This is a genomic window from Lactobacillus sp. M0393 (genome assembly GCF_016102025.1).
Classification (GTDB): Bacteria; Bacillota; Bacilli; order Lactobacillales; family Lactobacillaceae; genus Lactobacillus; species Lactobacillus melliventris.
The window spans coordinates 1-230686 of sequence record NZ_JACFPK010000003.1 but is presented as its reverse complement, the minus strand read 5'-3'; the positions used below and the strand labels follow the sequence as shown (position 1 = coordinate 230686).

Annotated in this window: 193 protein-coding genes, 2 tRNA genes, 4 pseudogenes and 1 riboswitch (1 of these 200 cut by a window edge); of the genes and pseudogenes, 146 read left to right on the top strand and 53 right to left on the bottom strand. The window is 36.8% G+C overall.

What is annotated here, in order from left to right; all coding sequences use genetic code 11:
- On the bottom strand, window positions 1–510 hold the beginning of the coding sequence (locus tag H3R29_RS03650) for an SLAP domain-containing protein (RefSeq protein ID WP_198202647.1). The gene continues 948 nt to the left of window position 1, outside the view; 510 of the gene's 1458 nt are visible here — the first part of the coding sequence; its start codon is at window positions 508–510; its stop codon lies off the left edge, out of view.
- A gap of 968 nt (window positions 511–1478) precedes the next feature.
- A complete protein-coding gene (locus H3R29_RS03645; RefSeq protein ID WP_198202646.1) occupies window positions 1479–2831 on the bottom strand; it encodes an FAD-dependent oxidoreductase in 1353 nt (450 codons plus the stop codon).
- Window positions 2832–3881: 1050 nt separating this feature from the next.
- On the opposite strand from H3R29_RS03645, the gene H3R29_RS03640 reads away from it, so the two are divergent.
- From H3R29_RS03640 to H3R29_RS03620, 4 genes are all read left to right on the top strand, one after another.
- Window positions 3882–4586, top strand: a complete 705-nt coding sequence (locus H3R29_RS03640; RefSeq protein ID WP_198202645.1) for a lantibiotic protection ABC transporter ATP-binding subunit — start codon at window positions 3882–3884, stop codon at window positions 4584–4586.
- Window positions 4579–5307, top strand: coding sequence for a hypothetical protein (locus tag H3R29_RS03635; protein WP_198202644.1), 729 nt, complete (start codon window positions 4579–4581; stop codon window positions 5305–5307). The genes H3R29_RS03640 and H3R29_RS03635 overlap by 8 nt, the downstream gene beginning before the upstream one ends.
- Window positions 5300–6031 carry a lantibiotic ABC transporter permease gene (locus H3R29_RS03630; protein WP_198202643.1) on the top strand — a complete coding sequence of 244 codons (732 nt, stop codon included), beginning with the start codon at window positions 5300–5302 and terminating at the stop codon, window positions 6029–6031. The genes H3R29_RS03635 and H3R29_RS03630 overlap by 8 nt, the downstream gene beginning before the upstream one ends.
- A 549-nt stretch (window positions 6032–6580) precedes the next feature.
- On the top strand, window positions 6581–8533 hold the full coding sequence (locus H3R29_RS03620; RefSeq protein WP_198202642.1) for a BspA family leucine-rich repeat surface protein: 1953 nt from the start codon (window positions 6581–6583) through the stop codon (window positions 8531–8533).
- Between the two features lie 210 nt (window positions 8534–8743).
- Here the strand turns inward: H3R29_RS03620 and H3R29_RS03615 are convergent, their stop codons facing one another.
- Window positions 8744–9124 carry a type II toxin-antitoxin system HicB family antitoxin gene (locus tag H3R29_RS03615; protein ID WP_198202641.1) on the bottom strand — a complete coding sequence of 127 codons (381 nt, stop codon included), beginning with the start codon at window positions 9122–9124 and terminating at the stop codon, window positions 8744–8746.
- Window positions 9125–9162: 38 nt separating this feature from the next.
- Window positions 9163–9327: a type II toxin-antitoxin system HicA family toxin gene (locus tag H3R29_RS03610; protein WP_370567384.1), complete on the bottom strand. Its 165-nt coding sequence runs from the start codon at window positions 9325–9327 to the stop codon at window positions 9163–9165.
- Between the two features lie 294 nt (window positions 9328–9621).
- Here H3R29_RS03610 and H3R29_RS03605 point away from each other — a divergent pair, with 294 nt between their 5' ends.
- Both H3R29_RS03605 and H3R29_RS03600 read left to right on the top strand, forming a co-directional pair.
- The gene (locus H3R29_RS03605) at window positions 9622–10731 is read left to right on the top strand and encodes an SLAP domain-containing protein (protein WP_198202640.1); all 1110 of its coding nucleotides are present in this window, start codon (window positions 9622–9624) and stop codon (window positions 10729–10731) included.
- Between the two features lie 223 nt (window positions 10732–10954).
- Complete coding sequence (locus tag H3R29_RS03600; protein ID WP_198202639.1) at window positions 10955–12064, top strand: SLAP domain-containing protein; 1110 nt, start codon at window positions 10955–10957, stop codon at window positions 12062–12064.
- A gap of 164 nt (window positions 12065–12228) precedes the next feature.
- On the opposite strand, the gene H3R29_RS03595 is transcribed toward H3R29_RS03600, so the two are convergent.
- Together H3R29_RS03595 and H3R29_RS03590 are read right to left on the bottom strand one after the other, a co-directional pair.
- Window positions 12229–12573, bottom strand: coding sequence for a hypothetical protein (locus H3R29_RS03595; RefSeq protein WP_198202638.1), 345 nt, complete (start codon window positions 12571–12573; stop codon window positions 12229–12231).
- 98 nt (window positions 12574–12671) lie between these two features.
- The gene (locus H3R29_RS03590) at window positions 12672–12971 is read right to left on the bottom strand and encodes a MazG nucleotide pyrophosphohydrolase domain-containing protein (RefSeq protein WP_198202637.1); all 300 of its coding nucleotides are present in this window, start codon (window positions 12969–12971) and stop codon (window positions 12672–12674) included.
- 195 nt (window positions 12972–13166) lie between these two features.
- Here H3R29_RS03590 and H3R29_RS03585 point away from each other — a divergent pair, with 195 nt between their 5' ends.
- From H3R29_RS03585 to H3R29_RS09140, 4 genes and pseudogenes are all read left to right on the top strand, one after another.
- Complete coding sequence (locus H3R29_RS03585; RefSeq protein ID WP_198202636.1) at window positions 13167–13421, top strand: hypothetical protein; 255 nt, start codon at window positions 13167–13169, stop codon at window positions 13419–13421.
- A 223-nt stretch (window positions 13422–13644) separates the two neighbouring features.
- A complete protein-coding gene (locus H3R29_RS03580) occupies window positions 13645–14085 on the top strand; it encodes a hypothetical protein (RefSeq protein ID WP_198202635.1) in 441 nt (146 codons plus the stop codon).
- Window positions 14013–14258, top strand: a pseudogene (locus H3R29_RS09230) (HNH endonuclease); the annotation flags it as partial. The gene H3R29_RS03580 and the pseudogene H3R29_RS09230, both read left to right, overlap by 73 nt.
- Window positions 14259–14426: 168 nt before the next feature.
- Complete coding sequence (locus H3R29_RS09140; RefSeq protein WP_232352211.1) at window positions 14427–14633, top strand: hypothetical protein; 207 nt, start codon at window positions 14427–14429, stop codon at window positions 14631–14633.
- Between the two features lie 592 nt (window positions 14634–15225).
- Here H3R29_RS09140 and H3R29_RS03570 read toward each other — a convergent pair.
- On the bottom strand, window positions 15226–15504 hold the full coding sequence (locus tag H3R29_RS03570) for a hypothetical protein (protein ID WP_046325577.1): 279 nt from the start codon (window positions 15502–15504) through the stop codon (window positions 15226–15228).
- Between the two features lie 215 nt (window positions 15505–15719).
- On the opposite strand from H3R29_RS03570, the gene H3R29_RS03565 reads away from it, so the two are divergent.
- On the top strand, window positions 15720–17114 hold the full coding sequence (locus H3R29_RS03565; protein ID WP_232352210.1) for a DHA2 family efflux MFS transporter permease subunit: 1395 nt from the start codon (window positions 15720–15722) through the stop codon (window positions 17112–17114).
- 106 nt (window positions 17115–17220) lie between these two features.
- Here the strand turns inward: H3R29_RS03565 and H3R29_RS03560 are convergent, their stop codons facing one another.
- Together H3R29_RS03560 and H3R29_RS03555 are read right to left on the bottom strand one after the other, a co-directional pair.
- Window positions 17221–17559 (bottom strand): hypothetical protein, encoded by a 339-nt coding sequence (locus H3R29_RS03560; protein WP_198202634.1) that lies wholly within the window; start codon window positions 17557–17559, stop codon window positions 17221–17223.
- Between the two features lie 116 nt (window positions 17560–17675).
- Complete coding sequence (locus H3R29_RS03555; RefSeq protein WP_198202633.1) at window positions 17676–19286, bottom strand: ABC transporter ATP-binding protein; 1611 nt, start codon at window positions 19284–19286, stop codon at window positions 17676–17678.
- 145 nt (window positions 19287–19431) lie between these two features.
- Here H3R29_RS03555 and H3R29_RS03550 point away from each other — a divergent pair, with 145 nt between their 5' ends.
- Complete coding sequence (locus H3R29_RS03550) at window positions 19432–20097, top strand: type 1 glutamine amidotransferase (RefSeq protein WP_198202632.1); 666 nt, start codon at window positions 19432–19434, stop codon at window positions 20095–20097.
- A gap of 438 nt (window positions 20098–20535) precedes the next feature.
- Window positions 20536–20628, top strand: coding sequence for a putative holin-like toxin (locus H3R29_RS03545; protein WP_081945322.1), 93 nt, complete (start codon window positions 20536–20538; stop codon window positions 20626–20628).
- A gap of 740 nt (window positions 20629–21368) precedes the next feature.
- Here H3R29_RS03545 and H3R29_RS03540 read toward each other — a convergent pair.
- On the bottom strand, window positions 21369–21845 hold the full coding sequence (locus H3R29_RS03540; RefSeq protein WP_046325572.1) for a nucleoside 2-deoxyribosyltransferase: 477 nt from the start codon (window positions 21843–21845) through the stop codon (window positions 21369–21371).
- Between the two features lie 24 nt (window positions 21846–21869).
- The gene (locus H3R29_RS03535; protein WP_198202631.1) at window positions 21870–22670 is read right to left on the bottom strand and encodes a tyrosine-protein phosphatase; all 801 of its coding nucleotides are present in this window, start codon (window positions 22668–22670) and stop codon (window positions 21870–21872) included.
- Between the two features lie 143 nt (window positions 22671–22813).
- Between H3R29_RS03535 and H3R29_RS03530 the strand changes: the two genes are divergently transcribed.
- From H3R29_RS03530 to phnE (H3R29_RS03505), 6 genes are all read left to right on the top strand, one after another.
- Entirely contained in the window at window positions 22814–23305 is a 492-nt protein-coding gene (locus H3R29_RS03530) for a universal stress protein (protein ID WP_046325570.1), read from the top strand.
- A 512-nt stretch (window positions 23306–23817) separates the two neighbouring features.
- Window positions 23818–24750 (top strand): phosphate/phosphite/phosphonate ABC transporter substrate-binding protein, encoded by a 933-nt coding sequence (locus H3R29_RS03525; protein WP_198202630.1) that lies wholly within the window; start codon window positions 23818–23820, stop codon window positions 24748–24750.
- A gap of 325 nt (window positions 24751–25075) precedes the next feature.
- Window positions 25076–26002, top strand: a complete 927-nt coding sequence (locus H3R29_RS03520; protein WP_198202629.1) for a phosphate/phosphite/phosphonate ABC transporter substrate-binding protein — start codon at window positions 25076–25078, stop codon at window positions 26000–26002.
- A 21-nt stretch (window positions 26003–26023) separates the two neighbouring features.
- Entirely contained in the window at window positions 26024–26797 is a 774-nt protein-coding gene (gene phnC / locus H3R29_RS03515; protein ID WP_122026543.1) for a phosphonate ABC transporter ATP-binding protein, read from the top strand.
- The gene (phnE, locus tag H3R29_RS03510; protein ID WP_122026542.1) at window positions 26790–27593 is read left to right on the top strand and encodes a phosphonate ABC transporter, permease protein PhnE; all 804 of its coding nucleotides are present in this window, start codon (window positions 26790–26792) and stop codon (window positions 27591–27593) included. The genes phnC and phnE (H3R29_RS03510) overlap by 8 nt, the downstream gene beginning before the upstream one ends.
- The gene (phnE, locus tag H3R29_RS03505) at window positions 27593–28405 is read left to right on the top strand and encodes a phosphonate ABC transporter, permease protein PhnE (RefSeq protein ID WP_110446630.1); all 813 of its coding nucleotides are present in this window, start codon (window positions 27593–27595) and stop codon (window positions 28403–28405) included. The genes phnE (H3R29_RS03510) and phnE (H3R29_RS03505) overlap by 1 nt, the downstream gene beginning before the upstream one ends.
- Window positions 28406–28462: 57 nt before the next feature.
- On the opposite strand, the gene H3R29_RS03500 is transcribed toward phnE (H3R29_RS03505), so the two are convergent.
- The gene (locus tag H3R29_RS03500; RefSeq protein WP_198202628.1) at window positions 28463–29029 is read right to left on the bottom strand and encodes a DNA-3-methyladenine glycosylase I; all 567 of its coding nucleotides are present in this window, start codon (window positions 29027–29029) and stop codon (window positions 28463–28465) included.
- A gap of 188 nt (window positions 29030–29217) precedes the next feature.
- Between H3R29_RS03500 and H3R29_RS03495 the strand changes: the two genes are divergently transcribed.
- The 7 genes from H3R29_RS03495 (at window position 29218) to H3R29_RS03465 (ending at window position 39318) form a co-directional block, all read left to right on the top strand.
- Window positions 29218–29703, top strand: coding sequence for a hypothetical protein (locus H3R29_RS03495; RefSeq protein ID WP_046325563.1), 486 nt, complete (start codon window positions 29218–29220; stop codon window positions 29701–29703).
- Between the two features lie 55 nt (window positions 29704–29758).
- Window positions 29759–31156, top strand: a complete 1398-nt coding sequence (locus H3R29_RS03490; RefSeq protein ID WP_046325562.1) for a metallophosphoesterase — start codon at window positions 29759–29761, stop codon at window positions 31154–31156.
- 109 nt (window positions 31157–31265) lie between these two features.
- On the top strand, window positions 31266–33215 hold the full coding sequence (gene asnB, locus H3R29_RS03485) for an asparagine synthase (glutamine-hydrolyzing) (protein ID WP_198202627.1): 1950 nt from the start codon (window positions 31266–31268) through the stop codon (window positions 33213–33215).
- Between the two features lie 19 nt (window positions 33216–33234).
- Window positions 33235–34491, top strand: coding sequence for a carboxylate--amine ligase (locus tag H3R29_RS03480; protein ID WP_198202626.1), 1257 nt, complete (start codon window positions 33235–33237; stop codon window positions 34489–34491).
- Between the two features lie 169 nt (window positions 34492–34660).
- Window positions 34661–35881, top strand: coding sequence for an MFS transporter (locus tag H3R29_RS03475; RefSeq protein WP_187157305.1), 1221 nt, complete (start codon window positions 34661–34663; stop codon window positions 35879–35881).
- A 95-nt stretch (window positions 35882–35976) separates the two neighbouring features.
- On the top strand, window positions 35977–37926 hold the full coding sequence (locus tag H3R29_RS03470) for a M13 family metallopeptidase (RefSeq protein WP_198202625.1): 1950 nt from the start codon (window positions 35977–35979) through the stop codon (window positions 37924–37926).
- Between the two features lie 144 nt (window positions 37927–38070).
- Window positions 38071–39318, top strand: coding sequence for a CPBP family intramembrane glutamic endopeptidase (locus tag H3R29_RS03465; RefSeq protein WP_198202624.1), 1248 nt, complete (start codon window positions 38071–38073; stop codon window positions 39316–39318).
- Window positions 39319–39592: 274 nt separating this feature from the next.
- On the opposite strand, the gene H3R29_RS03460 is transcribed toward H3R29_RS03465, so the two are convergent.
- The 4 genes from H3R29_RS03460 to H3R29_RS03445 all read right to left on the bottom strand — a co-directional run bounded on the left by H3R29_RS03460 (window position 39593) and on the right by H3R29_RS03445 (window position 43682).
- Window positions 39593–39793: a hypothetical protein gene (locus tag H3R29_RS03460; protein ID WP_110446623.1), complete on the bottom strand. Its 201-nt coding sequence runs from the start codon at window positions 39791–39793 to the stop codon at window positions 39593–39595.
- A gap of 156 nt (window positions 39794–39949) precedes the next feature.
- Entirely contained in the window at window positions 39950–41980 is a 2031-nt protein-coding gene (locus H3R29_RS03455) for a KUP/HAK/KT family potassium transporter (RefSeq protein ID WP_198202623.1), read from the bottom strand.
- 121 nt (window positions 41981–42101) lie between these two features.
- Entirely contained in the window at window positions 42102–42560 is a 459-nt protein-coding gene (locus H3R29_RS03450; RefSeq protein ID WP_198202622.1) for a hypothetical protein, read from the bottom strand.
- A 258-nt stretch (window positions 42561–42818) separates the two neighbouring features.
- Complete coding sequence (locus tag H3R29_RS03445; RefSeq protein ID WP_198202621.1) at window positions 42819–43682, bottom strand: hypothetical protein; 864 nt, start codon at window positions 43680–43682, stop codon at window positions 42819–42821.
- Between the two features lie 215 nt (window positions 43683–43897).
- Here H3R29_RS03445 and H3R29_RS03440 point away from each other — a divergent pair, with 215 nt between their 5' ends.
- From H3R29_RS03440 to H3R29_RS09225, 10 genes and pseudogenes are all read left to right on the top strand, one after another.
- Window positions 43898–44116 (top strand): hypothetical protein, encoded by a 219-nt coding sequence (locus H3R29_RS03440; RefSeq protein WP_046325553.1) that lies wholly within the window; start codon window positions 43898–43900, stop codon window positions 44114–44116.
- Between the two features lie 41 nt (window positions 44117–44157).
- A complete protein-coding gene (locus tag H3R29_RS03435; RefSeq protein WP_198202620.1) occupies window positions 44158–44406 on the top strand; it encodes a DUF2922 domain-containing protein in 249 nt (82 codons plus the stop codon).
- Window positions 44407–44938: 532 nt separating this feature from the next.
- Window positions 44939–46798 carry an SLAP domain-containing protein gene (locus H3R29_RS03430; protein ID WP_198202619.1) on the top strand — a complete coding sequence of 620 codons (1860 nt, stop codon included), beginning with the start codon at window positions 44939–44941 and terminating at the stop codon, window positions 46796–46798.
- Between the two features lie 205 nt (window positions 46799–47003).
- The gene (locus tag H3R29_RS03425) at window positions 47004–47774 is read left to right on the top strand and encodes a hypothetical protein (protein ID WP_198202618.1); all 771 of its coding nucleotides are present in this window, start codon (window positions 47004–47006) and stop codon (window positions 47772–47774) included.
- 235 nt (window positions 47775–48009) lie between these two features.
- A complete protein-coding gene (locus H3R29_RS03420) occupies window positions 48010–48501 on the top strand; it encodes a sigma-70 family RNA polymerase sigma factor (RefSeq protein WP_198202617.1) in 492 nt (163 codons plus the stop codon).
- A 121-nt stretch (window positions 48502–48622) separates the two neighbouring features.
- A complete protein-coding gene (locus tag H3R29_RS03415; protein WP_198202616.1) occupies window positions 48623–49840 on the top strand; it encodes a glucosaminidase domain-containing protein in 1218 nt (405 codons plus the stop codon).
- 46 nt (window positions 49841–49886) lie between these two features.
- Window positions 49887–51041, top strand: coding sequence for an SLAP domain-containing protein (locus H3R29_RS03410; RefSeq protein WP_198202615.1), 1155 nt, complete (start codon window positions 49887–49889; stop codon window positions 51039–51041).
- A gap of 129 nt (window positions 51042–51170) precedes the next feature.
- The gene (locus tag H3R29_RS03405; protein ID WP_198202614.1) at window positions 51171–53000 is read left to right on the top strand and encodes a cation:proton antiporter family protein; all 1830 of its coding nucleotides are present in this window, start codon (window positions 51171–51173) and stop codon (window positions 52998–53000) included.
- A 186-nt stretch (window positions 53001–53186) separates the two neighbouring features.
- Window positions 53187–54668: an SLAP domain-containing protein gene (locus H3R29_RS03400; RefSeq protein WP_198202613.1), complete on the top strand. Its 1482-nt coding sequence runs from the start codon at window positions 53187–53189 to the stop codon at window positions 54666–54668.
- Window positions 54669–54867: 199 nt separating this feature from the next.
- Window positions 54868–55371: pseudogene (locus H3R29_RS09225) on the top strand (SLAP domain-containing protein); the annotation flags it as partial.
- Here H3R29_RS09225 and H3R29_RS09220 read toward each other — a convergent pair.
- From H3R29_RS09220 to H3R29_RS03375, 5 genes are all read right to left on the bottom strand, one after another.
- The gene (locus H3R29_RS09220) at window positions 55350–55607 is read right to left on the bottom strand and encodes a DUF4573 domain-containing protein (protein WP_370567383.1); all 258 of its coding nucleotides are present in this window, start codon (window positions 55605–55607) and stop codon (window positions 55350–55352) included. The pseudogene H3R29_RS09225 and the gene H3R29_RS09220 overlap by 22 nt on opposite strands.
- Before the next feature lie 232 nt (window positions 55608–55839).
- The gene (locus H3R29_RS03390) at window positions 55840–56805 is read right to left on the bottom strand and encodes a Gfo/Idh/MocA family protein (RefSeq protein WP_198202611.1); all 966 of its coding nucleotides are present in this window, start codon (window positions 56803–56805) and stop codon (window positions 55840–55842) included.
- A gap of 98 nt (window positions 56806–56903) precedes the next feature.
- On the bottom strand, window positions 56904–57677 hold the full coding sequence (locus tag H3R29_RS03385) for a hypothetical protein (RefSeq protein ID WP_198202610.1): 774 nt from the start codon (window positions 57675–57677) through the stop codon (window positions 56904–56906).
- Between the two features lie 36 nt (window positions 57678–57713).
- Window positions 57714–58478, bottom strand: a complete 765-nt coding sequence (locus H3R29_RS03380; protein ID WP_198202609.1) for a hypothetical protein — start codon at window positions 58476–58478, stop codon at window positions 57714–57716.
- 339 nt (window positions 58479–58817) lie between these two features.
- Window positions 58818–59615, bottom strand: a complete 798-nt coding sequence (locus H3R29_RS03375) for a DUF6612 family protein (RefSeq protein WP_198202608.1) — start codon at window positions 59613–59615, stop codon at window positions 58818–58820.
- A gap of 158 nt (window positions 59616–59773) precedes the next feature.
- Between H3R29_RS03375 and H3R29_RS03370 the strand changes: the two genes are divergently transcribed.
- Window positions 59774–60466 (top strand): 2,3-diphosphoglycerate-dependent phosphoglycerate mutase, encoded by a 693-nt coding sequence (locus tag H3R29_RS03370; protein ID WP_110446606.1) that lies wholly within the window; start codon window positions 59774–59776, stop codon window positions 60464–60466.
- 631 nt (window positions 60467–61097) lie between these two features.
- On the opposite strand, the pseudogene H3R29_RS03365 reads toward H3R29_RS03370, so the two are convergent.
- The 3 genes and pseudogenes from H3R29_RS03365 to H3R29_RS03355 all read right to left on the bottom strand — a co-directional run.
- Window positions 61098–61439: pseudogene (locus H3R29_RS03365) on the bottom strand (hypothetical protein); the annotation flags it as partial.
- Window positions 61429–61710, bottom strand: a complete 282-nt coding sequence (locus tag H3R29_RS03360) for a type II toxin-antitoxin system RelB/DinJ family antitoxin (RefSeq protein WP_198202607.1) — start codon at window positions 61708–61710, stop codon at window positions 61429–61431. The pseudogene H3R29_RS03365 and the gene H3R29_RS03360, both read right to left, overlap by 11 nt.
- 1053 nt (window positions 61711–62763) lie before the next feature.
- Window positions 62764–63780: an AraC family transcriptional regulator gene (locus H3R29_RS03355; RefSeq protein WP_198202606.1), complete on the bottom strand. Its 1017-nt coding sequence runs from the start codon at window positions 63778–63780 to the stop codon at window positions 62764–62766.
- 109 nt (window positions 63781–63889) lie between these two features.
- On the opposite strand from H3R29_RS03355, the gene H3R29_RS03350 reads away from it, so the two are divergent.
- Entirely contained in the window at window positions 63890–65761 is a 1872-nt protein-coding gene (locus H3R29_RS03350; RefSeq protein ID WP_198202605.1) for a beta-glucoside-specific PTS transporter subunit IIABC, read from the top strand.
- 10 nt (window positions 65762–65771) lie between these two features.
- Window positions 65772–68318 carry a hypothetical protein gene (locus H3R29_RS03345; protein ID WP_198202604.1) on the top strand — a complete coding sequence of 849 codons (2547 nt, stop codon included), beginning with the start codon at window positions 65772–65774 and terminating at the stop codon, window positions 68316–68318.
- A gap of 69 nt (window positions 68319–68387) precedes the next feature.
- Here the strand turns inward: H3R29_RS03345 and lepA are convergent, their stop codons facing one another.
- The 5 genes from lepA to H3R29_RS03320 all read right to left on the bottom strand — a co-directional run bounded on the left by lepA (window position 68388) and on the right by H3R29_RS03320 (window position 72874).
- Window positions 68388–70202 carry a translation elongation factor 4 gene (lepA, locus tag H3R29_RS03340; protein WP_198202603.1) on the bottom strand — a complete coding sequence of 605 codons (1815 nt, stop codon included), beginning with the start codon at window positions 70200–70202 and terminating at the stop codon, window positions 68388–68390.
- Window position 70203: 1 nt separating this feature from the next.
- Window positions 70204–70890, bottom strand: a complete 687-nt coding sequence (locus H3R29_RS03335) for a TetR/AcrR family transcriptional regulator (RefSeq protein WP_232352209.1) — start codon at window positions 70888–70890, stop codon at window positions 70204–70206.
- 90 nt (window positions 70891–70980) lie between these two features.
- Window positions 70981–71949, bottom strand: a complete 969-nt coding sequence (locus tag H3R29_RS03330; RefSeq protein WP_198202602.1) for an asparaginase — start codon at window positions 71947–71949, stop codon at window positions 70981–70983.
- A gap of 191 nt (window positions 71950–72140) precedes the next feature.
- Window positions 72141–72458 carry a carboxymuconolactone decarboxylase family protein gene (locus H3R29_RS03325; protein WP_198202601.1) on the bottom strand — a complete coding sequence of 106 codons (318 nt, stop codon included), beginning with the start codon at window positions 72456–72458 and terminating at the stop codon, window positions 72141–72143.
- 2 nt (window positions 72459–72460) lie between these two features.
- Window positions 72461–72874: a cupin domain-containing protein gene (locus H3R29_RS03320; protein WP_174795184.1), complete on the bottom strand. Its 414-nt coding sequence runs from the start codon at window positions 72872–72874 to the stop codon at window positions 72461–72463.
- Between the two features lie 198 nt (window positions 72875–73072).
- Between H3R29_RS03320 and H3R29_RS03315 the strand changes: the two genes are divergently transcribed.
- The 6 genes from H3R29_RS03315 to H3R29_RS03290 all read left to right on the top strand — a co-directional run bounded on the left by H3R29_RS03315 (window position 73073) and on the right by H3R29_RS03290 (window position 82283).
- Complete coding sequence (locus H3R29_RS03315; protein WP_198202600.1) at window positions 73073–74875, top strand: FAD-binding protein; 1803 nt, start codon at window positions 73073–73075, stop codon at window positions 74873–74875.
- 147 nt (window positions 74876–75022) lie between these two features.
- Window positions 75023–75934, top strand: coding sequence for a LysR family transcriptional regulator (locus H3R29_RS03310; RefSeq protein WP_198202599.1), 912 nt, complete (start codon window positions 75023–75025; stop codon window positions 75932–75934).
- Between the two features lie 203 nt (window positions 75935–76137).
- Window positions 76138–77622 (top strand): FAD-dependent oxidoreductase, encoded by a 1485-nt coding sequence (locus H3R29_RS03305; RefSeq protein ID WP_198202598.1) that lies wholly within the window; start codon window positions 76138–76140, stop codon window positions 77620–77622.
- A gap of 30 nt (window positions 77623–77652) precedes the next feature.
- Complete coding sequence (locus H3R29_RS03300) at window positions 77653–78879, top strand: nitrate/nitrite transporter (RefSeq protein ID WP_046325531.1); 1227 nt, start codon at window positions 77653–77655, stop codon at window positions 78877–78879.
- A 28-nt stretch (window positions 78880–78907) separates the two neighbouring features.
- Complete coding sequence (locus tag H3R29_RS03295) at window positions 78908–80770, top strand: FAD-dependent oxidoreductase (protein ID WP_198202597.1); 1863 nt, start codon at window positions 78908–78910, stop codon at window positions 80768–80770.
- A 67-nt stretch (window positions 80771–80837) separates the two neighbouring features.
- The gene (locus tag H3R29_RS03290; protein ID WP_198202596.1) at window positions 80838–82283 is read left to right on the top strand and encodes an FAD-dependent oxidoreductase; all 1446 of its coding nucleotides are present in this window, start codon (window positions 80838–80840) and stop codon (window positions 82281–82283) included.
- Between the two features lie 106 nt (window positions 82284–82389).
- Here H3R29_RS03290 and H3R29_RS03285 read toward each other — a convergent pair whose 3' ends face one another.
- Window positions 82390–83226, bottom strand: a complete 837-nt coding sequence (locus H3R29_RS03285; protein ID WP_198202595.1) for a helix-turn-helix transcriptional regulator — start codon at window positions 83224–83226, stop codon at window positions 82390–82392.
- 136 nt (window positions 83227–83362) lie between these two features.
- Between H3R29_RS03285 and H3R29_RS03280 the strand changes: the two genes are divergently transcribed.
- From H3R29_RS03280 to H3R29_RS03270, 3 genes are read left to right on the top strand one after another with little or no spacing between them, the layout of a single operon-like run.
- Window positions 83363–84619: a PTS sugar transporter subunit IIC gene (locus tag H3R29_RS03280; RefSeq protein WP_198202594.1), complete on the top strand. Its 1257-nt coding sequence runs from the start codon at window positions 83363–83365 to the stop codon at window positions 84617–84619.
- A gap of 54 nt (window positions 84620–84673) precedes the next feature.
- Complete coding sequence (bglX, locus tag H3R29_RS03275) at window positions 84674–86893, top strand: beta-glucosidase BglX (protein ID WP_198202593.1); 2220 nt, start codon at window positions 84674–84676, stop codon at window positions 86891–86893.
- A 27-nt stretch (window positions 86894–86920) separates the two neighbouring features.
- On the top strand, window positions 86921–88396 hold the full coding sequence (locus H3R29_RS03270) for a glycoside hydrolase family 43 protein (RefSeq protein ID WP_198202592.1): 1476 nt from the start codon (window positions 86921–86923) through the stop codon (window positions 88394–88396).
- 57 nt (window positions 88397–88453) lie between these two features.
- On the opposite strand, the gene add is transcribed toward H3R29_RS03270, so the two are convergent.
- Both add and H3R29_RS03260 read right to left on the bottom strand, forming a co-directional pair.
- On the bottom strand, window positions 88454–89473 hold the full coding sequence (add, locus tag H3R29_RS03265; RefSeq protein WP_198202591.1) for an adenosine deaminase: 1020 nt from the start codon (window positions 89471–89473) through the stop codon (window positions 88454–88456).
- A gap of 179 nt (window positions 89474–89652) precedes the next feature.
- Entirely contained in the window at window positions 89653–91008 is a 1356-nt protein-coding gene (locus H3R29_RS03260; protein ID WP_198202590.1) for a threonine/serine exporter ThrE family protein, read from the bottom strand.
- A 168-nt stretch (window positions 91009–91176) separates the two neighbouring features.
- On the opposite strand from H3R29_RS03260, the gene H3R29_RS03255 reads away from it, so the two are divergent.
- The 13 genes from H3R29_RS03255 (at window position 91177) to H3R29_RS03195 (ending at window position 105870) form a co-directional block, all read left to right on the top strand.
- Window positions 91177–91626, top strand: a complete 450-nt coding sequence (locus tag H3R29_RS03255) for a MarR family winged helix-turn-helix transcriptional regulator (RefSeq protein ID WP_174795196.1) — start codon at window positions 91177–91179, stop codon at window positions 91624–91626.
- Between the two features lie 47 nt (window positions 91627–91673).
- Window positions 91674–93050 (top strand): MDR family MFS transporter, encoded by a 1377-nt coding sequence (locus H3R29_RS03250; protein ID WP_198202589.1) that lies wholly within the window; start codon window positions 91674–91676, stop codon window positions 93048–93050.
- Between the two features lie 257 nt (window positions 93051–93307).
- A complete protein-coding gene (gene eis / locus H3R29_RS03245) occupies window positions 93308–94471 on the top strand; it encodes an enhanced intracellular survival protein Eis (protein WP_198202588.1) in 1164 nt (387 codons plus the stop codon).
- Window positions 94472–94632: 161 nt separating this feature from the next.
- On the top strand, window positions 94633–95388 hold the full coding sequence (locus H3R29_RS03240) for a DeoR/GlpR family DNA-binding transcription regulator (protein ID WP_198202587.1): 756 nt from the start codon (window positions 94633–94635) through the stop codon (window positions 95386–95388).
- Window positions 95388–96302 carry a 1-phosphofructokinase gene (pfkB, locus tag H3R29_RS03235; RefSeq protein WP_198202586.1) on the top strand — a complete coding sequence of 305 codons (915 nt, stop codon included), beginning with the start codon at window positions 95388–95390 and terminating at the stop codon, window positions 96300–96302. The genes H3R29_RS03240 and pfkB overlap by 1 nt, the downstream gene beginning before the upstream one ends.
- A 16-nt stretch (window positions 96303–96318) precedes the next feature.
- Window positions 96319–98289, top strand: a complete 1971-nt coding sequence (locus H3R29_RS03230) for a fructose-specific PTS transporter subunit EIIC (protein ID WP_198202585.1) — start codon at window positions 96319–96321, stop codon at window positions 98287–98289.
- A gap of 302 nt (window positions 98290–98591) precedes the next feature.
- Complete coding sequence (locus tag H3R29_RS03225; RefSeq protein WP_198202584.1) at window positions 98592–99491, top strand: metal ABC transporter solute-binding protein, Zn/Mn family; 900 nt, start codon at window positions 98592–98594, stop codon at window positions 99489–99491.
- Window positions 99492–99504: 13 nt separating this feature from the next.
- Window positions 99505–100656: an SLAP domain-containing protein gene (locus H3R29_RS03220; protein ID WP_198202583.1), complete on the top strand. Its 1152-nt coding sequence runs from the start codon at window positions 99505–99507 to the stop codon at window positions 100654–100656.
- Between the two features lie 54 nt (window positions 100657–100710).
- Entirely contained in the window at window positions 100711–101331 is a 621-nt protein-coding gene (locus H3R29_RS03215; RefSeq protein ID WP_198202657.1) for a metal ABC transporter ATP-binding protein, read from the top strand.
- Window positions 101331–102128: a metal ABC transporter permease gene (locus H3R29_RS03210; RefSeq protein ID WP_122026496.1), complete on the top strand. Its 798-nt coding sequence runs from the start codon at window positions 101331–101333 to the stop codon at window positions 102126–102128. Before H3R29_RS03215 ends, H3R29_RS03210 begins: the two co-directional genes overlap by 1 nt.
- 106 nt (window positions 102129–102234) lie before the next feature.
- A complete protein-coding gene (locus H3R29_RS03205) occupies window positions 102235–103464 on the top strand; it encodes a lactate oxidase (protein ID WP_187157262.1) in 1230 nt (409 codons plus the stop codon).
- Between the two features lie 167 nt (window positions 103465–103631).
- Complete coding sequence (locus H3R29_RS03200) at window positions 103632–105128, top strand: ABC transporter substrate-binding protein/permease (protein WP_187157261.1); 1497 nt, start codon at window positions 103632–103634, stop codon at window positions 105126–105128.
- On the top strand, window positions 105121–105870 hold the full coding sequence (locus H3R29_RS03195; protein WP_046325512.1) for an amino acid ABC transporter ATP-binding protein: 750 nt from the start codon (window positions 105121–105123) through the stop codon (window positions 105868–105870). Before H3R29_RS03200 ends, H3R29_RS03195 begins: the two co-directional genes overlap by 8 nt.
- Window positions 105871–106047: 177 nt before the next feature.
- On the opposite strand, the gene pepF is transcribed toward H3R29_RS03195, so the two are convergent.
- The gene (gene pepF / locus H3R29_RS03190; protein ID WP_187157260.1) at window positions 106048–107853 is read right to left on the bottom strand and encodes an oligoendopeptidase F; all 1806 of its coding nucleotides are present in this window, start codon (window positions 107851–107853) and stop codon (window positions 106048–106050) included.
- Between the two features lie 149 nt (window positions 107854–108002).
- On the opposite strand from pepF, the gene H3R29_RS03185 reads away from it, so the two are divergent.
- From H3R29_RS03185 to H3R29_RS03165, 5 genes are all read left to right on the top strand, one after another.
- On the top strand, window positions 108003–109184 hold the full coding sequence (locus tag H3R29_RS03185) for an LCP family protein (RefSeq protein WP_122038000.1): 1182 nt from the start codon (window positions 108003–108005) through the stop codon (window positions 109182–109184).
- 26 nt (window positions 109185–109210) lie between these two features.
- Window positions 109211–109570 (top strand): hypothetical protein, encoded by a 360-nt coding sequence (locus tag H3R29_RS03180; protein WP_046325509.1) that lies wholly within the window; start codon window positions 109211–109213, stop codon window positions 109568–109570.
- Window positions 109571–109685: 115 nt separating this feature from the next.
- On the top strand, window positions 109686–111233 hold the full coding sequence (locus H3R29_RS03175) for an ABC-F family ATP-binding cassette domain-containing protein (protein ID WP_198202582.1): 1548 nt from the start codon (window positions 109686–109688) through the stop codon (window positions 111231–111233).
- Between the two features lie 8 nt (window positions 111234–111241).
- Entirely contained in the window at window positions 111242–112018 is a 777-nt protein-coding gene (locus H3R29_RS03170) for a threonine/serine exporter family protein (RefSeq protein WP_122026491.1), read from the top strand.
- A gap of 3 nt (window positions 112019–112021) precedes the next feature.
- On the top strand, window positions 112022–112498 hold the full coding sequence (locus H3R29_RS03165; protein ID WP_198202581.1) for a threonine/serine exporter family protein: 477 nt from the start codon (window positions 112022–112024) through the stop codon (window positions 112496–112498).
- Window positions 112499–112672: 174 nt separating this feature from the next.
- Here the strand turns inward: H3R29_RS03165 and H3R29_RS03160 are convergent, their stop codons facing one another.
- Together H3R29_RS03160 and H3R29_RS03155 are read right to left on the bottom strand one after the other, a co-directional pair.
- A complete protein-coding gene (locus H3R29_RS03160; RefSeq protein ID WP_198202580.1) occupies window positions 112673–113383 on the bottom strand; it encodes a C39 family peptidase in 711 nt (236 codons plus the stop codon).
- Window positions 113384–113482: 99 nt separating this feature from the next.
- On the bottom strand, window positions 113483–115060 hold the full coding sequence (locus H3R29_RS03155) for a multicopper oxidase family protein (RefSeq protein WP_198202579.1): 1578 nt from the start codon (window positions 115058–115060) through the stop codon (window positions 113483–113485).
- A gap of 357 nt (window positions 115061–115417) precedes the next feature.
- On the opposite strand from H3R29_RS03155, the gene H3R29_RS03150 reads away from it, so the two are divergent.
- The 6 genes from H3R29_RS03150 (at window position 115418) to lacG (ending at window position 121286) form a co-directional block, all read left to right on the top strand.
- Window positions 115418–115963, top strand: a complete 546-nt coding sequence (locus tag H3R29_RS03150; protein ID WP_198202578.1) for a hypothetical protein — start codon at window positions 115418–115420, stop codon at window positions 115961–115963.
- A gap of 101 nt (window positions 115964–116064) precedes the next feature.
- Window positions 116065–116691, top strand: coding sequence for an LVIS_2131 family protein (locus tag H3R29_RS03145; protein ID WP_198202577.1), 627 nt, complete (start codon window positions 116065–116067; stop codon window positions 116689–116691).
- Window positions 116692–116863: 172 nt separating this feature from the next.
- Window positions 116864–117727 carry a PRD domain-containing protein gene (locus tag H3R29_RS03140; protein WP_158596018.1) on the top strand — a complete coding sequence of 288 codons (864 nt, stop codon included), beginning with the start codon at window positions 116864–116866 and terminating at the stop codon, window positions 117725–117727.
- A gap of 4 nt (window positions 117728–117731) precedes the next feature.
- A complete protein-coding gene (locus H3R29_RS03135; protein ID WP_198202576.1) occupies window positions 117732–118085 on the top strand; it encodes a PTS lactose/cellobiose transporter subunit IIA in 354 nt (117 codons plus the stop codon).
- A 19-nt stretch (window positions 118086–118104) separates the two neighbouring features.
- On the top strand, window positions 118105–119850 hold the full coding sequence (locus tag H3R29_RS03130; RefSeq protein WP_198202575.1) for a PTS lactose transporter subunit IIBC: 1746 nt from the start codon (window positions 118105–118107) through the stop codon (window positions 119848–119850).
- An 11-nt stretch (window positions 119851–119861) separates the two neighbouring features.
- A complete protein-coding gene (gene lacG / locus H3R29_RS03125) occupies window positions 119862–121286 on the top strand; it encodes a 6-phospho-beta-galactosidase (RefSeq protein WP_198202574.1) in 1425 nt (474 codons plus the stop codon).
- 155 nt (window positions 121287–121441) lie between these two features.
- On the opposite strand, the gene H3R29_RS03120 is transcribed toward lacG, so the two are convergent.
- Both H3R29_RS03120 and H3R29_RS03115 read right to left on the bottom strand, forming a co-directional pair.
- Window positions 121442–122965 (bottom strand): O-antigen ligase family protein, encoded by a 1524-nt coding sequence (locus tag H3R29_RS03120; RefSeq protein ID WP_198202573.1) that lies wholly within the window; start codon window positions 122963–122965, stop codon window positions 121442–121444.
- 108 nt (window positions 122966–123073) lie between these two features.
- On the bottom strand, window positions 123074–123388 hold the full coding sequence (locus tag H3R29_RS03115; RefSeq protein ID WP_110446559.1) for a DUF2187 domain-containing protein: 315 nt from the start codon (window positions 123386–123388) through the stop codon (window positions 123074–123076).
- 94 nt (window positions 123389–123482) lie between these two features.
- On the opposite strand from H3R29_RS03115, the gene H3R29_RS03110 reads away from it, so the two are divergent.
- The 4 genes from H3R29_RS03110 (at window position 123483) to H3R29_RS03095 (ending at window position 126707) form a co-directional block, all read left to right on the top strand.
- On the top strand, window positions 123483–124028 hold the full coding sequence (locus H3R29_RS03110; RefSeq protein WP_198202572.1) for a guanylate kinase: 546 nt from the start codon (window positions 123483–123485) through the stop codon (window positions 124026–124028).
- Window positions 124029–124208: 180 nt separating this feature from the next.
- Window positions 124209–124700, top strand: coding sequence for a C40 family peptidase (locus H3R29_RS03105; RefSeq protein WP_198202571.1), 492 nt, complete (start codon window positions 124209–124211; stop codon window positions 124698–124700).
- A gap of 210 nt (window positions 124701–124910) precedes the next feature.
- Window positions 124911–125630 (top strand): C40 family peptidase, encoded by a 720-nt coding sequence (locus H3R29_RS03100; RefSeq protein WP_198202570.1) that lies wholly within the window; start codon window positions 124911–124913, stop codon window positions 125628–125630.
- A 153-nt stretch (window positions 125631–125783) separates the two neighbouring features.
- On the top strand, window positions 125784–126707 hold the full coding sequence (locus H3R29_RS03095; protein ID WP_198202569.1) for a C40 family peptidase: 924 nt from the start codon (window positions 125784–125786) through the stop codon (window positions 126705–126707).
- 81 nt (window positions 126708–126788) lie between these two features.
- On the opposite strand, the gene hflX is transcribed toward H3R29_RS03095, so the two are convergent.
- Window positions 126789–128069 carry a GTPase HflX gene (hflX, locus tag H3R29_RS03090; protein ID WP_198202568.1) on the bottom strand — a complete coding sequence of 427 codons (1281 nt, stop codon included), beginning with the start codon at window positions 128067–128069 and terminating at the stop codon, window positions 126789–126791.
- Between the two features lie 345 nt (window positions 128070–128414).
- Here hflX and H3R29_RS03085 point away from each other — a divergent pair, with 345 nt between their 5' ends.
- The 11 genes from H3R29_RS03085 (at window position 128415) to H3R29_RS03035 (ending at window position 139216) form a co-directional block, all read left to right on the top strand.
- On the top strand, window positions 128415–129842 hold the full coding sequence (locus tag H3R29_RS03085; RefSeq protein ID WP_198202567.1) for an MFS transporter: 1428 nt from the start codon (window positions 128415–128417) through the stop codon (window positions 129840–129842).
- Between the two features lie 146 nt (window positions 129843–129988).
- A complete protein-coding gene (locus tag H3R29_RS03080) occupies window positions 129989–130276 on the top strand; it encodes a type II toxin-antitoxin system HicB family antitoxin (protein WP_198202566.1) in 288 nt (95 codons plus the stop codon).
- A gap of 259 nt (window positions 130277–130535) precedes the next feature.
- Complete coding sequence (locus H3R29_RS03075; protein ID WP_198202565.1) at window positions 130536–131102, top strand: aldose epimerase; 567 nt, start codon at window positions 130536–130538, stop codon at window positions 131100–131102.
- A gap of 103 nt (window positions 131103–131205) precedes the next feature.
- Window positions 131206–132330, top strand: a complete 1125-nt coding sequence (locus H3R29_RS03070; protein ID WP_198202564.1) for an LCP family protein — start codon at window positions 131206–131208, stop codon at window positions 132328–132330.
- Window positions 132330–132962, top strand: a complete 633-nt coding sequence (locus H3R29_RS03065; protein ID WP_198202563.1) for a glycerol-3-phosphate acyltransferase — start codon at window positions 132330–132332, stop codon at window positions 132960–132962. Before H3R29_RS03070 ends, H3R29_RS03065 begins: the two co-directional genes overlap by 1 nt.
- A 21-nt stretch (window positions 132963–132983) precedes the next feature.
- The gene (locus H3R29_RS03060) at window positions 132984–135956 is read left to right on the top strand and encodes an alkaline phosphatase family protein (RefSeq protein ID WP_198202562.1); all 2973 of its coding nucleotides are present in this window, start codon (window positions 132984–132986) and stop codon (window positions 135954–135956) included.
- Window positions 135957–136226: 270 nt separating this feature from the next.
- On the top strand, window positions 136227–137492 hold the full coding sequence (gene tyrS / locus H3R29_RS03055) for a tyrosine--tRNA ligase (RefSeq protein ID WP_198202561.1): 1266 nt from the start codon (window positions 136227–136229) through the stop codon (window positions 137490–137492).
- Between the two features lie 100 nt (window positions 137493–137592).
- A complete protein-coding gene (locus H3R29_RS03050; protein WP_198202560.1) occupies window positions 137593–137988 on the top strand; it encodes an NUDIX domain-containing protein in 396 nt (131 codons plus the stop codon).
- A gap of 75 nt (window positions 137989–138063) precedes the next feature.
- Entirely contained in the window at window positions 138064–138402 is a 339-nt protein-coding gene (locus tag H3R29_RS03045) for a heavy metal-binding domain-containing protein (RefSeq protein ID WP_110446546.1), read from the top strand.
- A 63-nt stretch (window positions 138403–138465) separates the two neighbouring features.
- A tRNA-Thr gene (locus H3R29_RS03040) sits at window positions 138466–138538 on the top strand.
- 15 nt (window positions 138539–138553) lie between these two features.
- The gene (locus tag H3R29_RS03035) at window positions 138554–139216 is read left to right on the top strand and encodes an HD domain-containing protein (protein ID WP_370567381.1); all 663 of its coding nucleotides are present in this window, start codon (window positions 138554–138556) and stop codon (window positions 139214–139216) included.
- Between the two features lie 53 nt (window positions 139217–139269).
- Here H3R29_RS03035 and H3R29_RS03030 read toward each other — a convergent pair whose 3' ends face one another.
- Window positions 139270–139803, bottom strand: a complete 534-nt coding sequence (locus tag H3R29_RS03030) for a methylated-DNA--[protein]-cysteine S-methyltransferase (RefSeq protein WP_198202559.1) — start codon at window positions 139801–139803, stop codon at window positions 139270–139272.
- A gap of 281 nt (window positions 139804–140084) precedes the next feature.
- On the opposite strand from H3R29_RS03030, the gene H3R29_RS03025 reads away from it, so the two are divergent.
- The 13 genes from H3R29_RS03025 (at window position 140085) to H3R29_RS02965 (ending at window position 153840) form a co-directional block, all read left to right on the top strand.
- Entirely contained in the window at window positions 140085–141176 is a 1092-nt protein-coding gene (locus tag H3R29_RS03025; RefSeq protein WP_110446542.1) for a BMP family protein, read from the top strand.
- A 118-nt stretch (window positions 141177–141294) separates the two neighbouring features.
- The gene (locus H3R29_RS03020) at window positions 141295–142365 is read left to right on the top strand and encodes a BMP family protein (RefSeq protein WP_187156753.1); all 1071 of its coding nucleotides are present in this window, start codon (window positions 141295–141297) and stop codon (window positions 142363–142365) included.
- Between the two features lie 74 nt (window positions 142366–142439).
- Window positions 142440–143975, top strand: a complete 1536-nt coding sequence (locus H3R29_RS03015; protein WP_305067108.1) for an ABC transporter ATP-binding protein — start codon at window positions 142440–142442, stop codon at window positions 143973–143975.
- Window positions 143968–145113: an ABC transporter permease gene (locus H3R29_RS03010; RefSeq protein ID WP_046325477.1), complete on the top strand. Its 1146-nt coding sequence runs from the start codon at window positions 143968–143970 to the stop codon at window positions 145111–145113. The genes H3R29_RS03015 and H3R29_RS03010 overlap by 8 nt, the downstream gene beginning before the upstream one ends.
- Window positions 145113–146069 carry an ABC transporter permease gene (locus H3R29_RS03005; RefSeq protein ID WP_046325476.1) on the top strand — a complete coding sequence of 319 codons (957 nt, stop codon included), beginning with the start codon at window positions 145113–145115 and terminating at the stop codon, window positions 146067–146069. Before H3R29_RS03010 ends, H3R29_RS03005 begins: the two co-directional genes overlap by 1 nt.
- Window positions 146070–146078: 9 nt before the next feature.
- A complete protein-coding gene (locus tag H3R29_RS03000; protein ID WP_187156752.1) occupies window positions 146079–147014 on the top strand; it encodes a nucleoside hydrolase in 936 nt (311 codons plus the stop codon).
- A 71-nt stretch (window positions 147015–147085) separates the two neighbouring features.
- Window positions 147086–148789 (top strand): glucose PTS transporter subunit IIA, encoded by a 1704-nt coding sequence (locus H3R29_RS02995; RefSeq protein ID WP_198202655.1) that lies wholly within the window; start codon window positions 147086–147088, stop codon window positions 148787–148789.
- Window positions 148776–149771, top strand: a complete 996-nt coding sequence (locus H3R29_RS02990) for an ADP-ribosylglycohydrolase family protein (protein ID WP_198202558.1) — start codon at window positions 148776–148778, stop codon at window positions 149769–149771. Before H3R29_RS02995 ends, H3R29_RS02990 begins: the two co-directional genes overlap by 14 nt.
- Window positions 149772–149930: 159 nt before the next feature.
- Window positions 149931–150542 carry a hypothetical protein gene (locus H3R29_RS02985; RefSeq protein ID WP_046325472.1) on the top strand — a complete coding sequence of 204 codons (612 nt, stop codon included), beginning with the start codon at window positions 149931–149933 and terminating at the stop codon, window positions 150540–150542.
- Complete coding sequence (locus tag H3R29_RS02980) at window positions 150535–151278, top strand: energy-coupling factor transporter transmembrane component T (RefSeq protein ID WP_198202557.1); 744 nt, start codon at window positions 150535–150537, stop codon at window positions 151276–151278. The genes H3R29_RS02985 and H3R29_RS02980 overlap by 8 nt, the downstream gene beginning before the upstream one ends.
- Complete coding sequence (locus H3R29_RS02975) at window positions 151275–152111, top strand: energy-coupling factor ABC transporter ATP-binding protein (RefSeq protein ID WP_198202556.1); 837 nt, start codon at window positions 151275–151277, stop codon at window positions 152109–152111. Before H3R29_RS02980 ends, H3R29_RS02975 begins: the two co-directional genes overlap by 4 nt.
- A complete protein-coding gene (locus H3R29_RS02970) occupies window positions 152108–152902 on the top strand; it encodes an energy-coupling factor ABC transporter ATP-binding protein (protein ID WP_198202555.1) in 795 nt (264 codons plus the stop codon). The genes H3R29_RS02975 and H3R29_RS02970 overlap by 4 nt, the downstream gene beginning before the upstream one ends.
- Window positions 152902–153840: a nucleoside hydrolase gene (locus H3R29_RS02965; protein WP_198202554.1), complete on the top strand. Its 939-nt coding sequence runs from the start codon at window positions 152902–152904 to the stop codon at window positions 153838–153840. The genes H3R29_RS02970 and H3R29_RS02965 overlap by 1 nt, the downstream gene beginning before the upstream one ends.
- Window positions 153841–153937: 97 nt before the next feature.
- Here the strand turns inward: H3R29_RS02965 and H3R29_RS02960 are convergent, their stop codons facing one another.
- Window positions 153938–155254, bottom strand: a complete 1317-nt coding sequence (locus H3R29_RS02960; protein ID WP_198202553.1) for a C1 family peptidase — start codon at window positions 155252–155254, stop codon at window positions 153938–153940.
- Between the two features lie 137 nt (window positions 155255–155391).
- A complete protein-coding gene (locus tag H3R29_RS02955; protein WP_046325466.1) occupies window positions 155392–155814 on the bottom strand; it encodes an Hsp20/alpha crystallin family protein in 423 nt (140 codons plus the stop codon).
- A 209-nt stretch (window positions 155815–156023) separates the two neighbouring features.
- On the opposite strand from H3R29_RS02955, the gene greA reads away from it, so the two are divergent.
- The 4 genes from greA (at window position 156024) to H3R29_RS02935 (ending at window position 158977) form a co-directional block, all read left to right on the top strand.
- A complete protein-coding gene (gene greA / locus H3R29_RS02950) occupies window positions 156024–156485 on the top strand; it encodes a transcription elongation factor GreA (protein ID WP_198202552.1) in 462 nt (153 codons plus the stop codon).
- A gap of 78 nt (window positions 156486–156563) precedes the next feature.
- Window positions 156564–157877, top strand: a complete 1314-nt coding sequence (locus H3R29_RS02945; protein WP_198202551.1) for a Y-family DNA polymerase — start codon at window positions 156564–156566, stop codon at window positions 157875–157877.
- The gene (locus tag H3R29_RS02940) at window positions 157870–158226 is read left to right on the top strand and encodes a hypothetical protein (protein WP_198202550.1); all 357 of its coding nucleotides are present in this window, start codon (window positions 157870–157872) and stop codon (window positions 158224–158226) included. Before H3R29_RS02945 ends, H3R29_RS02940 begins: the two co-directional genes overlap by 8 nt.
- Before the next feature lie 88 nt (window positions 158227–158314).
- Window positions 158315–158977 carry a type II CAAX endopeptidase family protein gene (locus H3R29_RS02935; RefSeq protein ID WP_198202549.1) on the top strand — a complete coding sequence of 221 codons (663 nt, stop codon included), beginning with the start codon at window positions 158315–158317 and terminating at the stop codon, window positions 158975–158977.
- A 61-nt stretch (window positions 158978–159038) separates the two neighbouring features.
- Here the strand turns inward: H3R29_RS02935 and H3R29_RS02930 are convergent, their stop codons facing one another.
- The 3 genes from H3R29_RS02930 to H3R29_RS02920 form a co-directional block, all read right to left on the bottom strand.
- A complete protein-coding gene (locus H3R29_RS02930) occupies window positions 159039–160901 on the bottom strand; it encodes a MucBP domain-containing protein (RefSeq protein WP_198202548.1) in 1863 nt (620 codons plus the stop codon).
- 191 nt (window positions 160902–161092) lie between these two features.
- Window positions 161093–161163, bottom strand: a tRNA-Gly gene (locus H3R29_RS02925).
- A 160-nt stretch (window positions 161164–161323) separates the two neighbouring features.
- Window positions 161324–161929: an SOS response-associated peptidase family protein gene (locus H3R29_RS02920; protein ID WP_198202547.1), complete on the bottom strand. Its 606-nt coding sequence runs from the start codon at window positions 161927–161929 to the stop codon at window positions 161324–161326.
- A 96-nt stretch (window positions 161930–162025) separates the two neighbouring features.
- Between H3R29_RS02920 and trpS the strand changes: the two genes are divergently transcribed.
- The 11 genes from trpS (at window position 162026) to glmU (ending at window position 174147) form a co-directional block, all read left to right on the top strand.
- On the top strand, window positions 162026–163045 hold the full coding sequence (trpS, locus tag H3R29_RS02915) for a tryptophan--tRNA ligase (RefSeq protein WP_198202654.1): 1020 nt from the start codon (window positions 162026–162028) through the stop codon (window positions 163043–163045).
- 4 nt (window positions 163046–163049) lie between these two features.
- A complete protein-coding gene (locus tag H3R29_RS02910) occupies window positions 163050–163529 on the top strand; it encodes a deaminase (protein ID WP_045928576.1) in 480 nt (159 codons plus the stop codon).
- Window positions 163516–164115, top strand: a complete 600-nt coding sequence (locus tag H3R29_RS02905; protein WP_198202653.1) for a TPM domain-containing protein — start codon at window positions 163516–163518, stop codon at window positions 164113–164115. The genes H3R29_RS02910 and H3R29_RS02905 overlap by 14 nt, the downstream gene beginning before the upstream one ends.
- 57 nt (window positions 164116–164172) lie before the next feature.
- Window positions 164173–164339: riboswitch (M-box (ykoK) riboswitch) on the top strand.
- Window positions 164340–164428: 89 nt separating this feature from the next.
- A complete protein-coding gene (mgtA, locus tag H3R29_RS02900; protein WP_198202546.1) occupies window positions 164429–167119 on the top strand; it encodes a magnesium-translocating P-type ATPase in 2691 nt (896 codons plus the stop codon).
- 116 nt (window positions 167120–167235) lie between these two features.
- A complete protein-coding gene (gene metG / locus H3R29_RS02895; protein ID WP_198202545.1) occupies window positions 167236–169212 on the top strand; it encodes a methionine--tRNA ligase in 1977 nt (658 codons plus the stop codon).
- Window positions 169212–169979 (top strand): TatD family hydrolase, encoded by a 768-nt coding sequence (locus H3R29_RS02890; RefSeq protein ID WP_198202544.1) that lies wholly within the window; start codon window positions 169212–169214, stop codon window positions 169977–169979. Before metG ends, H3R29_RS02890 begins: the two co-directional genes overlap by 1 nt.
- A complete protein-coding gene (gene rnmV / locus H3R29_RS02885; RefSeq protein ID WP_198202543.1) occupies window positions 169966–170532 on the top strand; it encodes a ribonuclease M5 in 567 nt (188 codons plus the stop codon). The genes H3R29_RS02890 and rnmV overlap by 14 nt, the downstream gene beginning before the upstream one ends.
- Window positions 170522–171415, top strand: coding sequence for a 16S rRNA (adenine(1518)-N(6)/adenine(1519)-N(6))-dimethyltransferase RsmA (gene rsmA / locus H3R29_RS02880; protein ID WP_198202542.1), 894 nt, complete (start codon window positions 170522–170524; stop codon window positions 171413–171415). The genes rnmV and rsmA overlap by 11 nt, the downstream gene beginning before the upstream one ends.
- A gap of 84 nt (window positions 171416–171499) precedes the next feature.
- Window positions 171500–171745: a Veg family protein gene (locus H3R29_RS02875; protein ID WP_034978009.1), complete on the top strand. Its 246-nt coding sequence runs from the start codon at window positions 171500–171502 to the stop codon at window positions 171743–171745.
- 122 nt (window positions 171746–171867) lie between these two features.
- Window positions 171868–172698: a pur operon repressor gene (purR, locus tag H3R29_RS02870; RefSeq protein ID WP_122026440.1), complete on the top strand. Its 831-nt coding sequence runs from the start codon at window positions 171868–171870 to the stop codon at window positions 172696–172698.
- 63 nt (window positions 172699–172761) lie between these two features.
- Window positions 172762–174147 (top strand): bifunctional UDP-N-acetylglucosamine diphosphorylase/glucosamine-1-phosphate N-acetyltransferase GlmU, encoded by a 1386-nt coding sequence (gene glmU / locus H3R29_RS02865; RefSeq protein ID WP_198202541.1) that lies wholly within the window; start codon window positions 172762–172764, stop codon window positions 174145–174147.
- Window positions 174148–174258: 111 nt separating this feature from the next.
- Here the strand turns inward: glmU and H3R29_RS02860 are convergent, their stop codons facing one another.
- Window positions 174259–185181, bottom strand: a complete 10923-nt coding sequence (locus tag H3R29_RS02860) for an SLAP domain-containing protein (RefSeq protein ID WP_198202540.1) — start codon at window positions 185179–185181, stop codon at window positions 174259–174261.
- A gap of 410 nt (window positions 185182–185591) precedes the next feature.
- On the opposite strand from H3R29_RS02860, the gene H3R29_RS02855 reads away from it, so the two are divergent.
- Entirely contained in the window at window positions 185592–186944 is a 1353-nt protein-coding gene (locus H3R29_RS02855) for an MFS transporter (RefSeq protein WP_198202652.1), read from the top strand.
- A 143-nt stretch (window positions 186945–187087) separates the two neighbouring features.
- The gene (locus H3R29_RS02850; protein WP_198202539.1) at window positions 187088–188644 is read left to right on the top strand and encodes an SLAP domain-containing protein; all 1557 of its coding nucleotides are present in this window, start codon (window positions 187088–187090) and stop codon (window positions 188642–188644) included.
- Window positions 188645–188837: 193 nt separating this feature from the next.
- Here H3R29_RS02850 and H3R29_RS02845 read toward each other — a convergent pair whose 3' ends face one another.
- Genes H3R29_RS02845 through H3R29_RS02830 form a run of 4 tightly spaced genes read right to left on the bottom strand, consistent with a single transcriptional unit; the run spans window position 188838 to window position 193259 of the window.
- A complete protein-coding gene (locus H3R29_RS02845) occupies window positions 188838–189809 on the bottom strand; it encodes an aldo/keto reductase (RefSeq protein WP_046325449.1) in 972 nt (323 codons plus the stop codon).
- Entirely contained in the window at window positions 189793–190767 is a 975-nt protein-coding gene (locus H3R29_RS02840) for a carbohydrate kinase family protein (RefSeq protein ID WP_198202538.1), read from the bottom strand. Before H3R29_RS02840 ends, H3R29_RS02845 begins: the two co-directional genes overlap by 17 nt.
- A gap of 10 nt (window positions 190768–190777) precedes the next feature.
- On the bottom strand, window positions 190778–191830 hold the full coding sequence (locus H3R29_RS02835; RefSeq protein WP_198202537.1) for an NAD(P)-dependent alcohol dehydrogenase: 1053 nt from the start codon (window positions 191828–191830) through the stop codon (window positions 190778–190780).
- Window positions 191823–193259: an MFS transporter gene (locus H3R29_RS02830; RefSeq protein ID WP_232352208.1), complete on the bottom strand. Its 1437-nt coding sequence runs from the start codon at window positions 193257–193259 to the stop codon at window positions 191823–191825. The genes H3R29_RS02835 and H3R29_RS02830 overlap by 8 nt, the downstream gene beginning before the upstream one ends.
- A gap of 239 nt (window positions 193260–193498) precedes the next feature.
- Here H3R29_RS02830 and H3R29_RS02825 point away from each other — a divergent pair, with 239 nt between their 5' ends.
- From H3R29_RS02825 to H3R29_RS02720, 22 genes are all read left to right on the top strand, one after another.
- A complete protein-coding gene (locus tag H3R29_RS02825; protein WP_198202535.1) occupies window positions 193499–194875 on the top strand; it encodes an MFS transporter in 1377 nt (458 codons plus the stop codon).
- A 15-nt stretch (window positions 194876–194890) separates the two neighbouring features.
- The gene (locus tag H3R29_RS02820) at window positions 194891–195967 is read left to right on the top strand and encodes a zinc-binding dehydrogenase (RefSeq protein ID WP_198202534.1); all 1077 of its coding nucleotides are present in this window, start codon (window positions 194891–194893) and stop codon (window positions 195965–195967) included.
- Between the two features lie 18 nt (window positions 195968–195985).
- Window positions 195986–196840: a class II fructose-bisphosphate aldolase gene (locus H3R29_RS02815; protein ID WP_046325444.1), complete on the top strand. Its 855-nt coding sequence runs from the start codon at window positions 195986–195988 to the stop codon at window positions 196838–196840.
- Window positions 196841–197003: 163 nt separating this feature from the next.
- Entirely contained in the window at window positions 197004–197756 is a 753-nt protein-coding gene (locus H3R29_RS02810; protein WP_046325443.1) for a DeoR/GlpR family DNA-binding transcription regulator, read from the top strand.
- A gap of 129 nt (window positions 197757–197885) precedes the next feature.
- Window positions 197886–198284 (top strand): nuclear transport factor 2 family protein, encoded by a 399-nt coding sequence (locus H3R29_RS02805; protein ID WP_232352207.1) that lies wholly within the window; start codon window positions 197886–197888, stop codon window positions 198282–198284.
- Between the two features lie 289 nt (window positions 198285–198573).
- Complete coding sequence (locus H3R29_RS02800; protein WP_198202533.1) at window positions 198574–199938, top strand: PTS sugar transporter subunit IIC; 1365 nt, start codon at window positions 198574–198576, stop codon at window positions 199936–199938.
- A 14-nt stretch (window positions 199939–199952) separates the two neighbouring features.
- Window positions 199953–201053, top strand: a complete 1101-nt coding sequence (locus tag H3R29_RS02795) for a DUF871 domain-containing protein (RefSeq protein ID WP_187156729.1) — start codon at window positions 199953–199955, stop codon at window positions 201051–201053.
- A 124-nt stretch (window positions 201054–201177) separates the two neighbouring features.
- Window positions 201178–202233, top strand: a complete 1056-nt coding sequence (locus tag H3R29_RS02790) for a DUF871 domain-containing protein (protein WP_198202532.1) — start codon at window positions 201178–201180, stop codon at window positions 202231–202233.
- A gap of 269 nt (window positions 202234–202502) precedes the next feature.
- Entirely contained in the window at window positions 202503–203396 is an 894-nt protein-coding gene (locus H3R29_RS02785; RefSeq protein WP_198202531.1) for an esterase family protein, read from the top strand.
- Between the two features lie 13 nt (window positions 203397–203409).
- Window positions 203410–204846 (top strand): PTS transporter subunit EIIC, encoded by a 1437-nt coding sequence (locus H3R29_RS02780; protein ID WP_198202530.1) that lies wholly within the window; start codon window positions 203410–203412, stop codon window positions 204844–204846.
- 39 nt (window positions 204847–204885) lie between these two features.
- Window positions 204886–205782 carry an N-acetylmuramic acid 6-phosphate etherase gene (murQ, locus tag H3R29_RS02775; protein ID WP_198202529.1) on the top strand — a complete coding sequence of 299 codons (897 nt, stop codon included), beginning with the start codon at window positions 204886–204888 and terminating at the stop codon, window positions 205780–205782.
- A gap of 236 nt (window positions 205783–206018) precedes the next feature.
- Window positions 206019–206990: a ribose-phosphate diphosphokinase gene (locus H3R29_RS02770; protein WP_046325435.1), complete on the top strand. Its 972-nt coding sequence runs from the start codon at window positions 206019–206021 to the stop codon at window positions 206988–206990.
- A 164-nt stretch (window positions 206991–207154) separates the two neighbouring features.
- Window positions 207155–208756 (top strand): ABC transporter ATP-binding protein, encoded by a 1602-nt coding sequence (locus H3R29_RS02765; RefSeq protein ID WP_198202528.1) that lies wholly within the window; start codon window positions 207155–207157, stop codon window positions 208754–208756.
- Window positions 208746–210335, top strand: a complete 1590-nt coding sequence (locus tag H3R29_RS02760) for an ABC transporter ATP-binding protein (protein WP_198202527.1) — start codon at window positions 208746–208748, stop codon at window positions 210333–210335. The genes H3R29_RS02765 and H3R29_RS02760 overlap by 11 nt, the downstream gene beginning before the upstream one ends.
- Window positions 210336–210425: 90 nt before the next feature.
- Entirely contained in the window at window positions 210426–212030 is a 1605-nt protein-coding gene (locus H3R29_RS02755; RefSeq protein ID WP_198202526.1) for an ABC transporter ATP-binding protein, read from the top strand.
- A 189-nt stretch (window positions 212031–212219) separates the two neighbouring features.
- Entirely contained in the window at window positions 212220–213248 is a 1029-nt protein-coding gene (locus tag H3R29_RS02750; RefSeq protein WP_198202525.1) for an SIS domain-containing protein, read from the top strand.
- A gap of 66 nt (window positions 213249–213314) precedes the next feature.
- Entirely contained in the window at window positions 213315–214385 is a 1071-nt protein-coding gene (locus H3R29_RS02745) for an SIS domain-containing protein (RefSeq protein WP_198202524.1), read from the top strand.
- Between the two features lie 2 nt (window positions 214386–214387).
- Window positions 214388–214807: a PTS sugar transporter subunit IIA gene (locus H3R29_RS02740; RefSeq protein ID WP_046325429.1), complete on the top strand. Its 420-nt coding sequence runs from the start codon at window positions 214388–214390 to the stop codon at window positions 214805–214807.
- 13 nt (window positions 214808–214820) lie between these two features.
- Entirely contained in the window at window positions 214821–215288 is a 468-nt protein-coding gene (locus tag H3R29_RS02735; protein WP_110446492.1) for a PTS sugar transporter subunit IIB, read from the top strand.
- Between the two features lie 22 nt (window positions 215289–215310).
- On the top strand, window positions 215311–216123 hold the full coding sequence (locus H3R29_RS02730; RefSeq protein WP_198202523.1) for a PTS sugar transporter subunit IIC: 813 nt from the start codon (window positions 215311–215313) through the stop codon (window positions 216121–216123).
- A complete protein-coding gene (locus tag H3R29_RS02725) occupies window positions 216113–216946 on the top strand; it encodes a PTS system mannose/fructose/sorbose family transporter subunit IID (protein WP_198202522.1) in 834 nt (277 codons plus the stop codon). Before H3R29_RS02730 ends, H3R29_RS02725 begins: the two co-directional genes overlap by 11 nt.
- A gap of 99 nt (window positions 216947–217045) precedes the next feature.
- Window positions 217046–218230: an MFS transporter gene (locus H3R29_RS02720; protein ID WP_198202521.1), complete on the top strand. Its 1185-nt coding sequence runs from the start codon at window positions 217046–217048 to the stop codon at window positions 218228–218230.
- On the opposite strand, the gene H3R29_RS02715 is transcribed toward H3R29_RS02720, so the two are convergent.
- The 4 genes and pseudogenes from H3R29_RS02715 to H3R29_RS02700 form a co-directional block, all read right to left on the bottom strand.
- On the bottom strand, window positions 218220–218957 hold the full coding sequence (locus H3R29_RS02715) for a GntR family transcriptional regulator (RefSeq protein WP_198202520.1): 738 nt from the start codon (window positions 218955–218957) through the stop codon (window positions 218220–218222). The genes H3R29_RS02720 and H3R29_RS02715 overlap by 11 nt on opposite strands.
- Window positions 218950–219687 (bottom strand): GntR family transcriptional regulator, encoded by a 738-nt coding sequence (locus tag H3R29_RS02710; RefSeq protein ID WP_198202519.1) that lies wholly within the window; start codon window positions 219685–219687, stop codon window positions 218950–218952. Before H3R29_RS02710 ends, H3R29_RS02715 begins: the two co-directional genes overlap by 8 nt.
- A 249-nt stretch (window positions 219688–219936) precedes the next feature.
- Window positions 219937–220275, bottom strand: a pseudogene (locus H3R29_RS09215) (UTRA domain-containing protein); the annotation flags it as partial.
- Window positions 220276–220335: 60 nt separating this feature from the next.
- Window positions 220336–221694, bottom strand: a complete 1359-nt coding sequence (locus tag H3R29_RS02700) for an HD domain-containing protein (protein ID WP_198202518.1) — start codon at window positions 221692–221694, stop codon at window positions 220336–220338.
- A gap of 197 nt (window positions 221695–221891) precedes the next feature.
- On the opposite strand from H3R29_RS02700, the gene H3R29_RS02695 reads away from it, so the two are divergent.
- The 7 genes from H3R29_RS02695 (at window position 221892) to H3R29_RS02665 (ending at window position 230519) form a co-directional block, all read left to right on the top strand.
- A complete protein-coding gene (locus H3R29_RS02695; protein ID WP_198202517.1) occupies window positions 221892–222737 on the top strand; it encodes a helix-turn-helix domain-containing protein in 846 nt (281 codons plus the stop codon).
- A 498-nt stretch (window positions 222738–223235) separates the two neighbouring features.
- A complete protein-coding gene (locus tag H3R29_RS02690; protein ID WP_198202516.1) occupies window positions 223236–224840 on the top strand; it encodes an ABC transporter ATP-binding protein in 1605 nt (534 codons plus the stop codon).
- Between the two features lie 219 nt (window positions 224841–225059).
- The gene (locus tag H3R29_RS02685) at window positions 225060–226250 is read left to right on the top strand and encodes an MFS transporter (RefSeq protein WP_198202515.1); all 1191 of its coding nucleotides are present in this window, start codon (window positions 225060–225062) and stop codon (window positions 226248–226250) included.
- A 112-nt stretch (window positions 226251–226362) separates the two neighbouring features.
- Entirely contained in the window at window positions 226363–226767 is a 405-nt protein-coding gene (locus H3R29_RS02680) for a DUF1934 domain-containing protein (protein ID WP_122026406.1), read from the top strand.
- Window positions 226768–226814: 47 nt separating this feature from the next.
- Complete coding sequence (gene rpoE, locus H3R29_RS02675; protein ID WP_046325417.1) at window positions 226815–227369, top strand: DNA-directed RNA polymerase subunit delta; 555 nt, start codon at window positions 226815–226817, stop codon at window positions 227367–227369.
- Window positions 227370–227495: 126 nt separating this feature from the next.
- A complete protein-coding gene (locus tag H3R29_RS02670; protein ID WP_046325416.1) occupies window positions 227496–229115 on the top strand; it encodes a CTP synthase in 1620 nt (539 codons plus the stop codon).
- Window positions 229116–229244: 129 nt separating this feature from the next.
- Window positions 229245–230519, top strand: a complete 1275-nt coding sequence (locus H3R29_RS02665; RefSeq protein ID WP_198202514.1) for a UDP-N-acetylglucosamine 1-carboxyvinyltransferase — start codon at window positions 229245–229247, stop codon at window positions 230517–230519.
- Window positions 230520–230686: the final 167 nt, after the last annotated feature.

Sequence of the window (230686 nt, the reverse complement as noted above, 5' to 3'; positions counted from 1 at the left end):
CTGATTATAGTTGTCATCATTGACTAAGAAATATTGTTTGCTATTCCGGTCAATTTTTTCAACAGAGCCAGAGTATTTCAAGGGGGTGCCTTTGCGCAAATGCGTATTCTTTTTACTGCCATGGAATTTCCCCAAACGCTTGCCATTCTTATCGTAAACATAAGAATTGTAATTGAGTTTCAAGTTACCACTTTGTACCTGCTTGTTAACAACACCAACATTAGCCGCCTTAACGTAGGCACCACTGGTTAAAGGATAGTAGCTTTTACCATTAATTGAAGTTGTTTTGTTACTACCGTTTACGGTGGTGCCCATACGCAATGTTCTTTTACCGTTATAATAGGTGCGCTTGCCCTGAGCCGTATAAACATAAGAATTATGATTCAACGTGAGAGTATCAGTCTTAGCAGCTAATGCTTCTGTATTGCTTGGCATTACTGCGGGTAGCATAGGACTAATAGCAAGAATGCTTGCTATAGAAGCATAAACAAACTTTTTATTTAATTTCATGTAATCACCTCAAAAACTGATTAAATATCTACTAATCATTATAGAGCAGTATAGCTGTCTTCGGTTAGGCTTTCAAAGAGATTAATACTAATTAATGAATTGAAAATAAGCTAAAGCTATTTAAATTGGAAAGCAGATAAAAAATTAACTTTCCAAGAATAGTGAAGTTAATCAAGATAAGCGTTTTATTTAGTTATAGTGTTTTTTGACCCCCTAGATAATTTTGTCATAAAATTAGTCCCAAAAGTTATCCAACTTTTGGGGCTTAGTACAACGTCATGCTATTGTATGAATTCTAATTAATACACTGTTTTATTTTTTAAACCTTTTCCTTATTTTTGGATTTCACTTCAAAAAAATACATAACAAACGTCCAAATAATTGAACTAATTACACACCCAGCAATATTTCTCATTGTAAAAGTATTTTTGGGATCCATTAACCACCCTATAAAGATTATTAATATCAGAAAAGAAAAGAATTCCCAAATAAGTTTATAAATGCTTTTTTTCATTTTTATCATCTCTTAATAATTGTATCATATATATATCATTTTAGTATATATCTGGTCATAAATTTTATATGACTGGTAATGTTAATCAGATAAACGTAGTTGATGGCTATGTCAAGACAAAAGATGTCAAGTCTATTTATTGCATCAAATTGAAGCAAGGCAACATAAAAGTAAAGGCATATATAAATTAAGTGAAAATTTATCAAATGATGAAATCATATTTAGGGTTTTTTAGTCATTTTCAAGCAGTAGTAACTCTAAGAATAAAAAAGACTGTCCCAATCATACTTTAGCAGGTTAGAGACAGTCTTCTATTTCTTAATCAACTTCCGCTTATCAAGCCGCTAATTTTTTTAAAAGAGCTACAAAACTTCTTTTTCTTTATTAAATTTGCTAAACATACTAGGACACTATAATGGGGTATTTCACAAGGTTAAGCACCTATCAAAATTAATTAAAACTTGTGTAAACCTAGCGCATGTTGTGCAGCCAAATTCAAGATATTCCATTGCCGATCAAAACTTGGTGAGAAGAAAAAGTCTTGCTCAGCTAAATCTTCTAACGTTAATTTATGACCAACTGCTAAACTTAAAACATTTCCTTGAGCAGTGATGTCATATTTAGACATAACTGCACCCCCCAGAATTTGATGAGTATCCTTGTTATAAGTTAAGGAAATATATCCTAACGGATTATCATCTACAGGAATAAAGTCTGGACGCAAATGATCGATGTAGATGCTAGTTGCAGCATTAATGCCGGCAAATTCAGCAGATTTTTGTGGGAGGCCGCTAACTACCGCATGTACATCACCAAATTCTAGTAATTGTCCGCCCACTAAACCTGGGAATGGCCGGCTTGGTTTTTCTTCAAACAAATGTTGTACTAAGTAATTTGCTTCATGGCGAGCAGCGACTGCCGATGGAATCGGCATTCTTTTATTAGCCGGGATTGATAGTGGCCAAATAGCATCACCCAAAGCATAAACGTCTTTTTGATTAGTCCTCAAATATTCGTCTGTTTCAATATAACCACGTTGGTTTAAATTAATAGTATCTTTAAGCCAGTCAGTATTAGCAACAATGCCTGCAGCGACGATAACTAAATCAGCTTTAATATCACCATGATCAGTTTGGACTAGGTGATCATTGGTAAAGCCAGTAACTTTTGTATTAAGCTTTAAATCGACTCCCTTGTCTCGCATTTCTTGTTCAAAAACAGCGGTAAAGTCTTTTGAAAAATAATTAGCCAAAATATGGTTGCTGGCATCAACCAAGGTCATGTTTTTACCAGCTAAAACACCAGCTTCAACGGCAGCAATTCCGTTACCAGCACCCACAACAACGATGTTTTTAATTTCATCATTATGAAGAGCTTCATTGATCTTTTTAGCCCAACTGTAGCCTCGCATTAAATAAACATAGTCTAAATCTGCCCCTGGAACAGGTAATTGGAGTGGATCAACTCCTGGAGACAAGATTAATTTGTCATAATTAACTTCTTCAGTCTGTCCAGTTTGGGTATTTTTAATTGTAACTTGCTTATTCGCCGGATTTAAGGCAACTGCTTGCGAATTATTGACAATTTTACCACCTAATTTTTCTAAATCAGCAGGTGAAAAATTACGTACATTGTCTTGACCGGTAGTTTTTTCTTCTAAAAAGAGCTTCATTCCGCAAGACATAAATGAAACAAAGTCACTTGCTTCATAAATAGTGACATCAAGATCTTGATATCTGTCTAATAACTCGATAGCTGCTTCATGACCCGGATGAGAAGCACCAATGATAACTACTTTTTGATTCATAGAAAAAATCCCCTTTTTATCAATATCTGAAAGCGCTTGTAGCACTTTACTGTCTTCTATGGTAACACAAGAAATGGATTAGTTATACAAAGATGCACTTGTATAGCTAATTCGTTTATATATTAAAACTTATAAAACAACAAAAAATTATGACCGTATAAATTGACTTTGCAAATTTCACTAAATATCAAATTTGCTGATAATTTCTGAGCAAAATACGGCCAAGTAAATCATTTAAAAAGAACCTAAGAAGTAGAAGTGATACTCAAATAGTAGTACAAATAGAATATCATTTGAGAAAGGAAAGTGTTCATTTAAGCATGCGAGATTAAAATGAAATTGCAACTTTTGCTATTGCTTTAAAATCCAAAAGAAAAGGCAAAACCAATTCTTTGTCAAATTCTGTTCGTTTTACCTTATTTTCTAACAATCTGGTTTTAGTTAGCAGATTGTGGAAATTGGCGCAGTCAAATGCAGTACGCTCACTTTATTTAATTTTGCGATAGAAGTTTTCTAAGTATCCGTTGGAATTACTCCGGTGTTAACCTATTAATTACGCTTTAAGCATAGAAGGCTGGTAAGTACAGCAGTATTTTCCTATCAAGTCAGGTTGAGCCAGCTAACGTTTATCGTGTGTGCTACATAAGACTCTGTGCTTATAGTTGTTAGCCAAGCGAAAGAAAAAATCTTTAAAATATCAAGAGCAAACTTAATATAATCAACAAAAGGGGACATAATTCAAACCTGTTATAAATACTGAGGTTGGTATTTTAATGCAAGAGGAATATGTCCTTCTTTTTATGCAATAAAAAGCCTATTAACAGGATAAATTATAGAGCCGGATTATTAAGCTTTTTGTTTAGAGCAAATTGCTTTTTGGATAGCTACTTATTACAAATTATATTGACGCAGTTTTTGATATATAATATAATCATTTTCATTATGTTAGGTGAATAAAGTTTAATATTGTTAAATTGCTTGTATTTAGGTTTGCTTTTAAAACTATTTGAGTATATTTTAATAATAAAAATTATTATAAAAGAGGAAAGTATGTCTGATTTAATAGTAACAAATAAACTAACAAAAAAGTTTAAAGATCAAGTTGTACTCAATCAAATAAGCTTACATGTCCCAGAAAATCAGGTCTATTGTTTACTAGGCCCCAATGGCGCAGGTAAGACTACCTTAATGAAGATTTTAACGGGAATCATACCCGCTACAAGTGGTGCCATTACGTTTGCTGGTCACGATTGGTCTAGAGCGGATTTATCTGCTATTGGTTCTTTGATTGAAAACGCACCTCTTTATGGTAATTTAACGGCTGCTGAAAATCTCCAGGTAGTTTGTCGTTTAAGAGGAGTCGAAGAAAGCGAAATACCAGCTATTCTGGAAAAAGTAGGCATTAGTGATACGGGTAAAAAACTGACTAAAAATTTTTCTTTGGGAATGAAAGAACGCCTTGGAATTGGCTTAGCTCTTGTTGGCCAACCCAAGTTGTTAATTTTGGATGAACCGACAAATGGACTTGATCCACTGGGAATTCAGCAATTGCGGAATTTGATTTCTAATTTTAAGAAAGAAGGCATTACTATTATCATTTCTAGTCATATGCTTTCTGAAGTCGAGCGTTTAGCCGATAAGATTGGCATTATCGGCAAAGGCCGGCTTTTACTTGAAAAAACTATAGATCATACAGAAAATCTGGAACAATTATTTAATGATACTTTAATGAATGCTGGTGTAACGAATGCTTAACTCATTATCTATTGAAGTGATAAAAACAAAAAGAACTTTAGTCAGACAGTTATTGTGGCTTTATCCTCTTTTAGTAATAATTGTAGTGACAGTGCTTTTTGCCACCACTGGTTATGCTATTCAAAGTGTCATTAATCAGTGGAGTACCATTTGGTTTCCCTTATTTCTTGCTTTGATTGTTGGGTTGATTGATCGACATGAGAAAAATAGTACGAACTATAAGTTGATTTTGAGCTCACCTTACAATTTATTTGATTATGAATTAGGTAGAATTCTACACGTTGCACTTTTAACATTAGTTTCTTCTTTATTTTTAGCCCTTTTTGTAAGCTTGCTTTATTTCATTTCTGAAATTAGTGTCTCGTTAATTTCATGTTTTTTGGTAATTTTTGGTATTTGGTTAGTCAATCTTTGGCAAATTCCTTTATATCTTTGGCTTAGTCGCCTTACTAATATGTATGTAACTATTGTATTGGCTTTTGCCGGAATTTTTAGCGGCATAGAAGTAAATAGTTATTTCCTTGGCAAAATTTGGCCATTTACTTGGTCTGAGCTTTTCCCAGTACCCTTGATAAAAATGAATATTAACGGATTACCTCTAGGTCATAATGTGGCAGGTTCAAATAATTATTGGATTATAGCAGCAGCTATTCTGCTTTTCGTTTTGTTCAGCTATCTGGCTGCGAGATCATTTAAGAAGCAGGTAATCAAAAATGCTTAAAAATATTTTTCGGTCAGAAAACGTTAAACTTAAGCGGAGTTTTTTATTATATTTACATTTGTTAACTTTAATTGTTTATCCATTATTAATGGGATTTTATTATGGTACAAGAAAAAATATTGTAAACTCATCCGTTCTGATAATAACTTTTTACGAATTGCTGGCACTTATTTCTCCGCTAGTTATTAGCATTGTTATAGGTCTAGTTTTCGATCGTGAGGAAAAAGCTGGTCATTGTAAAAATTGGTTGGCTAATCCTGGCAAAAAAGGCTTAACTATCGAACTGCAACTATTATATTATTGGCTATTATATTTCCTTGAAATTATCGGAATGAGTTTGATTTATTTCTTTATTTTAAGGTTTGCCTTTCAGATAAATAATATATCCTTTATTAAAATTTTACTAACCAGTTTTATTTTTGCACTTTTCGGTCTTATTCAATATGAATTAGCCCAATGGATAGCCTTAAAGTTTAATGTTGGTGGTGCTATGATTCTGGGCTTCTTTGGTGTCGTAATCTCAGGCTTAAGCATCACCAGTCTTTTTGATTTTATCTGGCCTGTGGTTCCTTGGGCGTGGCAAATAAGATTAATAACATTTTGGGAATCTACTATTAGCAGTCAAGTACAAATCCTGACGGCTTGGGAAATGGTTATTCCGTTAATTTTAACTGTGGTTTTAACTTGCTTAATTATAAAAGTGTTCGACAACTGGCAAAATTAAAGCTGTCAATTAAATAAATAATTGTTCATTGTCGTTGATATAGTTGATATATATAAAAAGAATCAAGTATTTTATTAGCTGCTTGGTTCTTTTTCTTTTACCTTGTTTTCTGCTAATCTAATCCTGGTTAGCAGATTGTGGAAGTTGGCGTAACCAAGTGTTGTACGCTCAATTTATTTAATTTTGCGATAGAAGTTTTCTAAGTATCCGTTGGAATTACTCCGATACTATCTTTTTGATTACCAGTGGTGCATGAATTTCTTTAGCAGTCATTAGAAAAAGCATGTCACTTTATGGTAAAAGTTTGAGACGAAAATTCATTATTACTCCTTTTATGTTAGCTTAAAAAAGGTGACATTCCATGTATATTACTGGTATATATCCGTATAATTAATTTAATGCTATATGATTTCGGTATTTTTTTATATTAAAAATAATAATAAATTATAAATATATATGTGTGTATATATCTAAAAAATACTTTATAACAAATGTTATTTATGCTACACTTGGGTTAGGCAGAATTATATTACTTAAAGGAGACGAATAATGAAGAAATATCTTTTTAATATTAAACTTACAACGTGCTTAGCTTTTATTGCTATGACTGTGGTAGGTTTAAATATTATTAAACCGCAAACAACATTTGCATCGGCTTCACCTCCTGCAAATTCAGTAAAAAAAGCGAAAATTGCAACAAGAGGAACTCGGACAGTTCCATGGGGCGATAGTGATCTGTCACTTAGCTATGATTCGTCCAGTAAAACGTTAACTATTCCTGGTAGCTCCACAGTTGTTGAAGATCCGAAACCGCTGGCAAATGCTTTATATAATGTAGGGCTTGATCCTGTAAATGTTAACCATATTGTTATTCAGGGTCACTTGGCACTTAGCGGGTCAGTCAGGTATCTATTTAAAGGATTTAGTAATATAACTAATATAGACGGCTTGGACAAGCTTGATACTAGTAAAGTTACTGATATGACAAGCATGTTTTCAACATGTATTAATCTAAGCGATGTTAATCTAAAAAACTTTAATACTGCCAATGTTACCAGAATGACAAGCATGTTTTATGGTTGCGAAAATCTTAAAAATATTGATGTTAGTACCTTTAATACCGAAAATGTTTCATTATTAAGTGGCATGTTTGAAGAATGTTGGAGACTAAGTGCAATTGATTTAAGCAACTTTAAAACTAGTAAGGTGACCGATACCAGTACCATGTTCCAGAATTGCTATTTACTAAAAAGCATTAAGTTTGGTGAAGATTTCAAAACTGATAATGTTACTGATATGAGCGGGATGTTTAACAATTGCGTTTCCCTAACTGACTTAGATGTTAGCGGCTTTTCAACTGCTAACGTTACAACTATGTCAAGTATGTTTGGGGCCTGCGAAAGCTTAACAAAAATTGATGTTAGCAAATTTAATACTGATAAAGTAACTGCAATGAATAGAATGTTTATGGGTTGCAAGCATATTACAAAGCTTGATCTCAGCAACTTTAAAACTGCGAATGTTTTTAATATGAGCGAGATGTTTAAGTTCGATTATGACTTGAAGGAACTTGACATTAGCGGATTTGATATGAGCAAAATTACATATATTTCCGAAATGCTAATTGATTTGCAGAGTCTAAACTTGTTAAAGCTAGGTAAAGATAATATTGTCAATGGTACTGGATTAAATACTGATGGTACTTGGATCAATGTTGCTGATGGTACACTTAATGATCCTAAAGGCAAAAATAGGTGGAGCTCAAAAGAGTTAATGGCAAATTATGATCCAGCTAAAGATGCCGATACTTATGTTCGCGAGGGTACACACTTTGATGAGGATAAGCCACCAGTCAATCCGCCAACACCACCAACACCAACGCCAACCCCGACTCCAACGCCAACGCCAACCCCACCAAGCCATTCATCTGGTGTTATGGAGCCGATTGCAGGAGCTGAGGTCAGAGTCCATTATGAAGATAAAAATGGCCTTAAACTAACACCTGATAAAATCTTGAATGGTAATGTTGGTGATGGCTACGTTACCCAAGAACTGAAATTTGCTGGTTATTTATTAAAGGCAAGACCTTATAATGCGACAGGCTTCTTCAGCTACCAGCCTCAGACTGTAACTTATACTTACCTTAAAGGGATTGAAAGGATGGTAATGCATAATTCGTATCTCTATGATATTAACGGTAAGCGGGTGACAGGCGAACTTATGTCAGGCCAGATGATTACTACCTATGATACCGAAACCATAAACGGTCAGAAGTATTATCTTTTAGATAATAATACGTTTGTGAAGGCCACTAATATTACAGGCCAAAAGCGTAAGTTAAAGCATAATGCACTCATCTATAATCAAAAAGCAAAGAAAATAAGACATGCCAGTCTGAAACGCGGACGCAAAGTTAGAACATATGGTGGTGCAGTAAAGCGGAAAGGTCGCTATTACTACATTATCGGACTGAACCGCTACGTGAAGAAGGCTAACTTTTAGAATTTTTGGTTAAGCAGTTCAGTAGTACAGCATAAATATGGTTATAACTGCTGAGCAAAAACGGTCAAGAAAGAATTCACAATTTAAATGCACCTAATAGTAAGAATCAGCTATTAGGTGCATTATTTTGTATTATGCTATTTAAATTAGTCCAGAAAACTGTAAAAAGGTCCCGAAAGTTGCTTAACTTCCTGGACTTATTTTTTCTAGTTATAAATTTAATTCTGTTTTTAAGGCTTTAGTTAGTACAGCAGAAAAATTTAAATTTTTCTCTTTGCCCATTTTTACCAGATATTCTGGTACAGTTACTGTTTTGCGGATTGTCTTGGGATTATTGCGTCTATATTCATCCATATCAATGGCCACAATAGTTTTAACATCATTGTCAGCAACATGGATACTTTCTAACTTAGATGGTTTAGGATAATTAGTTGTGTCTTCTAACATTAATCCAATCATATCAGAAGCCATCTCCAAAGCATTAGTTAAATCTTCGCCCTGAGTAAAACCACCTGTAATATCTGGAACTTCGACAGTATAGCCAGTGTCTTCAGGGTGTAGTACAACAGGGTATACTAAAAGCTTAGACATATTAATTCCTCCTAACATGTAAAAATTAGCTGAAAAATTTATTTTAATCCAGCTTCTTTTAGAATTCTCTGTTCTAGTCCTTTTTTCATTTCTTTCGGATGAATGGTAACAGGAATAGTAACATTTGTAATGGGGTTATACATTTTTAGATGGGAACCATTTTGAGACTTTTTCACAAAGCCTTGCTTTTTTAAAATCTTGATAATTTCTCTTGGCGTCTTCGTCGTAAAGTAAACCTTCCATGTTTCTTATTATACGTATAAATACGTATAAATTCAACGAAGAAAGTTTAAAATTAAGTATCTTCCTATATATTAAGATATTTCCTTAATTAAATTAATCATTTTTTATCTTCCATAATTATAAAAAGGGGTACATGATTAGTAATAGTTATTATATTAGTTGTTTTTTACTATTGTCTCGTTTTGCGCTTTTGTTCCCAAAATAAGAACAATGGCAAAAAAATAGTAATTTTTTTAAAGAAGAGAGGTTAAAATATGAATAAAAAACTTGTTCATTATTTAGCAGCTGGTTTTTTAGGACTGACTGCCGTTCTGACATTTAATCAGCAAGTCCATACTGTTCAAGCAAAGATTCCCAGCACCATAAGAACTGTTATGTATACGTCACAAGCATACGATGAGGATGGACGGAAGGTTGAAGCTAAGTATCCAGCTTTTCATCAGGTCAAAGTTGAAAAAAAGCCATTAATCCTAACTTTCAAGCCCTATGCTCCATACTATAAAATTAGCGGGAAAAAACAATATATCAAAGCTAATAATATCGATGGTGTTAAACGCAAGGTCAAACGTAACTCTTATGTTTATGCTACCAGTTCACGCAGGGCTGACTACCGCCTAATTCGGAAAGGAACCTCAATTACAACTTATGGTGGTACCGTCAAGTTTAAGAACGGTTTGCGCTATTACCGCATTGGTGGTCCTGCAAAACAATATGTGAGAGCCGGCAACTTGGGCAAAATCACTGCTTCAAACACGGAAGAAACTATTGCAACAGTAACAAAAGACGGTGGGACTCCAATTTATGAGATCAATAATGGTCTCAAAACTACTAAAAAGGCTAAAAAAGGTACTACTTTTATAGTCGACCGAGCTCAAGAAGAAGGATATGCCGACGATATAACCAATATGGCTATACCAAATGCAGTTATTTATCGTATTAAAGGGACGAATAATTGGCTCAATTGCCTAGACGTTAAAGTTAAAAAAGAGCTTCCGCATCATTTTTATAACTCTGAGCATTATTCTTATATTAGATTTTATCAAGATACAGACGTCTATAATGCCGATGGCACCAAGAAAGATATTAATGGACAAAGAATTAGGAAACAAGGCGGTAATATAAAGGTAGATAAATTGCTTTATATTTGGGTGCCAGCCGAAAATAAAGCCGAACTATTTTATCATATGAAGGGTCATTGGTTTTATGCCACTAATAAGCCAGACGGAAGTGGTGGTAGTGAAGTAGATTTTGGCGATAGCTATGTCAAAGCGAGTGATGTTAGATTTATTGACGGCGTAAAACTAAACCCGATCAACACAGCTGAAGAAGCAAGTCAAGCTGCCAAGCAAAAAACTGCCAAATAAATCATTTTAAGAAAATTAAATAATTTAAATGCACCTAATAGTAAAAGCCAGCTATTGGATGCATTTTTATTAAGATATTTGGCTAATTAAGTCCATCATTTTTTAACTTCATTAATCGTTAAGAAAAGCACAGAATGAAATTATATAATTTCTTGTTTTTATTGCAGAAATTAGAGAATCAAAAATAGAGATAGCATTTTTTGAAGAAGAGAGGTTAAAATACATGAATAAAAAACTTGTTCATTACTTAGCAGCTGGCTTTTTAGGACTAACTGCCGTTTTAACATTTAATCATCAAGTCCATACTGTTCAAGCAAAGGTTCCCAGCACTATAAGAACCGTTATGTATACGTCACAAGCATATGATGAGAACGGACAAAAGGTAGATGCTAAATATCCAGCTTTTCGCCGGGTTGAAGTTGATAAAAAACCTGTTATTTTAGATTTCCAACCGTACGCACCATACTATAGAATTAGTGGTAAAAAGCAATATATCAAAGCTAATAACATTGACGGCGTTAAACGTGAAGTTAAGCATAATTCCTATGTTTACGCTACCAGCTCACGCCGGGCTGACTATCGTTTAATTAGAAAAGGAACTTCCATTACAACTTATGGCGGTACTGTGAAGTTTAAGAACGGTCTGCGCTATTACCGCATTGGTGGTCCCGCAAAGCAATATGTAAGAGCCAGCAACTTGGGCAAAATCACCGCTTCAAACACCGAAGAAACTATCGCAATAGTGACAAAAGATGGTGGTGCTCCAATTTATGAGATCAATAATGGTCTCAAAACTACTAAAAAGGCTAAAAAAGGTACTACTTTCGTAGTCGATCGTGCTGAAGAACAAGGATATGCTGAAGAAATTAGCCAATTAGCTATACCAAATGCAGTTATTTATCGTATTAAAGGGACGGATAATTGGCTGTATTGCCTAGACGTTAAAGTTAAGAAAGATTTGCCTTCTCATTACTATGATTATGAGCACTATTCTTATATTAGATTTTATCAAGATACAGATGTCTATAATGCCGATGGCACCAAGCAAGATCACAAAGGACAAAGAATTAGGAAACAAGGCGGAAATTTAAAGGTAGATAAATTGCTTTACATTTGGGTGCCAGCTGAAAATAAAGCAGAACTGTTTTACCATTTAAAAGGTCATAAGTTTTATGCCACTGACCTTCCAGGTGGTGGAGGACCAGATTCCATTGATGTGGGTGACGGTTATGTAAAAAAGAGTGACGTCAAATTTATTGCAGGAGTGAAATTAAGTCCAATTAATACTGCAGAAGAAGCAAGTCAAGCTGCTAAGCCAAAGACGGCCAAGTAAATTACTTTAAGAGAACTAAATAAATAATTTAAATGCACCTAATAGTAAAAATCAGCTATTGGGTGCATTTTTGTATTATAAAAAGGTTCCGAAATTGAGAAAATTTCGGAACCTTTGTCAAATTAAGATTACACTTTTCAGAAATAACTATTTCTAAATGCTCATTAGGGGAATAGTACGCATAGCAGGCCAGCTTCCATAGAAACAAGACCTAAAACACTTCTCGGGTTATCTATAAGTTCCACTAAAGCCATTAAAAGCAAAACTAAACCTACGCAAGTCGAAAATATCTCCCTATTCCTATAGACTTTTTCAGAATATTTTTTAGGTTTATCGGCTGGATCCTTTCCAAAAAGAACATTTACAAAATCCAAGAGGGCAAGAATTAAAAATATGACTATGACATAAAATTTGTGTTTTAAAACAAAAGTTGCAAAGAAACCTAGAAGAATTTGTATAAAACCAGATATTATATGTTTAGTTTTATAAGATAAGTTTTTTAAAACCATAACATTATGACGCTTTCTCTATTATCAAATAATCTTGTATATAACTTGATATCAAAGATGATATTTATATTATATTTGGATATATTAAACCCTGATAATTAATGAGGACTGCGTTTAACGCCATTTTTGTATATTCTTTTTTCGCTTATTTTCATTTTATTAACAATGTCTTCGCCCAGGTCACTGTCCAGCATTTCTGCAATGCCTAATAGGAATATCCCTACATCGGCTAATTCCTCATTGATATTTTTCTTATTATTCTTGTGCCAGGCTTCAAATAACTCATTAGCTTCTCCATGTAATCGCAATAATTCAAATTCAATATCTGTGGTATTGAAACCGTGTTTTTTCTTATTTTCCATGACTGCTTTTTGCAGTTTCTTAGTGTCTATGGTCAATTTTGACTCCTGAATAATGATTTTTTTCTATTTTATATTTAATTTGCATAATGGAAGTAATAAATATCAAATTAGGTTAAAATTTTACGATCTTAATACTCTGGAATTGCTTTACATATTCTGTTAGGTTTATTTTATATTTTTAGTGATTATCGTTCAGCAAAATAAACGATAGAGTTATTATGAGGTGAAAATATGTTGTGGATTATGATTTTACTTCTTATATTATTTGCGGGAATGGAATATACAGGAAGAGAGCAACTGCAAGCTCTTAACAAAATTTTTGCGGGTGTAGCGGTTGCAATTATTGTTATACCCCCAGTTGTATCTTACTTGCTATTTAAGAATTTTACTGCTTTAAACAGTGTCACCATTATTCTTGGAGTAGTTCAGGTATGTATACTAGTAGCAATATATTTTATATTCAGAAAAATTGCTTTGAACGATTAGTTATTAAAAGCATAAAATAATTTGTAATAAGAATTTTAACGTTAAAGTGCTTCTATTAATAGATTAGTAATCTAATTATAAAAAGCATTTTTTCTATGATAAAAATAAAACTATTTAACTTTGATAAAAAATCAAAATAAGAGTTTTGAATACATGTATAGTAATAATATGCTATTATAAAAGTGACAAAATAATAATCCAAATTTAAGAACAGGTGATAGCCATGATTCAGTGCAATAAAAAAATTAATTTACTACACAAATTAAGGAATATGTCTTTTTCGAGTTTACCTTGTAGCAAGATTAAAGAAATTAATGACATTGACTTAACAAAATTTAATGCAATTGGCTATATGGGGAGGAATTCTTCTTATTTATATTCCACTCATAATGGCGAAATATTATGCACGAAATCCAGTAAAAGTCAAACTGCATCTCATGTAAAGCAAGTATTTGAAGATATTCAAGACTTTTCTACCAAAGCAGATTGTAAACTTCTTATTGTTGTTGAAGAGGATTACGTCTTAAAAGATATGCAAAAAGCAGACTTTGAAAATCAAAATACGATTCTCAATAGAATGAAAGAAAATGGCTGCAAAATTATTGGGGCGCAGAATATCACAGCAGGTTTGGTTTTAAAGTTCCTAATAATACCCCGCCTTTAAATGAACAAGAAAAAAGAATTGTTTATTACTTATATGATAGGAAATGTGTTTATTGTGGCAAGTGTCTCTGTTTTACTGATAGTCAAATAGATCATATTGTTCCTAAAAAAGAGGGCGGCAATGATTATTATAAAAACTGGGCATTAGTTTGTGAGCCTTGCAACGAAAAAAAGTCTAATAGGATTTTTGGCGATCCTGAGGAATGTATCGGGGAGAAAGGAAAAAACTACATAAGAAGGTTAAGTGAGTGTTACCACTTTTATAAAGCAAAAATAGATAATGACGAAAGATATATCTTAGTTAGAGAACAAAAAAATTTTGGCTTTAGAAAATACTTTACCATGTATAAAAAAGTAGATAATAAATATTTAAATAGGGATAATAAAAACGGTGGGTATCAGTTCATTATAAATACAGTTAACAAAGATAATCTTGAGAAAATAAAAGAAAATGGGAACGAAATATCTGGAAAAGAAATAGAAAACGCGCTGGATCCTAAGGGAACGGATATGTGTGGAACATCTAAGATAGATAATTGGCTGAGTTAAATTTGAAATTAATAAAATTTAAAGGAAATTTTTCTACTAATTAGTATAGCTTATCAATATATAGTTAAGGACTGGTTATCATTATGCAAATGATAGCCAGTCATTTTTATATGTTGCTTTTTTAATAAAATGAACTATTATTTGTTCAATATTGTAAATGAGGTGGCAATAATGACTAGAAAAGTGAAATTTGGTATATTTGCATGTATTGTTGCTGCAGGTCTTTTTTATTTTACTATTGGGCGTCAAATGACTATGTAACTGATGTAGCACAATATCAGGTTAATCAAATAATAAGAAAACACGATACCTGAGAAATTAACCAAGTAGCAACTAATAGGAAAACAGCGAAATTTTTACATACTCTTAAAACTAGTGACCGCTGCCAGAAAATTAGCAATTTTCAAGGTGGAACTGAAGAATGTGGCTATTATGTTGCAAGTATCAAAAATAAACCTGTTGGGATTTATATGCAAAAAAAATCCAATTCTTTTTGGAATTGGAAAATAAAAAGTATCATATGTTTTGATTAAGCTAACCCTATAAAAATGTAGGCTACTTCATATATCTATAAATGACAAGTTTCGAATTATTAAGATTTAGGCAACATTTTTACCAGATCACTTAAATCCAATCCGTAGTTTCTAATACAAATTTGAAACTCTAATTCAGGCTCAGGTAAATACGAGGTACTAAAAAAGGCACCTATTGCTCCAAGTAGTCCTAAAGCCCTGCGGAAATCCTCTTTCGTAAAAACTGATAAGTAAATGTTATCATCATAATCATCTACTCTAGCAGTGTATTCTGTTTCTAAATTTTTTAGAGTGCTTTTGAAAAGCTTCATTAAATTTTCTTGTTTTGTTTTTTCCATGATAATTTGTAACTCCAATTTATGGTTATTGATCTGGCTAAAGTATAATTAAAAAATTATTCCTTGCTTTTTATGCTAGTTGACAAAATTTTGTATTATAAAACAATAATTTACTCAATTGATTTTTCTTAACTGGTACAATATATTACTGTAATATACTTATTTAATTAGATATTGTATCTAAAAAATAATGACAAAAGGAATTGAGAATTTTAATGGTAAAAAATAGTAAGCTAATTGGTTCAATACTTTCAGTGGGAATACTTAGTTTTTTGGGAATTGTGATAGAAACTGCACTCAATATTGCTTTTCCCCAATTAATGACTGAATTTAATATTTCTGCCAAAACGGTTCAGTGGTTAACAACAGGCTATATGTTAGTATCTACGATTATTATTCCTTTTGGTTCGTATTTACAAAAGAGATTCAAAGTTGTTTCTTTATTTAGAATAGCTGTTTTATGCTTTTTACTAGGTACTTTTTTAGCAGGAATTTCATCAAGTTTCACTTTATTGCTATTTGGGCGTCTTTTACAAGGAGTTGCTGCCGGCATTGGTTTGCCACTAATGTTTTCAATAATCTTAAGAGAATCACCTCAAAAGCAAGTTGGCATGTTTATGGGGCTCGGTACTCTTGTTATTGCTTTTGCTCCTGCAGTTGGTCCAGTATACGGTGGAATAGTTCTAAAACTATTTCAGTGGCAGAATTTATTTTTGTTTATTATCCCAGTAATTATATTGATCTGGGTATTAGGCGAGTTTAGTATCACTCAAACTACTAAAACTGAAAAAATTCCATTCGATTTTCAGGGCGGTTTACTTTTAATTGCGTTTCTCCTGTCCGCTTTATTTGTACTTTTGGGTTTTACCAGTGGCAATAATATTTACCTGCAATTAATACTGGCATTAATCACTATTATTACTGGATTCTTCTTTATTTTGGCTGAAAAGCATAGTCAGCATGCAGTTTTAAAAGTTAGTTTATTTAAAAACTGGCAGTTTACTTTCTTTTTGCTGGCATTTTTTCTGTTGCAATTAATGTCACTGAGCATGTCATTTTTGATACCCAACGTGTTACAGACAGCTTTTGCACAAACAACGGCCACAGCTGGGTTGCTGGTTTTACCTGCTGCTATCACAGATGCAGTTGTTTCAGCGTTTGCTGGAATAATTTACGATAAGGTTAATCAAAAATTACCAATAATATTTGGAGTAGTAATAATTCTTCTCACTTTTATAATTGCTAATTTTTTAAACCCAAATATTACCAACATGGCCTTTATTTATATCAGCTTTATGTTTGGCTTGGGATTTAGCTACGGTAATATCATGACTTTTTGTTTATCCCATATTACGACTGATGTAAAAAATGATGGGAATGTCATTTTTATGACTGCCCAATCATATTCGGGGGCGATAGGCACAGCACTAGCAGCTTCGTTAATAACTTTGGCGCAAACAGGTTTTAAAAACAAAAAGTTAGCGGCATTGGCAGGTCTAAAACTAAATTACAATATGTTAGTATTCCTATCTTTGATCGTACTGGTTTGCATTTTAGTTTGCTTTATTTTTACTAAATCGAAAAGTAAAGCATCTCAAAATTTGTTTTAATTTTCAGGTACTTTTTTAATTCAGCACAATAATTGCGATTGACGTTGGGTAAACATCTTCCAATATTAAAAATGAACATTGGTCTACTTTCCCTAAAACCGGCAGGTTAAAATAGGATAAGAAATAAGTATGCATCAATCTGCGGAATATACGAAGTCAGATTAGTCCTATCAAAAATTAATACTAGAAGCGAAAATGCCAAAGCTGCTAAAAATAAGCACTTGAAAAACTTTTCTCCGCCATCCAGATTAGCCTTTTGAATAATTTTTACAGGGTGGGTGGTTTTAATGAAAATAGCGCCTAGCAGTAATATCACACCAAAGAAAAAGTAAATATATATAGCTATTTTCTTTTTATGATAATAAATAAAAAGAATACCAATTAAAAATTGTAAAATGCCCATTAAAAATAAGGCAATTTTCGGATTAAGTTTATATTTCAGCATGATTTGATACCCTCCAAAATTAAATTTAATAAGGTTACATAATAAAAAGTAATCTTTTTGTAACTACTACCTATTAGGACATTATGTAGTTGAATAATAAAAAATATGTGTTGAGTTTAGTTATTCCGTTCCAAAAGAGTGTTATCTTTTAACTCGTAATGTTTAAAGTTATTGTCTTTAAATATTTGCTCATCGTAATGGTGTGCAATTTCCAACACAGTGCAGTTCAACCTGTTTATTACTTGTTGCACTTTTTTACCTGTTTCGTTGTCTAAAGCCGAGGTGGCCTCATCTACTAAAATAATCTTTTTACGGTAAATCAGTGCACGAGCAATTTCAATTCTTTGCTTTTGTCCACCTGACAGATTTGCACCATTTTCACCGTACTTTTTGTCTAAACAATTATCACCTAGTTCTGCTAATAAACCGACTGCTTTTAGTGCTTTCAAGCATTCTTCATCCGAAAACTCTTTACCTAGAGTCAGATTAAGACGCAAAGTGTCATTGAACATGAATGGACTCTGAGCAATATAAGCAAGTTCACCAGAACCAGCGATATTTTTAACTACTTGAGAACCATCTTGAAGAAAAATTTGTCCGCTTGTAGGTTTGATGAAGCCTTCTATTAAGTTGAAGATTGTTGATTTGCCTGCGCCGGATTTACCAGTAATTAAAATTTTGGTTCTGAATGGAATTGTTAAACTTAAATTTGTCAAAATCACCTTTTTGTCATTGTAAGCAAAACTGACATCATCTATCTTGATGCTAGGAGAATTAAGGTGACTATTCTTGTTTTCTGCAAATTCAAGCGAATACAGTTTGAGACTTTTACGAATATTTTCTGTTGTCTTCATCTCATTTAGGCATTGTGCGGCATTTCTCAGGGGTCCAACGACACGGTCACTGGCTAAGAAAATGGCGATAATAGCTGCTGGTTCAGCCTGACCATTGATGACAAAAAACAAACCTGCACCGAGAGGAAGAATAAAACTCAATGCAGAAAGAATGGCACTGAGAAAAATGGCCCAAGCTTGATAGTCATTCATCTTTTTATATGAATTTTCTGTTTGCTGCAAGTAGTTTTCTGTATCTGCAAACATTGTTTTTTCAGCTAAATAAGTTTTAATTGTGCGAATACCATTAAACAAGTCGGTTACTTTGCCTAAATAAGTGCTGCTGCTTTTTTGCCAAGTTTCAGAGGAATCACTTAATACTTTGCCAAAAATTTTGGATGAAAGCATTGGCAGCAGTGAAAACAAAATGAATAAAATCCCTATTGTAAAATTAAGCCAAAGAATATAAAAGCTGGATATTACAGCCATCAAAATGGCACCACACAATTCAAAAAAAATTTTAAAATAATTAGTTTCAATCAGCTTGAAGTCATTAAAAATCTTTGAAACATTATCTGAAGCAACTGCAGCAAAGTCTGGGTTAACTATCTGACCGTAAACAAAGCTGTCTTTTATTTTGATATTCATTAATTTGATTGCCTGATTGATCCAGATTTGCTTTAGGGTCATGGCGAAATAAACTAATCCCAGAGCCAGCAAACTGCTAATGATATACAACACTGCTTTTATAGCGGGTGTATGGCGGTTGAAAAGCGTCACATTTGAAACTACTGAAGATAAAACTACGCCGTCAAAAGAATAAATTATAGTTGCAATTAGAATTCCCAATAATAATGACTTAGGTAGTGTTTTAAAAAAAGTTTTGAAAGACATTGCATTCTCCTGATACTTTGGAATATAAAAAGCTTTAATTAAATTAAACTTCATTTTATCACTAAATTATAATAATATTAAATTATTATTTGAATATTTTATTAAAAACATTATGGTGCTAAATTATTTTAAAAGGAGCAAAACGATGAGAATTAATGTTTTACAACACACGCCAAACGAAGGTCCCGGTTCAATTCAGGAATGGGCTGACTTGCATCAGCATGATTTTTATGTATATCATCCCTATCAGTTTGGCATTTTGCCTACTGCTGCCACAACAGATTTACTAGTTAATTTAGGCGGTCCTATGAGTCCAAATGATGATCTGCCATGGATTGAGCAGGAGCGTCAGTTAATTAAGCAGCTATTTAAAGAGGACAAGTCTATTTTAGGAGTATGCTTTGGCGCACAACAAATTGTTAAAACTTTAGGCTATCAGGTTAAAAAGGCGCCGGTTAAAGAAGTGGGCTGGGGTCCGGTCAAGTTGCAGTCCAAATTAATTAGCGGTTTGCCTGAAAGTTTAGAAGTATTACATTGGCATGAAGAGATGTTTGAAATACCAAAAGAAGCTGACGTTTTATTTTCTAATGCTAATTTACAAAATCAAGGTTTTGTTCTGGGTAAGCAAGCTGTTGGTTTGCAGTTTCACTTAGAACCAGAAAAAGATAATATCAAAGAGATTGTGGTTAACGATTCTCAATATCTTTCTGGGTCGATGTTTAAACAAACAGCTAAACAAATTATTGAGCATCCTGTTCCTAAAGAAAATAAAAGGGCAATGTTTCGCATTTTAGATTATTTGACGGAATAAAAATATATAATTCGCTTTAAAGTATTACTTTTTGCTGATAGTTTTAGAATCAGATCAATTATTTGTAAAAGCAGAAAATAGACGAGACTTAGCAATGAAGTGCCCCAAATTTGGGGGTATTTTTATATCTAAATTATCTAAACAAAATAAAATTGAAGTCTATCATCTTTGGCATAATTAGCATTTGGCGCAAACAATATAAGTATTGTAACTACTGAAATAACCTTCAAAATAAAAACCAAGCCATTTTAATGGCTTGGTATATACGATTATAGGTAATTTTCCTAAAATCTGGTTAATATTTGAGATTGGTTTGTTATAATTTAATTAGCGTAGAAAAGTTAAAAGGACGGTAGCTGCCGCTTTCATGAAGGAAGTGAGGCCTATGAACTATTTTGATTCATACTTCAGTCTCCCAAAAGAAAGGAGCAGCAGTTGATGAGCACTGCCGAAGCGTTAAGTTTAATGCTTAACTTTGGTATGTTTATCTTGACCTTGTTAATGTTTATTGACAAGCATCATGATAAATGAGCAAATCAAAAAACCGTCCTAGATACTGGCTGGGCGGTTTATAAATTTAAAAAATTATAACTATAAGCGCAGCTACCGTCCTTTGTGGCGGCTCTACGTGAGGAAGACTTATTGTGGTAAGTCTTCCTTTTTCTTACACCTGTATTTTAGCATGAATGCTTTTATGGTGCAATTAAGTATTATAGAGCAGAATTCATAGCGCTAAAGTATATAAGGCATTTTTAAATTGCAAAGCTGGAGCTAATTTAACAATATGCAGTTAATTTTACGCACTACACTAAACCGACTTGAACAATCATATCTTGCTCACACAAAAACCGTTTCAACAGAAACGGTTTTTATTTACAAGCATCATGATAAATGAGCAAATCAAAAACCGTCCTAGATACTAGCTGGGCGGTTTTAAATATTAAACAAAAAATATTATAAGCGCAGCTACCGTCCTTTGTGGCGGCTCTACGTGAGGAAGACTTATTGTGGTAAGTCTTCCTTTTTCTTACACTTGTATTTTAGCATGGATACTTTTATGGTGCAATTAAGTATTATAGAGCAGTATTCATAGCGTAAAAGAACTACAAGGCATTTTAAATTGCAAAACTAGCGTTAATTTAATAATATGCAGTTAATTTTACGCACTAAGCTAAACTGCCTTGAACAATCATATCTTGCTCACACAAAAACCGTCTCAACAGAAACGGTTTTTGTTTGTCTTATTTAGTTTTGTTTAAACACGGCTCTGTTTAATAAGCAGCTCCATCATAAAAGTCAAAACGAGGTTTATTGAAATCAAAGTCTTTCACTTCACTGAGCTTAAGTGCAATATCGCAAACACCCCAGCTCATTAAATTGATTGGTTTGCCGTAGTCTTCATCAGGAATAACCAATACAATATATTTTCCTTGAGACAGCGCATAACCTAATTCCATACCGAGACCTACATCTTCTTCATCTGGTAAATAGACGCCGATCATAATATCGCTGGTCTTAATACCGGTTAAGTCACCGCGGTAAGTAGCGGTTTCCCATTCACGATCACGCAGATATTCAGGATGCTCCTCGACATTGATGCCTTTGTATTGATGATCTAAAGGAACATAGCTGTTTTCCAGGTCAATGGTTGGGTTTTCTTCTAAAGCTTTCATTGTCTTCTTGTAAGCGTCGTTTTGCTTATCATTAAACCAACCAGCACCAAAATAAACAGTCTTTGTTTTAGTCATAAAATTTCTCCTTACCATTTAAACCTATTTTAAATATATTTCACGTAACTTACTGATTTCATCATCAGTTAATCTCATAATATCATGTAAGTAGTTTTCAACGCTACCATAATTTTTATTTATAGTTGAAACTACAAACTCTATGTACTCGGAGTGCACGGTTTGCAAGTCTTTTAGGATATTTACTGTAACGTCATTTGCCCCTTCATCTTTGGCTTTTTGCAAAAATTTATGGACAAAGTCTTTGGTGGCAACGTTTGTTAACAGGTAATCTTTTTTGATAGTTTCAAATGGCACACCAAGTGCTGATAAAATCAGTAGTGCTGCAAAACCAGTTCGGTCTTTCCCAGCGGTGCAATGGAAAATTACACTCTGGTCTTCTTCGTCATTAGCTAGCAGCACATCAAAAAAGTGGCGGTAAGCTTTTTGAGCAGACTCGCTTTTAATCATGTCATCATAGGCCAAAAACATGTGGTCAAATCCGGCTTTGGGATCTTGATGCTTTTGACTGAGAATTTCATCGATTCCCTTTGATGACTCAGTCAAGTCCTCACTAAATACCGGATCAAAATTGTAAATGGCGCCTTTTGGAACCCGATCAGGCTCTTTTTCAGCCTCATCTTTACTCCGGAAGTCAACGACATACTTAACGCCATAGTCATGTAAAAATTTCAGATCGGTTTTATCCAGTTTGGCCAAGTTAGCTGTTCTGAGTAATTTATGCATTTTAACAGTTTTGCCGTCAGAAGTTTGATAGCCGCCCAGCTCGCGGAAATTACGGCCGCTTGTTACGCCAATTAATTGATTTTTAAGTTTTTGGGTCATTGAATACCTCCACCTTTGCATTTGACAATTACACTTAATTTTAGCAATAAACTAGTATATAAACAATTATAAAAAAACCTAAGTGGATAGTGAAATTATGGTAAAATAAACAAAAGAACATTATATTTCAAAAGGGTGAGAACATGGAAACGAAAAAAGCTAGCATTTTAGTTCCAGTTGACGGTTCAGAGTCGGCAGAAAGATCCTTTGATAAAGCAGTTAAAATCGCAATGACGGAAAATGCGCATATCGATGTCTTAAGTGTCATTGATACCAGACAATTTTTGGGTGAGATGCAAGATACACTGATTACGGGCGACACCGTTTATCAGATGACGCAAGATACAGAAAAATATCTTAAAAGCTTGAAAGAATGGGCTCATGACAACTTGGGCTTCGATGATATTGATTATCATATTCGTTATGGCAGTCCGAAGGCGATTATTTCCTATGACTTTATTAAAGATCATCACAATGATTTGATCATCATGGGTGCAACAGGATTAAATGCAGTTGAAAGAATGTTGATGGGTTCAGTTACTGAATATGTTAATCAACATGCTTTGGCTGATGTTTTAATTGTTAGAACAGACGTTAATAATAATCCGCTTAAGCCGCAAAGCGACAAAAAATAATTATATACAAATTTAAAAGCATACGATCAATAATTCGTATGCCTTTTTTATGCCCAAAAGTCAAAGCTAATTGCTAATAGTGTTCGGAAATACTATTTTAATAACACGATAATTAAATAAAATTTTATTATCCCTTGCTATTTTACGAATATTTATGGTATTATCTTTATGAAATGAACGTAATTATTGTGTTTGGAAGGTTGAGGGCAATGAAAGTAACAGGAAAAATTTATAATTTATTCTCCTATTTATATACTGTTCAACTCGCTTTGTTAACCGTTCGTTTTTCTTTCAGAATAACCTATTGGGGCATGATGTGATATTGGTCATATTATGCCTTTTTATTTACCTAATTTTAGGAGGATGTAATGAAAAATAGAAGCGGAAGCTGATTTAGGTTGATTTTATTTGAATATCTACATGAATAAATTGCCACGAAAATGACAACGAAGTTTATGCTTAAACAAAATTAAAGTTATGGTAAACGTATTTATTAGGAGTAAAAAAAGCAAATGACCAAAATCAAAAAGTTTCTGATAGCATGTTTTGCATTATTATTAACTGTTGGTGCTACTGCATGTTCCAATTCAAGTAAGAAATCAAGCTCAAACAGTAACACGCCAAAGTCACTCAACGTGCAGTTTGTTCCCAGCGTAGCTGCTAACAAGTTGGAAGCACGGGCTAAGCCTATGGAAAAGATGCTTTCTAAACGTCTGGGTATTCCGGTACATGTTTCTATGTCTACTAACTATAATGGCCTAGTTGAAGCCATGAAGTCTAAAAAAGTTGATGTCGGTTTTTTACCTTCAGATGCGTACATTATGGCTCATAAACAAGGCGCAGCAGATTTATTACTGCAGGCAGAACGCTATCGCGTTACACAACCAAATGGTGTAAGAACCAAAGAATTAGTTAATTCGTATCGTGGTGAAGTAGTAGTAAAGAAAGGCTCCTCAATTAAGAGCTGGAAGGATTTAAAAGGCAAGTCTATTTCAGTAACAGATGTTACATCTGACTCGGGTTATATTTTCCCTATTGCAGAGTTAAAACAGAAGGGCTTAGATGTTACTAAAAAGTGTAAATTGGTAACAGTTACAGGTGCAGACCAAGCAGTTCTTAACGTGTTAAACGGTGATACTGACGCGGCATTTGTTTATGAAGATGCTAGAAATGATGTGCTGAAGGATGAACCAAAGATTATGAGCCAGGTTGTACCTATTTACTTCACTAAACGTATTCCTAACGATACTATTTCGGTTCTTCCAAGTATGTCTAAATCATTTAGGAAAAAGTTAGCCAAAGCCTTTATTTCAATTGCTAATTCAAAAGATGGTAAAAAGATGATAGAAAACATTTATAGTCATGAAGGATATACATACGCTAAAGACAGCGATTATAACATCATCAGAAAGTATGATAAATTAATTGCTTCTACTAAGAAATAGTTTCCCCCATATTTAAAAAATCTCAAAAGGCTACATACTAAGAATTAAATAAACTTTCTTAAACAAAATAAGATTTCTAGTCAATTCTCTTTTCTAAATAAAACATTTCTGCTATTATTTGATAGAATAAATACAGTATGTCGAAAGGAGGGTGAAGGTAATGCAAAAACGGCGCTTGGCGTTCAATGAAGTTTTTGCAAAAAAGCCTTTTCGTTCCTTTCAAAATGGTATTGTTCGCTTTTTAGTAAAAGTGTTATTGAAAGACTTAGTTTAATTCACATTCGTGTTTTTAGCTAAAGTCTTTTTTTATGTCTGGGAGGGCATGATGAAAAAATTTAGAAAAATACTAGCTGGTGCCGCTATTTTTTTAGTAGCATTCATGATGGCTGCCTGCTCAAACAAAGAAAAGAGCAAAGATACTGGCACGCCAAAGTCTTTGAACGTCCAATTCGTTCCTAGTCAGGCTGCCACTAAACTGGAATCTCGTGCAAAGCCGCTGGAAAAAATGTTGTCGGATCGTTTAGGCATTCCAGTACATGTATCAATGTCTACCGACTACAACACGGTGGTTGAGGCCATGAAGTCTAAGAAAGTTGATGTAGGTTTCTTGCCGCCAAATGGCTACATTTTAGCTCATCAGCAGGGAGCAGCAGATGTCTTGCTGCAAGCTCAAAGATATGGTGTTAAGCAACCTGATGGACGACCAACTAAGGAACTGGTTAACTTCTATCGCGCTGAAATTGTGGCAAAGAAAAATTCAAAAATTAAGAGCTGGAAAGATTTAAAGGGCAAGTCTATTTCTATTCAAAGTCCCACTTCTTCAGCTGGCTATGTTTTCCCAATTGCTGAATTAAAGGAAAAGGGTCTTGATGTACGTAAGAGTTGCAAGCTAGTAACAGTAACTGGTCAAGACCAAGCTGTTTTAAATGTTCTCAATGGCGACACAGACGCCGCGTTTGTTTTTGAAGATGCACGAACAATTGTTAAAGACGATAATCCTAAGATCATGAGCCAAGTTGTTCCCATTTACTTTACTAAGCCTATTCCGAACGATACCATTTCCGTTGTTCCGAGCATGAGTGAATCGTTCAGAAAGAAATTGGCTAAGGCATTTATCGCTATCGGTAAGTCCAAGAAGGGTAAAAAGGTCATCGAAAGTATTTACACTCACGAAGGATATGCCCACACTAAGGACAGCGACTTTAATGTTGTGCGTAAGTATGAAAAAATTATTGAATCGACCAAAAAATAAAGAGTACAAAGGAAGTTTATAATGGCAGATTCTGCAGTTAAGCCAATAATCGAATTAAAAAACGTTAAAAAAGTTTATGGCAAAGATGTTGTTGGTTTAAAAGACGTCAATTTAACTATTAATAAAGGTGAATTTGTCGTTATTGTTGGTCTATCCGGCGCCGGCAAATCAACACTTTTGCGGTCGATTAACCGTTTAATTGATATTACTGAAGGTGATATTTTAATTAACGGTGAATCTATTACCAAGGCCAAGGGTAAAAAGTTAAGAACGTTGCGCCGGCATATTGGAATGATTTTCCAAAGCTTTAATCTGGTTAAACGGTCAAGTGTTCTGCGTAACGTTTTAACAGGCAGAGTGGGTTATTATCCTACTTGGAAATCTACTCTCAACCTTTTTACTAAAGAAGATAAGCAGCGGGCATATGATGCACTCCAGCAAGTGGATTTGGCAGACAAGGTTTATTCACGAGCTGATGAATTGTCTGGTGGTCAGCAACAAAGAGTGGCGATTGCTCGTGTCTTGACTCAAAACCCGGATATTATTTTGGCGGATGAACCGACAGCTTCACTTGACCCGCAGACTTCACGCCGGGTGATGAAAGACTTGCAGATGCTGAATGAAAAGCATGGTATGACGGTAGTCATTAACCTGCACAGCGTCCAGTTAGCACAAGAATTCGGCAAGCGGGTCATTGGTGTTCGTGCTGGTGAAATTATTTATGACGGCAAGATGTCAGATACTCCGGCATCCACGTTTGATCAGATCTATTCCGGTGGTGATCAAGATGAGTAGCACAGAGCAAGAAAAGCTGATGACTTTACCTAAGAAAAAGCTTAAAATTTTGAATTGGCTTTGGGTGCTGCTTTTTGTCGCTGGATTATTCATTTCTACTAATGAAACCAAAACAGATTTGGGTGCTCTATTTGCCAACTTTGGGGATTTTGCTGAAATTTTCTTGCAAATGTTGCACCCTGACTGGTCATACCTGGCAACAGTTGTACCGCTTTTGCTTGAAACTATTAAGATGGCGATCTTAGGCACGGCGATAGGTTCTGTAATTGCTTTTATTTATTCTTTGCTTATTGCCCGCAATATTGTCAAAAATAAGGCAGTCACGGGAATTTTGCGGATAATCATGAACATTATCAGAACTATACCGGACTTGCTTCTTGGTGCCATTTTTGTTGCTATTGTTGGTATCGGACCGGTAGCGGGTGTCTTGGCACTAGCTATTTGTACTTTCGGAATTGTGGTCAAGCTCTTTTATGAAGCTATTGAAACTATTGATCCGGGTCCGATTGAAGCACTAACTGCAGTTGGGGCTAATAAAATACAAATAATTGTCTTTGCAGTTTTACCACAAGTTATTACCTATTTTATTTCTTATTGTTTATACGCATTCGAAATTAACGTGCGGGCTTCAACCGTTTTGGGTTACATCGGTGCCGGTGGTATTGGATTATATCTGCAACAAACACTGCAAATCTTCGATTATCCGAAGACGGGTACAATTATAATTGTAATTATCATTGTGGTAGTGCTGATTGACTACGTTTCATCTAAGTCACGGGAGGCGTTGATGCAATAATGGATACAAGTATGAAAAAGTTGCCTCCTAGGCCTATAGATGTTAAAAAGCGTGCCTTTCACTGGTTGATGGCTATTATCACAGTAGTGCTGATTATTTGGTCGTGTACTGGTATTGACTTTGGCGGCATTAAAGAAACAGCCGGTCAAATTGCAGGTGCGATCTTTTCCGGTATTTTCCATCCTGACTGGTCGTACGTATATAATGGTACTGGTGAAGATCTGCTTTCGCAGCTTTGGGAAACTGTCTGCATTGCCTTTTTGGGCACATTTATTTCCGCTATTATTTCACTGCCGTTTGCCTTTTGGGCAGCACATACTAAGCATAAGCACTGGTATGTCTCACGCTCCGGTAAAATTGTGCTCGCAATCATCAGGTCATTCCCAGAAATTGTTTTGGCTCTGATGTTTATTAAAGCTGTAGGTCCAGGTTCTGCTGCTGGTGTTTTGGCCTTGGGCTTTCACTCAGTAGGGATGCTTGCCAAACTTTTTTCTGAAGCAATTGAAAACTTGGACGATGGCCCTAACGAAGCAGTTACTGCAGTCGGTGGTTCAAAAACAAATATTATTATGTTTTCTACTCTGCCTAATCTGATGCCGGCACTTATTTCAAACACGTTATACCGGTTTGACGTTTCAATTCGGTCCGCTTCTATCTTAGGTTTAGTTGGAGCCGGTGGTATCGGTTATCCGCTAATTATTGCGCTGCAATATCGCCAGTGGAACCGCGTTGGTATCATTTTATTAGGTATCATTATTATGGTTGTTGTAATTGACTGGATTTCAGGCTGGATTCGGAAGAAATTAGTGTAAAACGCAAATATAACAAATGATGAATCAAGTTGGTAACTAGCAACTTGGTTCATTTTTTTAGCCGTGATATTTAAACGGGCAATTTTCAAGGTGATCGTTAATTAATCCTACGCTTTGTAAGAAAGAATAAAGAATTACTGGCCCCACAAAAGTAAAGCCGTCTTTTTTCATCTGCTTTGCTAGTTCTTGTGCAATCTTGTTTGTCGTTGGTACTTCTGTACTTGTTTGGGGATGATGAATAATAGGAGTAGGGATAAATTCTTGCAAATAGTGCGCGAAACTGCCGTATGTGGCATCAATAATTAACAGGGCGCGAGCGTTGGTAACTGCCGCCGCAATTTTCCTTTGATTGCGGATAATTGCCTTGTTCTGCAGTAAGTGGGTTTGATCCAGTGCACTCATTTGGGCAACTTCTTCAGGAATAAAGTTGTGAAAAGCCTGCCGAAAACTTAAACGTTTATGCAAAACAGTGGACCAGCTGAGTCCGGACTGAAACAGTTCTAGTACCAGCATTTCAAATAAATAGCGTTCATCTAGGTTTAACTTGCCCCATTCGTGATCGTGGTATTCTCTAACTAAGGCATCATCATGGTCACTCCAGGGGCAGCGAGTGATATCATTCATTTTTATTTCTCCTTAAATATATCTTAGCGTTCATTAATAAATACGCCAAAAGTTTGCTATTCTTTGTAAAACAATTTGACTAGAAAATTTAATTATTTTCTTTTTCCTAAAATATTAGAAACTTTGTCCTCAAAAAGTGCAATAGTAGTTTTTTTGGTATAATATATATTGAACTTTAGGAGGAAACCATGGAGAAGTTAGAAATAGTAACTTTGGCCGATGACTTGGCCGCAAATCAAGAGAGTATTTTAAATAAAGAAACAGATTTTGACGCCGAGGCAGTTTATCGTGTAATTGATAATTTGCACGTATTGCATAAGCCAATAAAAGAATACTTCGGCATGACTCAAGAAGAGTATTATGACACTGAAAGTGATCATAAACTGACTTTGATTAAATTATCAGAGCAGTTAACCGATTTACATGATCGGATTTTAACTAACCACGTTGACGGTTTTGTTGACAAGAATGAAATCAACCTGACTTATAATCATGAAAATCCTTATGAAGATGGATTTTACAATGATATAGTAGACTTTCACGTTGTTAGTTACAGCTTAAAAGTAATTGGAGCCGTTGAAGAAGTTGCGCCAAAAACATTACAAGGAGTTTTGTCTAAGGATGCGCTTCTGTCAATTGGTTTAGCGGCACACGCTTTAGAAAAAAGTTTATAATTTTAGAGCTGAAACATGTGTGTTCAGCTCTTTTTCTTTCTGCTTGAGGCAAAAAATGGGTGTTTTTAAGTATGCTAAAAGATTAGCTGATAAAATAAACGGGGCTAAGCTGCATTCCTTATTTAAGAAAAAAGATGTACAGCTTGATCCCATGCAAGACTATTTGACAGTAGGAGAGTATCACGTTGACGGTGAACAAAGAACTCCCAATGATCAACCTTATACCCTGACTGTCTATCAAGATGAAGAAAAGGTACTGCACCAGGCATTGAGCTTGGAAAGCACAGATAAGTTAGAGCCTGAATATGTGCGCAGGTATAGTCCTGAATTGCAGCGTTATCGCGCTTTTGTCAGCCGTAAAACGGGCAGGCGTTACGTGGTAGAAGAATATCTCGACCGCTTTATTGAAAGAGTAAAAGGCCACATTCGTACAGGGAAAAATTCTGTGAATGTGAGTGTCATTACGGACACTCATTATAAGGACCGTAACAGTATGGACTTTTATGGCTGGAATGGTTTGACACATGTTAATGAATTTTCTTATCTTGATGATTCCGGTCTTCTTAGTTTAAAAGTTCATTTAGGCGACTGGATTGATGGCTCTGATACTGGCTTTTTAGGTGAAAGTGAATTAACTAAACTGCGTGATTCTTTTAAATCAGATAAGGTGCCTTATATTTTAATTAAAGGAAATCATGATGAAAATGATAAATTCGATGAACACCATGATTTAAGGGCCTCTTTTCCAGAAAATGAATTTGAAGGAATTATGTGGCCTGCTATGTATCAGCAAGATGGTATCCATTATATTTCCCGTCAGCACGGTGTTTGTTACTATGACGTGGATGACTTGCGCTTTATTTCTGTTAATACTTCAGACTTGCCCTACTATCTGGATGCACAAGGCAGAAAAAAATATGATGCTAAACTCACTTTGGCTGTGAGGGAAGATCAAATAGAAGAAATTATTGAAATTCTGGAGCAGTCATCGAATAAGCAAATTATCTTGATGAGTCACGCTAATCCCATTAATCGTAAAGGTTCAAACGCATTAAAGTACAATGGTCGTTCACTGCATGAACTGCTGGTAGCCTTTAATCAAGGTGAAAAAGGAGAGATGCATTCCAGCTTTGGGCTGCCTCCTGAATTTCGTTTGGCAAATGAGTTTGATTTTACTAATGTAAAAAATGCCCGCATTATTGCCTACTTCTGCGGCCACAGACATAGAGAAGACCAGTACCGAATTAACGGGATCCAGTATATCTTGTTTAACTGTTCTGCACTGATGGGTCCTAATCACGCCTTGACCACCAAATATAATAAAAATTGGAAAAGGCAAATTGACCACCAAACCGAATTTGCCGGTTATATCGTAAATATTGATTTACAAAGACACTACATTCAGACCTTCGGCTACGGTGCTGCCAGCAAACGCAGAATCTTTTATATTTAGTAAAGTCGCGACGGGCAATTTGGAAATTGCCCGGCTCTTAGCATATAATGGAAAAGTTAAAATGAAGACAAAAATATACAAAGTAAGACAAATTAAGGGAAGTTAAGCAATGTGCGGAATTGTTGCATTCTATAATCCAGAAATAAATGATAAACAAGCTGCTATCGGTAAAATGATGGCAGCGATGAAGCATCGTGGTCCTGATTCAGATGGCTTTTATACCAACGATAAAATTGCTTTAGGGTTTCGGAGACTGTCAATCATTGATTTACGTGGTGGCAGTCAGCCAATCTACAATGAAGATAAAACGAAGGCGATTATCTTTAACGGTGAAATTTATAACTTCCAGCCTTTAAGAGAAGAACTGCTTGCGGCAGGTCACACGTTTACTACTAAGTCCGATACGGAAGTGCTTTTGCATGGTTTTGAAGAATGGGGCATGGCTGGCCTGCTCAAAAGAATCAGGGGCATGTTTGCCTTTATTATTTGGGATGATAAGACCCAGACAATGTATGGTGCCCGCGACTTTTTCGGCATTAAGCCGCTGTATTACAGCAATGAAAATGGCCACTTGATCATGGGCTCGGAAATTAAGAGCTTTCTGGCACTGCCCGGCTTTAAACGGCGTTTAAACATTGAAGCTGTTAAACCGTATTTGATGAATCAGTATAATGACCTGCATGAGACCTTCTTTAAGGGTATTTACAGATTTCCTGCCGGTCACTGGTTCGAATACAAAGATGGCGCAATGAAAATCCACCAATACTGGGACGCCGAGTACAAAGCCAATACTTTAAGTTTTGAAGAAACCGTTAATAAGATTAACGAAGATCTGCATGAGTCAGTTAAGCTGCACCATATTGCGGATGTTCCTGTCGGTGCCTTCTTATCAGAAGGGGTCGATTCCAGCTATATCACCAGTATCTTAAATCCGGATGACGTCTTTTCAATTTCGTTTGATGATGCCACTTATGATGAAGCATCAAAGGCCAAGGCGTTAGCAGAGATCAAGGGCTGGAACTTCTTTTCCGACAAGGTTAAAGCCGATGAAGCAATGCATGACTTCCCCGAGATGCAGTATCATATGGATGAACCGGATGCCAACCCGTCAATTATCCCGTTGTGGTACCTCTGCAAAATGGCGCGTAAGCACGTCACTGTCGCACTCTCTGGTGAAGGTGCAGATGAATTGTTTGCAGGGTATGTCAATTATGGGATGCACACGCATAACAGTATTATTAAGGCCTTTACTTCACAGTGTAAGAAATTGCCTAAGAACACCAAGGTTAAGCTGGCGCGCAGAATTAAGAAAATGCCGAACTTTCCGGGCAAGGTGCATCTGTATACCAACTTAGCTGAGCCAAGTGAATTTTATGTTGGTCAATCGGTTATCTACGACATGGATTACCCGACCATCTTCTCTTCAGAAGATGCTAACAGCATCTTAAAGCCGTCTTACCGGAATAAGTTAACTGTTAACGGGATTTACCAAAGCGACTTTAAGAAGGTCAAAAATCTCGATAACGTCCGGCAAATGCAGTACATTGATCTGCATCACTTTATGCTTAATGATATTGAACAAAAGGCAGATAAGATTTCTATGGCACATTCGCTGGAATTGCGGGTACCATACCTTGATAAAAAGGTGGCAGAAAGAGCAAATTCAATTCCAACCGATTATCTAGTTAATAAGCATGATACTAAATATGCTTTACGCAAGGCTTCAGAAAAAGTTTTACCAGCTGAATGGGCTAAACGGCCAAAGCTAGGTTTTCCTACCCCAATCAAAGAATGGTTGCAAGAGCCTCGCTTTTATAAGCAGGTACGCGAGCTGTTCAGCGAAGACTTTGTTCAGGATATCTTTGAACAAGATAAAATTTTAGACTTACTTGATGAAAACTATAAAGGCGATGGTTCTCATCGCAGACAGATTTGGACAATTTATACGTTTTTAGTTTGGTATAAACTATTCTTTGTTGATTATGAAGGTACAGTTGCCAAATACCAGCGTGTTCAACCAGAAGTAGCCGATTTGATTAAACAAGGCAAATTGGTTTAATGAGGAGCAGAATTTATTAATGAAACGAAACTTTACACCAATTTTACTTGGTAGTGACATTAATGTTTACGGCATGGCCCGATCGTTTAACGAGGCTTATGGTATTAGCGTGAAAGCACTGGCTGACAGCCAGCTGGCGGCAACGCGTTATTCAAAAATTGTTAGTGTGGAACTGCACCAGGGTTTTAGTGAAGATCCCACTTTTATTGAAGTAATGCGCAAGCAAATGAAACTCTACCAAGACCATGATGAACCGGTGATTTTAATTTCATGCGGAGATGGTTATTCGGAACTGCTTGCTAAACACAAAGAAGAACTACAGCAGGTATTTGTTGTACCTTACGTGGACTACGACCTCTTACAAAAATTAATTTCAAAAGAAAACTTTTATCAAATTGCGGAAAAGTATGGTCTGCCGTACCCTAAGACTAAAATTGTGACTATGGCAGATTACAAGGCAGAAAATTATTTGGAACTGCCTTTTGGCTACCCACTGGAGCTTAAGCCGGAAGATCCGGTATCCTGGCTTGACGTGCAATTTGAAGGTCGCAAAAAGGCTTTTACCATTCATAATGAAACTGAATTGCGCGACATTGTCACAAAAATCTATGAAAATGGCTACAAAGAAGATTTAATTCTGCAGGACTTCATTCCCGGTGATGATTCCAACATGCGGGTGCTAAATGCCTATGTTGATAAGGATCATCATATTAAGATGATGTGTATGGGTCATCCTTTGCTGGAAGATCCCACACCCCAGTCAATTGGCAATTATATGGCGATTTTACCTGATTATGATGAAAAGCTGTATGAGCAGGTTGAAGCATTTTTGGAAAAAATCAATTACACGGGGATGGCTAACTTTGACATTAAATATGACGCCCGCGATGGTAAATATAAGTTCTTTGAAATTAATTTGCGTCAGGGTCGCTCAAGCTTCTATGTGACACTTAATGGTTATAATCTGGCCAAATGGTACGTGGACGATTATGTTTACGATTCACTGCAGGACAAGGAACCAATCTACGGTAACAAATTAAAGTCAAAGCATGAATTGTGGCTGGGTATTCCGGTGAGCGTGTTCAAGCAATATGCCGTGGACAATGAAGCCAAGCAAATGGCCGAAGAATTAATTCATGAAGGTCGCTATGGTACGACTGTCTTTTATGATCAGGATCGCAATTTTAAGCGGTGGCTGCTTTTGAAATACATGTTTCATAATTATAAAGGACGCTACCAAAAGTATTACCAAGAAAATAAGGGCCAGTTCTTTTAGGCCTATTGCCATTGCATAATAATAAAGATGATTGCAGCAAGACATGTAATCATCTTTTTAGATAATAACTATCTTTTTTACCCGGTTAGTTATTAGTTTTGGGGTGTTCTTTTTTAATACTTCTTGCTAAACTGGTAAATGGAATCTAAAAAAAGAAAGGACTGAATAAATGAAACTTAAACACGGATCTAATGAAGAAACAGAAATTAAGCTGCGTTGGCTACTACTGGGGGAACTGGCCACGTGGATTGGGTCAAGTTTTGTTTGGCCCTTAACTTCGGTTTATTTAAACAAGCAATTACACATCAGCCTTTCTGTAATAGGGGTTGTTTTATTTTGCAATTGTGCCAGCAATGTCTTAGGCTCATTTTTAGCCGGACGCTTGTACGACCGCCTGAACCCCTACCCGTTAATTGTTACTGGGTTAGGCCTTGATGCGTTGGTTCTGTTTATGATGGCGTTCTTTCATGGCTGGCCGGAATATTGGATATGGCTGATTATGACGGGATGTATCAGTGGCTGGAACGGCACGCTGATTAATTCAATTGCGACGAGTTTGCGTAAATATTCAGGACGCTACGTTTTTAATTTGATTTATTTTGCGCAAAACGTTGGTACTGTCACTGGTACTCTGCTTGTTGGTTATCTCTATGATTTCTCGATTGAATTTTTATTTATTCTGGCAGCATCTTTATTTGCTATTGCTTGCGTCAATGCGGCTATCCATTATCGCCCAATCAGCACTTTTCACCAAAACCGTAAAAAGAATGGTGTTAAAAAGGATGCACAATCCAAGGCGATTCCTATGCCAAAATATAACGTGATGCTGATGGTCGGATTTTTGGTTTCTTTAGCTGTGACCTGGTTAATGTATATGAACTGGGAGTCCAACCTGTCGGTTTACATGGTGTCTTTGGGAATACCTTTCCACATGTATAGCCTACTATGGACCTTTAATGGTGCGATTATAGTTACTGTCCAGGTAATTTTGGCACGCTTTCCTCATATTTTTAAAAACCTGTTTCAGCAAATTATTTTTGGCACGATCATGTTCGCAATCTCTTTTGCCACATTGATTTTTGCCAAGGACTTTGCCCATTTTGCACTGTCAATGTTTGTGCTGACGCTAGGTGAAGCGACAGCTTTTCCTGCCGTTCCTGCTTACATTAACTATTTATCCCCCGCAACCAGTAAAGGTAAATATCAGGGTGAAATTAATGTTGCCCGCGGGATTGGTCAGGCCTTTGGCCCCTTATTTGGCGGGATGGTAATTGATCGTGCGGGTTACATCCCGTTTTTCATAACAGCTGCCTGTGGTATTTTTCTGATGGTGCTAATGTTATTGCCCCTTCACGCAAAGTTGCGTAAACATATCACACTTTATAAATGATTTTGTAAAGGCTTTTTAATATTAACGCTTTAATTAAAATGATAAGATTAATTTAGTCTATTTTTAATTTAGATATAAAAGGGAGGACTTTCTGAATGAATAAAAATTTTGCTGTTCGCGGCGGTAGTGGCGATATTATTGAACCTAATGTTGCCGCTCGTCCACAGGACAACCTTTACTTGGCTATTAATTCTGAGTGGATTAAAAATACTAAAATTCCTGAAGACCGTTCACGGATGGCTTCATTTGATGGCATCGATGTAGATGTTGAAAAGCATTTAATGCAGGATTTTGCCGATTTTGCATCTGGTAAAAAAGAAGTGCCGAACGTTCCTAACTTAGGTGAGGCAGTTAAGCTCTATAAATTAGCAGGCGATTTTGACAAGCGTAATAGAGAAGGTGCTGATCCGATTAAGGACGATTTAGCTATTCTTGACGGCATTAAGGACTTTTCTGACTACAACTTAAATGCGCCTGACTTAGCAACTTTTGCCTTGCTCCCATTTAGCTTTAGCGTTGAACCTGACATGAAGAATACCAAAGTTAATGCTTTGTATTTTGCTGGTCCTGGAACTTTCTTGCCTGACACTACAACTTATCAAACTCCTGATGCGCCAAAACTATTAGATACTTTGCAAAAGCAGTCAGTTAAGCTTTTAACCATGGCTGGTATTGCTCAAGCTCAAGCAGAAAAATATGCAGCAGATGCTATTAAGTTTGATGCTAAGCTATCTAAGATCGTTAAGTCTACAGAGGAGTGGGCAGATTATCCTGCTACTTACAATCCAATGAAGATTAAGGACTTTGAAGCTAAGTTTGATAAATTCAAGATTGCTTACTACTTGAAAGAAGCAATTGGCGAAGAACCAGAACGAATTATTGTTGAAGAACCACGCTACTTGGATCACATTAACGAAATTATCAATGAAGAAAACTTTGATGAAATCAAGGGCTGGATGATTGTTACCTTTATTAACGCGGATGCCGACTCCTTGTCACAAGACTTCCGGGAAGCAGCGTTCCCATTTAGCCAGGCTTTATATGGCCAGCCTAAGTTGTCTAGTGGTGAAAAGCAAGCTTACCACATTGCCAACGGCGCCTTTAGTGAAGTAGTCGGTGTTTATTATGGTCAGACTTATTTTGGCGAAGATGCTAAAAAAGACGTTGAAGACATGATTCACCGTATGCTTGACGTTTATAAGGAACGCCTGCAAAATAATGACTGGCTTTCTGCACAAACTAAAAAGCGTGCGATTGTTAAGCTTGATGCTTTGGTCTTGAAAATTGGTTATCCGGATAAAATCGAGGAGATTTATAATCGTTTGAAGGTTATCCCTGCAAGTCAAGGTGGCAGCCTTTATGCAAATGAACGTGCATTTATTATTGCAGAGCAAAAATACAACATTGAGCAATTGCACAAGGAAGTTGACCGGACAATCTGGGCAATGCCAGGTAATTTAGTTAACGCCTGCTATGATCCGCAAAGAAATGATCTGACTTTCCCTGCAGCCATTTTGCAAAAGCCATTCTATGACTTGAAGCAAGACAGAGCAGCTAACTTTGGTGGTATTGGTTCCGTAATTGCTCATGAAGTTTCTCATGCGTTTGACAACAACGGTGCACAATTTGATGAATTGGGCAACATGACTAATTGGTGGACTGATGAGGATTATGCCGAATTCAAGAAGAGGACACAAGCAGAAATTGATTTGTTTGATGGCATCGAATATGGTCCGGTTAAACTCAATGGTAAGCAAATAGTTTCAGAAAATATTGCTGACCAGGGTGGCTTGACCGCTGCTGTTGAAGCTGCAAAGAATGAAAATGATGACTTAAAGAAATTATTTGAAAACTTTGCACGCATTTGGGCTAATAAGCAACTGACTGAATCAATTAAGAGTCAAACCGCTGTTGACGTTCACGCACCTGGTCCATTACGTGCCAACGTTCAAAGCCAATGTCAAGATGACTTTTATAAAGCCTTTGATGTTAAGCCAGAAGACGGCATGTGGCTCGACCCAGAAAAACGAGTACATATTTGGTAATTATTAGTAATAAATCAAAAACCATTGTTCTAATCATTTAGAACAATGGCTTTTTTTGTAAAGGTAAATAATAATTTTACTTATTTTAAAAAAGGATTAAAGATATATTGAAACAGATTTTATATTTACTATAATGTAGTTACCATGAAGAATTTCAATCAAAACGCTGTATCAGCACGTACATCAGAAACTAATCGGATAATAAAAATTTTTCATTTAGCACAAACTGTGGGACAAATATTGATCTTACTAATTTGCGCTACTCTGGGTTTTGTTAATAGAAATCTTTTTAATCAAAACCAAAGGCTTGCCATTTCACTCTCTCTTATTTTTGTTTGTTTACAATTTTCTTTATTACAGACTGAAAGTGAACAGCCGAAAAGATGGCAATTGATTAACCATTACACTGAAACTATAGCAATTTGTTACACTTTGCCAATTAGTTTGTCTTTGCTAACAAAATTACTGAATTACTATCATTTGATCAATGGCACTTTCTGGATGCTTTTGGTTACTTTTTATTCCCTTATCATGTATATTCCAATGGCTAAATTAGCCTTAAGTCGGGTGAACAATAATTGGGGCAGAATTTTGCTATTGATGTTTGTTGTCTATGACGTCCGGGTTGTAAGCAAGATTGCCGGAACTTTACGGTACAACAAGGTATTGCACCAGATAAATAATTCGGGTTTGTCTGGAATTCCTGTTTTAATCATCATTACTGTTTTGGTAATGACCAGTTGGAAAATACAAAAACCACACTTTCTATATAGTCGGAATGACTCAATTCTGTTTTCCAGCTTAATAACTTTGCTTTTAGCGGGAGTTTTATTTTTAATTGCTTTATCCCCTTTAGCCAAAGTTGATAACATTGCCGATACTTTGAGTTACTATTTTGATCAAATTAATCTTGGTATTATCGGGTCAGCTATACGAACAGGGATTGCTGAAGAATGGCTAATGCGTTTTTTAGTTATTGCTCTTCTTGCGCAAATTTTTCAAAGCAGTAAGTATCGTATATACTTAATTGTGTTATTTGATGGTCTACTTTTTGGGTTTTGGCATATCACCAACATTGCCTATCAAACGCCATTAACTACTTTGCGCCAAATGTTTGAGGTAAGTGGCGCGGGGTTGGTACTTGCTGCTATTTACCTTTACACACATTCGCTACTGTTAAATATGACCTATCATGGCTTATATGATTTTATTCTATTTCTTCAGGCTGGTATCGGCGAATATGGCAATCCAGTTAAGTCTGCAGTGCAACCTACTATGATGGATTGGCAGGGAACCATTTTGAGAGTGACTATTTATGCAGCTATAGCTTTAGTTATTATTTGGACCAAACGGAGACAAGAAGTAATCGCAAAAAACTTGGCGCAAATGTAATATTTTAAATTGCAGTTTAGGAAGTCATCAAGATTTTACGCAAGATGGAGAAATTAGAAAGAATCTGTTTGACAGTGAAATTCTAAGAAAATTTTTTCCGAAGCAACAGGATTAATTACCATTGATTTTGATTCCATAATTGACAAAGTAATTAAAAAACGCATAAGCTAGACTTTAGCTTGTGCGTTTTTGGTTTGAATAGTTTTCATATAACTAGTTTAGACATATGATTAATAAAAGAGATTTGGTTTATGGGGTTAATTAGTTTTAAAAACTATAGAGCCACAAAATCTACCAACTTTTCATTAATTAAAATTTGATAAGCATAATATTCAGGCCCAATGTGTTGTACAATGGAGTCACTCACTTCAAGCTTATCGATATATTTATTCATAATTCGCTGGGCTTGGTCTTCACTTATGCCTTTACTCACAGCAAATGCGATCATTTGCTTAAGAAAAATATTTCTATCCATTATACTTACACCTCACTATCTTAATTCGATCAACTGCTATCTGTTTGACTAGACTTTTACTACTTGGTCATGATTTCTTCATATCACTTATTATAAACGCTTTTTGCTTAAAATAAAGCCGCCCCGACTCTAACAAGTCGTGGACGGTTATTTATATTATTCAGTTTCTTTTTTCTTTAAGTTGGAATAGTCACGTGGTGCAACCCGCTTAATGTGCAAGTTGTGTCTTGGCTTGCCTAAAATCAAAGGCACTTGCTCGACCACCGTATCGGTGTATTCCAGGCCAAACCAGGAAGCAGGGTTGGAAGATAGGTTTTGCAACCATACCCGCGCTTTTAACATTACTTTTTCAAAGCCCTTTAGTCTGGTTAAAGGACTGACAACCTCATTAACGATTACAAATGAGAAGTCGCCGACTTTACGACCTGGGGTAGTAGTGTATTCTTGCGGTTGAGCCTCAATGGTGCCGTCTTTAATCAAGTCGTGAACAATTTGGCGCAGATAAACGTTGACACTGGTCTGTTTCTTGAAACCGAGATACAGCTGCACGTTAATGACATTTTTAGTGCCAAAAGTATTAACGGCGTATCTGGCTGTAAACGGTTCGTTGGTAATGTTAACAGTGACAAACCAGTAGGCTTGAGCGCGTTTAGGCCGTTTATCCAAGATGGAGTACATGATTTCCCGTTTAATAAACTTATTGTATTTAACTTTTGCCATGTAGACCAGATTAGTCGCATAAGTAGGATAATCATCATCATGACTTAGGTCCGTTAACATATCAGTGTATTCATCCAAACGTACATAGGAATGAGCACCTTCGTGCTTGTCGCGGACTTTATTGCCGAAGTACCAAATGAACATGATAACGCCAATGAAACCGGCAATTAAGACGGTAACATAACCGCCATGCATGAATTTGGTTAGACTGGAAATTAAGAACATGCCTTCGATAAAGCCAAAAGCAAGTAAGAAGCACAGACGTAATATTAGCGGATGGTGTTTTGAACCCAAGTACTCAAAAAGAAGCAGAGTAGTCATTAACATTGTGACCGTGATTGACAGACCGTAGGCTGCTTCCATGTGTTCTGAAGTCCGGAAGAAAATGACGATTGCAATAGTAGCAACGCAAATCATTTTGTTAACGGAAGGAATATAAATTTGACCATGCTTGGTAGTAGGGTAATTAATATTCATCCGTGGTAAAAACTTCAGACCACTTGCTTCGGATACCAGTGTAAATGAGCCGGTGATTAAAGCCTGGGAGGCGATAATGGCGGCAACTGTGGCTAAGATGATGGCGAACAAGCGCAAATTAGTTGGCACGGCCTCAAAGAAAGGATTGAGTTCACCGCCATTAGTTTGGTAGTGCGGGTTTTGCAGTATCCATACTCCTTGTCCCAAATAATTAAGTGACAAACATAAAAAGACGTAAGGCCATGATCCGCGAATGTTACCTTTACCAACGTGACCAACATCAGAATACAGCGCCTCGGCACCAGTCGTAGCTAGGAAGATTGAGCCCAAAATGAAAATACCGGCTTTATTAGAGGGGCTGAAGAGAACTTTAACAGCCCAAACCGGATTCAATGCCTCCAGAATTGACCAGTCGTTAGCCATATTATAGATACCGATCAAACCTAAAAAGGTAAACCAGACAAACATAATCGGACCAAAGGCCTTGCCAATACTGCTGGTGCCCAGCATTTGAATTGAAAACAGTACCAGCAGGATGACAATCGTAATAATGATGACGGCATTCTGATTAGGAACGGGAACGTGGGAACCAAAGTGCATGTTCTTTAGTCCCTCGATTGAGGTTGTAACGGTCACGGCCGGCGTCAATGTTCCGTCGGCTAATAACGCTGCCCCGCCAATCAATGCTGGCATCACCAGCCACTTGGCTCTTTTGCGTACTAAAGCGTATAAAGCGAAAATACCACCTTCACCACGGTTAGTGGCCTTAAGCGCAATCATAACGTACTTAACGGTAGTTAGCAGCGTGACTGTCCAGAAAATCAGCGAGATTGAACCTAAGATCAGTTCCCGATCAACGTTGGCAATACCACCATTACCCGTAACGATTGACTTCATTACATAGAGCGGACTAGTACCGATATCACCGTAAACGATACCGATGGTAATTAACAAACCGGCAGCTGAGATCCGCTTCTTCTTTTTATCCATAGTAAATATGTACTCCCATAGACAAGATTGAACTATTCATTTTTAAGTAAAAAAGAATGTCAATGTGGCATTCTCATTCAAGTATCTATTTTGTTCTTTTTTTTGCTTTAGTACAAGTAAATTATGATAAAGAAGCTGAAATTTTATTGCGGCGGTCTTCGTACCAGTTATCCCAATCCTTGTATGATGTCATTTTTTCTGCTTCAACACCATCTTTAGCCGCAATTTCATCAATTATATTTTGGAAATTTTGCGCATGATATTGTAATACATGTTTAACTAATTCTTTGCGGGTAAAGTGAATGTTGTTAAGAAGATAATGATTAATATCCACCATGTTGGAATTAGTATCGTATAAGTTCATGATTTCTAAGTCGCGCTGATTAAATTGTGCGATGTAGAAGTCAGCGAATACTATAAGGTAATCCGGCTGCTGCGCGAATTCTTTCTGCGGCATGGTAGACCACTCAGCCTCAGGCATAACAACCTTAAGTTCCTTTTCTTTTCTAGCTTTTTCTTTATCTTTATCTTGTTGTTTTTCGTTATCTTTCTCTTTGGTATTATTTTCTTTATCAGTCAAAGCAGACACTCCTTTAATAAAAATAGGAAACGTGAAAGTCAATAGTCATTTTACAGAGTTTAGACTATAAAAGCAACTATTGGAGCAATTTACCCTTTACATAATAGTAGTTTTTCTCAATTTTAATAAAATTATAGCATTTTTACCCACTCACAAAAAACTGCTGAATAGTTAAAACTTTGACAAGAAAAATCGTCTTAAATTGCAGTTTAGCAGTTCAAGGCGATTTTGCTTAATTCAGGGATCTAAAAATCGTGATTATGGTCTGAGATAATCTTGGATGTCTTTTCTGGTAATCTTGCTTGGTTTAGTTCTGCCGGATTTTCTGTAAAGATCGATTAAGTCTTGTGGACTCCAGGAAGTAGCGTCATAACCGAACTTAGCTACACGCTTACGCAATTGCGCAATCTGCTTCTTAGTAACGGTCTTGCCGTTTACCTTATGGTTGCCCATTGCTCCTTCACCGGTCTTACCAGCATTGCCCGTGTCTGGTCCTTTACCGGAAATAGCTTTGTAGCTTTGAGCTGCGTTACCGTTTGTGCCGTCTTTAGCAGCCTTTTGGTTATTCTTTAGTCCCTTTTCCGCTTCTTTCTTATATTGGCTGTAGTATTGTCCGTCGATATATGGCAAGTCTAGGACTTTCTGATACTCGTCAGCGGCTTTGAGGTATTGTTTATTCAGCTCGGCTTGGGATGCAGCAAGAAAGATAGGCCGAATTTCGTGCTCATAGTTGTCCTGCACATCTTTAATAGTAGCTTTGAGATTTTTACCTTGTTTTACTAAAACGGAGTAGCCGTTTTTTCTTTGAATTACGTCTGCAGTTTTGCTTAAGGCATCATCATATTTACCCTTTTTAGTAGCCTTAATTGCAGAAGTCATATTGTCCGATTGGTTTTTATAAGCTTTAGCCTGGTCAGTCTTCTTAATTCTGAAAGCTTTGGCAAATGCGGAGCTTGCTTCTGAGTAGTCTTTGTCAGCAACTGCATTTTTACCGGTAGTCATTGCACTGTTATAGGAAGCATTAACTTTATCACTGTTAGATTTTTGGGTGGCATAAAAGACGCCACCACCAATAGCGATAATTACTACTGCCACAATCGTACCAATTGTCGTTTTTTTCATAATAGGAACTTATCCTCCTTACTCATACTTAGTTTAATTATAGATGGTTTAAGCAGATTTGACTACTTAATGGTGTTTTTTCACTTGTTTTAGCTAAAAAATTACGACTAAAAAGTTACATTCTACGGTGCCAATTCGTTAGTAATAGTGTAAGACATCTGGCGCGCGGGTTGATTACAGCATTAAGATAAATTAAAAAAGGGAAGAAAGATACTATGAATTTTGCATTATTAGATCAAGCAGTCCAATACACATTTTTAAACTCCAAGTATGGCAAACAAGGCGCTAAAACACGCAATTTGAAGAATGTTAAACGGGGCGTTGCAGCAGACAGTTTAGCTAAAGTCGGAAACGCACTAGCTCACTTGCAAGGCGATGAACTGGGAGCGGCAACCTTAATTCAAAAGCAGGGCATTTCATTAGCAAGAGATTAAAACCAGTCAGTCAATAATTAAGTGGGATAGGAGTATATAATATGGAAACTAAAACCAAGACGTTACAATTAGTATTTTTAAATGGTGCGGGCAAAAAGGTTAATTTGTCCTTGGCTAACGCTGCGGCTAACCTAACCGGCGTGGAAGTTAAAAGGGCAATGACTACAATAGCAAATGCTGATGCATTTGAACAAGAAGGGGTGAGTCTATATCAAACTCCTCAATCTGCTGCATACGTTGAACGAACTGTTACTAGTTTGTTTGATAATACTGCGGATCAGTCTCTGTAATTTGCAGATACTGAAACTGATTAGCAAATTGATTGCTAAAGTCAGGCGGATTTTAAGACGAGAGTAAATATTAATAAAGGAAAGGGTTGCACTCAGATTGTTAAGTGCAGCCTTTTTTACTTTATAAAAAGTTTTTTTGTTATTATTTTGTAAAATTTACCGGCAAATAAAAAAGTCTTTTTGACTAAAATTGACCAGAAAACCCGCAAAGCATTGTTGCACAACGTTTTTATAAGAATAGGAACTTTACATATCTATTTTACAGCTGTAAGCGTTTGTTACAAAAGTGTGTAAAATAATTGGATGCCTTGCAATTTAAGCAAAAGGTTAGTACAATATGAAATGTGGTAAGTAATAACTATGCTTCAGGTTCGATAGCCTGTACGCATGCGCGTTCTTCAGCTTGAAGGCTACCTCATAAGAGTTATAAACTTATGATTTCAGCTCGAAGGGTGTTGTAACAATGTAGGCTCATAACGACTGAACCTATAGTCTATTACTATTTTGTATATACACAAGGAGGAAAGACCACATGAAGAAAAATTTAAGAATTGTTAGTGCTGCTGCTGCTTTGTTAGCTGTTGCACCAGTTGCTGCAGGTGCTGTTTCAACTGTTTCAGCTGATACTTCAACTACTACTACAGCAAATACTGGGGCTCTGACTGCTAAAATCAACAGCAACAACTTAACTACAAGTGACAATGATCACCTTAACTTAACTGTATCTGCTGATGTTGCTGCAAATGTAGTTGATGGTGATGCAGTTTCCAACAGCAATTTAAGTGTTGCTATTAATTTGAATCATATGCCTAACGGATTTGCATTAAGTCAAGTTAATAATGTATCTGATGTTAAAGTTTATGATGCTCAACAAGTATCTGTAGGGGCTGATGGTCAAGCTACTGTAAATAGTGGTGCACAACCTGTCACTAACTTCCATAAGGGTGGCATTTATGTTGCTGTACTTTCAATGGATATTAGTGGTTTAGCTGCTGATCACAATTATTTTGTGAACGATAGTACTACTGCAGTTAAATCTTCTCCAAGTAGAAGTGTTCATCTTGTATTAGGAAGTCAAGCATTCTCAATTAATGATGCTTCTAGACAAGGTTATCCATATGTAAAAACTAAGGATACACAAGATAAAAATGGTAATACCATTTACGGAACACGTGTTACCCAAGGTTCAGTAGTATTTGCTGATACAATTAGTGGTCTTATTAATAAAATCACTGATAAATATGTTCCTGCAACTACTCAAGTAGGTAATAATGCGGCTACAAGTTTCTGGACAAACATTGAGCAGGACGTAAGAGATGGTCTTAAGGCTGCCGGTATAACTGTTAGAGCTGATAATAGTTTTGCTAGACCAACTAGTCCATTTACTCTTACTTTACGAGTAAGTGCTACTAACCATAACACTGGAACATTTAGTGTAACTGTTCTTCCAGATCCATCATTTGGTGATGAAACATATCCACAAATTGATTATACTGAATATGCTGGAAGCAAGAACAATAAGACTGATATGGCAGGTACAGTAGAGATTTCTTCTATTGGCGATGCAGCATTCAATTATATTCCATTAAATGGTTATGTAGATGAAGGTGCTATTCGTGCAGCCTTCACAGCTAGAGTTAGTGCATCTGACAGAACTAATTTGCCAATTAGTATTGATTCAAGCAAGGTAAATACTAAAGTTCTTGGTAGATACCCAGTTGTAGTTAGTGCTACTAATGCAGCAGGTAGAACTACTAAGGTTACATTCTATGTGACTGTTGGTCAAAAGGGTGCTACTTATGTAACTGTTCAAGCTGATACTGATACAATTCCAGTATACAAGATTGAAGGTAACGTAGTAACTACTACTACCACAACTATTAAGAATGGTGACCAAATTGCTACATTTGGTGATCCAGTTAAAGTTGGTGACAAGACATACACTAGAATTAATGGTCTTGATTCCAACTTGTTCGTAGAAACTAAGTATGTTGACGGTACTGTTAAACCTGTTCCTGCAACACCTAAGACAGTTATGCACAACTCTTACATCTACGACAAGAACCACAAGCGTGTTGGTACTAACAAGCTTGCAGCTTACAGCACTGTAAATGTTTACGGTACTCCAACTAAGCTTGCAGATGGCAGCCTTGCTTACAAGATTGGTGACAACCAATACGTAATGGCTGACAACATTGATGGTACTGCTCGTGTATTGTCACACAACGCTTATGTTTACAAGACCTCTAAGAAGCGTGCTGACAGACGCGTATTGAAGAAGGGTGCAACTGTTGTTACTTATGGTTCACCTTACACATTCAAGAATGGTAAGGCTTACTACCGTATCGGCGGACCTAAGAAGCAATACGTTAAAGTTGCTAACTTTAAGTAATTAATTCTTAGTTAATTACACGAAAACGGAAATGTGTTACATTTCCGTTTTTTTGTTGCCTTTTTAAGCTATGCAAGCGATAACAATATTGGTATAATGGCTTTTATCAATTTTAAAATTAGGAGCAGTTTAAATGATAAAAGAAGATAATACCATTTGCAACTTACCCCCAAGTAAGGACTATCCCATCTGGTCAGAAAGGTTATTGCGCCAGCGCATAGCAGAAGATAAGAAGATTTTAGACTATCTGGTGTTTGATGAAGAATACTGTGTTAGTGCCAGCACCATTGCCTTGTATCAGTTTCAAAATCAGCCGCTGTGGGGCAAGTTCAAAAGCGCCATTTTTGACAGTAAGTGCGGCATAGTCTTAAGTGGTCGTAGTACCAAGTCTCACCTGACTTCATTTGCGCAAAAGTGCTTGTTTGCCGGCCTTGAGTTTCAGCGTGAATTTGCCCGTCAAATTGGTTTAGCAGGACACAACGTCATAGCTACTGGCAAACTGGCTTACTTTTCCACTCGCAGCTACAACACCAGTAATCTTGACTGGGTTGCGCTCCATCAAATGGCCGACTATCAACCCTTGCAGAACCACACGTTTGTCTTTGAAACTGTCAGTATTAGCGACAACAAATACCTTTTTGCTTACCGCAACTGCAGCCGGCATTTAACAGATAAGATATGTAACAGCTTATTCTTTAACCATGCCCTCTATGTGCTCAACAGCAATCATTTAGAGCAGAATTTAGGCTGGCGGGTTAGGAAATTTCATGGCAAATCTCTGATTGATCAACCGGCTAATTTTCATCCGCATCAATCTCTGGCCAATTTAAGTCTCAAAAGCATTATGACGGAAGTTCTGGATAAAAAGCATCTACGCTACGGTAACTGTTTAGCGGATTTTTATGAATTACCCCAAATGATCGAGGCACATAAGAAGGCCTACTATTCCAGCAAGAGACCCGACAGCTTATATTAGCTTGCTACACGAATCAATTGATTGATTCGTGTATTTTTTTAACTCTTTTTTCACCCAGAAATTGCGCGTTATTAGGCTATCTGCAACTAGGATTAGGGAAATTTTTACTTTTATTAAAAAAGTCAGTGATAGTATAATCAACGCCTCATTTTATGTTTTTGCTATTTTAATAAACCTTGTTAATCTATAGGGGCACAAGCGCTTGTGACAAAATCACATAAAGGAAACGTCACAAATGAAGATTAACCAGAAGGCATTTTTAACGGCATGGGACAACCAAAAATTAGTTAGAGGCGCTTTAAAAGCCGCCCACGTCAGAGTGGACTATACTAATTATGAAGACCTTTTTCAAGAAGGTATTTTAATATACGCGGAAATGTTAACCAAGTTAGCAGATAAGAAGCGTTCTGAAGTAGATCGGCTGAGTTTTCGCAAAATTATCTGGCACACTATTGATCTGTTGCGCAAAAGGCAGCGTCAATCTGAAGAAGAAATTGCCTTTGATTCGCTCACAGAAGCTACATTAATGACTAACTGGAATAATCAGCTGGTTCTTAAGGGTGAACTTGCTCATATGAACAAGATAGAGAAATTGCTATTTATTAATCACTTAATTGGTGGTCAAACTATCAGTGCCTTGGCTCAAGAAGCTCATGTGAGCCGGGTTCAGCTGCAAAGAAGCAAGCATAATTTGTTAATTCACCTACGTGAAATTTTAGAAAAATAATTACTATTTGTAATATAAAAACGATCTATATTACTTTTTGACTACAATTCAAGTGCAGCTATTGTTTATAGTCTAATTGCCCGATACAATAAAGGTGTCGGTTAAGGAGGAAACATTATTTATGAAGAAAAGACTAATCACTGGTTTTGCGACAGCTGTCCTCGCCTCAGCGGTGGTAATGCCGGTTACCAACAACTTAATTGCCAATTCTCCAGTACATGCTGAGAAAGTATCTGCGGCTACTGCGGATGAAACTGCGTTTTTAAATACTATGTCTAAACAGGCACAGAAGGTATCAAAGAAATACGGCTTATATCCTTCAGTGATGATTGCCCAGGCAATCGTAGAATCTAATTGGGGCAAGTCAGGCTTGGCAGTCAACGCCAATAACTTATTTGGCATGAAAGCCAATGACGACTGGCCCGGAGCAACATATTCGTCTAAGACTCGTGAAGAAGATAAGAACGGCAAGAGCTATTACGTAACCGCTAAGTTTAGAAAATATGACTCTTGTCAGGATTCTTTTGATGATAATGGTAAGAAGCTGCGCTTAGGTGTAACTTGGCAGCCTGATCGCTATCAAGGAGCCTGGTTGGAAAACGCTGCTTCTTATACAGATGCCACTCAGGCGCTAACTGGTACGTATGCGACTGACAGTAAGTACAATACGACCTTGAATGCCAGAATTACTAACTACAATTTGACGCAATATGACCCTACGGTTTCAAACACCAGCAAGTCTTATGTTGTCAAGAAAGCGGGCGCTACTTATGCGTGGCCTACTGACCATTCGGTTTCAGCTAAGACTAATTCCGTTGCTAAGGGCGATGCCGTTACCGTTACGAAGACCATTACCTATTATAATGGTAAAAAGCGCATGTATATCTCCGGCAAGGGCTGGGTTAATGATACGCTTTTAGACCTGGGCAGCGCACTTCCTCCTGCTTCGCAAGCGCCTAAGGGTGAAAAAAAGGTCAACAAGACTTTAATGCACAATTCTTATGTCTATAACTCTGAGGGTGAACGTGTTAAAAAGCTCAAGGCAATTAAGGTACCTAATACTGGTAAAGTAATTGCGACTTACGGTACTAAAACTATTAACGGTAAAAAGTATTACCGTATTGGCGAAAACCAGTATATTGCCAGCGGCAATATTGATGGCACAGTGAGACCTTTAAAAAAGAATGCTTATGTTTATAACGATTACGGCAACCGTGACAATCAGCTGGTGATGAAGAAGGGGCAGTCAGTCGCAACCTTTGGCAGTGCAATTAATATTTATGGTCATAAGTATTATAGAATTGGTATTCACCAGTATATTAAGAAAGGCAATTTCTAGATCAGGGTCAAACGATAAAAAGCAGAAATAAGGAATGAAAATTTAGATGAAGATAAAGAAACTAATAACTACTATTGCTATCGGAGTAGGTTTAGTTGCACCTATTTTTAATGTTAATCACGCACAGGTAGTTAAAGCTGCCTCAATTAATTCAATCGCAAAACAAAACAGCTATGTCGGCGAGACATTTTTGTATCAAATGTTGCAGACACAGAATATTAAGTATAACAAATTTTATGCTAAAGGCAATAAAATCAAGTATCGAAAAGGAACACCTGAGGGTATTGTCATCCATGAGACTGCTACCCCTGGAGCTTCCGCCTATAACGAAGCCATTTACTTCAACCGTGAATGGATGAATATGTATTCCTACGTTCACGCTTTTGTCGACAGTAAGCAAGTTATTCAAATGATGACGCCCAACTATGGCGTTTGGGGTGCGGGCGCAATTGCCAACAATCGCTTTATTCAAATTGAACTGTGTCGGGAAAACACGCGCAACAAATTTGCTAAAAGTGTTAATAATGATGCTATCTATGCCGCTAAGTTATTGCACCGCTATAACATTACGCCAGTAAATGCTTCAAATACGGGCACGGGAACTATTTGGTCGCACCACGCTGTATCGCGCTTTTTAGGGGGTACCAATCATACCGATCCGGATGGCTACTTCCAAAAATGGGGCTATTCGATGAATGACTTTTTCTCCTTGCTCAAATATTATTATGACTTGCAGGCGGCTGAAACTTCTAATACCACAGTGCCAGATAATAACGTTGGCACAAATGATCCGGTGGTTTCTGATTCTAACACTGATTCTGACCCCGTCTCTCAGGCACCAACTGGCAACAAGACTTTAATGCACGATGCCTATACTTATGATGCCCAGGGCAATCGTACTACTGCTGCATTGAAAACTGCAGGTACAGTGGTGACGGTGGCACAAGAGCAAGCCATCAATGGTAAAAAGTACTTACAAATTGGTGAAAATGAATACGTTGTTGCCAGCAACATTGTTGGTACTAAGCGAATTTTAACTCATAATGCTTATGTTTATGATACTACCGGAATTCGCAGTGATAATTCAAAACTTTTACGTGGTACTTCTATTCGTACTTACGGTGGTCGCATCAATATTGGTGGCAAAATGTATTACCCAATTGATACCAACCGCTTTGTCAAAGCAGTCAATTTTAAGTAACAAATAAAGAAACAGGTTATGATATGGCCCCAAATTTGGGGGTCATTTTGTTATTTCTCACCCGTATTATTTTCTTCATTTGGCAATTTCTTGTATAATCGACTAAGAATAAATGAGGGGGCATTCCTTGTGGCACAGTTGTCTTTATTCTTAGTTGTTTTGTTTGCGCTGGTAGTACCTATATTAATGGCGCGTTTAAGGGTTAATGCGGTTCCGACTGCAGTTGCAGAAATTATTATTGGTATTGTATTAGGTGCAAGTGGCTTCAATCTCGTCCGACCGACTCATGACCTGTCTTTTCTGTCAAATTTAGGCGTAATCTTGTTGTTGTTTTTGTCAGGGATGGAAATTAACTTTGACTTGTTAAAGCCGGGGCAAAAGTCCAAAAGGAAAAAGGGTCAGATCGCTCCCTTGAAAGTGGCACTCAACGCCTTTTTAGGTGTGACAATTTTGTCTATCTGTTTAGCATTATTGTTAAAGATGTTAGGTTTATTTGGTGACGTCATGCTGGCAACCATCATTTTTATGACTGTTGCTTTAGGCGTGGTGATTGCTACCTTAAAGGAAAAAGATATTTTAAACAGGCCCATCGGTCAGACAATTTTACTAACTGCAGTTTTAGGGGAAGTAATTCCCTTAATGCTCTTAACGGTTTATGCAGCCATTAATGGCGGTAACACTAAGCAGTTGTGGCTGATTATTCTGCTCTTTGGCGTTGCTATCCTATTATTGTGGCGCTTTAAGCAGCCGTACTTATGGTTTGTAAAGGTGACCAAATCAACCACTCAGTTGGATGTCCGTTTAGCCTTCTTTCTAATATTTGCTTTGGTTACGGTAGCAGAGAGAGTAGGAGTAGAAAACATCCTGGGGGCATTTTTAGCCGGCATTGTCATGAAGTTGCTGGAACCCAGCCAGGAAACAGCAGATAAGTTGACCTCAATTGGCTATGGCTTTTTCATTCCTATTTTCTTTATCATGACGGGAGCAAAGCTTAATTTAAGGTCACTGTTGGCCCACCCAAAATCACTGATTTTATTACCAATATTAGTTTTGTTTCTGTTCTTGGCTAAAGTACCCGTTGCTTTGGTTTACGCGCAAAAATTCGGCAGCAGAAATGGTATTGCCGGTGGCTTTTTAACCGCAACTACCATTACTATAGTGCTTCCGACTTTAGCAGTAGCACGTAAATTAAACGTCATCACAAGGTTGCAATCAGATGTTTTTATCTTGGCTGCTGTGATCGTCTGCATTCTGTGTCCGATTTTATTTAATGCCATTTTTAAATTAAAAGCAGAAGATCGCATTAAAGAAAAAGTCGTGATTTTGGGTACGAATGCCTTGACTGTTCCTGTAATGCTTGACCTGCATGATAACTGGTATTCGGTTAAGATGTTTACTACCAGTAACGAACACTATCATATTTATCAAAGTCGCGTGCCTCAGCTAAAATTATTATTCCCATTGGATAGTGAGAGCTTGGCACAATCCGGTGCCTTTACTGGTGATATTTTCGTTGCGGCCATGAGGTCTGACGATACTAATTTGCGCCTAGGCCAGCTGGCACAAGAGCAGGGTGACTTTAAGCGCATTATTATTTGTCAAAAGCGTGCTGATATTGCCAGGGTCAAGGAATTGCGCAAGAGCGGTATGGAAGTCTTTGACTTAAGTAATATTACTTCCGCACTCTTACGAGCACTAATTGAATCACCCGCTCTCTATAGTGTCTTGAGTGATACAAAAAACGCGGTTTACTCTGTTGTCGTCCGCAATACGCAGTATTCTGGTCGGCAACTGATGGACTGGGACGTGGCTCATGACATCACTGTCAGCCGTATTCGCCGGGGGCAAGAGTGGCTGGTGCCGCATGGTCACACTGTCATTGAATTAGGTGATGAACTGATTTTCACCGCAAAATATCAGGCAGCTGATCGTATGCGCAAGGTTATCGGCAAAAAATAATTGCTAATTATATTGACTAACAAAGGACTGATTTTGACTATCAGTCTTTTTTAATTGCAAATTTTTCTGGGTTAGAAAATGATACAAAAATTAAGAAGTGGCTGACTGTATTTTTTAGTTCTCAGTTAAAATTTACTCTTGTATAGTTATAATAATTTTCATTTTTAATTATCGAAAGGTTTAGATATGAGTAAAAATAATCTTTGCAAGAAAGTGATCGTTTCTTTGACCACCGTAACTTTGCTAACAGGGTTTTTAGAGCAAGCGCCGCCGAGTGTCTTAAATGCCATGCCGGAAAAAGTAAATGTGGCTAAGAAAAGTAGTCGAACTAGAAGAATAAAAAGGGTGGGAACCAATTCCGCTGTCTATGTCCGCAAGGGCCAAAAGCTGGTTAAATCCAAGAAAATCATCAAGGCGGGTCAAAAAGTACGTATTTATGGCCAAAAAACTGTTAAGGGTAAACTGTTTTATCGCATTGGTAAAAATAAATTTGTTAAAGCCGTTAACATTCAAGGCAAAATTTATCAAGTAACCAAAGATACGGTACTTTATACTCGAAATGGCAAAAAAGTAAAAGCAGTTCACAAAGGACAAAAAATCAGGATTTTTGGTGCGCCAAAGGTAATTAAGGGCAAGAAATGCTACGCCACTAGACACGGTTACATCAGGAAGGGTGTGTTAGCCCAGATAAATTTAGCGGTGAAATCAACTGAGCAGGTGATTAAAACTCTGTCGCCTGCAGTAAATATTACTAACGAATTGGCAAAAAGTATTGATTATAATGAGACGCAAACTGCCACCACGTTGGCATTTAATGGCTCTAGCATGAATAATACGCCAAGCAATAGTTTTACTCCTAATGTAAATAAGACTATTCAGGGTGAAACTAATAATAACCATATTAATAGTGCATCAAATGCAAATGGGGCAGAGAACTCTGATAAGTCTGAAGGTACTAATGATAGCAATACTGCACAAAATCCACATAATGCGGATGCTCTTGCAGATGCATCTGGTGCTAATGTGGTTCAGGAAGACTCTGAAGCTAATGGTAAAAATGCTTCTGCACCAAAAATACCCGAAGACAAGACAAATCTTAATCAGGAGGATATCTCTGATGATGCGGCACAGGATACAGCCTCCGCTAATTTACCAGATCCTAGTGCTGCTAGTGAGAATGTTTCAGACTCTCATACAAATGAATTTTCACCTAGTAAATTTAGACAAGTCTTTTTAAGGGAACTTAATCAGGAGCGGGTTAGTCGGGGCTTAACCAAATTAACAGCAGACCCTACTTATGACAAGATTGTTCAAGAACGTGCCCAGGATTTAATCAAGAATTTTGGACTTTATGATAAATCTGGAAGGTCTATTTTACAAAAGGCTTTTCAAGAAAGGGGCATTGATTATCCCATATTGGGAGAATGTATTGCCAGTTTTTCGTGGGAGTGGACTATTAATCGCACTACAAACATGCTAGAACTTGCACTTGATGGTGGATCAACTGAAGAGGTTGCCAGCAGCATTCTTTACGAATATCTTAACAATAATATAACTAGAGATGGGAAATATCGGGACGTATTGCTTAATCCTGCTGCCAGAACAATTGGTCTAGGAGCAGCCTTTGAGAAAACTACTGTTTATTCGGCTGTGGTTGTGATGCCATAACAATATAACAGTAATATTTCAGTTACTAAAAAAAGCAAATTATTTATAGAAACAGTATTATCATTTTTAGTCAGACTTATAAATAAAGTTAAAGAATTAACTTATTAATATTTATATTCTTTTTTCATAGTGCTAGAATATAAGCCATGTAACTCAATAAGAGTTATAGCGTTCTTAATTTTTAACTAAGTACGTCAAAATGTTGTCAATGGAAAAAGGAAGGCTCAATATGAGTAAAAATAGTTTTTATAGAAAAATGATAGTTTCTGTAGCTGGTGCAACATTGTTAGCAGTTGGCGTAAATCAATTGCCTGTCAATGCTTTAGGTAGTACTCCAACTGAAGTTAGTGCTGCTAAAAAAGCTAATAAAACTAAAAAAGTTGGTGCAAATTCTGCTGTTTACAAGAAAAAAGGCAAGAAGTTAGTTAAGACTAAGGTAACAGTTAAGGTTGGCCAAAAAGTTAGTGTTCTTGGCAAAAAGACTGTTAAAGGCAAGGTTTACTATAAGATTGGCAAAAACCAATATATTAAAGCCGTTAATGTTGATGGTAAAACTGTTCAAGTAGTTAAAAACACAGTTTTGGTAACCAGAAGTGGTAAAGCTTTAAAGAAGAGTAAAGTTCGTAAAGGCCAAAAAGTTACCGTTTATGGTGGTACTGTTAAAATTAAGGGTAAGAAATATTACTCAACTTCAGCTGGATACATTAAAGTAAGTGCTTTAGCTAAAGACGAGACAAACGTTACGCCAATTAGCTCAACTGGTTCAACCGGTTCAACCGGCTCGACTGGTTCTAACGGTTCAACCGGCTCGACTAGTTCCAACGGTTCAACTGGCTCCACCAGTTCTAATGGTTCAACTGGCTCCACCAGTTCTAATGGTTCAACTGGCTCGACTAGTTCCAACGGTTCAACTGGTTCAACTAGTTCTAACGGCTCCACTGGCTCGACTAGTTCTAACGGTTCAACTGGCTCGACTGGTTCAACCGGCTCTAACAGTTCATCCGCTAATACTACTCCTTCAAAGTAAATAATATTTAATATTACTAGCAAAAGAGACCTAAATGGTATCCCTGATAAATACTAAAATGTATTACCGGACTTTTAGGCCTCTTTTTATATTCAAAAACGCAGTTCCTCTAAAAATTAGAGGTAACTGCGCTTTTAATTTTATTTATTTGATCGACTCTTTTGCTTGAGCTAGAACAGCCATTACAGCTACGCTATGATCATACAATTTGTCAGCTGCAGCAGTATCGTGATTGTCAATAATTTCAACAAAGTCTGTAAATTCACTCGCCATCCGATGATCAAATTGGTTAAAGTTGAATTCACTGTTTTCACCATTTCTTCGTTCAATGGTAAAGTTTTTGATTACACCCGTTGAACCATCAAAATAGATAGTGCCTTTTTCACCCTCAATAAAGGATCTTGGCGTAGTATAGCTGTCCTTTGAAGCAATCAAAACAGCTTGCTTATCTGGGTAAACTAAGTTAAGTATACCGGAAGTATCAATATGCTGTTGGATCACTGGGTAATATTGCACCTTTTCCGGTTTGCCAAAAAGACCAACGGCTAAATGAATATTGTAAATATTTAAATCCATTAAGGTGCCACCGTCTTTTGCCGGATCAAAAACGGGAGCAATCTTACCACGCAAGAAATCATCATAGCGGCTGGAGTATTGCGTATAGTTCAAAGAGATGATATGAATAGGCGCTATTTTGGTTAATTTTCGTTTGATTTCCTTATAATTTGGCAAATGAATATTGGTGATAGCCTCGACAATAATTACGTTATGATCATCAGCTATTTTTTTAAGTTCTTGAGCTTGAGCAACGGTTTCAACATAGGGCTTTTCACAAATAACATTTTTGCCAGCCAAAACGGCTTTTTTAACAACGTCATAATGCAAAAAGTTAGGTACGGCGACGTAAACGGTGTCTACGTTGTCGTCATTGCACAACTGATTGTTATCCGCAAAGACTTCTTTAATACCGTACTGCTTAGCTAAATCTTCAGCGATATGGCGACTGCGCTTAGTCGTAGAGATTGCTGCTAGTTCCAAATTTTTAATTTTAGCTGCAGTAGTTAAGAAGTCATGGACAATTTTACCACTGCCAATAATACCTAATTTCATTTTGGACCTCCATTTTACTGATGAAAATATTTAAAAGAGTTAACACCCTTATTTTATCTCATCGAATAGATCTGGAGAACCCTATCATTTTAGATTATTTAGTTGTAGCTGGGGTCTGGGGTCGCATTTTTAACTTCGTCAGGTAGGCTTAAAGAGTCAGAGCCACCAAAGCCAAACATTTTAAGTTTGAAAGATGCGGGTGTCTTTTTATCATAATTCATCTTAAAGGAAACAGCGTAGTCTGTTACTTCTTCGTCTTTCAGAGTGAAAGTAACGTAGCATTTGCTGAGTTTAACGTGTTTTTTGAAAGACTTGGTGTCCACCTTATAATCTTTAAAAATCTGGTTTAAAAGTTTGGCTGCTTTGGTCATATTGACGCTACTTTTGAGAGTATAAACGCCTTTTTTATGACCAAGTCGGGCATTCTTGTTGAAATCATGTTTAACACTCTTGGTAAATTTCTTAATTGTACTTTCATATTTTTGCATGTCCGGCTGTGCAGTTTCACTGTCTTCAAGAGGTATATATTGCCATTTACCATCTACTTTGGTGTAAAGGCGGTTAGAAGTCAGATCAACCCATTGTTCTACTTTACCTTTGTTTTTACCAGCTCTGACAATAGTAATAGATTGCACTAGTTGAGGTTTGGTAACGAAGGTGCCATGGGCATCAAAACCCAGTTTTTGCTTACCACTTTTAATCTTAGTGGTGAAAACGTATTGACCACTGGTTGGTTCCGCCTTTTTATTGTTAACAATCGCAACAGCCTGCTTTTTATTTAACGCTGCGTCAACTGTTTTGGCGTGAGTCAAACCACCACCAACAAGGGCGGCAGATAATAATACAGTAGAAATTAGTTTTTTAAATTTCATGATTAAATACCTCTTAATTATTAAAAACACTTTATATTATTTTAACGGGTTAGCCGGTGCGTTTTTAACCTCATCGGGTAATTGTAAGTCGTTAAAGTCACCAAAATTACTCTTACTTTGCTTTACTCGAACATGTATAGTTTTGGCGAAACTTGCTTTAAGGCTAACATAGGTACTTACAACTTTTTGATCCTTAATGGTGTAAACAAACTTGCAATTGCTAAATTTAAAACTCTTTAGTAAGGATTTTGTATTTGCTTGACCTAGCATCCCTAGAGTACTTCGTAATAATTTCTTACCGCTAACTTTACCTTTAACCGTGTAAGTTTCATTATTATTGGTGATTTTGGCATTCTTGCCCATTTCCTGATAAATACCCTTATTATATTTCTTAAGCGCTTTACTATTTTTTAGTTTATTTAGTTCTGTAATCAAAAAGTCTGGTAAGGTATCGTACTGCCATTGGCCTTTTTGCTTAGAATAAAGGCGCTTGCTGTCTAAATCTACCCATTGCTCAGTAGTCTCAGTTTTCTTTCCGGTTTTTGTTGTGCTGATGATGTGAAATAACCCCTTTTGACTATTAAAAACGGATTGTTCTGTGGTAGTTGTAGTCTTTTTCCTATATTTGGTCGTTGTTGTTTGTTCCATTTGCAAACTAGTGGGATTTTGTTCATCCTTTGCAATAACTGCAATTGCCTGCTTTTTGCTTAAGGCTGCTTCTACTGACTGGGCATGAAATAGCCCACCACCAACTAAGGCGACGGATAACAGCAAAGCCGAAATGATTTTCTTAAATTTCATTGGTAACATCTCCTTTTTTAAGATAACTATATTTTATAGCTAAAAAAACTTTTGTATACCTTTTTTAGTTAAATTTTTATTAAAAATTATATATTAGTCTGCCCAACAGGTCTTGACCAAATAAAAGTCTGAATAATCCTGTTGCCATTGGTGGTAGAGCTTGATTTGTAGATAATCCGGTCATAAAAATAGTCCCGCAAGTTGCTTAATTTGCAGGACTCATTTCATTATTCGGCGTTTTTTCTAAATTAAAAGGACTAGCTTCTGCTTAGTAGGAAAGTAAGTCCTTAACTAGAACCCCATAAACTTTGCTGGTTTTAGGGTTCACATTAATAATAGTTATTTCTTCTTTTTACTTGTTTCAGGTAATGGCTTGGCGTTAAGTGCATTATTAGGAATCTTTAAAAAGTCTCTGCTGCCTATGTTGCCATAACTTTGACCAGCACTGAAGCGCATTAATTTGTTTACTTTAATTTTAACTAAGTATTGAAACGTATAAAGCTTCTTATTTTTAACCACTAGCTTTGCGGTCATACCTTGAATCTTACCTATTTTGGCTATTTTACGGTAAATCGTTTGTTGCTTTGAGCTTTGATTATTAGTGATAAAAATGGGATCAAGCGCCTTCTTTATGGTCTTTTGGTCTTTAACTGTTGCGTCTAGCGTATATGTTTGCCCCTTACGTGTCATTTTATAAGCTTTTGTAAGAGCCGCTGGCGGATCCATTAACATGGGGTTGTTGACTATGGAGTCTAATAAATCAACGTATGAATGGCCAGTTAATTTGTTAAAGTCGCTCTTGTACCAATTGCTTTCACCATTAATATAGATATGATTGGAATTATCAACCCACTCTTGTGCAGACTGGGTTTTGCCTTTAGCCTGTGTTTGGGAATTAAGTTGAAAAACGGTGGGATTGCCTCCAAAGAGGGCAGTAGTGGCCACAACTTGGTTCGAAGTATCAGTACCCAAAGTGATAACCTGCTTTGCCTGCCCACTCTTAAAAGATTTCTGTGAACATTTGATTACTTGGCTTTTAGTTAAAATTGGTTCGCTTTGCTTTTTTGGCTTCGAGCAACCACCAGCAATTAAAGCTGCCATTAAGCTTAGGCCCAGCATTAATTTTTTAATTTTCATAACTAGTTAGATGATCTCTTTTCTTATAATCATTATTATTTCTATTGTATCTTAAAACTTGAATTTAAAAAACGATTTTTAACCCTAAAACCTATGAAAACAAAATGTAAATGTGTAAAATAGTAAGTGAAACATTTAATTTGCAAAGGAGATATTTCATGTCAAAATTAGTTTTGATTCGTCACGGACAAAGTGAATGGAACCTTGAAAATAAATTTACTGGTTGGATTGATGTAGATTTATCAGAAAAAGGCGTTGAAGAAGCCAAGAATGCAGGTAAGTTAATTAAGGAGCACGGCTTGAAGTTTGATCAAGCTTATACTTCAGTTTTAACTCGTGCCATTAAGACTTTGCACTATGCCTTGGAAGAAAGCGACCAACTTTGGGTTCCCGAAACTAAGACCTGGAGATTAAACGAGCGTCACTACGGTGGCTTGCAAGGCTTAAACAAGAAGGCTACTGCTGACAAGTACGGTGATGAACAAGTCCACATTTGGCGTCGTTCATACGATGTTTTACCACCAAAGATTGAGGATGACTCTAAATACAGTCAAGTTCACGATCGTCGTTACGCTGATCTTGATCCCCACATTATTCCTCGGACTGAGAACTTAAAGGTTTGCTTAAAGAGAGTTATGCCATTCTGGGAAGATCACATTGCGCCAGACCTATTGGCTGGTAAGAATGTCATTATTGCCGCTCACGGTAATTCACTTCGTGCTTTGACTAAATACATCGAAAACATTTCTGATGCTGATATTATGAACTTGGAAATGAAGACCGGTGAACCTGTAGTTTACACCTTTGATGACAAGTTGAATGTCACTAACAAAGAGAAGTTAGACGACTAATTATAAGTTAAAAAATAAAATTCCTAGCCTTCGTGGTTAGGAATTTTTTTGTAGTTGCAGTTTATTTGTCAATTTTGACAGAAGCGTCAAGTTGCCGACCAGATTGTTCAGCATATTCTTTTAGTTTTGGTTTGATTTTTTTCAATAAAGTCTACTCTCCTTTTTATCACTTATACTCCGCAACATATTGTACTTTAATATATTCAAAACGCTATTGCTTTTAGGCTTTAGCATGATTATCAATCCGGTTCCTTTTTCCAGCACAAAAAAGCAAAAAAATAGATCAAGTCTTTTCCAAAAGAAATACTTGATTTATCTTTTTGTCTAAAAATTAATTTTTACATTTTCTACTATAGAAATACCGTGCAAAGTATAGTTTTTTTCAGGAATTGATTCCTTATAAGAAATTGTATTAAACGACATTTCAATGCTTAAGGCTACTAATATAGCTTTTAAAATGAAAAAAGTAAAACATTAGTACAAACAAGATTATTAATGAAATAAAAGAACTAAGTAAAAAACATGGCTACCCGCCATATGCTGATCAATGTATTATCAGAGTGACCTTGCCATAAAGATATTAAAAACCGATCTGTCCAATTACTAGGCAGATCGGTTTTGTTCTTTAGTTTTTGCCTTTTCTTTTGGATTTCAAAGCAATAGCAAAATCAGCAATTTCATTTTGATCTCGCTTACTTAAATGACCGATTCCCTTAAAGGTTAAACCTTTTTTGGGAAAGCGGTAAAGCTTACCAATATCGACCCATGAGGGTTTCATTAAACCGGCAGCTTGCCATTCTTTAATTGGATAATACTGTTGCCTGATATAAGCCGATTTATTTTTGTACTTACTGGTAATTTTATAAGCTTCAACTGTTTGCGCTGAAACCTTGCGAATTAATACTGGTCTACGCTTACCACCATTAGTTTCTACATAACTAACGTATAAGCTAATTAGGTCATTAGTCTTCATTTGGATCATTTAGCCAATTAGCAACTTCTTTAGCGTCTTTAAACTCCACTATTGGAGTATTTTCAGTGGCCTTTAAAAAACGTAACTCTGCTCGTTCTGTTTCACTTAAAGTTGGCTTAAAGGGTAAAGCACCATCTGCAACGATTTGCTTATAAAGCATGTTAATAGCCGTGGTGGGTGTTAGGCCCAACTCACTCAAAATTGCTTCGGTATTTTCAGCCAAGTTTTTATCAATTTGTACTTGAACTCTTTTTTTATCTTTAACTGCCATGACTGTCTCGCCTCTCTCAAATAGTACTCTAATTGTACTACTATTTGAGTACTACTTCAATTTCTATGCCTTTTTGAGCTTTTGCTTTAATTTTAACCGCTTCGCTACTGCTTATTTTTAATTTCTTCGTCTGACCAAATGTGGCTTTTCCCTTGATCTTGTATAATAGGTATTATAAAGAATTTTACTTAGGTAAGAATCTGTTCAGACAACTAAATATCAATATTTAACAGAAATTAGGTGCTCTTCAACTTAGCTACGTAATACTGGAATTAGTAAGACTAAAATAATATTGATATTGGGCTTGATACTCTTGAACATTTAAATCGTGAAGATGTAATGTTGTACATTGATTATCTTAAGAATGGCCAAAATAAACAGGGGGAGTATAACTTTCCCCCATTTAAAAATTAGAAAGCAACGTTATCATGCTCCAAAGAGAGACAAAGCCCTATTTTTAACTATATTTATCGTAGGCTGGTTAAGCATATAACTTCGAATGCAATTGAAAGCTTTGTATTAAAGTATTCTACCGCATTGGGTGAAACTTCTATTACGGCTTTATATAATACTCATATTGATCAAATTCATCAAAAAGATGCTTTGGACAAAATTAAACGAGCTTTTTATACTACAGATACATTGCTATTAATTTTCATTAAATCCTTGTTTTAATAAAACTGTTTGGAAGAAAGATAGTTAATCATTAATTTTTACAATGATTATTAGCAAAAATCAAAATTTTTGATAGCTAAAAGATTTATTTAATAAGATTTTTGATTATTTAACTTATCAAAAAAGAACTTATAAACTGGCTAGACTAACTTTTACCAGAAGCAAGAGGAAAATGACCTCATTTTTATGCAATAAAAAACCAATTAACAGTTAAGTCATCAACAGGATAAATTATAGAGTCTTAAATTTGATAATAACCAAAAGAACGAATAAAAGATGTATATCACTTTTATCCGTTCTTTTGCTTTACAATTGCGTTTCGAGTTCTGTGAAGATTAACACATTTTCACATTAATATATATTTTTAATGCGTAAGTCCTATTTTTCAATAATTTGCTTTTTTCGTTTTAACCTATATTCTTTTGGACTACAGCCATTTAATTCTCTAAACTTCTTATAAAAATAAGTCGAATTAGAAATGTTAACATTATCTAGTATTTCTTGAATAGGCAGAATAGAATTCACTAGCATGTAATTAATATATTTAAGCTTTTTTTCTAAGACTAATTGTTTGAAAGTTTTGCCAGTTTTCGTGTGAATTAAGTACGAAAAGTAGTTTGAACTAAAACCAAAGTGCTTTGCACATTTATCGAGAGTAATACTTCTAAAATTAACTGCTATATAGTCAATAATGTCAGTCATTTGCGAACTCTTTGAATTATAAATGTCATAAGTTTGACTGCGTAATAACCTTAAAAAGAATATTTTCATTAACATATCAAGAATTTCAACCTTATTAGAACTGTTTTCTTTTTGCTCGCGCATCATTTCTAAAACAATAGGTTTAATGTCTGGGCATTTTTCTATGACAAAGAAATCAGGTCGATCATTTTCAACTGATAAGCAATTTAAGAAGAATGCTGCTAAACGAGTTTGAGTAGGAAAGATGCTAATAATTTGGTCACTCAAGAACTCTTTTCTAATTAAAATATTAATTGCCAGATCTTGCTTTTCGGTTTTTCCAATTCTATGGATGGTATGAGTATTTAGGAAAGTAATTGAGCCCTCTTTTAGGTGAAAACTTTTTCCTTCGATAGTTTCACTAAAATTGCCATGCAAAACGTATGTTAATTCAATATAATCATGAACATGATAAGGAACATAAGAATACCTCACGTGTCTTTGCAGAATAATTGCTGGCTTCTCATTTAAGGAAGACAAATTGAAAATATTCGTATTCTTTTTGAGTAAATTTTCGTAAGCGAAAAGATAAACTTCCTTGCCTCGCACTCTTATTTTTCTGACATGTTCATAATAAGCTGTTGATTTATCATGTTGCTTTCTGTGCTTTTGTTCAGATTTGCTTAATTCAAATAGTTCATTTTCAATTTTCATTTCTAGCCTTAAGTTTTGTTGTAAAGAAACTTAATTTTTGATCTAGTTAATTATAGCGCTTACAAATATTATTATCAATGTAATGAATATGAATGAGGAGATGTAAGAAATGGACATAGAGCAATTAGCTGACAACATTATTAAAGATGTTGGTGGCACTCAAAATATTAACGGGTTGATTCACTGTGTAACGCGCTTAAGATTTTATCTAAAAGATGAAGCTCGTGCTAATACTAAAGCAATCGAAGCGCTAGACGGAGTTATTTCGGTGATAAGCAGTGGTGGCCAATACCAGGTTGTGATTGGTAACCAAGTGGAAAAAGTTTATGACGCTATTATGAACAAATATGATATTAGCGGTGAGCAGACTAAAAATGATGTGGAGACCAAGTCCAAAGCCAAGCAAAATTGGTTTAATCGTTTCATGGCCTTAATCGTGGCGATTGTCAGTCCTGCGATTTCAGCAATTGCAGTTGCTGGTATTTTAAAAGGGTTAATGGCACTTCTAACATCAACTAATGTCCTTAGTGAAAAGTCTCCAACATATTTAATTTTATATGCAATTGCAGATGCAATGTTTTATTTCTTACCAATCTTAGTGGGTATAAGCACTGCCAAGCACTTTCATTCAAATCAAATTATTGGTGCAGGAATTGGTGCAAGTTTAGTCTATCCTACCTTGGTTAATGCTTATAATGCTAAGACTGCGATGAATTTATTTGGGATACCAGTAATTTTAGCAAATTATACTTCATCGCTTTTTCCAGCAATCTTTGCAGTTTGGTTAGCTTCAGTTGCGGAACACTATTTTAAAAAACATATTACACCTGCAGCACAAATAATTTTAGTACCACTGTTTTCATATCTAGTTGGGACAATTCCTACCTTCTTAATAGCAGGGCCTGTCTTATCATACCTGTCAAAAATATTGTCAGTTGCCGTAATTGGAATTTATAATTTTGCCCCCGTTTTAGCAGGAATTATTTTAGGGGCATTTTGGCAAGTAATGGTTGTCTTTGGTCTTCATTATGCTTTTATCCCGATTTTAATGAATAATATTACTACGATGCATCAAGATCCAATTAATGCCATCTTAGGAGTAACTGTTTTTGCCCAGTTTGCGGTAGCATTAGCTATCTTTTTAAAGGCTAAAAATAAGAAAAATAAGGAAATCGCTGGTGCAGCTGCTGTAACGGCTATTCTTGGAGTAACTGAACCAGCAATTTATGGTTGTTCTCTGAAACATAAAAAAGCCTTTGTCATGTCATTTATTGGTGGTGGTGTTGGCGGAGCCATTATGGCGTTAATGAATGCCAAGAACTATGCTTTTGGATCAAATGGTATTTTCGCCGCACCACTTTACATTAATCCTAAGGGATTAGATGCCAGTTTTTGGGCTTATATCATAGCTAATGTAGCAACTGTTTTAGTTACTTTAATTTTGGTAATGATGTTTGGCTACACCAAGCAAGATGACATTGACGAAACTAAAGCAGCAGAGATAAAGCCAGCAGAGAAAATCAGCTTAAATGATTTTGGTATTATTTCACCGGTTCAAGGTAAGATTGAGGACTTGGCTCAAGTTAAAGACCCAGTATTTGCCAGTGGTTCTATGGGTGCCGGTTTTGCAGTCGTTCCTTCATCTGAAGAAGTGACAGCACCTATTGCTGGTACGATATCTACTGTATTTGAGACTAAGCATGCAATTGGACTAATTTCAAATGATGGTGTGGAATTGTTGATCCACATGGGTATTGATACAGTAAATTTAAAAGGGAAATATTTCAATATTCTGGTCAAAAAAGGTGATAAAGTCGAAAAGGGCCAATCTATTGCACAAGTTGAATGGGATAAGATACAAAAAGCTGGTTATGATACAACCACGATGGTAATAGTGACTAACTCAGACGAGTTCAAGCAAATTGATACTAACACTAACGAAATTAAACAAAAGAATTCACCGATAATAGTTATTAGATAGGATTAATTTAATGAGTGATGTTAACGATGTAATTAAATATAAGATAAACAATTCTATTTTTCCTTTTTTATGGTTACACCATGAATCAAAGGAAAAATTAAAAAGAACTATTGACTCAATTGATAAATCTGGCATAAAGGGTTTCTGTATTGAGTCTCGTCCCCATCCTGATTTTTTAGGCAAAACTTGGTGGGAGGATCTAGACTTCATCTTCGAGCAAGCTGAAAAAAGAGGAATGAAAGTGTGGATTTTAGACGATTCTCATTTTCCCACTGGCTATGTGGCTGGTCGAGTACCCCAAAAATTACAAAAAAAGTTTTTATACATAAAGCAATTAGATTACGCAGGTCCTGTCCAAAACGCCAAAGTTCTTCTTAAATATGTCAATCCAACAGGAGTTTTTGCTCCTAAAAAAGATACTGACCAAATTTTAAAGGTTTTAATTGCCAAAAAAACTGCCGATAATCAAATTGACAGCAATACAATTACTGATATCACGGATAAGCTAGCGGACAATATACTGACCCTTGATTTACCTTCTGGACAAAGCAGAATTTTTGCTCTAGTGCAAACTTATGATGGAGGAGAAAAAGAAACTGAAAAGTATTTGAACCCTTTAGTTAAAGAAGCGACAGAAGTTTTAGTTAATGAAGTTTATGAACAACACTATAAGCATTATCAAAAATTATTCGGCACCACTATATTAGGCTTTTTTAGTGATGAACCTCGCTTTGGCAATGCCCATGGATCCTTTAGTCAAATTGGACAAACCAATATGGTTTTACCTTGGCGTGATGACATGCTGAAAACCTATTTTGCTCAAGACTATAAATTACTGCCTTTACTTACCACGACAACAGATGTACATCATCAAGAAATTAATATCAGATACAAATATATGGCGATAGTTTCTAAACTCTATGCAAAAAACTTTGCTCAAGTACTACAAAAATGGTGTCAAGAGCATGATGTTGCACATATTGGCCATTTGCTTGAAGATAATGGCGCACATACGCGACTAGGATATGGTACAGGCCATTATTTTAGGGCCATGACCGGCTTTGATATGGCGGGGATTGATGTGGTTTTAAACCAAATCATGCCAGGCCTTGATACCGGATATTATCAGGCTATGACTAAGTCTGGTTGGAATGGTGAATTTTTCCATTATGGTTTAGCTGACTTGGCTAATTCTGCTGCTCAACTGGAACCCAGAAAAAGAAGAAGGTCAATGGTAGAACTGTTTGGAGCATATGGCTGGGCTGAAGGACTGCCATTGATGAAATATATAGCTGATCATATGATGGTTAGAGGTATTAATCATTTTGTACCTCATGCTTTCAACTCTAATAAATTCCCTGATCCAGATTGCCCTCCGCATTTTTATGCTGACAATAATGAACCAGAACAAAAATATTACCCTGTCTTGTTTAAATATATTAACCGTGTAAGTGCTATTCTGTCTGATAGCAAGGAATTATGCCAGGTCGCAGTGTTATATCATGCTGAAAATGAATGGCTGGATGCCACTGCTATGCCTTTTGAAAAAGTTACTAAACGGCTTTATCAAAATCAAGTCCCTCATGAACTAGTAACAATAGATTATTTAAAAGACTGTTTAATAGGTGAAAATTCATTTCGAATCAATGATCATAAATTTACTTGTTTAATTATCCCACAGACAAAATATATAACTAACGAATTAGCGCAAATTATAGAAAAGCTAAGTAAAAATGGTATTCAGGTATTTTTTGTAAACAAATTGCCGCAGTGTGATGAAGATTTAAATGATATTAGCAGTGAGTTAGCTAAAGCTCAAATATTGCCATTAGCAGAAATAGCACGCACTGTTAAGGATAAAGCGGATATCAGTCTACATAAAAATAATAAAAATTTGCGTTTATATCGTTTTAAGAGTAGTGATGATAATGGTGTATTCTTTTTCAATGAAAACATTCACCAAAGCATTGATGAAGAAGTAATGTTAAGTCAAAAACATGATGTATATGCTTTTGATCCCATGACTTTGAAACTTGAATTATTGGGCAAACAAATTCAGACATTCCATTTAAAATTAGCAGCTGGTCATACGTGCTTTATTCTTTTTGACAATAACTATGATGCACAGCAGCATCATGATAAGTCGCTAATTAAAGAAAAAGAAATTTCAAACTGGGATTTAAAAATTGCAGGTCAGTGTTTCAAAAATTTTGAGCTAAGGGATGTGAATGCTTTGCCAGGTTTTAAGAATTACTCTGGCAAAAGTAGTTATTCAACTACTATAACAGTCGATAAGCTTTTAGATGAATTCAAGATTAATCTAGGACAAATTGGTGAAGTCGCTGAACTAAAAGTTAACGGTAAATTAGTGGGAAGAACTATTGAGCAAAACACAATTTTTGCGATAACACCGTTTTTAAAAATAGGTCCAAATAAAATTGAAGTTGAAACGGTAAATAACTTGGCCATTAAAATTCAAGACCCTGAATCCCAATTTGGTATTATTCCACCAGCTGGATTAATCGGGCCGGTAAAGTTAAAAATCTACCAAAGCTGAAAAAAGAAAGACAATCAATTACGTAAAAATAATTGATTGTCTTTTTCTTGAAATGGATACTGAAATTTTCTAATCCGGTTCATTAATATTTAAAATAGCATCGAAGACGCTCTGCGGCAACTTAATGTCACTTTTAACGGCTTGTCTTTTGTTTAAACTTTGTCTGCGTAAAAGTTGCTGTTTCTTCGAGATACTCCGTTTTTCGCCATTAACAGCCGCATTTTTACGTAAAGGTGGCACGTCAACTCTGGCAATTGCCTTGTTTTCCACCATTGCTTGCACAGGCATGGGGTATAAACGCCGCGGCACAGTATACTTCAATTTTTTAACTAATTTATGGGCAATTAAATCGGCTTTTTGCCGTGGCACAATAATATCGAGAGCATCGACAGCAGCATAGTTAATCTGAATTTGAATTTTGACTACATCCACTAGTTCATAATCCAAAAATTCCGTATCAAGAGTCGCAAAGCCATGAGTAATTGACTTTAAACTGTTGAAAAAGTCATAGGCAATTTCAGACACCGGCAGTTTGTATGTTAATGTGACTAAATCTTGTTGGTTGTCCAAGTTGACCATTTCCCCAAAATGCTGGTCACATAATTTCATAACTGCACCCAAGTATTCATTGGGCGTGGTAATTACGGCCTTAACGTAAGATTCAGTGACGTAGTCAATTTCAGAAAAATCAGGAAATTTAGCTGGGTTAGTGATAGTGAGGTATTCTTGCTTAGGCTGAGGCTGCTTAAGGTAAACGTGATAGGTGGCATTGGGCGCGGTTGTCAACACTTCCACATGATATTCATCGCGCAATCTTTCTTGGATTATTTGCAAATGGAAAATACCTAAAAAGCCGCAACGAAAGCCGGCATCAAGAGCTTCGGACTGTTCCGGTGTGTAATGAAAGGCTGAATCATTGAGAGCAAGCTTACTAATAGCCTGTTTTAAAGCCTCATAGCTGGTATTTCCTTTAGGATAAAAACCAGCATAAACCATTGACTGCGCCGGCTTAAAGTGGGGAATAGCATTTTTAGTCGGATTTTCTGCAGCGGTTAAGGTATCGCCAACCTGAACGCTGGCAACATCTTTAATCCCAGTCACAAGATAGCCGACTTCTCCCGCGTTTAATTCCTTCACCGGCTTCATATCTGGCGTGAAGATTCCCACTGCTTGAGCATTAAATGTACTGCCACCTTGCATTAATTCCAGTTTTTGCTGGTTTTTTAACGTGCCGTCAATTAGTCTGACATCGGCGATAATTCCCTGATAGGAATCGTATTGCGAGTCAAAAAGCAAAGCCTTAAGGGGTGCAGCGGGTTTTCCCTGCGGTGCTGGAATTTTTTGATAAATAGCTTCTAATACCTGGTGAACATTTTCACCGGTTTTAGCAGAAATTTTTAAAATAGCCACATCTGCGAATTCGGGACGCAGCGCACGAATTTGCGCTTCTGTTGCCGCAACGTCAGCCGCCGCATTGTCAATCTTGTTAATCACCGGAATGATGGTCAAGTTATGCTTTAAAGCTAAACGTAAATTAGCTACCGTTTGTGCTTGTACGCCTTGAGTTGCGTCCACTAATAAAATAGCACCATCGCTGGCGGCGAGGCTTTTAGAGACTTCGTAGGAAAAATCAACGTGTCCTGGTGTATCGATTAAATTGTATTCATATTCTTGACCATTGTCAGCTTGATAAAAGTTACGCACTGAGCGCGACTTAACTGTTACTCCATGAGCTTGTTCAACTTCCATGCTGTCGAGTAATTGGTCACTTAACTGCCTTTTGCTCACAGTATCAGTTTGTTCCATAATTCTGTCAGCTAAGGTTGATTTACCATGATCAATATGAGCAATTATGGCAAAATTTCTGATGTTCGCGAGTTTCATTTTATTTAGTTCCCTCCAGTTTTTGTTGCAATCCTTGTAAGTAAAACAACATTATTTGATTGGCTTCTTGTTCGAGATCAATTTGAAATCCCTTAAAATCAACGGGTAACTGGTCATGATGAAATTCGTCCAAGTTCATCATGTTCATGAGTCCGCTAATTATGGCGCTTTGAATAATAAAAAGGTGACTGGCCTCTTTAACGCTTAATAGTGTGATTCTTGCAGCAATCGCCTGTCCCAGTTGCTGGTTTATTTCATATAGTTTTTCCCGACCGGCCAAAGTTTGTTCTCTGTCAGCCGCTGCTTCTAAAATTGGCCCCCGTAATGCGTTAAGCCGCAATAAATCGGGCCTTTCACGTATTAACAGGTGATTTTGTTCTAATAAAAAAGCAGTGAAGTCATTCCAAGAAGTGAGACTTGCAGTTTTTTGAAAACGCTGGCGTACTTCTTTGAGGTAGTCTTGATAACCAGAAAGCAGCAGATACATAAAGATGTTTTCTTTGGTTTTAAAGTAATTAAATAGTGTGCCTTTGGCTACGCCTGATTCATGTGCAATTTGCGCCATGGATATTTGGTTAAAATCATTTTTTTGAAATAATTTACTGGCAGCAGCCGCTATTAGCTGCTTTTTAGCTTCTTTTTCTTTGGGAGTTAAGACATACATAATGATATTTTCTGCTCCTTTCATTCAATAATGACCAACGGTCATTTTACAAATAATTATTAATTTTTGCAAGCAAAAAACCATCTTCATATGAGGATGGTTTTCATTGCTGATTTATTTATTAATGTATTTCTTTAATTGTTCACCATGAAGTCCGGCACTTAAGCCCACTAAGAGTTTAATTCTGGCCTTTTGACCATTAAGGCCGCGGCAGAAGATAATGCCCATTTTGGCTAAGCCAACACCGCCACCCTCGTAATCATAGACTGGTTCGGCGATACCGTTAAAGCAGCGTGAAACCAGAACTAGCGGAATATTATTATCAAGCAATTTTTGCAGTGCTGGCAGTGTTTGTGGCGGCATGTTGCCGGCACCTAAAGCCTCAATAACTATTCCTCTAGTTGTCGGTTTGTTCAAGGCTTGCAGAATTTCTGGTCCCATTCCTGCATAAGCCTTTACCAGATAGACATTTGCAACGACATGATCAATAGGTAAATGTTGCTGCGGGTTAATAGTTTGCACATAATTGACGTGGCCTTCTGAAACAACGCCAATTGGACCAAAAGTGGCTGTCCGAAAAGTAGCTACATTTGTGGTATGAGTTTTGGTGACATAGCGGGCTGGATGAATTTCATCATTCATGACTACTACAACGCCCTTACCGATGGAAGCAGCAGAACTGGCTACCATAATTGCAGTCCTGAAATTGTACAGGCCGTCGCTGCCAATTTCGTTAGAAGAACGCATGGCCCCGGTTACTACCACAGGCATTTTGCTGGAGATGGTTAGGTCTAAAAATAAGGCTGTTTCTTCTAAAGTATCTGTGCCATGAGTCACGACTGCACCAAAAAAGCCTTCTGCTTCAGCTTGGCGGATACGCAAGGAGAGCTGTAACATACGCTCAGGAGTCATATGGGGCGAGGGTAAATTAAAAATTTCTTCTGTAACTAACTGCACGTCATCATCAACGTTTAAAGACAAGTCAGCTAATGGGTTTTGACTGTTGGGCTTAATTTTGCCATTTTCATCTTCTGACATTGAAATGGTGCCACCAGTGTGTAAAATTAAAATTTTTTTGCTCATGATCGTTATACTCCCGTAATTTCTTTTAATACCCATCAAGAGTAACATAAATTTTCAGCTGCTGATACCTTCAACGGTCAAAGTTTTTAGACATAAAAAAACAGCCGGACAAAGCAGTGATATGACCCTCAAATTTAAGACAAATTTGCCCGTCATATGAGCAAACAGACCAGTCGTTTATGTTAACAGTTTTAATCAGTGAAAACCTCTTGCGCCAGACCAAATGCAGACCATGCTTTAGGCCAGCCACAATAAAAGGCCAAGTGGGTAATCAACTCCACCATTTCGTCTTTGGAAATACCGTTCTTTTTGCCCATAATCATATGTGATTTAAGTTGGGGAAAAGCGCCTTGTGCCATTAATGCAGCACAGGTAATTAAGCTACGGTCGCGTGCAGATAATTTATCTTCTCTTGACCAAACTTCACCAAATAAAACATCATCATTTAATTCCGCAAATTTAGGTGCAAAATCACCTAGTTTATCTCTACCAGCAGTCTGTTTTTTCATTTTTAGTCCTCCAGTTTCTCATATTCTTCATCTGTAACAGGTTCCAACCATTTAGGCGTTCCCGCAGTAATAGCTATATGTGCAAACCAACTGTTCTTGGTAGCACCATGCCAATGTTTGACACTGTCATGAACTACGACGACATCTCCTGGGTGCAGTTTGCGTGCTGGCTTACCTTCTTCTTGATACCAGCCTACACCGGCAGTAGCCAGTAAAATTTGAAAGCCACCGATATGCTGATGCCAGTTGTTGCGACAACCGGGTTCAAAACTAACATTTGAAACGCTGACATTAATATTAGGATCACTGACTAAACTCTGCAGATAGCTTTGACCTTTAAAATATTTTTGATAAGCAGTATTTTTTGCACCTAAAGCAAAAATACCATCTTGCACATCACTTTTATGATCGTCCATTTTTTTAACTCCTTTATATTTGATTTAATAAGATTACTTTAACCCTTAACGTAAACTTTAAGTCAAGTTGTTTTAACAGATGAGGTCAATGAGTTTTATTAATAATGATTATTGTTTTTTGAATAGTATATATTGGAAAAATATAATGTGATAAAATTAATTTGATAAATGAAAGCGATTTATATTAAGGAGATTACCATGATTTATCAAAAGAATATTGCGTGGGATGCAAATTATGATGTTGTTGTTTTAGGATTTGGTGGCGCTGGTGCCACTGCTGCTCGGTTTGCGGCTGATCATGATGCCAAAGTGCTACTGGTTGATGCAGCTCCTGAAGGGCACGAAGGTGGTAATACCCGTTATTCTGCCCAATTAATTGGTACTGGCAATGACTTTAATGAGCTGAAAAAGTATTATCAGAAACTAACGGCGCCAATGGAACTTGACGAAGAGATGATTGATACTTATGTTGATGGGATGGTGCACATTCCTGAATATGTTTCTAAATATTTGGGTGTTAAACCAAATAGTGCTAAGGAATATGCCCCTGATAAAAGTTATGCTTTCAGGGAATTTCCGGAATTTCCAGGCTCGAAGTCCTATGATTTCACCACTGTCACTAAGCATTGGTTTGATGCTTCCTTATGGCAGATTTTAAAAGAGCAGGTAGTGAAGCGGCAAGACAAAATAGATGTTTTGTACAGCACACCTGCAGAAGAACTAATTCAAGATCCGGAAACGAAAAAGATTTACGGTGTAGTGATTAAGCGTGATGGCAAATTGCTCAAAATTCAGGCCAAAAATGGCGTTGTCATGACTACCGGTGGTTTTGAAAATAACCAAAGAATGATCGAAGACTTTATTGGCGCCAAAAGGCTGGCACCTTTAGGCACCCTTTATAACAAAGGTGACGGTCTGAGAATGGCCCAGGAAGTTGGCGCTGACTTTTGGCATTTACATAATTATGAGTCTTTGGGGTTACTTCATGGTATGGCTTTTGCGGTGCCAGCGGGACAACGTGGTCGCTTAATGCTAGGGCCTCAAAATGAAGCGGTCGCTAGCGGTAGTGCCTTTGTTGTAGGTGATGACGGTACCAGATACTTTAATGAAGCAGAAGAAAACCGCCACGGCCATATCAAGAATCATGGTCAATGGAAAGTGCCGCTAAATCAAGAGCACCCATACTTGATTTTTGATGAAACTAAAAAGCATGAATTAGATAGCGATAAAATTATTGGCGATTACAAACCATACACAGAAAATGTTATCAAAGCTGACACTGCTGCCGAATTAGCCGATAAAATTGGTGTTGAACCGGCAGTATTGTCTGACACCCTCAATCGTTTCAATCAAGCATGTCAAAAGCAAGATGATCCCGAATTTAGAAGAGACCCAGCAACTTTACGTGCATTTACTGGTAACACAATTTATGCTGTCAGACTAGAACAAACTATGCTCAATACGCAAGGCGGACCTAGAAGAAATAAGAATGCCGAAATTTTGGATACCAGAGGCAAAGCGATTCCTAATCTTTATTCTGCCGGTGAACTTGGTGGTATCTGTGCTAACCAATACCAAGGCGGCAATAATTTGGCAGAATGCTTAATTTGGGGCAAGATTGCTGGAGAAAATGCGGCTAAACCAAAAGCTGCTGCAACTACTGATGCAGCAAGCGGTGCTACTATGCCTGAAAAGCACTTAACTTCAGATCTTAAACACGAAACCTATGAAACCGGGGCAAACCAATATATTGGTAAATCAACTAAAGGTATGGGTGATGAAATAGTTGTCCGGGTAACTGTTGATGAACAAAAGAACTTAAAGAATATTGAAGTTTTGAAGCAAGCTGAATCAGATGACTACGGCTTAAAAGCTATCAAGACTTTACCTGCCAAAATGGTTCAGGAAAATACCGTTGATGTTGATGCAGTCAGCGGTGCCTCAAGCTCATCACGCGGTCTCAAAGATGCGGTTAATGATGCGCTAAGTAAGATAAAGTAACAGTTTTTAAAAAGGCCATTTGCGCTAAATGGCCTTTTTGTATACACTAAAATAAATTGGATAAAGTAAAGCCCGTATTTTTATATTAAAAGTTTTTAGTATAATATATACAGAAATTAAATTGAGATTTTTAATGAGGTAATAAAAATGAATTTTACTCAATTACGTTGTTTTATCAAGGCTATAGATAATTCAAGTTTTACTATCGCAGCTGAGCAGCTAAATTTTTCCCAATCAGCAGTTTCTAAAAATATTAAAGATCTTGAAAATACCATCGGGGTAACTTTAATTAATCGGGCGCATCATCGGATTTCATTAACAAATGCCGGCAAATATTTTTATCGTGTGGCCAGAAACGTAGTAGACGATATGGACTACACCGTTGCCTATTTACAGAGTAAGAAGAATGATCCAGAAACCCTTGTGCGGATAGGAGTTTGTGATACACCATTTGAGCAAAAAATCTTACCAATCTTTTTGCGTAAATTGCGGGAATCTGGTAGCAACCTAAATATTCAATTTGTTTTTGTTCTTAATAATTCAATTGGTGAACTTCTCAATCATCATGTAGACCTATGTGCAATTGCTCGAGAAGATGTTGATATCATTGAAGACATCAATTTTGAACCAATGGTTCAGGGTAAAGTAGTTATTGCATGTCCTCAAGGTTCAAAATTGGCTGAAAAGTCTAAGATTAATATTTCTGATTTGGTTGGTCAGGATTTATTTTTACTTGATCCAAATAGCTCATTAAATGTGCAATTAAATTTTCAAACTGCCCTAATCAATAAATTGGGGATGGATCATATTAAATTTGTACAAGACTTTTTGGCAATGGATATTTATGTTCGCGGAGGTTGGGGTTATGGCATCTTACCTAATTTCATTGCAGATTATCAAACAGAGGGAATTAAATATATTCCCATTGATTATCATGAGATTTCGCCTTATGGTATTGCATACATGGAAAGCTTTACCAATGATTCTGTACTTGAAAAAGTAGTAGGCACATTGAAATCAGCAATAAACGAATATTTATTTGAAAATAAAAATAAGTAATTCACAACTGAAAGTGATTTTTGAAGAGCTTGCAGTCAACATATAAATGTTGATACTGCAAGCTTTTTTGCGTTAACTTTCAAAAACATAATATCTGCATTCCATTTTGTAATCTTCAATTCTGAAATGCGTGAAAAGAATCACTTGATTCATAGTATCATGTAAGCGATTGAAAAATTAGTTTTAAAAAGTGAGGGACAAAAATGGAAAATACTTATGACGTAATTATCGCTGGTGCCAGTAATGCCGGTGGTATGGCAGCATGTGCCGCGGCAGAAAAAGGAGCTAAAGTTCTGTTAATTGATAAACAGGGCAGTTCACAATTTCTCTACCGTTCTTTCTTTGCCGCTCTGAATAGTAATGCTCAAAAACGGGCAGGTATTAAGGTTGATAAAGCTAAATTAATGAACTTTTTAACTTTATTTTTCCAAGATAATGTTGATGAGCGTCTACTTTGGACCTGGGCAAATCATGCTGATGAAACAGCTAACTGGCTGGAAGATAACATTCTAAAACCAAATGGCGGCGTCTTGAGACCACAAAAAGATGCGTATTATGAAACAGTTGTTAACACCGCTTTTAACACTGAACTTGCAATTGCAACACCTGACAATGGCTGGGCTCACTATGGTGATTGGGTAATTGATAAAGTTAAGGAGTTAGGAGTAACTCTTAAATACAATACTAAGCTTGAAGAACTTGTCACTGATGACAGCGGTGCGGTAACCGGCGTGATTACCAGCGCTCGTGATAGCGGTGAAAAAACGACATATCAGGCTACCAAGGGTGTCATTATTTGTACAGGTGGCTATGGCGGCAACGTTGAATTAATGAAGAAGTGGGATCCGCTTGGCTACAAGAAAAACGTTTATTCTGATGGTCCGCGTGATGATGGTTCCGGTATTCTGGCAGGACTTAAAGTGGGAGCAGCTCGTGATGAAGAACCAGCAGAAATTATTTTTGACCGTGGTGCTGTTCCTGTTGGTACCAACGCTGAAGAACATTATCAAATTGACTTTAAGGGTCCCGGCTATTTCTGGATGGGTGCCTATCCTATGCTTAAAGTTAACCTGAACGGTGAACGTTTTGGTAACGAAAGTGTGCCTTACCAATTTGATATTAATGCAATGGCCAAGCAGCCGGGATACCTGGAAGCACAAATTTGGTCAGAGGATACTATGGATCACTTGGCCCAGTTCAAGACTCAAGGCTGCTCACGTTTAGGCTGGCCTGGTATTTACAATACTGAAGAAAATAAGGCTGAGATTCAACGCAGAATTGATGATGGCATGGTTCAAAAAGCCGATACCATTGAAGAATTGGCTGAAAAATTGAACTTACCAAAAGATAACTTGGTTAACAGTGTTAAACGCTATAACGAGATGTGTGCCAAGGGCGTAGATACTGATTTTGGTAAAGAAAAATTCAGATTATTCCCAGTAGATAAAGCGCCATACTATGGCGTTATTATGGGTGGCCGCCTGCTGGCCACACTAGATGGTTTACGTATCAATACTAAGATGGAAGTAATTGATAAGATGGGTAAGCCAATTCCTCATTTGTATGCGGCTGGTAACGCCAGTGGTGGTTTCTTCTGGGGCAGTTACCCAGACCGTGTTCCAGGTCTTACTTGCAGCCATGCTCAAACATTCGGCCGTTTAGCTGGACAATATGCCGCTGAAAATTAGTTTTAATCACAAAAGGAGTTTTAATTTATTATGGATGAAAAACAGTTACCTAAGCTTTCTAGTTACAGATGGGTAATTTTAGCGATTGTGGCTTTGCTTGATGCAACGAGTAATTACATTCAATTTCAAATTTCAACATTAGCTGTTCAAATTATTCCGGCTTTGCATCTGTCAACAGCACAGTTTCAAAGTTTGGCAATGGCACCAATGTTGGTCGCAGTTTTCTTAAGTATTCCTGCTGGTTCACTTGCAGATAAATTCGGTGCTAAGAAAATTGTTTCAGTAGGACTTATTATTTCTTTATTCGGTGCATATGGCCGTATAATTGCCACCAATTTTGTCACCATGATGATCATGTTGTTATTGTTTGGCGTGTATATGGCACTTTTAAATGCGAATACTATCAAGATTTTTGGTATTTGGTTTAAGCAGGATACTAATTTAGCTATGGGTGTGTTCTTTGCTTCGGCTAGTGTAGGTATTATCTTAACTCGTATTACCAGTCCTCTGTTTCCAAGCGTAAAGGCAGCCTTTACATTTTCAGCAAGCTTATTATTAGTTCTGACAGTTTGCTGGCTGCTTTTCATAAAAGATGCCCCTAAGGGTGAAGAAATTCCCCAACCGCAAGTTAAGCAAGGAAAAGCTGAATCATCCCTTGATTTCTTTAAAGAAGCTGCACACAGTAAAAAGACTTGGATTGTCGCTATCAGTGTTGGTGTCGGAATGGGAGCAAGTGAAGCTTTCTCTAATATTATGCCACCAGCTTTTGCCGCAAGAGGAATGTCTACCATTCAAGGAAATAATATCGCTGCTATAGCTACCATTGGTAGTCTTTGTGGTTCATTATTTGGTCCTGCACTAATTGGCAAAGCTAAAAAAGCTAAACCAATTATGATTACCGTAACTCTGATTGCCGGTCTGTTAATTGCACTTACTTGGTTCATTCCACTAGGATTGCCACTAACCATTTCTTTAGTACTTGGTGGATTATTCGGTGCGATGACCGGTCCTTTGATGCAGGCAATGCCGATCACATTCCCTGAAATTGGGCCAAAATATGCAGGTTCAGCAGGTGGTTTGATCGGTACTGTTTCGTTACTGTTTTCATATTGTATCCCAGTTATTATCTCAATGATTGCTGGACGTAACTTTATGTTGACTTTTATCATTCAGGGTATTGTTTTAATGATGACAGCAATTTTTATCGGTATTTTACCTGATGCTAATGCTGCTAAAAATGCTCCACGTGGTAAATAATTGATTCGATTTTGAAAGGAATTTTGTAATGACCAAAAAAATAACTGCAAATCCGGGCAAATACACTGGCTCGGGTCAAGGTAAAGAAAGTCAAATTAACCTTGAAGTTGAGGTTGACACAGATAAAATTGTTAATGTTAAACCATTAGATAAATATGCGCCAGACAGTTTGGCTGACAATGCATTTAAGAAAATGGCGCAAAAGATTGTTGACCAGCAATCAGTTGATGTTGACGTTGTTTCTGGAGCTTCTGAAACTTCACGCGGGATTATTGCGGGCGTAAAAGAAGCCCTTGATAAAGCCGGTGTTGACTATGATGCTCTTAAAGAAAATGGTGGTCAAGCTGCCGGTAAGAAAGAAGAGACTATTGACGTTGATGTCGCCGTGGTTGGTGCCGGTGGTGCTGGTGTAGCAGCTGCTTTAGCTGCACGGCAACATGGCGTAGAGGTAGCTTTATTTGAAAAAACTATTTCTCCACTTGGTGCAAGTACGTTTGCCGGAGGAATGTTTGCAGGCGACAGTCAACAACAAAAAGACCAAGATGCAGTCGTTTCCAAGAAGTGGCTTTATGACGAATACATGGACGCTTCTCAAGGTTACATGAACTCAATTCTTGTGCGCCGTATTATCGATGAATCAGGTAAGACCGTTGATTGGTTAAATGAAAACGGCGCAATTATGAAACTGGTTGATGCTGGTACTGGTGGCAGCTATGATCATATTGGCATGCCTGCTACCCTTCATGGCTATCAAGAAGGCGGCACTAAGGCAGTAACTAAACTAATTGAAAAATTCAAGTCAATTGGTGGTAAGATGTACTTTGGCTTTGCTGGTAAAAAATTACTGCAAGATGATGGCAAAGTTGTTGGTTTAATTGCTGAAAGCGACGAAGAAACTCTTCACGTTAACGCTAAGAAAGTTGTTATTGCTACAGGTGGCTTTGGTGGTAACCCTGAAATGCGTAAGGAATACCTGGGAGATGTCAGCACGCAAGGACAGGTTTTGCAAAATACCGGTGACGGTTTGAATATGGCCTGGGATGCAGGAACCGCTCATCATATCAACGGTTCAACTCATTACTTCTGGCAAACATTTAGCAATAAAGATATCGGTGAAATGGTTAAACTTGTCGGCCCCAACTGGATGCCTCTTAATGCGCTAGCTGACTTTCCAAACTTGCGTGTTAATAATCGTGGTCAGCGTTATGCCAGCGAAACCCATGCATTAGACTTTGCTGTTCATGGTGCTGAGTTGTCAGAACAACCACAACAAACTGAATTCGTTGTCTTTGATCAGGCAATGCTTGATAAGATCAAAGAAGGTGGCACAGTTGCAATAGAAGATCACTATGGCAAGTGGAAGAATCACCGCCAGTTCTACATGGAATTTAATTATCCAACAGATACTGAAGAAAATATTAAGCATGAACATGAAAAGACAGACTTTACTGCACTGTTAAATAAGCTGGCTGCAACTAACGTTGTATTTATTGGTAATACAATTGCTGAATTAGCTGAAAAGATGGGCGTTGACAAGGAAAATTTGGCAAAAGCAGTTGAGCAATACAATGACGCTAAGAAGAAGGGTGAAGATGATCTATTCTTCTCTGATACCAAGAGAATGATTCCAGTTGAAAACGGACCATTTTACGCTGTGAAATTTATTGCCCGTAACCTAGGAACTCTTGGTGGTGCAACCATTGATGAAAAAATGCACGCTTTGACTCCAAAAGGTGAACCTGTACCTAACCTTTACGTAGCTGGTGCCGATGCCTCTGGAATGTATGGCAAGGCTTATGTTGACTTTGAAGGTGGTACTTTAGGCTTTGCTTATATTTCTGGTAGGTTAGCCGGGATTGATGCGGCGGAAACTGCTAAAGCTGGTAAATAGTTTTATTTAATCAGGTATAAATTTTAAAAACTGGTTTGTGCCTGATTTTTTACTTGAGGAAGAGAATATGACACAAGAAAAATATGATGTAGTAATTGTTGGCGCTGGACTTGCCGGTTTTGCTGCTGCAGATGAAGCTGTTGACAATAATTTGAAAACTTTGCTGGTTGAAAAAGGTAAAACAACTGGTGGCACTGGTAACTATGTTGAAGGTGTTTTTGCTGCCGATTCAGAATTGCAAAAAAAGGATAATGCTGTTCTGAACAAGGCAGATTTGCTTAAAGAAGAACTGACTTATTCGCATTACAAGGCAGACGGTAAAATGTGGCAAAAATATATCGACAATGCCGGTAAAAATGTTTCTTGGCTTGAGGAGCATGGTGCTGAAATTGGTATGGTAGCAAACCTGGGTTCTGGCGCCCGGACCTGGCACTTGTTTAAAGGCAAGGGTCATGATGCTATTCATAATGGCCTAGAGCCGTATGCTAATAATAAGGGGATTACGATTCTTACTTTAACAAGAGTAACTGACTTAAAACAAAATGCTGACAGCACTTATGATGTTACTCTGACTAATGTGGTAGAAAAAACTGCTACAGTTGTTACTGCCAAGAATGTGGTTTTGGCTACAGGTGGTTATCTGAACGACCAAAAATTATTAGAAAGTACGCCTCACCAAAATCCTGATAACATTATTCCAGTTAACTCTGGTAAAAATACGGGAGACGGTTTGAGATTGGCCTGGAAGTTGGGCGCTAAAAAGTACTTCACCGGCATGGCAATGATGTTTGGTGGTCAGCTAAAAGATAAGACTATCCCATCATTCAAGCTCTGGGGGACAGCTATCTGGAGTTCAGTTTGTGACCAGCCGCAAATGTGGGTTAATGAATTAGGCGAGCGTTTTGTCGATGAAAGTGCAGCAGTTGTAAACTGGGCTAACGAAGGTAACGCAATGAACCGCCAGGACCGGGTTTTCTGCATCTTTAGTCAAAAGATTTTGGATGACTTTACTGATAAATCGTACCCAAGATCAATGAAACCATTTGTTCCAGAAGATAGATACCCAACTTTACGTGATGATATTGCCAAAGCTGAAAAAGAAGGTCACCAGTACTTGCACAAAGCTGCAACGCTGGAGGAGCTAGCTCAAGAAATTGATACTCCTAACTTAGTTGCGTACGTCAAACACTACAATGAGATGGCGGCAAACGGTGAAGATACCGATTTTCATAAACCCGCTAAATATCTGTTGCCTGTTGATGGCAAAGGACCGTTTTACGCTATTGAATTGGGTGTTGGTGCCTACACTACTGGTGATGGACTCCGTGTTAACATTAACAATGAAGTACTTGATACTAAAGGCAGACCTATTGCAGGTTTGTATGCTATCGGTGGTGACGGATCTGCTGTTCTATATGGTGATACTTATGGTGTTAATGTTCCTGGCACACATGCAGGTTACTGTATCTTTTCAGGCCGTAATGCCATCAAAGCAATTGCGGCTAAGGAATAAAAAAGCAAAAAATAATTCCTAAAATAAAAAAATAATACCCCAAGTTAAAAGACTAACTCCAGTTTTGATGTGAGTTAGTCTTTTTTTGGTTAAATGAAAAAATATGTTACTTATTTTGCTTTTTAAATTGACTAGGTGACATTTGGTAGACGGAATAAAAAGCATTATATAAATTACGATATGTCATAAAGCCTGTTAATTCAGAGATTTCTAACCAAGACTTGGAGGAAGAGTTCATCAAATCAATTGCCTTGTTAATTCTGACTAATCTTAAAAGGTCGGAAAAGGAAGTACCTAAATTTTTCTTTATTAGCCTTGAAGTATAACCATTTGAGTAGCAAAAGTGTTGCGCAATATCATTGATTCGTAACTCATGCTGGTAGTGCTTTAATATGAATTTAGTAAGCTCTTCTATAAAATTGATATTACTCTCTTCCTCGATTGTTTTACTTTCTTGAGCATAGTATTCAGTCAGAATGCGAATAACGTTTATCACCTCTGTCATAATTTTGAGGTTAGTAACTAAGTTGCTTTTTTTATTTTGTAAACTAATAATGCTGGCAAATGTTGCAATAAGTTCTTGGTCATTCCCTGACTTTTCAATGCATGAATTAGCGTTAAAAACATATTCATGTAAAAATTCTTTATTAGTCATCTCGCTTAAAAAAGGCAGTGGTAATTGAATACATAATACCCAGTTTTGTTGTGGGCTTTTTGTTGAGTGAATTTGATAGGGATTAATTACCACAAAATCATTTTTGCCCAACAAATAACTTTGATTTTTTAATTTTACTTCGAGTTTACCCTGAGCACAGTACAGTATTTCAGTACTTTGGTGCCAATGTAAAGGAATTACCCTATTCAAATTATGAGCGTGAAAATTAAATATTTTAAAAGGCAACTTTTTAGAATTGCTGATTTTTTCATGTTGGATATAGGACATTGTTATCATCTCGCATAATGATATAATGAAAGGTCATTATTTTACAGCTTTTTCCTCTGGAAAATGTATTTTAACACATCTGAAATCGCTTTACCATAATTAATGAAATAACGGGAGCAAAAAGGAGGAGTTTTTTATGAAAGAAAAGATGACAAAGTTTTTTCAAAGAATGCAACCGTGGTTTGACAGGGTAGGAAATAATAAATACCTGCAAGCAGTTATGGGCGCAATGATGGCCACCTTAGGGCCGATGATCATCGGGTCTTTTGCGACTTTGATTGCGGTTTATGCCAGCAAGTGGAAAATGTTGCAGCTGGCAAAAATTATGGGTTTTGTCAATTCAGTAACTATTGGTGCTATTGCTTTATATGTTGCGTTTCTGATGGCTAAACACATTGCGGAGATGTTTCTCAAAGATGATGACGGCACCAGCGCAGGTATAATTTCGTTAATGTCATTTTTGATCATTACACCACTTGGAAATATCAAAAATGTTGCAGCGATTCCAGTTACCTGGATTGGCGCAGATGGTCTTTTTTCAGCAATCATAGTTGGTATTGTTGTGGGTAGATCATATGTTTACATGAAGCAGCACAAGTGGACTATTAAAATGCCGGCTGGAGTTCCGCCAATGGTATCTGATACTTTTGCCGCTTTAATCCCTACTTTATTATTAGGTGTATTCTTTGCAATTGTTGCCTTGGGCTTTAGTGCTACTCCATTTGGCAGTTTTCACCAACTAATTTTTACTATTATTCAAGCACCTTTACAGCATATTGGTGGTTCATTCTGGGCTATGGTTCTAATTTGTTTAATTGAACAATTAGTCTGGTTCTTTGGTATTCACGGTACAAATGTAATTACACCAATTGTTGTTCCTATCTGGATGGCACTTGATATGCAAAACTTAACAGCATACAAAGCCGGTCGTCCTGTTCCTAACATTTATGGCTATGCCTTCTTTAATTTTTACACTTGGGGCGGAACAGCTTTAGGTCTAGTTTTACTAATGCTTTTTATTGCTAAGAGTCAGAGATATAAGACTTTGGGTAAAATTTCAATTGTGCCTGCCTTGTTTGGAATTACTGAGCCTGTAATTTTTGGTACTCCATTAGTTCTTAATTTTGATTTCTTTGTGCCGTTTGTGACAAATAATGCTATTGTGGTCATGATAGCTGGCTTATTAACCAAAGTAGGCATAGTTGCCAGATGTACGGGTGCTCAGGCAGTATTTGGATTGCCACTGGGCGTGCACGCATTATTAGGTGGACATATTTCAATTGTTATTTTGGTTCTACTGATTCAGTTAGTAATTTCGCCTATTCTATGGTACCCGTGGTTTAGAAGAGCCGATAAGAAAGCCTTAGCACAAGAACAAAATGCAGCTAAATAACTATATAATAGAAGAGGTTGCAATCAACCTCTTTTTCATTAGAAGGTATACATTATGGAAGAAAAACAATTAAAACTATTGCTGAAGGATATGAGCCTTGACGAAAAAATTGGGCAGTTAATTCAATTATCTGGGGAATTTTTTCAAGCAAACGATATTTCATACGGTCCGCGAGATAAATTAGGTATTTCACAGGAAATGGTTGACTTAACCGGATCGGTTCTCAACGTTGCGGGAGCTGAGACTACTCGAAAAGTACAGGACCAACAGATGGCCAGACAGCCGCATCATATTCCTGTCATGTTTATGTCTGATGTAATTTATGGTTATAAAACAATTTATCCAATTCCCTTAGGCCTAGGTGCAACTTGGAACCCAGAAATTATAAAGAAGGCTTTTGCTACAGCAGCCGATGAAGCTTCAGCTGCTGGTATTCAGGTTGCTTATGCTCCTATGCTTGATACCGTGCATGATGCCAGATGGGGTAGGGTCTTAGAGTCTCCCGGTGAGGATCCATACCTTAATTCTAAATATGCTGAAGCAATGGTTGAAGGTTTTCAGGAAAAAATAGAGGAAAATAAAGGTGTGGCCGCCTGCTTTAAGCACTTTGCCGGTTATGGTGGAGTTGAGTCTGGCAGAGAATACAATACCGTTGATATGTCAATTAGCAACCTCTATCAGAATTATCTGCCTGCTTATAAAGCAGCGGTAAAAGCTGGTGCTAAATTAGCAATGACTTCTTTGACAGCTTTAAATGGCGTTCCGTCAACTGCAGATAAGAAATTGTTAGATAATTTGCTCAGAAAAGTTTGGGGCTTTAAGGGCATCATTATCTCCGATTATGCTTCAATTTATGAACTGGTTAAACATGGATTTGCTGCAAATACAGTTGATGCATCCTATAAAGCTTTGAATGCTACTGTCGACATAGATATGAAATCGCCGTGTTATGCTAACGGTTTAAAGCAGCTTGTAACTAATGGTCAATTAGACGAAAAGAAAATTGATGCAGCCGTTTGGCGCGTTTTATCATTGAAAAATGACTTTGGTTTGTTCGAAGATCCTTATCGGGGAACATCGCTTGCTAGAGAAAAGGCCAGTGTTTTATCCGAAGATAAACGGAATCTGGCCAGAAAAATTGCTACAGAAGCCGTGGTACTGCTCCAAAATAAAAATAACGTTTTACCACTTAACAAAAATGAGAAATTTGCGTTGATAGGACCATACAGTACCGAACATTCTTTGCTAGGAATGTGGGCTGTACATGGCGAACCTAAAGACAGCGTTTCAATTTTTGAGGGACTGAAACGTTATGTGCCCGATATTAAAACCGCTAAGGGAACGGATATTAATCGTAGTCGCCAGATGCTGCAAGAAATGGGTTTTCCGTCTGATGAAGCAATTTCTCAGGTCATTTCAACTGAAGAGGAAGAAAAGAATAATAACAAATTGGCACTTCAAGCAGCCCGAGAATCAGATGTCGTGATCTTGGCGATGGGAGAAAGCACTCTTGAAGCCGGAGAAGCGGGTTCAAAAACGAATCTTTCTTTGCCAGCCAATCAGTTAGATTTGGTCAATAAAATTTCTGCTTTGGGTAAAAAATTAGTTCTCTTAATTATTAGTGGCCGCCCACTAGTGTTAACAAACGTCAAAGACAAAGTTGACAGTATACTTGAGTGCTGGTTCCCCGGAACCGAAGGTGGAGCAGCAATCGCAGATATTTTATTCGGCAAAGCCAATCCTTCTGGAAGGCTGACAATGTCGTTTCCGTACAGTTCAGGACAAGAACCGCTTTATTACAATCACTTGTCAACTGGCCGTCCTGTTCATGATTCGCAACATGTTGGCCGCTTTTTATCAAAATATTTGGATGCTCCTGCTGAACCTCTATATCCATTTGGCTATGGCCTATCTTATGGTCATATCAGCTATGAAAAGATGACGTTAGATAAAAAAGAACTGCATCATGATGAACAAATTGTAGCTAAAGTTATGCTAAAAAATGACAGTGACTGGTATTGTGAGGAAACAGTTCAGCTTTATATGCACGACAAAGTAGCCTCGATTGTGCAGCCGGTAAAGAGGCTAATTGATTTTAAGAGGATAGCTATCAAAGCTCATACAGAAAAAACTGTCAGTTTTAACATTAGTCCTAAGCAATTGACTTTCTTTGATAATACAGGTGAAAAAGTTTTAGAAAACGGAGAATTTACTCTATATATCGGCAGTAATTCACGGGACTGTTTGGCACAGGATTTTACCTTAGTTGATTAGTAAAAAGTTAATTAAGAAAGAATAACTATGAAATACAAAAATCCAGTTTTAAGAGGTTTTCATCCTGACCCCAGTATTTGTAAAGTTGGCGATACCTACTATTTAGTTACCTCAACATTTGAGTTTCTACCCGGGTTACCGGTCTATCAAAGCAATGATTTGCTAAATTGGCGCTTGGTAAGTCACGTGATAGATAAAAGCACTGCAAAACATTATCCGTATGGCAATCTTAAAAACTCTCTTGGCGCTTTTGCTCCTACTATTCGTTTTCATGATGGTATTTTTTATATTGTTTGTGCTTTTGTACCTAGAGGCACTTTTATTGTCAAAACCAGAAATCCCACTCAAGGCTGGTCGCAACCTATTTGGCTAAAAGAGGGAGTCGGCATTGATCCTTCCTTAACCTTTTTGAATGATAAGTGTTATCTGCAAATGACAGAAGCTGGTAAAATAATGCAATTTTTGCTAGATCCGGATACTGGAAAAATATTAAGTGAGGAAAAAATAATTAGTTATGGCACTGGGGGTCGTGATCCTGAAGGCCCTCATATCTATTATCAATATGGTAAATTTTGGCTCCTGTTAGCAGAAGGAGGAACTCGTTCAGGCCATATGGTAACTATGCAAGTTGCTGATAACATTGATGGGCCTTACCACAGCGTCCTAAATAATCCCATTTTGACAAACCGCGATTACAAAAATGAGCTTCAGTGCGTTGGTCATGCGGATATAGTTCAAATAGATGAAGAAAGATTCTGTCTGGTTGCACTTGCGACCAGACAGCCGCCCCATATTCATCGCACCTTACTAGGACGTGAAACAATTTTATTGCCTGTCACTTGGGATGCCAACAAAATTGAAGTTAATAAAAATGAAAAAATGGGCAAGGCAACAGTTAATGTGGCCGCGCCATTAAAAACTAATTTGCAGTCACATAGTGAGGAAGACTTTACTGCAGATAATTTGCTTTCTGTGGTAGGATTGCCTCATTACCAGCTTGTAAAAGACGAATTAACATTAAAAGCTAATACGTTGCCTCTTAAGATGTCTCAGGTGAGCCAACTTGCACCTTCTTTTATTGGTTTTGCGCAAACTGAATTTAACGGTGAATTCTCTTTTTGCTTAAAGGCTGAAGAGCTGAGAGCGAGTTTAGCCGGATTAACTGTGTATAAAGATGACACACATTATTTTGCAGTTTTGTATAATGCTGAGCAAAATACAATTCAAATAGGCAAACGAGATAGCGACCTGAAAATTGAGCAGAAGCTAAAGGTAAAACTAAAAGGCAAAATAATCAGATTTATTTTAAAAATGAGGCAAGAAAATTATTGTGTGATTTTAAAGGATAATGAAACTGAAATTGCTAAAACCAGTATGCTAACCAGACATTTTACTAATGAAGTTAGTGATTCTCCTTTTACAGGTGTAGTAATCGGTTTAAGAGCAATTGGTCAAAATAACGTTAAATTTTATTCAATTAGTTTAAGGTATGAAAATCTGTAGTAGCAAAAAAGGTAGAAAAAACTCTACCTTTTTTTGTGTGATATTTACAGTCGAAACTTAATTAAATTGTGCTACAAATTGGTCTACTTCAGCTAAATATAATTGCTTTTGGCGTTGACTGATCCAAGAGGTCTCAAAAGAATTTTTAGCAAGTTGCACGATTTGATCTTGTGACAGATCAAATTTTTGTGCTAAAGCATAATAATTATCACTGATGTAGCCTTTGAAGTAAGCAGGGTCATCTGAATTAATGGAAACTTTTACTCCCGCATTCAAAAGATCGATTACTTCTTTACCCTTCATTTCTGGTGAAACAAAGCTGTTAGATAACGGACAAGAAGTTAAGCCAATCTGTCTTTTGGCGGCTAGTTCAACCAGGTCTGGATCTTCCACAATGTTGGTGCCATGATCAAGCCGTTCAACTTCCATAATTTCTAAAGCCTGACGAATATGTTCAATTGAATCTTTTTGATCAATGTCACAGTGAGTAGTGATGTGCAGTCCAGCCGCAGCTGCATCTTCAAACTGGCGGGCAAATTTTAGTGGCGGATTGTTATGCTCATCAGAGTCAAGTCCAATGCCAATTATCTTATCACGGTACTTAAGACCTTCCTGCAGGGTCTTTCTAGCAGACTCTTTAGAAAAATCTCGTAAAAAGCACATGATTAGATGAGCATCAACGTTTAATGCCCGTGCATCAACAGTAGCTCGATAAAGACCATTGAGTACAACTTCGAATGGGATGCCGCGGCTAGTGTGAGCTTGGGGGTCAAAAAATAATTCTACATGTCGAACATTGTTGGCAGCAGCCTTAGTTAAATAAGCCCAGGCCAAGTCGTAAAAGTCTTCTTCAGTTTGTAGAACATTCATTGCTGGATAATAGACAGCTAGAAATGATGCTAAATCATGGTAATTATAAGTCTTTTGGACATCTTCGATTGTAGTTTGTCCTATATCCACATGATTACGTTTGGCTAACTTTAACTTCAATTCCGGTTCTAATGTTCCTTCGATATGCAAATGCAATTCGGCTTTAGGCAAGCCCCGGGTAAATTCTGGTGTGACGACTGAACTCATGTAATCCTCCTTAGACAATGTTCTTAATATTTGCTTATTATTTTAGTTTAGCACAATTTTTATAATAAAAATAGAGTAAAAAACGAACAAATTAAGTAGTATTAGTTTATATGTTCCTAATAAAATGCATAGCTAAGAATATAGTCAGGTAAAATAATTAAAAATTCCAGTTAAGTATTTTAGTCGCAATGGCGCCATTTTGCATCTGTTAAAATACGGGCTGTTAATAAGCCGATTGGCAGGGCAGTAATAATCATCAAAGCATCCATAATCCAATAAGCACCGACATTAATGTTAGTAATGCCAAAATTGAAGACAGCGCGATACATGTATAAGCCGGGAACCATGATGACAATTGCGGGAACAGTGATCGCAATACGGGGAAAACCAACTTTATCACGGACAAAACTGGCAATTAGTCCTGCTAATAAAGCTCCAGTGAATGCTGCTAGAGCGGCCGGAACATGGTTGAATTCAACTAGACTTAAACGCAGAGTATTTGCCAGAGCACCAATCACGGCAGCAACTGTTGCCATTGATAATTTAGCATTAAACATAATTGAAAAGCCAAAAACGCCACAAAAACTGGCAATTATTCTAAGCACTGTCAGTAAAGCCGGATTAAGATTTAGTTTTGGCATAGCACCCGGTGATAAGTTGAGCATGGTAGCCGTACCCCAGCCTACCATGGAAGCAATCATAACGACTAAGATAGCATAGGCCAGTCTTTCAAGGCCTGAACGCATATCAAGTTTTGACATATCAAGACCAGATGTGATAAAAGGAAAGCCGGGAATGACGTAGAGCATTGAGCCGATATAGCCATAAGCATGATTACTGCTCCAACCCCAAACTATTTTTCCTAATTTAAAGCATAGGAAATATACGGTGCAGGAAACTGCCACACCAACAGTTATTTTGGCAACAAGTGTAATTTTCTTTTTACCCATTAGTTGGCGTAAATAGTTACCAACTAAAGCGCCTAAAAATGTACAAAACATTTCTGGCAAGCCACCACCAAGTAAAAAAATAAAACTAGCACACGCCAGGCCGGCACTCAAAGCGGAAATGATTAAAGGATAATTTTGAGTATGGCGCTCAATTTGATTCAATTTATGGTGAACTGCTCCAATTGTCCAATAATCATTTTCAGTTTCAAATTTACGGACAAATTCTTCCATTTCATTTAACTTATTCATATTGACTTCTGTAGTTGGTAAGGAAAGAGTCTGTGAGTATGACTTGTTGTCAACGTCAAAGCAGGTATAGCTGATAGTTACTAAACCAATGTCGGCTGAACAAGTGATTTTGAGTGCTCTTGCAATGGTATTCATTGAATCGCGCACTCGCCAGGCTCCAGTACCACATTGCAGGAGCATTATACCGATTCTGCCGACTAAAGACCCTTTTTCTACTAGGGTAATATCTTTGACTAAAGTATCATCCGGACTTTTAAAAAACTGTTTCCAGTGAATTTTCATGTGATGCTTACTAGAAATTTTGGGATATGATGCTGGAGATTGTTCGTCTGTCATAACTGCTTTTTGACCTTTCTGTTATTAATATAGTGTTTTAATTTTACCACACTCGTGGTTGGACCAATTTTATAGAATTGAGTTTAAAAAAGATGTTAATTACAAAAAAGTGTAGTATACTACAGTATGATAAAATATTAGTATGAGATTTACTTCTAAGGAAATTATATGACAGCTTTTTTGAACCGAATTGGTCCCAAAATTAAAATTGCGAATACTTTGATTGAAAAGGAATTAAACAAGCAGTTTGCAGAAATATTTAGAGATTATTCTTTAACAGGTGCCCAAATTTCTCTGATGATTTATTTATATGAATCAAAAGCACGGCAAATTACCCAAAAAGAAGTGGCAGATGCATTTGTGCTAAGTCATCCTACAATTCGAGGAATAGTTAAACGCTTAGAAGCAAATAAATTAATTGCTACTTCGCGTTTAGAAAATGATCAAAGACAAATTGTGTTAGAGCTTTCAAATGAAGGCTTTAATTTAATTGACAAAAATATTTTTAAGATCCGGACAATTATGACAAACATTAATAAGCGCATTACTAAGGACTTGTCAAAGCAAGAAATTTCAGAACTTGAACAAGTCTTAAATAAAATTTCTGCAAATTTCTAATTATTATTAGCAAAAATGTAGCATGCTACATTAAAGAAGGGACTAAAATGATCAAAAATATTTCTAATAAAAAAAGAGCTTTAATGATGGCCGTTTTACTATTTGGAGCATTTGTTTCGCTACTAGCGGAAACTTTTCTCAATAACGCTCTCCCCACAATAATGGCTACGTTTAAAGTTAATCAATCCACTGCTCAATGGCTTACTACTTCTTATTTATTGGTCGTAGGGCTAATGATTCCCATGTCAGCGTGGATCTTTGAATCATTTAATTTAAGACAAAACTTTTTAACAATGATGCTAATCTTTTTTACGGGATCAGTCATTTGTATTTTTGCTCCTAATTTTGCCACATTACTAGTTGGCAGAATTATTGAAGCTGTGGCGGCCGGTAGTTTAATGCCATTTATTCAAAACGTCATTTTGATTATGTTTCCTCCTGCAAAAAGAGGCATGGCAATGGGAATCACTGGCTTGGTAATTGGATTTGGTCCAGCTGTTGGTCCCACGATTTCGGGATTAATCTTAAAGTATGCAGACTGGCAAATGCTTTTTATTATTTTAAGTATTGCCAGTGGGTTGGTAGCTATTTGTACTGTATTTTGTATTCAAAATATCACTCAACCGCGCAAAAGCAATACTGATTTAATATCGTTTATTGAATCTATTTTGGGCTTTGGCTTAATCTTGTATTCCCTGTCTGATATCGGGAACACTGGCAAAATTACAATTGCAATAGCAGCTCTTTTTACACTTGGTGTACTAATTATTTTGTTATTTTGTCGACGTCAGTTACATATGAAGAAACCATTACTTAATATTAGAGTTTTTCAAAATTTACAGTTTGACTTGGATACTTTACTAAGTACTATCAGCAATATTTCAATGGTAGGAATTGAATTAGTTTTACCATTATATTTACAAACTACTAGACAAGAGAGTGCATTAACTTCTGGTTTAGTAATGATGCCAGGGGCTCTATTAATGATCATTTGCAATCCGGTTTCAGGAACTTTATTTGATAAGTTTGGTATTAAAAAATTGGCACTTTTTGGTTTTACTATGCTTTTATTAGGCACATTACCAATGGTTGTTTTTAATAGCAATACTAGTCTTGTTTTAATTAGTTTATGTTACGCGCTACGTATGGTGGGAATATCATTTACCATGATGACCACTTTTACTGCGGGTATAAATGTTGTAGAACCTCACATGACGGCACATGCAAATGCGGGTTCATCTACAGTCAGGCAAATAGGTGGCTCACTTGGCACAGCATTATCAATGCTGGTAATTAGTTTGTGTGCAGGTGGTACATCGACTGCGAATCTAGCAACTGGATACCGTTGGGGCTTTGTTTTAATGCTGGCTTTTGCAATTATTGGCTTTTGCAGTTCGCTATTTTTACCTCAAAAAGAAAATTAAATAGTTTTCATTAGTTCAACGTGTTAAGCCGTTTAAAATAATTCCTTCCTATACGTTAGACCAAAATAATATTATTCTGCTTAGATAATTATGTGTATAGTTAAAGTGACATTGACAAATTAATTTAAGCTAGATCAATTTTTATGAAAACGGTATTATAAAACTGCTGGTTACTTATAGTTAGGAATTGACTGGCAAACATTGAACTATTCTATAAAGCACGTAAAAATAGATATTAGCTGAGGAAATGAAAACTAATGAAACTAGATAAAACTAATGAAATATTAGATGAGGTTGTCCCTTTAACTCAATATGCTTTTTTAAAAACTAATGATCTGAAAAAAGATAATAATTTTATGAGTTGTTATCAGCACAGTAACAGTTATGGCATTTTTCATGATGGTAAACTTGCAAGTTATATTATGGCAATTCATTTTGCAAGTCAGATTTTTGATCATCAAATTAAAATGTCAGGAATTGGTTATGTTTCCTCATATCCGGAAAATCGCGGCCATGGAGATATTTCCAGGCTAATGAAAGAAATACTGGAAGATCTTCATGACGAAGGTGTTTCGCTATCTAATTTAGCACCATGGTCAGAAACGTTTTATCGGCAATATGGCTATGAAAATACTATTTATCAAAAAACCTATAGTATTGAACCTGCAATGTTCAAGTATTTCAAGTTACCCAAGGTCGGTAAAATTTTAAGAGGCAATTGGAGTAATCCGACATTAAGTGGTTTGATAATAAAGCTATACCAAAAGCAAATTGATGCAGGTGAGGAGCGTAATACGATTGTTAGAGCAAAATGGTGGTGGCACAGACTCGAAACATATTATCCTGGCAGATATGTTGCTATTTATGTTGATGAAAATCAGGCTCCTCAGGCCTATATGTTTTATCATTTTGTAAATAAAAAATTTCAGGTTGACGAAATCTATTATACAAACGCGACTGCTATTACTGCATTGCTTAATTTTATTGGTGGTCATATTTCTTCCTGTACCGAGTTTGAAATTACAGCACCAGAAGATTCATTGCTTGAGGAATATTTTCCTGATCAAAGCGGCTTAAAAATTAGTGTCCAGCCTTACATGATGTCAAGAATCATTGACTTTGGAAAAATTGTGTCTAGCGTAAAGTTTGCTAGTGAAAAAACTGCCAATTTAGAAGTTACAGAGGATGGGATTTGTCCGTGGAACTGCGGTGTCTGGCATCTGGTAAATGATTCTGGTGAAATCAGTTGCGTTAAAACCAGTGCCAAACCTGATTTTACTGGGTCAATAACTAACTGGACGAAGGTTTTACTAGGCCATTTGACTTTAAAGCAAGCAATAAAGTTAGGGCTAATTAAAAAATTGAGTTCCAGTAAATTGGAATTTTTATCTGGTAAAGTGAGTTTTTATGACTATTTTTAACTGAAAATTGTTTCTAATTAACAAAGTAGCAGTTGCATAAATTATGCGACTGCTATTTTTTTGCTTAAAATGAACGATTTTGCAGGAAAATGACAAATTATGAATGAAAATGATTGCTTTTAATTATCAAAGCGCATAAAATACTCGCTGGGGTGAAATATATGTTAACGCCTGAAAGGCAAAAAGTGATTGAGGATTTCGTTAATCAGCATGGCTTATGCCGTGTTAGTGATCTCTGCTCAATAACTTCAACTTCAGAGTCAACCATTAGACGAGATCTAAATCAATTAGCTGAAAAAGGCTTGATTAAACGGGTGCATGGCGGTGCCCAGTCAGTCAAAAGTTTTACTCATGATGTGTCACAACATATTCGGTTTTCTATGAACCATAATGATAAAAAACTGATTGCTCAATATGCTGCTGCAAATTTTGTGCATCAAGATGATTATATTTTTATTGATGCAGGAACAACAACATATGAGATGGTTCCTTTTATTGCTGATATTCCACTAGTAACTGTTGTGACTAACGGCTTAGAAACTGCACTTTGTGCTATTAGCCATGGGATTGAGACTATACTTTTGGGTGGTCGAATCAAAGAAAATACTCACGCGGTAGTGGGACAAGCTGCTCTGAAGCAACTGCAGGGGATGAACTTTTCTGCCAGTTTTGTGGGCACAAATGGACTTGATTATCGTGGCAATCTAACCACACCCGATACTGAAGAAGCCGCAATTAAAAAAATAGCAATTGCTCAGGCTAATCAGACATATATTTTGGCCGATACTTCTAAAATTGGCGAGTGTAGTTTTGCCACTTTTGCCCAAGTTAAAAACGTCACAGTTCTTACTACTGCGCTAAGTGCAAAAGAAAAAGGACTACTGCCTGCCAAAATTAAACTGAAGGAGATTTGCTAATGATTTATACAGTTACCGTTAATCCTGCTTTGGATTATGTAATTCAATTAAAGCAGGTTAACCGTGGTGAAGTTAACCGCGCTAATAACTGCTCGTTTTTGGCAGGTGGTAAAGGGATTAACGTTTCCCAAATACTCAACCAGCTGGATATTGATAATACTGCCTGGGGTTTTGTGGGTGGCTTTACTGGCAAAGAGCTGGTACGCCAACTTAATCAGCGCCGCATTGTTAACGACTTTGTTACTATTTCTGATGTGACCCGCGTCAATGTGAAGGTGCACGCAGAAGAGGAATCTGAAATTAATGCCGCTGGGCCTAATATTACTGAGCAGGAAATAACTGCTTTTAAAGCGCGACTAAATGACTTGCAAAAAGGTGACATAGTAGTTTTAAGTGGTTCATTAGCTCCTAGCTTACCAGTAGATTTTTACAAAGAACTTTTGCCTACTATTAAAGAAGCACAGGCAGATTTTGTGATTGATACTACCGGTCAGGCTTTACTTGATACTTTGAGCTACAAACCACTGGTAATTAAACCCAACCATCATGAACTGGCTGATTTGTTTAATACTACTTTTAATTCTGATAAAGAGATGCTTGAGTGTGCGCGCAAATTGCTCGACATGGGTGCCCAAAATGTTATGGTCTCCATGGCCGGCAAGGGCGGTTATTTGATAACCCCTAAGCATTTTTATCATGCTAAGGCAGCTGTTGGAACTGCAGTCAATTCGGTTGGTGCCGGAGACTCGATGATAGCCGGCTTTGTTGGCACTTATGTGAAAACCAATGATCCGGCAGCAAGTTTCCGTATGGGTATGGCCTGTGGTGCTGCCACAGCTTTTACTAAAGATATTGCCGTTAAAAGTCAGATTGATGCGGTGTTGCCGCAAATTAATGTTGAAGAAATTTCGTAAATTGAGGAGAATTTAAATGAAAATTAAAGATATTTTGGCTCCTGAATCCATGATTATGGCGCTTAAAGCGACTAACAAAGAAGATGCCGTTAAAGAAATGGCTGATTTAGAGGTCAAAACCGGCATCGTCAATGACGAAGATGAATTCATTAAGTCAATTTGGGCTCGTGAAAACGAATCTACCACCGGTATTGGTGATGGAATTGCGATGCCGCATGCTCGGAATAAGACAATTAACAAAGCGCGCGTGCTTTTTGCTAAAAGCGAACAGGGGATTGACTACAATTCCCTTGATGGTCAACCAGTTCATTTATTCTTTATGATTACCGCGCCAGATGGCGCCGACAACACTCACTTACAAGCTTTAGCTAAATTGTCCGGTTTATTAATTGATCCTGATCTGGTTAATGCTCTTAAAAAAGCGCAAACTCCTGAAGAAGTGATTCAGCTTTTTGAAGATGCAGAACAGCAAAAGGATGAGGCTAAAAAAGCCGAAAAAGAGCAAGCCGAAAGTACAAATGATTCTAATAAGGAAGAAAAACCTTTAATTGTCGGCGTTACTGCATGTATTAATGGTATTGCCCACACTTATATGGCCCAAGAAGCTTTAATCAAAGCCGGTAAAAAACGTGGCGTTGATGTGCGCATCGAAACCAATGGTTCAGAAGGTGTCAAAGATAAATTGACCGCTGATGAGATTAGCCGCGCTCAAGGGGTTGTTATTGCGTCTGATAAGAAAGTTGACATGCCTCGTTTTGATGGCAAGCCGTTAATTTCTCGTCCCGTTGTTGACGGTATCAACAAGCCTGACGAATTGATTGATGACATTTTGAATTCTAAAGCCAGTGTTTACCATTCAAACGGTGAAAAGAGCAGTGATGATAGTGACAATGCTAAAGAAGGCGTCTGGGGTTCAATTTACAAGAACCTCATGAACGGTGTTTCCCACATGTTGCCATTTGTTATCGGTGGCGGTATCTTAATGGCAATTTCCTTTATTGTGGAAAACTATGCCGGTGGTCCTAAATCTCCTGCATTTATTTTCTTGAATAATGCTGGTAACATGGCCTTTGCTTTCATGGTACCAATTTTGTCAGGTTACATCGCTGAATCAATCGGTGACCTGCCCGCTTTAATGCCTGGTTTTGTCGGTGGTTTTATGGCTACGGTCTATAGTGGTGCCTACGGTGGTGCTTATGTTGCCAATGTGGTAACTAATGCTAAATCACCTGCCGGTTTCTTAGGCGGTCTGGCTTCTGGATTTATTGCCGGATACTTGGTAGTCGGCTTAAAGAAACTGTTTGCCAAGTTGCCGAAGTCTCTTGAAGGAATGAAGCCAATGCTCATTTATCCAATCTTGAGTCTGCTCTTCATTGCTCTTATCATGTACTACATTGTTAACCCAATCTTTAGTGCAGTTAACTTCGCCATTACTAACTTCTTAAACCAAATGGGTACGGGCAACTTAGCTGTTTTGACAACTATTTTAGCTGCCATGATGTCAATTGATATGGGTGGACCTTTCAATAAGGCTGCTTACGTCTTTGCCTCTGGTGCTTTTGCCAACGACCCGCATTCAACTGTTGCTGCTGTAATGATGGCTGCCGTAATGGTTGGCGGTATGGTACCACCATTTGCGACTGCAATTGGTACGACTTTCTTTAAGAATAAATATACTTTAGATGAGCGTCGTGCTGGTTTAACCAACTGGATTTTAGGTTTTTCCTTCATTACTGAAGGTGCTATTCCGTTTGCTGCAGCTGATCCTGGACACGTTCTGCCTTCATGCATCATTGGTTCTGCTGTTGGCGGTGCCTTAGTGGGCATATGGCGCATCGGTGTTCCTGCACCTCACGGTGGTCTCTGGGTATCTCCGCTTGCTAACCATATTTTATTGTACTTTGTTGCTACCATCATTGGTTCCATTGTTGCAGGTGTAATCTTAGGTTTGTGGAAAAAGCCTGTTGACAAGCAGGATCAAAAATAAATTCAATTTTAGATATTATTGAGAGTTCGAAAAAATATGCACTAAGCTGTTAGTTGGCTTAGTGCTTTTTTTCTGACTAAATTAGCTACTTACCTTAGAAGCGCACGCTTTTAGATTAATGGCAATAACTATGCTATCTACTGCTAGCAATAAAATTGTAATATAACTATAATGGTACGCTATTTTAAAGCAATTCGTTTTTAGTGTATAATGGTTATTAATTGTAAGTAACTTTGGTTTTTTACTGCAATTAATTAATAAGTTGCCGTGTTAATTAAGATAACACTTCAAAATGAAAAGGAATGACAACATTAGTGAAATTTACTAGATTAAAAAAGATATTTACTGCAATTACCTTATTGGGTTTGGTTCTTTTGACGTTAGGTGCTTGTTCACAGAAACCACATAAAAGTAATAAAATTACTATTATGACCACTACAAATATTTATTCTGACATTGCTCAAAATGTAGTGGGCAAATATGGTAAGGCAGAAGCAATAATTACCAAGTCATCTGTTGATCCCCATGACTTTCAACCTACCACAAATGATGCTAAAGCATTATCAAATGCTGACATAGTAGTGGAAAATGGCTTAGGTTATGACAGCTGGATGGACAAATTGGCTGCTTCAGTTGATAAAAAGCCGGTGCGCGTTGGCGAAGACCTAATGGGCTTAAAAAAAGGTGATAATCCTCATATCTGGTTTGATTTGACTATGCCTACTAAGTATGTTAATTACTTAGTTAAGCGGCTCAGTAAAAAAGATCCGCAGCATGCTCGTTATTATCGTAAAAACGGGAAAAAGTATTTAGCCCAGATTGCTCAAATTCAGAGATCTGCTGCTAAATTAAATCATCAGGTTAAAAAACCGATTTATGTTAGTGAGCCTGTTTTTGATTATGCCTTAGAATCTGTTAATATTAAAGTGGCAAACAAGGATTTTGAGAAAGCAATTCAAAACAATACTGACCCTAGTCCGGCTTCCGTTCAAAAAATGACTGAAGGGATCAAAAAACAAAAAATTGCATTTTTTGTGGACAATGAACAGACATCTAGTTCAACTGTTACTAACTTTTTGAAACTGGCTCAAAAACAAAATATCCCTATTTTAAAAGTAAGGGAAACAATTCCGGATAATACAAATTATTTAGATTGGATGAAGGATAATTATCAAAACTTGGCTAAAGTAGCCCGAAAATAGTTATTATGAGGCGATGAAAATGAAGAAATTAATTGCTGTTTTGGCATTGGGAGCAACTGTTACAACTATGGCAGTGCCACAGCCGGTAACAGTTCAGGCTGGTACAATTAATGACACTGCAAAACAAAATAGTTATAGCGGTGTAACATTTGCGGAACAAATATTGGCGCAAGAAGGTATTAAATATAATGACTTTACTGCTGCCAATCCAATTAATTATCGTAACGGCAAGCCCGAAGGTGTAGTTATTCACGAGACTGCTACGCCTAATGCTACAGCACGCAATGAAGCTATTTATTTTAATCGTGAGTGGATGAATATTTACTCCTATGTTCATGCTTTTGTGGATAAGACTGGCGTTATTCAGATGACGACTCCTGATTATGGCGTTTGGGGTGCAGGTCCTGTAGCCAATAATCGTTTTATTCAAGTGGAATTATGTGAGGAAAATAATCTTGCTGATTTTGCCAAAGGTGTCAACAATGATGCTGTTTATGTGGCGCAGCTTTTGCACAAATATAATTTAGTACCGGATAATGCCGTTCATGATGGTAAAGGTACAATTTGGTCTCATCATGCTGTATCTACATTTTTAGGCGGAACTGATCATACTGATCCAGATGGTTATTTTGCCAAATGGGGTTACTCAATGGATGACTTCTTTGATCTGGTTAAATATTATTATGATCAAGGGGCATCAGCAATACCTACTGCTCCTGTTGGTAGTAGTCCGGTAGCTACACAGGTTCCAGCACCGACAACACCTGTTGCACCCGCTAAAAAACCTGCAGTTTTGCCTAAGCCGGTTGCTACCAGGACTTTGATGCATAATGCACTCGTTTATGATGAAAATGGGCTAGCAACGGATTTACCAACTAAAAAAGCCGGTTCCAAGCTAACTATTTATGGTAATCTAACAATTAATAAACGGAAATATTTACAAATAGGTGTTAATGAATACGTTGTAGCCAGCAATGTAGAAGGTAAACTTCGACTCTTAGGGCATAATGCCTATATTTATGACGGTAATGGCCAGCGGGTTGGCACAAATAAGCTGTATCGTGGAAACTATGTCCGCACGTATGGCGGCCGCGTAAAAATTATGGGTCGTAAATATTACCCCATTGATGTTAATCAATTCGTCAAGGTGGGCAATTTTAAATAATAAAAGTGGGAATAATGCAAATTGTCTGATATTTTAGAAGTCACTAATCTCTCAATGAGGTTTGACAAAAATACTGTTTTCAATAATTTGAATTTTAAGTTAGAAAAGGGTTCACTTACTGCCCTTTTAGGCCCAAACGGCACAGGGAAAACGACTCTAATTAATATTTTAATGGCTATTTTGACACCTAGTGCAGGTAAATTTAAGTTTGCGGATGATGTTCGGCTGGGGTATGTGCCTCAGTTTCGTAACATAGATGCAGAATATCCTTTATCAATTGAAGCTTTTGTGGGTCTAAATGCCCCTATTATCAAAAATAGTGCAACTAAGAAGGCAATAAAAAAGCAACTAGAGGAAACTAATCTGTATCAAATTAAAGATACTCGGATGGGTGAGGCTTCTGGTGGTCAAAAGCAAAGAGCTTATTTAGCACAAGCTTTGCTAGATAATCCGAACATGATTATTTTAGATGAAGCTACAGCAAGTCTTGATCCCGTTGCTAAGGATGAATTGATGAAATTAATCAAGCATTTGAATGCGAAACATAAAATAACGGTCTTGTTTGTGACACATGATGTGACATTAGCTCACAAGTATATGCAAAATTATTTATATTTAAACCATGGTCAAATTGAACATGGCGAGATGTCTCAATTTAAGGAGGCATATGAATAATGTTTGCCTATGGCTTTATGCGTAATGCCTTTCTGGCGAGCACCTTTATTGCCATAACTTGTGGTACGGTTGGTGTCTATGTAGTTGCGCGCAATTTTAGTTTTTTAGCACATACGCTGTCTGAAATTGGTTTTGCCGGAGCTGCGTTTGCAGTTTGGCTTGGAATTGGCCCTTTGTGGGGCATGCTGTTATTTACTCTGTTGGGTTCAATTAGCGTAGGGGAACTGTCGCTTCACAGCGAGCAAAAAGAATCCTCAATCAGTGCAATTTCAGCTTTATTTACTGGCTTGGGAGTTCTTTTTCTGGCAATATCCGGTGCAAACAGCAATTATGCTACTAACATTTTGTTTGGTAGCATTATCGGGGTTGACCATCAAGGCGTAATTCAACTAATAGTCTTATCCGTAATAGTGTTGTTAATGATTTTTAGTATTCAGCGCCCGCTGAACTTTGATTCCTTTGATCACATTGGTGCTCTTGCTCATGGGGTAAAAACCGGAGCAATCAGCGTGATTTTTTTAATAGCTTTAGCAATGTCCGTTTCAATCGGCGCACAAATAGTGGGCTCTCTTTTAGTATTTATTTTATTGACTTTGCCACCTGCTACTGCTAATTATTTGGGCAAAACTATCCCGTCAATGATCGCTTGGTCTGTCTTTTTTGCTTTAATCGGCGTTTGGCTTGGGTTATATCTGGGTTACATTACTAATTTACCTGTAACCTTCTTTATTGCTGTGATTGAAGTAGCAATTTATCTTGTTACTTACTTCACTCACATCATTAAGCATAAATTATAGTATAAATTTTGTTATTTAAACTTTCCTTTTTGAAATTCACTAACTTTTGTATGCATTTACATGTATAATAAAAAGCGGAAATAATAATAAAGAAGGAGTCTTAATAATGACATACTATTATAATGGTTTTCCACAAAGCGAACGTAATGAAGCTTTAAATATGGTCAACCTCGATGAACTGGAGGAACGGGCAAAGGAAGTCATGCCTGAAGGGGCATATTACTATATTGCTTCGGGATCTGAAAATGAATGGACTTGGCGTAACAACACTACTGCTTTCAACCATTTTCAAATTGTACCGCGTGCTCTGACCAACATGGATCATCCGCAATTAGATACTGAATTTATGGGCATGAAATTGAAAACACCGGTGATGATCTCACCTATTGCTTGTCATGGTATTGCTCATAAAGATGCAGAAATTGCTACCCAAAAGGGTGCAGCAGCTGCTGGTGCACTCTTTTCATCCAGTACATATGCAAATAAGAGCGTTGAAGATATTGCTGCTGCAGCTCCAAATGCACCACGCTTTTTCCAGCTTTACCTCAGTAAAGACTGGGACTTTAACCAAATGGTTTTTGATGCGGTTAAGAAAGCCGGCTATAAAGGAATTTTCCTGACAGTTGATGCGCTGATCTCTGGCTTCCGTGAAGCTAACCTTAGAACTAACTTTGCTTATCCTGTACCCCTAGATTTCTTTACCCGTTACCAAGGAGCAAAGGGTGAAGGTCAAACTGTAGCTCAAATGTATGCTTCTTCGGCGCAAAAGATTGGCCCGCAGGATGTTAGACGTATCAAGGAAATGTCCGGCTTACCAGTATTTATTAAAGGTGTTGTTTGTGCTGAGGATGCTTATATTGCTATGGGTGCCGGTGCTGATGGTATTTATGTTACTAACCATGGTGGCCGTGAGGTAGATTGTGGCCCCGCAACAATTGACATGTTGCCAGAAATTGCGAAAGCTGTTAATCACAGGGTTCCGATTGTCTTTGACTCCGGCGTTCGTCGTGGTTCGCACGTCTTTAAGGCTTTGGCACTTGGAGCTGATATGGTGGGTATTGGCCGTCCATATCTATATGGTCTAGCACTTGGTGGTGCCAAGGGTGTTCAATCTGTTATTGAACAACTTAACCAAGAACTGTTAATTGATATGCAATTAACTGGCTGCAAGACAATCGACGATGTTAAACATGCTAAGATTACTCATATTAATTATACGGCTGATAACTTAAAGTCAAATACTGATCCTTCAAGAGTTAAGCCATATCCTGTGACTGCTGAAAACCAGCTGAAAAATAATGGTTCAGATGCTGTAACCGGAGCTTCTCAAGCTTAATTAATTTAAAATGTAAATAGTAAAATCGCTCTATATACTAGTTGCTCTTACTAATAAATAGAGCCTTTTTTATTAATTAAAAAAATATTATTATTAAGTAATAGTTGTAATTCTATTTTTATATCTTTATAATTGTCATAATAAAAATAAAATTTAGGAGGAAAATTATGAAGAAAGCGTGGAAATTGCTTGAAACTTTGTTGATAGCAGTCATAATGCTAGCCCTGTTACCCCAAACTGCAGCAGCTGCTGCTAAAGGACAAACTGAACAAAGAACTGACAATTATCTACGAAAAGTCCGACAAAAAGGTGAGCTAGTCATGGGGACTAGTCCAGATTATCCTCCTTATGAATTTGTCAAAAATATTAACGGCAAATCTAAAATAGTAGGTATGGATGTTGAAGTAGGGCAAAAAATTGCTCATGATATTGGTGTTAAACTCGTAGTGCGGTCAATGGACTTTGACTCTCTTCTAGTAGGTCTTGAAACTGGAAAAGTTGACATGGTTATTGCCGGAATGAATGCAACACCTAAAAGGGCTCAAAGTGTTGCCTTTAGTCAACCATATTATAGAAGTGATCAAAAATTACTGATAAGAACAGAAGATAAGGGCAAATATCATAATTATAAGTCTTTTGCCGGCAAATCAATTGGTGCCCAAACTGGCAGCATGCAGGCGACAATGCTTAAAAAACAAGCCAAAAATGTCAAACTTAAAACTATGGATAAAGATAACGACTTGGTTTTAGGACTAAAAACGCATAAGGTTGATGCTGTGTCTGTTGACAAGGCAACGGCTGAGGCTTTTGCTCAAAATACTGATGGCGTTATGGTAATTCCGGCAGGTCTAAAGACCGAGTCATCTGCAACCTCTATTGCTTTTCATAAAGGAGCTAATAGTTTAGTCAAAGCTGCTAATAAATCAATTGCGGAGATTAAGCAAAAAGATTTAATCAATAAGAAGTATTTGCCAAAAGCCGGCAATTACTTAACAGGTGGTAAGTCGAAAAAAGAAGTTAAAGCCTCCAATTCAATGTGGGCTTATAAAGACTTCTTTATTGCGGGAGTTGGCTATACCTTACTTATTTCCGCAATTTCTGTCTTTTTCGGTTTCTTATTAGGTGCGATACTGGCATTTATGCGCTTAGGACACAATCAAATTGCCCGTTCGCTTGCGACAGCGTATGTGGAATTTATCCGTGGTACACCGTTAATGGTGCAATTACTCTTTATTTATTTTGGCTTAGGGGTGGTGATAAATATTCCGGCTTTACTGTCCGGTATAATTGCAGTTTCCCTCAACTCTGCAGCTTATGTAGCGGAGGTAATTCGCTCGGGTATTAATTCGATTGCTGTGGGCCAGACAGAGGCTTCTCGTTCTTTAGGCTTGTCACGGACAGCAACGATGCGTTACGTTATTATGCCGCAAGCAATGAAAAATATTTGGCCGGCTCTGGGAAACGAATTTGTTTCTCTAATCAAGGAAAGTTCCATAGTTTCGGTAATAGGCGTCAAAGATTTGATTTATCAGTCACGGGTGGTCCAGGCTGATACCTATCGTGGAGTTATGCCATTGGTAATCACAATGATCTTATACTTTATCATTACTTTTGGTTTATCCAACCTAATGAAAGTATTTGAAAGGAAAATGAATCATGACTAACGCAAAACCTGTAATTAAAGTTGAACACTTGCAGAAAAAGTTTGGCAGTAATGAAGTCCTAAAAGATATCAATGCGCAAGTAAATGAAGGTCAGGTTATCTGTTTAATTGGTCCTTCAGGTGCTGGTAAAAGTACGTTTTTGCGGTGCTTAAATTTACTAGATCAACCATCTTCCGGCAAAGTGATTTTTGAAGATAAAGAATTAACTGCTTTAAGTGAAGACCAACTTGATAAATTGCGTGAAAGAATGGGCATGGTTTTTCAGCAGTTTAACTTGTTTCCTCATATGAGCATTATTGAAAATATCAAATTGGCACCTATGAAGGTAAAAGGAATGAGTGACAGTGATGCTAAAGCTAAGGGACTTGAGCTATTAGATCAAGTAGGTCTGGCTGACAAGGCAGACGCTTTTCCCACCAGCCTTTCCGGCGGCCAGCAGCAAAGGGTTGCTATTGCCCGTGCTTTGGCAATGGATCCCGAAGTAATGCTCTTTGACGAACCCACTTCAGCGCTTGACCCAGAAATGGTAGGCGAGGTATTGAAGGTAATGCAGGATTTGGCCCAGAAAGGGATGACAATGGTCGTTGTGACTCACGAAATGGGCTTCGCCAAGAATGTTGCAGATGAAGTATGGTTTATGGCTGACGGCTATATTCAAGAAAAAGCTGGACCGCAACAATTCTTTGCGCAGCCGCAAACTCCGCGTGCCCAGGACTTTTTAGCCAGAGTATTGGAAGCATAAACATTTTAAAATTAGTCTACCTGCTGGCAATTCAGCCAAATAACGTAGTATTAAAGGTAAAGCGTAAAAAGTTATGCAATTTAAAACCCACTTTCAGTTAAAGAGAAAGTGGGTTTTGATGTAAGAAATTATGATTTACATATCAGTTATATTATTTGTCAGCGAAACTTGCAAGTGTTATTTAAAATTATTTTGGACAATTTCCTTAAATTCAGCTAGCCGATTGGCGAAAGTGGTGAAGGCCTCTTCCAAATAATCAGGCTTAGTCATGTCAACCCCTGCTTTTTTCATGATTTCAACCGGGTAGTCGCTGGAACCTGCTTGCAAAAAGCTGATGTATGCTTTTCTCTGCTCAGCAGTACCATGCACAACATTATTGGCCAGAGCAGTGGCAGCAGCAAAGCCTGTAGCATACTGGTAAACGTAGAAATTATAATAGAAATGAGGAATTCTGGCCCATTCTTTAGCAATTGCTCCTCCTGGCTCAACTGCATCACCATAATAGCGCTCATTTAATTTGCCGTACATGTCGTCTAAACGGTCGGCAGTTAAAGGTTCACCTTCAGCATCCAGTTCATGAATGCGCTGTTCAAACTCAGCAAACTGCGTTTGTCTAAATAAAGTTCCTTTGAAAGAGTCCAAATAATAATTTAGAACAAAAGCGCGGGTTTTAGGGTCAGTGATATGTGCTAAAAAGTATTCTGTTAGAATATTTTCGTTCGTAGTTGACGCAATTTCAGCAACAAAGATAGGATAATCACCATAAACGTATGGCTGGCTTTGTCTGGTATACATACTGTGAACGGAATGACCAGTTTCATGAACCAGTGTATATAAGGAATCAACGTTATCTTCCCAGTTGAGTAGTTCATATGCATCAGTATCATAGCAGCCGCCAGAATATGCACCTGTAGCCTTGTTCTGTGATTCAACTACATCGATTACCCGATTGTTAAAAATGTAGTCAACCTGCTTTAAATAATCCTCACCTAACGGCCGTAGAGCTTTTTTAGCCTCTTTTTTGGCTTCATCAAAGGTGTAAGACAAAGCCGGTTTGCCTGTTAACGGAACATACATGTCCCACATTTGTAAATCGTTCAAACCTAAAATTTGTTTGCGTAAAGCCACATAGTCATGAAGAAGGTTTAAGTGCTGGTCAACCTCGCTAATTAAAGTATCGTAAACAACTGTTGGTACACCATTTTCGTTCATTGCACATTCGCGTGCTGAATGATAATGATGAACACGGGCATTATAGTTGTGTTCCTTTACTGCACCAGAAAGGGTAGCAGCTAGAGTATTTTCAAACTGACCGTATGTGGCGTACATTGAATCGAATGCATCTTTTCTTACTGCACGCTTTTGAGATTGGATCAATAAAGAATATAGGCCGTCAGAAAGCTGCATCATTTCCCCGTCATCATTTTGGGTGTAACCATATTCCATGTCCGAATTAGTCAACACGTTATAAGTATTGTCAGAAGCAGACAATGCATCCCCAGCATCTGCAATCAGTTTCTCTTCCTTTGCGGACAAAGTATAAGGCCGCATTCTGGTAATCTGATCAAGTAAATGATTGTAGTTGACCAATCTTGGTTCTTCTTGTTTAAAGGCTGCTAATTTTGCGGTAGAAACACTTAAAATTGCAGGGTTCATAAAAGAAGTGGCTGCTTCAAATTGACTGGCTAATCCTTGTACTTGAGCAACATAACCTAAATAGTGTGCGTTTCCTGTGTCAACATCACTGGCTAAAGTAGCATATGAGTAAACTTTTTCCAGTCTTCTGCTAAGAGCTAAAATTTTAGTTATCCCATTATATAATGATGTACCTGATGTAACAAAATTTTCTTTCAAGGTGCTTAAAACTGGTATTTCTTTTTTAAGACGTGTATATTCATCTTCCCAGTCAGTATCTGCTTTAAATATTCTAGTTAGGTCCCATTTTAGATTTGCGGGAACTTCACTTCGTTTAGGAATTGACATTTAAAATCTCCTTTTTTGATATATATAATTAAATTATACTAAAGAATAAAAAATAAGATATTATTAATTATAATTGATATTATTTTAATTCAAGTTTGAAAGTGTTAAAAATAATAGATGGAAAAATACGAAAGGGATTAAATAGAGGAATGGATCCAAATTCAAAACGCAGAGAAGATTACCATAAAGGACATTCTTCTCTAAATCTTCATCGTAATCATGCTCTAGCAGAACCAACCAAAGCATTCAAGGGCAGCGTTTTCGCTCGGATTTGTGGTATTGTGGCCGTTTTTTGTGTTTGTCTGGGTCTGGCTTGGGCAGCTCACATGTATTTTGCTTTGCACAGCGCAATTGATGGTGATAGTGGCAACTATGCCACATCTGCTCGTATTGCTAACAGACAACCAATCTCAGTTTTGATCCTTGGGGTTGATCAAGGACTTGAAGGAAGACATGATAAGGGCAACTCGGATACTTTGATTTTGGCTACTGCTAACCCGGCTAAAAATAAAGCAACAATGACTTCCATTCCTCGTGATACCCTTGCTAATATTTTAGGTGATCCGGGAAACAAGTACAATATGTTTCGGGTTAATTCAGCCTATGGAATTGGCGGCAGTTCTGCTTCTATGAAAACTGTTGCGGCTTTAATTGGTGTTCCCATTCATTATTACGTAGAAGTTAACATGAAGGCGCTAAAAAGCTTAGTCGATGCCGTTGGCGGTGTTGATGTTAAAGTCCCGTTTAAGTTTTCATATGATTGGTGTGATTTTCATAAAGGAAAGCAACACCTAAACGGACGTCATGCTGTGGCTTATGTTAGAATGCGCCATGATGATCCTCGAGGCGATTACGGCAGGCAAATGCGCCAAAGGCAAGTAATTACCGCAGTTGTCCACAAGGCTATCTCCGTCGATTCAATAGCTAATTACCGCAAGCTGGTTAAGATCTTTTCGAAGTATGTTAAAACCAATCTTACTTTTAATGATATGTTAGCCTTAGCTTTGACATATCGTGGTTGTTCCCAAAATATTTCCAGCGGTTATATTCAAGGACATGATGCTTGGATTAACGGTTCTTCTATTCAGGTGGCATCTACTAAAGAACTACAGAAGGCCTCTGACAAGATCCGGACCAATCTTGACTTGGATAAAAAAATATTGGATAATGATGAAACGAAGCTCAACAGGCTGAATGAGCAGAACAATAACATTAAATGGCAGGATCCAAGTCCGTTCACTAACTATCAGATTTACCGTTCAGTAGTAACTGATGAGTCAAATAACAGTTCGGATGGAACCGGAACAAGTGGAATTAATTCTGGTCAATAAGTGTTCTCAGCAAAGGAGGATAAAATATGCGTAAGCAATCTGTGATTTTAGTTGTTTATGGTGTGATATCAGCTTTTATTGCTTTTATTGCCGCAATTTTCATCTGCTTACGCACATTGCACTGGTCTTTACCGGTTGCTGTTTTAGTGGCTAGCATATTTGCCTTATTTTTCTTTGCTCTTTCATGGTTTCGGGGTCATGCTTCCGTTGAAATAAAGCGGATTGCAAGTAAATATCACTTATCTGATAAGGATTTAGCCGAAATTACGGGAATGAAAGCAAGTGATTTTCCAATATATAATAACAAGTTGCAATTAATTTTGCCTAAGCGCTATTGGCCAAAAATATTGGATGCCTTGCAGAAATATGAACAAGAAAGAATGTAAAAGTGGGCAACTGCCCACTTTTTTATTGCATGCGTTTACAAATTAAATTGATAGACAAAACAACTGCTTTACTTTTTACCAGTACTACTTATCTTACTATTTAGGGAGATGCATAATGAGTTTATTAACAGTTAAAAATTTAGGACAAGGTTTTGAGGATAAAACTTTGTATGAAAATGCCAGTTTCGTTCTCAATAAAGACGACCATATGGGTGTCACTGGCCAAAATGGGGTTGGCAAATCCACTTTGATTAAAATTTTAACTGGTGAAATGCTGCCTGATGAAGGTCAAATTAAATGGCAAAATAAGGTAGCAGTTGGTTATCTCGATCAGTATGCTAAATTGCAGCAAGGCGTGACGATTCGGCAGTTTTTGCGCACAGCTTTTGCTCCCCTTTATCAAAAAGAACAAGAATTAAACACACTTTATGAGCAATATGCAACTGAAGGATCTGATTCCCTACTCGCAAAAGCGGGTAAACTGCAAACTTACTTAGAGGAAAATAACTTTTATAATATTGATACAGAAATTGAACGTGTTGCTTCTGGCTTAGGCCTGGCTGAATTGGGATACGATCATGATGTGAGCCAATTGTCAGGTGGTCAAAGATCAAAAATCATTCTAGCTAAATTGCTGCTGCAAACTCCGGCTGTTTTACTGTTAGATGAGCCAACCAACTACTTAGATGTTGTTCATATTGACTGGCTGGTTGATTATTTGAATGATTTTGAGGGTGCTTTTATTGTTGTTAGTCATGATTATGACTTTTTAAACAGAATTGCCAACTGCATTATTGATATTGATTTGGGCACAATCACGCGTTATACCGGTACACTAAAGCAGGCAATGAGGCAAAAAGAGGCTAATCGGGAAACTTACATGAAGGCTTATACTAACCAGCAACGCAAAATTGCTAAAACGGAAGCATACATCCGTAAAAATAAGGCTGGAACCCGGTCGAAAATTGCCAAATCACGGGCGCGTCAGTTGGCAAAGATGGAAGTGCTGAATCCACCCAAAAGCAATCATAAACCGCATTTTGCATTTCCTTATGTAGCAACAGCAGCCAATTTACTTCTACAAACACAGGATTTGGTTATCGGCTATGACCAGGCGCTGGTAAAAGAAGCTTTTAATTTTTCAGTTGGAAATAATGAAAAAGTTGCTATTACTGGCTTTAATGGGATTGGTAAAACCACGTTATTAAAAACGTTGCTGGGGCAATTAGAACCCATTTTTGGCACCTATAAATTATCAGAAACTGCCAAGATTGCTTACTTTAAGCAGGAGTTGACCTGGCCTAATAATAATATGACCCCTCTGCAATATCTGCAGGGAAATTTTGAACAGATTAAGCCTAAAAAATTAAGAGGCGCTCTGGCAAAATTAGGTGTTACCGCTCAGCAGGCAATGAGTCCTTTAAAAAAATTATCGGGTGGTGAACAAGAAAAGGTTAAACTGGCAAAAATGTTGTTTGAACCTGCTAATTTATTATTTTTAGATGAGCCTACGAACCATTTGGATCGAGATGCAAAAGATGCACTTAGGCAAGCTATCGTTAAGTTTCCTGGCGGAGTCATTATCGTTAGTCACGAACGAGACTTTTTCCAAGGTAACTGGGTTGACAAAACTATTGATATTGAAACGATGAATAAACTTTGAGGTGAAAAATGAGTGCTGAACAAAGTGAATTGTTTTACCAGGATTTACTTGATACCTGTTTAACTGCCGGTGAACTAATGATAGAAGGGGGCAGTGAAATGTATCGCGTTGAAGATACAATGCTGCGAATTGCCAAAAGTGCCGGAGAACCCGATCCGCGAGTCTTTGTGGTACCAACAGGCGTTTTTATGAGTCTCGACCATGGCAATTATTGTCAGAGTATTTTAGTACATGAACGCAATATTAATCTTGAGTTGGTTGATCGGATTAACTCATTATCGCGCGCTTTTGCGGATAAAAAAATCACTTTGCAAGAAGTTAAAAGGGAAGTAGATAAAATTGCCCACGGTGGTTTTCCCACATTTCCCTTGTGGCTGCAAACTATTGGCGCTGCGGTTTTAAGTGCCACGCTGATGGTAATGTTTATGAATAATTACGACTGGGTTGATTTTCCAGCCGCAGCTATCGTTGGAGCAATCGGATTTCTCTCTTTTTATTATTTTAAACGTTTTACCAACGTCAAGTTTTTGGCTGAACTGGTTGCTGCCCTGGTTATGACAGTTGTAGCAGCTGGATTAGTTAATCTTTTTCCCAAAATGATTATTGACAATATTTTAACTGGTGCTTTGATGCCATTAGTACCTGGTTTGGCATTGACTAACGCTCTGCGGGATTTGTTTAAGGGCGATATTCTTTCAGGAATGGCGAAAATTTGTGAGGCCTTGCTCACTGCCTTTGCGTTAGGCGGTGGGGTTGGTATTGTGTTAAAGTTTTTAGGAGCGTAAAAAATGCCTTTTTGGTTAGAAATAGTAATTAACGTTGCCTTTGCTTATTTAGCTTCTGTTGGTTTTGCCCTAACAATTAATGTTCCGCGGCGAGTGCTTAATTTAGCTGGTGTGAGCGGTATTATTAGCTGGATTATCTATTGGCTGGCAATGAGAGCATCTATGGGACGGCTGCTCTCAAACTTGCTCGGTTCATTTGCTATTGGCATATTAGGAATAGTTTTTGCCAGGATGAAAAAATGTCCGGCTACTGTCTTTTATATTCCGGCAATTGTGCCCTTAGTACCCGGAGTCCCTGCTTATCAGGCGGTGCGTGAACTAACCTCGGGCAACTTGAGTGGAGCTAATGATGCAGTTTTAAGAGTAATAATAGTTACCGGCTCAATTGCTCTCGGGATGCTTTTATCAAGTATGTGTGTGGAAATCTTTTTCAGGATAAAAAAATTTTACAAACATCATTCGAATAAGTATAATAATTAATGCGAGTCGACAAAAACGCGAGATGCGTATTTGTGTGAGGACACCCGCCTTAAGTGGCAGGCACGGGAAGTGCTGGTGGTTGACCAACCTGATGTGAACAGAAGTAGTCACTTGTTATTAATAACGAGCCTCGATTTGAAAAAGAGCAGATTCTTAATTGAATCTGCTCTTTTTTTATTCCAGATATAATGCCTGTTTTCCTTGCTGATTATAACTTTTCTCCAAGTTTTGCCACGGAACCTTTTTATTTTTAGTGCCAAAAGGATCATTTACGTAAACAATACGTGCTTTTTTATCAAAGCCGGTAATAACACAAGCATGAGAAGATGGTGTTACCTGAACTTCACCTTGAGCTGTTTGCCATGTTTGCATATCATTAACGTGATTAAAGTTTGTGGTAGTTATGATTAGCACAGGATGGCCATCAGAAACTAGTTTCATTACTTGAATAAAATCATGATTAGTAAAGTTTTTAATCCGATTAGTGTATTTTAGTCCTATTTGTTCTAAAGGCTCATTATAAACGCACCAGCCAGCATTTGCCTGGCTCATATAACCAACAAAACCTACATGGGGATTACCCCGGTATTTGCCATCATCCGTATAAGAAGATACATGCTTGATATTTTCGGATAAGTTTAGTTTATTTACCTTAATACCATAATACTGTAATAGCATTGACAAGGAAGTTACTTCGCAACCATTTGGCAGTTCCGGGTACTGGTTTTCCAGGGGAACATCCAGTTTTTGAGCGGATTTGAGGGTCACCCAATCATAGCGATTTTTAAAACTATTAGAATTAAGGCCGCTAAAAATTACACCTAAGAAAACGAGACCTAGGAATATCAATAAAATAGCTTTAATGGAAAATCTTTTCTTTTTCATAAAGCTATTTAAACATAGATTCTTTCTTAAAAGCAAAAAATCGTTCAAATTAATGAACGATTTTTGTAAAATTAACTAATTCTTTAGTGAAAGTAATAATTAGTGGTGAGTTGCGCCTGACAAAGCGTCAAGACTGTGATCTTCACCTTTAACTGCCATACCTTCAACGTCCATACCTGGGCAGAAGACTTCATCTTCTGGCACGCCTCTTTCTTCAGCAAAAGCCTTAGTCAGAGTTTCCATGTCCATCAAATGATATTTCTTGTCTGGGTGTTTTGGATCAACAATTTGAATTTGCGCCATCATACCGGCATCTTCGTGCTCGATAATGTGGCAGTGGTACATAAAGACACCAGTGTTTTGGAAGTAAACCTTTATGCGAACTGTTTCTTGAGGTGCTACTTCGATAGTGTCCTTGTAAACTCCTCTTTCGTTTGGATATGGTTCTTTACCGTTACGTGATACAACCAGGAAGTGGGCACCGTGAGTGTGGAATGGGTGCAGCATGCCGTTAACTTTATCGTTAGTGTTAGTTACATCCCAATATTCAGCATTCATCAATTCCTGCTTCATGTCAATTCTTTCCATTGAGAACAACTTGCCGTTGATCATGTTGTGATTATCCATAGTAACATGAGGCACTGGTGAGTTCGGGTTAACAACTGGATCAAATGGTTTGAATAAAGTATCAGGAATTACGCTGTCATCTTTTTCATAACTGTGAATTCTGAATTCAACCAGCTTGAAGTCGTCAGTGTAAAGGTTGACAACATCGCCTTCTTTATAATTGCTGAAATCAACAACTACTTGTTGACGTTCACCTGGTCCAATTAAGACTTTAGTCAATTTAACTGGGTGCTCCAAGAATGAGTCGTCACCGGCGATTTGGGTCATTACCAAGTCATCGCTAAAGTGCAGGCGCCATTCACGACGGTTAGAACCACCTAAGAAGAGCAAACGTACTTTTTGAGTAGTGACATCAACGTATGGCCGAACAACACCATTGATGATTGGAGTGTCGCCAAAGATGCCCATTGCGTTGTAGTCTGCCTTGTAGTCAAATTGGTTGTCTTCGTGGAAAATACGGTCTTGCAAAATAATTGGGAACTCGTCCTTGCCGTAAGTCTTAGGAATTGGCAACTTAGCTTCGTTGGCATCAGTAATAACAACGCCCATAGCTAATCCCATCCAAACTTGCATGGCAGTTGATGGACATGGGTGAGCATGAAGCCAAGTTAAAGCTGCTGGTTGTTTAACTATGAAGTCAATGTGCTTTTCTTCACCTGGGTAAACTGGTGAGTGACAAGCACCATCGTTACCAGGACCTGAAAGTTCCATACCGTGCCAGTGGTAAGTAGTCAATTCTGGCAAGCTGTTCTTCAAAGTTACGTGAACGTGTTGACCTCTGGTTAAAACCATGGTCTTACCAAGAACTGGGAAGTTGTAGCCCCATGTGTGAGTCTTTTTCCCTGGCAAAAATTGGAAGTCGCCTTCTTGAGAATCGATTGTGTACCAAACATCGTTATTTTCTTGTTTATCAGGTTCTAATACTGGAGGAACAATCAAAGGCTGAGCTTCAACGCCTTCAGGAATATGAAGATCTTTATATCCCATTTCGTGGTTTTTATCAAAATCTTCAGAATTATAGAAATAATCTGTGTAAACTTTATCTGACATATTCGTCTACCTTTCAGTTAAAAAATTTAGTGAAAAATTTTTAGTTACATGTTAAATTTACTCTATGTGAAAACGCTTGTAAAGTAGATAAGTCTATGTTTTTTTGATAAATTTTTATAAAAGCGCTTTTGCAAAATTTTAAGGACTAAAGCGTTATTTAATGTTTACAAAAATAGTGCGTAGCTTTCGTTTTCTTTCAACTAAATAATTGCAAAAATATTATAAAATAACTCTGAGCAGAAAAAATGTTTTTTAAAAATTATTTTTAAAAGAAATAAAATAAATTGTTTTTAAACCAAAATTTGAGTATCGTATAAAAGATGATAAATATTGATAAATTAGATAAGGATTTTTAACTTGAAAATAAGCTTAACAGATTTCACTACCAAAATAGAAAAGCAAGATTATATTGAAGACTTAGAAACTACTAAATATGCTGATATCAGCAAATCCAAAACCAAATTGCGTGAACAGGCAGCTAAATTAATTAAGGAAACTAAAGCTGCCCTTAAGCATAACTCACTGAGTCATATTGCTCTTGAAATTACCGGTCAAAGACCCATAACTTTTGCGTTAGAGACCAATATGATCAACTTGCCATATAGTAATTATAAGAAGAATGCCAATTTTTTTGAAGAGGGTAAAGATTATCCGGTTGCAGTATACTTTGAAACGCAGTCGGAATATTTGAATGCATCGGGATTCCGAATTGATCAAATCGCGACAGAAGCAGAAATTGAACAAAATGAAACCGAAGTTGTTGCCAACTTAACAGATGCTATGCAGGAAAAAATAAAACAAGTGCGTGAGTACCAAAAGCCTGCTGCTTCTGCTAAAAAGAAGCCTGCTGTTAAAAAACCTAATACAAAAAAGGCGCAAAAAGAGACAAAGACTAAAAAATAAAATATCTGAGACTTAGTAGGTGAAAATTAATGCAAATTTGAACGTAACTATTCAAAAGGTGTTTTTTACCATATAATGGAGAAAGATGCAGGAGGTCCATTATGATTAGCTGGAATCTACTTGGAGTATTGTTATGGGTAGTAGTTATTCTTTATTTCGTTTTTGTTGTGCAAAACATTCGTAAACGTCGCATCACAATGATTATTAAGAAACACCGGCAATTTAGCTGGCCCAATTTTTTGATAGATATCATTGAAGTAGCCGCTCTTTTAGTTGGGATTGTCTGGTTATTTGGCAAGACTATGCTGGATAACCCGGATCTTGATGATACGACTAAGATTACGTCTCATATTACTTATGAACCGATTGTCATGAACCCGGGAGAAGGCAATTCAAGTTACGTTACAATTGATTCGAAAAAGAAAAGAATTAGTACCCAGACTTTCACTTATTACAGGCCGGGTAAAAAAATTAAAGTAGCCAGTGATTTCGCTACGGTAGCTTATGGTAAAAGTCCTCTGGATCTTAATGCAGCTAAAATTCCGTATAACAAAAAACAACTGCAGACAATGGACCGCAAATATCAACGAGCTTACGTTGCTATTTACACCGCTAACTATAAAAAGGTCTGGCAAAATGGCATTGGCATGCATGCGGGGCACAATGCTACTCGTTATTATCTAATCAGGATTCCGGATTCATCGTTTATCAGGGAGAAAGAAAAATAAAATAAATAAAGCGTTTGCATAATTTTAAAAGTGTGGTATGCTTTATCTGTGTTGAAAATTTAAGTAGATTGTTACTATCAAATTAGGCGAGACTACTAGTATAACTGATGAATTTTATTGTTCATCGGCTATTGCTAGTAGTCTCTTTTTTTCTGCAAAAAAGGAAGATGTTATGCGCCTTAAAAAAATTTTTAATAATAACAGCATTTTAGTTGATGTTGGGAAAGGACAGGAAGCTATTGTTTTCGGTAAGGGAGTGGGGTTTGAACAGGGCAAAAATAGACTAGTTGATACTAAAAAAATTCAGAAAATATTTTATTTAGACAATAAGAAGGATAAAGATTCGTTTAATTATCTTTTCCATAATATTCCTGCAGATATTATTGCAGCAGTTTTTGCAGTTATTGAAAATGCGCGAATTAATTATCATTTTCAGGTTTATGATTCGATTTATCTCACCTTAAGCGAACATGTCAATGGCGCCTACAAATTACTGTTAGCAGGAAAATATCGGGAAAATGAGATTCCGGATTTAAGTCAAAGATATCCAAAAGAATATCAAATTGCAAACGAAGCTCTGGGAATTATTAACCATAAATTAGGCGTTGAGTTCCCACCTTCAGAGGTCAAAAGTATAGCGCTTCATTTTATCAACAGCAAGATTCCTACAGGTATTGCCAAGCACGAGGGTAAATCAAAATATATTTTTAACACGTCTAAACTAATTAATGTCGTTCTTAATGTCCTGGATAACAATAACATTTATCAAAATGGCAAAAATCGGGACAGCTTTAGACGATTTCTAATTCACTTACAATATCTGGCCAAAAGGATCTGGCGGCCGCCAGAAAAAAATGAATCTATCGATAAAAAGATTGAACGTGACATGATCAAGGCCTATCCACGATCTTACAAAATAACTCAAGAAATTTTTCAGGCTCTTAATGCTGAATTTAATTTTTATCCGTCAGACGCAGAGAGGGTTTACTTTATCATTCACATTCATCAAATTTTAGGGCCAAAAGAAAAGGAGTAAAAAGATGGCAACTAAAGAAGAAATTTCAATGGCCGGCTTTGAAATAGTCGCTTATGCTGGCGATGCGAAGACTGCATTAATCACAGCGCTTGATGAAGCTAAAAAAGGCAATTATGACAAGGCCAGAAAGCTGGTTAAAAGTGCAGACAGCTCTTTAAACGATGCTCATAATGCACAAACAAAACTAATGAGTAAAGAAGCCAGTGGTGAAAAAATGGAAACCACATTCATTATGTCACACGGGCAGGATACTTTAATGACTACGATGCTATTAAGGGATGAAGCTAAATATTTTATAGATTTGTATGAAAAGTATAATTCCGCTCTGAAGGAATTGAATGAACTAAAAAATAAGTAAATGAACAAGGAGATTAAAAATGAATGCTGTAATTAAGCAAATTGAAAAAGCACAGCCATTCTTTCAAAAAGTCGCCGCTAATAAATATTTGCGCGCGGTCAGAGATGGCTTTATTGCTTTAATGCCGATAATTATCTTTTCCAGTATATTTTTACTGATAGCCAACGTGCCTTTGATTTGGCACTTTGCCTGGCCAACCAAAGTAGCTAATGCATTAAACATGTTTTACAACATGTCCATGGGAGTTTTAGCACTGATGGCTTCTTCATCAGTCGCTAAGGCATTAACCGATTCGTTTAATCTGGATTTACCAAAAACAGATCAAATTCCAACTGTAGGCGTGCAGTTTACCGCACAGGTTTCTTTTGTCTTGGTAGCTGTTGATACTTTAACTGATAAAATGAACAACCTGTATTTTGCAGTTGCAATGATTGGTACCAAAGGACTAATTTGTGCCTTTCTGGTAGCATTTATAGTTCCAAATGTATACTATCAATGTTTTAAACACAATATTACGATTAAATTGCCAGATGCTGTACCCCAAAATATTGCGGGAGCCTTTAAAAACATTATTCCTTTTGCAATTAGTACGTTTTTCTTCTGGATCTTTTCATTAGCTTTTAGAGCTGCGACTGGGACTAACCTAGCTGCCTGGATTATTCAAGTTTTATCACCTTTATTTACCGCAGCAGACGGTTATTTTGGTCTGGCAATAGTTTATGGTGCGATGGCATTCTTCTGGTTTATCGGAATCCAGGGGCCATCAATCGTTGAGCCGGCGGTTACTGCTATCTATTTAAGCAATGTTGAATTAAACTTAGCAGCCTGGAAAGCTGGTAATATTGCAGGCGCCAACAGAATTCTGGCTCAAGGTACACAATACTTTGTTGCTACTTTAGGTGGTACTGGTGCCACTTTAGTAATTACATTAATGTTTGCTTTCATGTCTAAATCAAAGGAATTAAAAGCAGTAGGTCGTGCTGCATCAATTCCAGTTTTGTTCGGGGTTAATGAGCCAATTTTATTTGGTGCACCATTAATTTTGAACCCAGTCTTCTTTATTCCTTTCATTTTGACACCAATTGCCAATGTCTGGCTTTTTAAAATATTTGTTGATGTCTTCCACATGCCTGGCTTTATTTACAATTTGCCTTGGACTACACCAGGAACACTCGGCTTGATAATGGGTACCGGCTTTTCGATTGGTTCAATTATCTTGGCAATATTGCTTCTAGTAGTTGATGTTGTGATGTACTACCCGTTCTTTAAAGCATATGACATGCAAAAATGTGCTGAAGAAGCAGCAAAAGTAAATAATGACACAAGCGAATCAACTAATGCAACTGCTGCTAATACCAGTACCGAACTAGCAGCTTCTGTTTCTGAAAATAAAACTGATGAAACTGCAAGTGAAAGCAAAATTCCACTAGCTAAAACAAAAGATGGTAAAAGTCTGAATGTGCTCGTACTTTGTGCAGGGGGCGGTACCAGTGGTATTTTAGCCAAAGCCTTAAACAAGTTAGCTGCTGAAAACAATTTACCTTTAGCAGTGGCTGCTACTTCATTTGGTGCTCACCACGACTTGCTTTCAGGAATGGACATCGTTATTTTGGCACCGCAAATGAATGCGATGAAAGATGAATTGAAAAAGGAATGTGATAAGAATAACGCTAAGATGATTACGACTACTGGTAAGCAATATATAGATATGACCCAGCATGCCGACAAGTGTCTGGACCTGATAATTGCTAACATTTCAGAATAAAGGAGAATAAAATGACTTTACTAAATAGAGTACAAAAATTACCTCGCGATTTCGTGTGGGGTGGTGCCACTGCCGCTTATCAAGTTGAAGGTAGCACTCAAGTTGATGGCAAGGGCAAAACGATGTGGGATGATTACCTTGAAAAGCAGGGCAGATTTTCACCAGATCCTGCCAGTGACTTTTACAACCGGTATCCAGAAGACATTGGGCTTGCCAAAAAATATGGTTTAAATGCTGTGCGCGTTTCAATTGCTTGGACCAGAATCTTTCCTGAGGGTTACGGTCAAGTAAATCAAAAAGGCGTGGAATATTATCATAAATTATTCAAAGAATGTCTTGATAACGGCATTGAACCTTACGTTAGCCTGCATCATTTTGATAGTCCTAAAACTTTATTTGATAATGGTGACTGGTTAAATCGCAAGAATATTGATTATTTTGTTGACTATGCCAAGTTTTGCTTTAATGAATTTAAAGAGGTAAAAAACTGGTTTACAATTAATGAACTAATTTCTTTAGCGTATTCACAGTACATTGCCGGTACTTTTCCACCAAACCATCATTTTGATGTAACTAGTGCAATTCAGGCCGAACATAACGAGTTAGTGGCACATGCCAGAGTGGTTAATTTATATAAAGAGCTGGGTTTACCAGGTAGAATTGGTCTAATTCATGTTATTCAACCAGTATATCCCATATCAACCAGCACTGAAGATAAACATGCAGCTAAATTGCAAGATGCGTTTTTGAATAAATTTTTGCTTGACGGGACGTTCTTAGGCTATTACTCAGACGATACCATGGCATCAATTAATGAAATATTGCAGTTAAATGATGCTCATTTGGATATTCAAGACGGTGACCTCGCTATTCTCGCTAAAGCTGCATCACAAAATGATATTTTTGGTTTAAACTATTATCAAAATCAGTTTATTAAAGCGTATCATGGCGAAAGTGAAAACCACTTTAACGGTACTGGTGACAAGGGTACTTCTTCCTTTAAGTTTAAGGGAGTAGGAGAAACTGTCAAAAAGCCAGGGGTACCGACAACTGACTGGGACTGGAATATTTTCCCACAGGGTCTCTATGACACATTAAAGCGTATCAGTCATGATTATCCTAACTGCAAGACAATTTATGTGACTGAAAATGGTTTAGGTTATAAGGATAAATTTGTCAGCCCAGATAAGATTATTGATGACACTCCCAGAATTGATTTTATTGATCAACATGTCGCAGCCCTTTTAAAAGCTCGCAGTGAAGGAGTGAATGTCCAAGGCTATTTTGTATGGTCTCTGCAAGATCAATTTTCCTGGGCGAATGGCTACAACAAACGTTATGGTCTGTTTTATGTAGATTTCAAAACGCAGAAGCGTTATGTTAAAGGGAGTGCCTTATGGTTTAAAGAATTAGCAGATACAATGAATAAAGAATAAAATTTAAGCAACTAACTTAGTTTAAACCCCGAAATTGAATAAATTGCAGGGTTTTCTAATGGTCAGTAAATTTTTAAAAAATAAAGGGACCAAGTCTGATTGTGACAGTTAGTCCCTTATTTAAAATTAAAACTATGATAAAGCTACATTTTACATTAATTGGATATTGCTATTGCTTCTTTTTTACGAACTTGAACTAATAGATTTCCTTCAATAAAGGCGAGGATAAAGCTGGCTGTCAAAAAGTCCACCACATTACCGGAAGAAAAGGCAGCTAGCAGAATGAAGCCACTGGCAACAATTAAGGAACTGACTAAATAAGTCCGTGCTGCTTTATATCTGAGCCACCTGTAAGCACCGTAAATTAACACTGCCAAATATGGTCCGACATACAAAAGCATTCCCAGCCAGCCTAAGGAATATATTTGAGCGCTAAAGTCTCGTTCTAAATTAAAAATATTATTTTCTCGGATGTAAGAAATACCAAAAAGCTTGTCTAGTTTGTTGTTATTGGTTTTGACTACTTGATTAAGCATAGCCTTTTCAATTTGGCGGTTTTCCATGCGCGACTGGCCCGGTTCGTTCATAATTTTGAGCCAAAATTCCGGGTCATATTGGTAAGGATAGCTTTTAAATACAAATTTGGGATTAAGCGCATATTCTTGATAATTTTTCTTAATGAAGTAACGTAAAAACTCTTTTCTTTTTTCGCCATTAGGGTATTTTTGTAAACCAGCGGCTAATTCCTTTTTTTCGTCCGCTAAATCATGGTCAGACTGTTTAGCTAGATAAATTTCATAATTATAACGCTGAATTGCAGGGCCAAAAGGTAAAATCACCAGGGATCCTGCTTCTATTAAGACAGCAACTAAAAACGCTTTGCCGCCTTGCTTCACATCTTTAATCAGATATTTATGTAGGCCAAACAGGATGAGGCCAATTATTATGCCGCCAATCAGACCGATAGCAGCAACTTTAGTGCCGATTTCAATCATTGCCAGAGCCTGCACCACATTTAACAAAATGGTATGCCAGTTAAAAGAGGTGAAAAGATAGTAGAGCATAAGTGGCAACAACATAAAGAGAACGGCCGAAATCATGTTGGTAAAATTGAAGAAACCTTTAGAAGCCATGTGGGAATAACCGATATTGGGATTAAAGAACCATTCAAAAATGTTGGCACTGATAGTTCCTGTTTCGTATGATTTCAGAGAAATGACGAAAAGGTTAGAAAGTACAATAGTACCGGAAAAAAGTCCTGAAATGCCTTCAATCACCATTTGTAATTGCCGAGATCCAAAATCTAATTCATCAGTCAAATATAGCACCGTTAGGGGCAAGATCATTCTAATTAAATAGAAGATTTCTCCCCTAAGAGAATAACCATAATTGTTCGGATTCACGCTGGTAAAATGCTGCACATGCAGTAAGTGTAATGCTGAGTAGATGACTAACAGCATAATATAAATTAGCAGCCATTTTTCTTGTGATAGTTTCCGCCAGGAACTTTTTGAGCTAAAGTAAAGGCAAACCAGAGTTGCCACAGCAAAAATACGGATAATTGTGGGCAGTGTAAATGGTAAAATATTAGCCAGAGTGCCATGATAGAACCAATATAAATCTAGAAACGGTTGTATTAGAATAAACCAAAATAAAATGGTTTTTGCTTTTTCTTTCACTTTTTTCTCCATATCATAAATATTTTCATGCTTTAATTTTAGGCAAAAATAAAGCAAAAAAAAAGAGCAGTGAACATTAATCACTGTTTCTTAATTAAAAAATAGTTATTATTCTTTACTTGTGTCAGTAGTTGCTTTTTCTGTGGCAGATTTTTTAATCTTTTCTACTTTAACATCACTTTTTGCTAAAGCCTGAATTTCCTTCATTTTCTTTTTAGAAACGGTTTTTAAGTTCTTAAAGTTGACCACTATTTTTTGATTGAGGTCACTAACTGCAGTTTTATCAGCTTTATCATAATCGATTATTTTTAGCAGAACAGAATTTTCATAAATTTTTTCTACTTTGCCCACAAATGGTTTGGTCAGTTCTTCATCAGACTTGGCACTGAGAATGTCATCTGCTTTGACGTCAGCTTTTTTCATAATAAGTTTTACTTCCTCTCTTAGCCATGTTTCACTATAATAGAAAGATATTATTATAAAAGCGAATAGTTTTCAAGTAAAGGAAGCTCGGATTTTGCAAAAATTAATTTTAATTGCTGGCCCCAGTGGTGCTGGTAAAACTACTATTTCAGAATACTTGGCAAATACATTCGCCATTCCCAGGGTATTGACCCACACCACCCGGCCGATGAGGCCGGGAGAAAGTTCAAAAGAATCGTATCACTTTGAAAGTGAAGCCAGTTTTAAGAAACTGCATTTTTTTGAACATGTCAAATACGGTTCCCACCAGTATGGTTCAAGTAAAGAAGCTCTAGACCAGGCTTGGCAGGATCATGATCTAGTGTCTTTGATTGTCGATATTAAGGGAGCGCAATCTTACCTAGCAAAGTTAAAAAAGCAGGTCTATTTTTTATACGTTACTGCCAGTTCGAAAAAGATGCTGGCCGAACGTTTAATAAAGCGCGGAGATGATCCAAATAAGATTAAAGAACGCTTAACTGGTAGTGAACTAAACGTCCTGCCGCCTGCTCTGCAAAAATACGCGCATATCTTGGTTAATGATGATTGGAATCAAACTAAGCGTCAACTCGATAATATTGTTAAAGAACTGAATAAGTAACTTGTCTGAGCAATTACTTTTGTAAAATGGTTTCAAAATAAAATTCTTAACATTTTGTAGCTCGTTTGACACGAATGTGTAACATTAAATGAGTAAGATAGAAAATGTCGGAAGAAATAGATAAGTAGTTTTAACTCTGCTTGCTAAAATTAATAAATATATTTAGAAAAGAGTTTAATTTTGAAACACGGACACTCGAAAGGATTAATTAAGTTAATAATTGTTATTGCCCTCTTTTTCACTGGTGCAACTAGCGTAACGGTAGTTAGTGCTGCTACTGCTAATGATGTCAATGCTAGTAGTGTAACCAAGAAGCGTACAGCTGTAGCTAATTTAGCTAAAAAGCAAGTTGGCAAAGGTTATGTATATGGCGCTGCGGGTCCTTATTCTTTTGACTGTTCCGGTTTAGTACAATATGTCTACAAGACAGCTGGAAATAAAATTTTACCAAGAACTACATATTCACAAGTTTTACAAGGTAAAAAAGTTTCACTAAAAAAGTTAAAGAAAGGTGATCTACTTTTCTGGGGATCTTCAGCTGCCCCAAATCATGTCGGCATCTATGTGGGTGATAACCAGTTTGTACATGCTGCCACGCCAAGCCAAGGCGTTTTAAAGCAGTCAATTAGTGCTTATTTTTATCCTTCTGCCGCTAAACGTATTTTAGATTAAGAACTCTTTTCTAATTTTCTCCAAATTTGCTAAACAATAAAATTAAGTTGAACGTCCTTTTACTACTAAATTCGTGAAAGGGCTTTTTTACGTACCAGTATTATTTCTGTAACCTTTTTGTAATATTATGCGTGTAAAATTGATTTTGTAATATAGAAGTAGAGCTTATTAATATAAATAGTTTGATGCGAATACGGGGGGATTTTGATTTTGAAGATTAAAAGTAACTTAGTAAAATTTACTACTGCTGCGGCGCTAACCGTTACTGGCTTAGGTGTTGCCAGTTTAGCCAATAATAATTTGACAACTGTTAATGTTAAAGCTGCCACTAGTAAAGTAAAAATCAATTATGTTCCCGGTTATGGCATCAATATTTGGGATAACTATGAAAATCCTACTTTTACCGGCCAACGGATAAAACACGGTAAAACGGTTAATGTTTTAAGCAGTGCCGTTGATCAAAAAGGTAGAACCTGGTATCAAATTGGTGAAGGCCAATGGATTCAAGCACGTTACACTGTCAAACCTGGTGTTAAAGTAAAGTCGGTCAAACCAAAAAAGTCTGTTAAGCAAGCAGAAAAAGTTGTTAATTTGGCGAATGCAGAAGTAGGCAAGGCATATGCCTGGGGTGGCAATGGACCTCAAGGATTTGACTGTTCAGGTTTGGCTCAGTATGTATTTAGTGAAGCTACTGGCGTGAACCTGAGTCGTAGTACTTATTCACAAGTTAAACAAGGTAAACAGGTTTCGATACAGGACTTAAAGCCTGGCGATCTTCTGTTTTGGGGATCAGCAAGTGCTCCATACCATGTTGGTATTTATGTTGGCAATAACCAATATGTTCATGCTGCTTCTCCTTCACAAGGTGTTGTTAAGGATAGTTTAAGTTCATACTTCTATCCCTCAGTTGCAAAACGTGTTCTTGAATAGAAATATATTAAAAATTAAAACACTTAGGAAATTTTCTAAGTGTTTTTTTAGTACCATTTAGTTAGTGTAACTTGATTAAAAATCTGAAGCGTTTAAAATGGAGTTAAATACTAGTTTTTGGTCACATTATGCTACCAAAGGAGAAATGATTTGATGAAGCGTAATTTTTGGAAAATGAGCCTTGCTGCAGCATTGACATTAACCGGAATTGGTGTTGCTTCACCGCAAAAAACTGTAGATGCTGCTACGTTTAAGACACCTATAAAAAGAATACAAATCAATTGTCTGCCAAATAAGAGTGTGAAAATATGGACAGATTATAATGGAGGGCAACTGATCAGTTTTCGTGCAAAAAATAAAAGTAAATGGAATGTTGCCAAAACGGCTGTTGATCGCAAAGGTAAATTATGGTACATGATTGGCGACAGTGAATGGATTGAAGCACGTTACACGCAAGATTTAACGCAGGATTCTAATGCCCAAACTGTGCACGAGCAAGTTAAGAGCGCAGTAACCAAAAAGAAGAATAAAAAGGCTAAAAGCAAAATTAAAAAAATAGCAGTTGGGCCGAATAAGCAGAAGACAGCTAAGCCAAAGGCGCAGGAGCAAAAGACAGTTGTACCTAAACTTAATAATGCGATCCAAACAAAGAGTGCCGCTAATGTAACCCCAATAACGCGTTTAAGTAATAAAGTTTCTGCTGATAATGTTTCTAAACGTGCACAAGACGTGGTGAACTTAGCAGAGAGTCAAATTGGTAAAGGTTATGCCTGGGGCGGAAATGGCCCAGATAATTACGACTGCTCGGGACTGGTTCAGTATGTGTATAATCAAGTTGGTGGCGTGCAATTGCCTCGCGTAACGACTGACCAAGTAAAAGTTGGAGTAACTGTAACGATGGACCAGCTGCAGCCAGGCGATCTCTTATTTTGGGGTTCAGAAGATGCGCCTTATCATGTGGGAATTTATGTTGGTAATAATCAGTATGTTTGTGCTGCAACACCAGAACAAGGAGTAGTATTGCAGACAATCAGTTCATATTTTTATCCTTGTGTAGCCAAGCGCGTTATTCAATAATAAAATGGTAGTTTTGAGGCTAAGATGCTTTGAGTAAATGAAAAAGATTCTCACAATAATAAAATATGCGAGGATCTTTTTTTAGTTAATATAATTAGCTAAGCGTGCTTGTTCTTGGGGTGAAAGACGCGCAACAACATGAATACCATCATTTTGATAGTTTTCTTTTAATACTTGAGCATTTTCATGCAGGTAACCTAAAATCTTTCCCGCAGATAAGGGTAAAAGCAGATTAATTTGCTTATAACTGCTAAAAATATGCTTGGTTATTAAATCAGCAAGGGTTGCGATAGACTTGGTATCAATTGCAGAATATAGAATACCGCTACCTTCAATTTGTGGATAATTGCGCTCTGACTTGTCAGCCTTATTATAGGCAGTAATCATCGGCGTGTTTTTGACGCCAATTTCATCAAGCACGTTTTGTGTGGTGCGGATCATCTGTATCATATTGGGATCAGAAGCATCAACGACGTTAATTAATAAATCGGCATCTTTTACTTCCTGCAGCGTAGCTTTAAAAGATTCAATCAGGTTATGGGGCAATTTAGAAATAAAACCAACTGTATCTGACAGGATAAAGCTAAAATTATTATCTAAGTCGATACGACGAACATTTGTATCCAACGTCGCAAACAGCATGTTTTTAACAAAAACTTGTTTAGCACTATGCTTGGAAAATTCCGTTAACAGCCCATTCATAGTGGTTGATTTGCCAGCATTAGTGTAGCCGACTAGTGCTACTTTAGGGATATGATTTTGATTGCGCCTTTTGGCTTTAATTTCTTCTTGTTTACTAATAGTTTGTAATTCCTTTTTTATAATAGAAATTTGTTTACCAATTGTGCGCCGATTCAATTCCAGTTTCGTTTCACCAGCTCCACGGTTGGCAAAACCACCACCGGTAGAACCGCCATTACCGCGTTGTTGATCCAACGAGTTTTCTGAGGGATGCAGGCGGGGTAATTCATATTGTAATTGCGCCAGCTGCACTTGTAATTTTGCTTGCTTAGTCCGGGCACGGCTTGAAAATATTTCTAAGATTAATTCTGTGCGATCAACTACCCGCAGCTTAGTCAGTTTTTCTAAATTACGTATTTGTACAGGTGTTAACTCATCATTAAGTACTAATACTTTTGCTTTTAGGCCCCGTGCCATATCTTTAATTTCATTTATTTTTCCCAAGCCAAAATAAGTACCAGCTATGATGTGTTCCGCATTTTGTCGTGCCTGTCCCACAACCTGCATGTTTGCGGCTTCTGTAAGATTGGCAAGTTCATTCATGTAATAATCAAAATTGGGGTCATTTAAATTAACTCCTGCAATAAATGCCTTTGTTTTATGGGGAGTATTTTCAATCATTTAATTCTCTTTCTGTATGTGAAGTTATTAATAGTGATCTTATAAATTAATATTTTTTAATCCTCATGATTCATACCTCTTTTGCTTTGCTATTAGTTTAATTTTAATACATCTATGTCTCATTACCAAAAAGAAGATTAATTGTCCGCTAATTTTAGTGGCAAAAATAAAGCTTTTTAGGATAACTGCCCCAATTGATTTATGTCAGAGCCGGCTCTTTTACCTGCTAGGTTTTGCAAAAATTACTGCTAGTAGTTTTTATTATTTGGCAGAGAGAAAAAAAGGAGTATAATTCAATCTGTTAAGGTACCTAACTAATTTTGTAAAAACGGAGATATTTGTAAAATGGCACAAAGAATAAGCTATCAAACTAATCAAAAGGTACAACAGAATCGCTGGTGGATTCTGGTTGCCGTGGGACTTTTCACGTTCATGTCAACTTTAGATGGCACAATTGTTAATATTGCTTTGCCAGTAATCAGTAAAGATTTGCGGATTCCAATGAGCCAGTCCGAATGGGTAGTTTCGCTGTACTTAATTGTAGTCTGCAGCTTTATTTTGTTTTTTGGCAAGTTAAGTGATATCTTGGGCAAGATTAAAATTTTTCGCTTAGGTGCAATCTTTTTTATTGCGGGGTCACTTTTATCAGGTTTTAGAATCAATCTATTGTTTTTGCTGGGCGCAAGGGCCTTGCAAGCAGTTGGTGCCGCTATGACTATGGCTACTAATAATGGTATTATCACAGAAATTTTTCCCACTACTGAAAGGGGAAAAGCGTTAGGAACTATTGGCTCCTTTGTTGCTCTGGGCTCAATCGCTGGACCCGGTTTAGGTGGATTAATATTAAGTCACCTGTCCTGGTCTTACATTTTTTGGCTTAATGTGCCGGTGGGAATCATTGCTGCATTAATTGGCGCCAAGTTTTTACCACAAGACATTACTTTTACCAAAGCTCCTCTGGATAAAATGGGCTCGTTCAGCTTTGCCTTCGGTATGATTACTCTATTTGGTGGCGTCTTTTTAGGCCAGCAATTAGGTTTCAGTTCTTCACTGGTTTTATTAATGTTAATAATTGGTCTTGTAAGTTTTATTTGGTTTGTTTATGTGGAAAATCATGCTGCTAATCCATTGTTACAATTCAAATTGTTTAAAAATCCGGATTTTTCAGTTAGTCTGCTCTGTGCGTTATTAATTTTTATTACGAACTTTTTCTTCAATGTGGTCACACCTTTTTACTTGGAAAATGCGCGGCACCTGTCTCCGAGCCAAACTGGTTATATCTTGATGATCTTACCTGTAGTCCAGCTGGTTGCTGCTCCTGTTGCAGGCTCTCTTTCTGACAAGATAGGTCCTAAATTAATCACATTTATAGGTTTGGTTTTACTGTTAATCAGCCAGGTGGGTTACACATTGTGCAACTTAAATTCACCAATTTGGCTGTTCATTATCAGCATCGCTTTAATGGGATTGGGAAGCGGCATTTTTAGTTCTCCTAATAATTCACTTGTCATGGGTTCTGTTGAACAAAAGGATTTAGGTGTTGCTGGCAGTATTAACTCTTTATCCCGTAATCTAGGTATGGTTATTGGTATTTCCAGTGCAACTACCGTATTATTTGCGGCAATGAGCAAAGCAAAAGGAGCTAGAGTCACCGCATATTTACCCAAGCAACCTGAAATTTTTATCTATGGTATGCATGTAGTTTTCATTATTTCAATGATAATTTGTTTAGTTACTGTTATCTTAAGTGGCTGGAGACTATTCAAAAAATAATAAATGATAACTTGTAAATAAGTGTCGAAAATAAAAATTTTCAACACTTTTTTGCTTTAAAAAATAATTTTTTAATAATTTTTTCTTCTTTTTACTTATTTGGGTATATTATTGTAGAGGGAAAGTGCAAAACGAGGAGGTTTAGGATGAACCATAAAGTTGTGACGTATCCAGCCATTTTTAAGCCACTGGAAAATGATATATATGTAATTAGTTTCCCTGATGTTAAAGGGGGAATAACCGAAGGGCAGGGTCTGCGTGAAGCAATGAAAATGGCTGCTGATACACTTGCGAGTCGTTTATATAACAAAGCGGTATTGCCGAAGGTTAGCAAAGTTAGTGATATTAAGTTGCCAGATGATGGTTCCTTTGTTGCACCGGTTTCTGCAGATTTAACTGAGGCGTCGCGCGATCGTATTAATTATGAAATTTGATTTACAAAAAAAGCACCCCAATTTCTTGGGATGCTCTTTTTATTAACTTGTTCCAAAAACTTTCTTTTAATTCTCGGGAACAAGTCTATTATAATATATCTAACAAAATTTTGCTAATACTTTTAGCTTGTTTTACTAAAAAGTGTTTGCAATAAGCTCTAATTAAATGTACAAAAGCATTTTAGATATTCGATACAAATTGACAATAACATTATTTGAGTGCTATTTTTGAGAAAGAAAAAAAGTGTGGGAGTAAATTATGCAAACGATTGAAAGTTCTGTTTTGCGAATTTCTATTTCTGAAAAGGGTGCCAAGTTAGTTAACTTTATTGCCCAAAATAAGCAGACTGATTATTTTAAAGATGAGAATGAGCAAAAACAATTAGAGATTATTTTTAAGGGAGCAGGTCAAGGGAAAAACCTGGCTGACATCCTGCCATGGACGGTTGTAGATAAGGGAGATTCCAGAGTAAGCTTAGCGTTAATTGACAACAACTCAAGCTATAAAAACTTTCCTTACCATTTTGAGGCAATTCTGACATATGCTTTGGAGGGAAATAGAATTGATATTAAGTTTTATTTAAAAAACAATTCGCATAAAGATTTGCCATTTTCGTTACAATTCTTAATGCCTGTTTTTACAGGCTGGTCAATCACTACCAACGCCAATGAACTTGAGCTGAGTAGGGACGATACTACTTTGACTTTGGATTCTGCTCATTTTGCATTAACTGCTTCTCATGATCAAGTTAAAGCTAGTATAGACCAATCCAGTCTTGCCAGTGATAGTGATGAAGAATTGACGTTGACCTTAACATTGAGTTAAACAAATTAATGTTTTTAATAAGATAAAATTGACAAACCGTCGTCGGTTTGTTTTTTTGCTATAATATACTCATTGTAACTAGATTTTAGGTAAGTAAAAAGTTATGGATCACAACGAGAATCACCCGCATAAGAGTCGGGTCGAATTACACGCCAAGGACTACCACAGAAGAAAGCGGATTTTAGCTTGGGTGTTAAGCCTTGCAGTCCTGTTGACTGTGGCGGTTGGTGCATATTCCGCATATATTTATTTGCGCACGAAAGATGCAGTTGATAATGCCTACGATGACCAAAATAGTGTGCAGATCAAAAATGGCGAGTTTGATGGCAAGAAAAAATTTGCTGTATTGCTAATGGGCACTGATACCGGGGCACTTGATCGTAAAGAAAAAATAGGTAATACTGATACTATTATTATTGCCGTCGTTAATCCGCAGAAAAAGCGCTATTCATTGATGTCGGTACCAAGAGATACAATGGCCCAAATGATAGGAGCAGAAAAATTCCAAGTTAAAAAAATTAATGCTGCTTATCCTGTTGGCGGAGCAGCCATGTCCATGGCAAGCGTGTCCAAGTTAGTTAATGTGCCAATTAAATATTATGTTTTGGTAAATATGAAAGGTATTATGCGGCTAATCCGCTATATCGGTGGCATTAATATCAAACCCACTTTGAGTTTTGAATATGGTGGTTACATTTTTAAGAAAAATCTGTTGACTCACATGGGTGGCGGCGGAGCTCTGGCCTATTCACGTATGCGCTATGACGATCCAGAAGGTGATTATGGCCGTCAGAAGCGCCAGCGCCAAGTGATAACTACTATTATCAAGAAGTCAGTGTCAATCAATACTTTAGCCAGGTTAGATTCAGTATTGTCCGCAATTTCTGATAACATTAAAACTAATTTGCCCTTTGATGCGCTGCGTCAAATTGCGTTTAACTACCGTGATTCTACTAAGAATGTCAAAAATGATTATCTTCACGGACACAATGCGACAATTGACGGTGCGTCTTATCAGGTGCAATCAACTAAGGAATTGCAGCGAGTATCAGATTATTTACGAACGGAATTAGGCTTGTCTGTTGTACCAGTAGACAATAACGAAACCTACCAAAATAAACGTAACAAAAATCAAGGATTTGATTTTAAAAATCCTGAAAATCAAGACTATCATATTTACGAGGATTATCAAGATCAAAGTTACCAGGAAGAAGGCGACAATTGGTAATGCGTTTGTGGTCAATCGCTATCGGATATGGATTTGGCTGCTTGCTGACTGCGGTTTTTATTTGCCGCTTTGCTTTACACGAAGATCCCACAAAGGTGGGTTCGGGTAATCCAGGCACGGCAAATGTCGGAGCAGTGTTTGGGAAAAAATGGGGTATATTAACTTGTATTGGTGACTTGTTAAAAACTTTCATCTGTCTTGTTATCGTACACTATCTTTTCTCAGACAATATTGCTCTTTTGTATGCGGGCTTAGGCTTGGAGCTGGGGCACTGCTTTCCCTTTTGGAACCATTTTGATGGAGGAAAGGGCGTAACGGTAGCCGTGATAGTAGCGGCGCTGTATGATACTCCTGCTGCTGCGGTGACACTTCTAGTTTGTTTAATACTACTGATAGTATTACAAAATTTGACGATTCCACCGATAATTTTTATAATATTGTTCAGTTTGTATGAACTTTTTAAAGTTAAAGAAGCGGGAATCGTATTATTAATAATGACTCTGGTCATGGTATTCAAATTTAGATATGACCTACGTGACTTTTTTACTGGCAACGGAAAAAAGGTTGATGTTTTATACTCAATTAAGAAAAAATTGGGTATAAGACATGATAGTCAACAGCATCATTTTTAGTGAGGAATATAACTTAGGAATATGAATAAAAATAAGAAATCTTTAAAAGCTATTCAGATAATTTTCCTACTGGTGGCAACTCTGTTTATGCTAGTGCAAATGTTTAATTTGAAAGGATTTGCTGCCAGAGCGCACTTTTCATTTATTCACTTTATGCCTAACATGTTGCACAACGCGACTTTAATGATAGTGCCTATGGTATTCGGTGCTGTTTACAGTAAGAAAAAGCAAAGTGTTAGTGAAAGCTTTAAATATTGGCTGTTAGCCAGTGTCACTTTAATCGTTTACTACATTTTCTTTTTCTTTATAGTTCCAACCCGTTTTAATATGTGGCGCGTTTGGGGAATGCTGTTTCCTATCATTACCAGTACTTCAGTTTTGTTCTCCGGACTGGTTTTCTGCTTGCTAATCCAGCCACACCTATATGATTTTTTGCATAAATTAACTGTTAAGCAAAATCTCTTAGTACTAAGTTTGCTGACATTACTAGGTTTTGCCTTAAGTGCTGGTAATTTATCTTTTCAATACACGCTTTATGGCTTGTACTTAGTACTTTTCTTTGCCTGGGGCATGTTTTTAGCCAATGTTCCCATCAATAATAAGTTGCTGACATTATCTTTAATCAGTGGGTTTTTGTCCTTCTTTATTGTAGTGATTGGCGTTTCCGGTTTTGATGCTGTTTACTGGTCTCAGATAATTTCCGGTAATGGTGGTGGCGACTGGAATAGGGAATTTTTAAATAATCCTACGTCGCCATTTATGTTTTTAATGGTGGTGGCCGTCTTTTTATTGTTTAAGAAGTTAATCTTAACTTTAAATAAAAAGCAGATGCGCTACTTTATCCCAGTAATCATGATCATGGATGCACCTATTTCACCCAGATTTATGAGAGCTTTTAGCTTTACAGGGTCATCGATTATTGACAAGCTGATTTTGCTGGTAGTGATGACAATCATTGTGGTTGTCTGGTATCAATTGCTTGAGCGCTATTTGTTCCAGATAAATCCATTTGCTAAGGTTATCAATTACTTAGATCATGAACCTAATCTGGCTAAAATTTGTGAGAAGAGTTGGGCAATATTTACCAACTTTGTTATTAAAAACAGGGTTAATCTGCTAACTTGGGCCTGGTTCTACATTTTAAGTTTTGGCTCCTTCTTGATTGAATCTGATAACTTACGAATTCAGATAAGCACAGCGTCAACGATTAATGCGATAGTTTATCTTCTTGGCACTAAGTTCTTTGCCATGATTCTGACCACCATTTTTCTAGATGCATTGTTCTCAGTATTTTATTTCGTAACAACGCGTTATTGGACCTCGAATATTCTGGTGAGTCTGATAGCTATTGGCTGGGCTATCGCAAATAAGATTAAGCTTTTACTCCGTGGTGAACCAATCTATCCTACTGAATTAAGTGAGATAGTTAATTGGAGAACCTTGATTCCAATGATTGGTAAAACAACTGTCATTGCAATTTTAATTGCATTAATTGTCATAATTGCGCTGGACATCTTCTTAGAATTAAAGTGTCCAATTAAAAAGCGCGGATCATGGAAACGGCGTGGAATTTGGGCATTGTTAAGCCTGTTATTATTTGTTACGCCGCTGCGTTTTAACCATGATGGTGGTGTAATCTATCATATTAACCGCGGTTTTGACAACAGGCAAAGGTTCCGTAATCCAGAGCGGGATATTCAGGTTAATGGGCCTGTGCTTAATTTCCTGAATTACATTGACCTGCAGATTATGGATCAACCTGAAGGTTATTCAGAAACAAGCATTAAGCAACTAAATACCAAGTATGAAAAAGTTGCTGCCAGAATTAATAAGAAACGTAAAAATGACCTGCAGGATCAAACCATTGTCTTTAATCTAAGCGAAAGCTTTGTTGATCCAAGTACCTTCCCTACGATTAGATTCGATCGTGATGTTCCAAATCCAGTTAAATTTATCCAGTCGATGAAATCACGCTCAACCTACGGTAATATGTTGAGTGCTGGTTATGGTGGTGGTACTGCCAACATGGAATGGGAAACCTTAACCGGTTTGAATATGGGTATGTTCAAGTCTACTTTGACCCCTTACGTTCAGATAGTGCCAAATTATGACTTCTATCCAACAATAGGGATGAACTTTAAATATAAATCTGCAGTCCACCCATTTATCGGTACATACTACTCACGCCAGGAAGACTACCATAGATTTAAGTTTGATAAATTTATCTACGTCGGTTCAAAATATAAAATTATTGACCAAAAGAAGTTAGGTAAAAGTGGTTATAACTCTGACTTTACTACCTACGCAAACGGACTGAAAGAAATCAATTCACGTAATGGCGGCCAGTTTATTAACCTGATATCAATTCAGAACCATATGCCATATAATAACTGGTATCCAAACAACGAATACATGGGTAAAATTTCGGGAGAGTTGTTCAAGTCTCCAGCGGTACGTGATCAAATGGCTACCTATGTCAAGGGTACACAATATACTGACAAGGCAGTTGAGCAATTTATCAAGCAAATTGATAAAATTAAAAAGCCTATTACTTTAGTCTTTTATGGAGATCATTACCCAAGCATTATTTCTCAAAATTATACTGCTAAATATCCGGTACAAATGCATTCAACGCGCTACTTTATTTACTCAAACAAGTATGCTCGGCAACATGGTGCTAAGACCAGATTGCCGCGTAGAGCTAATAACTTCGTCAGCTCGAGTGACTTTATTGCTATGATGCTAGAACAGACTGATTCGAAAGTTACCCCTTATCAAGCGCTGCTGACTGAAGTACATAAGAAATTGCCGGCAATTACGATTAACTTTAAAGGAGATAAAGGCTTCGAATTAATTGGACGGCAAGGACAAGTAATTGATCCAAAATATCTCACTAAAAAGCAACAAGAAATTTTAGCTGACTATGAAGCTATTCAATATGATATGACAGCTGGCAAAGCTTATGGCTTAAAGGTTAAAGGCTTCTATAAGTAATAAAATTATATTGACTTATTAAGAAAAAATGAGTATTATCATTTATAACAATTTTAAGTAGCACCTTGATTCAGCGTTCAGAGAACTAGCGGTTAGTGTGAGCTAGACAGGTCAAGAGTAGCGAAATACTAGTTGGGTGGTTCCCGTAAAGACCATAGTTAAGGCACTTGTGATTAAGTGTAAACGTGGGTGGTACCACGGCTGAAAAGGTAATTAGTCGTCCCTAGATTCAAAAATGAATCTGGGGATTTTTTTATTGGAGGAAAAAAGATGGCAAACTTTGATATTTTAGCAGACTTGAAGTGGCGCGGAGCGATTAACCAGCAAACCGATGAGGCTGGCTTAACCAAGTATTTACAAGAACACGATGATTTAGCCCTTTATTGTGGTACCGATCCTACAGGTGATTCCCTTCATATCGGCCATCTTATTCCCTTCATGATCTTAAAAAGATTTCAGTTGGCCGGATATCATCCTGTGATTGTTATTGGTGGTGGTACCGGAACAATTGGTGATCCTTCTGGGCGTAAATCTGAGCGGGTGCTTCTTAGTGCAGAAAAGTTGCATGAAAACGAGGTAGCTCTGACTAAACAAATGGAAAAACTGTTTGGCACTGACAACTTTGAAATCGTTAATAACGCTGAATGGCTTGATAAATTAGGCTTAATTGAATTTCTGCGTGAATACGGCAAACACTTCCAAGTGAATAATATGATTAATAAAGATGTAGTTGCCAGTCGCTTGGATAATGGTATTTCCTTTACTGAATTTTCCTACCAAATTTTACAAGCCATTGATTTTTACCAGCTAAATAAAAATTATGGTGTCCAAATGCAAATTGGTGGTAGCGATCAGTGGGGCAATATCACAGCTGGCATTGATTTAATTCACAAGTTAATGGGATCAGACAGACAGGCATTTGGTTTAACAATTCCGTTAATGCTAAAAGCCGATGGCACTAAGTTTGGTAAATCAGCAGGTGGAGCTGTTTGGCTTGATCCTGAAAAAACCAGTCCTTACGAATTTTACCAGTTCTGGATCAATCAGGACGATCGTGACGTAGTTAAGTATTTGAAGTACTTTACTTTTCTTAGTCATGAAGAAATTGATGATCTGGCTGAACAAGTAAAAACCGAACCATGGAAACGGACAGCACAAAAAACACTTGCAAGGGAAGTAACCAAGTTTGTTCACGGCGAAGCAGGATTAAAAGAGGCAGAGATGATCACAGACGCCCTGTTTTCCGGTGATATTAAAAACTTGTCGGTTAAACAGATTGAGCAGGGACTTAAGAGTGCTCCTGCAGCCGCAGCACCTTCTCAGAGCAAAAATATTATAGACTTCTTAGTTGATACTAAGATTGAGCCTTCTAAGCGTCAGGCACGAGAAGATGTTGCTAACGGAGCAATTTATGTTAATGGTGAGCGCGAACAAGCAGTAGACTTTGAGGTCGATCCTGCTAAAGCCTTTGACGGTAAATACGTTATTATTAGAAAAGGTAAAAGAAAATATACTTTAGTTACAATTAAAGATTAATCTAAAAGAGGCAGTTGCTATTTTCGCAACTGCCCTTTTTTAACTCCAATTAAGATAGTATAATAAGAAACACATCATTTTTTAATTTAGGAGGATAAAAATGCGTGCACGCGTAATACTTTATAATAAAGAAAATAAGGCTGTTTTATTAATCCACAGATTTAAAAATGGTCGTAACTACTGGGTAATACCTGGTGGTGGAGCTAAAGGGAATGAAACCCCAGTTGAAACTGCATTAAGAGAAATTGATGAAGAACTAAGTATTCAACTAAAACCAGCTGCCTTAAACCAGCTATTTGAGTACAAAAGTCAAGAAAATGAACATTTCTTTTATGCTGAAATTTCCTTTATAGCTGCACCAGAAATTAGTGGAGAAGAAAAAGAACGCTCAAATAATGCAAATGTTTATCAGCCTGATTGGGTAGCTGTCAAAGACCTAGCTCAGATTAATTTAATGCCTCCTAAAGTTGCTTGTAAAATAATAAATCTGATTTGACTAATTTGACAAAAAAGTTATGGGATTTCATACTATTAATTTAGTAACGTATAACCATACTGCTAGGAGGGCAAAATGGCACAAAAAGAAATTTTAATAACAACTACAGAAAATATACCTGGTAAAAAATACGAAATTATCGGAGAAGTATTTGGTCTGACTACTCAGTCCAAAAATTTTGTTAAAAACTTTGGTGCAGGATTAAAATCAGTTGTTGGTGGTGAAATTCGCAGTTACACCAAAATGCTGGAAGATTCTCGCAATCAAGCTTTAGAAAGGCTGCGTCAAGCTGCAGAGGATAAGGGCGCAGATGCAATTGTGATGATGCGTTTTGACTCTGGTTCAATCAGTGGCGACATGCAGTCAGTGGTTGCCTACGGTACTGCTGTAAGATTTATTGCAGACAACGAATAGATATAGTATTATTTGAAGTATTCGCTTTATGAAAAGTGAATGCTTTTTTACTGAATTTAATTCGCCACTTTAGCTCAGAAGGTAGAGCACCGCCGTGGTAAGGAGGAGGTCCCCAGTTCAAATCTGGGAAGTGGCTTATGGATAAGGAAGGATGATTAATTTGGATTTAGCTAAAGTAACAGAATTTGTTAAAGAGCAGCTGCAAGATGAAAAAACTGGTCATGATTTTTATCATGGCCAACGGGTAGCGCATTTGGCTAGCAAAATGTATTTGCAGGATAATTCTGCTGCACATAAAGACAGCCGTATGGTTGCTATTATCGAGGCGGCTGGATATTTGCATGATACTATTGATGAAAAGATTTGCGCAGATCCTGATCAGGTTCTTGCCAGTATTAAAAAATTGTTGCCACAAGCAGGGTTTACTGCTTTAGAAATTAAAGATATTCTATTTACTATGCAGCACATGTCTTTTTCAGCCAATATCGAACACCATTATCAGTTGCCAGTTTCTGGAGAATACGTCCAAGATGCTGATCGCATTGAAAGCCTAGGTGCAATCGGTATTGCACGCGCTTTTACTTATGGTGGGTCCCATGGCAATGTTATATATGACCCCAGAATCAAACCGCAAAAGCTGGTTAGTCATGATCAATATCGAAAACACACGGAAACAACAATTAACCATTTCTATGAAAAATTATTTCACTTAGTTGATTTAATGAATACAGCTGGAGGAAAAAAGGAAGCGCAAAAAAGAACCGAATTTATGCGTGACTATGTCCAAGAATTTATGTCCGAATGGAATGTTTAAGCTGCATGAGGCTCCATGCAGCTTTTTTGCTTTAAAACCGAATATTAAATGCTTTATAGCAAGTTTAATTGACTGGAAAATTTGCTTAAGGGATTTTCCATTTTTAATAATGCCCTTTTGCGGTCAAGACCTCCGGCATAACCCGTTAAAGAGCCGTCACTGCTAATTACACGGTGGCAGGGAATGATTAAGCTAATAGGATTGTGTCCAACAGCATTGCCAATTGCACGAGCCTTATTTACTTTATTCTTTTGCCCTTTTTGCACTCGAGCGGATAATTCTTTATAAGTGACAAGTTCACCGTAAGGCACCTTTTGCAGTTCCTTAAGTACTTTTTGCCTAAAAGCTGACACGTCAGGTTTCACGAGGACGGTAGATGGGTCTGGTTTTTGCCCAGCAAAATAGTCAGTCAGCCATTTTTGGGCCAATTTAATCGGGTTACTGGGAAAGACTTTGACAAGACTCAAATCATAGCCGGCACCAAAATATTTTTGCCCGTTAAACCATAATCCTAAGAGGTGGTTATCATCGCTTAAAAGCGTTAATGTTCCTAATTTTGATTTAAAAAAAGCTTTATATAATTTCATTAGATTACCTTTATCATTGACGAACATTTTACCGTTTATTTTATTATACGTTAGTTTATGAACAAAGGTTGCTTAATGGCGCCAGATTAACTTAATTAACACCTATACGAAAATTTTAACTTTTTTATTTGTGGTATACAAAACATTATGAGTAAGGCTCAGTTTCGCTTTCATGAAAAAATAGGAATGCTATCAGATCAACACTTTATCTTGTAGCTTACTTTTGACAATACTACCAGATATGGTATGTTAGGTATTGTGATATTTACAGGAGGTACAATATGAGGTCAAAAATCAAAAAAATCTTTTCCATCAGTGCGATAGCGGTTGCTGCAGGGTTAGCGCTTACTGCTTGCTCAGGTAAAAAGCAGGGTGGCGCCAGCAATTCAAGTAGTAGTGCCAAGCACTCAATTGCGCTAATCACTGATACTGCGGGTGTTAATGATAATTCTTTTAACCAGTCTGCTTGGCAAGGCTTTAAGGAATATGGCAAAGATCATAATCTTAATCGCGGGCGCAATGGCTACCAGTATTTTCAATCAGGCAGTGCAGCGGATTTTGAGCCTAATTTTGATCAAGCCAGCAAAGCCGGCTACCAGACTATTTTTGGTATAGGCTATAGCTTAAAGGATGCGGTCAAAGCAGCTGCTAAAAAGAATCCTAAAAAGAACTACGTTATTGTTGATGAAGTGATTAAGGGGCAGAAAAATGTAGCCTCTGCCAACTTCAAGAGTGAACAGGCTTCCTATTTGGCCGGTGTTGTTGCGGCAACAGAAACAAAGACGAATGTCATCGGCTTTATTGGCGGTGCCCATGGCAATATTATTGATTTATTTGATGCCGGTTTTACCAAGGGCGTTCATGACCAAGCGCAAAAATTGCATAAAAAGATTACACTCTTAAACCAATATGTTGGCGACTTTAAGAGTGCTGATAAAGAAAAGGCAATTGCCCAGTCAATGTATGCTAAAAAAGCTGATATCATTTTCCACGCTTCTGGTTTAGCTGGCAACGGCTTGTTCCAAGAGGCTAAATCAATTAACCAGACAAGAACAGCTGCTAACAAAGTTTGGGCTATTGGCGTCGATTCCGACCAGTCACATTTAGGTAACTACAAGTCTAAAGATGGTAAAAAGGATAATTTTGTTTTGACTTCAGTTATTACCGGTGTAAATGTAGCTACACGTGATATTTCTAATCGCGCTTATCATGGGAAATTCCCTGGCGGTCAGCAACTGGTTTATGGTCTAAAAACTAACGGAGTTTCGATCAAACGCGGACAAATTAGTGCAAAAGCTTGGCAATATTCACGTCAAGCTCGTACAGAAATTATTAAGGGTAATATCAAAGTACCAATTCATCCAAGTAAATAGTTCGCAATACGCCAACATTTTTACCTATAATCAACCACAAAAAAATATTTCTTGAATTAATGCGTATTTTATTATAATATTAATTATGAAAAGTTCGTATTTTGTGGAGGGTAAATTAATGGGTAAGAAATTTACGAAATTTTTGTCATTAGGATTTTTAATGGCATCATTTACTTTAGTTTTGAATGCTTGCTCGGGAAAAAAGCAGGGAACAAGCAGTCAGAACAAAAAAGACAGTATTGCTTTAATTACTGATAGCAATGGTATTAATGACCAGTCCTTTAACCAGGCTGCATGGGCCGGTTTTAAAGATTATGGTAAAGAACATAATTTCAAGCAAGGTAAAGGCTATCAGTATTTCCAATCTAGCAGTGCTACTGACTATACACCTAACTTTAACCAGGCTGCTAAGTCTGGTTACCAAACAATATTTGGTATTGGTTATATGTTAAAAGATTCGGTTAAAGCAGCTGCTAAAAAGAATCCTAAGAAAAATTTTGTAATCGTTGACGATGTGATTACTGGTCAAAAAAATGTGGCTTCAGTAACTTTTAAGAGTAATGAATCATCATATTTAGGTGGTGTGGCTGCTGCTTATTCTACTAAAACCAACAAAGTTGGTTTTATCGGAGGAGCTAAGTCAGCTATCATTGATACTTTTGAAGCTGGTTTCAAGCAAGGCGTAAAAGACGCTGCTAAAGCTCAGCATAAAAAGATCAATGTCAGCGTACAGTATATCGGTAACTTTACTTCAAACGATAAAGCTAAATCAATTGCTCAGTCAATGTATGCTAATAAATGTGATGTAGTATTCCAAGCTGCAGGTTCAGCCGGTAGCGGAGTCTTCCAAGAAGCTAAGGCCCTAAATCAAACTAAACCCGAAAGTAACAAGGTTTGGGTAATTGGTGTAGATGTTGACCAGCAAAATCTAGGTAACTATAAAACGAAAGATGGTAAAAAGGCTAACTTTACTTTAACTTCAGTATTGAAGGGACTAAACGTTGCAACTAAATCCTTGGCTGACGATGCGGCTAAAGGTAAGTTCCCAGGAGGAAAGCATCTTGTCTACTCCTTAAAAGGCAATGGTGTTTCAATTACTAAAGGCAACCTTACACCAAAGGCATGGCTGGCAGTAGAAAAGGCCAAACAACAAATAGTTGCCGGAAAAATTACTGTAGCGCAAAATTAAAGTAAATTATTGATTAAAACTCTTTGTGTATACTTATGCAAAGAGTTTTTTACGAAAAAGGAAATTTACATAAAATGGAAGATATGACGAACGTAATAGAAATGCGCCATATTGTTAAGGATTTTAATGGCTTTAAAGCCAATAACGATATTAATCTGACTTTGAAAAAAGGTGAGATTCTAGCGTTATTAGGGGAAAACGGTGCTGGTAAATCAACTCTCATGAGCATTCTATCAGGATTGATTCAGCCCACTTCAGGTTCAATCGAAGTTCGCGGAAAAAAGGTTAATATTAAAAATCCGACTATCGCCAAAGATCTAGGTATCGGTATGGTACACCAGCACTTTATGTTGATGGAATCCTTTACAGTTTTGGAAAATATTATTTTGGGCCATGAAACAACCAAGGGACCTAAACTAGATTTCAAAAAAGCTGAAAAGCAGATTATGGCCTTATCTGAGCGCTATAACTTAAATATTGACCCTCAGAAAAAAATCAGTGAGATTACAGTGGCGCAACAACAAAGAGTGGAAATTCTGAAAGTTTTGTATCGCGGAGCTGATATTATGATTTTTGATGAGCCCACTGCTGTTTTAACGCCACAAGAAATTACGGAATTTATTCAAATTTTGCGTGGACTGGCTAAAGAGGGTAAATCGATTATTTTAATCACGCACAAGCTGGAAGAAATTGAGAGAGCTGCTGATCGTGTCACCGTTATTCGTGCTGGCCAAAGTGTAGGAACTTTTAATGTTGCTAACGTTGATAATAATCGTTTGGCGGAATTGATGGTTGGTCGTCATGTTAACATGAAGCTTAATAAGCCAGTAGCAAAAATTGGTAAAACGATGTTGCAGGTTGAAAATTTGCAAGTGAAAAATAAGCAAAACGTGGCTGTAATTAAAGGAATGTCTTTTAATTTGCATGCTGGTGAAATTTTGGGTGTTGCCGGTATTGATGGTAATGGCCAGGATGAACTTGTCAGAGCTTTAACCGGCTTGCAACATGTTCATGCCGGCAAAATTATAATTGACGGCGAAGACATGACTAATCGCAAGGTACGCCAGATAACTGAAAAGGGCGTGTCATATATTCCTGCTGACCGGCAAAAATATGGCTTAATTTTACCTTTTTCAGTTTCAGATAATTTAGCCCTGCAAACTTATTATCAAGAACCATTTTCACGTCACAACGTCATGCACTACGATGTCATTCACGAACATGCTAGAAACTTGATTAAGCAATTTGATATCAGGACGACCAGTGAAAAAATGCCTGTGAGTGATTTATCTGGTGGTAATCAACAAAAAGTGATAATTGCCCGTGAACTAAGCCGCAACAGCAATTTGGTTATTGCTTTTCAGCCGACACGCGGACTTGATGTTGGTGCTATTGAATACATTCATAAGCAGCTTTTAAACGAAAGAGCTCAAGGTAAAGCAATTTTGTTAATCTCGTATGAACTTGATGAAATTATGCAGTTGTCTGATCGGATTATTGTCCTTCATAATGGCAGTATTTCAGGTGAAGTCAGGCCGGAAAACACGAGTGATGAGGAATTAGGATTGTTAATGACTGGCGTTAAGAAAGAAGGCAGCGCTCTTGCTTAAAGTAACACTAAAAACTAAGAAAATTTTAGTACCAATTATTTCAATTTTAGCAGGCTTTTTAGTTGGGGCAATCATCATGCTGGTCTGGAGTTACAACCCGTTTCAAGCATATGCTTCAATGTTTTCCAGCGCCTTAGGCAATATGAATGGTATAGGTGAAACTATTCGTGAAGCAACTCCCCTGATTTTCACTGCTATTGGATTTGCCATTGCTTCTACTGCTGGCTTTTTCAATATTGGTTTGCCCGGTCAGGCGCAAGCAGGCTGGTTGTCATCCATCTGGGTAGTGCTGGCTAATCCGAACATGCCTAAAGTATTTTTACTGCCACTGGCTGTAATTACCGGTATTATTGCCGGTGCACTTGTTGCCGGTGTTGCCGGCTGGCTGCGTGCTCAATTTGGGACTAACGAAGTAATTACAACTATTATGATTAACTACATTGTGCTTTATTCTTGTCAATATTTGATGCAGCAGGTAATGTCAGCGAAATTACGTATTGATACTGATACTACTAAAACAATTACTGCTAACGGTAGTTTAAAGATTAACTGGCTTAGTTCAATGTTTGGTGATTCACGGATTAATGCGGGAATTTTTATTGCTTTAGTCGCCGTCTTTTTGTATTGGTATTTAATGAGGAAGACTACCACCGGCTTTGAAATTCGTTCGGTTGGTACTAATGCTGCAGCTAGTCGTTATGCCGGAATGTCTGCTAAAAAGAATATTATGCTATCGATGCTCCTGTCTGGCGGTTTTGCCGGTTTAGGTGGAGTTGTTCAGGGCCTTGGTACTTATCAAAACTACTTTACTCAGACGACTAGTTTGGATATTGGCTGGGATGGCTTGTCTGTTGCCCTTCTTGGTGGCGGCACAGCTGTTGGTATTTTGCTAGCTTCATTATTATTTTCGATATTAAAAATTGGTGGTCTAGGGATGCAGACCATTGCCGGTATTCCTTATGAGATCGTTTCGATAGTTATTGCCGCTATTATTTTCTTTGTTGCTATTCAATATGTTATTGGACTGCTATTTAAAACTAAAAAAGCCCAGGCAATTCAAAGAGACACCAAAACCGCTGATACGGATTCAGACAGTGCGGTGGCGGATTCTACTAAAACTCAAGGAGGACAAAATTAATGAATTTAGTTACGATTTTAGCGTTAATTGTATCATCAACTTTTGTCTATTCGGCTCCGTTGATTTTCACCGCTTTAGGTGGCGTTTATAGTGAAAACTCAGGTATTACCAATATTGGCCTAGAAGGAATAATGACTATCGGTGCCTTTTCTGCCATTGTGTTTAACCTGACTTTTGCTTCTACTTTTGGTAAAGCAACGCCATGGCTTGGCTTATTGATTGGTGGAATTGTGGGTCTGCTCTTTTCATTACTACATGCTGTTGCCACTATTAATTTTCATGCTGACCATATTATCAGTGGAACTGTACTTAACCTCATGGCACCGCCTTTAGGAGTATTTTTAGTTAAAGCTATTTATGATAAAGGGCAAACTGAAAACATTACTCAAAGCTTTGGTTATTTTAGTTTTCCCGGCTTAGCTGATATTCCTGTAATAGGGCCTATTTTCTTTCAAAATACATCAGCACCAGCATGGCTGGCAATAGTGGTGTCCGTAGTATTGTGGTGGATTTTGTATAAAACCCGCTTTGGCTTGCGCTTGCGCTCATGTGGTGAAAATCCGCAAGCTGCTGATACTCTGGGGATTAATGTTTATGGCATGCGTTATGCTGGAGTATTAATATCAGGCTTTTTAGGTGGAGTTGGCGGTGCAGTTTTTGCAGAGGCAATTTCTGGTAACTTTTCAGTTTCTACTATTGTAGGCCAAGGTTTTATGGCTTTGGCGGCCATGATCTTTGGTAAATGGAATCCGTTAGGTGCAATGATGGCTTCGCTTTTCTTTGGTTTTGCTCAAAGTATTAGTATCATCGGCAATCAATTGCCGTTCTTCAGCCACATACCTGCTGTTTACATGCAAATTGCTCCTTATGTAATTACAATCATAGTTTTAGTTCTGTTCTTCGGAAAATCGGTTGCTCCAGCAGCTGATGGTCAAAATTATATTAAGTCAAAATAGGGAGTATTAATGAAAACAATTTATTTTAACCATGATGGTAATATTGATGATTTAGTAGCTTGCTTGCTGTTTTTGCAAGCCCCGGATATTAAGTTGATTGGTGTCAGTGCAATTGATGCAGATGGCTATGTTGATCCGGCTGTTGAAGTATGTCGTAAGTTGACAGACCGCTTTAACTTGCGCGGTGATCAATTGGAAATTGCCAAATCAAATTCTCGCGCTGTTAACCAGTTTCCGGAAGATTGGCGTAAAGCGGCATATTCTTTCAATTATCTGCCTTTATTGAATCGTTCTGGCAAAGTGATTACCAAGATGGCGGACAAGCCGGCTCATTTAGATATGGTTGAGAAAATTATGGCATCAGAGCAGCCTGTAACTTTAGTTATGACAGGTCCTTTAACTGATTTAGCGCGCGCACTAGAAACTAATCCTCAAATTGCGGATAACATTGAAAAGCTGTATTGGATGGGTGGTTCCCTTGATGGTCATGGTAATGTTGTTCAGGTTAATGCTGACGGTACTCAAGAATGGAATGCTTTCTGGGATCCTTTTGCGCTTGAAACTGTTTTGAAATCAAGTATTCCCATGCAGGTTATTGGTCTTGAAAGCAGTGAAGAACTGCCTTTAACTGATGAGTTAAGAATGCACTGGGCCAGTTTAAGTGAACATCCAGCTATGGATTTAGTTGCACAAGGATATTGCCTTCTGGTTAATCCGCCAATACCAACTGCGCAATTATACTTCTGGGACGTTTTAACGGTCATTAGTGCCCTGTATCCCGCAGTTGTTTTGACGACTGAAAAACACAAGGTAAGAGTAATTACCCAAGGCTTGGCAGCAGGCCGTCTGGAAGATGATCCCGCTGGTCGTGAAATAACTTTAGTGACTAAAGCAGATAAAAAGCTATTCTTTAAAAAGTTTGATGAATTATTATTGCGTAGTTAAGTAATACTTATAAAGAGAAAACCCTCGATTTTCGAGGGTTTTCTTGTAATTAAAATTTATAGTGGACAATTATGAACAGCAAGAATTTAATTGCAGATTTAGGTGGAAAAGATAATATTGAATCAATTTCACACTGTATGACTAGGATTCGTATTAAAGTCAAAAATCCGCAATCTGTCAATAGAAGGCAAATTGCAAGTGAAAAAAATGTGATTAAGGAACAGTTTGTTGGTCATGAATACCAGATTATAGTGAGCAATAACGTGGAAAAAGAATTTGCCAGTCTGCAAAAGCAGATGCATTCAGGTGGGAATGATTTTACAGCTATTGAGTGGAAAACCATACCAAGTCAAATTTTAGTTCCTATACTACCTTTATATACAACCGCGGCTATTTTTCAAGGTGTTTTAGTATTAATTAAATTGTGCAATTTAGTTTCCGCTGATAATTATCAATTTCTATTAAATTTAATACGACTTCCCGTATTTTGTTTACCAATAATTATTGGTTATAGCACCGCCAAAAGTATCAAATTGAACCCACTTGCTGGAATAGGCTTTGGTATAGAATTAATGGCAGTACATCATTATTTCAAAGCTTTTCCCAATTATGTTGGTTCTTTTATTCCTGTGATTTTGGTATGCCTGGCAAGCAAAATTATTTTTGTGTTTTTGGATAAAAAAATTAGGGGAATCATAGGTGCTACTTATAATTTTACATTGGGCTTTATCATTACCAGTGTAATAGGAATTTTATTTTTAGCACCAATTGGCCTATTTTTAGGCAAATTATTTTCAGATACTATCAAGTTAATTATGCTAAAAGTGCCTGTCATTGCAGCGTTAGTAAGTTCTATACTTTATTTGTTTTTAGTTGTCAAGGGTCAGCATTGGTGGTTAACGTTACTTGCTCTGAACAACTTAGGAGCCTTAGGCTATTCTTGGCTTTTTGCTTTTACTTCAACTGCACAGTTTGGCCAATTGGGAGCAGTTTTGGGAATTGCAACAAAGCATAAAGAATTAAAAAGTAAAAAAGTGGAGAATACTGTGAAAAATTGCCTTTTTTGTATTATTGAACCCGCATTATATGGTTATACGACATTAAAGAAAAGCAGGTATATTTCAAGTCTTGTTGGACTAGCTCTCAGCGCAATTTATTTAGCCATAGCTAACGCTAAAATGTATGCTTTTCCAAGCAGCATTCTTTCCTTGGTTAATCCAGAACAGCCGACCTGGGATCCACTAATAACAGGTTTAATTTCGATTTTAATTGCTATCTTCGCCAGCTTCATTGCTGCTTTAGTTAGCGAACAGAATAACAGTTTACCTAAAATTAAAGTGACGGCCCCAATTGCGGGAACATACTTTGATATTGCACAATCTAAGGACCAGACATTTGCCAGTAAGGTACTGGGAGATGGAATAGCAATTACTCCCTTATCCTCGACTAATGCTGACATTTATGCTCCCGTAAATGGGAAAATCATTATGATCGCGCCCGACCAACATGCATTTGGTATGAAAACTACTGCAGGTGTTGAACTTTTGGTACATGTCGGAATTGACACGGTAAAATTAAAAAAAGCAGCTGTAAAACTAAATTTAAAAGTAGGACAATTAGTTGCAAGAGGAGACAAAGTCGGAAATGTAAACATCAATAATATTATTCAAGCTGGCTATAATCCAGAAACATTGCTGATTGCATTGAAAAATCCAGAATACTATTTTGATAAGAATAATTTATGCTTAGTTAAGAGGAAAAATGAAACCAGATAAGAAAAGAGTTTTAGGAATATTGCAGGGAGTATCACTAGGTGATGCTATGGGAATGCCAACAGAAGTATTGCCACAAGAACTTATTCACGAAAAATTTCCTAGTGGTATTCATGAGTTGCTAAGCCCTGTAAGCGGCGGACCGTACAAGAGAGATTTACCGGCTGGCTCTATCACTGATGATACCGTTAATACCTTATTAGTCTGCAAAATGTTAATTAAAAATAATGGCAAAATAGACAGCAGGCAATTTATTAAATCCTTAATAAGATGGACACAGGATTCCAATATGGCACAGTATGTTGCGGGTCCATCAACTAAAAGTGCTATTAAAGCTATTCAAAACGGGTTACCACTTGAAAAAGCTGGAATTACTGGTACTACTAACGGAGCAGCAATGAAAATTTCTCCGGTTGGTATTGTGTTTGACTATAAAAATGCTAGTGCACTGCTAAAGGCTGTTTCGGCTATTTGTATGCCCACCCATAACACAAGTATTGCCATTGCTGGAGCTAGTGCGATAGCAGCTATAGATAGCTATGTTGTAAGGGGCGGCACAAAGATCAGTACAATATGGCAAATTGCCGTAGATTTTGCTCAAAAGGGCTCAATGAATGGCTTTAAATTTCCATCCGCTGATTTAGTTTTTCGCATTAATCAGGCAAAAGCAATTGTTCAGACTTCCAGAACAAGAACAGTTTTGCTTTCACGGCTTTATCAAGAAGTGGGCAGTGGAATGGAAACGATAGAGACTATTCCATGTGTTTTGGCCATAGTTGACTTTGCCAAGGCAGATGCATGGAAAGCGGCACAATTAGCTGCAGAAATTGGCTGGGATACAGATACAATTGGCTCAATTGCCACTGGTATATGTGGTGGTATACGTCCTGAAAGTATACCAATTTCAAAAATTGCTCGGATCGAGAAAGTAAACCAGATTAATCTTAATTATATATCCGAACAATTATTTAAAGTAGTAAAATAAAATAAAGTTTGTATTATCTCCTTGCTAACGCAAAATTTTTCCTATATTTAAATAAAAGTAGCCTTGAAAATCACAATCATTTCATGTATTCTTAAATTGAATCATACGTATAAGTTTATGCGTATATCATTATATTGTTCGTATTTTAAGGAGGAAAAATTGAAACGAGGACTTAGGTATGATTTCGATTTACTGGCACTATTATTAATACCAGTTGGCGTAGCGTTAAATTTTGTCGGTTATCAGTTATCTGCGGCATTAAAATTACCTGTTTGGATTGATCAGGTAGGAACATGTTTTGTGTCTATGATTGCCGGTCCGTGGGTGGGAATGGTGATGGCTTTATTAGGCAATATCATTAATGGTATGTTAATACCAACTGCGATTCCATTCGCCTTGGTAGCCATGACTAACGCATTATTTGTTGGTTATTTTTCACGGTTTAAGTTTTTTAGCAACATTTTTACGGCAGTTATTGCATGTGCAATTGTTAATGTTGCAACTGCAGTACCTTCAGCTATAGTAACAACTTTTGTGTTCGGTGGAGCAACAGGAGCTGGTAGTGATTTGCTTACAGCTGTATTTTTAGCAGCAGGCAAAGCTTTGCTTTGGTCAACAATCCAAGCAAACTTAGTTGGGGGTACTTTTAGTGTGGCTTTTAACTTCACTATTGCTTGGCTTTTAGTAAGACGCTTACCAGATAGATTTTTAATAAAATTAAATTATGGTCGACCATACATTAAAAACAGAAAGGCTCTAATCTATGCTTAAATTGTTTAAATCACTGTATCCTTCAACTAAGGCATTAATTGTCTTACTTCTTATTTTACTTAGTATGATGAGCTCAAAATGGCAGGTTCAATTGTGTTTAATAGCTGTGACAATGATTCTGGCATTATTTTCTGGTACATTAGTCAGACTAATTAAATTGTTTTTTGAATCTTTAGCATTAATTGTAGTCTTTCTATTTGTACTGCAAGTGTTTTTCATCAGCTATCCTGATTCACACAAAATTTGGTGGGTCATTAAGTTTTCACAAACAGGCCTTAATACTGCAACTATGTTGGCAAGCAGAATAATTGCTATTTCGTTACCAATTATCTGGTATTTTTTGGTTACTTCCAGCGATGTTATCATCCAAGCTCTGGATCAAACTAAGTTGCCTAAAAAAGCTATCTTTGTTTTAGCTTCAACTATTCAGGTTGTTCCCCAATTAATGTGGCAGTCAAATATCATTAGTGAGGCACAGCAAGCAAGAGGAGTAGAAACTACGGGTTCATTATGGCAAAGAATAAAGACATTTATACCAATGATGGGGCCTTTAGTTTTATCTTCTGTTGAGCAAAATGAAGAAAAAGTTTTAACGTTACAGGCACGTGGCTTTTCTAATCCAACTCCCCGGACAACTTTGCATCATATCTCTAAAAAGAAAATCGATTATTTATTAGACATAATACTCTGTTTAATCTTGGTTGTTTTTGTTATTTGGGGAGGTAAATTTCTATGAGCTTAATAGAACTGCAACATATCAATTATCGCTATCCGTTAACTTCAGACCTAACGATTAAAGATCTGTCATTAAAGGTTGAGCCAGGTGAAGTATTGGGTGTTATTGGCAGCAATGGTTCTGGTAAAACGACTGTGTGCAATATAATGCGTGGCTTTATTCCTGCTTTTTATAAAGGCGAACTTGAAGGAAAGGTTATCTTTGAAGACAAACCGCTGGATACTTCTAACCTGGGCAGACTGGCACAAAAAATTGGCTATGCTTTTCAAAATCCGTTTACACAAATAACTGGCGTTAAATATACAGTTTATGATGAAATAGGTTATGGACTGGAGAACTTGGCTGTTCCCAGAGAAGAAGCTAATGAAAAAGTTGAGCAGGTCATAAAATTATTAAACTTAGAAAAAATACGTAATCAGAATCCTTATGATTTATCTGGTGGTCAAAAACAAATGGTAGCTCTGGCTTCAGTTATTGTATTAGATCCAGAATTAATTATTTTAGATGAGCCTACTTCACAGCTGGATCCCAGCTCGACATTAGCTGTGTATAATATTGTCAAAAACTTGAAAAAGCAAGGTAAGACCATAATTATTGTTGATCATAAAGTTGATTTACTAGCTCAAGTTTGTGATGAAATTGCAGTGATCCAAGACGGACAACTTGTGGTTAAAGGAGAAACACATCATGTTTTTAGTGATGAAAAAGTAGTAGCTGCAGGTGGACAGATTCCAGAAGTATCAGCTTTCTATTTAAAAAAATATCCTAAATCAAAACAAGTTCCAGTTACAGTTGATGAAGCATATGAAATGTTAAAGGAAGCTAAAGCATGAGTTACTTAAGTCTGGATGATGTCAGTTATTCGTATGATAATAAAAATAATGCAGTTGAAAGTGTCAATTTAGAATTTGAACTAGGTGAGGCAGTAGCTATTATAGGACAAAATGGTGCTGGTAAAACTACAACTGTAAAAATGATGAACGGATTGATTAGACCTGATGAGGGTCGAGTTTTACTCGATGATAAAGATACTAAAGGAATCAGTGTAGCTCAATTATCTCACCATGTGGGGTATGTGTTTCAAAATCCTGATGAGCAGATTTTTCAAGATTCAGTTGAAAAAGAAATTGCATTTTCGCTAAAAAAGCAAAAGCTGCCACAAACGGAAATAACTACCAGGGTAAAAGATGCTGCTAGACTGTGTCACTTGGATAATAAATTAAATGAACATCCATATAATTTACCTTATTCTCAAAGAAAATTTGTTACAATTGCGGCAATTATAGCTATGAACCCAGAAGTTATGGTCTTTGATGAACCAACCGCAGGGCAGGATCATAACTCAATTATACGTTTAAATAAAATTATCAAAAAACTAACAAGCATGCATAAGCTAGTGATTACAATTACACACGACATGAGCTTTGTAGTTAATAATTTTAAACGCGTGATAGTTTTTGCTCAGGCTCATAAGCAAAAAGAAGGTTCTCCTGCAGAAATTTTTAGTGATGAGTCTCTTTTACGTAAGAGTAAATTAGAACCGCCAGTAATTGGTCAACTGGCAAAAAAACTAGGGTTTAGCAACGTCTTAACAGTTACAGATCTACTAAGAGCGGTAAATTAATGGATATTTTATATGACTGCGATCCTGGTCAAGATGACGCGATGGCTTTATTAACTGCTTTAGGTAATCCTGATAAGGTAAAGGTTTTATGTGTTTCCACAGTTGGCGGCAATCAGAATATTAATTTGGTAACGCAAAATGCGGGCTACTTACTAGCCTTTTGTAAGCAACACATTCCGTTAGTTCAAGGACAAGCAGGGCCACTGCTTAATCAATTACACGTGCAGGCAAAAGCTCATGGCAGCACTGGTATGGATGGCTCAGATAGTTTAAATAAATATGCTTATCCGGTTGAAGATGACAATGCAATTTGTTTTATGGCAAATATGTTGAAAAAGCAGTTTCAAAAGGTGACTATTGTTGCTACGGGACCGCTCACAAACATCGCGTTATTAATTAAAACTTTTCCCGAAATTATACCTAAAATAGCTAAAATAGTTATTATGGGCGGAGGTATAGATCACGGCAACGCTACTGACTTAGCTGAATTCAATATTTGGACTGACCCTGAAGCAGCGCAAATTGTCTTTAGTTCACCCTTGGAAGTGATCATGGCGGGTTTAGATGTAACTGAAAAAACTACTATTACTAAAAAACAAATAGCAAGTCTTCAATTTGGTGGTCCAGCATCTAAAATGGCAGGTAATTTGTTACATTTTTATCAAAAGTCAGGCGAACAATTTGGTTTTATAGATGCACCTGTACACGACCTAGTTGCAATGGAGTATGCAATTTGGCCAGAATTTTTTGAGGCCGTTCCAGCCAACATTAAAGTTAATACTAATCACGGCGATGCATATGGGCAAACGTATATTGCTAAGGGAAAAGACGAGAATAAAGCAGCCCATAATGTACTAATTAAAAAAATGACTAAAAAGCTATTTTTTGCTCTTTTGCAAAAAAGTTTGCAGTTTTTGGACCAAAAATTAGTCAATTGAAATTAAAAGCAGTCAATTTTATTACATAATTGTTTTTAAATAGACAAAAAGACGAAATTCTATTGTGAATTTCGTCTTTTTTATTAGATATAATGCTCTAAGCGAGTGAATCCCAAGCTGGCAAATCAGTAATTGGACCTTCTGCTATAGCTACTTGCTCTGGTGTCAGGTACTTCTTGTGGACAACAACTTCGTAAACATAATCTTTAAACCAGTCGTTGTTCATAACAAAGAATCCTTTGTCGCCATTCTTTTCGCCCCAGGAGTTTTCAACCTTCCATTGGCGAACATGTCCACCGTCTTCATCTACACCAACTAAAGTCATTGCGTGAGTAGAAGCGCCTGCACCAGTGCGCAAACGATCAGCCTTGGACATCTTAAGGTCTACGCCAAAGAGTTCGCTTAGTTGATACAAATCACTGTCAAGGTAGCCCTTCTTGCGGTCACTTTGTTCACCAACATCATTGCCAAACCAGACTGCTTCGCCGTCTTTTAACTGGTTAACAGCTGCAGTTTCCAAATACTCCATTGGCACGTTTAAGAATTTGATGCGGTATGACCCCTCAACATTATCTTCAAAAGGTAGACCGTATAATTTATCATATTCATGGTCCGGAGCGTTAGACAATACGACATAGTCATTAAAATCAACGTCACCCATGTATTTATGCAAAAATTCCAGTGGAGTTAAATCTTTATCCAGGTGATATTTCTTATCGTCATCACGATATTCCAAATCAAATTTCTTAGGTGGTTCACCGACTGCAATTGCGGTCATCTGGTAAACTTCACTTAAGAAGTGCTTACGGGCTTTTTCGATCTCATCGTCTTTACCGGCCTGCTTTAACTTACGCAATACCAGAGCATCCTTCTTCAGCTTATCACCCAAAGCTTTGGCAAAGCCGTTAGTATTATTGGTATTAAAACTTTCAGGCATTGCATAAGAAGGAACGACACCATATTTTTCAATTAAAGCAGCGCCCATGTGGAATTGGCCACCATCTTCACCTGCACCCTCTAAGTGAGCTTTTACAGTACGTGAATCGAGTGGTTCGTCTGCTGTGTCTAAGATATTGTCATAAAAAATATTTGCCCGTTCAATTTTATCCCAGAAGAAGTTGTAGCTTTGTGAGAAAGTGAAATTCTTGCAGTGATATTTTTTACCAAAATTGTGGCGTAAGATGTTTAAAGTAGCAAATTCCCAGCAGCGACCTGATTGACGTTGATTAGTAACATTTTCTGTGTCAAGTTCAGTTGAAAATACACGGGTCAATTCACCTTGAACGCGTTCATTGTAAGCAGCTGTTAAAACACCACTTTTTTGAGCTGCTCGAGCAACAACTTGATTTTGTGGTTTTTCATTAAAGTTTGCGGCAAATTCTTCCAACTCTTGGACAGTTAATTTATGAGCCATAAAATAAATTCTCCTTTTTTAATCTATTTTTAAATTACTATATATTTTAAGCTAAAATAAAAGCGAGTTCAATAGCTGAACTCGCTTTAGAGAATGTATTAGTAATTTATTTAAAACTTATGCAATGTGGTAATAAGTTAATCAATTTGGATTGAGTTATCATTTGCACCGGCTTGCTGCTTTGGCAAGGTAATAGTCAATACACCGTTATCGTATTTGGCGTGAATGTCACTTGCAACTACATTTGGTAATCTGAAGCTGCGTGAAATGTGACCTTCGCTTCTTTCACGGTGGATAATACTGTTATCCTTAGACATATCCTTAAATGATTTTCTTGAGCCGGATACGCTCAAAATACCATTATTATAATTTAGGTGTATCTTATCCTTGTCCATTCCGGGCATATCAACTTTGATCACATATTCTTTGTCGTTTTCAACAACATCTGATTGCATTAATTTTGCTACTTCGTTATCGTCAAAAAATTTTCTCGGAAGATCAAACCAATCGTTCATCGCATCAAATAGGTCATTGTGCCGATTCATCATATCATTTGCCATAGTAAAAAACTTCCTTTCGAAATTTATATATTTGTATCAGAAGACTTTCATTTCTTCCTTACAATTATTATTATAGTATGCAGATTCATAAAAAGAAAATAATTAGCACTATTATTTTTAGAGTGCTAAACAATTAGCTTAGATACTTTGAAATTGGTATTTATAGCTTGTGGATAATATTTTTAAGAAAATAATTAGGAGAGAATATTTTGGTTTATTATCAAAAAATGACGCCCAAGGGTTACCAAAAAATTAAAGATGAAATAGCCAGTTTAAAAAAGGATAGACCCAGAAGAATTAAAATTTTACAGGAAGCCCGCTCTTTAGGCGACTTATCGGAAAATACCGAATATACGGAGGCCAAGCGTGATTTAGGCCACCTTCAAAGTCGTCTGCGTTATCTGGAAAAACAGTTGAAATATGCCGAAATTATCGAAAAAAAGGCCGATGGTAAAGTAGATTTAGGCAAGACGGTCACACTAAAGTTTGCTGACGATCCGGAGACTGAAACATACCAGGTTGTCGGTCGCATGGAAGCTGATATTGCTGCAGGAAAAGTTGCGTTTGACTCACCTCTGGGTCAAGCAATTATGAAAAAAGAAGCTGGTCAAACTGTAAGTGTTGCAGCACCTGCTGGGAAATATCAAGTTACTATTAAAAAAATTGAATAAATTTTTGCTTGATTATTCGAACTTGTGTTTGTATAATTTATTTTAGCGAACGTAAGTTTGCAATAGGAAGTGAAAGCAATGTATGATTACCGTTATGAACCACACCGGTTAATTTTTATGATTGATAACAAATCATTCTTTGCTAGTTGTGAGGCACTTCAATTAGGTCTAAACCCAATGAAAGCTGTGTTGGCAGTAGTTTCGCATCAGCCGCATACAAATTACGGCTCGGGGCTAATTATGGCGGCTTCACCATTAGCGAAAAAGAAATATGGGTTGACTAACGTCATGAGAGTACGTGATTTACCCACCAAAAAAGAAGCGCCGGATTTGATTTTAGTAGAACCTCATATGAACTTATACATCAAGCGCAGCATGCAGGTATTGGCAATTTTTCAAAAGTATGCTGCTGATGAGGATATCCATGTCTATTCTATTGATGAAAGCATGATTGATATGACTAAGTCATGGCGTTTGTTTGGCAACGATCCGTATCTGGTAGCACGCAAAATTCAGGTAGAAATCAAATCAAAAATTGGACTTTACACTACTTGCGGAATAGGAGAAAATCCATTGCTAGCTAAACTAGCCATGGACATTTCTGCTAAACACCGGTGTTCGATGATTGATTATTGGCATTATATTGATGTACCTGATACTATTTGGCAAATTAAAGACATGGAAGATGTTTGGGGAATTGGCAAAAGAATAGCTGCCCGTTTGCGCCGGTTACACATTAATAATATGTACGAATTGGCTCATACTGATCCAGCAATCCTAAAAAAAGAATTTGGCGTGATTGGTGAACAGTTATTTGCAATCAGTTGGGGAGTGGATCGCAGCATTATCAGTGAAGAATATTTTCCCATAATGAAAAATTACGGGAATTCACAGATTTTAAACCGTGACTACACAGATCAGCGGGAGATTGAGATAGTCTTACGTGAAATTGGTGAGCAGGTAGGTGCCAGAATACGTGCGCACCGCTTACAAGCCGGCTGTATTAGTTTATTTGTCGGCTTTTCCAGGTACGAACAAGACGGCAAGCGCAAGGGCTTTAATGTGCAGCAAAAAATTTGTCCTACCAATGATAATGACTTGTTAGTGCAAGAAATACTGGCACTTTTTCGCAAAAATTGGCATGGCGAAACTGTACGTGCTTTAGGGGTTAACTGCAGTAGATTAGAGCCAGATACCTGCCAGCAATTAACTTTCTTTGTTCCAGCTTCTGAACAGATAAAAAAACGGACTATAAACATAACTATTGACAGAATCAGAAAGAAATATGGCTTTACCAGTTTAGTTAAGGCATCTAGTTTATCTAAAGGTGCAACAGCAATCAGGCGTAGCAGTTTAGTTGGCGGACATAATGGCGGAAATGCATATGAATGATTTTGATAAAATTGTCACAGACTTTTTTAAAAACTATCAAGATCGCAAAATGAAAAAGTGGCAAGGCTTCTTTTTAAGCGATCATACAATGGCAATTAATAAAGATAAGCAAAAGCGCAGCGTGAAGCATTCGGCTAAAGAAACTATGAGTATAGAAGAAATTAGCTTACAATTACTTAAAGCATATGGTAATCACCGCATGGTTCATTTACAGGCTAAGGTCATGAACAGTGATGATCAGTTGCCTGCAGATATTGTCGGTTTTGTCAGTGGCTATAGTGAAGATGGTATTATTGTTGACGGCCAAAAAATTGCGCTAGAAGATATCAACAATATCAGTGTCGATTGAGAAAAGTTTTCTTGATATTTTATATAGGTTGCTTTTTTTGCTATAATATGGAACTTGTAAGGTACATAATAGTATAGAGGTAATTTTTGTGAATACACCAGCATCGAGGCAAGGCAACATCATACGCTATTTTGTTTATTTTATTAGTTATTTGATGGTTGTCGGCGTGATTAAGCTAGTTACTGCTAATTCACCGATTCATATTTGGGATTTAATCTTATTTGCGACTATCTCGTTGATGGTTTCATTGTTTTTTGTTTATCGTTTTAATAGAGAGCAGCGCTTTTTTGATCGTAGTTTTGGGGGTTCCTGGCTGAGTAATTTTGGCTTAATAATTGGCTTGACTGCTGTGGTAACGGTATTACGTATTAGCGTTTCCTGGCTCCAATCCTATGGCAGATTAAAATTATATAGTTTCCAAATTGCTTATTTACACCATGAAGCAAGTTTAACTTACTGGTTTTTACTAGCTGCAATAGGGATAGTTTTGCCAATCCTGCAAGAATTTTTAATTACTGGATTTTTATTTAATTATGCATTTAGAAGCAACACTGTCTTAACAGCAATTCTAGGAATACTAACTTCTGGTATCTTGTTCGGTTTACTTAATTGGCAAAATTCCGTGCTGCTATTAGTAATTAACATCGTTCTTGGTGGACTTTTTGCCTGGTCTTACCTTTATACTCAAACTTTATGGATGCCAATTTATTTAGCGGTGCTAAACGGCATTATCTTAATAATTATGACTTAAAACAAATACAAATAAGAGTTAGGAAAATTTCCTAACTCTTATTTGTTACTTGTAATATTTATTAAAAGTTACTCTTTTTGACGTATTGGTTTTTCCCTACGATATAGTATAGCTTCCGGTGGATCTTAACGGCTGCGCCATAAGTTGTTACCTTTTGTCCTTTCTTTAAAGCTTTTCGCTGCAGCTTTTTAGCCGTTTTACTGTAAATATAGCTGTTGCGTCTTAGCTTGCGTTTAACGCCGGAAACATTAGTAGCCTTAACATAACTGTCCTGGCCTAAATCGTAATACTTCTTGCCCTGAATAACTCTAGTGCCATAGGTCCAAATGGTCTTGCCCATCAGGTATTTGCCCGTTTTACGCCCGCCATTTTGGTCGTACAGGTAGGAATTATGAAAAACAGTTCTCCTGACTGCAGCTTGTCCTGTGACATTTTTAGTGTAAATATAGGTGACACTTTGCGGATTGGCGGTATAAAAGCCAGTCGCATTAGCTGGTCTTTGGATCAGCTTATAGCCAGCCAGAGTTACTTCTTGTGTAAGATAGCCTTCACCAACATTACCGGTTAAAATCTGATCAGGTGCAAGCTGCTTGCCGGTTTCATCTTGATAGTGAACCGTAACTGAGCCACCCACAATTGGTTGCCTGCCAGCAGTACCGCCAGGGTTAACCGGGGCATTTTTAGTGTAAACATAAGTGACTTCCTGGACCTTATCTGTATATGTTCCTTTAGCATTTTCAGGAGTAGTTTTTAACACATAGCCAGCAATATCTTGGGGTTCACTGCTATAAGACTCACCGATTCTTCCACTTAAAATTTGATCTGGAGCCAGTGTTGCACCAGCTTCATCACGGTAGTGGACTGTAACTGCTTCACCTAACCTGACATACGTATCTTGGTCTCTGCTCCCGGAATAGTTATCCATTAATTGACTAGAAGTCCAGCGCTTATTTCCCTGAGGTTTATCAACTGTGCCATTGCCTACATTCAACCAAGTGCCGGTTGTATCAAGTCCAGTTCCCTGTATATAATTATTAGGCCCCAGAACTAAAGTAGACAAATTAGGTAAACTATTTAACATTTCACTTTTATCAGTCACCTGAGCCATTTGGAAATTACTGATATTTAGAGTTCTTAAGCTTGGGCACCACCTAAACATATCTTTCATACTAGTAACTTTAGAGGTATCAAAATTACTTACGTCTAGATTGGTTAAAACGTTATTGGCACCAAACATAAAATACATAGAGGTAACTTTAGAGGTATCAAAATTACTTACGTCTATATTGGCTAAGCTGTGGCAATTTGAAAACATATAGGTCATATCAGTCACTTCAGCAGTATCAACTTTATCTAGACCCTCAATTTCAGTTAGATTAATAAGCCCATAAAAAAGATAACTAGCATTACCAATAATTTTTAATGGACCTGTAATCTTGATTGTTTTCATAGATCTATATTCTTCAAAAAGAAAAATAATAGAATCAGGATCAGTAATCGTACCACCTGGTATAGTTGCTATACCAGAATCAGTATCAAAAGTTACATTAATTCCGCCCCAGGAAGCTGTCAAAACAGAACGCGGTGTAATTCCTTTAGCTTCAGCGCCCGCAGCTGGCGGTTCATTAGCGTCTTGAGCTTCACTGCCAGGAGACGTTGAGGGCTGCGTTTCATTGCTAGCCGCAGCTTCAGAAGTAGTACTTGCTTGATTGTTATTAGCAGCACTATCAGTTGAAGCTGCTGTCTGATTATTATTGCTAGCCGGTAAGGAGCTGCTTTGAGCTACTTGCTTTTTAGCAGCAGAATCAACTAGAGTATCAGCTTTAGCCATATCAGGAGAAATAATAATTAAGCCCAAGGTAGCAGCAGCTAAGCTAGTAAATAATAATTTGCCTCTATAATGGTAGTTGGATTTAGAATTCATTGTCAAACCGTAATTGAACCTTTCACAAATTAAAGAAATAAAATAAAAACATAAATTAATAATATTTTAAATGTAAAAACAGGAGCTTATATTGAGACTTTATACAACAATAATATATGGTTGAAAGTAATAGTTATCCTTAAAAACTAATGATTAGGCGATGACTATTAAAGTTATTGCCCTTTTAATTAAGCGGATAGCGTGAATCGAACCCGCATCTTCAGCTTGGGAAGCTAACATTTTACCATTAAACTATACCCGCATTACTTAAACAGTTTACCATGTTTCGTTTGCAAAACCAAGTTTAGTTTTTAAATTTTTTTAAAACTGGTTAGATAAAAAACATATCTAAATCTAAGAGTATTTTAGCGTCTTTTAGCTTAATTTGCATAATAACAGGTGATAGAAAGTTTTTAGAATTGTTACTTTTTATGAGGCATTTTGACAGAATCAAGTTTTAACTGATTGCGATCAACTAAAGATGAGAAGTTTTGAAACAGCCATTGGCGCAATTCATCTGCCTGAATAACTAAAGGCATACGGTCATGGATTTGGGCATAAGACGCATTAGGTTTAGTAGTAACCATTGAAAAATGATCTTTTTGATAAATTCCGGCTATCAATGTCAGTGCGGCATTAGCATTTTTAAAGCTGAAGCGTTCATGATAATGATGGTTGTTTTTACCCAGATAGGTTTCATGACCGGATTCAAAAAATTGTTTGGCAATAATAATGCAGCGAGATTTAGCAAAGGAAGAATCCCACATTGATCTTTTCTCTTCAAAGAAGCGTTCAACCCGGGCATTAAAAACTACTTTTTTGTGGTCGAACGGACTGGGATAACCCCAAGTTTTAGGCAGCAATTGCAATTGATTATCTGAATATACCAGTACAGGAGCAATACCTTGTGGAAAGATATTCTGATTTTGGGGCAAATTACTTGCGGGTTCTATTAATGGTAAATTTAAGTCGTTTGCTAAGTATTTTTTAATTTCGGCCAAACTTGGTAGTTGAAATTGGTTACACATTTTTTCCTCCGTGTTTATTCATTACTTGATTTTTGGTAGAATTAATATAATTATTACATTAAAAAGATTTTAATTATTTAAGGAAGGCAGATTATGATGAAAAAGAAAGTTATCCTTACAGGTGATCGCCCAACTGGAAAATTGCATGTGGGTCATTACATTGGTTCATTAAAGAATAGGGTAAAATTACAAAATTCGGGTGAATATCACCCATTTATAATGATTGCTGATACTCAAGCTTTAACTGATAATGCCCGTAATCCTGAAAAAATTCAAAAGAGTTTAATTCAAGTAGCACTAGACTATTTGGCAGTAGGGATAGATCCTGAAATTTCTACAGTTTTCGTTCAATCTCAAATACCTGCTTTGTTTGAATTAACAGCTTATTACATGGACTTAGTCACAGTCAGCCGCTTGGAGCGTAATCCAACTGTTAAAGCCGAGATCAAGCAAAAAGGTTTTAACGATTCTATTCCCGTGGGCTTTTTAAATTATCCAGTATCACAAGCAGCTGATATCACAGCCTTTAAGGCAACTTTGGTACCAGTTGGAGATGACCAAGAGCCCATGCTAGAACAAGCACGTGAAATTGTGCGAACTTTTAACCGCGTATATAACTGCAATGTTTTAGTAGAACCTAAAGGCTACTTCCCGGAAAAAGGTGAGGGACGGTTGCCTGGTCTAGATGGTAATGCCAAAATGTCCAAATCCTTAAATAATGCTATTTATCTGTCTGATGACGCCAAGACCGTTGAACAAAAAGTAATGTCAATGTATACTGATCCCCAGCATATTCATGTTGAAGATCCAGGTAAAGTAGAGGGTAATACTGTCTTTACCTATCTTGACATTTTTGATCCTGACAAGGATAAGGTAGCGCAATTAAAGGCAGATTACCAAAAAGGTGGCTTGGGTGACGTTAAAATTAAGCGTTACTTAAATTCGGTGTTGGAAAATGAATTGGCTCCAATACGTGAGCGGCGCGCTAAATATGAGCAGAATACATCTGCTGTTTATGATATGCTGATTGAGGGCTCTAAAAAAGCAAACGAAGTAGCTGATCAGACCTTACAAGAGGTACGGGACGCAATCGGTTTGAATTATTTCAAGAGGTAAAAAAATGCGTAAGCGAATTCCCTGGAAACAGTACTTTATGATGCAGGCCTTAGTGATTGCTCAGCGTTCAACATGTGACCGGGCTTTGGTTGGCAGTGTTTTAGTAAAAAAAAATCGTATTATTGGAACCGGTTATAACGGTTCCGTTACGGGTCAGCCTCATTGCGATGATGTAGGTCATCAATTAGTTGACGGTCACTGCGTGCGGACAATTCATTCTGAAATGAACTCACTTATTCAGTGCGCACGTAACGGCGTTTCAACCGATGATACTGAAATTTATGTTACACACTTTCCCTGTTATAATTGTGCTAAAGCCTTAGTGCAGGCTGGAGTTAAAAAAATCAATTATTATTTTGATTACAATGACAGTCCGCTGGCGATTAAACTTTTTAAAGACTGTGGGGTTCCTTATGAACAAATTAAAATCGATCGGCAATATGTGGAGCAATTGGCCCATAAGCTGGAAGATGCTGAAAACTAAATTAGCGTTATTTACGGCTTTATTCGGTATTTTTCTGACAATGACGGGCTTTTCAAGTCCTAACATTAAAGATAATAGTAATTTGCTCGAGCGTGAAACCAGTAAATTGATTTTGGCCAAAAATGACCGGTATTTTCAAACTAGTGAGCAACCACAAATCATTGTCAAAACGGTAAACAGGGTTGACCATTTAACGCCTGCCAAATTAAATAAATATAAACGGACAGTTTTTATCGTTGTGGGTACTAAAAACAAGAAACGTAACGTGCAGATATATTCCAGTAAAGATCTCCATAGCGCATTTTCTGCTGATGTCCGGACAAATATAATTCGGTCTCAATCTGACAAACTGCGTAGTAATAATAAAAAGAAATTTAATGAAGGATTACGCTTTGTTTTTAGGGCATGTGCCACTACCATTGACCAGCGTTACCAATATTCACTTGATAAATATGACTTGTCCAGTGATGAACGCGCGCAACTTTCTCACCCTCATAGGCTGGCTTTACCTATCGCTTTAGCCTTGGCACTAGTAATCAGCGGCTTAGTTTACTTTTTTAAAAATAATTTGAACATAAAAAGGTAAAAATGTTGACTTTATCATGTGTTATGTATTAAACTCACAGTGCAAATTAAATAAGAACAAATAAACTGTTAGGTGAGACTCCTACGTGAACAAATGCTATCGCCCGGAAACATCCAGAGATGCCAACGGGTCAAATAGTTTTCGTCGATATAAGGCGCAAACCAGATAGCTAGCAGCACAAGCTTACGTCACGTAGTGTTAAAACTGAACGATGAGTATAATAATACCTATTGAAAAGGGACGCCAAGCGGTTAGCTAGGTGGCCCTTTTTTAGTTTGTTTGAGTTAGTTGTGTGATGAGGAGAGTGGGGAAGATGCTGAAAAAACCAAATGGTACTACCAGCAACAAAGACTTAGAACTGGTAAAAGCAATAGCTAAGGAAGGCAGATCAGAGACTTTAGCGAGGCTGCATGCAAGCAGTAGTGGCTTAACTAGCGAGCAGGCTGAAAAAAATCGTGAAGAATACGGCTCAAATACTATTGCTTCAAATAAACACAATTCTAAACTTCGCTTTTTGGCAGAGGCTTTTATTACCCCTTTTACTTTAGTATTGCTGGTCTTAGCTACGTTGTCTTTATTTACCGACTATATTTTTGTGCCTGCTGGCGAAAAGGACCTAACTACTGTAGCAATTATGGTCACGATGGTTTTGATTTCCGGAATAACCAGTTTTGTGCAAAACGTCCGGTCATCTAATGCTGTGGATTCCTTACTTAAGCTTGTTTCTGTTACTACAGATATTATTCGCGATGGTAAAGACCAGGAAATTGATACCAGTGAAGTGGTGGTAGGTGATGTCATTCGGTTAGCTGCAGGTGACATGGTGCCAGCCGATATGCGTCTTTTAACCAGTAAGGATCTCTTTTGTTCTTCCAGTTCTTTAAATGGCGAATCAAATCCGGTAGAGAAAATCGCTACTGCCAAGCCAAAAATCGGGGCGGATCGTGATTATCTGGATTATCCCAATATTTTATATGAAGGTACAACAATCGTTTCCGGTTCCGGTTTAGGAATTGTGTTTGCTACCGGTGAAAGAACCATGTTCGGTAAACTGGCACATGATATTTCACATAACGATGTTAAAAACACAACTTTTGATGTTGGTATCAAAAATGTTTCTAGATTATTAATAATTATGACTGCCATCATCGCACCTTTAGTTTTCATTATCAATGGTATTACTAAGGGCGATTGGGTTAATGCCTTGATCTTTTCAATTGCTACTGCAGTTGGATTAACTCCCGAAATGCTGCCTGTAATTGTAACCACCAATTTGGTTAAAGGTTCAATTGAAATGTCCAAAAAGGGCACGATTGTTAAAAAGATGAATTCAATCCAAAACTTTGGTTCAGCTGATATTTTGTGTACTGATAAAACCGGTACCCTTACTCAGGACAAAGTGGTTCTGGAGCGTCATTATGATTTGAATTTACGGGAAAATCCGCGGATTTTGGAGTTAGGCTATCTTAATTCCAATTACCAAACGGGGATGAAAAACCTGATTGATAAAGCAATCATTGAAGCTGCGGCGGATGAACTAGATATCAGTGAAATTCAGCGTGATTACAACAAGATTGATGAAATTCCGTTTGATTTTTCCAGAAGACGCATGAGTGTGGTGGTGGAAAACTCAGATGAGCAGCACGGCGAGCACTTGTTAGTAACTAAGGGTGCTTCAGAAGAAATGATGGCTGTTGCTACTAAGCTTGAAGTTGACGGTCAGATTTTACCTTTAACACCTGAACGTAAGCAAAAAGTAATGGCTAAAGTAAATGACATGAATGATGATGGCTTGCGCGTGATCATGCTGGGTTACAAGCGTAATCCTGCACCAGTCGGTGAATTTTCAGTAAAAGATGAAAATGATCTTATTCTTTGCGGCTATCTTGCTTTTCTTGACCCACCTAAGGAAAGTGCTAAAGATGCTTTGGCTCGCCTAAAGTACGATGGAATTAACGTTAAAATTCTGACAGGAGATAACGAGGCCGTTACCAGAACTGTTGGCTTACAAGTTGGTTTAAATGTCGATACAGTTTATTCAGGTGCAGATCTTGAAGGCAAGAAGCCTGAAGAGTTGGCAAAAATGGTGGAAGAATGCAATATTTTTGTCAAATTATCGCCGGAAGATAAAACCAAAATTATTAATCTGCTAAAGCAAAATGGTCATACTGTAGGCTATATGGGTGATGGTATCAATGACGCCCCAGCAATGAAGGCAGCTGATGTCTCGATTTCTGTTGATACTGCTGTGGATATTGCTAAGGAATCTGCTGATATTATTCTGCTGCATAAGGATTTGAATGTACTAGAAGAAGGCGTAAGAATCGGACGAAAAGTATTTGGCAATACTATGAAATATATCAAGATTACACTTTCTTCCAATTTTGGTAATATTTTATCAATTATGGTAGCCTCTTCATTCCTGCCATTCTTGCCAATGCTGCCACTACAACTCTTGGTTTTAGATTTACTCTACGGCACTAGTTGCCTGGCGCTACCATTTGATGATATGTCTGACAAGTTCTTAAAAGAGCCACGAACATGGTCAACCAAGAAGTTGCCTAAGTTTATGTTTTACTTTGGTCCAACTTCATCCGTCTTCGATATTTTGACTTTTGCGTTGTTATTCTTTGTAATCTGCCCACAACTGACAGGTGGCAATTACAGCACCCTGGGAGCAACACAACAGGTTGCATTTGTCGCTCTTTTCCACACTGGGTGGTTTATTGAATCACTTTGGACTCAGGAAATGGTTATTCACGCTTTGCGTGATCCGCGCTTGCCATTTATTAAGCAACACGCTGCACCGGGAGTTACTCTGGCTACATTTGGTGCTGGTGTAATTGGAACCTTGATTCCATTTTCATTCTTGGCAACAAAACTGGGTTTTGGCAAGATGCCAATTGAATTTATGTGGGTAGTACTCGGTATACTTGTTCTATATATTTTATTGACTACAGCTGTCAAGTATTTCTATTTAAAGAGCGAAAAATTTTTAATCTAAAAATAAGTACAGAATACTAAATATCTACTAAAAAAGAGAACTCCGTAAGGAATTCGCTTTTTTGTTAGTGTAGTATAATATAGTATAATTAAGCAAAAATTAAGGAGAAAATGAATATGGCTGATAAAAAAACTTTTTATATCACAACACCAATCTACTATCCGTCTGGCCGATTGACTATCGGCAATGCTTATACCACAATCGCAGCTGATGTAATGGCACGCTACAAGCGCAGCCAAGGCTACGACACTTTCTTTTTAACTGGTACTGATGAGCACGGATTAAAAATTGAACAAAAAGCTGAAAAGCAAGGGGTTAAACCGCAAGAATTTGTAGATAAAATGGTGGCCATTTATAAAAAGTTGTGGCAAAGCCTTGATATTTCATACGATAAATTTATTCGGACTACTGATAAAGAACACGTTAAAGGCGTCCAAAAGATCTTTGAGCAGCTGTTAAAACAAGGTGATATTTATCTGGGCGAATATACAGGCTGGTATTCTGTAGAAGACGAGGAGTATTTTACAGAATCACAATTGGCTGAAGTGTATAAAGACGATGATGGTAATGTGATCGGCGGTAAGGCGCCATCCGGTCATGAAGTACAACTGGTTAAAGAACCATCATACTTTTTCAAGATGAGTAAATACGCAGACAGACTTTATCAGTACTACCAAGACCATCCTGATTTTATTCTGCCTCATTCTCGCGAAAAGGAAATGGTCAATAATTTCATAAAGCCTGGCCTGGAAGATTTATCTGTTACCAGAACGACTGTTTCCTGGGGTATTCCCGTTCCAAGCGATCCTAAACATGTTGTTTATGTTTGGATAGATGCTTTATCTAACTATATTACTGCATTGGGCTATGGTTCAGATGATGATTCTTTATTTAAAAAATACTGGCCGGCTGATATTCACTTGGTAGGTAAAGAAATTGTTCGTTTCCACACCATATACTGGCCGATTATGTTGATGGCCTTAGGTTTGCCTTTACCTAAGCATGTTATTGGTCATGGCTGGGTTTTGATGAAAGACGGCAAGATGTCCAAGTCGAAGGGTAACGCGGTTTATCCTGAATCTATTATTAACCGTTATGGCGTGGATGCATTGCGTTACTACTTGATGCGTGCTTTGCCATTTGGCTCAGATGGTGTCTTTACACCAGAAGATTTCGTTGAGCGCGTTAACTATGACCTGGCTAACGATTTAGGTAACTTGCTCAACAGAACTGTTTCGATGATCAATCAATATCAAAATGGAAAAGTTGAACCAATTGCCCAAGAGCAGGATGGCTTAGGCAAAGATTTGGCGCAAACAGCGGCAGACGCTATTGCCAACTACAAAAAAGAAATGGATACTTTGTATTTCACTCAGGCAATTGACGATATCTGGAAGTTTATTAATCGTGCTAATAAGTATATTGATGAAACTATGCCTTGGAAATTAAACAAGGAAGGTAAGTCTGCTGATGTAGCTCGTGTAATGTCAAACCTGGCAGAAAGCCTACGTATCATTGCTTTGCTGATTGCACCAATTATGACCAGAACACCAGTTGAAATGTTCAGACAATTGGGTCTTGACTGGGACAATGATGGGTACAAACAACTTGAATTTGGTAACTGTGCTTGGAAGACTAAGGTTATCAGTGATCCTAAACCAATTTTTCCACGGGTTGAACCTAAAGAGGAAATTAAATACATTAAAGACGAAATGGCTAAAGCTAAGCCGAAGAAGGCAAGCCGCAGCGAACAAGGTAAGGATAAAGAAATATCGATAGACGATTTTGCTAAGGTCAAAATTCAAGTCGGTAAAATTCTGTCTGTTGAGCCGGTTCAAGGTTCTAAGAAATTGCTCCAGTTCCAAATGGACTTTGGCAATGGCGATGAAAGACAAATTTTAAGTGGTATTAGGCAATATTACCCTAACGCCAGTGAATTACTTGGCAAAAAGGTTTTGGCAGTAACTAATCTTAAGCCGCGCAAGATGTTAGGCCATTTGAGCCAAGGCATGCTTTTGTCCAGTGAGAAAAATGGGGAAGTTAAGTTAGCCTTGGTTGGCGCTGAACATGCAGTTGGGGCGCAATTAAGTTAATGGAATTAATTGATAACCATACTCATTTACAAGATGAACCGTTTCGGGGCAAAGAAGAGTTTTACCTTGATCGGGCGCAAAAATTAGGTGTGACCAAAATAATTTGTGCAGGACAGGATCCTGAATTTAACAAGCGCGCGATTGATTTAAGCCAGCGCTTTACTCAAGTCTCTGCGATGGTGGGTTATTGTCCTGATGTGGCCAAAGATTATAACCAAAAAGCAGAAGACTTGCTAATTGAACAACTGCAACTTCCTGGGGTAGTGGCCTTAGGTGAAGTTGGACTAGATTACTATTGGGATGAATCTCCGCGTGACAAACAAAGAGAGGTTTTTGCCAGACAAATTGAACTGGCCCATGAATTGAAAAAACCGGTTGATATTCATACGAGGGATGCTTTTAGTGATTGCTATGAGATATTAAAAAGCAGTAACTTAGAATATGGTGCAATTTTGCACAGCTTTAATGGCGATGTTTCATGGCTGACTAAGTTTTTGGATTTAAATGTATATTTTTCTTATTCTGGTGTTGTTTCCTTTACTAAGGCAACAGAAGTGCATGAAGCGGCCAGAAATACTCCGTTAGAGCGATTGCTGGTAGAAACCGATGCTCCCTATTTAACTCCTAAACCATATCGCGGCCGACAAAACGAACCGGGCAATGTTTATTATGTAGCTCGCGCTATTGCAGAATTAAAGGATCTCCCGTTAGAAAAAGTTGCTCAGGCAACATATGCGAATACGATGAGGGTCTATGGTCTTAACTAAAAAACAATTTAATGCCGTTGTTGTCGTTGAGGGAAAAGACGATACTATTCGTCTTAAACAATTTTTTCCCGGAATTGAAACTATCGAAACGAATGGCTCGGATGTGCCTGATACAGTACTTACTGAGTTGCAGGAACTAGCTCATAAAAGAGAAATTATTGTCCTGACAGATCCTGATTTAAACGGCGAGCGAATCAGACGTCTAGTTACTAAAGCAGTGCCGACCGCAAAGCAGGCTTTTATAACGCGTAAAGAGGGCGAGCCTCATAAAAAAGGTTCACTTGGCGTTGAGCATGCATCAAAAAAGGCACTGGTGAGGGCACTAAGTGCTTTACATGAAAAGAAGCTGCCCAGCAGTGATTTGACCAGGAAAAAATATCAAGAACTAGGTTTAGCCAGTGGCCCTAATTCACGCAAATTGCGGGAACAAGTGGGGATAAAGCTGCGCGTTGGCTATGGTAATGGCAAACAATTCTACCATCGTTTACAAACTTTTGGTATTTCACTTGCGGAACTTAGGCAAACTGTTGAGGAGGTTAAAGATGAACACTGAGATTCCTATTGGCTCTCCAGTTAGAACTCAAGCAATTATAAACCGCTATTTTATGAAAGCTAAAAAAAGCTTGGGTCAAAATTTTTTAGTAGACCTGGATGTACTTCAAGGTATAGTTCGAGCTGCTGCGATTAAACCCGGTGATCAGGTCATTGAAATCGGGCCGGGAATTGGCTCTTTGACTGAACAGCTGCTCAATGCCGGAGCTAAAGTTTATGCTTATGAAGTTGATGAAAACCTCCCAGAAGTGCTGCATAATGAACTACCGGCTAAAATAAATGGTAAATCTTTGAATCAATGCTTTAAATTAAAAATGAAAGATATTTTAAAGGCTGATTTTGAAGCTGATCTGGTTGACTTTTTTGATTTAAATAAGCCGATCAAGGTTGTTGCCAATTTACCTTATTACATTACAACTCCAATCATTTTCTTTCTTAATAATTCTCAACTGAAATTTACCAGTTTAACCTTGATGATGCAAAAGGAAGTGGCCGACCGTTTGCATGCCCATGTCGGAACAAAGGAATATGGGCCTTTAACAATCGCAGTTCAAGCCGAAATGAGTGTGCGGTCCTATTTGACTGTCAAAAGTAGCTCATTTATACCTCAGCCTAAGGTTGACTCAAGCGTCGTAGTTTTAAAACCTTTAGCGGCAGCGAATAAACCTGATATAGCTAACCTTGAACACTTTAACCGGGTAGTTAAAATGTGTTTTGCTCAAAGACGTAAAACATTAAATAATAACTTAAAAGTTCTTCTGCCAGATGAAAAACAACGCTTAGCTCTGATTAAATCTTTGGGAGTCGATTCACGCATTCGTCCAGAACAACTGACACTAGAACAATTTGTTGAAATTGCACATAGGGTGTCGGTTAAAAATTGACGAAAATATTCTGGGGTAGTTTTTAAAAAGAATTGAAAAAATAATAATAAAGTGGTATAATACAACTCAAAGGAGTTGTTTTCATTGCCAACATCTATTATGACCATTAAGAGTAAGCTGGATTCACATTTAGGTGATTCATTAACTGTAGTTGCAAGAGCTGGACGTAAGAAAGTAACTAAAAGACGTGGAATTTTGAAGAACACTTTTCCTGCAGTTTTTGTAGTTGATTTAGACCAGGATTCAAATAACTTTGAACATGTTTCTTATAGTTACACAGATTTGTTAACCAAAAATATAACATTAAAATTTGATAACGCTGTGCAATAAGTTTAAGGCGTCATCTTAAGATTACTTTTTGGCAATAACATTTGGTAAAATGTTAGTGCCTTTTTTTATGGTTGAGTGTATAGTAGTAACTGGCAAAAAACAAACAATAGGAGGTAATTTCTATGAAACGTTCAGAGAGATTAGTTGATATGACTAAATATTTAATGGAACGACCACATGACTTAATTCCGCTGCCATTTTTTGCGAAAAGATATGGTGCAGCTAAATCTTCAATTTCTGAAGACCTGGCAATCTTGAAGCACACCTTAGCAAGCAATCAAGACGGAATTTTGGAAACAGTCGCAGGTGCGGCTGGGGGTGTGCGTTATATTCCTTTTTGGGGTAAAAAGCACGCACAGAAATATTTAAATGAATTGGCCAGTCGCATTGAGGATCCTGATCGCATTTTAGCTGGAGGATTTGTTTATCTGTCTGATATTATTGGCAATCCACAAGACTTGGATAAAATCGGTAAATTAATTGCTACTAGGTATGCATATTCTAATATTGATATTGTGATGACTATCGAGACCAAGGGCATTGCTTTGGCTCAGGCAGTTGCACGTTATTTAAATGTACCGTTTATCATTGCACGTAAACGCTCAAAAGTAACTGAGGGAGCAACAGTTTCTGTAAATTATATTTCTTCATCACTTGATCGTGTTTCTAAAATGGAATTACCAACAAGAGTGCTAAAAGAAAACTCAAATGTACTGCTGATAGATGATTATATGATGGCTGGCGGAACGCTGACGGGAATGCAACAACTGGTAAAAGAATTTAATGGCAACATTGCCGGTATTTGCGTTTTATGTGAAGCGGATTTTGACGATGTTAAACTAATTGAAGGTCATCTTTCTTTAGTAAAAATTAAAAAAATAGATGATAAGAGGAAAGTTATCATGGCAGAGCCGGGTTCTTTGATTGCTCATACTGATTTTGGCAGCTTTTAGTTTCTGCGACAATATACTAAAATATAAACAGTAATTTAAGAATATAAAAGAGGCTGAAAATCTATGAAAAAATTTGTAATTGTTCTAGCGGCTGGCAAAGGAACACGTATGAAGTCCAAATCATACAAAGTTTTGAACAAGATATGTGGGAAAACAATGGTTGAATATGTGGTCGAAGCTGCCCAGGCCACTGAACCGGATAAAATAGTAACAATTGTTGGCATTGGCGCTGAAGAAGTTAAAAAAGTCCTGGCCGGTAAGTCCGAATTTGTTTTGCAGAAAAAACAGCTTGGTACAGGGGATGCTGTTTTAACTGCAGCTGATGAATTGGCGAAAGAAAATGGTGCAACTCTAGTGATTACTGGCGATACCCCCTTATTTACAGGTGAAACTTTTCAAAAATTATTTGATTACCACCAAAGTAAGGGAAATGCAGCTACAGTTTTGACTGCTCAAGCTGCTAATCCTTTTGGCTATGGCCGCATTATAAGGGATGACCAGGGTAACGTCTTAAGGATTGTTGAGCAAAAAGATGGCACAGCAGAAGAATTGGAAACTAACGAAATTAATACTGGCGTTTTTTGTTTTGACAATCAGAAACTGTTTAGCGCATTAAAGCAGGTTAACAACCATAATGCTCAAGGAGAATACTATTTAACTGACGTCTTGGAAATCTTGCGCAATCAAGGTGAAAGAATTGGTGCATATAAAATGCCTGATTTCAGTGAAAGCCTTGGGGTCAATGATCGCTTAGCATTAGCACAGGCTACTAAAACTATGCAGAAGAGAATCAATGAAAAGCACATGGCTAATGGCGTTACTTTTGTTGATCCAGAGACGGCATATGTAGATGTAAATGTTAAAATCGGTTGTGATACCCAAATTGAAGGCAACGTAGTTATCAAAGGTAATACCGAGATCGGCAATAATTGCGTAATTACCTCTGGAACCAGAATTGTTGATTCAAAAATTGGCAATAATGTGACTGTGACTTCATCCACGATTGAGCAGGCCGAAATGGCTGATTTTTCAGATATTGGGCCAAACTCACACTTGCGGCCCCAGGCTATTATTAGAAAGGGTGCCCACATCGGTAATTTTGTTGAAATTAAATGTGCCGAGATTGGAGAAAACTCCAAAGTTGGTCATTTAACTTATATTGGCGATGCTACATTAGGCAAGGATGTTAATGTTGGTTGTGGCACTATCTTTGCTAATTATGATGGTGTGAAAAAAGATCACACTAACGTTGGAGATCATGCGTTTATTGGTTCAGGTGCTACCTTAGTGGCACCGGTTAATATTGCTGACCATGCTTTTGTAGCAGCAGACTCAACAATTACTAAAGATGTAGCTAAATATGATATGGCGATTGCGCGTGGCCGACAGGTAAATAAGCCTGATTACTGGCATAAATTGCCCCTGTCTAACGATTCTAACTGGCAATAAAAATCAAACAGAACTGAAAATTGACTTCAGCTCTGTTTGATTTTGCAGAATAACTAAAAATAGCTCCTGAGTTCTTTAAACTCAAGAGCTATTTTAATAAGCTACACCTAATTATTTAAAATTAGTTTCTTTAACAAACTTATTTTTAGCAACGATAAAGTACTTTTCGTGGTTAATTTTGACAGGACTGCCATAAGTTTTGACTACCTGTTGTTTTTTTAGAACTTTTTTGCTAATTAGATTACCATGTTGGCTGTAAACATAAGCATTATGCCTTAATTTAAGTATATTAGAATCAATATTGTTAGCGGCGATGAATAAACCATCATCCAGTTCGTAGTATTTTTTACCATTGATGACTTGTTGGTTAACTGTATTAACAATTGAACCGGCTAGTATAACAATCTTATTAGCACGTTTACCGTTTTGATCATATAGATATGAATTGTGCATAATAGTTTTGGCAGCTGCTGGTCGCGCATTTTTCGTTACGAGTTCGTTGATCGGAGCTGCACTAGCGGGTTTTTGCAAAGCAATATTTGCGGCCTTAACAAAGCGGTTTGGGGCAATAATGTAATATTTTTTACCCCGAATTGTGACTGCACTCCCATAGGTTTTAATATTATTGCCTTTTCTTAATACACCAGCGTTCTTTATGCGATTGCCATGTTTATTGTAAACATAGGCATTATGTTTTAATTTCTGACTTGTAGGAATAACATTACCCAGAGCAATATAGTAAATTTTATTCTGATTGCCTTTATCGACTAAGACGTAATAGCTCTGCCCGTTAATCTCTTTGGTACCATATGAAGTAATGATTGAGCCAGCACCAAGAATAACTTTGTTAGCACGTTTGCCATTTTCATCGTAAAGGTAAGCGTTATGCATTAAAGTTAATTCTTCTCTGCTGCTTAAATCAAGTTTTGCCTCATTATCTTCTTTGCTGGTAGTATTAACTGGCGTATTGTTAGCAGGGGCAGGAACGGAATGATTGCTAGAACTATGTTCATTTTCGTGATTAATATCATGAAGAATACGGTCTATGGTGGCAGAATCCGTAACATTAAGATACATTTGCTTAATAGCATCATCACGCAGTTTAGTAATTGTCTGACTGTCATTGACCTCAGGCTGTTTGAGAGCAGCGTTTGCCTTGGCCATGTCTGTCTCAATTTGGTTAATAATAGCTTTCTTTTCCTGCTCAGTGTATTTGCTTGATGACTGAATTTCACTTGTAGCTGCATTTTGTGCGTCTGCCAGAGCTCCAGCTGCTATTTCTTTTTCACCAATTAACTCTGTTGCGGCCAGCTTATCTGCGTTAGCAGAATTATTGAGAGCATCTTTGGCACTTTCGTATGCTTGATCAATGCTGGTCGTGTTTGCCTTATCCTTAAATCTGTCTTTGAGAAGTTTAACAGCGGAATCATAGGCAGCTGTTAGTCTTTCTTCTTGTACTTTGCTATCGTTGTTTAAAACATTCTCAAGTTCTTGACTATCACTTACAATAATTCTGCTTATCTTGTCAACTGCATTCTTTCTGGCAGTTTCTATGCCAGTTGAACTTTGAGCTTGATCAATAGTGCCCGTTTGATCCGAGTTAGCTTTAGCTGCTTCTTGGTCAATATAATCTTTAATTGCCTGCTTTTCAGTATCAGTATAATCGCTGCCATCTTGATGCTTTAATTTATCAACTTGGTTTTTAGCATTATTAGCGGTATCAGCTACTGCACCCTTAGCTATATCTTTTTCAGCTGCCATCTTAGCTGCTGTGATATCTTCAATTGAGTCACCATTTATGTGTAAGTGCTCGTGGTATGCCTTATCAACGCTGGTGGTATCTGCATTTTCGCCAAATTTTTCCCTTAGTTCAGCAACCGCGTTTTGATATTTAGCAGCTAGTTCATTGTTGGCGTCTGCTTTAAGCGAACTAATAGATTCATCTTTGGCGGCATTACCAGCACTGTTAATATCATCTTTAGCGGTTTCTGTGATTTTTGCAATCTGGTCCTTTTTGCCTAATGTATCACCTTTAGGAGCAATAATTGCATCAATTTGATCCTTGGCTTTCTGGCTATCATTCTTAATTTGCTCTTTCAGCCTGTTCTTTGATTCAGTAGCTAATCTATCATTACTGTCGATTTCTTTAGTAACTTTAGCAGCTTCTTCGTCAATGTCAGCTTTAGCCTGCTGCTTATTGATAATAGTCATAGCCTCATCATAAGCGGCACTGGTAGTCTGGATATCAGTAGCATTATTAATAGCATTAATTTGCTCGTCAATATGATCTAGCAATTCTGGTGACAGCTTATCTTTCAACCTGTCTTTTAATCTACTATATGCATTGTTAATGCCGTCTACTCCTTCAGCGCCCTTAAGGGCATTATTTTGTTCATTATTAAACCATTCTGGTTTAGTACCAGTTTCAGGCTTAGTTAACAGACGATCAATCTTTTGACCAATAGCAGCTTCTTCTGGGATGTCGACACTTGCAGCAGCACTTTCGATATCTTGGTAACTCTGCTTGTATGCATCATCAATTGCTTTTTTTGCTGCCTTCTTCTGCTCGGTAGTTAATTGAGATTGATCAATTACATTATGAGCGTTGGTTTGTTTATCCTTTAGAATACCTTCAGCTTTTGTCTTATGACCAGCCAGGGCTGTCTGTTCTTTAATGCTGTTGATATTAGTAATAGCTTGTTTTTCATTCCTATCTATTTGATCTTTAGCTTCTGTTTCAGATTGCGAAACAGAATTAATGTCAGTTCTGGCTTTTTCCACAAGTTTTTGAATTTGTTCCTTCTGCTTTTGCTGGTCTGCTGGCGACAAACCTGATTTTTCTATAGCAGCATTTGCTTCTTTTTGTACTTGTTCGATGTGAGAGATTGCCTCTTGTTTAGCCTTGACTATTTCTGCTTTTTCTTGTGCAACTTGGAAAATGCGGTCGATTTCTTTCTCACCAAAATTAGCAGTTTCACCTTCTGGCACTATACCTTGTTCGGTATTTTCAACTTGTGTTTTAGCATCTTCGTAACTACTTTCAAGTTTAACGCCTGCAATTTTATCAATGGTTTTCTTGATAGCTTCGTCAAGTTGCTTTTGAAGCGTGTCAATTTGACCTTGATCTAGGTTAGTGGCCACACTGGCAATTTCGCCTTTACTGTTAACATAGTCCTTAAACTTATTAATTTGTTTATTCTTTTCTGCAGTCAGTTTGCTTGGCAATTTCGCCTGATCAATGTTTGTTTTGGCATCTTGTTCTAACTGGGATAGCTGTTCACTTGTCCCGCCATAAATTGAACTAATACCATCATTTAAGGCCTGGTCAATATCTTTATAACCATTAGCGACGTCACTGCCTGCTAGGCCTAAGCCATCAATCTCATTCTTAGCATTTGCGGCATATTCTTTTAAGCCCTTAACGATTTGATTCTTATTAGCAAAGTCTTCACCTAATTTGTTAATTGTGGTGATGCCATCTTCTGCAACTGATTGAATTTGCGTAATAGTGTTTTGCTTATTATTTCTAGCGGCAATAATATTAGTAGCAGCTTTCTTTTGTTCCTGATCTATTTGGGCTTTCATTTGGTCAGCGACAGTGCTATCTTCAACCTCAGCAGCTTTAGCTTTGGCGTTAGTGGCTGCAGCTTGTAAATCATTTAGAGCTTGGGCTAGAGCTTCTTCGTTATCAATATCATTATTGACCTTGTTAAGAGCTGTTTCACCATTACCTTTGGCAGCATTAATTTTATCCAGATCAGTGGCGGCAGAAATCTTGGCTTTAGCTGCGCTTAAAGCGTCACTAATAGCCTTACTTAAGTCATCATATTGCTTTTGATCAACCTTATTATGCAAACGGTCATCGCTTAAGCGCTGGTTGAGCTTTTTAGCCTGCTCAACCAGTGAGTTGTAGGCGGCATTTTGTTCCTGCAGTAAAGCTGCGTTTTCCTTAGCATTCTGCACAATACCAGTAATGGCATTTTCAGCGCCTTGTTTGACTTTTTCTACCTCGTCTGGACTTTGCGCCTGGTTAATATTTTGGATAGCTGTTTCTTTATTTGAGTTGATTAAGTCAATTTGTTGCGCTTTCTCAGTATCACTTAGAGCCGACTGTTCGATCTTCTTGATATTATCTGCAGCAGTTTGAGAAATATCTGCTAAGTATTTATTAGCATTATTCTTAGACGCTTGTAATTGTGCGGCGCTTAAAGCCTTGTCAATGTTAATAATTCCGGTAGTCTTAGTGGATGCAATATCGTCTGTTGTTTGCTGAGCGTTAATCTGACTGACAGCTTTATTTTTAGCAGCGGTTGCCTGACTCTTATACTGAGCTTTTTCTTCAGCACTTAAGCCTGTAATTTGATCAATTTGAGCTAAAATTCCCGGAGCACCAGGATTATTAGTTTGACCGTTTAGTTCCGCTGTCAATGCTTTAATTGCTTCGTCTTTAGCATTTTTTATTTTGGCAGCATCATTAGAATCTGCTGTAGTCTTAATTCCTTTGATGTGATTAATGGCAGAATCTCTACTGCTCAAAACAGTGCTACTATCCTCAGCAGCAGTAATGGCTGAAGCGGCATTCTCTAGAATAGAATCAACACTGTCTTGATCCTTTTTATCTTTTAAGTTGTTTTTGATTTCGTCTGCGACATCTTTAATAGCTTTTCTGGCCTGTGCTTTGGTGATTGCTAAGTTACCACTTGCTTCCGCTTTATTGATTGCATTAATGGTATCAGTAGTGATTTTATTGATACCATCTTTTGTCTTGCCATTTTGTAATTTACTCTTGGCATCCGCAACAGCCTGATTAATATCAGAGATTGCCTGCTCATATTGGGAACTAGCTTCTTCTTTTTCTTCAGCGCTTAGAGTGTCATATGAAGATTTTAATCTGCTAATTGCTTCTTGAGCAGCTTGGTTAATAGCCTCTTCGCTGTGATGTTTAGTATTCTCCAAATCAGCTGTCATAGCTGTGGCTGCAACCTGACCAATAGCATCTTTACCATCATTTTTGGCTTTGTCTACGGCATCATTATTTTTTTGCAATTCAATATTTTGCTTAGCTTTAGCTCTTTCATCGTTGATTTTTGCAATGGTTTGAGTTTTATCCGCGTCAGACATCGCAGATTGATTAATGGTAGAAATTGCTTGATCAGCCTGCTTGTCGACTTCTTGCTTAGCATGATCAATATTGGTATCAAGGCTTTGCGCATCCCTAATAACTGTGTTCATATTATCAATGCCTTGCTGTTTTTCAGAATCGACTTGAGCAGCAGGAACATTCTTTACTTTAGCAACTGCATCATTATAGTAATCAGTTAACTGTTTAATTAATCCGTCTTTAGTAGTACTGTTAACATTTTGTAAGTTGGTAATTTGATTAGAAACATCGGTGCAGGTGTTCAACAATTCTTTAAGCGCAGCGCTTCTACTTGATTGCAATACAACGTTAGCAAGAATTTTATTTAAAGCTTCCCGACCGGCGTTTGTTGCAGTAGCAATTTCAGCTTGAGAATGAGCATTTTGAATATCAGTTTTGGCTGAAGTTAAAGCAGAACTAATTTCGTCATAGTAATCACCTTTTTCTTTGCCGGAAAGGTTAGGATCTTTTTCGATACTTGTCCGAATTTTCTCTGCTAGAGCATTTAGGCCAGTGTCTTTATTGGTTAAAGCATCATCTTTTTGTTGCTCTAAGTATTTTGCTTCTTCACTGGCAATACTGCCAGCAACGCTGGCCATAGCAGCAATGCCATCATCCCTATCTTTAGCCACTTGTTCAGCAGTCAAGTCGTTGTATACTTTGCTGGTTGCCGTTTCATAGAAGCCATTAATTTTGTCTGTTAGTGCGTCTTTTTGCTCGCTATTAATTTTATTATCGGTAAAAGCCTGATTAATAGTATCTATGTCTTTTTTCTTCTCATCTTGCAACGCTATATTTGCCTGAGATTTTGCGACTATTAATTGACTGGCCGCCAAATCCTCATTAATACTGGTTTTACCAGCTTGTCTAGCGGAATTAACACCATCATTGTCTTTAGCTGCATTAATTGCTGCTTTGGCGTTAGCCAAGTCTTTATTAATAGTTTCTTGATAATGTTGTTTATCTTCTGGACTTAAAACAGTATCGTCAAAGTCGTCAATTGTACTTAAAGCATTATTAGCTGCTTCTTCAACTTCCTTAATTGCATCTTGGCGCTGCTTATTTAAATTAGTATCGCCAGTATTAGCAGCATTTTCTTGATAACCAGTAATATTTTTAATAGCATTGTCTTCGTCTGTTGCAATTGTAGTTTCATCTTCATCTTGCGTGATTTTAGCAACACTTGCAGCAGTTGCAGTATTAATTAGTTCTTGATATTTGGTTTTTTCCTCGTCACTCAGATTTTTATTATTTGTAATCTTAGCTATGGCTTTGTCTTTAGCATCCTGAATTGCTGCAATAGCTTGATTACGTCGACCACTTAAGTTTTGCTCATCAAGTAAATTGTTTAATGCGGCAGTGCCTTCTTTAGTAGCTGTATTAATATCAGCTATAGTTTCGGCATTATCAATGCGGCTATTATAACCTTGATTTCCAGTAAGCAATTCACTGGCTTTATTGGCAGCATCGTCTTTATTCTTGGCCGTTAAATTAGGATTATTCTGAATTTTGTTAACAATGTCTTGTTTAACTGTTTCCAGTTGCTTTTTAGCAGCAGCCTTATAAGCACTTAAAACGTTCTGCTTACCGTCAATAATATCTTGGTTAATAGCGGTAAGTGAGTCATGGCTAGCAATCGTGTTGGTAGCATTAGTGACAGCCTCATCAATATTAGACTCTTGCTCAACTCCTAAATTGTTTTTAGCTTCAGTTGCATCTTGCTCAATTTGTGCTTTAGCAGCAGCCTTATAGGCATTTAAAACGTTCTTTTTACCGTCAATAATGTCTTGTTTGATGTCAAGAGCAGAGCTATGACTGGCAATCGTTTTGGTAGCATTAGCAATCGCCTCATCAATATTAGACTCTTGTTCAACTCCTAAATTGCTTTTAGCTGTTTTGGCATCCACCAGAACCTGGTCTTTAGCATTTTCTTTAAATGCGTTTAAGATATTTTCTTTAGCTGCATTTTCTGCTTGGACAATATTTTGACTACTTGCAGCATTATCCTCAATTTTATCAATTGCCGCTAGGGCATCTGTCATAGCGGTTTCGGCTTGGCCAACTTGACCAAGGACATTCTCGTAGCCCTTAGTATAACCAGCAATTTCAGCTTTGGCAGCTGCTTTGTTAATTAAACTTTCAGCAGCAGCTTTTCTCTTATTGATAATTTCACCGTCATCAGTGCCATAAATAGATTTGGCAGTATCACCAGTAGTAGCTGTTGCAGCAGCAACTGCTTCATCTATTTCATCAAGGTATGTTTTTTGTTCATCCGCTGTTAAATCAGAATTTTGAATCCGTTCTTTAGCTTGAGTAGCTGCCTCTTTAATACCATTTGCTGCCTTATCTTTTTCTTTATTAGCATGTGTGCCATTAATCTTATCGATACCGTTATTAAGATCGTCTTTAGGATTATTGCTGTTAATAATATCTTTGATAGCTTGATTTAAAGCAGCTTGAATCTCAGGTTGATCGTCACCATACTGCGCTATTTGCTTTTTAGCAGCAGCTTCTAATGCTGCAATTGCATCAATAGTATCTTGCACACCTGGGAGTAGAGCTTTAGCTTCTTTTTGATGGCTATTAATAGCCGCTTCATCTTCGTCTTGATCAAGATCACCGTCAGGAGCAACAATTTCTTTTGGCCGCTTGAGCTTGTCTTTTATACCGTTAATTAACTCGTCTACCGGTGATTTAACATTCTCGTCTTTTGAGACTGTGTCAATAGCATTTTCGACTTTTGTAATTGCCTGGTTAATATCAGTTTTTACATTATCTCGGTAATCTTTTCCTGCTTGATTAATGGCATTAATACCGTCATTAACAACCTGATCGATGTTAGTGTTATTTGTGGCAGCAGCCTGTACTTTACTAATGGCTTGGTTTTTAGCGGCAGTGATAGATTGTTCTTGTGCAGGGAACTTTTTAGCTTGTTCCTCAGCTTGCTGAGTTAATTTGTCAATTGCTGCCGCTTTAGCTTTTTCATATTCTCCTTGACTTTGGGCTGTTTGTATAGCCTTATTGACCAAGTCTAAAGCCGTCTTTTTCCTATTATTTATTTCACTGATTGCCGTCTTGGAAGATTGGACGCCATAAACTGATTTATTGGAATCATAATTGTTATCTTTATTCGTAGCAGCATACTTAGCAGCTTCATTCAATGCATCTGTCAGTGCTTTTTCCTGATCTGCAGTTAAATTAGCCGGCTTTTTAGTTTTAGCAGCATTAATAGCATCAGTAATTTCCTGAGCTGCTTCTTGTTGTACTTCGCTAAACGGTTTGATGCCGAGACTAACTATAGTAGGGCGGTCGCCACTGGCAATGTCTAACGGACTATATTCAATGAAGTTTGCATGTGGAGTTAGTTGAATTGTGGCGTCTTTAGCCATCCTGGTAGTAATTTCGGTAGGAATGATAATGGTGAAGGAGCCATCAGGAGCAACTTTAGCGGCAAATTTGGTAGGTAATGCTGCCAAATCATTTGCTTCACCTCGATAAGTATCAACAGTATCAGCGTAGGGATTAGCGATTGTTGAATCAATAATAGCTTGACCATTTCTGTATACACCACTATCTTTAAACCTGGCTAAAACATAGGCTTCAGTGCCACCGGGTAAGATATTTTTAAAAAAGCTGTCACTATCAGGACCATCTTTTGCAGGATCATAGTATAATACGCGACCTTTGACTAGTTTTGAACCATCGTCTTGATTAGTTACCGTCACATCTTCTGGGTCAATGTCTAAGAAGCCGCTTTGATTGGCCGGTGTAAATCTGATGTTATTGTAGCCTGGGTTGCTTTTATTGGAAAAAGCTGCTTCCACGATAGCTCGAAAGAGCTGGTCATAGCTTTGATGATTGTAATTTTGCAGCAATTTCTGGAAGTTTTCAGGTGCTTTACTGAGAATGGCACTAAGCTGGGGGCTATCTTTTTTGACTTTTTCTAAGTCGAAGATCCTTTGACCGTTTAATACTTCCAGTTTGTTAACTGCGACAGTTTTAGCATTTTTTTCGACTTGTAAAACATGAAAAGGCGGCAAGACTAAGTTGCTGCCAAGAGCAGAGCCATTTAACAGTTCACCAAGGTTTAAGTACTGGCGAACATTTGTGACAGTGACTTTGTTATCACCGATAATGCTGGTGCGGTCATTGTTATTCAGATGGGCGTCTAACACAAGAGAAGTAGGGTTATTAACAATCAATTGCCCAGTATTGGCCACATCAACCAATTTTATTGCACCAGTACCGGCATCACCAACTAATTGAATTTCAAAGCCGCCGTTTTGCACGTTAGCTGTACCGTCAATTTGCACTAGCGAACCAGTATAATTACCCATGTTCTGTCCAGTAATCTTGAGAGCACCGCCAGAGTTAATGGCAAAATCGCCCCCAATATAAATCAGGTTTTGCTTATTTTTAGTTGAAATATTACCATTCGTGTTAACGGTAATTGCACCATTTTTGCTAATATTGACCTTTGAATTGGCGTTGTTTAAATAAATGGCTCTGGCCTGGCCATTATTTTGCTTGCCCGCATACTTAATTCCTTCACTTTGTCCGATGTTAATGTTCACCTGACCGTGAACAGTTACTTGCGCATCGTCACTAATGAAAATGGCACTGACTGGATTGCCGTGTTCACTGTTATTAGCACCATTTGAGCCATCGTACGTCTTAAGTGGGGTCAGGTTAACAACTGCTCCTTGTTCAACATTAAGAGAATTGCCTTCTCCTCTCATTTCAATCAAAGTTCCGCCAAATGTCGAACCGTCAAAGTGGCAGCCGGCTTTAAAAGTAATGCTGTTATTGCTATTGGTGAATTCTAAAAGCTGCTGATTATTACCGTCAAACCAACCGCCAATATTGCTTGGAATTTTGACAGTTTCAGCGTGAATTTGGCCTTCAAAAATAATGTCAGTATTATTTTTGGTATATGTTAATTGTGAACCATAAAAATCAATATTTCTAAAAGTGATTTTAGCCGTTTGCCCTTTAGTCATATTGTAAGTATCAGCGACACCATAATAGTCTGTACTTTTAAGTATTAAGTTCTCGTAAGTAATATCTAAAGAAGAATTACCGGTAAGAGTAGGGTGGTTACTCTTGAAATCAAGGGTATATTTCGCATTACCTGCAGACTTAATTAATAATTTTCTACCTTGAAAAGCCTGGCGATTATGACCTGTCTCTCTGTCAGCACTAATATTATTGGTAATATCAATTTCACTGACATTACTATTGTTTAGGGCGCTAATAAAATCCTTCCAGTTACCAACGCTTACTTTTTTACCAGCATCTTTTGCATCTTTTGCGGTGATCTTAGACTTTGCGGTGTCCTTATTTTTATCTGTTTTGCCAGTTTCCTGCTTAGCAGTATCGTCTGTATGGGGCTCTTCTTTGTCCGAGTTATCGCTGTTAGTTTCTGTTTTATCTTCAGTGCCTTTGTTAATATCATTGTTGTCTGCACTATTTGCGTTAGGCTCTTCGTTGCTCGTATCGTCGTCATTGGCAGCAGTTTGATCTGTTTGAGCAGTGTCATTTTGTTTACTGTTACTATTATTCTCCCTCAAAAACGAACTCAAGCCAGAAAATGCGGTTAAATTTGGTTCCCCTTCTGGCTTGTTTGTTTTGTATGTAGTAGTAGATGTAGCTCGTGTGGTATTTTTGTTGCTGTCTTGCGAAAAGATTTCTGCTTGAGAATAGGCCTTCTTCTCAGTTAGTTGAGGTGGAACAACTGTATCAGCCTTAACTGTTTTGCTGTTTAAGCCTAAAAAAGTAAAGCCAAGCAATACAGAAGTAGTACCGATACTCAATTTACGAATTGAGAAATGGTCTTGCTTAGCCTGCCTTGCCATTCTTTTCACCCGTTCATTGTAATTATTCTTTCCTAACATAGAAATTTCCTTTCTAATTTCCATTTACTATATAATTATCAATTTAGTAGATGATGATATAAATGTCAATTATTGCGTTTTGTAAAGTATTAGTTTATAAATAACAAGTTTTGCAAAAACAAGACAGCGTAAATTAAATAAAGATAACGCTAGCATTAAATTTTAGATAACAATAATTGGCTTTTATAGGCAAAATTTAGATGATGATATTAAAAAAACTGTTCAAAATAAGACAGCTAAAATTTATATATATATCTAAATAATATTGTTATATAATTTATTTGATTTGCTAAAATACGAAGGAAAAATACAGTTGTCGCAATGCATGATTTGTTATGTTTCAAATTAGTTGCACCATTTTAAGTATTGAGAAAGTTCTATGATATCCTGAAGGGGAGGAGGCATTTATGATGTTTAAATGGATTTTAAAACAGCCTGATTCGAATATGCTAGTTCCTAAAGAAAAAGTGGCACAAACATACAGATGGCGGCAATTAGGAGTTTTACTAGCAACTTGTATTGGCTATATTGGGTACTACATCATTCGCCTTGTATTTACCACAGAACAAAATGATATTATGAAAGAATATCATTTCTCTACAGCTAATATTGGTCTCATTTTGTCTTGTTTTGGTATTGGCTACGGCATAGCAAAACTCTTTATGGGGGTATTGGCAGATAGGTGTGATTCCAACCGGTATTTAATGGTAGGACTGTTATTGTCTGCAATATTAAATATTTTTTTAGGTTCAACTCACAACCTTTATTTAATGATGTTGTTAATGTTTTTAATGGCAGTCACACAAGGAATGGGGGCTGCAGCTTGCCAAAAAATGATTCAGCTCTGGTGGGGACCAAGAATGAGGGGAACAATGTATTCCATTTGGTCTTCAGCACATAATGCCGGCTCATTTATTTGTGTGGCCATAGTGCAACTGGCGGTTTTCCTTTTTTCAGGTTCAATTCCAGCTGTCTTTTATACATCCTCAGCAGTTTCCTTTATCATTTGCATCTTAATTTTAGTTTTGGGTGCTGATAGACCTAAGGTGGTCGGGTTACCTGATATTTCTACTTATACAGGTGACAAAGTTATTCTGGATAATGGCCAAGTTTCTACTGCGGATCAGACTGATTTGAGTGTGGGCCAGATTTTTGTTAAATATATCTTGCAAAATAAATTAGTTTGGGCAGTTACTTTGACTTCAATGTCACTTTATCTGGTCCGCTATGGTATTCAGAGCTGGATCCCATCTTATTTGGTCCAGAATAAAGGCTTCGATCCGGCTGCTGCTAAATGGATTATCGGCATTTTTGAATTAGCATCAGTTCCAGGAGTGATTATTATTGGAGCGATTTCAGATGCTTTAAAAGGTCGCCGCGCATTAGTTTCAATCGCTTGCGTTATCGGAACTCTAATTTGCTTAACGCTATATTTTTTCAGTAATAATCATGCTCTGATAATTGCCGCTTTAATCATAATGGGTAATTTGATTTATGCTCCCTTGACACTTGTGGGACTAATGATTAATGAGGTTGTCCCGAAATATGCAGTAGGTGCGTCAACGGGTTTCATGGGCTTTTTCCAATACATTTTTGGTGAAACTCTAGCAACAGCTTTAATCGGGATACTGGTTGATAAATTTGGCTGGATCGCCAGCAACTCAGTTCTTTACGTTGCCTCATTTGTGGCATTAATTTTCTTATTTTATACTGCTATTAGTGAAAACAAGATGCGCCAAGAAGCGGAAAGTAATAATAATTAGATTAAAAGAATTTTGCAGACATTTTACATTGATGCAAGAGTGTTAAAAAAAGGTAAGTAATGCTTTAAGCTATTTGAATTAGCGATTTTTAAGTATACAATATTATGTACCGATATAATTTTAAATAACGAGGTTGGAAACAAATGAAAATTAGTCGAAAATTATTAATGGTATCTGCTGCTGCATTAATAGGTGTCAGTCCTGTGCTTAGTGCAAGTCAAGCTGTTGTGGTTCAAGCCGCTAACAAAACTACCGCTAAGAAAAAGACGACAAAGAAGAATACCATTAAGTTGAGTCATAATGCTTATGTTTATGATAAAAATGGTAAACGCTTGAAGACCTACATGGGTAGTGCTAAAAACACTAAAATTGCTAAAGGCATTACTCTATCATTTAGTAGTAAAGTAACTATTAATAAAAAGGATTATTACAGCATTGGTAATAATGCCTTCATTAAAGCTGCTAATGTTGGCTATGTTAATGGTAAAAAGGTCACTAAAAGTGCACCAGTAGCTACTGCAAAAATTAAGCATAATTCATATATTTATAATGCTAAAGGCAAAACAGACAAGAAGAAAATTAAGAAAGGTCAAACTGTTACCGTCGACCAGTTAATTTATATTGGTAAAAAATTGTTTTACAGAATTAGTGGTCAAAGTAATCAGTTTATAAAAGCCGCAAATGTTGGTAAAACCAGTGGTGCTAAACTGAAGCCAGTAAATAAAAAACCTGGTAAAAATGAAAATGTACCAAACGATAATCAAAACGACCCAACTGTAATTCTTCTTAATCACAATGCTTATGTCTATGATAGTAACGGTGACACCACCAAGACTCTGATTAGGAGTGGTGAAAAAGTCACAGTTGATAAATTACAATATATAGGTAAAAAGCTTTATTATCATATTAATGACGCTAATTACCCAGGTAATGATCAATGGGTTAAAAAGAATAATGTGGGAATTGTTACTGGCAAGCAACTTGAGCCTGCAAATTCAAAGCCTGAAAGTGACGAAAATGTGACCACTGTTACTTTAGCTCGCACCGCTAATGTCTACAACAATAAAGGTGTTCTGCAATCAACTAAGACTTTTGCTAAAGGCCACACTGCACGTGTAACAGAATTACGTTATATTTGGGTAGCAGCTGAAAACCAATCTGCACTGTTTTACAAGTTGCAAAGTGATAAAAATGGCTATCTGAGAGAATCAGATATTAGTAACGTTAATGGTGTTAAATTATCACCAGTCAACACTCCAGAAGCAGCTAAGAATGAAAATACTTTTGCTTCAGCAACCGATAAAAAAGCTTTGCAGGATGCTTTGAGTCAAGATACAACTGTTAAAGCCAGTGATGCTTATAAGCTTTCTGCTAAATCGTTGCGTGATGCTTATGACGCGGCTATATCCAGTGGAAGTCAGGTTAACACTGCTAAGTCAACTGTTACTCAAGTAAATGATGCTTTAAGTAAAATTAATACTGCTAAGGCAGCTTTAAATGGTAAAAAGATAGTTGTTAGTGATTTAAAGAACTTGTCATTAACTGAAGCCAGTCAAATTGTTGATTTAGTTGCCAGTGTAAATGGTGTAGACAAGAGTGCTGTACAATTTAGCAACAATAATACGATCCTGACGATTATTAGTGCTAATGGTTTCCAAAAACCTGTAACTATAACTGATTACGTCACGACAAATAAATAAAGTGTAAATAAAATCAGATAAACTAAAAAGAACGCAATTCACTGAAAATGTGAACTGTGTTCTTTTTTATTTACACAAAGAGAATCTTCTCTTAAAGCGTAACTAATTTAGTTTCTTGAAGTTTAGGAATACATATTTTTAAATTAAAAGGTGATTTTTTGTAAAAAGCGCGTTAATAAAAGTAGTTTATACCTTAATTGTCTAAGTCTTCTGCCATTTCTCTCATACGTCTCAAGTCATCTGGTTCAATTATAATTTTCATAGCTTTACTATTTTCATCAAGCTGATCAATCGAAGTCGAACCACTTAAGACGTTAATGTTATCGCTTTGATTTAATACCCAAGCGATAGCCAAATTGGCTAAAGTACAGTGATATTTTTCACATAAGGGTTTCCAGGAATCAAGCATGTCGTCTACTTTGGCTAAATTCTCTGGCTTAAACCATTTCTTACCGTTACGTGCGGAACCCTTAGGTGGGACATAATCACGAGGAACAGCTCCAGATAAAATGCCCATTGATAACGGAGAATATGCTTGTAAAACAATATTATTTTCCTTGCACAATGGCAGCAGTTCATCTTCAACTTCTCTGTCGAGTAAACTATAACGACATTGAATAATATCCAATTGTCCGTACTTGAGGTATTCGCGTACGTCGTCAGCGTTAACATTAGCTGCACCTATTCCGCGAATAATTCCTTTGTCTTTAAGTTCCATAAGGTATCTCATGGTTTCAGCTATTGGAGTTTTGTATGGCTCAACAGCTTGCCAATGAGTCATATAGATATCAATATAATCAGTTTGTAGTCTTTTTAAAGTATCAAATAGTTCTAACGAAATAGATTCAGGAGTTAGGTTCTTGTATAGTGATCTATCTCCAACTTTATTGAAGAATGCTCCTTTTCTTTCCCACGTAATACCACATTTAGTAATAATTTTATATTTTTCCCTATTACCCTTGATAGCTTCACCAACTAATTTCTCACTTTCACCAAAATTATATCCTGGCGCAGTATCAATCAAGTTGATACCGTATTTTAAGGCTCCTCTAATAGTATCTAGTGCAGCTTGATGGTTATCGTAGTCGGTAAAAGCTGGACCTCCGCCTAAAGCCCAAGTACCTAATCCTATTCTTGAAACTTGCATATTATCTCCTAAATTCATTATTATCTCCTTTTTGATAATTTTTAAGTAATTGTTCTACTTGATGTTCATTTTTCACACCATCAATAGCGCCCAGTTTTCTTACAGAAAGAGAAGCTACAGCATTACCAAACCGAGCACAGTTTTCAAAACTTTGTCCTTCAGCTAACTTAGAAATAAAACCAGCAGCAAAGTTATCACCGGCTCCTGTTGTATCTATATCGATATTTGATGGCACCTTGTAAGATGGTAGATATTTTTTCATTTTCTTGTTTTTAATGAAACAGCCATTTGCCCCGGTTTTAATAACGACATTTTTAACACCGAGTTTTAATAGCAAATCAGATTGTGAGTCTAAATCAGGCTGGTTTGTCAGATCTTTTGCCTCAGTATCGTTTGGGAAGAAGTAGTCAATGTAGGGAAGAATATTTTTAATATTATCAATCGTTTCTCCTAAACGGGGGGCATCAATATCGGCACAAATTGTCATATTTTCCTTTTTGGCTTTTTGGAAAATTTTTAATATAACTTGATCATCAATTAATGGATTGTTGAAAATACTTGCCATTGATAAGATTTTACTATCAGTGATTGCCTGAAAATCTATATCATTTTCATTCATTTTCCAAAGACTACCATTTTTATTTGTCAGAAAAGTTCTTTGACCATCTGGTTTAACTAAGCCGATGTTGATTGAAGTAGTGAGATTAGGGTTGACTTTTACAGAAGAAATATTAACTTTATTTTTTTGAGCAATTTTCCTAATGTAATTTCCAGCTCCGTCATCACCAACAGCACTGATTAGAGCAACCTTTTTACCTAGCTTTGATAAGACAATGGCCTCATTTATTGCATCTCCACCTATTTTCATAGATATATCATTTAACGGGAAAGATACTTTATTTAATGTTTCTGAGCTAACAGGGTATAGTGGTATGTCAACTAAAGCAGTACCCACACAAATTACATCTTGCGTCATATAACTCACCTTATTTATAAGATTTGTCAACTATTACTACGCCTTTGATAAATTCGCTTTTATGTGTTGTAGCAAATTCAAATGCTTCTTGAATATCTTTATACATGAAATATTTATCTACAATTGACATTACATTGAATTTTCCACTTGATATCATTTTGATAGTTTTAGGATAATCGTTGACGTAACGAAATAGAGTATGAATTGTTATTTCTCTGTTAATTTTCAGAAATTCTACTGGCGTTGCTCCTGGTATAGTACCCAGAATAAAGAAGGTTCCTGTATGCTTAACAATCTTTAAGCCGATTTGTGCAGTCGCATTGCTACCAGCACATTCATATACAAAATCAGCGCCATTGGTTCCAACTACTGCTTTAATTTTATCAACTACATCTGGATCATCACCTTTAAATGTAGCATTTGCACCAAGTTCTTTGGCTTTTGCCAAGCGATTATCGACAATGTCTATTACAACAACTGTAGAGGCGCCTGCCATCTTGACTGCCATTGTCGTAAGTAAACCTTCGGCTCCTGCACCTAATATGACGACTGACTTACCAATTAAATTGCCAGCGGACTCGGCAGCGTGAATTGCCACAGAAGCTGGCTCTGTCATGGCTCCTTCAACCAGACTCATATTATCGGGTAAATGATAGGTCCACTCGGCTGGATGATTAATATAGTTTGTTAAAGAACCTTTATAGTTAGGAGCAGTTGCCAGGAAATCTACATTAGGGCAGACATTATAATGACCTGATCTGCAAAATTCACAGGTGCCATCAGGAACACCAGGTTCCATAGCTACACGATCACCAACTTTAAAGTTGGTAACATTTTTTCCTACTTTAGAAATTATTCCGGCAGTTTCATGACCTAAACCAATTTCTTGATTTGGATCTTCAGGTGGTAAATAAGGTCCATCAGTAAAGCCGTGCATGTCAGAGCCACAAATACTAACATCACAGACTTTTATTTGTACTTCGTTATCTTTAGGATCTTCAATTTCTGCATCTTTAATGACCATTTTTCCTGGCTTTTCCAGTATTGCTTTTGTATTATGCATGATTAACCTCTCTATTACTTTCTAAATTAATGGAACTATCGATTTCATTAATTGTTTTCTTTCTGGTTTCAATACCAAATAAAATAATAATAAGTGCGCAAAGTCCTAAAAGAATTCCTAAAGTGATAAAAACAGCAACTACTCCAAAATCTGTGAGTATCCAAGCGATTAAATATGGAGACGTAATAGCTACAAATCTACCAATAGCGTTTGAAATACCCAAGCCCCGCATTTTAACTTGTGTAGGCCAAAGTTCAGTTGCATACACTGCAGAAGAAAAGCTATTGTAGATGTATAAGATAAAAATCATAATAAAGCCGATTATTAAAATACTCGCCTCAGACCTTTGTTGTGCATAAATATAGCCTAAAATTGCAATAGCTATGATAAAAATTCCTCCGAACAACTTTCTGGGTAAAAATTCAATAATGAATGTTGAAAAATAAGTTCCCAAAGGTGCCGCAACGATCATAATAGTGGTCATAAGAAGGGACTTGGTGACTGTTATACCGTTGTTGACAAAAATCGTGGGTATCCAATTATTTATCGTATAAAGCGCTAGGTTCATTGCAATCAGCGTAGTGGAACAAATTAATGTTCGCCTTCCTAATGCGCCAAAGAAAAAATTCTTGAATGGTATTTTAACTTTTTGGCTTGAATTAAGTTTTCTGTTGTCATTTTCATTAACTGAAATATCAATTTTATGGCCTTGCTCTTTTTCAACTCTTTTAACTATTTCGTTAAGTAAGCATTCTCCTTCCTTTTTATGTCCGTTTTGTAATAACCAGTGTGGCGATTCCTTAAAAAATTTGTGGAAAAAGAAAAGTATAATGAAAGCACAAACCGAACAGATTATAAAAACTGATCTCCATCCAATAGTCGGAATAGCTATTAAGCAAAGCAGGGATGCAATTAAAGGTGAAAAATTGCCAAAACAAGAAAGCATGGCTTGCCATTTTCCCCTGAATTTGGCTGGTAATAATTCAGTAAATGAACCATATCCAAGTTCTATTCCAGCTCCCATACCTATTCCCATTAAGCCTCTGCTAACAATCAGCAAGAACATGTTGGGTACAAGTGCAGCAACTAATGAAAACACGGCAAAAGTCAAAATTGAAATTTCATTCGACTTTTTTCTGCCAATTTTATCGCCTAACCAGCCACCTATAAGTGATCCGATAAAAAAGCCAATCATCATAGCAGAAGAAAAGGCTGCGTTTAAATAGTTATTAGACCAACCTTTATGAATTAAATCAGCTAAGATTGAATTTCCTGAAGAATTAAGAACACCGTTTATTTGAAGTCCAAACCCTAAAAGGAAAAAGTTTTCTAAATGCCATTTTGAAAAAGGCAGTTTATCGAGAACTTGTTCTGATTGCTTTGGTTCTTTCATGTCAATCCCCTTTTCTATTTCTGAAATCGCTAACATAATAATACACCCATTAATGTTCATTTGAAACATAAAATGTAAAAATAAAAAAATAATTATTTAGTTCACAAGTTATAAAATACTTTTAAATCAGCAATATAAGCTATAAATATTGAATAAAAATGTTGCAAAAGAAAATTTATATTACAAAAAAGATTGACTTTTAACATTTTCGGCTTAGTATAATAGTTGAGTCATGACTCGATCGATAGTAAGGACTTTCTTGTAAGGAGGTCAACATGAAAAATGACAATTCGCCCTTTGCTGGGGCAAGATTAGATAGATTGCCAACTAGTAAATTTCATTGGAAAATTTTTGCAATAGTTGGTTTTGCATTATTAACCTGCTGGAGTAATGCAATAGGAGGGCTGGTCTTAGCTCAATTAAAAGTAATTGGTTGGACAAACAATAGTCAGACAGCATTGTTTACTTCATTAAGCACTGCTGGTATGTTCTTTGGAGCTTTAATTGGTGGTTCCATTGGTGATAAATATGGCAGGAAAAAAACTTTTTTGCTTTTTGAAGTAATGCACATAATTACTATGTTAGTTGCAGCTGTTTCTCCGAACATGAATTTCTTAATGGTAGTTAGGTTTTTCATGGGACTGGCTTTAGGGGCGCTATTAACTATACTTTTTGCCAGTTTTACGGAATACATGCCTTCAAGAAGTAGAGGTACTTGGTCATCCCGAATTTCATTTGTGGGAAATTGGTCATATCCTATTTGCTCATTGATAGCAATGCTACTAACAGAAATTGTTGCTCCAGAAATGAACTGGAGGTTGCAATTTGTAATTCCTGCGTTACTTTCAACATTCATTTCTCTAATTGCGTGGAAAGCCTTTCCCGAAAGCCCCAGATGGTTAGAGTCAAAGGGACGTTATGCTGACGCAGAAAAAGTTTTAACCAATATTGAAAATGAGGTTTCAAAAGAGACTAATAGTGTTTTGCCTGAAATTCATAAAGACAAGACTGAAAAAAATGATGAAGAAAAACAAAATATTTCTTATACGGAATTTTTTAAAGGAAATTTGCTTAAAAGAGTAATACTTGGTTCATTTGCTTTAATAGCTATGAATGTTACGCAATATACCTTAATAAACTGGTTACCAACTATGTTCCTCGCTCAAGGAATAGATATTAAGAAGTCTGTTTTTCTTAATACTATGAACATGTTTGGTGCACCTGTAGGTATTTTTATTGCAACGCTAATAATGGATAAAATACCGCGCAAAGTTATGGGAATCGGTCTCTTGAGTATCATGGCCGCACTAGGCTATATTTACTCTTTTCAAAGGAGTATGTTGATGATCTCGATTTTGGGCTTTTTCCTAATGATTTCTGTTTATATGTTTGTTTGTTATGCCTCTGCTGTATATGTCCCTGAAATTTGGCCAACCTATGCCAAATTAAGGGGATCTGGCTTGTGCAATGCCATAGGAAGGATTAGTGGAATAATTGTCCCTTTCATTGTTGCCAAGTTGCTTGATTCAGTTGGTATTACTGGAGTATTCATATTACTTGGAATCACGTGTTTAATAACGGCAATTATAATTGGTATTTTTGGTATTGAAACAAGAGGAAAATCTGTAGAAGAAATTGGTTCAATAAAATAGAAAGAGGATATTAAAATGAAAGCTTTAGCTCGTTATGGTAAAGAATTCGGTGGCTATAAGATGATTGATGTTCCTGTGCCAGAAGTTGGTCCAGAGGATGTCTTAGTGGAAATTAAAGCTGCCACTATTTGTGGTGCGGATATGAAGCACTATAAAGTTGATAATGGTTCAAAAGAATTTAACTCTATTCGTGGCCATGAATTTGCTGGTGATATTGTTAAAGTTGGCGACAAGGTAACAGATTGGAAAGTAGGAGACAAAGTAGTTTCTGACAATACAGGCCATGTTTGTGGTGTATGTCCAGCCTGTGATGATGGTGACTTTCTCCTTTGTCCACATAAGGTCAATTTAGGTTTAGATAATAATCATTGGGGTGGTGGCTACACCAAGTACTGTTTAGTTCCTGGTGAAATACTCCGTATTCACAAGCACGCTTTGTGGAAGATACCTGATGGTGTCAAATATGAAGAAGCAAGTTGTCTTGATCCTATTAGTAATGCATATAAAGCTGTTGCAGAACAATCTGGCTTAAAACCTGGTGATGATGTAGTGATATTTGGTACAGGACCATTGGGATTATTTTCAGTTCAAATTGCGAAGTTAATGGGAGCATTGAAGATTGTAATGGTTGGTCTTGATGCAGATACAAAATATAGATTTGATGTCGCTAAGAAATTAGGTGCAACAGATTGTATTAACGGATCTAAAGAAGATGTTGTAAGCCGCTGCAAAGAGATTATAGGCGAAGACAATCTGGGCACTGTTATTGAATGTTCAGGCGCTATGGTCGCATTACACCAAGCAATTGAGATGGTACGTCCAAATGCTACGATCGTACGTGTCGGCATGGGTTACCAGCCATTTAACTTTCCAATCAATCGTATTACTGAATGGAATATTGATATTAAGGGCCACCAGGCATACAGTTCATCTACTTGGCGTCGTACAATTAAGCTGCTGGCAGCTCACAAAATTGATGTTGAATCAATGATTACTCATAGATTTGGACTATCGGAATGGCAAAAAGGCTTTGATGCTATGGCGGATAAATCGGCCATTAAAGTAGTATTTCATTATGACTATGATGATTAAGATTGGAGATAATTTAGTATGTTAGCAGATATTAGATATTGGGAAAAAATTGCACAGAAACATCATTTTGCTATTCCACATTTTAACGTTTGGAATGTCGAAATGCTTGAAGGGGTCATGGATGCCAGTGAACAAGAAAACTCTCCGGTGATTATATCCTTTGGTACTGGTTTTATTCACAATACAATATTTGAGGAATATGCTGGAATGATGGTTTCAATGGCTAAACATTCCACACTGCCTGTAATAACTCACTGGGATCACGGTCGCAGTTTTGATATTGTAAAAAATGGTTATGATTACGGAATGAATTCTGTCATGAGGGATGCTTCGAAATTACCATTTGAAGAAAATATTGCTGAAACTAAAAAAGTAGTAGATTACTTTCATCCATTAAATGTTGGTGTCGAAGCTGAACTTGGTCACGTAGCTGATCCTAATAAGTATGAAAAAGCAATGGAAGATTATCAGTATACCGATCCTTCAGTAGCTAAAGAATTTGTGGATAAAACTCATTGTGACTCATTAGCTGTAGCTATTGGTCAGGTACACGGTGTCTATACTTCAACTCCTCATCTTAATTTTGAGGTTTTGGAAAAAGTAGCTAAAGCAGTTCCTGTACCATTGGTTTTACACGGCGCTTCTGGAATTCCTGATGAACAGGTATCTAAAGCTGTATCAATGGGAATTTGTAAAGTTAACATTCATACTGATCTGGGTATTGCTGCAATGAAAGCTGCTAACGCTCATAGTGACCAACTTTATCTAGAAGTTCAAAAGTATGTACGTGAAGCTATAAAAGATGAAGCAGTTCATAAGATTCATGTTCTGGGCTCTCAAAATAAAGCTGACTTAAGGCTGGAAAACTATTAAGTTATATTTTAAAATTTATTTTATTGTCAGAATTATATAAAATAGACCAGGTTGAAAAACTTGGTCTTATTTTGTCTTTTAAAAAAATGTGGAACAATTTCATATTATATGAATTAAACATTTGCTAGAATAGTCTTATAGAACGGCGGAAGTGGGAACTAATATGGAACGAATAGAACTTATAAAAAAAGAATTAATGAACAATCACACTGTGAATATTTCAGAATTAAGTGATAAGTTTAATGTTACCAATCAGACTATTAGAAGGGATTTAAACCAATTAGAATCTGAGGGCTTCATTAATCGTACTTACGGAGGAGCGGTACTTAATGAAGCAAAGGTTGATTTTGCAGTTCCATTTTATCGGCGTTTATCTAAGAATAAAGATGGTAAGGATAAAATTGCTCTGCAAGTGATACCACTTTTAGTTAATTGTAATAGCATTTTTGCTGATTCAAGTACTACTGTTGTTAATGCAGTGAAATATTTACGTGACTCTGATTTAACTGTAGTTTCTAATTCCGCCGAGGTTCCAAGGCAGCTATATACCGGGAGTGCAAACTTTATTTGCTCAGGAGGAATATTAGATCGACACAGTATTTCTTTTCATGGTGCAATAGCTGAGCGGACTTTGCAAAACTATAATGTCGATGTAGCCTTAATTAGCTGTAAAGGTTTAGATATGGAGCAAGGGGTAACAGACTCAACTGATTCTGAAGCTATAATCAAAAAAATAATGATTAAACAAGCAAGTGAAGTTTATTTGCTAGTGGATTCAACGAAGTTTGATAAAAAAGGTTTCGTTCATTTGATTGATGCTTCAAAATTAAGTAATGTGATTACAGATAAAAAACCAAGTGTAGAATGGTTAGAGTACTTTAAACAAAAGAATATTAAACTTATTTATCCCAAATAGTTCGCTATAAAGCAATTCTTTGATAAATTGCTTTTTCTACTCTAATAAACTATATATATAGCTGTTTGACTTTAAGCTTATAATATTGATAGATTCTAAAAGCCAAAATGAAAACTGGCAGGAGGCAAAATGATGCACACAACTGAGCAACTTTTCGCTGAGGAAAAGATTATTAGAGAATATTTTAATTCATGGCTAGAAAGCGATTTTAGTAGACTTGATAACTGGTTTAGCCAAGATGTCTATTACCGTGAATGTTATGGTGCTACTTATGAGGGATTAAATGAGCTAAAAGCCTATATCAATTCAAAGTCTAAAGAGCAGACAGTTTTAAAATGGGATATTTTGAGCATGGCTTATACTTCCTCTAACCAGTTTGTAGTTACTTGGTTTTTTGATGCTAAAGAAAAGCAAGAATATTGTTTTGACGGTGTTTCTCTAATAGCTTTTTCTGATAACAAGATAAAAAGTATAGTGGAATATTCAACCAAACATGAGACATACCGACCATACAAGGACAAGGTGTAACTAAGAATTTGTGAACATGATATATGAAGCTCATGGTTGGATACAATATAAATTTAATAATTTCTTTTTTAATTGCATAAAGAAAAAAGTTAAAAATTTTTTGAAGAAAAATATGGTATATACCATTTATATTCAAAAGCTATAAATATATTGAAATACAAGACTAATTTGGTTTATACCAAAGCTCTAAGCCTTACTGCCACAACATTTTTCACCGATTTATAGTAAAACGTTTCCATTTAATGTGCTATAATACAATTGTAGTGAAATATTAGTAGGAGGAAATATTATGAATGCTATAATTAATTGGCTAAACAAGCATCTAGTACCTGTTGCAGCCAAGATTGGTTCAATTCGTTGGCTTGTAGCTTTACGTGATGCCTTTATTTCGATAATGCCAATAATGTTAGCTGGTTCTGTTGCTAGTGTATTGAATGCCATTTTTAGAGACGTTCCCACCAACTTAGGCTGGATGGGTGTTGTTAACTCAATGCAATGGCTGATCAGTATCAATGCAATGGTCTGGACAGGATCAACTGCTATTTTGGGTTTGCTGTTTGCCTTTACCTTTGGTTATCAGATGTGTGTGCAGTATAAAGTTGAACCAATTGCGGGTGGTCTTCTTACACTAGGCACATTTATTATGAGCTTGCCTCAGAGCTTTTCAGTTGATTTGAAAAATGCTCTTACTAAAGGTGATATAAAGACCCTAACTGATGCCGGTACAGCTGTTGTCGGTAAAAATGTCAGTGCCTGGGGCTGGTTTAACTTTAACAAGTACTTTGGTGCTTATGGCTTCTTTACCATAATGATTATGGGTGCCATTTCAGTTTCAGTTTATATTGCTTTAGTTAAGAGACATATTACTATTAAGATGCCTGAAAGTGTTCCACCTGCAGTTTCTAATGCCTTTACTGGTATTATTCCAGCAACTGCTGGTTTGTTCGTTGTCGGTATTATTGATTATCTATTTAGTTTAAAGAACACTACGGTTATTGACCTAATTGCTCAAACAATTCAAGAGCCATTAATGAAGATGGGTCAAGGCTATGGTTCATTATTATTAATTGTATTCTTAGTACAACTGTTCTGGTTCTTTGGTATTCATGGTACCAATGTTCTTGCTCCAGTTACTGAAAGTATTTGGACAACAGCATTAATCGCTAACGTTAATGCCCACAAGATGCAAAAAGCTTTACCATATATGTGGACTAGAAGCGACTTCGACCTTTACGTTTGGATTGGTGGTGCAGGTTCAACACTGTTACTTATTCTGGCTGTTCTTGCCTTTTCAAAACGTGAAGATGAACGTGCTGTTGCTAAGGTTTCTCTTGTACCTGGAATCTTCAACATTAACGAGCCAATGATGTTTGGTATGCCAATTGTTTTGAACCCAATTTACATTATTCCATTCATTCTTGCTCCATTAGTTATGGTATCAATTGCCTACGGTGTTCTGAGTCTCGGCTGGGTAAGTCCGGTTGCAGTACAGACTACTTGGGCAATGCCGCCATTCCTTAACGCAATAATCGCTACGATTGACTGGCGTTCAGTTATCTTACAAATTGTTAATATGGTTGTTGGCTTCCTAATCTATGTACCATTCGTTATTGCATCTAATAACATGGATCCTGAAAAAGTTAATAAAGTTTAAGGAGCAATAATTTTATGAAACAGTTAGGTATTTCCCTTTATCCCGAACAAAGTACATTTGAGCAGGATAAAGGATATATGGATTTAGCTCACAAGTATGGCTACAGCAGAATTTTTTCTTCACTCTTGCAATTAAAGAGTGCCAGCGGTGAAGATTTACTTGCCAAGTTAAAAAAAGACGTTGCTTATGCAAACGATTTAGGGTTTAAAACCGTAGTTGATATTAATCCCGTTTTATTTAAAGAATTAAAAATTGACTATAATGATTTAGTCTTTTTCCATGACTTAGGCGTTTGGGGCTTAAGATTGGATGAAGGCTTCAGCGGTATGGAAGAAGCCGCCATGACTCATAATCAATATGGGTTAAAAATAGAACTTAATATGAGTCGTGGTACTAATTATTTGGATAGTATTATGGCTTATGACCCTGAAGTTGATAATTTGATTGGTTGTCATAACTTTTATCCTCAAGAATACACGGGATTAAGTGAGAAAATTTTTAATGAATATTCACAAAAGTATCGTGACTATGGTTTACATACTGCTGCGTTTATTTCATCTAAAAATGCTCAATTCGGTCCGTGGCCTGTTCATGAAGGTTTACCAACAATGGAAAGCGATCGTCAAAGAGATATTTTTAGTCAAGTAACACATTTGCGCTTGAGTAAGAAAATTGATGATATTATTTTTGGCAATGCGTTTGCCAGCGAAGATGAACTAGCTGCTGCTGCAAAAGCTTTTAACAGTCCATTTCCTGTTCTAGGAAGTGAATTTGAACAAGATATTTTGCCAATTGAGAAGACAATTTGTCTTAAAAAGCCGCATTTGTATCGCGGTGATGCTTCGGAATTTTTGTTGCGTGATACCCAACCCCGTGTCGTTTATGCTAAAGAAGATATTCCTGCACATAATAACGATAAAGCCTCTTTTGAAAGAGGAGATATAGTTGTTGTCAATGATAAATATCCACGCTACAAGGGAGAATTACAAATTGTTTTAACTCCATTTGCAAATGACGGCAGACGTAATCTTGTTGGTCATATCTGTCCAGATGATTTGGACTTGTTGAAAGGCATTGCGCCTTGGAGTACATTTATATTACGAGAATCTAACTAAGTTAATTTAATTATTAAAGCCATGAGCAATTGCTCATGGCTTTTTATTGTGCAATTTTTTAAGAATAAAATAGTATAATTGTACATGTAAGTGATTTCATATAAAGGAAGAGAATTAGAATACTATGCTAGGTTTTTCAATGTATCTCAACCGCGATTTTACGGCTGATGACTATAATTATTTGCTAGCGATGCGTAATGCTGGTTTAACTACTGTTTTTACTTCATTGCACATACCAGAAGATGATCAAAAAGTTGTTTTGAAAAGATTAGCTGAATTAACCAAGTGGTGCCAGAATTTAGAAACAGATATCATTGCTGACGTTTCTGAGAAGGGATTAGAGCAACTAGGTATTGCACTAGATAACGAAAAGCTGGTTGAAAGTCTGGGATTAACTGGACTAAGAGTAGATGACGGTGTATCCGCAGCTACTATAGCTAAACTTTCGCAGAAAATGCCAATTGCTTTGAATGCCAGCACTATAAATAAAGATGACATCACAGCTTTACGAGAACACGGCGCCAGTTTTGAAAATTTACAAGCTTGGCATAACTTTTATCCTCGTCCGGAAACCGGCTTAGATGCAAATTGGTTGGAACAAAAAAATAATTGGTTACACCAAATGAATTTGGAAACTATGGCGTTTGTTGCGGGCGATGATGTTCTGCGTGGACCTATTCATGCTGGACTGCCAACTCTTGAAAAACAAAGGGGTGAGAATCCTTTAGCTGCCACATTGGAATTAAAACAGCTTGGTTGCGACCATATTTTTATCGGGGATCCCTCTTTAACTCCAGACATGATTAACTGTTTTAAAAATTATACTAAAAAGAAAATAATTACACTTCATGTTAATGAAAACTTGCCTGAATTGTTCAATTATGAATGGCATAATCGTCCAGATGTGGCACGTGACGTGATTAGGTTGACGGAGGGGCGTAGCCGCCAATTTTTTAACACAGATCCACAGACAACAGTAAGTTCACGTCCTAAGGGAACCATTACCTGTGATAATAAATTATATCTGCGTTATCAGGGTGAATTACAAATAACTAAGCGTGATTTGCCTGCCGATGAGAGAGTTAACGTTTTGGGACAAGTTGTGCCTCAAGACTTACCCCTTTTAGATCTAATCGGTGCAGGCCAGAAAATTCATTTTGTGGAGCTGAAAAAAGACTAGGGGTATTTGTATGTAATTTAAAAAGCCTGCTAGCAGGTATGCCTTGCTTTTCCAGCTAAAATATTTGGTCAAGCAATCTATTAATCATAAAATTGGTATAGTACAATTATGGCTTAAAATTTAGATAATAAGTTTATAATATTGATAATTGGTATAATTAATACTATACTTACTTTGTGCTGACATTGTTCTGAGTAAAAATTTTATTGAAGGACATAAAAATATTCACTTAAAATTATTTTTCTGTAATTTTATTAAAGGAGTCGAAAATGAAAATTAAAAAATGCGGATTAGCCATTTTAACGCTACTTCCGATTGTTTTCTTCTTAGCTGGTTGTGGCAGTAAAAAGAAGGCAGCTAATCCTGCTGTTAAGCCAAATCAGAGTCAAGTAGTTACTACTACGATGTATTCCAAAAAAATGCACTTGGACTGGAATTATGATGTCTATCTGCCAGCGGGTTATGACCCTAGTGGCAATAAAAGATATCCTGTCTTATACATGTTGCACGGTGTAAACGGCAACCACAGGAACTTACTTGAAAGGTTTAATTCTCAACAGATCTTGGATGGTTTAGTCCACCGAAAGAACAAGAAAATGATAGTAGTTTTTGTAGATGGGTTTAACAGCTTTTACGTTAATCAAAAAGACGGCTTGCCAATGGAAGATGCCATCGTTCACGACATGGTGCCGACAATTAATAAACTTTATAAAACTAAAACAGATCCTGATCATACGGCAATTGGTGGGATTTCAATGGGCGGCTATGGAGCAGCTAGATTTGTTTTGAAATATCCTAACTTGTTTGGTAAGGCAGTTTTGATTTCACCTTCAGTGTGGTATAACCTGCCTAACACTAACCCTATTAAAATGAGCATGCACGCGTTTACTGATGGAAAAAAGAGCTGGTCGGATAAAGTTTATCAGTCTTTATTCCCGACAAATTATCTGGGTGATCAATCAGCCAAAAGCAAGTTTTTTGTCGAAACCACTTCATCAGATACTACTGTACCGGTAATCGATGTTAACCGCTTTGTGAAAAAACTGCAAAGTAACAATATCAGCGTTAAATATATTAAAGACAGTGGCGATAATCACAACTGGACTTATTGGGCCAAAGCTGCACCAAATGCCTATAATTGGGCTTTGGATGAAATGAACTAGTGAGGTGAGCAAAATGACAAAAAAATCTGATCAAGATTTAGCACAAGAAATATTAGAATTAGTCGGTGGTAAATCAAATATAAGTGAAATTGTTTCTTGTATGACAAGGTTGCGCTTAACTATCAAAGATAATTCACTAGTTAATATTGATGCTTTGAAAAAAGTCGCTGGTGTTTTAGGAGTTGTACAATCAGAAACGCTGCAAATTGTTTTAGGACCCGGAAAAGTTACGAAAGTAGCTCAAATAATGGCTAATTTAGCAGATATCAACCTCACTACTGAAGATGGTAACAGTGATTTAGCAGAGGTGAAAAAACAAGCGCAGGAAAATAAAGCTGCCCAAAAGGCTAAGCATGACAAACCACTCCAAAGAGGGTTACATCATATTGCCAATGTCTTTGTACCACTCTTACCAGGTATTATTGCCGCAGGACTGGTAAATGGTATTACTAATGTTATTGATTACCAAACTGGCAGTGCATTTGCTAATGACTGGTGGTACATGGCTATTAAAACGATTGGCTGGGGTCTATTTGCCTTTTTACCAGTATTTGTAGGGATGTACGCCGCCAAAGAATTTAAAGGTAGTCCAATCCTTGGTGGTATTGGTGGTATCTTCTGTTTAAGTCTAGGTTTACCAACATTCCCTTTAGCTTCGCTTGCAATTTCTATGCCCTTCACAAATAAACCTTATGTTACGGGTGTCGGTGGCTTACTGACCGCTTTATTTATGGGTATTTTTATCGCACTGACGGAAAGATGGATTAGAACATGGATGCCTAATATATTCGATACATTTTTCACTCCAATTTTGACACTGATTTTCTGCTGCTTGATTTCGGTAGTTTTCCTGCAGCCTGTCGGAAATTGGCTAACGAATATTATTTATGTCGTCCTAGATTTCTTATATACCAAATTAAGCTGGATAGGTGGCTATCTGTTATCTTCAACATTCTTAGGTTTGGTTTCTGTTGGATTGCATCAAGCTCTAACTCCTATCCATGTTATGTTGAATGACCCTACTGGACCTACTCACGGGATCAACTATTTATTACCCATTTTAACAATGGCCGGTGGCGGTCAAGTTGGAGCTGGACTTGCTTTATACTTTAAGAGTAAGAACAAACGGTTTAAGAAACTGGTCATGAGTTCAATTCCAGTGGCGATTTTAGGTGTTGGCGAACCTTTAATGTATGCTGTCACACTTCCATTAGGCAGGTCGTTTATTACCGCGTGTTTAGGCGCCGGCTTTGGCGGTATAGCAGCCTCACTCTTTCATTTAGGGACTGTTTCTCAGGGAGTTTCAGGAATTTTTGGTTTACTAATAATTCAACCAGGACAGCAGTTACAATTTGTGATTGCCATGTTAATCGCATATTTAGGTGGTTTCATTTGTACTTGGTTCTTTGGTGTTGATCAAAGCCGCATTAATGAACTATTTCCAGAATAAGATTTAACTATGTCAATTAAAAAGTAAGTTAGGAATAATATGGCAATAAAAAATTTAGTGACCGAAACTCGTAATCCAGCTACGACTCACATTGATACCATGTCCACACTTGATATGGTGAAAACGATTAATGCAGAAGATCAAAAGGTAGCTCAAGCTGTTGCGCTTGAAGAAAAACAAATTGCACTTGCGATTGGTGAAGCCGCAAAAAGATATGCACTGGGTGGCCGTTTGATATATATGGGTGCTGGCACCAGTGGCCGTTTAGGCGTGCTAGACGCTGCAGAATTAGTGCCTACGTATGGTATTAAACCGGAGAGAGCAGTTGGCTTAATTGCCGGTGGTAAAGGTGCAATGTTTTCTGCCGTAGAAGGGGCGGAAGATTCTGCAAAAATGGGCAGTGCTGATTTAAACAAGATAAAAATAGCTGCTAATGACGTGGTTATTGGATTAGCTGCTAGTGGTAGGACACCTTATGTTGTTGGCGGACTGCAATATGCCCAGAAAAAAGGTGCCTTAACCATTGCAGTGGCTTGTGTGCCTAACTCTGTCATTGGTCAAACAGCCAAGATTGCAATTGAGGCAGTAGTTGGACCTGAGGTGGTCACAGGTTCAACACGCATGAAAGCCGGTACAGCACAAAAAATGATTTTAAATATGATTTCAACCGGTGTAATGATCAAACAAGGCAAAGTTTACCAAAATGTGATGATTGATGTGCAACCGACTAATGCGAAGTTAGTTGATCGTGCCTGTCGCATTATAAGTGAGACTACAAGCATTACCACTGAGGAGGCGTTAGTTTACTTAAAAAAAGCCGATAACAAAGTTGACCTAGCGATAATAATGGCAAAAACTAAAAAAGATAAAAATGCAGCTGAAGAGTTGCTCACAAAATGTCAGGGTAATGTTAGCCGTGTATTACGGGGAGAATAAAATGTTTGGCTGCGAATAATTTTGGCTAACCTTTCAGATGGGATTTAAACCAACTGAAAGGTTTTTCTGTGATAAATTATGAATTATTTTGTTAAAAAGTCCTTATTTGCTCATTAATCTAGTATTCGGGGCTTGAATGTCACCAACTAAAGTTGAATAATAATAAAGGAAGTAACTTTTTCAGACAACTTTTGGTAAAATAATAAGTTGTTAACAATTTTAATACGGAGGAAATTATGTCTTATAAAGACAATATGATGTTGTTTGCCCTTAATTCAAACGTTCCGCTGGCCCAAAAAATTGCGGAACGTGTGGGGGTGCCCCTAAGTAAATCTAGCGTTCAACGCTTTAGTGATGGCGAAATTCAAATTAATATTGATGAATCTGTCCGGGGCAAAGATGTATATTTAATTCAGTCAACCAGTGTGCCGGTTAATGATAACTTAATGGAGTTGCTAATCATGATTGACGCTGTGCGCCGTGCCAGTGCACAGACGATTAATATTGTAATTCCTTACTATGGTTATGCTCGTCAAGATCGTAAAACAAGACCCCGTGAGCCAATCACTGCTAAACTAGTAGCTGATATGTTGCAAGAAGCTGGTGCAACTAGAGTTTTGTCACTTGATCTTCACGCCCCACAAATTCAAGGATTCTTTGATATCCCAGTTGACAATTTAATGGGTGCACCTTTACTTGCTGATTACTTTTTAAGAAATAATTTGCAAAAAGATGCCGTGGTAGTTTCACCTGACCATGGTGGTGTAACTCGTGCCCGCAAGTTAGCCGAGTTTTTAAAGACACCAATTGCAATTGTCGATAAACGACGTCCACGAGCCAATGTTTCAGAAGTAATGAATATTATTGGTAACGTTAAAGGTAAACGCGCTATCATTATTGATGACATGATTGATACTGCAGGAACTATCACGCTTGCTGCTCAGGCTTTAATAGATGCTGGAGCTACCGAAGTTTATGCCAGTGCTACACATGCGGTTTTATCAGGACCCGCTATTCAAAGGTTAAACGATTCTCCGATTAAAAATTTGGTGCTAACTGACTCTATTAATCAACCTGTAGAAAAGAAACTGGAAAAAACTCTTCTAGTTTCGGTTGGCCCGCTTATTGGGGATGCAATTAAATGTATTCAAAAACACGAGCCTCTTAGTCCATTGTTTAACACCCGCTATGAAAAAGATAAACATTAATAGGTTAAAAAAGATAGAAGATCTGCTTGAAATAAGGCAGATCTTTTAGTTTGAAAGAATTACCACTTAGTTTACTTTATTAACCTCTTAGTAAAATTCTATTGATTTTGAAATAAAATTAAAGTTTAATAAAAACATACTTAAAATGAAAGGATCAAAGGGTTATGTCACTGAAAGAACTTTTGAAAACCAATATTCCCCGTAGTGTGTTTATTCTATTCGTTTTCTTAGGTTATGCCATTTGTGGAACACTAGGAACATATCTTTTTAAATATGCAATTAATGATTTAACAAAGGGGCATTGGGACAGATTTGTGTTTTGGCTGGTTGTTGATTTTGTCATATCAATCTTTTCCGTTTTGCTTTTACCAGTAGGAACATTTTTATTTAATAAACAAATTCAAGAATGCTTGCATAATATTCGTGCAGAACTCATGCGCCATTATTATCAGTCAAATACTTATAAAGTTTCAAATATTCAAAACCAGTTGAACAACAATCTCAAAATTTTAACTGATGATTACGCCACTCCCTGGATACAGGTCTGGACTAATTTGTTAAGTATAATTATGGCAATAGGTACATTGCTTACACTTCACTGGTCATTAATTTTATTCGTTGCCATAGCAGCTGTCATTGTGCTGACATTACCAAAAGTAATGACTAAAAAGTTATCGAGCTCAACAGCTGAAGCGTCAAAGAAAAATGCCGAATTTTTAAATACAATTGAAAATTGGTTTTCTGGTTTGAGTGAATTGCGTCGTTATAGTGCAGGCGCTCGCTTGGACAGAGCACTTGGTCAAGATAGCAGAAAACTGGCAGCAGCCAATGTTAATAGAAGAAAAATCCAAGGAATTTCTATTAGTATTAATGGCTTAGGTAATGCTATTGGTCAAATTGGTGCAAGCTTATGGAGTGGGCTGCTATTTTTTGCACATATTATCACCTTAGGTGATTGGTTTATAGCGGGCAGCTTCGCTTCGACAATTTTTAATGGTCTCTGGTCAGTTATTAGCGCAATGACGCAGATGAGATCTACCAAAAAGTTGCGTCAGGAAATAGCTAATTTGACAAATGATATACCTGAAAAGAAGCCTGGAACAGTTGTTTATGGCGTTGAATGTCATAATTTGAAGGTACAATATCAAAATGGTGAAAGTATATCCTATCCTGATTTTACTATTAATAAAGGCGATAAAGTCTTACTTTCAGGTGACTCAGGTACAGGTAAATCGACTTTATTCAAAGTTTTATTGGGGCAACTTAAACCCGAAACAGGTGAGGTCTACTTTACTACTAAAGATGGAACTAAAATATCACCACAACAAGCACAACTTGGTTACGTAGCGCAGGATGCAACGCTTTTTCCTGATACTATTGCTAATAATATTACAATGTTTAACCGCAAATTGACTGGCAAACTAAAAGAAGTTACACAAAGAGTTCAGTTAGTGCCGGATTTAGCCAAGTTTCCAAAACAAATTAATACAACAGTTGATTTAGATCAAGGCAATTTATCAGGTGGGCAAAGACAAAAAGTGGTTTTAGCCAGGGCTGAAATTCATGAAGAACCATTTCTGTTACTTGATGAGGCAACTAGCGCCATTGACAGTAAAACTACCAATGAAATTATTGGTAACTTGCTCGATACTGATAAAACAGTTTTGATGATTGCACATAACTTTAGTCCTGAACTAAAAGGTATGTTTGATTATCAGATCCATTTAAAATCAAACAAAAAGCTGGGTAGTAAAAATGACAATTAAAGAATTTTACAAGACCAATCCTTTGCGTTTTATTGTTTTACTATTAATCAATATTAGTTTCTATGCTCTGCTAATTATTGGCACAGTTTTCAGTATTATAGAAACTACGGCAATTCAACAGGGCAATTTTAAAATCTTTTTAATTACTATTTTATGTAGTTTTGTATGTGTAATGGCAGATTATTTAATGCAAGGTCTGACAAACTACCTTTTGTCTTGTCAGGAAGAACAATATAATATCGCCATCAGAGCGAAAACTGTTAATCACTTTTATGAAGATCAAAAAGATCACACAGTGGCACAAGTTCAAAATCGGCTAACAAATGATGTAGTCCAAAGTCAGCAAAATTATATTACTCCTTTTTTTAGTTTAATTGGCGGAGTAGTCATCATAGTTTCTGCTGTTATATTATTGATTTCATTGCATTGGAGTTTGCTTGTTACTATTGTAATAATGGTGGTAATTTCTTTACTTTTACCCAAGCTGTTAGAGAAACCCTTGCAAAAGTCAATGCTTCGAATTTCTCAAAGTAACCAAAAATATCTCGATTGTCTGGAAAAATGGCTAAATGGACTTGCAGAAATACAGCGTTATTTTAGTGGGGCAAAACTATTTAGGGTAACAGGTAGCGCAGCTAAAGAATTAGAAGATGCCAATGTTAAGCAAAATGGTGTCATGCAATTATTAACTGTTATCAACGGCTTAGTGTCTGTGGTTTTCTCACTGATTTTATTTTTATTAGCCGGATATTTGTTTCAGCAAAAATTAGTAGTGTTTGGCGTCATTACCGCAGTAGGTAATTGCTTAAGCTACTTGAAACAAGGAATTCAGTTTATAGTAACTTCTTATGGGCAAATGAAAGGTTCGGGCGCTCTGAACAAGAAAATTGCTCAAACGGCCGTGCCAGTAACAACAAAGGAAATAAAAGAAGTGGCGCCACCTGCTGCAATTAGTACGCATGATCTGAGCCTAAAATTTCCTAACGGTGAGAGTTTGCTCTTTCCTGATGTTAATGTGAAACCCGGTGAAAAAATACTATTAACCGGTGATTCTGGAGCCGGTAAATCAACATTATTTAAGCTGATTTTAGGTCAAATTAAACCGAGTTCTGGTCAAATCACTTTTAAAAACAAAAATGGTAATATAGTTAACCCCGACATGAGTAAAATTGGTTATATTCCGCAAGATCCGGTACTTTTTCCAGTAAGCATTGCCGATAACATGACAATGTTTGCCGATAAACTAAAAAGTGCTCTACCTCAGCTGGTAGAGAAGGTGCAACTAGCAGGTGATATTGCTAAATTTGATGAAGGCTTAAACCAAAAAATTAATTTAAATAAATTGAATATTTCAGGTGGTCAAAGACAGAAAATTGTTCTGGTGCGGGCATTAGTTCACCAAAGTGAAATTATTTTAATCGATGAGGGAACTAGTGCTATTGACCAGCAAGCAACAATGCAAATCTTACGGGAAGTTACAGCAACACCAGCCACAGTGATTTTTATTGCTCATAGTTTTAATACACAAATGAAGCAACTCTTTGATAGGGAAATTCACCTAGTTAAACAAACAAGATAAAAATGTGATTTACAACTCAAATTGTATTTTCACATTAAAAAATTAACCCAGATAATAAAAATAAACTAAAAGAAAGGAGAAAAAACCACTATGACAATCAAAGACTTGTACAGACAAAACCCTTTACGCTTCATGATACTAATTTTGATTACCGTTTTAGAGTGGACTTTACCAATTGTAACCACACAATTAATTATGCTTTTAACCACAGCAATTCAGCAACAGAAATTTCAACAGTTTTTAATTATAAATGTCATTTCATTTATGCCTTTCCTATTTCAATATTTAATACAAGGACTGCATGCGTTCTTTCTATCAAAACAACAAGAGGAATTTAATTTTCATATCAGAAAAAGATCTGTATCTCACTTTTATGCGGATCAAAAAGAGCATTCTGTTGCCCAGATTCAAAATCGATTAACAAATGACCTGAATCAGAGCCAAGAAAATTATTTTGCACCATTTTTTGGCCTAATTGGTGGTGTTATTAATTTAGTATCTGTAGTTGTTCTGCTTATTTCATTACACTGGAGTTTACTTCTCACAATTATTTTGATGGTGGCTATTTCGTTAGTGTTACCAAAATTATTAGAAAAGCCACTACAAAATTCAATGACCAAGATATCAAAGAGTAATAATCAATATCTCGATTGCTTAGAAAAGTGGCTTAATGGCCTTGAAGAACTACAACGTTATTTTGCCGGAGGAAAACTATTTAAAGTAACTAATGATGCAGCTAAAGAGCTAGAAGATGCTTATGTCAAGCAAAATGGGGTTACGCAATTACTAAGTATAATTAATGGATTGGTATCAGTTTCTTTTTCATTAATTTTATTCTTACTAACGGGTTATTTGTTCCAAGCTAAAATAGTAGCATTTGGTGCAATTACTGGAGTAGGCAATTGTAATTTCTACTTAAGGCAAAGTATTCAAATCATAGTTAGTCGCTATGGACAAATAAAGGGAACCGAATCTTTAAACAAAGAAATTGCTAAAACAGCTGCACCGATAGAAAAAGTAGAGACCAAAAAGGTAGCAACGCCTGCTGCAATTAGTACGCATGATCTGAGCCTAAAATTTCCTAACGGTGAGAGTTTGCTCTTTCCTGATGTTAATGTGAAACCCGGTGAAAAAATACTATTAACTGGTGATTCTGGAGCCGGTAAATCAACATTATTTAAGCTGATTTTAGGTCAAATTAAACCGAGTTCTGGTCAAATCACTTTTAAAAATAAAGACGGAGTCATGGTTACACCCGATATGAGTAAAATTGGTTATATTCCGCAGGATCCAGTACTTTTCCCCGTCAGCATTGCTGATAATATGACAATGTTTGCCGATAAACTAAAAAGTGCTCTACCTCAGCTGGTAGAGAAGGTGCAACTAGCAGGTGATATTGCTAAATTTGATGAAGGCTTAAACCAAAAAATTAATTTAAATAAATTGAATATTTCAGGTGGTCAAAGACAGAAAATTGTGCTGGTACGAGCTTTAGTTCATCAGAGTGAAATTATTTTAATCGATGAAGGGACTAGTGCCATTGATCAAGAAGCAACAATGCAAATATTGCGCGAGGTTACTTCAACTCCTGCTACGGTAATCTTCATTGCACACAACTTTAGTGATAAGATGAAAAAAATGTTTGACAGGGAAATTCACTTAGTTAAAAATGTTAAAGCTAAAAGTAAAAATTAAGAGAAGAAATTAATAAGTAGAAGACTAATTCAAAGCTAGTTTTGGATTAGTTTTTTTCTACCAAAATAATTGAAAGCGATTTAAAAAAAGTGTTGATTTATTTTTAAAAACTGGTACACTTAAAAGTGAAATCGGACTTATTAAATATCCAATTTTGTTTATCTTATTTTTTTACTTGGGAGGTAAAAAATGGAAACAGAAAAAGTAGAACTAATTAATTTTAACCCAGATGCCTATCTAAAAGACGGCGAAATGGTCTATTCCAAGAGGTCAGAAATTGAAGAGTTGGCTGATAAGCTAACCCAAGAAGGATATAAAAATATCTATCTGATGGGAATAGGCGGAACTGAGTTTGAATTGTACCAGTTTGCATATGCAGCCAATAGAATGTCAGATTTACCTGTTAAAGTGATTAATGCTGCGGACTTAAATGCAGTTCATCCACGTGATTTGACTAAAGATACAATTGTTATTACTGCAAGTGACAGTGGTAATACCCCAGAGATTATTGAAGCTGCACAGTGGTTGATAAAAGATAATATTAGACTAATTGCGTTTACTAAAAAGAGCGGTGAATTAGGTGGAATGGCACCAACTGTAATTGAAGTAAATGGCTCAACCGGTTCTGGACAAAACTACTATATGGCAGAAGCTATGTTAGTTTACAGCTTGCTTTATAAACATGGTGATTTTCCAGACTACCCTCAGTTTGCTGATCAACTGAAAAATGTCTTTAAGGATTTGCTGGACATCAGAAAGAAATTCGAACCAAAGGCTGATGAGATTGCTCATAAATGTTACAAGGCTCCTTACACTATTTTCACCGGTTCAGGAGCTTTGTGGGGTGAAACTGAATTATTCGCTGAGTGTCTGCTTGAAGAAATGCAATGGGTAAGAACACGCCCAATTACTAGTGCTAAATTCTTCCATGGTACTCTGGAACTGGTTGAAAAAGGTGTACCAGTTTTCATTGTCGAAGGTGAAGACGAATTTAGAAAGCAAGACGTTCGCGTACAACGTTTCTGTGAGAAGATTGGCGCCGAGCATTACGTAATTGATACAAAAGAATATAGTTTAAGTGTTGATGATAAGTTTAGACATTTGGTTATTCCATGGATTGTTAACTCTCTATTAACAGACAGATTAACAAATCACTACCAAGTTTATACAAAGCATAATAAAAACTACAGAAGATATTATCGTCAATTCGAATATTAGTATGATAAAAAGACGGGATACTTGTGTATCCCGCTTTTTATTCAAATTTTTAGTTTGGAAGTGAATATGATGGAAATGCTTGATTATGTTAAAGCGTCACCACAAAAAGTTAAAGAAAACATTAATGATAAAGAAAGTTTAGTTACACCATTAGTAAAACTTTTTTGTGATCAAAATTTTGTAAGCGTTATCATAGTTGCGTCTGGATCATCTATGAATGCTGCAAAAATGGCACAACCATATATGGTTAAACGTTTAGGATGTCCTGTATCGGTAATAACCCCTGAATTGTTTGAACTGATAGAACCAATTAATTTTAACAAAACATTCGTATTCTTTATATCTCAAAGTGGGGCTTCTACCAATATTCTGCATGCGATGAATTACATGAAAAAGTTAAGCCACCAAACTATTTTATTGACAGGTAATGTTCATAGTCAGGCTGCTGGTAATGCTGATTACGTAATTGATTACGGTGTAGGCGTAGAAACAGTTGGTTATGTGACTATTGGTTTGTCTACCTTAATTCTTTATTTAGCACTTTTTGCAAATGAAGTTGCCTCTAAGCAAGATCGTGAACATAACTCTAATGATGAATTTATCCAATTAGCCGATGTTATGTCTAGCACAATAGACAAGGGAGTCGATTTTGTCAATGAACATTTTCTGGAGCTTGCTGAAATGGGTCCAACGTTTATTTGCGGTAATAATATGAACCTGGGTGTTGCTAGAGAAGCTGCTCTTAAATTCCAAGAAACTTTGAAAATTCCTACGATGCATTATGAAGTTGAAGAATTTATGCATGGACCAGATATTCAGTTAAGTCCAAAATACACGGTGTTTTTAATTGATAATCTGCAACATAGCTCACGAATTTCTAGTATTTATGAAAAACTAGCTGTAGTAACTTCAAGAAGATACTTGATCACGTTTGGCAGTGAACCAAAAGAGCAAAATGTTATTAATATTACCAAGCCGGTGATTAAAGATTTATGTTCTATGGCTGTAATACCATTTTTCCAAGTTATTGTTGCCTCTATGATGCCCGCACTGAGTACGGAAAAATCTCATCCATTGGCAGATAAATTTATGAACGCAATTACTACTAAAAATTATAGTCAAAATAACAAGGAGTAAAAATGGTTCAAGTATTGATATGTACGCATGAAGAGATGGCTGTTGGCGTGAAAAAGACAGCGGAATTCATTATGGGTCCGCAAAAAAATTTACATGCTATAGCAGCTTATACTGATGAACATTTAGATTATCAAAAAATGATTGCTGAGTTTTTAGCAAAACATTCTTCTGAGCCTGTTGTTGTGCTAACAGATATCCTTGGTGGTAGCGTTAATACAACATTAGGGAAAATGTTAGATCAATACCAGAATCTGCATATCATCTCGGGAGTTAATTTACCAATGATAGTGCAACTATTATTGTCAAATGAAAAAACCTTGGATGAAACAATCCAAAAGACAATTGCAGAAGCAAAAAATGGGATTCAGTATGTAAATCAAACACTCACTAAACAAACGAGTAGTTTAAGTGATGATTTCTAAGGGGATGTTTTAAATGATTAAAATGATCAGAGTTGATTACCGTCTATTGCATGGCCAAGTCGCTGTGTCATGGACAGGAACTCTTGGGGCTGATGCACTTTTGCTAGTTAGTGACACCTTGAAAAATGATAAGTTAAGATTACAAATGCTTGCTTTGGCTAAGCCCAGTGGTGTCAAGGTAGTAGTAAAGGACACACAAGGTGCAATTGATGTCATCAAGAGTGGCAAAACCGATCGCTACAGTCTATTCATTATTTGTGAAACTGTTGAAATAGCGGCTAAGTTAGCTCGTGAATTTAAGATTAAATCGGTTAATTTGGGCAACATCTCATTTGGTGACGGCAAACAAAAGATTAGCAAGAGTATTTATATTAATGAAGACGAAAAACGAACAATTAAAGAATTAATTGATGAAGGGGTTGATGTCTTTATCCAAATGGTACCTACAGAAAATAAGATTGAGGCCAAAAACGTAATTTAGAGCGGTAAAGGAGATGTTCTAAATGTTTTTAAAAACGCTATTAGTTTTTATTGTAGCTTTAATTGGCTATAGTGATGCATTTACTGGTACGAGTTTAATTCAGCGTCCATTAGTTATGGGGATGTTAACAGGACTTGTATTGGGCGATTTAAAAGACGGTATTATTATGGGTGGTGCCATGGAACTGGCCATGGTAGGTTCAGTTTCCATTGGTGCTTATGTTCCGCCTGACATGGTTTCTGGAACTATTTTAGGAACTGCTTTGGCAATTCAAGCTCATGCAAATACAGCTGCAGCTTTAACATTAGGTATTCCAATTGCTACTATTGTTTTAGCTTTAAACACCGCTATTGGTCAACCCATAAAGTTGATCTTTGTTCACAGAATTGATAAAAACGCCCAGGATGCTGATACTAAAGCAATTGCTCGTAATATGATCCTTGGCGGTTATGCGGGTAGCTTACCGGGCTTAGTTATCGTACCAACAGCATTTTACTTTGGTCAACATGCGGTTACTACTTTACTCAGCAATATGCCTAAATTTATCTCGACGGGGATGACTATTGCTTCAGGATTACTGCCAGCATTAGGATTTGCCATGTTAGCACAAATGATAATGAACAAGAAAGTTGCTGTGTTCTTTTTCATTGGTTTCTTCATGGTTGCTTACGGCAACTTGTCAACAACAGGTGTAGCTTTATTTGCTGCTTTAATCATCATTGTAATGTACATCTTTGTTGAAAGAAAAGATGATAAGAAAGGTCAAGATACAGCTACTGAACCCGCCACAGGACAAACAACAGAAGAACAAGGAGATGGTTTCGATGAGTTTTAAAATACAGCCTGAATATAAAGGCAAAATAACTAAAAAGGATCTACAAAAAGTATTTTGGCGCAGTATTCCAACAGAACATTTGTGGAACTACGAAAGAATGATGAATGTTGGCTATACTTTTGCCATGATTCCAGTTTTAAAGAAACTTTATCCTAAAAAAGAAGATTTAGCGGCTGCATTAACCCGAAACCTTGAAGTTTATAACGTAACTCCTTACATCATTACTCTACCAGAAGGCATTGGAGCTGCTATGGAAGAGCAAAATGCCAGTGATCCAGATTTTGATACGCAATCAATTTCGGCTGTGAAACTCGCTATGATGGGTCCTTTATCAGGAGTTGGTGATGCTTTCTTCTGGGGAACTTTAAGAATACTAGCTACTGGTGTTGGTACTTCCTTAGCAATGCAGGGAAATATATTGGGACCTTTACTTTTCTTGATAATTTTTGATGTACCACATTTTATAATCAGATATGTCATGACTTTTTTAGGATATGGTCTTGGTTCAAACGTGATTGATAAACTAAAGAAGTCCGGTATTATGGATAAGGTTATGGAATATGCTTCAATCATGGGGATCATGGTTGTTGGTGGCATGACGATGAGCATGTCAAAAATTAACTTTATTACAAAAATAGGTTCCGGTAAGGGCGCCCAGACGATCCAAGGACTACTTGATGGTATCGCCCCGGGACTAGGTGTCTTAGCACTATTTGGTGTGATGTACTGGATGCTTAAGAAGAAAATGAATCCATTGTTAATTATGTTGATTGTCTTAATAGTAAGTGTAGCTGGTGCATACTTCCATATTTTAGGTGTTTAGCTTTATATTTAATTTAAGAGTCAACAAAAAGAAATGAGATTTAAACTCATTTCTTTTATTTTGTCTTGATGAATAGAGAAGACAGAATGAGGTGAAAAAATGTTAAAAAAAAGACAGTCTATTTCTTTAAAGTGGCTACTTCTTGGTGTTTTAATTACTAATACCGCAATGAGTTTTATTTGGCCTTTAAACACAATTTATATCCATGAAACATTACATAAAAGCTTGGTAATTGCAGCATCTGTCCTATTTTTAAATCAGCTTGCTACTATGTTAGGTAGTTTGATAGGTGGAAAATTGTTTGATAGTTGGAGTCCCTACTACTCTATTTTACTGGGAATAGTTTTAAATATATTTGCTTTAGGCGGACTTATCTTTTTTCATGCTTGGCCGGCCTATGCTTTATTGCTCATTTTGTCTGGTCTTGCAAACGGTATTTCTGTAACTTGTGAAAATTCCTTGGCGACTAGAGTCGGAAATCATCGTTCCAGCTATGTATTTAACCTCTTATACTTTGCGTCAAACTTTGGTTTAGTTTTTGGAACGCTCACAGTCGGATATATTATGCCTTTGGGAATTGGCTACGTATTTGCCATTGCAACAATAATTCAAATACTATTTTTAGTGGTAGCTGTTATTAATTATAATATTCAGTTTGACCAAACAATGGGCGACAGAAAGCAAGCAATAAAAAAGGGAAAATTAACACCCAAGATTTTAGGCGCTCTTGTCATGGTTTTAATTTGCTGGCTCATTTATGAACAATGGCAGAGCAATCTTTCAACTTTTATGGTAGAAAAAGGCTTTAAAGTTAAAAGTTACAGCTTTCTCTGGACATTTAATGCAATTCTGATCGTCCTATTTCAACCTGTTGTTACTCATTTTGATGAATTATTGTTAAAACATATTAGAGGACGATTAAATATAGGTATTTTATTATTGCTGGCATCATTTGCACTTTTATTATTACCTTTTAAAGACAATTACGGCCTCTATGTGACATCAATGTGTTTACTCACACTAGGAGAGATATTGCTTTTTCCAGGGGTTGCCAGCTTTGTAGACATTGAATCACCCAAAAATTTAACTGGTTATTATCAGGGCAGAGTTCAAATGTTTAGCGCTTTAGGCAAAGCAATAGGTCCCTTATTCGGAGCATTAATTATTGACAATACCAATTATGAATTTCTTTTCCTCATTTGCGTTCTTATGGCTTTTTTATCATTGCTTATTTTTACATTACCCGTTATTTCAGCTTCAAAAAATTCTAAATTTATTCACTGAGTCTCAAGTGGTAATGAATTTTCCCTTCTTTTGCTTTAACATAGCTTTCTGTATATTCTATAATGTTTTGATCTTGGTCAATACTTGAGTAACAAGATTTAAAGACAAAGGTATTGGTACTGATCTGTAATAATTTTGCTTCTTCTGTCATTAAGGTCTCAAGTTGCTGATAAGTTTGGTAGTCTTTTAAGTTATGGCCCATACTGTTCATGTAATCATATAAACCAATATTATTAAAGTTGATTTGATAAAAGTTAGGAAAGTATTTACCCGGAACATAAGAATTTTCTAACGCAAAAGGTATTCCACTATGTAACTTTAAACGTTGAACGCCATAAACAGGTTCATTTTCGTTAAGAGCTAATTTTTGCCGTAAAAATTTTGAATCAATATTAGTAAAAAATTTAATTTGTTTGTTGGAAATACTAATTCCGCTTGAAGATAAAGAATCTGTCATGGAGCCGGAACTTTCAAAAGAAATATTGAATCTTTGGTCTAAGCCACTTACAACAAAAGTCCCTTTTCCTAACTTTCTTACTAATAATCCTTGCTCAACCAATAAGTTAACGGCACGTTTTGTGGTGGTTCTGCTTATTTTGTAGTGTTCTGCCAGTTCACGCTCACTAGGTATTTTTTGCCCCGGTAAATACTCTTGAGCTTTAATTTTCTCGTATAAAAGGTGTTCAATTTGTTCGTATAAAGGAGCTTTATAAGATATTTTATTCATTAAATGTACCAAGTTTTTCACTAATTACAGAGGAAGGCGAAATACTAATACTATGCCTTGAATCACTGTATTGTTCTATAAATAAACATGTTTGATTAGCTGAGTTTGTAAATATTGCGTCTACAGACAACAAAGGTGATTGCACTTTGACATGAAGAGCTTTAGCAATTAGCTTATCAGCAAAACAGAAGTTTAAAGTAACATCTGCATCTTGCGCCGTTTGCAGTTTTTCCTTAATTTTATTGAAGATCATTTCTTCACTACTCATTGAAAAACCGTTGTCAATTGGCAAAAAGATTCTATAAACTACATAACCGTTTGATTCTTTTTCAACAGATCTGAGAGTTATTAGTAGAATTTTTGTTCCCAATAACACCTTTAATTTTTCAGAAAGCTCTTTGTCGGTGTCGATGAATTTATGTCTCAGTATTTCATATTTGGTGTCATGTTGAGAAATATTAAGGTAATCAAGTTTATTTGAAAAAGAATTAATCAAATTTAAAAGAGGTTCATGTTTACGGTAGTTAACAAAGTAACCTGCTGCCGGTTTGCGAGAGATCAACCCTTGCTTTTCCAGTCTTTTTAAAGCCATTCTGGCAGTTCCGCGAGACACTGAATAATTTTTGGCTGTAGTACGTTCAGTCAATTTTTGTTCATATTTAATGAAGCCTTGTTCAATTTGGTATTGAATATCTTTAGCTATCAATTCTTCTTTCTTTATAGCCGACAAGATAGCCACTCCTTAGATAGATTAATTCGGAATTAATGGAAAACATTTAGTTATATTTAAAGTAATTTTATCAAATTTATTTTGATATAGATGTGATGTGTTGATAAATTATCAAAAAAATCACTTCTTTATAATGCAAAATTTATTATATCATGATTGAAAAAAGTATTGTGTTAATAAGTTAGACAGTGAACAACTTGTGTATTGTTAAAAAAGCCTTATTTCGTTTTAAAAAGCGAGATAAGGTTTTTAAATGTTCGAGCCATTAAATCTATATGTATATAAGTCAGGGTTATAGTATGAAACAAATACTCCTAGAGGTACCCGCTTACCAGATATGGAGATTGTATCAACGTTAGCTAAAGTTTTTAAAAGAAAGTCAACACTCAAATGTAATAAGCTTTGTTGCTCTTTTGTGGCTCTAACTGCGTTAATTTCTGCGTAATTTTCAATTAATGGTAACTTACATTTTTTTAAATATTGGTATAAAGACTTGTTCAAAAGAGCCAAATCAATATTTTGCATTACGTCAAAATTTAAATATTCTTCATTAATAGCTATAGGCTGATTATTACCTGTTCTAAGTCTTTTTAAATAATGAAATTTTCACCTTTTTGTTAAATTGGAAGAATAATTTATGAATATTTTTTATTTCTTAGGCTTTCTGATATATCTTAACGCACCATTTTTAACGTAACGTTGGAATTTTTGGTATAGGGGATCAAAAATTTGGGGTTCATCACTATTTGACATCATTATTTTTGGAAAAAAGAAACGTTCATCGCCTTGAAGTGTGCCATTTAATGATCTTACAAGTGGACTTAATTGTGACAATTCAATCAATTGTCCGTCATCCTGCATGATTTCAATTTGACTGTTGGCATTTTTGCCTGATGGCTTATAGGCATCGTATGGCTCGTCAAAAGCCGAATTGGTATCTGTATAATAGTTTGGATCAAAACCTGCTTGTTTAATCAAATCTTTCAATTTAGGTAGTAAATTTTTAGTTTCCTGATCAATACAAATACTGGCTAAGGGTTGTCTAAAAAGATAACGTTTGGTTAGATCCGCCAAAATTGGGTCACTCACTTTAGTCCACATTGAAAAATTAGTTTCCATTACGCCATCATCTAGCTTCAAATAATCATTAAGCGTCCAGTCGTTGGCTAAAAATTTGGCTAAACTTGGTGTTACAGACAAATTACCCTGCTGGTAAATAATTTTTGCTCTTTCAAGTAAATGTTGTAAAATTACTTCCATTGAACGACCAACTCTATGAAAGTAAACTTGTTGATACATTTGATAACGGGAAACAATATAATCTTCAACAGCATGCATACCAGCCATTGTGAAGCAGATTCCCTCATTGTAGGGACGAATTTCCTGTAAAATTCTTGATAAATCGAATTTACCGTAGGTTACACCAGTAAAATAAGCGTCACGTTGCAAATAGTCCATTCTGTCAGCATCTGCCTGACTGGATATCATTTTTACCACCTGTGGATTAGGATAAGTTTTGGCAATAACGCTAGCTACAAGAGCTGGAAAATTGGGTGAAACAGATCTCAAAACCTGATTGATTTCGGTATTTGGATCAGTGATAATTTTTTGACCGATTTTTTCGTGATTTGTACCAAAAAGATGCTCGAAGGTATGTGAATAGGGGCCGTGACCAATATCATGCAGTAGTCCCGCACATTCAACAAGGAGTCTGTTGTTATCGTCCCAGAGACCATCACCTGAGCGTTGAGAAGGATATTTTTTGGCAAAAATATTACAAATTCTGCGTGTCAGTTCATAGACACCTAAATTGTGTTCAAAGCGTGTATGAGTTGCACCAGGAAAAACATATGAGATTGGCCCGAGTTGCTTTATTCTCCGCATACGCTGAAATTCTTTGGTTTTTAAAATATCAAGTATTACCTGATCTTCAATATGGATGTATTCATGAACCGGATCTCTTAAAACTACTTCTTTTTTAAGTTTTTGGCTGTAGAAATTTGGCATATAGAATCCTCGAAAATTACTAGATTAGTCTTTAAAGGTTATTTGATACCTAAATTATAACAAACTTAAGCCTTTTAGTTTAATACAGTTGCCGTTAATATTATTTTTATTAAAATTAAATAATGAGTTTTGCCAGTTGTGGCAAAACTGTTCATAATTGTAAAGGCACTAATATTATTAAATAGATGGGAGATCATATGAACTATATAGGCAACAAATTAAAAGCCTTACGTCAGGAATTAGGCTTAACTCAAACAGAAATGGCAGCTGGTGTAATTTCCGTTTCCTTTTATTCAAAGGTCGAGCGAGGCTTAAATGACATCGGTGTAAATGATTTTCTGGAAATTTTGAAAAATCATGACGTTACTCCTGTAGATTTTTTTGGTAATTATAAAAAGAATAAAAAAAACAGAAAAAAAGTAACAGTTTTAATGAATGAACTTGTAAAAGCGGCTAATGAAGACAATGACAATAAAATAAATAGCTTGATTGAAGATTTTGAAACAATAAGTCCTAAAACTCCATTCGTTAGCTCATTAATATTGCAGGCTAAAATTATTTTAAATACACATAATAGTAATGCGCTGAATAAACTTACTGATATTGAAAAAAAGAAAATAAAACAAATTGTTTTTCAAAAAGACACTGATGAAAACGATTATTTACGTTTAGTGCTTATAGCCAATGTTATACAAGTTTATAAAATTGATGATGCTTTTTTCCTAATTAAAAGTATTATAAGACGTTATAAAAATGTTGATAATTTGAGTAAAAAAATAGTAATTGCCTTAAGCTCATTAATGATTAACTATATTGATTGGTGTATAAGAAAAGAGAGATCTAGTTTTTGTTATATAGCTATAAGTTATATTAGAAGCTTGCCAAATTATGTTGAGATTAGTTTTTCAAAAATTTTATGCGAATATTATGAGGATATTTTAGAAAAGAATGATGAAAAAGCCAAAAACGTATTGAGTATTTTAGTCGCTGCCGGATATGGTGAAAATGTAAAAAGGATGGCAAAAAGTGATTTTCAAATATGACAATACAATTGTTTATTTTTTTAGTAGCGATAACATAAAGGTATGTATTTATTAATCTAAATTAAAAGGAGAGAATATAATGGATTTGTTAAGAAATGTAATCATTATAATTACTGATTTATAATAAATAAAATTAAATTTTTAAAACATATTGTAATTCTTTTGTTTTAAGTTAATTGGTTAAATAATTATAGGAGTTAAAGCTGTTATTTGTAATTGTCATTAAGTTGACCGTTTTAATAATAAGCATTTAGCTCTTTTTATTTTATTCACATTTCTTAAGTTATTCTAATATTTTAGATTTAGTTTTTTAAAACTGCTGTTTCCTATGAGTACATGATTTCCAAACCTAAAAGAGTTTCAAAAGTTTATTAACTTTCGGAGCCTTTTTATTTATTAAAATTTTTTACAAAAAAATAATTTATTATTAAAAATTAATGGTAAAATGAAACAAAAGTAGTTTTTAATTTTAAGATGATGTTCCTAAGGTAGAGTTTTATGAAAAATTTGTTTAAATACGTTAAACAAGAACCGGCAAAAGTAACTTTGGTAGTAATTCTCCAACTGATTTGCTCAGCTTTTCGGGTTCTTAATTCATTAATTAATGTTTTCATTTTAAATAGCTTAATTAAACTTGATTTTCAAGCATTTTTTAAATACATTTTGCTCAATATCTTATTGTTTTTGGTAATGACTGTATTCTTAATTAGTGAACAAGTATTGAGCGTAAAAACGGTGCAGTTTCTTAGCTTAAGGTTACGTCAGGATATTATTGAACACATAGAAGATTATTCGGTTTCCAGGTTTGAAAAACATGATACTGGAGTTTACACATCATGGCTAACTAATGACATGAATTTAGTTGAAGAAAATGGTTTTACAAATTTATTCTCAATGGTACAAATTTTTGGTGATTCCATCTTTTCTCTAATTGCATTGATAAAATTTAATTGGACTTTTCTGCCTCTGGTAGCCATTTTGACCCTTTTTACTTTGGGATTACCTCAGCTTGTGCGAAAGAAAGTCGCCACCAGCAACTTCACTACTAGTAAGGAAAATGAAAAAGTGGTTAATGTAATTAATGATTGTTTGCAAGGGTTTGCTACTTATAATATTTTTACTGCAGAACAGCAAATAGAAAAGCGTATTACCGATGCTATAAAAAAATTAATTGGGGCGAAAGTACGACAAGCAAAGTATAGCTCATATAATGGCAGTATAGCTGGGGCCAGCAATGTTATCAGTCAAGTAGCTATTCAAGCTTGGACAGGTTTTCTGATTTTAGAAAAGCAGGTAACTATTGGGGTAATTAATTCATCTACTTCGCTTGCCTTTAATGTTTTTAATTCATTAGCGGTTATTGCACCGATATTGACTGAATTGCAGGCACTCAATCCAATTTTTAGCAAATACCAATTAGACAAGCCACTTAAGTCTCATACTCAAGGCGGTAGTAAAATTGCTGACATTAATATTACAGCTAAAAATTTACAAATTGCTTATCATCCAGGTAAGCCAGTATTTAAAAAGCCACTCAACTTTACCATTCATGATGGTCAAAAAATTGCTGTTGATGGAGAATCAGGTAGTGGTAAGAGTACGCTATTAAAAATTTTAGCTGGTAGGTTGACCGACTATACAGGTGATCTTCAAATAGACCAAACCGAGATTAAAAATATGGATAATAGTACATTACGGTCTAACATTGTTTACATTGATCAAACAGCATATCTTTTCAATGCTACAGTGCGCTATAATCTGGAACTTGGCCAGCATTTTACTGATGAAGAAATAAAATCTGCATTGGAAAAGGCTGATCTATGGGATTTTGTCAGCACTTTGCCGCAAAAATTAGATACCCCAGTTGGCGAAGGTGGCGCTAGTTTATCTGGTGGGCAAAAGCAACGTTTGGCTTTAGCTCGAGGATTATTACGTAACCGTAAGTTGTTCTTATTGGATGAATCGACTAGCAGCTTAGATAAAGCAGGAGCTATCAAAGTTGAAAATGACTTTTTAAATCAACCTAAGATTACTGTTGTATTTGTTAGTCACCAATTACATGAAGAAAATAAAGATAAGTTTGACCAAATCATAACTGTTTAACTTATTAAAAGTAACTCTTTTGTAAATCTAACATAAAACGACTCGGAACTCTTTTTTTTGAAATTTTTTACGAAAAATGATTTATTATTAAAAAAAAATGATAGAATGAAAAAAGAAGTTTTTAATTTTAAATTTTCGTTCCATGTAAAACAAGCGGTTATTTATTTTAAGCGCCTAATATAAAACGATATTAACAAGCTAAGCTTTAGAGGAAAAATCATGTTAGAAAAAAGACCGTACTTACTTTCCCGATTAGTCAGTGGTTTAGGCAACTCACTTTTTGGTATGGTTTTTATTTGGTGGATCCAAACACAATCTAAGAGTTCATCTGTTGTTGGTATTACCAATGCCATTTTCACAATAACTGCAGCCCTTTCTATTTTTTATGGGCCATTCATTGACAATCATTCTTTCAAGAAAACCAGTATTTATTCAATGGTGATCCAAGTAGTCCTACTTTTTATGTTAACAGCTGCAATGATTTACTTTAGTAAATATTACGCTTTTGCCATTATTATTGCCGGACTTCTGTCCATTTGTGATGAGTTTTTTGGTCCCGCTGATCGGGCTATTTTAAAAGAATCTGTGTTAGACGAAAGCGAAATGACCAGTATCATTTCCCAGATTAATATTGTTGATCAGCTGGTCAATGTTGGTGGTACTGCACTTTCTGGCGCATTACTGGCCTTTTTGTCAAGTGGAGATATTATTTTAGCTTGTTCATGCTTAAGCTTGCTCGGACTTTTATTACTAATTAGAGCTCTAAGAAATATTCCTGTTCACAATGTAGTTAAAGAAAAAGAGAATAAAGATGAAGGCTTAACAAAATATTGGCAAAAAATTCTCAACGGTTACCGCTACATAAAGGGAAACAGCTTTTTGTTTCACTATCTTTGGTCCAGCGTACTATATTCATTTGCAGAACCTGCACTGATCTTGATTTTGCCTCGGATAGCTGCAAAGGCAGGACAACCGGCACTTTATAGCACTTTTTACATTTGTATACTGGTAGGAATAATTCTTGGTGCTGTCATCGGTGGCAAAATGAAAGCCAAAATTAAAACAATTGGTTGGGCTTGGATTATTAGCGCTATCCCTATCATTATTATGCTCTTTTTCCTAAAGAATATGGTTATGCTTTGTATCCTGCTTTTCCTGTTTGGCCCTGCAACCAGCATTCATAATGTCCTTGAAGAATCTATTATTCAAACTTCGACCTCTGATAATTACTTAGGACGAGTTTTGACAACTATCAGGACGTTTGCCAATATTGGTGGACCAATTTCGTCAGTTGTTGCCGGAGTAATTCTTGATCATCTTGGTGAAAAATTTATTGTTGTTATTAGTACAAGCCTAATTATAATTGGTGGTATTAATATTTTGCTGTCAGAACCTAAAAAAACTAATTAGTGGTGTTAAAAAATAATTTGTTTTATAATAATTTCTGCTAAAATTAAGAAGGATGTTAAATTATATTAGCTAATCGTGATGGTTGGCTTTTTTATTACAAAGAATCAGATAGATGACTAAAGTAAAAATTGATTTTACTAGTAGAATAACTCAAGGAAAAGAAAGCGAAACTTTTACTAAAAAATGCCAAGGAGAACTAATTGAATCAGGTGAAACTACCAGAGTTTCATACTTGGAAGATGACCAGGTACCGGTTAAAATACTGATTAGAGAAAATAATGTGATTATTAGGCGTGGCAGTGACCAGAATAATTACTCGCAGTTACATTTTATAGTTGGCGAACGTAAAGATTGTCGCTATGTGGCACAAGGCTATCAAATGGATCTGCAAAGTACAACTGAATTTATTAAATTTTTTTCTAAAAATAATAATTCCCGTGAACTTCAGATTGAATATAACCTTTACAGTGGTCTATACTTAATAGGTAATTATACCGTCACATTGATTTTTACATGAACGCCTAGTAAAATAAAAAAGACTGTTTAAAAGAGAGGAATACAATTGTGGGATTAAACGACTTTAAAGACAAAAATCGCAATGAATTATCAATGATTGAAGTTGCTCGCGCAATTTTAGAAGATAACAATAAGAGAATGGCTTTTGCAGATATTGTTAACGCTGTGCAAAAGTACTTAGGTGTGAGCGATGAAGAAATAAGGGAACGTTTGCCCCAATTCTATACTGACATGAACACCGATGGTGAATTTATTTCAATGGGTGAAAATGTGTGGGCTCTTCGTTCATGGTTCCCATATGAATCTGTAGATGAAGAGGTTAATCACCCTGAAGATGAGGATGAAGAAGATACTCGGACTCACCATAAGAAAGTTAATGCCTTTTTGGCAAGTGCTACTGGCAGCGATGATATTATTGATTACGACAATGATGATCCAGAAGATGAAGACTTGGATGCCACTGCTGATGATGAGCCTGATGACTTTGATGATGACGATGATTATGTCAATACTGATGATGACGATGACGAAGACTTACCAGATGGTATTGAAGGTCAGTTATCAGAATTAAACGATGATGACGACGAAGATGACAATGAATAATTTTCTTGACTTTGCGTCCTAAAATAGATAGTATTTTATTTGGGCACGTTATGTGCGTTTAAGCTCCCGTTAGGGAGCTTTTTTATTTTTTGATTATTCTTATTTTTTGCAAAGGAGTTTGGGCTAATGACAAAATATATCTTCGTTACTGGCGGTGTTGTTTCTTCACTGGGTAAGGGAATTACCGCTTCTAGCTTAGGTCGATTATTAAAAAACCGCGGTTTAAAGGTGACAATGCAAAAGTTTGATCCCTACATTAACATTGACCCCGGAACTATGAATCCTTATCAACACGGGGAAGTGTTTGTCACTGATGATGGTACTGAGGCGGACCTTGATTTAGGACACTATGAAAGAATTGTTGACGTACGTACCAGCAAATATTCCAATGTTACTACCGGTAAAATTTATAAAGAAGTACTGGAAAAAGAGCGGCGTGGGGACTATCACGGTGCTACTGTTCAGGTCATTCCCCATATTACAGACATGATTAAGCAAAAAATTATGCGTGCTGGTCTGACCACTGATTCAGACGTTGTTATTTCAGAAATTGGCGGTACTGTTGGCGATATTGAATCTACTCCTTTTATGGAAGCTATCAGACAGATGCGCCGTGAAGTAGGTGAAGAAAATGTAATGTACATTCATTGTACGTTAGTACCTTATTTACATGCGGCACAAGAAATGAAAACTAAGCCTACCCAACACTCTGTCGCTGAATTGCGCAGTATTGGTATTCAGCCTAATATGCTGGTGTTACGTGCTGAAATGCCAATTGATCAGGAGCATAAGGATAAAATTTCCAATTTCACTGATGTGCCAGTTGATCGTATTATTGAATCAATTAATGCACCATCACTTTTTGACTTGCCATTAGCTTTTCAAAAGCAGGGGATGGATCAAAAGGTCTGTGATTTTCTCCATATCAAGAGTCCTAAGGATGAAGCAGATATGGCTGAATGGCAAAGGCTTGATGAACGGGTTAAAAATTTACAACATACTACTACAATTACTCTTGTTGGTAAGTATGTTGAACTTGAGGATGCCTACATTTCTGTTACTGATGCGCTAAAACATGCTGGTTACGCCTACAATACTGATGTCAAAATTAATAAGGTGCAGGCAGAAGATGTGACTGAAGATAATATTGCTGACTTTATGGAAGGTTCCGATGGTTTAATCGTTCCTGGTGGCTTTGGTTCACGTGGTTTTGAGGGAATGATTACAGCAATTAAGTATGCCCGTGAAAATGATATTCCGTTTTTAGGAGTTTGCCTGGGGATGCAAATGGCGACTGTCGAATTTGCGCGTGACGTTTTAGGATATAAGGATGCTAATACCACCGAAGCAGATCCTAAGACTAAGCATAATGTAATTGACATTATGGCTGATAAGCGTGACGAAGAAAATATTGGCGGAACCTTGCGTTTAGGTCTTTACCCAGCAACCTTGAAGAAGGGAACAAAGACAGCTGCTGCGTATGATAATCAAGATGTCATTCAGGAGCGTCACCGTCACCGTTACGAGTTCAATAATGAATATCGTGAAGCATTTGAAAAAGCAGGAATGACTTTTGCTGGAGTATCACCAGATAACCACTTAGTTGAAATTATTGAATTAACTAAGAACAAATTCTTCATTGCTGCACAATATCACCCTGAATTTTTGAGTAGACCGCAAAGGCCGGAAGGATTGTATAAAGCATTTATTGGTGCTGCATGTGGTCTTCCTGAAGAAAAGCTTTAATTGGCAAAGTTGAATAATACAAAAACCAGATTTTTGGGTGAGGGAAGGCAAAGGTCTTCTCTTGTTTTTTCTGTTAAATTCCTATAACATTATTATGACTAAACGAAATAGAAAAGGATTTTTTCGCCAATGAAGCAAATGATAATTCATGGTGGAAAGCCCCTGCAGGGTGATGTCTGGATTGGTGGTGCCAAAAATTCGACGGTCGCATTAATTCCAGCATCTATATTGTCGCGTACACCAGTAACTTTGGAAGGTGTTCCAAAGATTGCAGATGTTGACAACTTAATGGATCTGCTCAGTGAAATGGATGTTGTGAGTGATTTTCACAATACAACATTGCGTATCAATCCAGAACACATTAAGATGAGCCCATTGCCAAGTGGTAAAATCAAGAGTTTGCGTGCATCTTATTATTTTATGGGTGCCCTTCTTGGTCGTTTTGGTAAGGCTGTTGTGGGCTTCCCTGGTGGAGATGATATTGGTCCCCGCCCCATAGATCAACATATTAAGGGATTTGAAGCCTTAGGCGCATGTGTAAAAAATGAGAATGATCAAATAAAAATTACTTCCCCTGCAGAAGGGCTCCATGGTGCTACTATTCATTTAGCAATGCCTTCTGTAGGCGCAACAATGAATATAATTATGGCATCAGTAACCGCTAAGGGACAAACTATTATTGATAATGCTGCTAAAGAACCTGAAATAATTGACTTGGCTACGTTTTTAAATAATATGGGCGCAGTTATCAGGGGTGCCGGAACGGATTCGATTAGGATTGAAGGAGTTAAGCAGCTGCAAGCTAAAACGCCACATACTATAATTCCTGATCGAATTGAAGCAGGCACTTATATTTCTCTTGCCGGTTGCATTGGCAATGGTATCTGTATTCATAATATTATTGAGGAGCACCTTGATTCCTATTTAGCCAAGGTAGAAGAAATGGGTGTAGTCATTGATGCAACAGAAGATTCCCTTTATGTTTATCCTGCTGGCGATTTAAAAATGACACAAATTCGCACGTCTTCTTATCCAGGATTTGCGACAGATTTGCAGCAGCCGGTGACTCCGCTTCTGCTTTCTGCCAAGTCCGGTGAAGGCGTGATTATTGACCAGATCTATCCTAAAAGAATCGGTCACATTGAGCAGTTGCGTAAAATGGGTGCGGACATTAAAGTGGAAGATAATATTATTTTGATTCATCCAACTGCTAAACTTCATGGTACGAAAGTTTCAGCTGGTGAAATTCGTGCAGGAGCCTGCTTAATGATAGCTGGTTTGATGGCAGATGGCGAGACTGTAATTGACAATGCTGATAATATTCTCCGTGGTTATGATCGCGTGCAAGAAAAACTCCGGCTACTTGGTGCGGATGTAAAAATCCAGGATGCACCTAATGAATAATTTAATAGTAACTGAATAATAATTGAGTGGTGTCTGGGAAAAAACTAGTTCCCAGACCACGAAAAAAGAACGATGATTTCCTGGCTCTTTGTCAAATCCTGTTGATAGAGCTTAAATGAATAGAATCAAGCAGCTAAAAAACTGCTTGGTTCTTTTTCTTTTACCTT

Excerpts from the sequence above, each read along its gene's own strand:
- H3R29_RS03645 (WP_198202646.1), bottom strand. The coding sequence starts at position 2,831 with ATGAATCAAAAAGTAGTTATCATTGGTGCTTCTCATCCGGGTCATGAA.
- H3R29_RS03640 (WP_198202645.1), top strand. The coding sequence starts at position 3,882 with ATGTCTGATTTAATAGTAACAAATAAACTAACAAAAAAGTTTAAAGAT.
- H3R29_RS03635 (WP_198202644.1), top strand. The coding sequence starts at position 4,579 with ATGCTTAACTCATTATCTATTGAAGTGATAAAAACAAAAAGAACTTTA.
- H3R29_RS03630 (WP_198202643.1), top strand. The coding sequence starts at position 5,300 with ATGCTTAAAAATATTTTTCGGTCAGAAAACGTTAAACTTAAGCGGAGT.
- H3R29_RS03620 (WP_198202642.1), top strand. The coding sequence starts at position 6,581 with ATGAAGAAATATCTTTTTAATATTAAACTTACAACGTGCTTAGCTTTT.
- H3R29_RS03615 (WP_198202641.1), bottom strand. The coding sequence starts at position 9,124 with ATGTCTAAGCTTTTAGTATACCCTGTTGTACTACACCCTGAAGACACT.
- H3R29_RS03605 (WP_198202640.1), top strand. The coding sequence starts at position 9,622 with ATGAATAAAAAACTTGTTCATTATTTAGCAGCTGGTTTTTTAGGACTG.
- H3R29_RS03600 (WP_198202639.1), top strand. The coding sequence starts at position 10,955 with ATGAATAAAAAACTTGTTCATTACTTAGCAGCTGGCTTTTTAGGACTA.
- H3R29_RS03595 (WP_198202638.1), bottom strand. The coding sequence starts at position 12,573 with ATGGTTTTAAAAAACTTATCTTATAAAACTAAACATATAATATCTGGT.
- H3R29_RS03585 (WP_198202636.1), top strand. The coding sequence starts at position 13,167 with ATGTTGTGGATTATGATTTTACTTCTTATATTATTTGCGGGAATGGAA.
- H3R29_RS03580 (WP_198202635.1), top strand. The coding sequence starts at position 13,645 with ATGATTCAGTGCAATAAAAAAATTAATTTACTACACAAATTAAGGAAT.
- H3R29_RS09140 (WP_232352211.1), top strand. The coding sequence starts at position 14,427 with ATGTATAAAAAAGTAGATAATAAATATTTAAATAGGGATAATAAAAAC.
- H3R29_RS03570 (WP_046325577.1), bottom strand. The coding sequence starts at position 15,504 with ATGGAAAAAACAAAACAAGAAAATTTAATGAAGCTTTTCAAAAGCACT.
- H3R29_RS03565 (WP_232352210.1), top strand. The coding sequence starts at position 15,720 with ATGGTAAAAAATAGTAAGCTAATTGGTTCAATACTTTCAGTGGGAATA.
- H3R29_RS03560 (WP_198202634.1), bottom strand. The coding sequence starts at position 17,559 with ATGCTGAAATATAAACTTAATCCGAAAATTGCCTTATTTTTAATGGGC.
- H3R29_RS03555 (WP_198202633.1), bottom strand. The coding sequence starts at position 19,286 with ATGTCTTTCAAAACTTTTTTTAAAACACTACCTAAGTCATTATTATTG.
- H3R29_RS03550 (WP_198202632.1), top strand. The coding sequence starts at position 19,432 with ATGAGAATTAATGTTTTACAACACACGCCAAACGAAGGTCCCGGTTCA.
- H3R29_RS03545 (WP_081945322.1), top strand. The coding sequence starts at position 20,536 with ATGAGCACTGCCGAAGCGTTAAGTTTAATGCTTAACTTTGGTATGTTT.
- H3R29_RS03540 (WP_046325572.1), bottom strand. The coding sequence starts at position 21,845 with ATGACTAAAACAAAGACTGTTTATTTTGGTGCTGGTTGGTTTAATGAT.
- H3R29_RS03535 (WP_198202631.1), bottom strand. The coding sequence starts at position 22,670 with ATGACCCAAAAACTTAAAAATCAATTAATTGGCGTAACAAGCGGCCGT.
- H3R29_RS03530 (WP_046325570.1), top strand. The coding sequence starts at position 22,814 with ATGGAAACGAAAAAAGCTAGCATTTTAGTTCCAGTTGACGGTTCAGAG.
- H3R29_RS03525 (WP_198202630.1), top strand. The coding sequence starts at position 23,818 with ATGACCAAAATCAAAAAGTTTCTGATAGCATGTTTTGCATTATTATTA.
- H3R29_RS03520 (WP_198202629.1), top strand. The coding sequence starts at position 25,076 with ATGAAAAAATTTAGAAAAATACTAGCTGGTGCCGCTATTTTTTTAGTA.
- phnC (WP_122026543.1), top strand. The coding sequence starts at position 26,024 with ATGGCAGATTCTGCAGTTAAGCCAATAATCGAATTAAAAAACGTTAAA.
- phnE (WP_122026542.1), top strand. The coding sequence starts at position 26,790 with ATGAGTAGCACAGAGCAAGAAAAGCTGATGACTTTACCTAAGAAAAAG.
- phnE (WP_110446630.1), top strand. The coding sequence starts at position 27,593 with ATGGATACAAGTATGAAAAAGTTGCCTCCTAGGCCTATAGATGTTAAA.
- H3R29_RS03500 (WP_198202628.1), bottom strand. The coding sequence starts at position 29,029 with ATGAATGATATCACTCGCTGCCCCTGGAGTGACCATGATGATGCCTTA.
- H3R29_RS03495 (WP_046325563.1), top strand. The coding sequence starts at position 29,218 with ATGGAGAAGTTAGAAATAGTAACTTTGGCCGATGACTTGGCCGCAAAT.
- H3R29_RS03490 (WP_046325562.1), top strand. The coding sequence starts at position 29,759 with ATGGGTGTTTTTAAGTATGCTAAAAGATTAGCTGATAAAATAAACGGG.
- asnB (WP_198202627.1), top strand. The coding sequence starts at position 31,266 with ATGTGCGGAATTGTTGCATTCTATAATCCAGAAATAAATGATAAACAA.
- H3R29_RS03480 (WP_198202626.1), top strand. The coding sequence starts at position 33,235 with ATGAAACGAAACTTTACACCAATTTTACTTGGTAGTGACATTAATGTT.
- H3R29_RS03475 (WP_187157305.1), top strand. The coding sequence starts at position 34,661 with ATGAAACTTAAACACGGATCTAATGAAGAAACAGAAATTAAGCTGCGT.
- H3R29_RS03470 (WP_198202625.1), top strand. The coding sequence starts at position 35,977 with ATGAATAAAAATTTTGCTGTTCGCGGCGGTAGTGGCGATATTATTGAA.
- H3R29_RS03465 (WP_198202624.1), top strand. The coding sequence starts at position 38,071 with ATGAAGAATTTCAATCAAAACGCTGTATCAGCACGTACATCAGAAACT.
- H3R29_RS03460 (WP_110446623.1), bottom strand. The coding sequence starts at position 39,793 with ATGGATAGAAATATTTTTCTTAAGCAAATGATCGCATTTGCTGTGAGT.
- H3R29_RS03455 (WP_198202623.1), bottom strand. The coding sequence starts at position 41,980 with ATGGATAAAAAGAAGAAGCGGATCTCAGCTGCCGGTTTGTTAATTACC.
- H3R29_RS03445 (WP_198202621.1), bottom strand. The coding sequence starts at position 43,682 with ATGAAAAAAACGACAATTGGTACGATTGTGGCAGTAGTAATTATCGCT.
- H3R29_RS03440 (WP_046325553.1), top strand. The coding sequence starts at position 43,898 with ATGAATTTTGCATTATTAGATCAAGCAGTCCAATACACATTTTTAAAC.
- H3R29_RS03435 (WP_198202620.1), top strand. The coding sequence starts at position 44,158 with ATGGAAACTAAAACCAAGACGTTACAATTAGTATTTTTAAATGGTGCG.
- H3R29_RS03430 (WP_198202619.1), top strand. The coding sequence starts at position 44,939 with ATGAAGAAAAATTTAAGAATTGTTAGTGCTGCTGCTGCTTTGTTAGCT.
- H3R29_RS03420 (WP_198202617.1), top strand. The coding sequence starts at position 48,010 with ATGAAGATTAACCAGAAGGCATTTTTAACGGCATGGGACAACCAAAAA.
- H3R29_RS03415 (WP_198202616.1), top strand. The coding sequence starts at position 48,623 with ATGAAGAAAAGACTAATCACTGGTTTTGCGACAGCTGTCCTCGCCTCA.
- H3R29_RS03410 (WP_198202615.1), top strand. The coding sequence starts at position 49,887 with ATGAAGATAAAGAAACTAATAACTACTATTGCTATCGGAGTAGGTTTA.
- H3R29_RS03400 (WP_198202613.1), top strand. The coding sequence starts at position 53,187 with ATGAGTAAAAATAATCTTTGCAAGAAAGTGATCGTTTCTTTGACCACC.
- H3R29_RS03390 (WP_198202611.1), bottom strand. The coding sequence starts at position 56,805 with ATGAAATTAGGTATTATTGGCAGTGGTAAAATTGTCCATGACTTCTTA.
- H3R29_RS03385 (WP_198202610.1), bottom strand. The coding sequence starts at position 57,677 with ATGAAATTTAAAAAACTAATTTCTACTGTATTATTATCTGCCGCCCTT.
- H3R29_RS03380 (WP_198202609.1), bottom strand. The coding sequence starts at position 58,478 with ATGAAATTTAAGAAAATCATTTCGGCTTTGCTGTTATCCGTCGCCTTA.
- H3R29_RS03375 (WP_198202608.1), bottom strand. The coding sequence starts at position 59,615 with ATGAAAATTAAAAAATTAATGCTGGGCCTAAGCTTAATGGCAGCTTTA.
- H3R29_RS03370 (WP_110446606.1), top strand. The coding sequence starts at position 59,774 with ATGTCAAAATTAGTTTTGATTCGTCACGGACAAAGTGAATGGAACCTT.
- H3R29_RS03360 (WP_198202607.1), bottom strand. The coding sequence starts at position 61,710 with ATGGCAGTTAAAGATAAAAAAAGAGTTCAAGTACAAATTGATAAAAAC.
- H3R29_RS03355 (WP_198202606.1), bottom strand. The coding sequence starts at position 63,780 with ATGAAAATTGAAAATGAACTATTTGAATTAAGCAAATCTGAACAAAAG.
- H3R29_RS03350 (WP_198202605.1), top strand. The coding sequence starts at position 63,890 with ATGGACATAGAGCAATTAGCTGACAACATTATTAAAGATGTTGGTGGC.
- H3R29_RS03345 (WP_198202604.1), top strand. The coding sequence starts at position 65,772 with ATGAGTGATGTTAACGATGTAATTAAATATAAGATAAACAATTCTATT.
- lepA (WP_198202603.1), bottom strand. The coding sequence starts at position 70,202 with ATGAAACTCGCGAACATCAGAAATTTTGCCATAATTGCTCATATTGAT.
- H3R29_RS03335 (WP_232352209.1), bottom strand. The coding sequence starts at position 70,890 with ATGAAAGGAGCAGAAAATATCATTATGTATGTCTTAACTCCCAAAGAA.
- H3R29_RS03330 (WP_198202602.1), bottom strand. The coding sequence starts at position 71,949 with ATGAGCAAAAAAATTTTAATTTTACACACTGGTGGCACCATTTCAATG.
- H3R29_RS03325 (WP_198202601.1), bottom strand. The coding sequence starts at position 72,458 with ATGAAAAAACAGACTGCTGGTAGAGATAAACTAGGTGATTTTGCACCT.
- H3R29_RS03320 (WP_174795184.1), bottom strand. The coding sequence starts at position 72,874 with ATGGACGATCATAAAAGTGATGTGCAAGATGGTATTTTTGCTTTAGGT.
- H3R29_RS03315 (WP_198202600.1), top strand. The coding sequence starts at position 73,073 with ATGATTTATCAAAAGAATATTGCGTGGGATGCAAATTATGATGTTGTT.
- H3R29_RS03310 (WP_198202599.1), top strand. The coding sequence starts at position 75,023 with ATGAATTTTACTCAATTACGTTGTTTTATCAAGGCTATAGATAATTCA.
- H3R29_RS03305 (WP_198202598.1), top strand. The coding sequence starts at position 76,138 with ATGGAAAATACTTATGACGTAATTATCGCTGGTGCCAGTAATGCCGGT.
- H3R29_RS03300 (WP_046325531.1), top strand. The coding sequence starts at position 77,653 with ATGGATGAAAAACAGTTACCTAAGCTTTCTAGTTACAGATGGGTAATT.
- H3R29_RS03295 (WP_198202597.1), top strand. The coding sequence starts at position 78,908 with ATGACCAAAAAAATAACTGCAAATCCGGGCAAATACACTGGCTCGGGT.
- H3R29_RS03290 (WP_198202596.1), top strand. The coding sequence starts at position 80,838 with ATGACACAAGAAAAATATGATGTAGTAATTGTTGGCGCTGGACTTGCC.
- H3R29_RS03285 (WP_198202595.1), bottom strand. The coding sequence starts at position 83,226 with ATGTCCTATATCCAACATGAAAAAATCAGCAATTCTAAAAAGTTGCCT.
- H3R29_RS03280 (WP_198202594.1), top strand. The coding sequence starts at position 83,363 with ATGAAAGAAAAGATGACAAAGTTTTTTCAAAGAATGCAACCGTGGTTT.
- bglX (WP_198202593.1), top strand. The coding sequence starts at position 84,674 with ATGGAAGAAAAACAATTAAAACTATTGCTGAAGGATATGAGCCTTGAC.
- H3R29_RS03270 (WP_198202592.1), top strand. The coding sequence starts at position 86,921 with ATGAAATACAAAAATCCAGTTTTAAGAGGTTTTCATCCTGACCCCAGT.
- add (WP_198202591.1), bottom strand. The coding sequence starts at position 89,473 with ATGAGTTCAGTCGTCACACCAGAATTTACCCGGGGCTTGCCTAAAGCC.
- H3R29_RS03260 (WP_198202590.1), bottom strand. The coding sequence starts at position 91,008 with ATGACAGACGAACAATCTCCAGCATCATATCCCAAAATTTCTAGTAAG.
- H3R29_RS03255 (WP_174795196.1), top strand. The coding sequence starts at position 91,177 with ATGACAGCTTTTTTGAACCGAATTGGTCCCAAAATTAAAATTGCGAAT.
- H3R29_RS03250 (WP_198202589.1), top strand. The coding sequence starts at position 91,674 with ATGATCAAAAATATTTCTAATAAAAAAAGAGCTTTAATGATGGCCGTT.
- eis (WP_198202588.1), top strand. The coding sequence starts at position 93,308 with ATGAAACTAGATAAAACTAATGAAATATTAGATGAGGTTGTCCCTTTA.
- H3R29_RS03240 (WP_198202587.1), top strand. The coding sequence starts at position 94,633 with ATGTTAACGCCTGAAAGGCAAAAAGTGATTGAGGATTTCGTTAATCAG.
- pfkB (WP_198202586.1), top strand. The coding sequence starts at position 95,388 with ATGATTTATACAGTTACCGTTAATCCTGCTTTGGATTATGTAATTCAA.
- H3R29_RS03230 (WP_198202585.1), top strand. The coding sequence starts at position 96,319 with ATGAAAATTAAAGATATTTTGGCTCCTGAATCCATGATTATGGCGCTT.
- H3R29_RS03225 (WP_198202584.1), top strand. The coding sequence starts at position 98,592 with ATGACAACATTAGTGAAATTTACTAGATTAAAAAAGATATTTACTGCA.
- H3R29_RS03220 (WP_198202583.1), top strand. The coding sequence starts at position 99,505 with ATGAAAATGAAGAAATTAATTGCTGTTTTGGCATTGGGAGCAACTGTT.
- H3R29_RS03215 (WP_198202657.1), top strand. The coding sequence starts at position 100,711 with ATGAGGTTTGACAAAAATACTGTTTTCAATAATTTGAATTTTAAGTTA.
- H3R29_RS03210 (WP_122026496.1), top strand. The coding sequence starts at position 101,331 with ATGTTTGCCTATGGCTTTATGCGTAATGCCTTTCTGGCGAGCACCTTT.
- H3R29_RS03205 (WP_187157262.1), top strand. The coding sequence starts at position 102,235 with ATGACATACTATTATAATGGTTTTCCACAAAGCGAACGTAATGAAGCT.
- H3R29_RS03200 (WP_187157261.1), top strand. The coding sequence starts at position 103,632 with ATGAAGAAAGCGTGGAAATTGCTTGAAACTTTGTTGATAGCAGTCATA.
- H3R29_RS03195 (WP_046325512.1), top strand. The coding sequence starts at position 105,121 with ATGACTAACGCAAAACCTGTAATTAAAGTTGAACACTTGCAGAAAAAG.
- pepF (WP_187157260.1), bottom strand. The coding sequence starts at position 107,853 with ATGTCAATTCCTAAACGAAGTGAAGTTCCCGCAAATCTAAAATGGGAC.
- H3R29_RS03185 (WP_122038000.1), top strand. The coding sequence starts at position 108,003 with ATGGATCCAAATTCAAAACGCAGAGAAGATTACCATAAAGGACATTCT.
- H3R29_RS03180 (WP_046325509.1), top strand. The coding sequence starts at position 109,211 with ATGCGTAAGCAATCTGTGATTTTAGTTGTTTATGGTGTGATATCAGCT.
- H3R29_RS03175 (WP_198202582.1), top strand. The coding sequence starts at position 109,686 with ATGAGTTTATTAACAGTTAAAAATTTAGGACAAGGTTTTGAGGATAAA.
- H3R29_RS03170 (WP_122026491.1), top strand. The coding sequence starts at position 111,242 with ATGAGTGCTGAACAAAGTGAATTGTTTTACCAGGATTTACTTGATACC.
- H3R29_RS03165 (WP_198202581.1), top strand. The coding sequence starts at position 112,022 with ATGCCTTTTTGGTTAGAAATAGTAATTAACGTTGCCTTTGCTTATTTA.
- H3R29_RS03160 (WP_198202580.1), bottom strand. The coding sequence starts at position 113,383 with ATGAAAAAGAAAAGATTTTCCATTAAAGCTATTTTATTGATATTCCTA.
- H3R29_RS03155 (WP_198202579.1), bottom strand. The coding sequence starts at position 115,060 with ATGTCAGATAAAGTTTACACAGATTATTTCTATAATTCTGAAGATTTT.
- H3R29_RS03145 (WP_198202577.1), top strand. The coding sequence starts at position 116,065 with ATGATTAGCTGGAATCTACTTGGAGTATTGTTATGGGTAGTAGTTATT.
- H3R29_RS03140 (WP_158596018.1), top strand. The coding sequence starts at position 116,864 with ATGCGCCTTAAAAAAATTTTTAATAATAACAGCATTTTAGTTGATGTT.
- H3R29_RS03135 (WP_198202576.1), top strand. The coding sequence starts at position 117,732 with ATGGCAACTAAAGAAGAAATTTCAATGGCCGGCTTTGAAATAGTCGCT.
- H3R29_RS03130 (WP_198202575.1), top strand. The coding sequence starts at position 118,105 with ATGAATGCTGTAATTAAGCAAATTGAAAAAGCACAGCCATTCTTTCAA.
- lacG (WP_198202574.1), top strand. The coding sequence starts at position 119,862 with ATGACTTTACTAAATAGAGTACAAAAATTACCTCGCGATTTCGTGTGG.
- H3R29_RS03115 (WP_110446559.1), bottom strand. The coding sequence starts at position 123,388 with ATGAAAAAAGCTGACGTCAAAGCAGATGACATTCTCAGTGCCAAGTCT.
- H3R29_RS03095 (WP_198202569.1), top strand. The coding sequence starts at position 125,784 with ATGAAGCGTAATTTTTGGAAAATGAGCCTTGCTGCAGCATTGACATTA.
- hflX (WP_198202568.1), bottom strand. The coding sequence starts at position 128,069 with ATGATTGAAAATACTCCCCATAAAACAAAGGCATTTATTGCAGGAGTT.
- H3R29_RS03085 (WP_198202567.1), top strand. The coding sequence starts at position 128,415 with ATGGCACAAAGAATAAGCTATCAAACTAATCAAAAGGTACAACAGAAT.
- H3R29_RS03080 (WP_198202566.1), top strand. The coding sequence starts at position 129,989 with ATGAACCATAAAGTTGTGACGTATCCAGCCATTTTTAAGCCACTGGAA.
- H3R29_RS03075 (WP_198202565.1), top strand. The coding sequence starts at position 130,536 with ATGCAAACGATTGAAAGTTCTGTTTTGCGAATTTCTATTTCTGAAAAG.
- H3R29_RS03070 (WP_198202564.1), top strand. The coding sequence starts at position 131,206 with ATGGATCACAACGAGAATCACCCGCATAAGAGTCGGGTCGAATTACAC.
- H3R29_RS03065 (WP_198202563.1), top strand. The coding sequence starts at position 132,330 with ATGCGTTTGTGGTCAATCGCTATCGGATATGGATTTGGCTGCTTGCTG.
- H3R29_RS03060 (WP_198202562.1), top strand. The coding sequence starts at position 132,984 with ATGAATAAAAATAAGAAATCTTTAAAAGCTATTCAGATAATTTTCCTA.
- tyrS (WP_198202561.1), top strand. The coding sequence starts at position 136,227 with ATGGCAAACTTTGATATTTTAGCAGACTTGAAGTGGCGCGGAGCGATT.
- H3R29_RS03050 (WP_198202560.1), top strand. The coding sequence starts at position 137,593 with ATGCGTGCACGCGTAATACTTTATAATAAAGAAAATAAGGCTGTTTTA.
- H3R29_RS03045 (WP_110446546.1), top strand. The coding sequence starts at position 138,064 with ATGGCACAAAAAGAAATTTTAATAACAACTACAGAAAATATACCTGGT.
- H3R29_RS03035 (WP_370567381.1), top strand. The coding sequence starts at position 138,554 with ATGATTAATTTGGATTTAGCTAAAGTAACAGAATTTGTTAAAGAGCAG.
- H3R29_RS03030 (WP_198202559.1), bottom strand. The coding sequence starts at position 139,803 with ATGAAATTATATAAAGCTTTTTTTAAATCAAAATTAGGAACATTAACG.
- H3R29_RS03025 (WP_110446542.1), top strand. The coding sequence starts at position 140,085 with ATGAGGTCAAAAATCAAAAAAATCTTTTCCATCAGTGCGATAGCGGTT.
- H3R29_RS03020 (WP_187156753.1), top strand. The coding sequence starts at position 141,295 with ATGGGTAAGAAATTTACGAAATTTTTGTCATTAGGATTTTTAATGGCA.
- H3R29_RS03015 (WP_305067108.1), top strand. The coding sequence starts at position 142,440 with ATGGAAGATATGACGAACGTAATAGAAATGCGCCATATTGTTAAGGAT.
- H3R29_RS03005 (WP_046325476.1), top strand. The coding sequence starts at position 145,113 with ATGAATTTAGTTACGATTTTAGCGTTAATTGTATCATCAACTTTTGTC.
- H3R29_RS03000 (WP_187156752.1), top strand. The coding sequence starts at position 146,079 with ATGAAAACAATTTATTTTAACCATGATGGTAATATTGATGATTTAGTA.
- H3R29_RS02995 (WP_198202655.1), top strand. The coding sequence starts at position 147,086 with ATGAACAGCAAGAATTTAATTGCAGATTTAGGTGGAAAAGATAATATT.
- H3R29_RS02990 (WP_198202558.1), top strand. The coding sequence starts at position 148,776 with ATGAAACCAGATAAGAAAAGAGTTTTAGGAATATTGCAGGGAGTATCA.
- H3R29_RS02980 (WP_198202557.1), top strand. The coding sequence starts at position 150,535 with ATGCTTAAATTGTTTAAATCACTGTATCCTTCAACTAAGGCATTAATT.
- H3R29_RS02975 (WP_198202556.1), top strand. The coding sequence starts at position 151,275 with ATGAGCTTAATAGAACTGCAACATATCAATTATCGCTATCCGTTAACT.
- H3R29_RS02970 (WP_198202555.1), top strand. The coding sequence starts at position 152,108 with ATGAGTTACTTAAGTCTGGATGATGTCAGTTATTCGTATGATAATAAA.
- H3R29_RS02965 (WP_198202554.1), top strand. The coding sequence starts at position 152,902 with ATGGATATTTTATATGACTGCGATCCTGGTCAAGATGACGCGATGGCT.
- H3R29_RS02960 (WP_198202553.1), bottom strand. The coding sequence starts at position 155,254 with ATGGCTCATAAATTAACTGTCCAAGAGTTGGAAGAATTTGCCGCAAAC.
- H3R29_RS02955 (WP_046325466.1), bottom strand. The coding sequence starts at position 155,814 with ATGGCAAATGATATGATGAATCGGCACAATGACCTATTTGATGCGATG.
- H3R29_RS02945 (WP_198202551.1), top strand. The coding sequence starts at position 156,564 with ATGTATGATTACCGTTATGAACCACACCGGTTAATTTTTATGATTGAT.
- H3R29_RS02940 (WP_198202550.1), top strand. The coding sequence starts at position 157,870 with ATGAATGATTTTGATAAAATTGTCACAGACTTTTTTAAAAACTATCAA.
- H3R29_RS02930 (WP_198202548.1), bottom strand. The coding sequence starts at position 160,901 with ATGAATTCTAAATCCAACTACCATTATAGAGGCAAATTATTATTTACT.
- H3R29_RS02920 (WP_198202547.1), bottom strand. The coding sequence starts at position 161,929 with ATGTGTAACCAATTTCAACTACCAAGTTTGGCCGAAATTAAAAAATAC.
- trpS (WP_198202654.1), top strand. The coding sequence starts at position 162,026 with ATGAAAAAGAAAGTTATCCTTACAGGTGATCGCCCAACTGGAAAATTG.
- H3R29_RS02910 (WP_045928576.1), top strand. The coding sequence starts at position 163,050 with ATGCGTAAGCGAATTCCCTGGAAACAGTACTTTATGATGCAGGCCTTA.
- H3R29_RS02905 (WP_198202653.1), top strand. The coding sequence starts at position 163,516 with ATGCTGAAAACTAAATTAGCGTTATTTACGGCTTTATTCGGTATTTTT.
- mgtA (WP_198202546.1), top strand. The coding sequence starts at position 164,429 with ATGCTGAAAAAACCAAATGGTACTACCAGCAACAAAGACTTAGAACTG.
- metG (WP_198202545.1), top strand. The coding sequence starts at position 167,236 with ATGGCTGATAAAAAAACTTTTTATATCACAACACCAATCTACTATCCG.
- H3R29_RS02890 (WP_198202544.1), top strand. The coding sequence starts at position 169,212 with ATGGAATTAATTGATAACCATACTCATTTACAAGATGAACCGTTTCGG.
- rnmV (WP_198202543.1), top strand. The coding sequence starts at position 169,966 with ATGGTCTTAACTAAAAAACAATTTAATGCCGTTGTTGTCGTTGAGGGA.
- rsmA (WP_198202542.1), top strand. The coding sequence starts at position 170,522 with ATGAACACTGAGATTCCTATTGGCTCTCCAGTTAGAACTCAAGCAATT.
- purR (WP_122026440.1), top strand. The coding sequence starts at position 171,868 with ATGAAACGTTCAGAGAGATTAGTTGATATGACTAAATATTTAATGGAA.
- glmU (WP_198202541.1), top strand. The coding sequence starts at position 172,762 with ATGAAAAAATTTGTAATTGTTCTAGCGGCTGGCAAAGGAACACGTATG.
- H3R29_RS02860 (WP_198202540.1), bottom strand. The coding sequence starts at position 185,181 with ATGTTAGGAAAGAATAATTACAATGAACGGGTGAAAAGAATGGCAAGG.
- H3R29_RS02855 (WP_198202652.1), top strand. The coding sequence starts at position 185,592 with ATGTTTAAATGGATTTTAAAACAGCCTGATTCGAATATGCTAGTTCCT.
- H3R29_RS02850 (WP_198202539.1), top strand. The coding sequence starts at position 187,088 with ATGAAAATTAGTCGAAAATTATTAATGGTATCTGCTGCTGCATTAATA.
- H3R29_RS02845 (WP_046325449.1), bottom strand. The coding sequence starts at position 189,809 with ATGAATTTAGGAGATAATATGCAAGTTTCAAGAATAGGATTAGGTACT.
- H3R29_RS02840 (WP_198202538.1), bottom strand. The coding sequence starts at position 190,767 with ATGACGCAAGATGTAATTTGTGTGGGTACTGCTTTAGTTGACATACCA.
- H3R29_RS02835 (WP_198202537.1), bottom strand. The coding sequence starts at position 191,830 with ATGCATAATACAAAAGCAATACTGGAAAAGCCAGGAAAAATGGTCATT.
- H3R29_RS02830 (WP_232352208.1), bottom strand. The coding sequence starts at position 193,259 with ATGTTAGCGATTTCAGAAATAGAAAAGGGGATTGACATGAAAGAACCA.
- H3R29_RS02825 (WP_198202535.1), top strand. The coding sequence starts at position 193,499 with ATGAAAAATGACAATTCGCCCTTTGCTGGGGCAAGATTAGATAGATTG.
- H3R29_RS02820 (WP_198202534.1), top strand. The coding sequence starts at position 194,891 with ATGAAAGCTTTAGCTCGTTATGGTAAAGAATTCGGTGGCTATAAGATG.
- H3R29_RS02815 (WP_046325444.1), top strand. The coding sequence starts at position 195,986 with ATGTTAGCAGATATTAGATATTGGGAAAAAATTGCACAGAAACATCAT.
- H3R29_RS02810 (WP_046325443.1), top strand. The coding sequence starts at position 197,004 with ATGGAACGAATAGAACTTATAAAAAAAGAATTAATGAACAATCACACT.
- H3R29_RS02805 (WP_232352207.1), top strand. The coding sequence starts at position 197,886 with ATGATGCACACAACTGAGCAACTTTTCGCTGAGGAAAAGATTATTAGA.
- H3R29_RS02800 (WP_198202533.1), top strand. The coding sequence starts at position 198,574 with ATGAATGCTATAATTAATTGGCTAAACAAGCATCTAGTACCTGTTGCA.
- H3R29_RS02795 (WP_187156729.1), top strand. The coding sequence starts at position 199,953 with ATGAAACAGTTAGGTATTTCCCTTTATCCCGAACAAAGTACATTTGAG.
- H3R29_RS02790 (WP_198202532.1), top strand. The coding sequence starts at position 201,178 with ATGCTAGGTTTTTCAATGTATCTCAACCGCGATTTTACGGCTGATGAC.
- H3R29_RS02785 (WP_198202531.1), top strand. The coding sequence starts at position 202,503 with ATGAAAATTAAAAAATGCGGATTAGCCATTTTAACGCTACTTCCGATT.
- H3R29_RS02780 (WP_198202530.1), top strand. The coding sequence starts at position 203,410 with ATGACAAAAAAATCTGATCAAGATTTAGCACAAGAAATATTAGAATTA.
- murQ (WP_198202529.1), top strand. The coding sequence starts at position 204,886 with ATGGCAATAAAAAATTTAGTGACCGAAACTCGTAATCCAGCTACGACT.
- H3R29_RS02770 (WP_046325435.1), top strand. The coding sequence starts at position 206,019 with ATGTCTTATAAAGACAATATGATGTTGTTTGCCCTTAATTCAAACGTT.
- H3R29_RS02765 (WP_198202528.1), top strand. The coding sequence starts at position 207,155 with ATGTCACTGAAAGAACTTTTGAAAACCAATATTCCCCGTAGTGTGTTT.
- H3R29_RS02760 (WP_198202527.1), top strand. The coding sequence starts at position 208,746 with ATGACAATTAAAGAATTTTACAAGACCAATCCTTTGCGTTTTATTGTT.
- H3R29_RS02755 (WP_198202526.1), top strand. The coding sequence starts at position 210,426 with ATGACAATCAAAGACTTGTACAGACAAAACCCTTTACGCTTCATGATA.
- H3R29_RS02750 (WP_198202525.1), top strand. The coding sequence starts at position 212,220 with ATGGAAACAGAAAAAGTAGAACTAATTAATTTTAACCCAGATGCCTAT.
- H3R29_RS02745 (WP_198202524.1), top strand. The coding sequence starts at position 213,315 with ATGATGGAAATGCTTGATTATGTTAAAGCGTCACCACAAAAAGTTAAA.
- H3R29_RS02740 (WP_046325429.1), top strand. The coding sequence starts at position 214,388 with ATGGTTCAAGTATTGATATGTACGCATGAAGAGATGGCTGTTGGCGTG.
- H3R29_RS02735 (WP_110446492.1), top strand. The coding sequence starts at position 214,821 with ATGATTAAAATGATCAGAGTTGATTACCGTCTATTGCATGGCCAAGTC.
- H3R29_RS02730 (WP_198202523.1), top strand. The coding sequence starts at position 215,311 with ATGTTTTTAAAAACGCTATTAGTTTTTATTGTAGCTTTAATTGGCTAT.
- H3R29_RS02725 (WP_198202522.1), top strand. The coding sequence starts at position 216,113 with ATGAGTTTTAAAATACAGCCTGAATATAAAGGCAAAATAACTAAAAAG.
- H3R29_RS02720 (WP_198202521.1), top strand. The coding sequence starts at position 217,046 with ATGTTAAAAAAAAGACAGTCTATTTCTTTAAAGTGGCTACTTCTTGGT.
- H3R29_RS02715 (WP_198202520.1), bottom strand. The coding sequence starts at position 218,957 with ATGAATAAAATATCTTATAAAGCTCCTTTATACGAACAAATTGAACAC.
- H3R29_RS02700 (WP_198202518.1), bottom strand. The coding sequence starts at position 221,694 with ATGCCAAATTTCTACAGCCAAAAACTTAAAAAAGAAGTAGTTTTAAGA.
- H3R29_RS02695 (WP_198202517.1), top strand. The coding sequence starts at position 221,892 with ATGAACTATATAGGCAACAAATTAAAAGCCTTACGTCAGGAATTAGGC.
- H3R29_RS02690 (WP_198202516.1), top strand. The coding sequence starts at position 223,236 with ATGAAAAATTTGTTTAAATACGTTAAACAAGAACCGGCAAAAGTAACT.
- H3R29_RS02685 (WP_198202515.1), top strand. The coding sequence starts at position 225,060 with ATGTTAGAAAAAAGACCGTACTTACTTTCCCGATTAGTCAGTGGTTTA.
- H3R29_RS02680 (WP_122026406.1), top strand. The coding sequence starts at position 226,363 with ATGACTAAAGTAAAAATTGATTTTACTAGTAGAATAACTCAAGGAAAA.
- H3R29_RS02670 (WP_046325416.1), top strand. The coding sequence starts at position 227,496 with ATGACAAAATATATCTTCGTTACTGGCGGTGTTGTTTCTTCACTGGGT.
- H3R29_RS02665 (WP_198202514.1), top strand. The coding sequence starts at position 229,245 with ATGAAGCAAATGATAATTCATGGTGGAAAGCCCCTGCAGGGTGATGTC.